The sequence below is a fragment of the Actinokineospora baliensis genome (genome assembly GCF_016907695.1).
Taxonomy (GTDB): Bacteria; Actinomycetota; Actinomycetes; order Mycobacteriales; family Pseudonocardiaceae; genus Actinokineospora; species Actinokineospora baliensis.
On record NZ_JAFBCK010000001.1, the window covers coordinates 576,715 to 801,598 of the forward strand.

The window sequence follows — 224,884 nt, forward strand, 5'->3', positions numbered from 1 at the left end:
GCTGGTCGAGCCGGGCGACGACGAGGCGGGGCTGCACGAGCGCGTCAAGGTGGTGGAGCGGCGGCTGCTGGTGGACGTGGTCGCCGGGATGGCCGCCGAGGGCTACACCGTGGACGGACGAAAGGTGAGCATCCCGTGAGCGTTACCGAGGCGGCCCAGCGGCGGCGGATCCGCCGCGCGCTGATCGGCGTGTCGGACAAGAGCGGCCTGCTGGAGCTGGCGACCGGCCTGCACGCGGCCGGGGTGGAGATCGTGTCCACCGGCGGCACCGCGAAGACCATCGCCGACGCCGGGGTCCCGGTGACGCCGGTGGAGGAGGTGACCGGGTTCCCCGAGTCGCTGGGCGGCCGGGTCAAGACGCTGCACCCGAGGGTGCACGCCGGGCTGCTGGCCGACATGCGCGACCCGGCGCACGTGGCGCAGCTCGACCAGCTGGAGATCGCCCCGTTCGACCTGCTGGTGGTGAACCTGTACCCGTTCGTCAAGACGGTGTCCTCGGGTGCCTCGCCGGAGGAGTGCGTCGAGCAGATCGATATCGGCGGTCCGGCGATGGTGCGCGCGGCGGCGAAGAACCACGCCAGCGTGGCCGTTGTCGTCGACCCCGCGAGGTACTCGTGGCTGTTGGAGCAGGTCGCGGCTGGCGGCTTCACCTTGGCCGACAGGCAGTCCTTGGCCGCTGCGGCCTATAGGCACACCGCGTCCTACGACGTCGCTGTGGCGTCGTGGATCGGCAACGTCCTCGCCCCCGATGACGAGGGGTCGGGCTTCCCGGGCTGGGTCGGCGCCACCTGGGAGCGGAAGAACGTCTTGCGCTACGGCGAGAACCCGCACCAGAGCGCGGCTCTATACGTGCAAGGGGACGGGTCGTCCGGGCTGGCCACTGCGACCCAGCTGCACGGCAAAGACATGTCGTACAACAACTACGTCGACGCGGACGCCGCTTGGCGGGCCGCGCACGACCACGCGTCGGCGTGCGTGGCGATCATCAAACACGCCAACCCGTGCGGTATCGCGGTGTCCGACGTGGACATCGCGCAGGCGCACCGCAACGCGCACGCCTGCGACCCGACCAGCGCGTTCGGCGGCGTGATCGCGGCCAACCGCGAGGTCAGCGTGGCCATGGCCGAGCAGGTGGCGGAGATCTTCACCGAGGTCGTCGTCGCCCCCGCCTACGCCGACGGCGCGGTGGAGGTGCTGACCCGCAAGAAGAACATCCGGATCCTGCTCGCCGAGCCGCCGCGCCGGTCGGGTGCCGAGCTGCGGCCGGTGTCGGGCGGGCTGCTCCTGCAGACCATCGACACCCTCGACGCCGAGGGCGACGACCCGGCCAAGTGGACGCTGGCGACCGGTGCGGCGGTGGACGACGCCACCCTCGCCGACCTGGCCTTCGCCTGGCGGGCCTGCCGCGCGGTGAAGTCGAACGCGATCCTGATCGCCAAGGACGGCGCCACCGTCGGCGCGGGCATGGGGCAGGTCAACCGGGTGGACGCCGCTCGGCTCGCGGTGTCGCGCGCCGGGGACCGCACGGTCGGCGCGGTCGCCGCGTCGGACGCGTTCTTCCCGTTCCCGGACGGTCTTGAGGTCCTCGTGGCGGCCGGGGTGCGCGCGATCGTGCAGCCCGGTGGTTCGGTTCGCGACGCCGAGGTCATCGCGGCCGCCGAGGCAGCCGGGGTGTCGCTGTACCTGACCGGTACCCGGCACTTCGCGCACTGACGTGGTGGGGGCGAGGGTTCCTCGCCCCCACTTTCAGCCTTCGAGGATGCGGCGGGTCTGCCTGCCGGTGGCGACGAGGTCGCCGTTGCGGTCCCACACCTCGCTGCCGTCAACGCACCAGCCCGCGTTCGCGTGCTCGGTGTGGATGCGCGCGAAGGCCCACTCACCCGCGTTGAAGGTGTGCGCCGCCTCGGTGAAGTGCACGGCCAGTTCCACGGTGGGGATGGGTACCGGGGTAGTGCGCGTCGCATAGAGGGCTGGCGCCAGCACGTCCAACAACACCGTTGCCGCCGACTCTGGCCGCGCGGGCGGATTGATCAGGCGGACCCAAGAGGTCAGGACTGGGCTATCACCGCCGCTTAGCGGAACGCCGCCTACAGGCCGGAACTCGATGTGCTGCGCGAAGGGCACCAACCCCGGCGGCAGCGTGAACGGCTCCAGGTCCTCGACATCAGGGATGCCTTGAAGGGCCAGGGCTGGGCTCTTAGGGCCGCTATCCCCGCCGCCGAAGGTTCCGGTGGCGAGCAAGGCAAGCTTGTCCCCCGCCTCTAGGCGCGCGGTGACGGTGGAGCTGCTGCGGCCCGCCTTGATCAGGTCGGCCGATACGCGCACCTCGTCGGACCGGACGGCGGCGAGGAAGGACGCGTGCAGCGCCCGCGCCGGGAGTCCCGGGACGCGCCTACCGGCGTGTTCGAGGGCGATGCCCGCCAGCAGGCCGCCGTGGGCCCCGGTCCACGAGCGCCAACTCTCGTCCACGCGCTCGACGTCGACCAGCGCGGTCATCGCTACCCCCAGCTCAGTGGTTTTGTGCAACTGACCATAGTCCGAGGTGGCGGCCGGTGCGCGGAGATCTGCGTCATGCCGGGAGTCCTGTGTGCACGGGTTTGACAGGCCGCCGGTCTGGGGTATTCTTCCGATGTCGAACACACGTTCGAATCCGGGCGGTCGGAGTCGAGGCCAACCACCCGGAACCGCCGTCTCCCCACGGTGAAGCGCGCGCGACTTGAGCGGCGCTCGTGCCGATCTGTGGAGGTAACCGCGGTGTGGTCGCTATCCGCTCCCGACGCGGGGAAGTACCCGGGAGCGGGTAGCGGCCACTTTTTACTGTCACCCCCGGTAGGCGTGCCCGTGGCGCGCCCACCCCGTCTCGCGGCGGCTGAGCATGTCGGCGCATCCGAGCCCACACCCCCTTCGCGTCGAACCGGGCACCCTCGCCGGTCCGCGCGTCCTTCCCGTCCACCCCGAACTGGCCGACCTCTTCCCCTGGGGTGGCCTCCGGCGTGGCGGCACAGTCTCGGTACAGGGGTCTTCCGGGCTCTTGCTCGCCCTGCTCGCCGAAGCCAGCTCGCAGGGGGCCTGGACAGCCGTGGTCGGCATGCCGGACCTCGGGGTGCTGGCCGCCGCCGAGATGGGCATGGCCGTCGAGCGGACCGCACTGGTCCCCCGCCCCGGCGGCGAGCTCGCCGCCGTCGTCGCGGCGCTGCTGGACGGCTTCGACCTGGTGGCCGTGGCCGCCAACCGGATCGGCGACCCGTTGGCCCGCAAGCTGTCGGCGCGCGCCCGCAACCGGGGCGCGGCACTGGTCGCGGTCGGTTCGTGGCCGGGCGCCGAGGTGGAGCTGAGCGTGGCGCGCGGCCGCTGGTCCGGCCTGGGGGTCGGCCACGGCCACCTCAGCAGCCACCGGGTCGAGGTGCGGGCCAGGGGCCGGGGCGCGGCCGCCCGACCTCGGCGAACGACGTTCACCCTGCGGGGTGGAACACCCTTGACGCCACCCCCGTTCGAACATATGTTCGACACCACCAACCCTGCTGTCAGGAGAGAACCGTGACCCGCCTGCTCGTGCTCTGGTGCCCGGACTGGCCGGTCGTCGCCGCGGGTATGGCGGCCGGGCTGGCGGTCGACGCGCCCGCGGTGGTGGTCTCGGCGAACGAGGTGGTCACCGCGAACGCCCAGGCCCGCCGGGAGGGCGTCCGGCCGGGCCTGCGCCGCCGGGAGGCGCAGGGCCGGTGCCCGGACATCGCCGTGCTGCAGGCCGACGCCGACCGCGACGCGCGGCTGTTCGAGCCGGTGGCCGCCGCGGTGGAGGAGTTGGCGGTGGGGGTGGAGGTGGTCGCCCCCGGGGTGGTCGCCGTCCCCGCCAGAGGTCCGTCCGGCTACTTCGGGTCGGAGGAGGCCGCCGCCGAGCGCCTGATCGACCAGGTGGCGATCCGCACCGGCGCCGAGGCCCAGGTGGGCGTGGCCGACGGCCTGTTCGCCGCCACCCTGGCCGCCCACCGCGGCCTGGTCGTGCCACCGGGCGGGAGCGCGGCTTTCCTCGCCCCGCTGGACATCCGCGAACTACCGGACCGCCCGGACCTGGTGGACCTCTTGCGCCGCCTGGGGATCCTCACCCTCGGCGCCTTCGCCGCCCTCCCGCACGCGGACGTCACCTCCCGCTTCGGCGCCGACGCGGGCCACGCCCACCGCCTGTCGAGCGGCCTGGAACAACGCCCGCCCTCCCGCCGTCGCCCCCCGGTAGACCTGTCCGTCGCGCACACCCCAGATCCCCCGATCGACCGGGTCGACGCCGCCGCCTTCGCAGCCAGAACCCTCGGCGACCGGCTGCACAGCCTCTTGGCGTCCCACGGCCTCGCCTGCACCCGCCTGGCCATCCACGCCGTCACCGCCAACGGTGAAGAACTGGTTCGCCTATGGCGCTGCGCAGACCCTCTTACCCCGTCCGGCATCTCCGACCGGGTCCGCTGGCAGCTGGACGGCTGGCTTCGCGGCTCAGACCGCCCCTCAGCCGGAATCACCCTGCTACGCCTAGAACCCGAAGAGACCGTAGACGGCCACGCCCTACAACTGGAACTGTGGCAAGGCGGCGAACAAACCACCCGAGCCGCCAGAGCCATGGTCCACGTCCAAGGCCTCTTAGGACAAGAAGGCGTCCTCACCCCAACCCTCAGCGGCGGCCGGGGCCCCGCGGAACAGGTCACGCTAACTCCCTGGGGAGACGAACAACGCCCCGAAACCCCACCAGACCTCCCCTGGCCCGGCCGATTACCCCCACCCGCCCCGGCGACGATCCCCACCCAACGCGTCCCCGCGACGGTGTTCGACCGCGACGGCGCAGAAGTGGGCGTGACCGGCCGCTTCACCCTGACCGGCCAACCAGACGAGGTGGCGGTCGGCGGGACGTCCCGGCGGGTGATCGCGTGGGCTGGACCGTGGCCTGCCGACGAGCGGTGGTGGGAGAAGGACAACGGGCGCCGCCGGGCGCGGTTGCAAGTCCTGCTGGCGGAGCGGTCCGAAGTGGAGAACCAGGACGCGCTGCTGCTGGTGCGGGAGAACGAGAAGTGGTCCGTGGAAGGGGTGTACGACTGATGTCGCCGGGTGATCCGATCCTGGACGAGTGGCTGGATCTCTTCGATCTGGCGGAGTTGATACCGGAGCAGCGGCGGTCGCCGGAGGATCCGGTGGTGGAGGGGTAGCGGCGGCATCGGCTCGCCTGCGGCATTGCACTGGATCCCTGGGTGGTCCGGTGTGCTCGATGGGGCGAACTTGTTTTGCGCGGGGCCCCTGCACCAGCCGTGGCAGGACCGCACAAGCCGGGGCCGAAAAGCATGGCCCTGCAGCGAGGCAAGGCTACGACTGCCGCCACCCCACACAAAACAAGTCCGCCCCATCGAGCAGTTGGGTGGGCGGCTTCCGAGTGTCCAGTGGCCGGGCTGGCGGGGCTGGCTCGGTGGGTTGGGTTTGGGTGGGCTGACTCGGTGGGCTGGTTTGGCACGCCAGCTTCCGGGGAGCGGTGGTCAACCAGGTGGGCTGGCTCGGAGGGTGGGTTGGGGAAATGGGGTGGAGCAACCCGCCGGTGCGGTGGTCGGAGTTGGAGCGGATCCTGTCGGGGCGGGCGGCCGCTGTGGGGGATGGTGGGGACAGTCCGGCGTGGACGCACCATCGGGAGAGGTATGTTTCGCCTTCGGGGGCCCGGGTGGTCGCCGATCAGGGGGATGGGGATGGGCGGGTTCCGTACGCGGAGCTGCACTGCCACAGCAACTTCAGCTTCCTCGACGGGGCCAGTCATCCGGAGGAGTTGGCTGAGGCGGCTTCGTTGTTGGGGCTCGACGCCGTTGCGATCACTGATCATGACGGGATGTACGGGGTGGTCAGGTTCGCGGAGGCGGCCAAGGAGGTCGGGGTTCGGACTGTCTTCGGCACCGAGCTCAGTCTGGGGTTGACTGCGCCGCAGAACGGGGTGGCTGATCCTGAGGGGGAGCACCTCCTCTTACTGGCTGCCGGGCAAGAGGGGTATCACCGGTTGTGCCGGGTTCTCACCTCTGGGCATCTTGAGGGCAAGGAGAAGGGGAAGCCTCTATACAACTTGCAGGAGGTGTTCGAAGAGACGCGGGAGCACTGTGTGGTGCTGACTGGGTGCCGCAAGGGGGCGGTTCGCAAGGCTTTGGCTGAGGGTGGGCCTGCCGCCGGGTTTGAGCAGTTGAGGTTGTTGACGGTCTCTTACGGTAAGGACCGCGTGTTTGTGGAGCTGGTCGACCACGGGTACCCGGAGGACTCCAAGCGCAACGACCTGCTGAACAAGATGGCAGCCGAGTTGGGGCTGCCGACCGTGGCCACCAATGCTGTGCACTACGCGAATCCGAGTCGAGGCCGGTTGGCGGCGGCTATGGCGGCGGTGCGAGCGCGGCGGAGTCTGGACGAACTAGAGGGGTGGTTGCCGCCCGCAGCTGTGGCGCATCTTCGTAGTGGGAAGGAGATGGCGGAGCGGTTCGAGCGGTACCCGGGGGCGGTGCAGCGGGCCGCGGTGCTGGGGGTCGCCCTGTCGTTCGACCTGGAGGTGGTGGCGCCGGAGTTGCCGCCGTTCACCGTGCCCGATGGGCACACCGAGGCGAGCTACCTGCGTGAGCTGGTCCGGGAGGGGGCGGCGACGAGGTACGGGGCGGGCGCGGACAAGGCGCACGCGCAGATCGAGCACGAGCTGACCGTGATCGAGGAACTCGGCTTCCCCGGGTACTTCCTGATCGTCTGGGACATCGTGCGGTTCTGCAAGGACAACGGGATCTACTGCCAGGGCCGGGGTTCGGCGGCGAACTCGGCGGTCTGCTACGCGCTGGGCATCACCAACGTCGACGCGGTGCGGTGGGAGCTGCTGTTCGAGCGGTTCCTGGCCCCGGCGCGGGACGGGCCGCCGGACATCGACCTGGACATCGAGTCGGACCGGCGGGAGGAGGCCATCCAGTACGTCTACACCAAGCACGGCAGGCGGCACGCGGCGCAGGTGGCGAACGTGATCACCTACCGGGCCAAGTCGACCGTGCGGGACATGGCGCGGGCGCTGGGGTACTCGCCGGGGCAGCAGGACGCGTGGAGCAAGCAGATCGACCGGTGGGGGCCGCTGACCAGCACCGTCGGCGACAACCACCTCGACGTGCCGGTCGCGGTGCTCGAGCTGGCCGGGCAACTGGAGGACTTCCCACGGCACCTGGGCATCCACTCCGGCGGCATGGTCATCTGCGACCGGCCGGTCAGCGAGGTGTGCCCGGTGGAGCCCGCGCGGATGGCCGACCGGACCGTGCTGCAGTGGGACAAGGACGACTGCGCCGCCGTCGGGCTGGTGAAGTTCGACCTGCTCGGGCTCGGGATGCTCTCCGCGCTGCGGTACATGGTGGAACTGGTGGCCGAGCACCACAGCGCGGCCGTCGAACTCGGCGAGCTCAACCTGGCCGACGCCGGGGTGTACGACATGCTGTGCGCGGCCGATTCGGTGGGTGTGTTCCAAGTGGAGAGTCGGGCGCAGATGGCGACGTTGCCCCGGTTGCAGCCGCGCGAGTTCTACGACCTGGTGGTGGAGGTCGCGCTGATCCGGCCGGGGCCGATCCAGGGCGGGTCGGTGCACCCGTACATCCGGCGCAAGAACGGCACCGAGAAGATCACCTACGACCACCCGCTGCTGGAGAAGGCCCTGCACAAGACCAAGGGCGTCCCGCTGTTCCAGGAACAGCTCATGCAGATGGCGGTCGACATCGCCGACTTCACCCCCGCCGAGGCCGACGAGCTGCGCCGGGCCATGGGCGCCAAGCGCTCTACCCGGCGCATGGAGCGGCTGCGGGAGCGCTTCTACGCGGGTGCGGCCACGCACGGGATCGACGAGGAACTGGCGGGCCGCATCTACGCGAAGCTGCTGGCGTTCGCGAACTTCGGTTTCCCGGAGAGCCACGCTCTTAGCTTCGCGTACCTGGTCTTCGCGAGCGCGTGGTTCAAGCTCTATTACCCGGAAGCCTTCTGCGCGGCGCTCTTGCGCGCCCAGCCCATGGGCTTCTATTCACCGCAGTCCCTAGTAGCCGACGCCCGCCGCCACGGCGTAACCGTTCTAGGGCCAGACATCAACGCCAGCCTCTCTTACCCCACCCTCGAACCAGCAGGCGAACGCCCCGCCATCCGTCTTGGCCTAAGCACGATCCGCAACATCGGCGAGAAACTGGCCACCCGCATCATCGCCGCCCGCGGCGAAACCCCCTTCGCGGACATGACCGACCTCGCCCGCCGAGTCGAACTGACCCGCCCCCAGATAGAGGCCCTGGCCACCGCGGGTGCTTTCGGCAGCTTCACCCCACACCGGCGAGAAGCCCTGTGGACCGCGGGAGCCGTTGTCTCCGAAGGCAAAGGCCACCTCCCCGGCACGGTCGTCGGCGCCACCGCCCCCACCCTCCCCGGCATGGACACCCTCGACCAGGCCATAGCCGACGTCTGGGCCACCGGCATCTCCCCGGACAGCTTCCCCACCCAGTTCATCCGCCCCTACCTCAACCGGATCGGCGCCCTCCCGGTGTCCGGCCTGTCCTCGGTGGAGAACGGAACCCGAATCCTCCTCGGCGGCGCGGTGACCCACCGGCAACGCCCCCAGACCGCGGGCGGGGTGACCTTCATGAACATCGAAGACGAGACGGGGATGGTGAACGTGGTGTGCTCCCCGGGCCTGTGGGTGCGCTACCGCCGGATCGCCCGGACCAGCGCGGCGCTGTTGATCCGCGGGATGGTGGAGAAGTCCGAGGGCGTGATCAGCCTCTATGCCGACCACATGCAGACCCTGCACATGCGCATAGAGGCCAAATCCCGCGACTTCAGATGAACTTCTCCACCCAGCGCTTCTGCCACGGGGTCTCCACCGCGCCGGGCAGGTAGTGCTTCCGCGTCCACGCAACCGCTTCCGCAGGGGCTACCCCGCTCAGGATGGCCAGGCACGACAGCACGGTGCCCGTTCGGCCGATACCGCCACCGCAGGCGATTTCCACGACTTCGCCCGAAGCCGCGCGCACATGTGCGTCCTTGATCAGCCGTATGGCTTCGGAGCGGTCGCGCGGGAGCCAGAAGTCCGGCCAGTCGATCCAGGTGTGGGGCCAGGTGAGGGTGGGTTCGTACCGGCGTAGGCGGGAGCCTCCCAGATAGAGGCCGTAGTCGGGGGCGTCGGTGATGGGGCCGTTGCGGAGACCCCTGGCTCGGACGCGGGTGCCGTCGGGGAGGTCGACCGGAGTGGGGCTGGTCATCGGGTACTAGTACCAGCGGGATGACCAGCCCCACAAACGCCTATAGGTCGATCCCGGACAGGACCATCACCTGTTCCTCGGTGAAGTCGTCCATCGCGGACCGCAGACCCTCGCGCCCGGTCCCAGAGCCCTTCACGCCGCCGTAAGGCATCTGGTCGGCGCGGTAGGACGGCACGTCGCCGATGACGACGCCGCCGACCTCGAGTTCGGCCGAAGCCTTGAACGCGACCTGCAGGTCACGGGTGAACACACCCGCCTGCAGCCCGTAGTCGGTCCCGTTGGCGACCTCGAAGGCCTCCTCCAGGGTGTCCACAACGGTCACCACGAGGACCGGCCCGAAGACCTCCTCGCACGACACCTTCTCCGCGGCCGGGACCCCGCTGAGCACGGTCGGGGCCACGGTCGCGCCGGATCTCGTGCCGCCGGTCAGCAGGGTCGCCCCGGCCGCCACGGCCTCCGACACCCAGGTCTCGACCCGCTCGGCGTTGCGCTCGTCGATCAGCGGACCGACGTCGACGTTCGGGTCGTGCGGGTCGCCGGTGTGCAGGGCCTCGACCTCGGCGACCAGGCGGGGGATGAACTCGTCGGCCAGCGAGCGGTGCACGACGACCCGCTGGACGGCGATGCAGGACTGGCCCGCCTGGTAGTTGCCGAAGGTGGCGATCCGGCGGGCGGCGAAGTCCAGGTCCGTCCAGTCCGGGCACAGGATCGCCGCGCTGTTGCTGCCCAACTCCATCACCACGTGCTTGCGCGGCGCGGCGGAGGTGATGCCGTGGCCGACGCCGGTGGAGCCGGTGAACGAGATGACCGGGATCCGGGGGTCCTCGATCAGCGCCGACATGGCCGAGCCGCGCACCGGCAGCACCGAGAACGACCCGGCTGGCAGGTCCGTCTCGGCCAGGATCTCGCCGAGCAGCAGCGACGACAGCGGGGTGGCCGACGCGGGCTTGACGATCACCGGGGCGCCGACCGCCAGCGCCGGGGCGACCTTGTGCGCGACCAGGTTCAGCGGGAAGTTGAACGGCGCCACCGCCAGCACCGGACCGCGCGGGCGGCGGCGGATCAGGCCCAGCCTGCGCTCGCCGTTGGCGTCGGTGTCCAGCCGCTGCAGCTCCCCGATGTGCCTGCGCGCCTCCTCGGCGGCGAACTTGAACACCGACACCGCCCTGGCCACCTCGATGGTCGACCACTTCAGCGGCTTGCCGTTCTCCGCGGTGATCGTCTCGGCGATCTCCTCGGTGCGCTCGGCCAGCGTGCGCGAGACGTGCTCCAGCGCGTTCGCCCGCACGTGCGCTGGCACCGAGCGCAGCGGCTTGGCCGCGGCGGCAGCGGCGGCGATGGCCGCCTCCACGTGCTCCGGGGTGGGCACCGACACCGTCGCCACGTCGGTCCCGTCGTAGGGGTGGCGCACCTCAAGGGTGTCCTCGCTGCTCTGCGGCCTGCCCGCCACCCAGAACGGGCGCGGCTTGGCCACCACGGCGTCTTGTTCGTCGGTCATGGGCTCCACGGTAGGCCGCGACCGGGCGTGCGGCTTGGCCGAGAAGGCCCCGGGTTAGGATGTCGGCGGCTGACCGACGGTGGTGACTAGGGTTCCGCCGCGCCGCACCTGGGCGCGGGTCTGGTTCGAGCGTCACGGAAAGCCCGCGCGACAGGTGCGCGGGCAGGCATCTCCGGGAGAGAAACCCAGGGAGGGACCGGTCGGCGCACGGTGCTGGACGCCGTGCGCCGATGGGGTGTCCCATCCGGTGCTCCGGCTTCCGCGACAACGGAAGGTCATGTGTCATGTCAGACAGTCATCGCCCGGTCCTCGTGGTGGACTTCGGCGCCCAGTACGCGCAGCTGATCGCGCGCCGGGTGCGCGAGGCTCAGGTCTACTCCGAGGTCGTGCCGCACACCGCGACCGTGGCCGACCTGCTGGCCAAGGACCCGGCGGCGATCATCCTCTCCGGCGGCCCGGCCAGCGTGTACGCCGAGGGCGCCCCCGCGGTCGACCCGGCCCTGTTCGAGGCGGGCGTGCCGGTGTTCGGCATCTGCTACGGCTTCCAGGCGATGGCCCTGGCGCTGGGCGGCACCGTCGAGCACACCGGCACCCGCGAGTACGGCCGCACCGACCTGGCCGCCGACGCGGGCGTGCTGCACGACGGGCTGCCAGGCAAGCACCCGGTGTGGATGAGCCACGGCGACTGCGTGACCAAGGCGCCGGAGGGCTTCACCGTCACCGCGGGCAGCGAGGGCGCCCCCGTCGCAGCGTTCGAGGACACCGCGCGCCGGTTCGCGGGCGTGCAGTACCACCCGGAGGTGCACCACTCGCCGCACGGCCAGGAGGTGCTGCGCCGGTTCCTGCACGACGTCGCCGGTGTTCGTCCACAGTGGACCACCGCGTCGATCGTCGACGAGCAGGTGGCCAGGATCAAGGCCCAGGTCGGCGACGGCAGGGCGATCTGCGGCCTGTCCGGCGGGGTCGACTCCGCGGTGGCCGCCGCCCTGGTGCAGCGCGCCATCGGCGACCGGCTGACCTGCGTGTTCGTCGACCACGGGCTGCTGCGCGCTGGCGAGCGGGCCCAGGTCGAGCGCGACTACGTCAGCGCCACCGGGGTCCGCCTGGTCACCGTGGACGCCCGCGAGCGGTTCCTGGCCGCGCTGGCCGGGGTGACCGACCCCGAGGAGAAGCGCAAGATCATCGGCCGGGAGTTCATCCGGGTGTTCGAGCAGGCCGAACTGGACCTGCAGGCCGAGGCGGGCGGCGACAAGTACCGCTTCCTGGTGCAGGGCACCCTCTACCCCGACGTCGTCGAATCCGGCGGCGGCACCGGCGCGGCGAACATCAAGAGCCACCACAACGTCGGCGGCCTGCCAGACGACCTGGAGTTCGACCTCGTCGAACCGCTGCGCGCCCTGTTCAAGGACGAGGTCCGCCGGGTCGGCCAGGAACTGGGCCTGCCAGAGACCATCGTCCAGCGGCAGCCCTTCCCCGGCCCCGGCCTGGGCATCCGCATCATCGGCGAGGTCAACGCCACCAACCTCGACATCCTGCGCGCCGCCGACTCCATCGCCCGCGAAGAACTGACCGCCGCGGGCCTCGACCGCGACATCTGGCAGTGCCCCGTAGTCCTCCTAGCCGACGTCCGCAGCGTCGGCGTCCAAGGCGACGGCCGCACCTACGGCCACCCCGTGGTCCTGCGCCCCGTCTCCAGCGAAGACGCCATGACCGCCGACTGGACCCGCCTGCCCTACGACGTCCTGGAGCGGATCTCGACCCGCATCACCAATGAGGTGGCGGAAGTCAACCGAGTGGTGCTGGACGTCACCAGCAAGCCCCCGGGCACCATCGAATGGGAGTAAGCCAGACGGCATAGCCCCAACACCGCTCTTCCACACCCTCGCGCGCGGCACAGCCCTCGTTGCCTTTTCGTAGTTCCTGATCAGGGAGCTGTGGTCACCAGGCCCGGCATGACAAGCCCCCACTCGAATCCATGATCCGGGGGTGGTGTCACCGGGTCTGGTGGCATCGAGGGACCGCTGAACAGAGACATGGCCACCGGCTTGGCGGGTCTCGTCGTGACGTGGGTGCCGGCCATCGATGCCTACATGCCCGGTCGGCGATGCGCCGCTTTGCCGACCTCTACCTGGGCCGGGCGAAACCGATGCCCCGGGACGCGTTCATCATCGCCGACGCCGCCCGCTCCCTGCCTTGCACCCTGCGCCGGGTCGACGTCCGCGACGGGCGGAGGTGCTGGTCACCCGTAGCTCCAGCACGAGGATCAAGGGCGAGCATCCAGCCTGGACCGGCACCCGCCAGCTCACACGCGCGTCCTTCTTCGCCGCCTTCGCCTCGTTGTCCGACTCCACCAGCCGGACCTACTACGCCCCCAAGAGAGCCGAGGGCAAGAACCACAACACCGCTCTTCCGTAGCGCCTCGCGCGCGGCACAGCCCCCACCCTCTCCGGGGGGGGCGGCCCCGGGGCCAGTCTATCGGGGCAGGCGGGGCGGTGGGGGGTTGGCGAAATGCCGTGGATGGCTGGGCGGGTTGTGGACAACTCGGCGGAAGCGGGCCGGGGTGGTGATCGGGTTCCGGCTTCGCCGTCGGATCTTCGGCTCGTCGCTTCGCGACATTGCGCTGGATCCGCGATTTGAGTGCAGGCTCGATGCGGTGGACCTGTTTTGCGTGGGGCCCCTACGACAGCCGTGGCAGGACCGCAAAAGCCGGGGCCGAAAAGCATGGCCCTGCAGCGAAGCAAGGCTACGACTGACGTCCCCCCACACAAAACAGGTCCACCCCATCGAGCAGTTGGCACCAGCGACTCCGAGTGTCCAGTGGTTACTTTGGGTGGGCTGGCTCGGCGGGCTGGGGTGGCACCAGCGACTTCCGAGTGTCCAGTGGCTGGCAATGCGGTCGGGGCGGGCGGGCGGGCGGGACGGCGCGGGACGGGCGGGACGGGCGGGGAGACGTCGGCGCCCAGCAAGAGACGAAGGGCCCGACCGGGTGGTCGGGCCCTTCGCGTGAGTGGCGGTGAAGGGGGCTATTTGCGCTTGCCGCGCAGTGAGCCGCCGAGGAGGAGGACGCCCACCAGGACGGCTACGCCTGCCAGTAGCCAGCGGGGGTCCAGGGACGGCAGCCAGATGCGGCCGTCGGTGAGGACGAAGGCGGAGGCGGCGAGGGTGGCCAGGCCCGCGAGCAGGGTCAGCGGGTCGATCCGCCGGGGGGTCTTGGTCTCGTCAGCCACGTCGCACGCTCACAGTCCCGGGTCCGGTGACCTCGGCTCGCAGTTCGATCTTCAGGCCGCCCGCGCCGTCCGGGCCCAGGTCGGTGCGCCTGACGGAGGTGTCGGTGCCGCCGCGCTGTTCGCCGAGGCAGTCGACGTCGCCGATGCCCGCGTCGCAGAACACGGTGACGTCGGCGTTCTCCGGGACGGTGACGGTGACGTCACCGATGCCGACCTCGGCGACGGTGCTGACCGTGCCGCTGGTGGGCAGGCCGGTGAGGTCGACGTTGATGGAGCCGATGTCGCGGCTGTAGACGGCCTGGACGTCGGCGATCGTGGTCGGGTTCGCCTGCACGTCGCCGACGCCGTTGGCCTTGAAGCCGTCGGGCCACACGACCGTCGCGGCGATGCCCAGCGCGGCCAGCGGCATCGCCAGCCCGATCAGGCCGCGGCCGCCGCCGGTGAACGAGCCGACGACCATGCCGAGGCCGAGCAGGCCGAGCACGACGCCGACGACGTGCCACGGGCTGAACCAGGTACCGGCGTAGGGCTCGATGATCACCGCGGTGCCGACGAACAGGAACGCGGTGGCCACGGTGACCGCGCCGACCTTGGAGCGCCGCCGGGGGGCGAGCGGCTCCGGGTCCGGCAGCGGGGTGGCGGGCTCGGGCAGGTCCCACGCGAAGGGCGCCGCGCCGAGCGGGTCCCACGCGGGGGGCTGCTCCGGGGTGTAGGCGTAGGGCGGGGGCGCGGTCGTCGTCGGGACCGCGATCGGCTGGGTCATCGGGGTCGGCACCTCGGTCGTCGTGCCCACCGGCACGGTCATCAGCGGTGTGGTCATCTGCGGGCCGGTCTCGTGCTCGGGCGCCGCGGGCCGGTTCAGGTGCCCCCGGTAGCGGTGCAGCAGGAACATCAGCCCCGCGACGACGACCAGGCCGAGGAAGCCGCGGAAGTCGAACCAGAAGCTGATCGCGGCGATGACCGCGACCACGAGCCCGACGGTGAAGTGCGTTGAGCTGGAGGACCGGCCGCGGCCGATGAGCGCCTCGGCTGGCGAGGTCTCGTCGTCGGTCTCGGGGAACAGCAGCCAGCTGAGCAGGTAGAACACGATTCCGGCGCCGCCGTAGAAGGTGGCGACGACGAAGGCGACCCGGAGGATGACCGGGTCGATGCCGTAGCGGTTGCCGATGGCAGCCGCGACGCCCGCGACCTTGCGGCCCTGCCGGGGCCTGCGCGGTCGGGACGCCCAGAAGTCCTTGAGCGTCTCCTCGACGCTCGCTGCGCCGGGGCGCGTCTGGTTCGATGTGCCACTCACGATGACAAGAATGGCTCCCGACCTGGGCGTTCGGCATCCGGGAACGACCCTGACTTTGCCTTCAGGGTCAAACCCCGATGTGGCGCGGGGGCCCGCGTGTGAGCATTCTTGACGTGACAGCTGTACTGCGCGAGCAGGGGGCGGACATCGAGCGATCGGTCGTGGGCGTCGAACGGGCCGCGGCGGCACCTGAGCACCCCAAGGTGTACCGCCGCCGGTCCGGTCGTGCCATGGCCGGGGTCGCCGGTGGGCTCGCCGACCACCTCGGTATCCCGGTCCTCTACACCCGGGTGGCGTTCACGCTGCTCGCGGCGCTGGGCGGCGCCGGGGTGGTGGCCTACGGACTGCTGTGGATCTTCGTGCAGCAGGTGTCCTCGGACGAGCCCGCCCGCGAGATCAGCGGCAAGGAGCGGCAGCAGGCGTTCGGCCTGGTCGCGCTGGGGCTGGGGCTGGCGATCGGGGCGGGCACGCTGGCCGGGACGGTCAACGGCTGGGTCGCCGGGTCGACCAGCGTCGCGCTGGTCGGTGCCGCGCTGGTCTGGCGGGAGGCCGACCAGAGCCAGCGGCGCCGGGTCCGCGGCGCGGTGCTCGGCGGTGGCGGTCGTTCGGCGGTCATCCGGGTGGTCAGCGGGGCCGCGCTGGTCGCCGCGGGCATCGTCATCTTCCTGATCAGCAGCATCGGCCTCGACCAGGTGCAGTTCGCGCTGCTGGCGGTGGTGGCCGCGCTGGTCGGGGTCGCGGTGATCACGGTGCCGTGGTGGCTGCGGCTGGTGCGCGACCTCGGCGACGAGCGGCGGGCCCGCATCCGCACCGAGGAACGCGCCGAGATCGCCGCCCACCTGCACGACTCGGTGCTGCAAACGCTTGCGCTCATCCAGAAGCAGGCCGACGCGCCGCGTGAGGTGCTGCGGTTGGCGCGCGGGCAGGAGCGGCAGCTGCGGAGCTGGTTGTACGGGCCGTCCGGGTACGGGCGCGGGGTCGCCGACGGGCGGATCGAGGGCGGGCTGCTGGCCGAGGCGCTGGCGCGCGCGGCGGGCGAGGTCGAGGACACCTTCGCGATCAAGGTCCAGCACGTGGCCGTCGGCGACTGCGAGCTCGACGAGCGGCTGTTCGCGGTGGTCATGGCCGCCCGCGAGGCGATGGTGAACGCGGCCAAGCACGCCGGGGTCGCCGAGGTGTCGGTGTACGCGGAGGTCGAGCCGGAGAAGGTCACCGTGTTCGTCCGCGACCGGGGCAAGGGCTTCGACCCGGAGGCCGTCCCCGACGACCGGCACGGGCTGGCCGACTCCATCCGGGGTCGCGTCGAGCGCAACGGCGGCGAGATCCGCCTGCGCACCGCACCCGGCGACGGGACAGAGGTACAGCTGCACATGCCGCGTGCGAAGGTGAGCACATGAGTGACAAGCGCTTGGTCCGGGTCTTCCTGGTCGACGACCACAGCATGTTCCGCGCGGGTGTGCGCGCCGAGCTCGACACCCTCACCGACGACATCGAGGTGGTCGGCGAGGCGGGCACGGTCGGCGAGGCGGTCGCCGGTATCGGTCACCTGCGCCCGGACGTGGTGCTGCTCGACGTGCACATGCCCGACGGCGGCGGCGCCGAGGTGCTGCGGCAGTCGCGCAAGGCTTTCCCGGAGGTCGTGTTCCTGGCGCTGTCGGTGTCGGACGCGGCCGAGGACGTCATCGCGGTGATCAGGGCTGGCGCGCGGGGGTACGTGACGAAGACGATCTCCAGCCAGGAGTTGGTGACCGCCGTCCTGCGCGTGTCCGAGGGCGACGCGGTGTTCTCGCCCCGGCTGGCCGGGTTCGTCCTGGACGCCTTCGCCGACCGGCCGGGCGCGGCGCCGATCAGCGACCCGGAGCTGGACCTGCTGACCCCCCGCGAGCGCGACGTGCTGCGTTTACTGGCCCGCGGGTACGCGTACAAGGAGATCGCGTCCGAGCTGTTCATCTCAGTGAAGACGGTCGAGACCCACGTGTCCAGCGTCCTGCGCAAGACCCAGCTGTCCAACCGGTACGAGCTCTCCCGCTGGGCCTCCGACCGGCGCCTGGTCTAGGGGGCCTTGGCGAGCACGGCGGTGGTGTCCTCGGCGACGACCGGGGACGGGGCCTTCTTCTGCCAGCGGGTCATGCCGACGCCGATGAGCACCACGACCATGCCCAAGACGACGCGCACGGTGATGCCCTCGCCCAGGAACGCCGCGCCGAGCAGCACGGAGACGACCGGGAGCAGGTAGCCGACGGTGGTGGCGTTGGTGGGGCCCTCGTCGGCGATCAGCCGGTAGTTGATGGCGAAGGCGAACCCGGTGCCGAAGACGCCCAGGACGCCGATCGCGATGAGGACGGCCGGGGTGAGGTCGACGGTGTGGAAGCCGCCGACCGGCAGGGCCAGCGCGCTGAGGCCGGTGGCGGTGAGCAGCTGCGCGGCGGACAGGGCGATCGGGGCGACGCCGCGGCCGGAGAGGGTGCGACCGATGTAGGTGTAGCTGACGGCGTAGCTCGCGGCGGCGGCGAGGATGGCCAGCGAGCCCCAGCTGGCCAGGCCCGCCTGCTGCCACGGCGCGAAGATCAGCAGGGTGCCGCCGAAACCGAGCAGCAGGCCCGCCAGGCGCACCGGCTTGAGGGTGCGCTCGGTGCCGATGAGGATGCCGATCAGCAGCGCCCACAGCGGGGTGGTCGAGTTGATGACCCCCGCGACGCCGGAGTCGACGGTCCGCTCGCCGATGCCGAAGAGGGCGAACGGCAGCGCGTTGCCGAAGAACGCCGCCACGACCAGGTGACCCCAGACCCGGGGTTCGCGGGGCAGCTTGTGTCGCGCTGAGTAGCAGAGCACGACCACCACGAGCGCCCCGAGCGCGCACCGCGCGACGGTGATCTGGACCGGGTTCAGGCCGTGCAGCGCCAGCTTGATCCAGAGGAAGCTGGACCCCCACAGGAGCGCGAGCAGGCCCATCCTGACCAAGGTGCCCCTACTGCCGCTGATCACTCGTTTCCCCCCTCGATCAGGTCATCCCATCGGCAACTGTGCTGGAGACCTTCGTCCAGGACAAGTGAAATGTCCTGCATGGACCGTTAAGCTGGACTACATGCTTGATGTGCGACGCATGCAGGTGCTGCGGGCCGTGGTGACCAGCGGTTCGGTGACGGCGGCGGCCACCAACCTCGGTTACACACCGTCAGCGGTCAGCCAGCAGATAGCGACCCTGGAGCGCGAGGCGGGCATCCCGCTGCTCGAGCGCGTCGGCCGCGGCGTCCAACCCACGGCGGCGGGCAGGCTGCTGACCGAACACGCCGCGATCATCTCCCGGCACGTCGCCGAGGCCGAGACCGCGCTGGCCGACCTGCGCGCGGGCCGCACCGGCAGGCTCGCCATCCGCTACTTCGCCACCGCCGGGTCCGCCCTGGTGCCGCCCGCCCTGGCCCGCCTGCGCGCAGTGCACCCGGGCGTCCAGGTGGACCTGAAGCTGGTCGACCCCGGCGACCCGCTGCCCGAGGTGGCCCAGGGCCAAGCCGACCTGGCCATCGTCGTGCACCCCAGAACCGCCCCCCGCGGCGTCCACATGACCCACCTGCTCGACGACCCGTACCGCGTGGTCCTCCCCCGAGGCCACCGCCTGGCCAGCAAGCGCATCATCGACCTCGCCGACCTGGCCGAAGAACCCTGGGTGGGCGAATGGCCCATCGGCGGCCCCTGCTGGCAAATAATCCTCGACGCCTGCGCCGCCGCGGGCTTCACCCCGAACGTCACGGTGGAGAGCGAGGACTACACCAACGCCCAGGGTTTCGTCGCCGCGGGCCTCGGCATCAGCCTCATCCCCGTGATGGGCCTGTCCAACCCCCACCCCGGCACCGTCGCCCGCCGAATCCGCAACCCCGAACCCATCCGCCAAATCCACGCCGCGATCCGCGAAACAGCCATGGAGAACCCCCCGCTGACCGAACTCCTCACCGCCCTCCGCAACGCCGCCCACCAAGCCGTCCACGGGAAGTAGGGCTACCGACCCTCGGCCCAGAACCGCTGCGCCCTGGCCACGACCTCGTCCCGGCTCATGGCGGCGACCTCGGCCTCGGGCAGGCCCGCTTTGTGGATCAAGGTGTAGACGAGGTTCGCTGGCAACGTCGCAGCGGGTGGCGTTGGCACACCCCGACTCGGCAGGACTCCCTTGTGGACACACGCCCAGAACGCCGCCTCGTCCACCTCCAACTGGTCGCGGAGGATGTGGCCCCACAGGTTGGCACCGTAATCGGAGCGGTCGACCGGGTGGGACACCCGTGTCCGCAGCACCCGCCCGTCCGGCAGGTGCAACTCGTAGGTGACGTGGTGGGTCACGGTCCGACCGACCGCGTCACGCACCCTCTCCCAGCCCTCACCGCGGCAGAACGCGTCATGGTCCTGCCTCGTCGGCTGGGGCCACTTCACCGACTGACCCCCACCAGCCAGTCACGCAACTGCTCATCGGTGCTCAGGCTGATCAACTGGACCAACCCCCAGTTGTCGCGGTGATTCGGCGCCGCGGAAAGCCGCTCTTGCCAGTCCTCGGCGTACTCCCGAAGCGCGTCGACCATCTCCCCCAAAGCCCCGTCGAACGTCGCCCCGTCCGCGGCCACCGGAAGCCCCGGGATGAACACCGACCAACCAGCCCCCTCCTGCACCACCTCCGCGCGCGAGGAGATGATCGAAGCCAGGAAGTGCTGCATCCGAACGACATCCACCAACGCGACCTGAACCCCATCACGGGTCACCGTCGCCACGTGCCCCCGCTGAGCGGTGTCGAGCAACTCCTTCATCCGAGTTCGCGCGGAAGTGGAACTCTCCACATGCATGGCCGACATGACACCTCCAAGTCTCCCCCATGATGAGCCGAGACCCGCCGGTTCGTCAAGTACGTCAAGTACCTGAAGTACTTGACGAAGAGTTACCTTCAACTACCTTATGTAGCAGCCCCGGCGCGCCGCCTGACCATGCGTTAGTTGTTCGGTTCGGTTGACGGGGCGTCAACCGAACAACTCAGGACCTGTACAAGTTCGTGATGCCCGCGGTCGCAGGCCCGGTCAAATTGGTCCCCCTGGCAGCCCTCGCCACACCCGACCTCTCAGAAAACGCCCTACGCGTGGCGGCCAGCCGCAACAGGCTGCAGGCAGTCAAGGGCGACGACGGCCACTGGCGCTCCCATGCCACGATGACCCCATGACGCCGAAGATCTGCATCGCCCAGAACCCCGAGGCAGACGCCCTGCTGTCCGAGAGCCAGCCCGCACTGCTGGTCGGGATGCTGCTGGATCAGCAGGTGTCTTGATATATGCCTAGGCGCCGTCGCGCGCTTCGAGCAACTCCGCTGCCGCAACGGGATCCATCAAGTTGGAGTACGCCTGTTCATTGGCCCGGAGTTGCCGCTCCGGCATTGCGAACTCCGGGTACCAGCCGTCGCGATCGCACCCCGGTACAAGGCTTAGCACTACCGCCACAAGGTCGTCGGGAACCGATCCCACGATCCGCAGGGCCACATACGTCGCGTTGTCCTCAGCCGCACGCACGACGACTCCGAGTTCAGCCCCGGAGATCTCTGAGGTGTGCTCATACCCGTCCAGCAACGACGCATGGACAACGCCGTGCACAGCCGCTCGTAGCTCACGAAGTAGTCGGACCCCCGCTTCCGCGCGGTATCGGTCCTTGTCGTCGACGGTGGGCAACAGCCCGGCACTGTAGGTCTGCGTCGCCAACGATTGGGCGTGTTCGGCGTTGTACCAGATGCGCGCCGCGTTCAGGGACTCCGCGAGTGCCGCGTAGAAGTCATCACGGCTGCCATCCTCGCGGATACCAGCAGCAACCAGCCAACTAGGCTCACCCGCATCAACCAGGGCACCGCGCCAACGCCGCACCTTGACCTTGAACATCACCGTGTCATCAACGGCCCTGATCCGCTCTCGCGGGCCCGAGGGCGCCGAGAACTGGTCATTCGCTTTCCGAACCAACGGATGGTCGACTTCGTTCAGCGGCACGGTAACCGGCGGCACCTCAAGCCCCAGTTCATCGCGCAGGCAACGCAGAGTGGGACGAACTGACATCAGGACTCGTCGACCCCACCGAGCTCGTCCAGACGTTCCCGCGACATTCCGGTCAACGCCGCCACACGGCTCGCATCAGTCCCGTCAATCAACTGCATGGTGCGCCGAAGCGCGGCCCCGATCTCCTCACGTCTGGCAGCCAGGTACTCACGTACCGCCGCCTCAAGGAGATCCTTCTGGGTCGTGCGTAGTGCCGTAGCCGCATGCGCGAGCAACGCATGCGTCTCCTGGTCGACCTTTACCGGCATCGAAGCACCAGCCATAACACACCTCCGGTACCCAAGGCTACCTTGGTACCAAGGATAGTCAAGGGGTCTGCGCACGACCCTGACCAGCAACAACACCCAACACTCCCAGCACGGCAGACGCCCACCGTGCCACGATGTGCTCCATGACACCCAAGTTGTGCATTGCCCAAGATCCCGACGCCGACGCGTTGCTGGTGGAGAGTCCGCTCGCGTTGCTGATCGGGATGCTGCTGGACCAGCAGATCCAGATGGAGATCGCGTTCAAGGGGCCGCACAAGCTCTACACCCGCCTGGGCAACAAGCTCGATGTGCACGAGATCGCCGAGTACGACACCGAGGCCTTCGTGGAGTTGGCGGTTACTCCGCCTGCCATCCACAGGTATGGGGGGTCTATGGGCAAGCGGGTTCAGGTGTTGTGCCAGTTCATAGTCGAGCAGTACGACGGGGATGTGGCTGGGATTTGGACTGTGGGGAAGCCCAATGGGGCTGAGGTGTTCAAGAGGTTGAAGGCGCTGCCCGGGTTCGGGGAGCAGAAGGCGAAGATCTTCGTTGCGCTGCTTGGCAAGCAGTACGGGGTGAAGCCTGCTGGGTGGCGTGAGGCTGCGGGGGACTACGGGGTGGCCGGCTCGCGGAAGTCGGTCGCGGACGTCACCGGGGTTGAGTCGTTGGGGGAGGTTCGGGCTTACAAGAAGGCGGCGAAGGCGGCGGCCAAGGGGTAGCGGCCACCAGTAGATTCCACCCGTGCATGTGACACCTCGGCCGCCGACGATTCCTGGGCTGACGCTCGCTGGGCCGCTCGGGCAGGGTGGGTTCGGGACCGTCTTCCTCGCCCGCCAGGACCGGCTGCACCGCGATGTGGCGGTCAAAGTGGACAACCGGGTCCTGCAGACGGATCGGGACCGGGATCGGTTCCTGCGCGAGGCCCGCGCGGCCGCCCGGCTCTCGGGGCACCCGCACGTCGTCAACGTCTACGACGCCGGGGTGACCGCTGATGGGCGGCCCTACATCGTCATGGAGCTCTGCACCGGCGGGTCTCTGGCCGACGTGTTGGCGCAGCGGGGGCGGTTGCCCACCAGTGAGGTCGTCGAGATGGGGGCGCGGCTCGCGGACGCTCTTGCCCAGGCGCACCAGGTCGGCATCCTGCACCGGGACATCAAGCCCGCGAACATCCTGGTCAACTCCTTCGGTGCCGTGAAGCTCGCCGACTTCGGCCTAGCGGCGATCCTCGACGCACACGCGGAGAGCACCGTGACCGTTGGGGCGCTTAGCCCCTACTACGCCGCGCCTGAGGTCTTCGCGCATGCGGCGCCTAGTGCGGCTGGTGACATCTACTCCCTCGCCGCGACCCTCTATACCCTCGCGGCTGGTGCGCGTCCGCGCGATATCCCTTGGCCCGCGCAGTCATTAGACGGTCTCATCGCGGCCTTACGGGCTCCGGTCGCGCCTATAGCGGACGCGTCGCCTGCTCTGAACGCGGCGCTGCTCAACGCCCTTGCGTCGGATTCGTCGCGGCGCACCACCAACGCCGCGCAGCTGCGGGATGAGCTCGACGGGTTGCGGCCGATTCGGCCTCTTCCGCAGGTGTCGAGCAACCGCGCGCGGGCCGTGAAGATCGCCGCGGCCGTGGTGGCGGTACCTGCATTGTTGGCGGCTGGGTACTTCGGGCGTTCCTTGACGAAGCAGGAGACCTCGCAGGTGGCCCAGTCGGGGTCGCAGCCGACATCGGCGGCACAGCAGCTGGCTGCCGCGCCGCCGGGGATGTCCGCCTGTGCGGACAGCGGGGCCAATGGCTTCTGCGTAGCCGACAAGTGCTTCGGCGGGCTGGTGAACATCGCCGACGTGGACATCAAGGCGCGGCCGACCGAGTGCGCCGAAGACCACAGCTGGCAGGCGTTCACCGGCACCTGGCTCCCCAAGGAGGCCACGGACATGACCGGGACCGCCATCGCGGAGTTGCCCGAGGTCAGCCGCGTCTGCACCGCCGAGGTGATGGCGGCGCGCACCGCCGAGGGGCAGAACACCGCCGGTTGGCAGATCGAGATCTTGCCCAGCGAAACGGGCAGTCAGGACCGCCCGTACCTGTACTGTTTGGCCCGGCCAGCCGACGGCGAGCCCAAGGGAAGCGCCTTCGTCACCGGCTAACCCGGCAAAACGGATAACCTGGACTCTCACCCACACTCCCCAGGGGGCACACAGTGCGACACCGGCTGACCACCGCGCTCACCGCGGCGGCCCTCCTCGGCGCGCTCACCGCGTGTCAAGCCGTCCAGGACGCGAGCAACACCGCCGACAAGGCAGGCATCTGCCTCGAGGCGCTGCGGCTGGCGAACTTCAGCCCGAGCACGCAGAACCTGGAGCAGACCGCCGAGGACGCCAAGAAGACCTCGCAGGACCTGACCGACCTGGCCAACAAGGCGGCCGACACCACGCTGCGCGACGCGATCAACGGCATGGCCGAGCAGGTGCAGTCGCTCAGCGTGCCCGACCTCGACCCGACCACGGTCACCAGCTGGGCGCAGCAGAAGCTCAACGCCTTCAACACCTTGGCCCAGGCCTGCGCCTGAGCCGGGAACGCCGACGGCCGCCTGGTGCGCAGGCGGCCGTCGGTCGTGCACTCGGTACGCAGTCCACCTGCCCACCCCCTCAGTGATCCGTCCACATCGGTCAGGGTTGGCAGAGCGGGTCAGACGTTGGTGATCTCCTCGATCAGCGCGTCGATGTCGAAGAAGTCCGCCTCGCCGCCCAGCGGGACCATGGCGGTGGTGGTGGCGAAGAACGACTGGACCGCGGCGTGGTCGAGCTCCAGCACGGCGTGGCCGTCGGGGGACTCGATCTCCAGCGCCAGCACGGCGCGACCGCCGCTGGTGACCGGCGCGAACCGGACGTCGCCGTCGCCAGCGGCGCGGACCAGGCCCTCGGCCAGCAGGTCGCGGCCGAAGATCCACTCGACCCAGCGGTCGGCGTCGGCCTGGAAGGCGGCGACGACCGTGTAGGGCTCGGTGGCGCGGTAGGTCCAACGCGAGCGGACAGGAGTGCTGCCGCCGTAGTGCGAGATGATCTGCTCGGTGTGCTCGGCCTCGTTGGTCATCTCGTGCCTCCTGTCCTGGTGTTCGCATCGGGGTGGCGAACCTTCAGCAGGGAAACGCATTCGGCGGCAGCCCGTGATGCCAATGGCCGTAGGTTCACGCTATCGGGGCATACAGCCTCGTTCGGGCCACGATTTGACCCGCATTCGATGCTCGTCTCCGGATAACCGGGCGACACCGCTACCCGATAGTGGGACTGTCCCCCCGGCTCCAGCCTCAGTGGACCGTCCCGCCTAGGCGCACAGCGGGACCTGACCGCAGGAAGCCGCTACTTGCAGATGGGGATCTCGACGTCGGTGGGGTGGAAAATAACCTCCGACGGCTTTCCCACGATGGTTGCCGGCTCCACCTTGAACCGCAAAGTCCGATCATCGAGAAGTACGACGCGTCCCGAGATGAACCCGTCGTTGGTGACCTTGCCGTCTGGTCCGGGAGCACGTTCCGGGTCCGGCCACTCACGTTCCGCGACCCAGTTCTGGCCCGCGAAAGTCAGGTACTTGATGCCGCAGTGGGTCAGCAGCCGGTACGGCACCGACTCGCCTACCTGCACGAATGGCACTGGGGCGCCCATCGCGCTTGAGGCGTTGGAAGTCGACGACGGCCCGTTTTGGCCTGGGAGCGGAGTGGCTTCAGGGGTCGTGCAGGCGGCGAGGGTGAGAACAGCCCCCAGCACGGCACAGATTGCCCGAGCGGCCATTAGAACTCCCCCATCGGTCAGCGCTACGGGTCCAGACTCTCATAGCCGCCGGGGTCAGCCCAGAATCGCCTCCGCCACTTGGTCGGCCAACGCCGAACTGGCTGCCGCGATGCCTGACCAGCGGCGGGTCAGGTCCGGGTCGAAGTCCAGCGGCCTGCCGTTGGCGTCGATGACCGCGCCGCCTGCGGCCGGGACGAGCACCAGCGCGGCGGCGAGGTCGACGATCCGCAGTGTGTCCGACCCGGGGTCCGCGAAGGCGTCCACCGAGCCCTCTGCGACCAGGGCGGTCTCCAGGCACGTCGTGCCGAGGATGCGCAGTCGCCCGGCGCGGGCGGCGACGCGCTGCCAGGCGTCGCCGTTGTTGCGCTTCGGGCGCAGCAGCGACACCGCCGCGCCGTCCAGGGTCGTGCGGCCGGTGGTGCGGTACGGAGTGGACTGACCTACCCGCGCCCACCAGACCCGGCCTGTGTCCAACCACACCGTCATCGCCTCTACCGCGATGGAGTCCCTGGCGAGCACCCCGGAGAAGCACGAGAGTGGCACCCCGGACGCGGCGTTGGCAGAACCGTCCAGCGGATCGACAACAAGAGTGGTCGAGGAGCCGTTGTCGATGAAACCTGCCTCCTCGGACAAGAGGTTGATGCGGTTGCTCTGCGCGGACTCGGCGATGGCGTCCTCTACGAGCGAGTCAACGAACATGGTGGGCGTGCCGTCCGCGCCCATGGCGACCTCTTCGGCCAGTTCAGGCCGGGTGTGCAGGCGGCGCGCAGACCTATAGGCGACGACCGCGGCGCTGGCCGCATCAGCCAGGGCAGGACTAACGCTCGCCGGTAAGACCGGCTCGGGGATGGGCCACGGGATGAAGGTCACCCCAGCACCGTAAAACACAGCGGCGGCCCCCACCGCCGAAACAGTGGGGGCCGCCGCCGTCGACTCAGATGAGGCCGAGGGCCCTGACCGCGTCGCGCTCCTCGACCAGCTCGGCCACGGAGGCGTCGATGCGGGCGCGGGAGAACTCGTTGATCTCCAGGCCCTGCACGATCTGGTACTCGCCGTTGGCGGTGGTCACCGGGAACGACGAGATGATGCCCTCGGGAACGCCGTACGAGCCGTCCGACGGCACCGCCATCGACGTCCAGTCGCCCGCGGGCGTGCCGAGCACCCAGTCGTGGATGTGGTCGATGGCCGCGTTGGCCGCCGACGCCGCCGAGGACGCGCCGCGCGCCTCGATGATCGCCGCGCCGCGCTTGGCCACGGTCGGGATGAAGGTGTCGGCCAGCCACGCCTCGTCGTTGACCAGCTCGGCGGCGGTCTTGCCGTTGACGTCGGTGTGGAAGACGTCCGGGTACTGGGTGGCCGAGTGGTTGCCCCAGATGGTCAGCTTCTTGATCTCGGCGACGGACACGCCGAGCTTGGCCGAGAGCTGCGAGATGGCCCGGTTGTGGTCGAGCCGGGTCATCGCGGTGAACCGGGCGGCCGGGACGTCGGGGGCGTGCTGCTGGGCGATCAGCGCGTTGGTGTTGGCCGGGTTGCCGACCACCAGCACCTTGATGTCGGAGGCGGCACCGGCGTTGATGGCCTCGCCCTGCGGCTTGAAGATGCCGCCGTTGGCCTCCAGCAGGTCGCCGCGCTCCATGCCCTTGGTGCGCGGGCGGGCACCCACCAGCAGCGCCACGTTGGCCCCGTCGAACGCCTTCTTGGCGTCGTCGGTGACCTCGATGCCCGACAGCAGCGGGAACGCGCAGTCGTCGAGCTCCATCGCGGTGCCCTCGGCGGCCTTGACCGCCTGCGGGATCTCCAGCAGCCGCAGGTTCACCTTGGTGTCCGGGCCGAGCAGGTGGCCGGAGGCGATGCGGAACAGCAGGGCGTAGCCGATCTGGCCTGCCGCGCCGGTGACGGTGACGTTGACGGGTGCCACTTGGCGGATCCTCCCGAGACAGACGGAATGTGTCAGCACAGGGGAGGTCACGCGGCAGTCGAAAGGGGCCCTGTCGGCGACGTCGCCCGGCACCGGGAGGCTACCAAGGCGGGGTCCCCGCCGAGCGGGTCGGTGACCAGGGTCTCGACTCCTTCGGGTGGATTTGCCCCGACAACGCCCCCTACCTGTGGGTATGCGACCGCGCCTGCCCGGATCATGGCCGGGTGACGCTGCACACCGCGGACTCCACCGTCCGGCTCGAGCTGCTCGGTGAGGAGCTTCGCCGACACCGCGAGACCGCCGGGATGAGTCTGGCCGAGGTGACCGCCAAGACCGGGATCAGCACCTCGAAGCTGAGCAGGCTGGAGAACGGGCGCCGACCGCACAAGCTCGACGACGTGACCGCGCTGCTAGCCATCTACGGGGTCCGCGACGCCCGCCGCGACGACCTGGTGGCGCTGGCCAGGGACGCGACCGAGCCGACCGCCTGGCCGGAGCAGCGCCCGTCGGCGACGCTGCGGGTGCTGGAGTCCAAGGCCGAGATGCTGGTCGACTACCAGGCGATGCTGGTGCCCGCGCTGCTGCAGACCGTCCCGTACGCGCAGGCGGTGCTGCGAGAGGTCGACATGGCGGAGGAGTCGGCCATAGAGGACCGGACGACCGAGCGGATCCGGCGCCAAGCCGTGCTGCGCAAGCCGCAGCCGCCGCGCTACTACGCGATCCTCACCGAGACCGCGCTGCGCACGGTCGTCGGTGGGCGCGAGGTGATGCGCGGGCAGCTGCGGTACCTGGTGGAGGCGGGCGCCAAGCCGGACGTGACGATCCGGGTTGTGCCCAGGCTCGGCCACGGCCACCCCGGGCTGCGCGGGTCGTTCCGGCGGATGCAGTTCGGCGGCCGCGGCGCGCTGGTGCTGCTGGAGAACCGCACGTCGAGCCTGTTCGTCGAGGACAGCAGCGAGGTCAAGCGGTACGACCAGGTGGTGGTCGAGCTGCTCAGCGTGGCCCTGGACGAGGCGGCCTCGGCCAAGTTGATCGCCGAGCTCGGCGGGCTCAGCGGTTGAGCCAGCCGCCCTCGATGGTCAGCGCCACGGCGATCACGACGATGCCGAACAGGCCGTAGAGCAGCACGTCGACCGCCCGGCTGCGGATGGCGACCAGGCCCGCCTGCTCGTCGCGCAGCAGCACCCGCAGGCCAGCGGCCAGCAGCAGCGCCAGGCCGATCCAGACGGTGCCCTCGCGCCAGGAGAACTGGATGATCCGGACAAGGCCGAGCGCGACGACGGCCATGACCAGGGCGAACGGCAGGTGCACCAGCGCGGGGTGCTTACCACCGCGCTGCGGGCCGTCGTTCACGCGCGCAGGCTCCGCTCCGCCGCCTCCACGGTGTTGCGCAGCAGCATCGCGATGGTCATCGGGCCGACGCCGCCCGGCATCGGCGCGAGCCAGCCCGCGACCTCGCGGACGTCCTCGTGCACGTCGCCGACCAGGCCCGCCTCGGTGCGGGTGACGCCGACGTCGAGCACGGCCGCGCCCGGCTTGATCATGTCGGCGGTGATCAGGCCCGCGTTGCCCGCAGCGGCCACGACGATGTCGGCGCGCCGGACCTCGGCGGCCAGGTCCTTGGTGCCGGTGTGGCAGAGGGTGACGGTGGCGTTCTCGCTGCGGCGGGTCAGCAGCAGGCCCAGGGGGCGGCCGACGGTGACGCCGCGGCCGACGACGGTGACCCGCGCACCCGCGAGGGGGACCTCGTAGCGGCGCAGCAACTCGACGATGCCGACTGGGGTGCACGGCAGCGGGCCCGCGTCGCCGAGGACGAGCTTGCCCAGGCTGACCGGGTGCAGGCCGTCGGAGTCCTTGGCCGGGTCGATCCGCTCCAGCACGCGGCCCTGGTCGAGGTGGCCGGGCAGCGGCAGCTGGACCAGGTAGCCGGTGCAGTCGCGGTTGCCGTTGAGCTCCTCGATGACCCCTTCGAGCTCGGCCTGCGTGGTGTGCGCGGGCAGGTCGCGGCGGATCGAGTTGAGGCCGATCTTCTTGCAGAAGTTGTGCTTGCTGCGCACGTAAGCGTGCGAGCCGGGATCGTCGCCGACGAGCACCGTGCCCAGCCCGGGGACGACGCCGCGCTCGGCGAGGGCGGCGACCCGGACGCGGAGTTCGTCGAGGATCGCGTTGCGGGTGGCCTTGCCGTCAAGGATCGTCGCGGTCACGGTGGTCATCCTCTCACTAGGTCCGCGAGCCCTTGAGCGGGCGGCCACTGGGGATCGAGGCCACCCCGGCCGCAGCCAGGGTGACCACGGCACCGACCAGCGTCGCCGTCTCGATCCCCGGGCCGGTGAGGTCGAACAACACCGCGCCCGCGACCTGGCCGGAGATCATGCCCAGGCTCACCATGAGCACGCCTACGTACCGCACCGCGAACACGCTCGCCGACACGCCCAGGACGCCGAGCGCGCCGCCCACATAGAGGATCGCGTCGGACGGAAGCGCCGTAGGAAGTCCTCGGGCCAGGGCGTCGATGACACAGGCCAAGGCCAGTCCGAGAGTGCCTACGCCGAAGTTGACGAGCGAGGCGACGCTGACGCTGCCCGCGACAACGCGGACCCGCCCGTTCACGGCTTGCGCCCACGCGAGCCCAAAGCCACCTAGTGCCGGGATCAGCGACAACCACAGCCGCGACGGTGAGTCGAACTTGTCCGACACAGCGACTGTGACCGCCGTGACCGCAAGAACAGCACCGAAGGCACGGGTGGGCGTAATCGGCCGGGCTCCTCCGGGACCGAGGCCAGCACGGTCGACTAAGAGCCCACTGACCACCTGCCCACACACAGCGGCGACGGTGAACATGGCCACGCCTAACGCGGCCACCGTGATGCCTTGCGAGGTGACGAAGAACGCCCCAGCTGCCCCGCCCAAGACCTGCCATGGGCGCAAGCGGTGCTCTCGAACGGCGGCAATGACCTTCGGCAACCCCGCCCGCGAACCAGCAGACACAGCGACGACTACAACCAGGATGAGCAGGCCCACGGTGAACGAGATGAGTGCCGCGAACAGCCCGTCGTGGATGTGCGCCCCGAGCTGACCGTTCACCCTGCTCTGCGCGGCGAGCGCGACTCCGCCTAGGACGGTGACAACCACCGCGAGAGCGCGGGCGAGTACTTGCCTGTTCGCTAGATCCATCGGTGCCGCACAGCGTGCACAGCTAACTGGAACCGGGATGTCGCACCCGCGTGGTCCATCAGCCGCTGGAGGTGCCGGAAGACAGTGCGACGGCTTACGCCGAGCTGGCGAGCGATGGAGTCGTCGTTGGCACCGGCCGCGAGTAGGCCAAGCAGCCGCTGCTCTATAGGCAACACCGGCGAAGGAGCCCGTGCACCAGCATGTAGAGGTACCGCCAACCGCCAGGAAGCCTCGAACAGGCCTATAAGCGCCGACAGGAGACTGCTGGGGCGGACCACCAAGAGCGAGCGGTTCACATCGGCCTCCGCGACCGGTAGAGACACCGTGGCGAACTGCTGGTCGACGATGGTCAGCTTCACCGGCACCTCGGGCAGCACCCTGGCTTGCTCCCCCGCGGACACGCAAGGCTGGATGTTCTGCGCGTAGCGGCCGGGATCCTCTATGGCCGCACGCGCGTAGACGACCTTGTAGGTGACCTCACCGCGGGCGAGTTGCTCGAGTTCGGCGTTGTTGACGTGGCCCTCGGTGAAGTACGGCGGCGAGTCGAGCCTCCGGATCTCCTTGCGCGCACTGAGCTCCATCTGCTGGATCCGCTGGGCGATCGCGGTACCGGTGACCACCTCTATGAGGTCGTCGGTGCGCTGCGGGGAGATCGCGCGGCGGAAGGTGTCGTACGCGTTGAGGGTGGCGACCCTCGCTTGCTCCAGTTCGGACTCGCGGCGGCGGCTCAGGATCTGCAGACCGCTGGCGGGCGGCACCGGGGTGACGACCTTGCCGTCCACCCCGCCCGCGCCGACCAGACCCGCGTCAACGAGGGTGCGCACGGCGGGGCCGACGATGTCGATCGGCTCGGCCAGCCCCAGGCTGACCTGGTCGACCGTGGACGGGCCGGTCCGCAGCAGGTAGAGGTAGGCGCGGATCTCGTCGTCCGGCAGACCCAGCCTGCTCAGGTGCGGCGTGAGGTCGCCATCGGACATGCTTGGTTCCTCCTGGTGGGGCCGCAGCAGGTTGGCACAGATGTGACGTTGACACAAACATCACTCGGTGCTGATCTGCCTGTTGGGATCTGGCACCGCCATGGCGAAGAGAGCGGCCACCACCGCGAGCAGCGCCGCGGCACCTGCGGCGGCGCCGGGGCCCACGTGGTCGAGCAGCCAACCGGCCACCGGCAGCGTCAACGCCGACCCCAGCGTCGCGGCCGTCATGACCCAGCCGAACACCTCGGCAGTCCGCCCCGCCGGGGCGAGTTCCCCGATGCGCACGTTGGTCGCCGCCAGCGCGGGCGCCACGGCGACACCGCCGATGGCGAGGACCGCCCCGATCAGCCAGACCGACCCGTCGGTCGCGGGCGGCAGCACCGGGACCAGGGCCGCGAACCCGACCGCCATGAGCACGATCCGCAGCGCCAACCTCGGCGGCGCGGTCTTGGCCCCCATGTAGAAGCCACCGACGAGTGATCCGATCGACCAGACGGCCAGCAGCGCGCCCGCGGCGGCCGAGGTGCCGTAGTCGCGCGCCCACGCCACGACCGCCATGTCCATGATCGTCAGCGGGGCGATCACGCACAGGCTCATGGTCAGCGCGGCCCGCATGCCGTGGGCACGCAGCACCGACCCAGGGGTGCGGTGCTCACGCTCTATAGGCGCCCGCAGCCCGACTCGGTGCAAGACGAGGGCGAACCCCGCGGAGCCCGCCAGCGCCAAACCCGCGCAGGTGAACATGCCCGCGCTACCGCCCCCGACGGCCACGATGACGGCGATGAGCACCGGCCCGACCACCCAGAGCAACTCCTGCAGGGTGGCCTCCACGGTGAACACCGACCTGCGCGCGGCAAGGTCATCAGTCAGTCTTGGCCACGCCGCCCGTGCGATCTGGGTCACCGGGGGCTGGGCCAGCCCGGTCACCAGCGCGACGGCGGCGGCTATCGGCCACCAGCCCGGCCCGACCAGGGAAGGTCCGAGAGCCAGTGCGCAGAGACCGGTCGCGTAGGCGAGAGAAATGGCGATCAAGAGCCGCGACGGGTCACCCTGGTCAGCAGATCGACCCCGAACCGGGCCACCGACGGCGACACCCACCGTGTACAGACCGCCGACGACCCCGGACGCGACGTAGGAACCGGTCCACCCGGCGACGAGGAAGGTGGTGGCCAGCGGAGTACCCGGCAGGTGCAGTCTGCCCAGCAGTGACCAGACGAGCACGCTCGGTAGACCGCGGACGGTGAGGAGTTGACGATATGGGCCCAGCACGTGGTCACTGTGCCCCACACCCCCGACTGGCTGATAACGGTATGTCATTGTCGCTGGCAGACCGGTACCCCTCGATCCACCGTATGCCGAAGGCATGCCCCCAGGAGAAGATGTGACCGTGGCACTACCGACGCAGCTGAACCCGACCGAACAGGACGCCCTGGTCAAGCAGATCGGGCTGGCCCTGCTGAGGGGCGCTCCGCAGCGGTGGGCGTCCATCGTCGTCGAGTACCGCGCCCTCGGCCGCTACATGGAGACCGTGGGCAAGGTCACCGTCCAGGACCACGAGGGCGCCGAGGAACTGCCGGTGTCCCCGGACATCACGATGCTGTTCAGCAGGCTGCGCGCGGGCATGTACCGCGAGGCCAGGGGCACCTGGTTCAACGCGCGCTACCAACTCGACCAGCCCTCGGCCTACAACCTCGAGTACGACCGCGACGAGCCGAAGTGGCTGCAGCCGCCGCCACCGCCCGCCTTCGCCGACGACCTGCGGATCTTCCCCCGCGACGAGGAGAACGTGCCGGAGTGGCTCGTGCGCAGGCTCGCCGCGCTCAAGCCCCCGTTCCGCGTCGCGCGCATCTTCGACGGCCAAGGCCCCGCCGGACGGCCATTGGTCAACCGGCCGCAGGTGGACGACACCGAGCGCGAGGCCCTCTTGCGCTACCTCGACGAGGCGCCGTTCGCGCTGCCGCCCCGGGGTCTCGACACGGACCACATGGACGACGAAGGCCGCCAGAGCGTGCCAGTGGCGTTCCACACCGATGGCGACTGGATCTGGCCCGCGGCGGTCAACTACTACCTGCGCGCGCACGGGGTGGCCCCCGAGCCGGAACTGGTCGACCACATCCGCCGCGCGGAGTTCACGCTGCCCGAGGTCGAGGAGCACGTCAGGGCCAACGCCGCCGCCTTCCTCAACCGCGGTCGGCCGCCCAGGCCCATGCCGGTGAACGGTTCAGCACCGGTCGCCGCGCCGGTCGAAGCAGAGGCGCCCCGACTCCCGGACCCCCGCTCTGTCCAGGCGAAGGTGGCCGCGGGCGCGCCCGCGGAGCCCGAGATCGGCCCGTTCGGCACCACGTTCGACGCGTTCAGCCCGGCACCGGTGAACCTGGAGACCCCGCCGCCGTGGTCGCGCACCCCGGCCGAGGACTGGACGCCCGCTGACGCGGACAAGCCCGAGTCGCCGTGGGCGCCCAAGGACGAGGACACCGCGGACGAACCCCGCAACGGCCACTCCCACGCGGACGCGACCGAGCCAGCCCCTTGGGAGCGGGCCCCCGAGGACAACCCGCTCGACGTCGACGCACCCGAGGACACGGCCAAGGGCCTGCAGCCCGTCGCGGACCCCGCCGCGGACGAGGACGCCACCGCGCCGTGGCAGCCGCAGGCTGAGGACAGCGCCGAGCCGGCTGGGCCGCCGTGGCAGCGCGCGGCAGAGGTCGAGCGGGCTGAGCCGGTGGTCAACGGGGCCGAACACGGCACGTGGAAGCCGGTAGCGGCACCCGTGGACGCCCCTTGGCACGCCGAGCAGGCCGCTGAGCAGTCCACCGGGCAGTCCGCCCTCGCGGCTGAGCAGACCCCAGCAGCGCAGGCCAGTGGAAAGGCACCGGAGCGGACTCAGGCGTGGCAGCCAGAACCTGTCCTTGACCAGCCCGCGAGCGCTGAGCAAACCCCGGCGGCGCAGTGGCAGCCCACCGAGCAGCCCGCGGCCGACGAGCCATGGAACGCCGAGCGGGCAGCCAACGCCAGCCAGACCCCCGCAGCGCAACGGCACGCCGCCCAGCAGCCTTCGGCAGGCGAACCGTGGCAGGCCGAGCAGCACACGAGCGCTGACCAGGGCCCCGCAGCACCGTGGCAGGCGGCCGAGCAGCCCGCAGGTGTTGAGCAGGCCCCCGCGCCGCAGTGGCAGCCCACCGCGGAATCCACGACCAACGAGCCTTGGCACGCCGAGCGCGCGGCTGACGCCAGCCCCACATCGGCCAACGAGCCGTGGCAGGCCGAGCAGCGCACGAACGCCGAGCAGAACCCGGCCGCGCAGTGGCAGGCCAGCGAGCAGCCATCCGCCAACGAGCCGTGGCACGCAGAGAAGGCGGCTGGGCAGTCCGCGAATGCCGAGCCCGCCGCGGGGGCCCACTGGCAGCCCGCCGACCAACCAGCGGCCAGCGAGCCATGGCACGCGGAGAAGGCCGCCGACCAAGCCAAGGGTGCCGAGCAGGCCCCTGGATCCCAGTGGCAGCCCGCCGATCAGGCGACTGAACAGCCCGCTGACCAGGCTCCCGCAGCGCAATGGCAGCCAACCGAACAGCCAGCCACCAACGAGCCATGGCACGCCGAGCGGAGAACTGAACAGCCCGCGAACACCGACCAGGCTCCCGGATCCCACTGGCAGCCCATCGACCAGCCAGCGGCAAGCGAGCCGTGGCGGGCGACCGAGCCCACGAACGCCGACCAAGGCCCCACAGCGCCCTGGCAACCCACCGAACAGCCATCCGCTGGCGAGCCATGGCACGCAGAGAAGGCCGCCGACCAAGCGGCCCGTGCCGAGCAGGCTCCTGGATCCCACTGGCAGCCCGCCGACCAGCCAGCGGCAAGCGAGCCGTGGCGGGCAACCGAGCAGCCCACGAACGCCGACCAAGGCCCCGCAGCACCCTGGCAACCCACCGAACAACCATCCGCCAGCGAACCGTGGCACGCGGAGCGGGCGGCCGAGCACGCCGCGGGTGAGCAAGCCTCGGGGGGGCAGTGGCAGCCCATCGAGCAGCCACCGGCCAGCGGGCCGTGGCGTGCGGACCAGGCGGCCGAGCAGAACCCGGCCGCACAGTGGCAGACCACTGAACCCACGGCAGGCGAGCGACGGCACGCGGAGCGGCCCACCAACCAGGCTCCCGCAGCGCGACGGCACGCCGCCGAGCAGTCCTCGGCCAGCGAACCGCGGCAGCCGGAATCTGACCTCGACCAGCCCACGGCAGGCGAACCCTGGCAGGCGGGCCGGACGCCCGAGCAGACCCAAGCGTGGACTCCTGACCTCGACGAGGCCGCGGGCACCGACCAGACCCCTCCGGCCCAACGGCATGCCGCCGAGCAGCCCACGGCCAGCGAAGCGTGGCACGCGGACCGGGCACCGGAGCAGACCCAGGCGTGGCAGCCAGAATCTGCTATTGAGCAGCCCACGGGCGCCCCGCAGACCCCAGCCGCGCAGTGGCAGCCCACCGAACAGCCCACGGCCAACGAGCCGTGGCAGGCGGAGCGGGCACTGGAATCGACCCAAGCGTGGCAGCCGGAATCCGCTCTCGAACAGCCCGCCACCGCCGAGCAGCCAGGCGAACCGAGGCAGGCGACCCGGACACCCGAGCGGACCCAGGCGTGGCGGCCGGAACCCGACCAGCCCACGGGCGCCGAGCAGCCCACGGCCAGCGAACCGTGGCACGCAGACCGGGCACCCGAGCAGACCCAGGCATGGCAGCCGGAACCCGACCAGCCCTCCGGCACCGAGACGCGCTCGGCAGACGAACCCTGGCACGCGAACCAGGCACCCCAGCAGACCCAGGCGTGGCAGCCGGAACCCGACCAGTCCACGGGCGCCGAGCCGCGCTCGGCAGACGAACCCTGGCACGCGAACCAGGCACCCGACCGGACCCAGGCATGGCAGCCGGAACCCGACCTCGACCAGCCCTCCGGCACCGAGCGGCCCTCGGCAGACGAACCGTCGCACGCCGAGCGGGCACCCCAGCAGACCCAGGCGTGGCAGCCGGAACCCGACCAGTCCACGGGTGCCGAGCAGGCCGCTGAACCCGTGGCCACTGAGCCGTGGCACGCGGACCGGGCACCCGAGAAGGCAGACCCTGCCCTCGGCCAGTCCGCCAACGCTGAGCAGCCCGCGGCAGGCGAGCCGTGGCGGCCGGAGGTGCAGGCCAGTGGAACGTGGCAGTCGGTGAGCCAGGATCAACCCGGTACCGCTGGTGAGCCGGAGGCGGCACGTGCGGCTGGGGCCTGGCAGCCTGCCGAGCAGGTGACCAACGGGGCGAGTGCGCCCTGGCAGGTCGAGCGCGATTCGGCGCACGCGGCTCCGCCGTGGCACCCGGAGGCGACTCCTGCGCCGTCGCAGGCCATCTCGGGGCAGGCGAGCGGGACTTGGCGGCCGGTGGACGCCGCTGGCGAGCAGTGGCAGGACGCGCCGTTGACGCGGGGGCAGGTCGCGCGGGCTGAGCAGGCCGGGGTTGAGCCGCCCGGGCACATCCAGCCGGACTTCACGCCCCCCGGGGAAGCGTCGGCCAAGGAGACCAAGGACATGCGCACGCCCCCCGCGGCTGCGCTTCCGTCGCAGGGGCCCGCCGCCGACGTTGTGGCTCGGGTGCGGGCGAGGCTCACCGAGCTCGGGGCCGCTCCTGGTCGCTACCACATCGGGACGCCCGCGAGCGCCGCTTGGACCATGGAGCAGGTCGGCGAAGGCTGGCGTGTTGGCTGGTACGACGAGCGTTATGTGGCACCGGCGGTGTTCGAGGACGTCGCGGACGCCGCGGCGTTCTTGATCGGCAAGGTCTTGTTGGACTCCGGGGTGGCCGTACCGCGGGATCCCGGACCGTCGACCGTGCAGGCGTCGTTGGCCGAACTGGAGGCTGAGGCGCCGCGGTCGCCGGACCTGTTCACCCCGCCGCGACGCCCGGAACCGACTGCCCCCGCTCAGGCCTTCGACGACGATGACGACGACTTCACGCCGCGCCGTTCGCAGCCGCGTCCGATGCCGCGCAAGCCCGAGCCCGCCGTGCGTAGGCCGGAGCCCGTGGCGCAGCGGCCTGAGCCGCTCCCGCACCGCCCCGAGCCCGTACCGCCGCGGCCGGAGCTGGTGGCGCCGAGGCCGGAGCCGCACCGGACGGAACCGACCAGCCGCAAGCCCCAGGACTGGCCGATCCAGCCCCGCCCGGGCGAGCCGCCCTTGACCCTGTTCCGCGGTAAGCAGCTCATGGAGCTGCTGCCCGGTACGGATGTGGACCGCTACGGCGATGCCACCGGCAACCTCACCTACGCGGCGGGCACCCCCTTCGAGCGGCGGTCCCTCGTCCCGGAGTGGGTGAACCGCCCGTACCGCTCGTACCGCGTGGTCAAGCCGACCGCCGCGCTGACCGGCGTGGCGATCCCCTGGTTCGACCAGCCCGGCGGTGGTGTGGCCTACCTGCTCAACCAGTCCATCGCAGAGCTCCTGGAAACCGGCCACCTGATCGAGGCCGACGACCGGGACCTATAGGCACTAGGCACGGCTCAAGGCCGCGAAGGCTCCTCGCCTTCGCGGCCTTGCTGTTTACTCGCTTAGCTGATCTCCAGCCCATGTGCCGCCGCGAACGCGATAGCGGTGTCCAGGTCGACCTTCGACCCCCGCAGTCGCGCCCCGACCAACCCGTCCGCGTCCAACCGGGCCCCGCGCAGATCGGCCTTCTCCAAGCGGGTCCCGGTGAGCCGGGCCCCCGTCAGGTCGACCTCCCGCAAGTCGGCCTCCCGCAGATCGGCCTCGATGAGGTTCGCCTCCCGGAACCGCAGCCCCCGCAACGTGGACTTCTGCAGGGCGGCGCGAGCCAGGCTGACCAGGGTGAAGTCGCTGTCGCGCACGGTGAACGGCCGGAAGCGGACGTCGGTGAAGGTGGAGCCGATGAACGAGCAGCCGGTGAACTCGCTGTCGGTGAGGGTGGTGCGGTCGAACACGCAGTTGCGGAAGGCCGAGGTGCGGTGCACGGACTCCCCGAGGTCGGCCCTGGTGAAGCGGCAGTCGACGAACACGCAGCCGGTCGTGGTCGTGGCGCGCAGGTCGGCGCCGCTGAAGTCGCAGGCGGTGAAGGTCAGCTGGTCCCACTGCTGCTCGTGCAGGTCGGTCTCGCTGAAGTCTTCACCCACGGTCTCACTGTCCACCCGCTCAGCCTGTCACGGCACTACGACAACCGGGCGGGCAGCGTCCGCGATGAGGTTGCGGGTGACCCGGCCCTGCCGGGAGCGACCGACGACAATGCAGTCAGCGCCTACCTGTTCCGCAGCGGCCTCTATGCCGCGGGCGGGGTCGCCTGCGATGTGCACGACATCCCAGGCGACGCCTATAGGGTCCAAGTATCGGGTGCCGTCGAGGCGGAGTTCGTCGACGTAGGCCTCGGCGGCTTCTCGGGCGCCAGCGACGCCTATCCCAGTCCAGTAGGCAGGGTTGGCCAGCGGCTCGACGTACACCAAGACGAGCTTCGCGTGTTCGCGTCTGGCCAGCCCGGCAGACCAGGCGAACGCGTTAAGCGAGGCCTGGCTGCCGTCGACCCCGACGACGATGACCGCGAGACCATCCTTCACGCCTATAGATCGTAGGCGGCTGCGGCATGAATGCTTCTCCAATCATGCGCGGTGGATCGACTGGGGGAAGCTGAACACCGCGTCCGGGTCGTAGCGGCGGGCGACGCTGTCGAGCCTGCTGAGGTTGGAGCCGTAGTAGGCGGTGCCCCAGTCGGGCATGGCGGTCTCGATGTAGTTGACGTAGCCACCCGACGCGCCGAGGCGACCCAGCGCGTCGCGCACCTGGGCGACGGATCGGTTCGCCGCCTCTTGTTTGTCCACTGTGGTCTTTTGGTAGATCTGGACGGTGCCGAGCGCCTTGCGGTGCGGGAACGCCGTCGCCGACGGGTCTACCCGCGAAACGGCGCCGCCGAGGGAATCCAGCAGCAGGTCCATGTCCGTGCGGCCGTCGATCACCTCGACCAGGGCGGCCGGTTCTGCGATGGGGTTGGTAATCACGCGCGAAGAGGCGGCGAAGGTGCTCCTGGGCAGGCTTTCCGGCGTGCAGTTGGTCCGCTGGGCGCACCCCGCGAAGTAGCGCATCGCGTCGAGGTAAGACTTCTGCTGCACGAACCGGTTGCTGGGCTTGCCGGTGTTGACGATGAACCGGTCCAGCATCGGGTTGAGAGCTGTCTGGGGGCCGATGAAGCACCCGCTCAGCCGTGCGGCCGGGGTCGGTCCGCCGGTGACCACGACCGTTGACCAGAGTTCGTCCGGCGCGTTCACGGCCCACTCTTGCCACGCACCGACCACAGCGGCAGCCGAGCCCTCGGGGAAGCCGAGCTGGAAGACCGTGACCGCGGGGGCCGGTTCGGTGGAGAAGGTGAACGAGGTGACGATGCCGAAGTTGCCTCCCCCGCCTCCGCGTAGTGCCCAGAAGAGGTCGTCTTCGTTGTTGGGAGTCGCAGTGCGAACAACGCTGTCCGCGGTGACCACCTGAGCTGAGACAAGGCGGTCGCACGTAAGGCCGTACTTGCGGGTGAGTACGCCTAGGCCGCCGCCAAGGGTGAGCCCGGCGATGCCAACGGTGGGGCACGTGCCCGCGGGCAGGCAGCGGCCTGCTGCGGCAAGAGCGGTGTAGACGTCGATGAGCCGAGCACCTGCGCCGATCACGGCCGTTCCGTCGGGCCGGACGTCCACTGCGGACATTCCACGGACGTCGACGATGAGCCCGCCTTCCGGCGCGGAGTACCCGGCATAGCTGTGTCCACCGCTGCGCGCGGCGATCGGCAGGTAAGAGTCACGAGCCACGGCGACACAGGCCTGCACGTGGTCGCTGGTCGTGCACAGCGCCACGGCCGCTGGCTTCCGCTGGTCATAGAGGGGGTTGTACGACAGCCTTGCCTTGTCGAAGCCCTCGTCACCAGGTTGACGTAGTGCGCCGCCGAGCCGTTTGCGCAGACCGTCGAAGTCAGGCGGTACCGCGGCTGGGCGCGTGGGCTCAGGCACGGCGCTTGGCGTAGTGGTCGACGACTGCGCCCCTCCCTGCTGTCCGCCTACCGAACACGAGACGGCCGTGGCCGCCGCGCCAACACCGGCCGCCCGCAGAAAGACCCTCCTGCTGAACACGCCCCGACCTCCCCGACCCGCTCCACAGTGTCCCCGGTCACAAAGCCCGATCACACCAGCCGATCACATCACGCGGACGCCCGCCGCGCATAGCCCCAGGTCCAGACCAGACCGAGTTGTCCACAGGTCCGCGGCACCCCCTGTACCCGGGCGCCGACCGGTGGCAGGGTGGCCGGTGTGACAAAGTCATTCGCATCCAGCGCCGACCTCGAGCGCAAAGTCGAGACCTTCACCGAGCTGGCCGACGGCGTCTACGCGTTGACCGCCGAGGGCGATCCCAACGTCGGGGCCATCGAGGGCGAGGACTTCCTGGTCTGCTTCGAGGCGCGGGCCACCCCGGTCGCCGCCCGCCGCTGGCTCGAGCAGCTGCGCGAGCGCACCGACAAGCCCGTGCGGTACCTGGTGCTCAGCCACTACCACGCGGTGCGGGTGCTGGGCGCGAGCGCGTTCGACGCCCAGGAGATCGTCACGCACGAGACCACCAGGATGCTGATCGCCGAGCGCGGCGAGGCGGACTGGGCCAGCGAGCTGGGCCGGATGCCCCGGCTGTTCGAGGAGCCCGACAGCGTCCCCGGCCTGACCTGGCCGACGCTGACCTTCACCGACCGGATGGTCATCCCGCTCGGCGGCGACCGGGGCGATCTGGTGCTGGCCTACTGCGGGCGCGGGCACACCGCGGGCGACATCGTCGCCTGGCTGCCCAAACACAAGATCCTCTTCGCCGGTGACCTGGTGGAGTCGCAGGCCGCGCTGTACACCGGCGACGCCTTCCACGACGACTGGGCGACTTCCACTTTGGACACCGTGGCCACCTTCCCGGCCGAGCTGCTCGTGGGCGGCCGCGGCGCGGTCGCCAGGGGCAGCGCCGAGGTGGCCGCGGCCATCGCGCAGAGCCGCCACTTCCTCGACGAGCTGCGCCGCATCGTCGGCGACACGCACCGCAGGGGCGGCACGGTCGCGGAGGCGTTCCGGGCCACGCACGCCGCGCTGGAGCCCGAGTACGGCCGCTGGCCGATCTTCGAGCACTGCCTGCCCTTCGACGTGCAGCGCTACTGGGACGAGCTCGACGGGCACGACTGGCCGGTCGTGTGGACCGCCGAGCGCGACCGCGAGGTGTGGGCGGCGCTGCAGGACGGCCAGCGGTGATCGAGCCGGTCCTCGTCGTCGGCGCGGGCCCGGTCGGCATGACCGGCGCCCTGGTCCTGGCCAGGCACGGCGTGCCGAGCGTGGTGGTCGACGCGCTGCCAGGGCGGATGCTGGAGGGCAGCAGGGCGATCTGCGTGCAGCGCGACGTGCTCGACGTGCTGGAGCGGGTCGGCGCGGGCCACGAGGTGGTCGAGCGGGGCGTCACCTGGTACTCGGGGCGGATCTTCTACCGGGGCGACGAGGTGTTCTCGATGACGCTGCCGCAGCCGGCCCCCGGGCACTTCCCGCCGTTCGTGAACACCCCGCAGAACAGCATCGAGCACGTGCTGGAGCGGCGGGTGCTGGCCGAGCCGCTGATCCAGCTGCGCTACCGCACCAAGGCCGTCGCCATCAGCCAGGACGCCGACGGCGTGACCCTGGAGGTGGCGGGGCCCGACGGGCCGGACACGCTGCGCGGGTCGCACTGCATCGCCGCCGACGGCAACCGCTCGACGCTGCGCAAGCTGCTCGGCGTGCCGTTCGAGGGGCACTCCTTCGGGGACAAGTTCCTGATCACCGACATCCGGGCGGAGTTCGACTTCCCGGTGCCGGAGCGGCGGTTCTACTTCGACCCGGAGTGGAACCCGGGCCGCCAGGCGCTGCTGCACCCGCAGCCGGACTCGGTGTGGCGCATCGACTGGCAGGTGCCAGACGAGTACGACCTGACCGAGGAGCAGGCCAACGGCGACCTGGACAAGCGGATCAGGACCGTCATCGGTGACATCGACTACGAGCTGGTCTGGGCGTCGCTCTACCGCTTCCACCAGCGGCGGGTGCCCACGATGCAGGTCGACCGGGTGGTGCTGGCAGGCGACTCGGCGCACATCATGAGCCCGTTCGGCGCGCGCGGGATGAACTCGGGGCTGGCGGACGTGGAGAACGCGGCGTGGAAGATCGCCGCCATCCGGTCCGGTTGGGGCGGGCCGGGGCTGCTGGCCAGCTACGACCTCGAGCGCGGCCCGGCCACCGACGAGAACCTGCGGGTGACCAGCACGACCATGCGGTTCCTGTGCCCGGCCGACGAGGGCGAGTGGGAGCGGCGGCGCGACATCCTGGAGCGCAGCGTCACCGACCGGTCGGTGAGCGCGGAGATCGACTCCGGCAAGTTGTCCGAGCCGTTCTGGTACCTGGAGTCGCCGCTGACCACGAGGGCCACGGCCGAGGAGATCGCGGCGTTCCCCACCGAACCGGGGGTGCCCAGGCCGCCGTTGCCCGGCGTGCTGTGCCCGGACTTCGGCTTCCCGGACGGGAGCCGGTTGCGCGACCACCTCGGGGTCCGGTTCACCTTGTTGGTGGCGGCGGACACGGCAGCGGACACAGTCGAGGGCCCCGTTGATCCAGCCGACCCCGGGCACGGCCTGGAAGTCGTCGTCTTACCGCAGGGACAGACGAGTGTGGACGTTCCCGAGGGCGGGGGTGTCCTGGTGCGGCCGGACGGTTTCATCGCCGCGGTGCTGCCGCGAGGGGCCTCGCTCGACGACGCGTTGCGGCGCGCCACCGGGTGGGTGGCCTGAGAGCCTCGGGCTCGGCGTCAGCCGCGGCGCCGAGCCCTAGGACTTGATCTCCACCGGTCGGAGCGCGGCCGGGGCGGACGCGGGTACCGCCGGGCTGGCCGGGGGCACCTGCGCGACCCGGCGGTAGTCGGCGCCCTGGTCAGGGCGGGGATCGGGTTCGCCGTTGTTCGGCCAGAACGAGAACGCGCGTTCGGCCTGGGCGGTGATGGTCAGGGAGGGGTTCACGCCGAGGTTGGCGGTGATGGCGGAGCCGTCGACGACCGAGAGCCCCGGGTAGTGGTGCACCCGGTGGTAGGGGTCGAGGACACCGTCGTCGGCGGTGGCGCCGATGGGGCACCCGCCGATGAAGTGCGCGGTCAGCGGGATGTTGGCCAGCTCGCCCCAGGTACCGCCGGGCATGCCGCCGATGTGCTTGGCGGTGAGCTGGTTCGCGTCGTAGCCCGCCTGGATGAACGACGGGTTGGGCTCGCCGTGGCCCTGCCTGGAGGTGTACTTGCGGCGGCCGAACAGGCCCCGGCGGGTGTAGGTGGTGATGGAGTTGTCCAGGCTCTGCATCACCAGCAGGATCACCGTGCGCTCGCTCCACCGGTAGCCCTGCAGCAGCCGGGCCGTCTGGACGGGGTGCCGGGCGGCGAACCTGAGGGCCTGGCGGTAGCGCGGTACCGGCAGTGAACCGTCGGTGGCGAGGGTTTGCAGCAGGCTCATGGCGTTGCTGCCCTTGCCGTAGCGGACCGGTTCGATGTGGGTGTTCTCGTCGGGGTGGAAGGACGACGTGATCGCGACCCCCCGGCTGTAGTCGTGGGCGGGGTCCACTGTGGTGCGTCCCGCGCCGACGATCGATTCGGAGTTGGTGCGGGTGAGCTCGCCCAGGCGCGGCGAGAGCTTCGGCAGTGAACCGGTGTCGCGCATGGCGTGCAGCAGGTTCTGCGTGCCCCAGGTACCCGCCGCTAAGACGACCTGCCCGGCCGTGATGGTGGTGCGGAACCTCTTAGAGCGTGTGCCGGTCTTACGCAGATCCAGTTCGTACCCGCCATCTCCCCGCGGGCGGACGGCGGTGACCGTCGTGAGTGGAATGACCTGCGCGCCGTTCTTCTCCGCCAGGTAGAGGTAGTTCTTCACGAGCGTGTTCTTGGCGCCAACACGGCACCCGGTCATGCAGGAGCCGCACTCCGTGCACCCCACCCGCTTGGGCCCCTCGCCACCGAAGAACGGGTCGTCGACGGTCTCACCCGGAGAGCCGAAGAACACCCCCACCGGCGTCGGGTGGTAGCTGTCGGCGACGTCCATCTCCGCGGCGACCTTCTGCATGACCTCGTCCGACGGCGTCACTGTGGGGTTCGTGACGACCCCCAGCATCCGCGTCGCCTGGTCGTAGTGCGGCGCCAACTCGGCTTCCCAGTCGGTGATGTGCGCCCACTGCCGGTCTTGGTAGAAGGGCTTGAGCGGCCGGTAGAGCGTATTCGCGTAGACCAGCGACCCGCCGCCGACGCCTGCGCCCGCGAGCACCAGCACGTCCTTGAGCAGGTGGATCCGCTGGATGCCGTAGCAGCCCAGCGGCGGCGCCCAGAGGTACTTGCGAACGTCCCACGAGGTCTTGGCGAACTCGTCGTCGGCGAACCGGCGGCCCGCTTCGACCACGGCGACCCGGTAGCCCTTCTCGGTCAGCCGGAGCGCGGCGACGCTGCCGCCGAACCCGGAACCCACCACCACGACGTCGTAGTCCGGCTTGTTACCGGTGAGTTGCGCGCCCATGGGCGCCAGGCTAAGCGCAGGCGGCGGCAGCGGGCTAGGGCCCGAACGGATTTTTCTGTGACCGCCGGTAACAGAGTCAGCCCAGGTCGGACCGCAGCAGCCCGAACAGCACCATGTCCCTGCGCTGCCCGCCGCGCAGCTGCGCCCCGCGCGCCACGCCCTCCTCGCGCAGGCCCGCACCGGCGATCGCCCGGCGCGCGGCCACGTTGGTCACGTCGGTGGACGCCTCGACCCGGTCCAGGTCGGTCGTGGCGAACAGGTGCTCCACCAGCAACCGCAGCGCCCCGACCCCGGCACCGCGGCCACGCGCCGACGGCAGCAGCCCGATGCCCATGTTCCACGCCGCGCAGCCGCGCGTGGGCCCGTAGGACACCTGGTGCCAGCTCACGTCGCCGAGCAGCTCGCCGGAGTCCGAGTCGACCACCACCGCCCGACCGATGTCGCGCGGCGGCAGCGACGGCCGGGGGTCGGGGTCCACGTCGAACGCGCCGTCCGAGGCGGCGCGCAGCCGCTCCACATCGCCCTCGGCGGGTTCGGCCAACGCGAACCCGCCACCGCCGTGCAGCACCCGCCTCATCCGCGGACCGTCAGGCCGACCTTCTGGAACTCCTTCAGGTCCGAGTAGCCGGTCTTGGCCATCGCCCTGCGGAGCGCGCCGAACAGGTTCACCAACCCGTCGGCGTCGGTGGACGGACCGAACAGCAGCGTCTTGAGGTCCACCTCGACGTCCTCGGCGACCGGCAGCACCCGGCTGCGCGGCAGCGACGGGTGCGCCGCCGCCGAGGTCCAGTACAAGCCCTGCCCCGGCGCCTCGGCGGCCAGCGCGAGCGGCGCGCCCAGCATGACCGCGTCCGCGCCGCAGGCGATGGACTTGGCGATGTCGCCGCTGGCGTGCACGTCGCCGTCGGCGATCACGTGCACGTACCGGCCACCGGTCTCGTCGAGGTAGTCCCGCCGGGCGGCGGCGGCGTCGACGATCGCCGTGGCCATCGGGGTCCCGATGCCCAGGGAGCTGTCGGTGGTGGTGATCCCCGCGCAGTGCCCGTAGCCGACGATCACGCCCGCCGCGCCGGTGCGCATCAGGTGCATCGCGGTGCGGTAGTCGTGCACGCCACCGGCGATGACCGGCACGTCGAGGTCGGCGATGAACCGCTTCAGGTTCAGCGGCTCGTCCCCGCCGGAGTCGCGGGCCACGTGCTCGGCGGAGACGATCGTGCCCTGCACGACCAGGACCTCCACCCCGGCGGCCAGCAGGTGCGGGGTCAGCTCGGCCGCCCGCTGCGGGCTCACCCGCGCCGCCACCGTCACCCCGGCCTCGCGGACCGGCCGGATCGCCTCGGCGATCAGGTCGACCTGGATCGGCGCCGCGTGCAGCCGCTGCAGCTCGGCCACCAGCAGCCCGGGGTCATCGCCCTTCTCCGCCGCGCCGACCAGCGCGAACAGCGCCTCCTCCACCTTGGGGTGCCTGGCCCACAGGCCCTCGGCGTTGATCACCCCGAGCCCGCCGAGCTCCCCGACGGCCACCGCGGTGGCTGGCGAGACGATCGCGTCGGTCGGGTGGGTGATCAGCGGGATGTCGAACCGGTAGGCGTCGATCTGCCAGGTGGTCGAGACGTCCTTGGACGAGCGGGTGCGCCGCGACGGCACGATCTCCACCTCGTCGAGCCCGAAGGCGCGCCGGGCGGTCCGGCCCATGCCGATGTCGACAAGATCCCGCACGGGGTGTTCCTTTCCGAGCGCTGAGCTGGTCAGCGGGTGGTGTAGTTCGGCGCTTCGACGGTCATCGTGATGTCGTGCGGGTGGCTCTCCTTGAGCCCGGCGGCGGTGATCCGGATCAGCTGCGCCTGCTGGAGCTCGGCGATGGTGCGCGCGCCGGTGAAGCCCATGCCCGCGCGCAGGCCGCCGACGAGCTGGTGGACCACGTTCGACAGCGGGCCGCGGAACGGGATGCGCCCCTCGATGCCCTGCGGCACGAGCTTGTCGTCGGAGAGCACGTCGTCCTGGGCGTAGCGGTCCTTGGAGTACGACTTGCCCTCGCCGCGCGAGCGCATCGCGCCGAGCGAGCCCATGCCGCGGTAGCTCTTGAACTGCTTGCCGTTGACCAGGATCAGCTCACCCGGCGCCTCGGCGGTGCCCGCGAGCAGGCTGCCGAGCATGACCGCGCTGGCGCCTGCGGCGATGGCCTTGGCGATGTCGCCGGAGTACTGGATGCCGCCGTCGCCGATGACCGGCACGCCCGCCGGGCCCGCGGCAAGCGACGCCTCGTAGATCGCCGTGATCTGCGGCACGCCGACACCGGCGACCACCCGGGTGGTGCAGATGGAGCCGGGGCCGACGCCGACCTTCACGCCGTCGGCGCCCGCGTCGACCATCGCCTGCGCGCCCGCGCGGGTGGCCACGTTGCCGCCGACCACGTCCACCGCGTCGCCGAGCTCCTTCTTGAGCCTGGTCACCACGTCGAGCACCGCGCGCCCGTGGCCGTGGGCGGTGTCGACCATCAGCACGTCCACCCCGGCGTCGAACAGGGTCATCGCGCGCTTGTAGCCGTCCTCGCCGACGCCGACCGCGGCACCGCAGATGAGCCTGCCGTCGGGGTCCTTGCTGGCGTTGGGGTACTGCTCGGTCTTCACGAAGTCCTTGACGGTGATCAGGCCGCGCAGCTTGCCGTCGCCGTCGATGATCGGCAGCTTCTCCACCTTGTGGCGGCGCAGCAGCCCCAGCGCGGCCTCGGCCGACACGCCCACCTGGGCGGTGACCAGCGGGCCCTTGGTCATGACCTCGCTGACCAGGCGGGTGTGGTCGACCTCGAAGCGCATGTCCCGGTTGGTGATGATCCCCACCAGGGTGCCCTCGGCGTCGGTGACCGGCAGGCCCGAGATCCGGTAGCGCGCGCACATCGCGTCGACCTCAGCGAGGGTGTCGCCCGGCGCGCAGGTGACCGGGTCGGTGACCATGCCCGCTTCGGAGCGCTTGACCGTCTCGGCCTGCCTGGCCTGCTCCTCGATGGACAGGTTGCGCTGCAGGATGCCGATGCCGCCCTGGCGGGCCATCGCGATGGCCATCCTGGCCTCGGTGACGGTGTCCATGGCGGCCGAGGCGACCGGGATGCGCAGCGTGACGTTGCGCGAGATCCTGGTCGAGGTCTCCACCGTGCTCGGGATCACATCGGATTGGGCGGGCTGGAGCAACACGTCGTCGAAGGTGAGCCCGAGTGGGGCGAACTTGGCGGGGACCCCGTCAGCGTTGAGCTCGCTGGTCATGGTGGGTGACTGACCTTCCTGCCGGGCCTGAAGTCCCGGTGGCCGAGCCGGGGGTTCGGGGGTGGCCTGCTGCCGTGCCGTGAGCCCGCTGGAGTGCGCGGCGGCCCGGTTCCCCCATGGTATCCGGGCACCCCGCTGGCCCCGCCCGGTACCGTGCGTGGTCGTGCCGCATGACGCGATTCCGCCCAACCCGTTCGCCGGTGGACCGTGGGACGACAGGTCCGCCGGGGACCACAGCGGCGCGCTGCCGCCCGACCCCTTCGCAGGCGACCCGGACGACCCGGCCAAGGCGCTGCTCGACGACGCGACCGACGAGGAGTCGGGCCCGCCGATGAGCGAGCAGGAGCGCGAGGAACTGCTCGCCGACCTGTCGGACCTGGCCGTGTACCAGGCGCTGCTGGAGCCGCGCGGGGTGCGCGGCATCGTGGTGGACTGCGGCGAGTGCCAGGAGCCGCACTACCACGACTGGGCGCTGCTGGCGGCGAGCCTTGAGCAGCTGCTCAACGACGGCAGGATGCGCCCGCACGAGCCCGCGTTCGACCCGGATCCGAGCAGCTACGTCAGCTGGGAGTACTGCCGCGGCTACGCCGACGGCGTGACCGCGAGCGAGAACGCGCTCTAGACGACCGCGAAAAAGCCCCGCAGGAGCGTCCTGCGGGGCTTTTTCGCGGTTGTTCGGGTCTTCGGTCCGGTTCGCCGGTCCGCGGCCGTCAGGAGGTCGTGTCGCCCGCGGCGGGTCCGGACTGCGGCGCACCGGTGTCCGGTTCGTTGATCTTGGGCACCTCGGACTGCGGCGTCGTCGGTTCGGTGGTCGTGGTCGTCGGCGGCGGGGTGGTCGGCTCGGTGGTCGACACCGGCGGGCTGCTCGGCGATGTGGTGGTCTGCGGGACCGTGACCACGGTCGTGCTGCTCGGCAGCGTCGAGGTCGCGGGCGGGAGCGTGGTCGGCGTCGCCGACGGCGGCGGCTGCGCGCCGTTGGCTGGCGCACCGGGCAGCTGCGAGAGCAGGTCGGCGTGGGTCGCGGCGAGTTCGGCGGCGCCGTCCTCGCTGGCCACGGCCGGGAGGCCCTTCTTGGCCTCCTCCAGCTTCGACTTGGCCTCGGCGAGCTTGCCCTCGGCGAGCGCGGTCTGGGCGATGTCGAGGTCCTGGCGCACCGACGCCGCCGCCTCGACGGACCGGGCGTGGTCGGCGTAGAGGACCTTGGTCAGGCTCCACAGGGTGTCGCCCGGCTGGGCGTCGCGGGCGGCGAGACCGGCGCCGGTGAAGGCGATGGCCAGCACGGCGGCCGCGGCGGCGAACGGCACCAGGAGCCTGGGTCTGCGGCGGCCGCGGGCCTTGGCGGCGATCACGGTGGCCACGGCCAGCTTGGCGTCGACCAGTTCGCCGATCGGCGCGGAGTCGACCTCGTCGCGCCAGGAGCTCAGCAGCGCGGCGAGCTCGTCGTCGCGGAAGTCCGGCGGCAGGTCGGAGTCGAAGGCGGACCCGGCGAAGGGGTCGTCGACGGGCCGCTCACCGCGGACCGCGGCGCCGAGCGCGTCGAGGAACGCGTCGTCGGCGTGCACCCGGGAGATGTCCACCGCGTCGTCGGACTCGGCCAGGTCGGCGAACTCGGCGAGCTCGTCGTCGAGCCGCAGGCCGGAGCCGAACGGGACCGGGGTCACGTTCAGCTGTTCGGCGCGCGCGGACGCGGCGTCATCCGCACCGCGTTCGTCGCGATCGCTCTGGTCGGGCACTCAGGCCACCTCCTCCGCCGACAAAGTCTTGCGCAACCTGGCAAGTGCCCGGTGCTGGGCCACCCGAACCGCGCCGGGCGTCGATCCGACCGCCTCGGCCGTCTCCTCGGCCGAGAGGCCGACGACGACCCGGAGCACGACGATCTCACGTTGCTTGTCCGGCAGGACGGACAGCAGTTCGCTCATCCGGCGCGACAGCTCCCCCTGCATCGCCCGCTGCTCCGGACCGGCCTGCGTCTCCGGCTCGTCGGGTACGTCGGCGACGGGGTCGGTTCGGTTACGCGCGGCCGCGCGGTGCGCGTCGGCGACCTTGTGCGCGGCGATGCCGTAGACGAAGGCCAGGAACGGGCGGCCTTGGTCGCGGTAGCCGGGCAGGGCCGTCAACACCGCGAGACACACCTCCTGCGCCACGTCGTCCGCCGAGGCGAACGAGCGTTCCTGCCTGCCGACACGGGCGCGGCAGTACCGCACCACCAGGGGCCGAACGGACGCCAGGACCCGCTCCACCGCGCGAGGGTCACCCTCGACGGCAGCGCTCACCGACGCGTCCAGTCCGTCCCCCAATGTGGTCATCGCAGAATGCAGCCCTGGTGTTACGAGTGCGGTCATCTGAAGGACACCCAACCGGGGCCGATGCCCCGCTCGGGGTCCACCGTACCGCCCGGCTCGCCCGGCCGACCCGCGGTGGGCGGGCCGGGGGGCGCGGTGGCACGCGCCACAGTAACCGGCACAGGGGGTGGTGGCGCGGCGGTGGGGACTGACGCAGCGGGTACCGCGGGCACTGCTGGCACCTCCACGGCGGTGGGGGAACACCGGACGGGTGAGTGAACACACACGACCAGCCGTGCGTGCCCGGTGCGCTTCGGGCACGCACGGCTGGTCGCCGACGCTGGTGCGGTTAGGAGACCAGGCCGCGCCGGAACCCATGGGCCACCGCTTGCGCGCGGTCACGGACGCCGAGCTTGCGGAACAGCCGCCGCGCGTGCGTCTTCACGGTGTCTTCGGACAGGTACAGCTCGCGGCCGATCTGCCCGTTGCTCTTGCCCTGGCTCATGCCGCGCAGCACCTGCAGCTCGCGGTCGGTGAGCTGGACCCCAGGGTCCGATGGCTGCCTCGGTGCGGGCACCGAGGTGCTGGCCAGCGTGTGCGCGAGCGCGGCGACCAGCTCGGGGCGCGAGGCGTCCCAGCGGAGGTAACCGCGAGCGCCGCCCGCGATGGCGGCGGCGATGCTGCCCGCGTCGTCCGGCGCGCCGAACACGATGACGTTGGCCTGCGGGTTCGCCGAGACGAGCCGCCGCGTGGCCTCCACCCCGGTCGGCACCGCGCGCTGGGTGCCCACGAGGACGACATCCACCGGCTGCCGGGAGAACCGGGCGAGCAGCTCGTCACCGTGCGCTACGCAGTCGATGCGACTGACCCCTGGCACAGCGGACATGACACGGGTCAAGCCCTCCCGCACGCTGCGGCGGTCGTCGCAGATCAAGACCGTCGTCACGGGGACTCCTTCCTGCAGCCGAGTGACGTTCCATAACCCCTATCGGACGCCGGCGCCCGAACCTTGACACGATTCGGTGGTAAATCTGTCAACCAATCCACCGGAAGACCGGCCTGCCGATGTCACCTGTTCGGACCAAGGTCAAAACCCGAGGTCGGGACCCATGGCGACGCGGCGGCCGCGGCCCGGCCAGCGGGATCGGCGTGTCGTAACACACAGTCAAGGGCGGTGGCCGCTTCCCGCCGGTGCTCGTCGGCCCGTTCCGGCTCCAGATCAGCTAACACGATGCGGCAAGGCCAACGCAGCGGTACGAGCCCGTGGGTGATCGCGTCCCGGAGGCAGTCGTTGATCGCCAACAGCGCCCCGGGACGATCTCCGGCCGCGGCCAGGGTGGCGCCGAGGACGAGGTTGGACTTGGCCACCAGCCGCCGCGACGGCGACCGGGTCGCGGCGGCAGCGGCGGCCCGCGCTGGGGGAAGTGCGGCCTCGGGGCGCCCGGCCGCCAACTCGACCTCCGCGGCCACCCAGCCGCGTTTGATCTCAGCGCGCCAACCGCCGTCCGTCGAGGCGGACTCGATTCCGAGCAGGGTTCGCGCTTCGTGGAGCTCGCCGAGCCCGATCGCGTCGGCCGCGAGGCCGAGCAGGGCGTCCGAGCGGGCGGCCGCGGCGTCGGCACCGCCCCACCGGCGATCTTGACCGCCGGTCGCCGGTGATCGTTCCCCGGTGGTCGCCGCGGCCTCGGCGAGGCGGCGCAGACCGAGCGCGTCGAGGTCCCTGGCGATGGCGTGCCCGCCGAGCTGCCTGCGGTGCGCGGCGAGGGTCACGGCGGCCAGCGCGGCGCCGGTCGGGTCGGTCCCGGTGATCACCGGCCACAGCAGGGTCGCGGCGGCCGCGTAGCGGCCCCGGCCACCGAGAGTGACAGCGGCCAACCAGGAGCGCTCCCAACCGGGACCCACTCTGAGTGGGTGTTCGCCGGGATCCGGGCCGAACGCGGCCGCCCACAGCCGAGCACGATCGTGGTCACTCACCCGGTCGACCTTGCCCCAACTCGTGGTCAGAGAGCAGGAGCGCCTCGATCCGGCCCACCGCGGTGGGCAGGTCGTCGAGCCGCTCCGCACGGGGCGGGAGGTCCGCTTCTGCCCAACCGGGGCCACCGGCGAACACGTGCACCCGTTGGCTGGTGCGCGGGACCTTGGCCAACGCGGTGGCGGGCACGGGCACCTGTGCCCACACGACGACCGCGGCGGGTGCCGTGCGCCGAACAGCGGCGGTGAGGGCGGCGTCGGGCACAGCCGCGCCGAGCATGATCGTGCCGATCTCCCGGCAGGCGAGCGCGGCCCGCAACACGTGGAGCGGGAGCGAGTGCGCCTCCTGCGGCGCGCAGCACAGCATGACCGGCCGCGGGTTGCGCGGAGCCGGGACCAACGGGGTCTTCCGGATCATGGCGGTCAGCACGCACTCGTTGACGAGGTGCTCGACCTCGACGCAGTCCCCGGAAGCCGCCCACCGCCCGGCGACGGCGCTCAAGACCGGGCGCACCACCTCGTCCCAGGCCGCGACCACACCGCCGGTGTCGATCGCCTCGGTGATGATCCGCTGCACCGACCGGTCGTCCATGGCCATCGCCGCTCGGCCGAGACCGCGCGCGGCCGCCGCCTCGCCGCGCAGGGACAGGCGGCGCCCGCCGTGCGGGGTGGTCTTGCCGAACCCGGTGGCCTCGCCCGGAGTCGCCCGCAGCGCGTACTCCGCCGCCTGCGCCGGTGCGGCACCTTCGAGCAGGGCGCGGCGCATGAGTTCGAGCCTGGCGACGTCGGCGGGGCCGTAGCGGCGGTGCGCCCCGGTGGCGTGCCCGGTGGGACCGAGGCCGTAGCGCCGGTCCCAGGTGCGCAGGGTCGACGGGGCGATGCCGAGCCTGCGGGCCACCGCCGAGACCGGCAGCGTCGGCTCGGCCGGTCCGCTCGTCTTCGTTACACGTCCGCCGCCGCGCGGACGGCGGCGGAGCGGAAGTTGACCACGCTCGGTGGAAGCGTCCGCGTGGTCGGACGGGATGTCAGCCACCACTGGCCCATCTTCGGGTGACACCAGGGGTCCGGCAACCGGATGCGTTGACCACGCTGCGTCGAGCGGGTGAATCCGATCGGCTGAATCGCGTATCCGATGAGTCGATCACCCTTGAACAAGGGTTGGCGCGCTTCTAGCGTGTAAGCCGCTGCACCGAATGGAGTATTGACTCCACCAGTCCACTTGTCAGGAGGCGGCCACCATGGCGGACACGCGCAGGCTCCCCGGTCCGAACGCCGACGTGTGGGACTGGCAGCTCGACGGCTCCTGCCGGGGAATGGACAGCGCGTTCTTCTTCCACCCCGACGGCGAGCGCGGGCCCGCGCGGGCGCGGCGGGAGGCCAAGGCCAAGGCGATCTGCCAGGCGTGCCCGGTGCTGTCGCTGTGCCGCAGCCACGCGCTGGCGGTGCACGAGCCGTACGGGATCTGGGGCGGGCTCTCGGAGTCCGAGCGCGAGGCGATCATCAAGACCGAGAAGCGCACGCTGGCCGTCGCCAAGTAGCGCGGCGCGAAGACGAACCAGGGCCCGGTCGGGATCGACCGGGCCCTCGTCGTTCACGCGATCGGGTCAGTGGCCGTGACCGTGGCCGTGACCGTGACCGCCACCGGCGGGCTCGTCGTCCTTCTTCTCCACGACCGCGCTCTCGGTGGTGAGCACCATGCGGGCGATGGAGGCGGCGTTGGCCACCGCGGACCGGGTGACCTTGACCGGGTCGACGACGCCGTCGGCGAGCAGGTCGCCGTAGACCAGCTTGGCGGCGTTGAAGCCCTGGCCCCAGGACAGCTCGCGGACCTTGTTCACCACGACGGCGCCCTCCTGGCCGCCGTTGGCGGCGATCCAGTGCAGCGGCGCGCTGAGCGCCTCGCGCAGGATCGCGACACCGGTCGCCTCGTCGCCGGTGAGGCCGAGGTTGCCCTCGAGCTCCTTGGCGACCTGCACCAGCGCGGAACCGCCGCCGGGGACGATGCCCTCCTCGACCGCGGCCTTGGTCGCGGCGACCGCGTCCTCGATGCGGTGCTTGCGCTCGGAGAGCTCGGTCTCGGTGGCCGCGCCGACCTTGATCACCGCGACACCGCCGGAGAGCTTGGCCAGCCGCTCCTGCAGCTTCTCCCGGTCCCAGTCGGAGTCGGTGGCCTCGATCTCCTTGCGCAGCTGCTCGGCGCGCCCGGCGATGGCGGACTTCTCGCCGCCGCCGTCGACCAGGGTGGTCTCGTCCTTGGTGACCACGATGCGGCGGGCGGTGCCCAGCTGCTCCAGGGTCGCCTCGGAGAGCTTGACGCCGATCTCGGCGGAGATGACCTCGCCGCCGGTGACGACCGCGAGGTCGTCGAGGAACGCCTTGCGGCGGTCGCCGAAGAACGGCGCCTTGACCGCGACGGCCTTGATCGTCTTGCGCAGGGCGTTGACCACCAGGGTGGACAGCGCCTCGCCGTCGACGTCCTCGGCCACGATCAGCACGGCCTTGCCGCTCTGCGCGACCTTCTCCAGCACCGGCAGCAGGTCGGCAAGCGCGGAGATCTTCTCGCGGTGCAGCAGGACGTAGGCGTCCTCCAGCACGGCCTCCTGCGCCTCCAGGTCGGTGGCGAAGTGGGCCGAGACGTAGCCCTTGTCGAACTGCACGCCTTCGGTGATGACGAGCTCGGTGGCCAGCGTGGAGGACTCCTCCACGGTGATCACGCCGTCCTCGCCGACCCGCTCGATGGCCTCGCCGAGCAGCGCGCCGATCGAGGCGTCGCGGGAGGCGACGGTGCCGACCTGGGCGATGTTGTCGCGGCCCTTGACCGGGGTGGCCTTGGCCTTGAGCGAGTCGACCACGGCGTCGGCGGCGGCCTGGATGCCCTTGCCGACCGAGGTCGGGTTGGCGCCGGCGGCGACGTTGCGCAGGCCGACGCGCACGAGCGCCTGGGCGAGCACGGTTGCGGTGGTGGTGCCGTCGCCCGCGACGTCGTTGGTCTTGGTGGCGACGTTCTTGGCGAGCTGGGCGCCGAGGTTCTCGAACGGGTCCTCGAGGTCGATCTCGCGGGCGATGGTCACACCGTCGTTGGTGACGGTGGGTCCACCGAACTTCTTGGCGAGCACCACGTGCCGCCCGCGCGGGCCAAGGGTGACCTTGACCGCGTCCGCGAGCTTGTTCACGCCGCGCTCGAGCGCCCGACGAGCGTCCTCGTCGAAGCTGATCTGCTTGGGCATTGACTACCTCTCGTTGGTGGCAGCTCTAGAGACGCCGAGCGCCCCGGGTGCCCCGAACGGGGCCGCCGGGGCGCAGGGTCAGCCGGGGTGTCAGTTGATGACAGCCAGCACGTCGCGGGCGGAGAGGATCAGGTACTCCTCGCCGTTGTACTTGACCTCGGTGCCGCCGTACTTGGAGTAGATGACGACATCGCCGACGGCCACGTCCACCGGGACGCGGTTGCCCTTGTCATCGATCCGGCCCGGACCCACGGCCAGGACCTTGCCCTCCTGGGGCTTCTCCTTGGCGGTGTCCGGGATGACCAGGCCGGAGGCGGTCGTCGCCTCGGCCTCGCTCGCCTGGACGACGATCTTGTCCTCGAGCGGCTTGATGTTCACGCTCACCGCTGTGACCTCCACGGGTCGTCGAAAGCGTTGGCAGGTACAAGAGCGCGACTCCCGAGGAGCCACGCCCACGGCTCCTGCCACCCCGCCGTCGCGGGGGTCGGGGCGGTACTTGGCGCCGTGCAACTAGCACTCTACCCACGCGACTGCTAAGCCTGCAACGACCCCCACGTGTGACATGGGAACGTGGCCTGACCAGCCCGGTTCTGGTAGAGCGGCTCAGTTCCCGGCCGAACCCGGCTCGACCCGGGTCCGGGGGGCCGCGACCAGCCCGGCGACATCCGCGCCGATGAGCTCCAGGACCCCTTTGCCCGCCGCGACACCTTCCGGCGGTAGCGCCACGAGTGCCCACCACCGCACTGTTCAGCCGCTCACGCCACTGCCGCGGTGGGATCGAGGCCCTTCCCCCGCGCAGGAGCCCTCGATGTCGTCGCCCAACACCTCGCGAGTTCCTCCCGCCCCGCGTCGTTGAGCGAGTAGAACGGACGGCCGTTTCGCCACCCGGACGAGCCCGTCGCGCTCCAGCCGCAGCAGGATCGTGTACACCGTCCCCTCGACGTCGGCGAAGCCGAGTTCGTTGAGCAGCCGGGTGATCGCGTACCCCTAGCGAAATCGAGGAGTGGTCCCGCCGGTCCGCGGCTACCGTGGACCCTGTGATCAGACCGGCCACCCCCGCCGACTTCGAGCGCCTCCGCGAGATCGAAGTCCTGGCAGGCGCCGCCTTCCGCGACGTGGGCATGCCCGAAATAGCCGACGACGACCCACCGTCGATCGAGGAGTTGGCGGAGTTCACCGCGGACGGCCGCGCCTGGGTAGCCGAGTACCACGGCCGGGTCGTCGGCTACCTGCAGGCAGAAGTGGTGGACGGCTACGCCCACATCGCCCAAGTAAGCACCGACCCCGCCGTCAGGGGCCGGGGCCTGGGCCGGGCTTTGGTGGACCACCTGGAAGCCTGGGCCCGCGACCGCGGCCTAGAAGCCCTGACCCTAACCACATTCCGCGAAGTCCCATGGAACGCGCCCTACTACGAACGCATCGGCTTCCGCCCTATAGAGCCAACCCCCGCCCTCCAGACCATCATCGACCGCGAAACCCTCTTGGGCCTAGACCCCACCAAACGCACCTGCATGCGCCGCGACATCTAGCGCTGGGACGGCCATCTCTAAGTACCGGTGGCGAGGCCGAAATCGCCCATGGCGCGCGTCCACCCCTGCCCCTCCCGGGGCGGCAAGACTGCGTTGAGCAGCCTGAGCACTCCCCACCCATTCGGCCACAGGCCGCCCCCCTGGCGGACAACAGACCCCGCCCACCCAGGGGGCCACCCACTTCCAGCCTAGTCGATTCCGTTGCTTGTCAAGGGGGTTCGGCGGGAGCTGTGGACCAACGAGCGCATTGTGGATAGTCATCGACAGGCGCCAGCCAAGGCGCAGAACCGCCAAGCCCACTCGCATTCGGCGTGACGTTCCGTGGAGGCAGCGAGGCCGTAGTCGCTTGCGGTGCACACCAACGCGCCCCTAGCCGCCCGCTGTGGCGAAGACCGCTTCCCCAGCGTGCCACTCGGCGGCCCAGGAGATTACGACTTTTCAACCGAGGCCGCACCCCCACCCGACGGCAGACCCCGCCCACCCAGGGGGGCCACCCACTTCCAGCGTAGTCGATTCCGGTGCCTGTCAAGGGGGTCCGGTGGGAGCTGTGGATAGACGAGGGCATTGTGGACAGTCATCGACCGGGACGCCTCGTGGACCAGACCCGTCAAGAGCACCTTCATGCGCACGCGAAACCCAGCGCTGAATCCGGCTTGAGGGCGCCGAGAGTGTGAAGAATCGGCCGAAGGCCGCACCCCGACGGACAACAGACCCCGCCCACCCAGGGGGACCACCCACTTCCAGCCTAGTCGAATCCGGTGCCTGTCAAGAGGGTTCGGTGGGGGCTGTGGACAGAAGAGGGGATTGTGGACAGTCGAGGTGGGGGTCGCGGAAGTCGCAGGGGGCAGATGTGTGATGGCCCCTCTCAACCGAGAGGGGCCACCGAAGGATCAGGCTTGGTGCAGGGTGTGGCCTCGGTCTTCGACGACGAAGGTTGCGGCTGTGGTGGCTTCGGCGCCCGCGGTGCGCACGTGGGGGAGGACTCGGAAGTCTGCTCGGAGTTCCTTGGCGGTGATTCGGGTGCGGACGTAGCCGCGGCGGTTCTTGTAGAACTTGAGGTGGGGGTTCTCGGCGAGGACGGTCGCGTTGGTGTCTTCGCCGCCGTCGCCGGTGGAGGTGATGGAGGTGGTGACCAGTTCGACGGCGACGTTGCGGGACTCGGGGTTGTCGAAGTTCTCCTTGACGTCCCCGGCCCAGTGGCGGTGCACGTCACCGGTCAGCACGACGCCGTTGCGCGCGGTCGCCAGGCCAGCGGCGACCTTGTCCCGGCTGGCCTTGTACCCGTCCCACGCGTCCATGCTGAAGCCCTGCTTCTCGCCGGCGGTCAGGTCCCGCTGCGCGAAGAACACCTGCTGCCCGAGCACGTCCCACCGCGCCCGCGACGTGCGCAGCCCGTCGAGCAGCCACCGCTCCTGCGCCGCGCCGGTGAGCGTGCGGGCCGCGTCGAGGCGGTCGGCGCAGTCGACCTTGGTGCCGTCGCCGCAGGCCTGGTCGGTGCGGTACTGGCGGGTGTCGAGCATGTGGAAGTTGGCCAGCGCGCCCCACCGGACCCGGCGGAACAGCTGCATGTCCTGCCCGCGCGGCCGGGCGGTGCGGCGCAGCGGCATGTTCTCGTAGTACGCCTGGAACGCGGCGGCGCGGCGGGCGGGGAACTCGGGGTCCGGCGCCTCGGGCACGTCGTCGGCCCAGTTGTTCTCGACCTCATGGTCGTCGAAGACGATCAGCCAGGGGGCGACCTGGTGCGCGAGCCGCAGGTCGGGGTCGGACTTGTACTGGGCGTGGCGCAGCCGGTAGTCGGCGATGGTGCGGGTCTCCGGTCCGACGACCGCGCGCACGTCGGCGGCCTTGCCCGCGTACTCGTACTGGTAGTCGCCCAGGTGCAGCACCAGGTCGGGGTGGTCCTCGGCGAGGCGGCGGTAGGCGGTGAAGAAGCCCTCGCCGAAGTGCGAGCAGGAGGCGAAGGACATGGTCAGCGCGCCGGTCAGCGAGTGCGGCGCCGGGGCGGTGCGGGTGCGGCCGGTCTCGGACACGTGCTCCTGCACCCGGAAGCGGTAGAAGTACTCGGCGCCGGGGCGCAGTCCGGCCAGTTCGACGTGCACGCTGTGCGCGGACTCCGGCCGGGCCCACTCGACGCCGGTGCGCACCACGTGGCGGAACCGCTCGTCCGCCGCGACCTGCCACAACACCGGCAGCGTGCGGTTGGGCATGCCGCCGAGGCCGTCGAGGGCGAGCGGGTCCTGGGCGAGACGCGTCCACAGCACGACGCCGTCGGCGGACGGGTCACCGGAGGCGACGCCGAGGGTGAACGGGTAGGTGAGGGTGCGGTCGGGCGCGGCCAGCGCGGGCGTACCGACGCCGACCGCGACGAGGCCCGCGGCGGCAGCGCCGCCGAGCAGCACGGACCGGCGGTTGGGAGTGTTCATGTGGTGGGGCCTCCCTGATCAGGTGTTGGCTGGCAGTCACCCTCCTCCGTGGCGGTTTCCCGCGACCCACTTCCGGATGAGACCTGGGTGATCGCCTGGCATACCCCGGTTGACTTGCCGCCGAAGGGACTAACGTCGACCCGGTGCACCCCGTCATCTCGCTGCTGCGCTCCCGCCTGTCCTCCGGTAGTCGTGCCGACGGCCGCAAGCTCGCCCTCGCCGTGGAGGGCGGGGGCAGCCGAGGCTCGTACTCCGGCGGCATGATCGCGGGTCTCGACGACTTAGGCCTGACCAGCTGCTTCGACGCCGTCTACGGTGCCTCCGCCGGTGCGCTCAACGGTGCCTGGATGCTCGGCGGTCAAGCGCAGACGGGCACCTTCGGCTGGTCGGACCCGGCGATCATGCGGCGGGTGACCAACCCCTGGCGCCTGCGCCGCGTCGTCGACACCGAGCACCTCGTGCAGGTCGTCTACGAGGCCGTCCCGATGAACTTCGCGGCGATCCTGTCCAACGCCACCACGTTCCACCCGCTCGCCACGGACGCGGCCACCGGGGAGGCGGTGGACCTGCACCCGTTCTTGAAGGACCAGCGCTCGCTGCAGCTGGCCCTGCGCGCGTCGACGGGTCTACCGATGTTGTCCGGCCGCCCGGTGACCCTGGCGGGCAGGCAGTGGATCGACGCGGGATTGGCCGAGGCGATCCCGTTCCGCACCGCGATCGCCGACGGCGCGACCGACGTCCTCGTCCTGAGAACCCGCCCCGACGGCTGGGCAGCCCTACCCCCCTCGAGAGTCGAAACCGCCGTCGTCTCCCGCTACCTCCGCCGAGTCGCCCCCGGCGCCCTGACGAGCTGGCAATCCCGCCACACCCGCCAACTCACCGACGACAACGACCTCGCCGCCCACCCCTCCATCCTCCAGATCCGCCCACCCGCCACCGCCCCCGAGGTCCCCCGCCTCACCCGGGACACCCTCCTGCTCCGCCGAGCAGTACGCCTCGGCCGCGAAGCCGTCCTCGCCGCCCTGACCTGAGCACGGCCGTTGCGCGGCCCTCTATCCACAATGCCTTCTTCTGTCCACAGCTCTCGCCGAACCCTCTTGACAGGTGCCGGAATCGACTACGCTGGAAGTGGGTGGCCCCCCTGGGTGGGCGGGGTCTGCCGTCCGCCGGGGGTGTGGCCTTTGGTTGGTTCTTCGTTCCCCTCGCCGCCCTCTCGCGTCTGATCCAGCGCCAGGTGTCGTAGCGCGGACGGGTTTAGCGGGTCTGAAACCATGAGGGTCTGCCGGTCGGCGACTGTCCACAATGCCCTCTTCTGTCCACAGGTCCTACCGGATCCTCTTGACAGGTGCCGGATTCGACTAGGCTGGAAGTGGGTGGTCCCCCTGAGGTGGGCGGGGTCTGCTGTCGGCCAGGAGGGGACGGGGCCGTGGCCGATCTTCACGCCCGGGCCGTTGAGTGGCGCGCCTGAGGAGCAGTCTTTCACCGCGCCAGGCGAGTAGGGGTGCGTTGGTGCGGCACCGTAGGCGACCACAACCTCGCTGCCTTCACGGAACTCCGTGACGCATGAGGGCGGGTTTGCGGTCTAAGCAGGCGCGCCGGTCGATGACTGTCCACAATGCTCTCGTTTGTCCACAGCTTCCGCCGAACCCCCTTGACAGGCACCGGAATCGACTACGCTGGAAGTGGGTGGCCCCCCTGGGTGGGCGGGGTCTGCCGTCGGGCGGGTGCGGCCTGTGGCCGGTGGGGCGGGTGGGCGCTACTGCGACAAGCGCCGGGCTGGTGGGCGAAGGGCCTCGGCTGGGAACGGTGTTCGGCGCGCAGGAGGACGCGCGGGAGGACTGGGGGGATGGTCCGGCCACTGGGGTGGAGGGGTTCCGCAGGGGTAGGGGAAGCTCTGCGCGTGATGAGTCGGGGTGGTTGGGGTGTTGTGGCGGGGTTGGCCTGCCTGGTGGCTCTCGTCGTGGGTGGGTTGTCGGTGGTGCCGCAGTGGTTGTACCCGCCTTTGGGGGGTGGGGAGTTGGCGGCGGTGGGCAGTCCTGAGGTTCGGATCCAGTTGCAGCAGGCGCAGGGGCAGTTGCAGAACGGGGTTCGGTCGACGTTGTTGCAGTTGGCGGCGGGGTTGTTGGTGATCGCTGGGGCGGGGGCTACGTGGCGGCAGGTGGCTGTGGCCAGGGAGGGGCAGATCACGGAGCGGTTTACGCGGGCTGTGGAGCAGTTGGGCAGCGGGAACGTGGACGTGCGGATCGGTGCGGTGTACGCGTTGGACCGGATCGCCAAGAACTCGCCGCCGGATCGGGATCGGGTGCAGTTCATTCTGTGCGCCTTCGTGCGCAACCACGCCGCCTGGCACGTGGGGGCTCCGGATGGGCCGGTGCACCCGACGCCGACGGTCGAGAATCGGCCGTGGTTGCAGGTGACGGCGCCGGATGTCCAGGCGGCGGTGCACGTCGTGGCGCTGTTGCCCAGTGCTGGCAAGGCGTCGGAGAACCCGCGGATCTACCTGTCGCGGGTTGACCTGCGGGGGCTGCAGCTGTCCCGGGGCGGGTTGGTCGACGCGCAGCTGCGGCACGTCAACCTCGCCCGGTGCTGGCTCAAGGGGATCCGGTTGGACGGCAGTGACCTGAAGGGGTCCGACCTGCGCCGGTCCCAGCTCGAACGGGTCAGCTTGGTCGGCGCGAGCCTGCACCTGGCCCACCTGGCCGAGGCCGACCTCCGCGACGCCGATCTGCGCGGCGCGGACCTGCGCGGCGCCGACCTGACCGGTGCCGTCCTCGACGGCGCCAAGCTGGACGGGGTGCGGGCGGACTCGGCGACGACCTGGCCGAAGGGGTCAGACCGAGGTGGTGGCGACCGGGAGGGCGGGGTCGGTGGTGAGGTCGAGGGCTGAGGGCTTGACCCCGGCGGCCACCAGGTGGGCGCCGAGGGCGGCGATCATGGCGCCGTTGTCGGTGCAGAGGCGGGGGCGGGGGACGCGCAGGGTGATCCCGGCGGCGGCGCAGCGTTCCGCGGCGAGCTGCTTGATCCGGGAGTTCGCGGCGACGCCACCGGAGATGACCATGGTGCCGATGCCCAGGTCGGTCGCCGCGCGGACCGCCTTGGCCGTCAGCACATCCGCAACCGCCTCCTGGAAGGACGCGGCGACGTCGTCGATGGGGACTTCCCCGCCGTCGCGTTCGCGGGCTTCGACCCAGCGCGCGACGGCTGTCTTGAGGCCGGAGAAGGAGAAGTCGTACTTGGCGTCGCGGGGGCCGGTGAGGCCGCGCGGGAACGCGATGGCCGAGCAGTTGCCGCGCTGGGCGGCCTTGTCGATGGGCGGGCCGCCCGGGTAGGGCAGCCCGATCACCCTGGCGACCTTGTCGTAGGCCTCGCCTGCCGCGTCGTCGATGGTGGAGCCGATCTCGGTGATGCCGCCCGCGAGGTCGTCGACGCGCAGGAGCTGGCTGTGCCCGCCGGAGACCAGCAGGGCCAGCGTCGGCGACGGCAGCGCGCCGTGTTCCAGGGTGTCGGCGGCGACGTGCCCGGCGAGGTGGTTGACCCCGTAGAGCGGCACCCCCAGCGACAACGCGTACGCCTTGGCCGCCGACACGCCGACCAGCAGCGCGCCAGCCAGGCCGGGCCCGCAGGTCACCGCGATGGCGTCCACATCGGACAGCGTGAGGCCCGCGACCTCGACCGCGCGGCGCACGGTCGGGACCATGGCCTCCAGGTGCGCCCGGCTGGCCACCTCGGGCACCACGCCGCCGAACCTGACGTGCTGCTCAACGCTGGAGGCGACCTCGTCGGCCAGCAGGTCGACCGCCCCGTCGGGGCCGAGCCGGACGATGCCGACGCCGGTCTCGTCGCAGGAGCTCTCGATGCCCAGGATGATCGTCACGTGGTCTCCTGCACCCGCGCGGGTCGGACCATGGTGAACGCGTCCGCGCCGGAGGGTTGGTAGTAGCGGCGGCGTAGGCCGATGGTGGCGAAGCCGTGTGCCTCGTAGAGGGCGATGGCGGCGGCGTTGTCGGTGCGGACCTCGAGGAACACCTGCGCGCGCTCGTCGTCGGCCCGCTCGAGCAGCGCGCGCAGCAGTGCCTTGCCGACGCCGCGGCCCTGCCAGACCGGGTCGACGCCGATGTTGTGCACGCTGGCCTCCATGTCGCCGGGCGCTCCGGCCAGCGACAGGCCCGCGTAGCCGATCAGCAGCTCACCGGTGTGCGCGCCGACGTAGAAGTGCCCCCAGTCCAGTTCGGCGGCGAAGGCGGACTCGCTCCACGGGTCGTCGGCGGGGAACAGGGCGCGCTCCAGTTCGGCGCAGCGGCGCAGGTCGGCGCGGCGCAGCGGCTCGATCCGGACCGGCTCGGTCATCCCGGGCTCACCCGTTTGCGGGCGCCCGGCTCGACCGCGTCCGGCCTGCGCAGGTACAGCGGGGTCAGCGGGCCGGGTTCGCCGGTCAGGTCGGCGGCCAGCACCAGCCCGACCGGGCTGGGGTACTCCGGCCCGTCGAACGGCACGCCCAGGTCGTAGACCCGCGCGCCCGCGATCCGGGTGACCCCGTCCAGCGGGATGTCCGCCGGGCGGTTCACGTTGGGCTCACCGACCCGGGCGCCGTTGGTGTACCGCGCCCAGTAGAGCTCCTTGCGCCGGGCGTCGGTGACCACCAGCAACGACTCCGCAGCGGCTTCGGCGGCGATCGCGTCGAGCGTGCACACCGGGAACACCGGCCGGTCCAGGGCGTGCCCGAGGGCGGCGGCGGTGACCATGCCCGCCCGCAGCCCGGTGAACGGCCCGGGCCCGACCCCGCAGACCAGGGCGTCGAGGTCGGCCAGGGTGTGGCCCGCCTCGGCGAGGGCGTCGCGCAGGTGGGGGGTGAGCAGCTCGCCGTGCGCGCGGGCGTCGACGGTGACCCGCTGCGCGAGCAGCCTGGGGGTACCACCGGTGAGTTCGACGACTCCGGCGGTGACCGCGGGGGTGGCGGTGTCGACCGCGAGGACCAGCACGGTGGTCAAGGGTACGAGGGTGCCCCGCGCCCCTCTTAGGTGACTGCCTTCTCCGGCTGCTGCTTCTTGCGCCGCCGGTAGTCGCCGACGCTGTCGACCGCGACCGCGCTGAACAGCGCCAGCATGCCGCCGCCCGCGAGGATGCCGCCGACCTTGGTGATCTTCGCCTTGGGCAGCTTCTCCGGCTCGTCCGGCGCGGCGACCACGCTGACGGTGACCCAGGTGCTCGGCGGCGCGCCGAGGGAGCGCTGCTTGTCGTCGAGGGACCTGCGGATCAGGTCGAACGCCTGCTTGCCCAGCTCCTTGGCCCGCGCCTGGGTCGCCCCCTCGACCTTGGCGGTCATGAACGGGCCCTCCCTGGTGATCTCGACGGCGTCCTTGGGCTGGGTGACCAGCTTGCCAGCCGAGACCGCGGTCTCCTCGATGAGCATGATCGTGATGGTGGACAGGGTCGGCGCGAAGGCCAGCAGGGCGTTGGTCTGCTCGAGCTGGCTCGGCGGGCGCACGATCCGGCCGTCCTTGGGGGCCAGCATGACCACGGTGCCGGTCCACTGGTAGCCCAGCGGGGTGGAGACGTAGGCGTAGCCAGCGCCGACGAGCGCGATGAGCAGCAGCGGCACGACCACCAGCCACCGCCGCACCAGCAGCGCGAAGAACTTCCCGAAGTACACCCGACGCTCCCGACACCTGAGGTCACCCAGGTCGGGTATCGCCGAGACCGACCTGGGTGTAACAGCAGCTCACCCTGTGCGACGAAGTTCACCGCCGCGGTCACCGGCCCGCCACTAGGGTTGGACCGGTGCTGCTGCCCACTCTGGCCGATCGCCCGGACCGTGTCGCGCTGCGCTTCGGGTCCGAGACCCTGACCTACGACGACCTGGCCCACTCCGCCCGGGGTACCGCCGCCGCTTTGGCCGGTGCCCGGCGCGTAGCGGTGTGGGCGACGCCTACTGCGCACACCTGCCTCGCGGTGGTGGGTGCCCTGGCCGCCGGGGTACCGGTGGTGCCGATCAACCCCAAGACCGGGGAACGCGAACTGGCGCACATCGTGGCCGACAGCGTCCCGGACGTCGTACTCGCCGAACCCGAGGTCGACCTACCGCCCGCGCTGGCTGGGCTCCCCCGTGTGACCGCGGGTCCTGGCGAAGGCCTCTTGCCGGAAGAGGCGGATCCGGAGACTCCGGCGTTCATCGTCTATACGTCCGGCACCACCGGCCCGCCCAAAGGCGTGCTGCTGCCGCGTAGGGCCATCGCCACGAACCTGGACGCGTTGGCGGCCGCGTGGGAGTGGACCGGCTCCGACACAGTGGTGCACGCGTTGCCGCTGTTCCACGTGCACGGTCTGATCCTGGGCGTACTGGGCCCGCTGCGGCTCGGCGGCACGGTATGGCACCTGGGTCGGTTCGACTCGGCGGCGGCCGGGGCGGCGCTGGCGGGCGAGGCGACGGTCATGTTCGGCGTGCCGACGATGTACCACCGGCTCGCCGCCGACTGCGAGGCCGACCCGGAGCTGGCAGCCGCGTTCGGCAAGGCCCGGTTGCTGGTGTCGGGTTCGGCGGCGCTGCCCGCCCGCGACCACACCCGGATCACCGCGGCGACCGGTCAACGCGTGGTCGAGCGGTACGGGATGACTGAGACGCTGATGAACTGCGCCATCCGCGCGGCGGGCGACCGCAGGCCGGGGACGGTGGGCCCGGCGGTCGACGGGGTCGAGGTGCGGGTCGTCAGCGAGTCGGGCGAGCACGTGCCCGACGGGGAGATCGGCGAGATCGAGGTGCGCGGGCCGAACTTGTTCCTCGGCTACCTCAACCGCCCCGACGCCACCGCCGGGGCCTTCCGCGACGGCTGGTTCCGCACGGGCGACATGGCGGTGCGCGAGCCGGACGGCTACCTGCGCATCGTCGGCAGGCGGGCGACCGACCTGATCAAGAGCGGCGGCTACAAGATCGGCGCGGGCGAGATCGAGAACGCGCTGCTGGAGCACCCGGCGGTGGTGGAGGCCGCGGTCACCGGGGAACCGGACGACGACCTCGGCGAGCGGATCGTGGCCTGGGTGGTGACCGCCGACCCGCGGCCGGGGGAACAGGAGTTGGCCGACCACGTGGCGAAGCTGCTGTCCCCGCACAAGCGGCCCCGGGTGGTGCGCTACCTGGACGCGTTGCCGCGCAACGAGTTGGGCAAGGTCACCAAGCGTGCGCTCGGGTGAGGGCGCGCGCGGTCTGATCGCCGCCGTCTGCACCGGGTTCGCGGAGTTCACCCCGGTCACCCAGGTCGGCGACGGCCCGCTGGGGTGGGCCGGGTACGCGGCGGCGCGGGAGCGGGCGACCGAGCGGACCGGTGAGACCGAGTCGGTGGTGTGCGGCACGGCCAGGATCGGCGGGACCGCGGCGGTGGTGGTGGCCTTCGACTTCCGCTTCCTCGGCGGGTCGGTGGGGACGGCGACCGGCGACCGGATCGTGCGGGCGTTCGACGAGGCCAGGCGCGCTGACCTGCCGCTGGTGTCGTTCCTGGCGACCGGCGGCAGCCGCATGCACGAGGGGATGCTGTCGCTGCGGCAGCTCCAGCGGATCACCCGGGCCGCGATCGGGGTGCGGCGCGTGTCGGTGCTGGGTGACCCGACCACCGGTGGCCTGTGGGCGTCGCTGGGGGCGGGCGCGGACGTGGTGATCGCGGTGGCCGGGGCCCAGGTCGGGTTCGCGGGCAGCCGGGTGCGGCCGGTCGCCGACGACCCCGCGTACACCGCCGAGGGGCAGTTCGCCGCCGGTCACGTGGACGAGGTGTGTGCGCCGGAGGGGGTGGCCGAGGCGGTCGAGCGGTGGCTGACCCTGCTGACCGCCCGGCCGGGTACAGCGGAAGTCCCCTACGCCATGGGGGAATCGACTCCTGCGGTCGACGGTTGGTCGGCGGTCCAGCGGGCCCGCGACCCGCGCCGCCCCCGGGCCGGGGCGTACCTCGACGCGTACTTCACGACCCGCCGCCACATCAGCGGCGACCGGGCGGGCGGAGTCGATCCCGGCATGCTCTGCGGAATCGGCCTGCACAACGCCCACGCTGTCGCGTTCGTGGCCCAGGCGGGCACCGCCACCACCCCGGCGGGCTTTCGCACCGCCACCCGGCTCATCCGTCTGGCCAACCGGATCGGCGTCCCTGTTTTGACCATTGTGGACACCCCGGGCGCGGCGAACGACCCCGCGGCCGAACGGGCCGGCGTCGGCCCGTCCATAGCGGAGCTGTTCGCCGCCGTCGCCGCGAGCACGGTCCCGGTGACAACCCTGGTGATCGGCGAAGGCGGCTCCGGCGGCGCACTGGCGCTCTCCGCCCCCGACAACACCTGGATCACCCCCGACGCCTACTTCTCGGTGATATCCCCAGAACTGTGCGCCGCCATCCTCAAACGCCCACCCGACGAGATCCCGGAGACGGCAGGCCAGCTGCGCCTCCGCCCCCAGGACCTCGTCGAGCTGGGCGTGGTGCGCGGAATCGCCCCTAGACGTTCGTGACGGACCACTGCTGGTTGTCGCCGCCGTGGCATTCCCACTGGATCACGTTGGCGCCGTCTTCTGTGTCGCCGCCGGTGATGTCGAGGCACTTGCCGCTGTGGACGGCTTGGAGTTCGTAGGTGGAGCCGGGGCCCGCGATGAGGCGCCACTGCTGGTTGAGGTCGCCGTGACACTCCCACTGGATCACGTTGGCGCCGTCGTCGGTGGAGGCGCCGTCGACGTCGAGGCACTTGCCGCTGGCGGCGCTGGAGATCTGGTAGATGTCGTTGGACTCGACCAGGACCAGTTGCCACAGCTGGTTCGTGCCGCCGTGGCAGGACCACTGGATGACGTTCGCGCCGTCCTCCAGGCTGCCGCCGTCGACGTCGAGGCACTTGTCGCTGCTCAGCGGCTTGAGCTCGTGCCAGACACCGCTGGTGCCCGCCACCGCCGGGAGCGCGCCGCCCGCGAGCAGCCCGAGCGCACCGATGACCGCACCAGCGACCTTGCGTGCCTTCATGAAGAGACCTCCAGCGTGAATGTCCAGACGGGACTGTCCCGTCTGGACACCACCCTGGCCGTACCGCGCCCGCGCGCCGATCCCCCAGTCGGCTTGTTCGCCGACCCGATCAGGTCAACCAGCGGTCCACGACCGCGGGCAGCTCCGAGAGCCGCTGCACGACCGCGTCCGGGGTCACCTCGACCGGGACCTGCTGCGCGAGCGGGATGTCGCTGTGCGGGACGAAGATGGTGCGCATCCCGACCGCCTTGGCGCCGCTGATGTCGTCGTAGGGCCGGTCGCCGACGTACACGCAGTCGGCCGGGTCGTCCACACCGACGGCGGCCATCGCGGCTTCGAACGCGGCCCTGTGCGGCTTGGTGTACTCGAGGTCGCTGCTCCAGACCCGGGCGTGGAACAGGTCCAGCACGCCGTCGCGGTGCAGCACCTCCTCGTGCCAGGCGGCGGGCCACGCGGTCGACGAAAGGACGCCGGTGCGCAGGCCGCGCTCGCGCAGCCCGGTCAGCATCGGCGCGACGTCCGGATCGGTGTGCGTCGCCTGGTCCCAGTAGCCGCGGAACGCCTGCAGCGCCTGTTCGTCGAAGGGCGCCTGCACCCCCTCCAGCACCTGGGCCAGGGTGAACGCCCGGTGCTCGTCGCGCACCAGCAGCCAGGCCGCGCTCTCCGCCGCGAACACGGTCGCGGCGAGGGTGCTCGCCGCGGACTCGTCATCGGGGTGCAGGACGTCGGCGTAGGCGCGCCAGGCCGCCAAGTGGTCGATGGTCACCCACGGGGTGAGCGTGCCACCCCAGTCAAAGATCACCGCGCGCACGGAAACCCCCAGAATCACCCGATCGGTCGGTCGACCCAGGCACCGTACCGCTCGACCGTGGCCACGCGGGAGTCGTCGGGGTGCCGGTCCAGCCGGATCAGCAGGTGGTCGGCGGAGAGCCGGTCCGCGCTGCCCTCGCCCCACTCGACGACCACGGCGGACTCGACCAGCTCGGTGTCCAGGTCGAGGTCGTCGAGCTCGTCGAGCGAGCCGCCGAGCCGGTAGGCGTCCACGTGCACCATCGGGATGCCCCTGGCCCCGGCCTTGTGCTCGCGGGCGATGATGAAGGTCGGGCTGCTGACCCGACCGGACACGCCCAGTCCCGCGCCGATGCCCTGCGCCAGCGCGGTCTTCCCGGCGCCGAGCGGCCCGGCGAGCAGCACCAGGTCGCCCGGCCGCAGCACACCGCCGAGGGCGCGGCCGAAGTCGTGGGTGTCGCGCGGGGTTGGCAGCCGCACGGTCTCTGCCATGGTCATCCTCCCTGGTGGCTCTCGCGCAGCAGCGTAGCCAGGTGCTCGGTGACCAGGTCCGCCCGCTCCAGCATCACCACGTGCCCGGCGCCGGGGACGCGGACCAGGGTCGCGTCGGGCAGCGCGGCGGCGATCCGCTCGGCGTGCGCGAACGGGGTCATCCAGTCGTGGTCGCCGCTGAGCACGAGCACGCGGCAGTGCTTGAGCCCGGCGAGCGCGGCGTAGCGGTTGTGGCTGCCGAGGGTGTCGACGAAGTCGGCCAGGACCCGCACCGGCGTCACGTCCAGCATCTTGACCAGGAAGTCGACCAGGCGGGGACTGGTGTTGCCCGGCCCGAAGCCGATGGTCCGCGCGGCTTGGCGGGTGATGCCGCCGCCCGCGGTGCGCACGAGTTCGACGGCGGCGGGCTGCCACTCGGCGACCCGGCCGAGCACCCTGGTCAGCGGGTTGTACTTGGACAGCAGCGGTCGGGGCAGGCCGCTGCGGCCGACCTCGCCCGCGGAGGTGCCGATGAGCGCGACGCCGGTGACCCGCTCGGCGAACAGCTCGGGGGCGCGTTCGGCCAGCGCCATGACGACCATGCCGCCCATGGAGTGTCCGATGAGGACGATCGGGCCGTCCGGCACGACCGCGCGCAGCACCTCGTCGAGGTCGGCGGCGAGTTGGTCGATCGTGCTGGCGGCCGCGGACGAGCGCCCCGACCGGCCGTGGCCGCGGTGGTCGTAGAGCACTTGGCGCACCCGGGGATCGACGAGGTCGGCCAGGTCGCGGCGCTGGAAGTGCCAGCCCAGCCTGCTCATGGCGAACCCGTGCACCAGCACCGCGGTGATCTCGGCCTGGCCGCCGTCCGCCGGGTCGACCTCTTCGTAGGACAGCAGCACGCCGTCGTCGGCGACCACCGACCCGGTCCGGTCCGGCACCAGTTCGCCCAGCGGCTCGTCCAGGTACGGGTCTTCGCGCGGTGAGCGCTTGCGCACGCCCACCGCGACGGCCGTCGCCGCCGCGGCGAGGACACCGGCTCCCGCGGCCAGCTTGCCGATCCGGTTCATCAGCCCAGGTACCTGCGGCGCACGCGCGGCCGGTACATGCCGGTGACGATCTCGTAGTCGATGGTGCCGATCGCGTCGGCCCACTCGGTGGCCGTGGGCTCGCCGCGCGCGGCGGACCCGAACAGCACGACCTCGTCGCCCTCGGAGACAGCCGCGTCACCGCAGTCGACGATGATCTGGTCCATGCACACGCGTCCCCGGATCGGCCGTCGCTCGCCCGCCAGCAGCACGTCCATCCGGTTGGACAGCAGCCGGGGCACACCGTCGGCGTAGCCCGCGGTGACCAACGCCAACGTGGTGTCGCGGCCCGCGGTCCACGTCTGTCCATACGAGACCGATTCGCCCGCGCGGACCCGTTTGACCAGCGCGACCTCCGAGCGGAAGCTCATCACCGGCCGCAGGTCTTCCTCTTGCGCCAACGGGTTGAGCCCGTACATGGCGATGCCGAGCCGGACCATGTCGAAGTGCAGGTCGGGCCGGTTGAGCGTGGCGGCCGAGTTGGCGAGGTGCCGCTTGGGCCGCAGCCCGGCGGCGAGCGCGATGTCGTACGCCTCGCCGAACCGCTTGGCCTGCTCGTCGGTCGCCGGGTGGGCGGGGTCGTCAGCGCACGCGAGGTGCGACCAGACCGCGTACACCTCGTTGTCCGACGCCGCCGCGGCTTCGACCAGTTCCGACCACGACTCCGGCGGGCACCCGTTGCGGCACAAGCCGGTGTCGACCTTCAGGTGGATCCTGGCCCCCGACAACCGCTCCAGCTGTTCCACAGAGGACACCCCGACGTCAACGCCCGCGTCGACGGCGGCGGACATGTCGGCGCCTGGTCCGTCCAACCAGGACAGAATGGGAGCTTCGATCCCGGCTTCCCGCAACACGAGCGCCTCGTTGAGCGAACACGAACCGAGCCAGGTCACGCCCGCTTCCAGTGCCGCCCTGGCGACCCGAACCGCGCCATGCCCGTACCCGTCGGCCTTGACCACCGCCATCGCCTCGGCACCGGACGCCCGCGCGACCAGCAGGGACACGTTGTGCCGCAACGCCTCCAGGTCGACAACAACTTCGGCCCGACTCATGACACCACCGACCTGATCGCTTCCGGCAGGGCTGACACGATCGCCGACGCGGGCGCCGGGGCACCGCGCGCGGCCAACTCCCCGGCCCGCACGTGCACGAACGCCGCGCACCCGGCGGCCAACAGCGGGTCCAGCCCGGCGGCCAGCAGCGCCCCGACCATCCCGGACAGCACGTCCCCGGACCCGGCCGTGGCCAACCAGTGCGACCGCGCCGGGTTCACCAGCACCGTCCCGCCTGCGTCCGCGATCACCGTCGCGTGCCCCTTGAGCAGCACTGTCACATCCAACTCCGCCGCCAACGCCACCGCGGCACCGACCCGGTCAGCACCGAGTTCGATCCCGCGCGGCTGCGCGATCCGCGCGAACTCCCGGTCGTGCGGGGTCAGCAGCACCGGCACGTCCGGGTCGCGCGCGTCCCACAGGTCCGGGTGCGCGGCCAGCAGCGTGATCCCGTCGGCGTCCACGCACACCGGGACACCGGCGCCGAGCACGTCCCCGAGCAGGTCCCTGGCGGCCTTACCGGTGCCCATCCCCGGTCCGACTACCCAGGCCTGGACCCGACCGGTGTCGCCGATCGACCCGGTCGCGATCACCTCCGGCCACCGCCGCCGCACCTCGTCGGCCGCCGATCCCACGTACCTGGTCAGCCCGGAGGTCGCGAGCACCGCGGCACCGACGGACAGCACTGCGGCACCCGGGTAGGTCGACGACCCGGCGGCCACCCCGACCACGCCCTGCGTGTACTTGTCGTCGCCCGCGCCCGGGAGCGGCCACGCCGACCCGACTTCCCGCTCCGACAGCACGGAGAACCTGGGTTCCGGCAGGTCAAGCCCCAGGTCGACCAGGTGAACGACCCCGCACCGGGCGGCGGCGAGGTAGTGCACCGGCTTGTGCCCGCCGAATGTCACCGTCACGTCGGCCGTCACCGCGGGCCCGCTCACCGCGCCCGTGTCCGGATCGACCCCGCTGGGCAGGTCGACCGCCACCACGGGCGCCTTGATCCGCGACACCGCGGCCGCGGCGGCGGGCCGCAGAGGTCCGCGCGCCGACAACCCCACGATCCCGTCGATGACCAGGTCCGCGAAGTCCAAGTCCGCCACCGTGCCGACCCGACCACCAGCGCGCTTCAAGGCGGCCAGCCCTTCGGCGTGCACGCGGTCGGGGTCGAGCAGGACAGCCGTCACCCCGACCGAGCGCTTGCGCAGGAACGCACCGGCCCAGAGCGCGTCGCCACCGTTGTCACCCGTGCCGACCAGCAGCGCGACCCGTCTGCCGGACACGCCGCCGGTGCGCTGCTCGAGCAGCCGGGCGGCGTGCAACGCGACGCCGTGCGCGGCTCTGCGCATGAGTGCGCCGGGCGCGGTCGCGGCCAGCACCAGCCGCTCGGCTTCGCGGATGGTCGCGGTGGTCCAGGCGCCCTGCACTCGCGCCTCCTATTCGACGGTGACCGACTTGGCCAGGTTGCGCGGCTTGTCCACGTCGTAGCCCCGGGACCGGGCGATCTCGGCGGCGAGGACCTGCAGCGGCACGGTCGACACCAGCGGCTGCAGCAGCGTCGGCACCGCCGGGATCTCGATGAGCTCGTCGGCGAACGGCCGCACGGTCTCGTCGCCATCCTCGGCGATGACGATGGTCCGGGCGCCGCGGGCCTGGATCTCGCTGATGTTGGACACCAGCTTCGAGTGCAGCACCGCGCGCCCCTTCGGCGAGGGCATCACCACGACCACCGGCAGGCCCGGCTCGATCAGCGCGATCGGCCCGTGCTTGAGCTCGCCAGCCGCGAAGCCCTCGGCGTGCATGTACGCCAACTCCTTGAGCTTGAGCGCGCCCTCCAGCGCCACCGGGTAGCCGACGTGCCGACCGAGGAACAGCACGGCCTTGGCGTCCGACAACTCCTGGCCGAGCGCCTGGACCTGGGCGGTGGTGCCCAACACCTGCCGCACGGCCTCGGGCATGGCGGCCAGCTCGTGGAACTCGCGGGCGACCTCGTCGGGGTACTTGGTGCCGCGCGCCTGCGCCAGGGCCAGGCCGACCAGGTAGTTCGCCGCGATCTGGGCGAGGAACGCCTTGGTCGAGGCGACCCCGATCTCGGGCCCGGCGTGGGTGTAGAGCACCGCGTCGGACTCGCGCGGGATCTGCGCGCCGTTGGTGTTGCAGACCGCCAGCACCCTGGCCTTCTGCTCGCGGGCGTGCCGCACGGCCTCCAGCGTGTCCGCGGTCTCGCCGGACTGCGACACGGCCACGACCAGGGTGTCGCGGTCGAGCACCGGGTCGCGGTAGCGGAACTCCGAGGCCAGCTCGACCTCGACCGGCAGCCGGGTCCAGTGCTCGATGGCGTACTTGGCGACCAGGCCGGAGTGGTAGGCCGACCCGCAGGCGACGACGAACACCTTGTCCACGTCGCGCAGGTCCTGATCGGAGAGCCGCTGCTCGTCGAGCACGATCCGGCCGTCGGCGAAGTGCCCGCGCAGGGTGTCGGCCAGCGCGGTCGGCTGCTCGTCGATCTCCTTGAGCATGAAGTACTCGTGGCCGCCCTTCTCGGCGGCCGAGAGGTCCCAGTCCACGGTGAACGGCTTGGCCGGGGCGGGCTCGCCGTGGAAGTCGAGCACCTCGTAGCCGCCGCGGGTGATCACCACCAGCTGGTCCTGGCCCAGCTCGACGGCCTCGCGGGTGTGCTCGATGAACGCGGCCACGTCCGAGGCGACGAAGGTCTCGCCGTCGCCGATGCCCAGCACCAGCGGGGAGCTGCGGCGGGCGGCGACGATCAGGTCCGGCTCGTCGGCGTGCGTGACGACCAGGGTGAACGCGCCCTCCAAGCGGCGGCACACGGCCCGAACGCTCGCGGGCAGGTCTCCACGGGTGTCGCCGTCGGCGTAGGCGCGGGCGACCAGGTGGGCCGCGGTCTCGGAGTCGGTGTCGCTGGCCAGCTCGACGCCAGCGGCCTCCAGCTCGGCGCGCAGCGAGGCGAAGTTCTCGATGATCCCGTTGTGCACGACCGCGACCCGACCGGTCGTGTCCCGGTGCGGGTGCGAGTTGCGGTCCACCGGGGCGCCGTGCGTGGCCCACCGGGTGTGCCCCATGCCCGCGGTACCCGCGAACCCCGCCCTGCCGACCTCGTCGAGCCGGGCCTCCAGGTTCGCCAGCCGACCGGCCTTGCGCTCCACGGCCAGCCCGTCGCCCACGAGGACGGCCACACCGGCCGAGTCGTACCCGCGGTACTCGAGCCTGCGCAGCCCGTCGAGCACCACGTCGAGAGCCGGTCTGTGCCCCACATATCCCACGATTCCGCACACGCGCACCAGGGTAACCACCGGTTAGTTCGACCACCGATAGGCTGGCCCCATGGCACGCACGGCCAAGCACCTGCTCGACGAGCTCGCCCGCCCCGGTCCGCACCAGGTCCTGCGCGGCGACCTGGCGTTGGTCGGCATGCCGGGGGTGGTGTTCACGCCTGCCGCGGGCCTCGGACTGCCCGCGATCGCGTTCGGCCACGGCTGGCTGCAGCCGCCCAGCCGGTACCGGGGCCTGTTCCGGCACCTGGCGTCCTGGGGCGTCGTGGTCGCCGCTCCCGGCACCCACGTCGGTCCACTCGGGTCGCACCGGCTGCTGGCGTCGGACCTGCGCACCGCGCTGGACGTCTGCTCGGGCGTCCGGCTCGGCGACGGGGCCATCAGCGTCGACCAGGACAAGCTCGGGCTGGCGGGGCACTCGACCGGGGGTGGGGCCGCCGCGCTGGCCGCAGCGGACGACCCCCGGGTCAAGGCGGTCGCCACGCTCGCCGCGGCCCAGACCAAGCCCTTCGCGACCGACGCCGCCGCCCGCTGCCGCGTCCCGTCCCTGCACCTGGTCGGCGGGAACGACCTGGTGGCGCCGCCCAGCGCGCACGGCGAGCTGATCGCGCAGGCGTGGGGCGGGCCGACGCAGCTGCGGACGCTGCCGAAGGCGTCGCACCTGGGGTTCGCCGAGGGCAAGCACTGGAGCGGGCTGCTGGTCCACGGCAAGTCCGAGCACGCCACGCAACGGGTCAGCCGGGCCCTGCTCACCGCGTTCTTCCTGGTGCACCTGGCTGGCCAGAAGACCTACCAGCCGCTGCTGGACGAGCCGGTGAAGGCGGCCCCGGTCACCTTCGAGACCGTCAGCGCTTAGTCATCCAGCTGACGTTGAACACGCCGGTGTCGTTCGGGTCTTCCGCCCACGACCGCCTCTTACGCGCGGGGCGTTCGTCCGGCTTGGCCATGTCCTGCTCATAGGCGGCCCGCGAGCGCGCTAGCTCGTCGGACAGGGCCCTACTGAGCTGCTGGAACGGCGCGCGTATGGCCCGCACGGTCGGGTCGTTGTCGTCGAGCACGGTCAGCCCCTGGCTCGGTTGGCCGGGTCCTCGCCGACAACGCCGCCGAACCGGGCAGCCGGGTCTTCTTCGTCGAAGAGGCTGCCGACGAGCTTCCACTGGCTGCTCTTGCGCTCGGAGTCACCGCCGCCCTGGCCGCCCATGCCCCCCATCCCACCCATCATCCCGCCGCCGCCTCCGAAACCGCTCTGGCCCGACGTCGCGGCTGCCGGGACAGCGGCTGCGGGCTGGCGCTGGGGTTCGGCGCTCGGTGGCACCTCGGCGCCGGTGGCCGCGCCGGGCCCCGGCTCGCGGACCGACGGGGTGCCGGGCGCGTTCCCCCCGGAATGCGCGGGTGCCTGCTGCGCGGGTGGGGTCTGCGGGACTGGGCTCTGTGCGGCGGGAGTTGGTTCGGCGGGCTGGGTCTGCGGGGGTGGCCGGCGCAGGCCGTCGATGACGTACTGCTTGCCGTCCACCGCGACCGCCACCGAATCCGGCCGCGCCGTCACCTCGACCACCGGAGAGTCCACTGTGGACCTCTCGGGCAGGAGGGAGGCGAAGAGGCCCCAGGCGTCGGTGGTGGCCTTGTGCACGGCGGCCAGGTCCCGGCGGAACCGGGCGATCGCGGCCTCGTACCTGGCGCAGTACCCGTCGAGGTACTCGATCACCTCGGCGGTCGGCCACGGTTCTTCGCCTGGGGCGTTCAGTTCGTGCGCACCGCGCGAACGCAGCAGGTCGACGGGGTTCGCCCGCACCGCGCCGTCGAGCCGGTCGATCTGGGTGAGCCTGGTCGGCAGGTGGTCCACTTCGAGCCCGCGCACGGTGTCGGCCTGCTCCGCCCACCCCCGAAGGGCAGTGCGGACAACCTCCCGCGCCCCGTCCACCGCCGCCGCGAGCCGCACCGACGACTCCTGCCACCCACGGGCCTTCACCGCGAACTCGTCAAACCGCCCCGCGGCCAAGTCCGCCCCACGCCCACCCCAGGTGTCGGCCAACCTGCCCCGCAACCCGGCGGCCCCATCCCGCACCGCCCCAGCCGCGTCCGCGATCGAAGCCAACCGCTCAGCGGCGGCCGAGAGCGCCCCGAAGTCGGTGCCCCGCAAGTCATCGATCAACCGCTCATCGCGCGGCCCCCACGTCTCCTGCCGCCACCCCCCAGCCGCGGCCGGGTGGTCGCGCCACCGCTGGAAGACCGCCCCACCCTCCCGAGTGGACAGAGCAAGCCGAACCCCGGCCAATCCCCCGTCCACCACCACATCAGCCAAGTCGATCTCCCTGACCGGCTCGACCAACACCTCCCGCACCACCCCAGCCGTCACCGCTCACCCGCCCGCGTGATCCGAGCGGCGGCGTCCCGGTCCACCTCAACAACCCGCTCCGCGGCCTTGACCAGCCCGGAGACCGCGTTCTCCAGATCAGGCGCCGCGCGCTCGACCTCCGCCAGGATCCCGTCGTGCCAGGTGGCGAAGGCTTCGCCCGCGCGGGCGCCCAACGGGCCGAATTGGCGCGGGGTCAGGGTTTCGGCCTTGGCGAAGGCCGCGATGTCGGCTACCGCGGTGCGGAGGTCGTCGACCTCGGCGGCGAGGGCGGTGATCGCCTCGTGGTCGATGCGCAGGCTCACCGCACCCAGCTCCGGCCGGACCAGTCGTCGTCCTGGTCGTCGGTGGGGGTGGGGGCTTGGCGGCGGGGTGGGGGCGGGGGTGCCTCGTCCTCAACTGCGAACGACAGGACGGAGGGGCGTTGGTCGCGGGGCCAGGTGGGGGTTTCCGCCGGGGCCGGTCGGGGAGCGGGTTCGGGGGTGTGCGGCGGGGTGGGTCCGTCGTCTTCGGCGGTGAAGGACAGGACGGTGGGGCGGGTTTCGCGGGTCCAGGTGGTCGCCTTCTCCTCAGCGGCCTCGGCTTGGGCCTTGGCGAACTCCGCTTTGGCCGCCTCGTGCGCCGCGTTGATCGCGGGTAAGGCCTCGGCGGCGACCCGGTCGCGCTCGGCGGCGGCCGCGTCGTGCTTGGCCAGGTCGGCGGCGAACTCCTCGCCGATCTGGTTGACCCTGGCGGCGTGCTGCGCGGCGATGTCCTCGTAGCGGGCCAACACCTGCCTGCTCTCCGGCGTCATGGTCACCGCCCCCCGTCGAACACGGTGCTGATCCGGGCTTCGGCCTCGCTGAAGTCGTCGTCGAAGAGGGTTCCGCTGGTGCGCCACTGCGACCCGGCGCGCTCGGAGTCACCCGAGCCGTTGCCGCCGCCACCGCCCATCGCGCCCATCGGCATGCCGCCGAGGCCGGAGCCCGCCTGCCCGCCCGCCGGGTCGCCGCCGCCGGGTTGGGCGGTGGCCAGACCGGCCTCACCGGCGCCGGAGGCCTGGGTGGCGCTGGACATGTCGTCGGCCCGGTCGAGGTCGTCGAACACGCTGCCCGCCGCGCCCCAGGCGCCGGACTGCTCGCTGGCCGCGTAGGTCGACTGCGTCCCGGACGCCTCGGCGCCAGCGGGTTCCGGTGCGCCGGGGAGGTCACCGGCGAAAGCGCTTGCGACCGGCCTGGCCACTGGCTCGGCGGTGGCGGACCCGGTCTGCGGCGTGTCGACGGTCGGCGCGCTCGGGTCCTGGTAGTCCACGGTGTAGGTGACCGGCTCGCCGGTGCCGTCGGACACGGTGATCTTGACGGTGTCCGGGGCGTCAGCGGGCCGCTCGGCGGTGATGGTCAGGTCACCGTCCTGGATCACCGCCTTGCCGTCCGGTCCAGCCTGGACGTGCCGCACGGCGTCGGCCTGGTCGGTCGGACCGAAGCCCGGGTCCAACCGCGCCGGGTCGGCCCCGGAGCCAGGCGCACCCGGTGTGTCCGGTGTGGACGCCCCGAAGTCGAGCTCGTAGGTCTTAGGCGTGCCGGACCCGTCGTCGACGGTGACGGTGACCCGCCCCTGGCCGTCCGGGCTCTGCACACTGATCGACCGGTCACCGTCGGTGATCGTCACCGTCTCCGGCGCACCGGTCGCGGGGACCTCGGGCGTCGTCGTGGGGACCTCGGGCGCCTCCGGCATGACCGAGGCCGGGTCGGTCGGCTGCGGCATCTGCATCGGCTCGACGTTCGCCTTGACCGGCCCGCCACCACCGCCGCCTCCACCACCCCCGCCGCCGGTGTCGGTGGGCCCGCCGCCGGTGTCCACCGGCTTCTTCTCCTCGGGCTTCTTCTCTTCCGGCTTCTTCTCCTCGGGCGGCGGCTGGGACGGCCCGGCGAGGCTGAGCTTGCCGAACGGGTCGGCGGTCATGGTGATGGTCGCCGAGTTGAGCTCGTCCCACGCGGCCTCGACGGCCTTGATGGTCTCCTCGATCTGACGGCGGAAGTTGCCGATGGTGAGGAAGTAGCACTCGCAGAAGTCGTTGAGCTCGCGGCAGACGATGTCGGACCAGACGTTGTCGCCGTCGGTGAGGTACGCCTGGCTCGCCCCGTGCAGGGTCTCCGCCGTCATCGGCACGGTGTCGAGGAACAGCAGGCCCTGGCCGAAGCCGCTGAGCGTGGTGACCTCCTCGCGGGCGGAGAACCCGCCCTTCCAGACGCCGTGCTCGAGCATCCGGCCCATCTCGTTGATGTACTTCTCGTACCGGTCGCGGGGGAACACGACGATGCCGGGGCTGCCGATGGACAGGCTCGCGTACCGCTCCATGATCGGCTTGCCGCCCACGTCGGACGAGGTGCCGAACCCGGCGAGCTTCTCGACCACGGCGCGCGTGGCCGACCTGGCACCGTCGACGTGGTCGCGCAGTTCGCCGAGCAGCGCCTGGTAGTCCATCGAGGCCGACCGCAGGTCGTTGATCTTGGCGGTGGCCGCTTCACCGGCCTTGCTGCTCCACGCACCCTGCAGCTTGGTGGCCACCGCGCCCGCGGCGCCGTCCATCGCGCCCGCAGCCTTGGCCAGGTTGTCCAGCCTGCCCCTGGCGCCCCAGAGGTAGCCCCAGTTGATGATCTTGAGCTTCCACATGCCGCCGGAGGAGTCGGTCTTCTCCTGCCAGCCGTCGCCGCACGCGGGCTGCGCCGACCACTTGCTCCGGTTGCCCGGCAGGCACGCCGGGTGGTTGCGCCACAGGTCGTAGAGGTGACCGAGCTGGTCCTTGCCCATGATCTTGGTGAAGGGGTCCAGCTTGGCCAGCATGGCCTCGGAGTGGTCCTCGGTGTGCACGTCCGAGGGGGTCTGCAGGGCGTCCTGGACCTCGTGGCTGAACTGACCGGCCATCGACTACTTACCCCCAGCCGCGGTGATGCCCCACGCGTTGTCGACGTCGGTGCCGTCGGTCGCCTTGGCGGTCTCGGTCAGCCGCTTGGCCGCCTCGACGCAGTACTGCTGCGCCTTGCCGACCGACCCCGCGAGCTGCTGGACGACGCCGTTGAACGCCCCGAACGCCGCCGCCCCGTCCGCCGTGCCGCCGAAGTGCTCCTGCTTGAGCCCGTCCCCGGCGGCGTAGCGCTGCACCTCCTGCAGCGAGACGGCCAGATCGGCCATGTCCAGACCAGCGGACCGCACCACCTCGTGGTCCATCTTCATGGTCTCGTCCAGCGCCACAGCTCCCCCTGACTCTCCGGCCCCTCGATGTCGTCGTGCGTTGGACGCGACCCGCTGACCTGCGGTGCCGTCACTTACGCAAAGAAGAAACTACCGACTCCACCTGTGCATCGACCCAGGAATCACTGCATTCACTGCGGCGGGCGGTCCGGGTGCTGCGGCGGACGCTGGTCGGGCCGCTGGCGCGGCGGCTGCCGCCGGGCGCGCTTGCGCCGCACCAGCACCATGACACCACTGATGACCCCACCGGCGATGGCTCCCGCCAGCATGCTCTCGAGGATGGATCCCAACTCCACTACCGGTCTCCCCCGTGCGGTGGCTCCAGCCTGCGCAGCTGTTCGCGCAGGCGGGCCAGTTCGGCGATGTCGCGCTCGCGGAGTTCGCGGGCCCTGCGCTGCTTCTCCGCGGTCCTGGCCACCACCACGACGGTGACCAGGATGAGGGCGACGACCAGCACGATCAGGAACTCGGACAGCCCGATGCTCACGGCGAACCCCCCTCCGGCGCGGGCATGGTAACCACGGCCCGCGCCGGGGGGTTAGGACTCAGCGCACTCGGCGCTCAGACACCGGCGACGACGGCGGCGAGGCGGTCGGCGGCGGTTTGGGCGGCTTCCTCGCTGGGCGCCTCGACCATGACCCGGACCAGCTGCTCGGTGCCCGAGGGGCGCAGCAGCACCCGGCCGGTGTCGCCGAGCTCGGCTTCCACGGCGGCCACGGCCGAGCTGACCAGCGGGGACGCCGCGACGGTCGCCTTGTCGGTGACCTTGACGTTGACCAGGACCTGCGGCATGCGGGTCATCACGCCCGCCAGCTCGGCGAGCGGGCGGCCGGTGGCGGCCACGCGGGCCATCAGGCGCATGGCGGTGAGCAGGCCGTCGCCGGTGGTGGCGTGGCCGGGGATGAGGACGTGGCCGGACTGCTCGCCGCCGAGGGCGAGGCCGGTGGCGCGCAGCTCCTCGAGCACGTAGCGGTCGCCGACGGCGGTGGTGCGCAGCTTCAGGCCGGCGTCGCGCATGGCCACGTGCAGGCCCAGGTTGCTCATCACGGTGACCACGAAGCTGTCGTCGACCAGCTCACCGGCGTCGCGCATGGCCAGGGCGAGCACGGCCATGATCTGGTCGCCGTCGATGACCGCGCCGGTGGCGTCAACGGCCAGGCAGCGGTCGGCGTCGCCGTCGTGCGCGATGCCCAGGTCAGCGCCCTCGGCGAGCACGGCGGCGCGCAGGTCGTCGAGGTGGGTGGAGCCGCAGCCGTCGTTGATGTTCTCGCCGTCGGGCAGGGCGTGGATCGCGATGACCTCGGCGCCCGCCTCCCGGTAGGCCTGCGGCGCGGCGGCCCAGGCGGCCCCGTTGGCGCAGTCGACGACGACCTTGAGGCCGTCGAGCCGGTTGGGGACCGCGGCCAGCAGGTGCGCGACGTAGCGGTCGTGCGCGTCGGCGATGTCGTAGATCCGGCCGACCCCGGCGCCGGTGGGGCGCTCGGCAGGCGAGTCCAGACCGGCCTCGATCGCGTCCTCGATGGCGTCGGGCAGCTTGTGCCCGCCCGCGGCGAACAGCTTGATCCCGTTGTCCGGCATCGGGTTGTGCGAGGCGGAGATCATCACGCCCAGGTCGGCGCCCAGCGCGCCGACCAGGAAGGCCACCGCCGGGGTGGGCACCACGCCGACCTGCATGACGTCGGCACCGGCCGAGGCCAGCCCGGCGGCCACGGCGGCCTGCAGCATCTCACCGCTGGCCCTCGGGTCGCGGCCGACCACGGCGACCGGGCGGTGCGAGGTGTCGCGCGCGGCGAGCACCCTGGCCGCCGCCGCGGCGACCGACATCGCCAGTTCCGGGGTGAGGTCCGCGTTGGCGAGACCGCGTACGCCGTCGGTGCCGAACAGTCGAGCCATGGACTGGTTCCTCCACGTGTGGGGACGGGGGTGGGAGGCAGGGGTGGGCCGAGCCGGGTGGGACTGGTGGGACGACCGGGGGGAAAAGCACAGCGGGAGCAGCCTGTTCGGTGTCGAACGGAGCTGCTCCCGCTGGGTCGTGCTGTGGCTGACGCCGAAGGGTCAGCGCTTGCTGTACTGAGGCGCCTTGCGGGCCTTCTTCAGGCCGTACTTCTTGCGCTCCTTGGCCCGCGGGTCACGGGTGAGGAAGCCTGCCTTCTTCAGGACCGGGCGGTCCTCGGAGTCGAGCTCGATCAGCGCGCGGGCGATCGCCAGGCGCAGCGCACCGGCCTGGCCGGTGATGCCGCCGCCGTGCAGGTTGGCGCGGATGTCGAAGGACTCGGGCTTCTCGACGACCACGAGCGGCTCGCGGATGAGCTGCTGGTGGACCTTGTTCGGGAAGTAGTCCTCGAGCGACTTGCCGTTGAGCAGGAACTTGCCGGAGCCCGGGGTGATCCGGACGCGGACGACGGCCTCCTTGCGGCGGCCGACGGTCTGCGCGGTCTCCGAGGTCAGGTGCGGCAGCGCCGGGGCCGGGGCCTCGGCGGCGTCGGCGGCGTCGTTGTCGAGCGCGTCGAACTCGGCGACGGCGGCCGCCTCGTCGGTCTCGGCAGCGGTCTCGTCGGCGTCGACCTCAGCCACCTCGGCGACCTCGGTGGCGGCGGTCTCGTCGGTCTCGACCGCGGCGGCGTCGTCCTCGACGGGCTCGGGGGTCACGACGTCTTCACTCACTTGGTGACCTTCGCAATCTCGAACGGCTGGGGCTGCTGGGCGGCGTGCGGGTGGGCCGGGCCTGCGTAGACCTTGAGCTTCTTGCCCTGGGCGCGGCCGAGCTTGTTCTTGGGGAGCATGCCCTTGACGACCTTCTCCAGCAGCCGGTCGGGGCGGGTGTCGAGCAGCTCGCCGAAGGACTGCTTGCGCAGACCGCCGGGGTAGCCGCTGTGCCGGTAGGCGAACGCCTGGTCCCGCTTGTTGCCGGTGAGGACAACCTTCTCCGCGTTGACGATGACGACGAAGTCGCCGGTGTCGACGTGGGGGGCGTAAGTGGGCTTGTGCTTGCCGCGAAGGAGCGTCGCGACGTGCGTGGCGAGACGACCGAGCACCACGTCCTCGGCGTCGATCACGTGCCAGGCTCGGTCGACCTCGCCGGGCTTAGGGCTGTACGTGGGCACGGGTCTACCTCATCGTCAACATGCGTCATGGGTGCCTGTGCGGGCATCACCCCTGGGCGAACGGGTCGTCCAGGGGCGCGCAACGCGGCTCGACTCGCGCTAAACCAGCCGAGCTTTACGCCCCGCGCCGCACAACAACGTAAGAAGATACCGGGTGGCCGTTGGGGGGTCAAAACCACCCCCGTTCACCCGGCCGGGTGTGGCCTTCGACACGCGGTCCCCGACACGCGGCAAGGCCCGGGGGCAGCCCCCGGGCCTTGGCGGTACGAGCGGGTGACCGGCCGGTGGCCGGTGGTCGGCTCAGCCCCAGCGGTTGGCGTTCGCGCGCTCGGTGGCCTCGTAGTTCTCACCGGACTGCTGCACCGCGACCGCGATGGAGGACAGGACCTGCTTGAGCTCGTCGTAGGCCTTGTCCCACTCGGCCTGCTTGGCGTTCCACGCCTCGGAGGCGGCACCGGTGTAGCCCGCGGCGAGCGGGGCCAGGCGCTGCTTGAGGTCGCCGAGCAGGGTCTCCAGCTGGCTGGAGGTGGACGCGAGCGACTGCGACGCGTTCGCGACCTCCGCGAAATTGACCTTGATGATGTCGCCGGACATTGGGTTTCTCCCTGAAGTCGTCAATCAAGTACGAGATGGGCCGGAAAGCACTACCGCGGAAAGAGGACTCAGCCGCCGAGGACGCTGGTGATGTTCGACAGCGAGGAGGAGGACTCCTCTTCCTGGCGGACGTAGGCCGCGTTGCTCTCCTTGAGCTGCTGCGAGATCGCCTCGAGGGCGGTGTGCAGCTTGTTGGCGTCGTCGTTGTAGCGCTGCATCAGCGTGGCGAAGGCGCGAGCGGCGTTACCCGACCAGTTGTCGTGCAGCGGCTGCAGGGCGCTGCCCAGGCTCTTGAGAGAGTTCTGGCTCTGCTCGTTGACGTTGTCGACGTCGACAGCGGCCTTGGCCATCTCTTCTGGCGTGATTCCGTAACCGGACATTGGGAGAAACCCCCTGGCTTGTGGTTGGGTCGTACGCCTTCTTCGTTCGTACGCCGCTTACGACGAAGACCCTGCCAGGTTTGGTTCCCCCTCGGTGCGGGTTGGTTGCAGGTCGTTGCTCCCGTTAACGGTCTTGCCGGGAACCCGCAGGTCAGACCGGGTCCACCGGGACCGGACAAGGCGCAGATGAGTTCACAGGTGTGAACGTCGCCGCAGGTCAGCCCCCGTGCAGCAGGATCTGGTCCTGCGAGAAGTCCTCGTCGTCAGGGGTGTTCGGCTCCTTGCGCGCCTGCTCCGGCGGCGCGCTGGTCGACTTGGCCGCCAGCCGCTGGGTGTCGCGCCGGAACGCGGCGCTGGTCTCGCGCGCCTCGGCCGAAGCGCGGCGCGCGGCGGTCACCGCGGCGGACACCTCGGCCCGGAACTTCGCGACCGACTCGGCGAATCCCTCGTTCACTGCCCACCTCCGACCACGGTGGAGCGCACCACCGTCTCGCAAGCCTGCCGCACCAGTTCCCGGCCGCCTTCTGTGTACTGGCAGCCGATGCTGACCTGGTACCTGCCCTCCAGGAGCACGTACCAGTCGACGGTAGCGCCCTGCTTGGCCACCTGCTCGCGGTAGTACACAACATCGCGGCCCGCGAAGCTGGCCTTTTCGTCGTATCCCGACAGTTCCGAACCGCGGCCGTCGAAGTCCGCCCGCAACCGCTCCAACGCGCGCGCACGGTCGGTGCCGCTGTCGAACGAGAGTTGGCGCTCTTGCACCAGGACCAGGTCGTTGCCCTGCTCGGCACCGGTCGGTTTGATCTCCGTGCGCATGATCCCGGGGTTGCCGCCGGTCTGCGTCCAGTCGTCCGGCAGCGCGAACCGGTAGTCGTAGCGCGAGATCGTGGTGCTGCCCGCGCTGTCCTGGTTCACGGCGAGCAAGAGCCCGACACCGCCGCCCACCAACGCGAGCAGAACGCCGATCCCTATGTAGAGCCCCGTCTTCCGCTTCTTCTTCGGCTGTTGTTCGGCGGCGGGCAAATAGGGCTGCGGTGCCCGGTAAGGGGGTTGCTGGTGCGATCCGGTCCCGTGCGGGGCGCCTGCGAGCACACCGGTGTGGTCCACATCGGGGGCGACCGCCCGCAACGCCCCCCTGGCGACGACGGTCTCCGGCTGGTCGAGCGTGACCGGCACGACCCCCGTCCGCTCCGCGACCAACCGCGCCACCAACGGGATCCGGCTCGACCCGCCGACGAGGAAGATCCCGGCCAACCCCGAGGGCGCCAACCCCGCGTCCCGCACCGCGGCGAGGGTGAGCGCCACGGCGGCGGCGACGGGCTCGGCGATCAACCGCTCGAAGTCGTCGCGGGTCACGTGGGCGTCGGGGAAGGGGGACGGGAGCGGGATGTCGGTGTAGGTGTGCCGCGACAGCGTCTCCTTGGCGTTGCGGACGTCCTGCCGCAGCACCCGTCTCCGGCGCCGGTCGAGCAGGTCCCTGCCCTCGATGAGCTCCGCCCACGCGTCGCGGTGCTTGGCGGCGGCCGTGCGGCCCAGGTGCTCGAGCAGGAGCTGATCGATGTCGGCGCCGCCGAAGGTCGGGTTTCCCTTGGTGGCCAAGACGGTGAAGAGGGTGGTGTGCTGCTCGGTCCGCACAACGCTGACGTCCACGGTCCCGCCACCGAGGTCCAGGACGGCCAGGGTGCGCCCCTGGCCGGGGAAGCTCGCGGAGTGGAAAACGGCCGCCGCCACGGGTTCCGGCACCAACAGCACCCTGGCGGCGAGCCCGGCAGCGGCTTGGCGCAGCACCTGGGTGCGCACACTCCCCCAGTCGGCCGGGTGGGTCAGCACGAGCTGGTCGACCTGCACACCCCCGGCCACCCGCCGCGCCTCGGCGACGGCGCGCCCGATCACCGCCCGGAACACCTGGACCACGGGGATGACCGCGGCACCGAGCAACAGCTCACCCTCGTCGATCCGCCGCTTGGGATGCGGCTCGAACCGCGAGGGGTCCAGCGCGGCCTGCCGCTCGGCCTCCTGCCCCACGAACAACGTGCCGTCGATGCCGGCGTACACGGCCGACGACAACAGCGGCTGCCCGTCGATGACGATCACTTGCGGTTCCCGCCCGTTGAGCGAGATGGCGACACAGGTGCTGGAAGTGCCGAAGTCGACAGCTACACGCAGCACCCTGGCCACCTCCTGACGGTATGTCCAAGGTCACCCTACGTGGCGACCCGCCGTCAAGGCTTACGGGCCCGGGTGCACAGCCTTGGCCCGCCAGGACCAAGCCTGAGCGGGCACGACACCACCCCGCCCCGGGGCGCGACCGGGGGGCTTGACGGCGCCGAAGCAGGCACCGTCGGCGGGCTGGCTTCACCAAGCGGGCACCACGCGGTGTCCTTGATCGGGTCGGGCCCCGCTCGGCGGACACCGAGCGAGGCACCGGCGGGCCGCGGCAGCGAGCGCTCCTCCCGCTCGGCCAGGCCGAGCGGGAGGGTGGCGGCGGCTACTCCGGCTGGATCCAGGCGGCGCGCATAAGGGATCGGCCCACCTCGCAGCTGACCACCGTGCCCCGGCCTGGTGGCAGCGCGGAGGGGTTGACGCCATGGAGGAGGGCTCCGTCGGCAGGCCTGTTTCACCACGCGTGCCTCGCTCGGCGGACACCGAGCGAGGCACCGGCGGGCCGCGGCAGCGAGCGCTCCTCCCGCTCGGCCAGGCCGAGCGGGAGGGTGGCGGCGGCTACTCCGGCTGGATCCAGGCGATGTGCATGAGGGATTGGCCGACCTTGCGGCTGACCAGGGTGCCTCGGCCTGGGGGCAGCGCTGACGGTTTGACGGTGCCGAGGAGGGCGCCTTCGTCTTTGCTGCCGCTCATGACGATGCCGGGGCTGGCGATCTCGCGGAGTTTGCCCAGGACCGGGTCGAACATGGCGCGGCTGGCGCCGCCGGTGCGGCGGACGGTGATGACGTGCAGGCCGACGTCCTTGGCCTGGGGGAGGAACTCGGCGATGGGCTGCAGCGGGTTGTTGCCCTGGGTGGCGACCAGGTCGTAGTCGTCGACGATGACGAACAGTTCCGGGCCCTTCCACCAGGAGCGGTTCTTGAGCTGCTCCTGGGTGACGTCCGGGCCGGGGAGGCGCTTGAGCATGGAGCCCCGGACGTCCTTGATCATGTCGCCGAGCTGGTTGGAGGAGACGGCGTAGCCGAGCAGGTGCTCGGTGTTGATGTAGCCGAGCATGGTGCGCCGGTAGTCGACCAGGATGATGACCGCTTCCTTGGGGGTGTAGCGGTCCATGATGCCGCGCACGATCACCCGCAGCAGGTTGGTCTTGCCGGACTCGCCGTCGGCGAAGGCGACGAAGTGCGGCTCGGACTCCAGGTCCAGGTACACCGGGGCCAGGTCGTTCTCGTCGACGCCGATCGGCACGAGCTTGCTGTCGCGGCGCGGGTCCTGGGCGATGAGGTCCTCGTAGGGCAGGACCTCCGGCAGCAGCCGGACCTTCGGCGCGCTGCGGCCGCGCCAGCCGGACTTGATCTTGGCGACCGCGTCCTGCACGCCACCGGCGACGTCCTCCGGGTTGCTCGACCCGTCGATGCGCGGCAGGCCGGTCAGGAAGTGCAGCTTGTCCCGCGACAGTCCGCGACCAGGCCGCCCGGCTGGCACGTTCACCGCCACCCGACGGTCCACATCGGACTCCGACGGGTCACCGAGGCGCAGCTCGAACCGGGTGCCGAGCAGGTCCTTCAACGCGGGCCGGATCTCCGCCCAGCGGTTGGCCGCGACCACGACGTGGATGCCGTAGGACAGGCCCTGGGCGGCCAGGTTGACGACCTGCATCTCCAGCGTCTCGAACTCCTGGCGGAAGTTGAGCCAGCCGTCGACGATCAGGAAGACGTCGCCGAACAGGTCGTCCTTGAGCTCACCTCGGCGCTTGCGGTTGCGGAAGTCGGTCATCGAGTCGATGCCCACGTCGCGGAAGCGCTGCTCGCGTTCGGTGACCAGACCGGTCACCTCGGCCACCATCCGGCGGGCCTTGTCCGGGTCGATGCGACCGGCGACCCCGCCGACGTGCGGCAGGCCCTCCAGCGTGCCGAGCGTGCCGCCGCCGAGGTCGAGGCAGTAGAACTGGACCTCTTCGGCGGTGTGCGTGAGCGCCATCGACATGACCAGCGTGCGCAGCATCATCGACTTGCCCGACTGCGGCCCGCCCGCGATCGCGGCGTGGCCAGCGGCACCGGAGAAGTCCGCCCACAGCAGGTCTCGCCGCTGCTCGAACGGCTTGTCGATGATGCCGAGCGGCACCTGGAGCCTGCCGTTGCCGTAGAACCCGACCGGCGACAGACCGCGGTCCTCGGTCGGCTGCAGCGGCGGGAAGAGCGTGTCGAGCGAGTTAGGCTCGTTCAGCGGCGGCAACCACACCTCGTGCGCGGGCGGACCCTGCCCCACGAGCCGGTTGACGATGACGTCGAGCTCGCTGGCCTCTTGCCCGCCCTCGGGCTTCTTCTCCTCCTGGACCGGCTCCAGGGGCTTCTCCGGCTCCTTGGGGATCTCCACGTAGTCCGGCACGAACAGCTTCGCCCGCCGGTCACCCGAGACGGCGGCGACCGGCCCGGCCGCCTGCATGCCCGCGGGGCGGTACGGCCCGGACACGTACGCGGCCTTGAACCGAACCATGGTGCTGGTGTCGAACTTCAGGTACCCGGAGCCGGGGATCGACGGCAGCTCGAACGCGTCCGGCACGCCGATGGCCGCGCGGGACTCGGCCGCGGAGAACGTCTTGAGGCCGATCCGGTAGGACAGGTGCGAGTCGAGACCGCGCAGCTTGCCCTCTTCCAGCCGCTGCGAGGCGAGCAGCATGTGCATCTGCAGCGACCGGCCGAGCCGTCCGATCGCGACGAACAGGTCGATGAAGTCCGGTTTGGCCGACAGCAGCTCGGAGAACTCGTCGACCACGATGAACAGCGCGGGCAGCGGGTCGAGGTCGGCGCCGTTCTCGCGCGCTTTCTCGTACTCCCAGACGTTCTTGAAGTTGCCGCCGTTCTTCAGCGCCTCCTGGCGCCGGTTCATCTCACCGGCCAGCGCGTCCTTCATGCGGTCGACCAGGGTCAGGTCGCCCTGCAGGTTGGTGATGACCGCGGCGACGTGCGGCGCGGAGTCCAACCCGAGGAAGGTCGCGCCACCCTTGAAGTCGACCAGCACGAAGTTCAGCGTCGACGACGAGTGCGTGGCCAGCATGCCCAGCACCAGCGTGCGCAGGAACTCCGACTTGCCGGACCCGGTCGCGCCGATGCACAGGCCGTGCGGGCCCATGCCCTCCACCGCCGCTTCCTTGATGTCGAGCTCGACGGCCTGGCCGAACTCGCCGACGCCGAACGGGACCCGGTAGCGGTCGCGCACCGGCCGGGGCCGCCACGCCTGCTGCACGTCGAAGGTCATCGGGTCGCCGGGGATGCCGAGCAGTTCCAGCAGCGTCGGGTTGGACAGCAGCGGTTCCTCGTCGCCGGAGTCGGCGGCCGCGGCGGAGAGCCGGTACGGGGACAGCTTGCGCGCCAACGCTTCCGCCTCGGCGACGCTGAGCACGTCCGGGCTGGCGAACCACTCCACGCCGGAGGCGCTGCGCGCGCCGAGCCGGTCCGCCTCGACCACCAGCCGCAATCCGCGCCGGGCGGTGAGGTTGCCCAGGCACTCGGACAGGTCGACCAGCGTGACGCCGACCAGCCCCTCCTCCAGGATGATCTGCTCTTCCTTGGTGACCTCGCCGTCGTCGATGACGATCACCACGTGCGGCTGGTCCGGCTGCGGCGGGGCGTTGCGGGTGAACCGCTGCCGGTCGCGCAGCTCGTCGTCGAGCCATGCCTCGATCTGGGCCAGCGAGCCGCTCATCATGCGCAGCTGGCCGATGCCGTCGAGCAGCGTCGGGTGCTGGGCGTGCGGCAGCCACTTGGCCCACTCCCACTCCGCCTTGGCCTTGCCCGAGGTGACCACCGCGATCAGCACGTCGTCGGGGGTGTGGAAGGTGACCAGCTGGGCCAGCAGCGCGCGGGTCAGGCCGCGGGTGAGCGCCTTGTCGCCGGTGAGGCCGACCGCGGCGAACCCGCGCACGGCGACCTGGATGGGCAGGTCCGGGACGATCGAGTGGGCGCGGACGAACCGGCGCAGCGCCAGCGTCGCGATCGGCTCCAGCTCGTCGACCGGGCCGGTCTGCGGCGGCACCAGCCGGGTGGCCAGCCGCTGCGAGCCGCGGCCGACGCGCAGGTGGCAGAAGTCCGAATCGGCCTGGCGGCGCTCCCACATCCGCCTGCTGGTCGCGATCGACCACAGCGCCTGCGGGTCGGGGTGCGTCCACTCCAGGGCGGAGCGCTGGTCGAGCGCGGCCTCGCGGGCCCGGTCGCGCATCTGGCCGAGGTAGCGCAGGTAGTCCTTGCGGTCCTCGTTCATCTCGGCCTTCTTCTGGCCGCCGCCGCGCCCGCCCATGCCGCCCGCCATCATGCCGACGGTCGACATCAGGAACATGCCGCCGAAGAGCAGGGACGTGGGGTTGCGCCCGCCCACGACGAACATGAAGGCCATCATGCCCACGGAGGCGACGATCATGACCCCGGGCAGGATCTTCATCAGGATGTTGCCGGGGATGACCCTGGGCACCTCGGGTGGCGGTTCGAGGTGGACCTCGCCGCCGGGCTGCCTGGGCGCGGCAAGGCGGGGCGAACGCTTGAACTGCAGCGTGCTCACCGGGTGGACACCTCTTCGACTCGCTGGCGGGAGGACTGGGAAAAGCTACCGAACCACCGGTCCGTTCACGGTGGACTTCGACCGCGCTCCGGGTAACACCGCGCTCACCAGGACCGCGACCAGGAACAACGCGCCGCACAGGGCGCCGACGAGACCCGCGCCGGAGATCGCCTGGAAGTAGGTGAGCCCCGCGGCGACCGCGAGCCCCAGCACGGCGGTGGCGAACCGCCCCGGCCCGCTCGAGCGGCGACCGAGCAGCACGACCACGGCGACCAGCGCGAACAACGCGCCGAGGACCACCCTGGTCGTGTTGGCACCGGCGACGAACACGGGTACGACGGCGGCGACCGCGGCCGTCGCGAGGACAGCAGCGGGCAGCACAGGGCCGTGGTCGTGCTCGGCCATCTCTCCCCCTGTTCGTCGCCCCTCGTCGCCGACTTCCGCCGAACCGGCGCATCCCGAGATATCGGTGCGGCCATACTAGGACCGATTCCGGTCGCGCCGGGGTCGGTCCGAGCAGACCTGTGGACAACTCACGAGGGGGCGGGCAGTGGCAGCCGGTACGACCGTGTTCAGCAGAGTGACCGTGGTCGCGCCGAGAACGCGCATCGACGTGGCGCTCCCGGCCGACGTCTCGGTCGCCGACCTGCTGCCGATGCTGCTGGAGATGGCCGGGGAGACCACCCCGGACGGCGGCGCGCGCCACGGCGGCTGGTGCCTGGCCAAGCTGGGCGACAACCCGCTCGACCCCAGCCGCACCCTCGGCTCGCTCGGCGTCGTCGACGGCGACATGCTGCAGCTGCGCAAGCGCGCGGAGAACCCGCCGCCGCCGCTGTTCGACGACGTCGTGGACGCCATCGCCGAGTCCACCCCGGACAGCTACCGGCCGTGGACCAAGGAGACCGCCAACCGGATCGGCCACATCGCGGGCGCGCTCGCGCTGGTCACCGGCGCGTTCGCGGTGCTGATGGCCGGTCCGCTGTGGGGCGGGGGCAACCTGGGTCCGGCGATCACCGCGGGCACCGGCGCGGTGATCGCGGTCGCGCTCGGCGCGGTGTTCGCCCGCGCCTACCAGGCCCGCACCACCGGTGTGCTGATCGCGGCGGCTGGCGGGCTGCCGCTGGCGTTCGTCAGCGGGTTGTCCATCGTGCCTGGGGAACCGGGGCGGCCGAGCCTGCTGCTGGCCTCGGCGCTGGTGCTGATCGTGGCGTCGGCGTCGATCATGGTCATCGGCGCGGGGATCACCACCTTCGTCGCGGCCGGGACCGCCGCCGCGCTCGGGGTGATCGCCTTCGCCGTGGCGACGCTGATCGCGCACCCCGCGGCCGGGATCGCGGCCGGGACGGTCGCGGTGGCGCTGGGCGCGCTGTCGGTGCTGCCCCGGTTGACCATCCAGTTGGCGAGGTTGCCGCTGCCGAACGTGCCGGGCAGCGCGGAGGACCTCAAGGAGGACACCGGTTTCCCCGACTACCGCTCGATCGAGCGGCGCGCGGGCCTCGCGCACGAGTACATGACCGGCATGATCATCGGTTGCGGTTCGGCCGCGGCGATCGGCGCGATCGTCTCCGCGGGCGCGCCCGGTGTCTGGGGCGTGCTGCTCGGTGTCGTCGCGACGCTGGTGCTGCTGCTGCGGGCGCGCACCTACGCCAACGGCAGCCAGGCGATCGCGTTGCTGGCCACCGGGATGCTGGCCGCGGCGGGGATCCTGCTCGGCTGGCTGTTCACCGCGGACACCTTCGGTCGGCTGCTGTGGGTCTTCGGCGCGCTGGTGCTGCTCTCGGCCGGGGCGCTGGTGCTCGGTGTGGTGTTCCCCGAGCAGCGCTTCTCGCCGCCGCTGCGCCGGACCGTGGAGATCATCGAGGCCATCTGCATCGCGGTGGTGCTGCCGATCGCGCTCGCGGTGATGGACCTGTACTCGACGCTGCGGGGTGTGAGCTTCTCATGAGGACGGCCCGCCGGTTCGCCGCTGTGGTCGGCGCGGCGGCGTTGGCGGTCGCGTTGCCGCTGCCCGGTTCGGCGCAGACCAGCCCGACCAGGACGCCGGACGAGCGGGCCGAGCGGATCGCGTCGATGGCCGAGCCGCCACCGCCGGACCCGGCGGTGGCCGTGCCGAGCGGGTCCGACCCGGACACCGCCTACACCCTGGCCAACAACTGCATCGGCTCGCTCAACCAGGGCACGGACCTGAAGAACAAGCCGTGGGGCCAGATGCAGCTGCGCTTCGACGAGCTGCACCAGTTCGCCACCGGCAAGGACGTGCTGGTCGCGGTGATCGACACCGGCGTGCGCGCGCACCCGTACTTCGGCGGGCGGGTGCAGCCGGGCGGCGACTTCGTGGTCAAGGACAAGCAGGGCCTCGAGGACTGCGACGGGCACGGCACCGAGGTCGCCGGGATCATCGCGGCCAACCCGCCCGGCGACATCGGTTTCCGCGGTATCGCCCCGGAATCGCGGATCCTGTCGATCCGCCAGTCGAGCGCGAACTACAAGGGCGTGCGGGTCCCCGGCGAGCAGGCGCTGCCCGCGGGCACGTTGGAGACCCTGGCCAAGGCCGTGGTGCTGGCCGCGGACCAGGGCGCGCGCGTGATCAACATGTCGGTGGACAACTGCCGCGCGGTCGCCGACGGTCCGATCACCCCGGCGGAGCGGCAGCTGCAGGCCGCGCTGCGCTACGCCTACGAGCAGAAGGACGTCGTGCTCGTCGCCTCGGCGGGCAACACCGGCGAGAAGGGCTGCCCCGACCAGCGCAACGGCGTCGACCCGAACAAGCCGACGCACATCGTCACCCCGCCCTGGTTCGCCGACTACGTGATCTCGGTGGCCGCCATGGGCCGCAGCGGCGACCCGGCCGAGTTCTCGGTGCAGGGCCCGTGGGTGAGCGTCGCGGCGCCGGGCACCGACATCATCTCGCTCGACCCGGCGACCAACGGCCTGGCGAACCTGCAGGTGCTGCAGGACGGCAAGCAGGTGTCGATCCAGGGCACCAGCTTCGCCGCGCCGTACGTGGCCGGGTTGGCCGCGCTGATCCGCGAGCGCTTCCCGTACCTGAAGGCGGACCAGGTGGCCAACCGGATCAAGGTCTCCGCCTCGCACCCGGCGGCGCCGGGCGGCCGGGACAACCTGGTCGGCTACGGCATGATCAACCCGATCGGCGCGCTGACCACCCTGATCCCCAGCGAGCAGGGCGTCCGCCCGGACGAGGCGCTCAACGTCCGCGCCGCGCTCCCGGCCCCGGAGATCAAGAACTGGGCGCCGACGCAGGTGGCGATGGTCGGCGCGGCAGGCGGGGTGCTGTTGTTGCTGCTCACGCTGTTCGTGGTGCACACGATCCGCCGCAACCGACCCGGCACGCGCCGCGAGATCCGCGGGTCGGCCTAGGTCGATTCCGCCCTTCTGCGGAACCTTATGGGCCAGATGGTCGTATCCTCCTTGTGGGACAACGGGAGGAACCGTGACTCGTCGACTGCGCCCAGCACGACCGTCCGGCTCCGTCCTGATCTGGCCCGTGGTCGGCCTCGTGCTCATGGGCCTGCTCGCGATCCGCGCCGCCGAGTCGGACGAGCCCGCTGCCGTTGCCCCAGCCGCACCGACTCCGACGATCTCCACCACCGCGGTGGTCGACGACGTGGACCGGGCCCAGGTCGGCAACTGCTTCCGCGACCTGAACAGCGGTGACACCCACGACTTCCGGCTGACCGATTGCGGTTACGACACCTACGAACTCCTGGCGCGCCTGCCCGGCAGCGCGGACACCTGCCCGTCGGACAAGGCGAACTGGTCCGCCCGCTCCCACGACACGACCCTCTGCCTGCGGTACCGGTACCCCGGCGGCACGGGCAACCTGGAGGTCGGCGAGTGCGCGACCCGAACCCCCGGCGGCAAGACGGTCCCCGGGGACTGCCGCCCCGGCGCGTTCACCGTGTCCGGCAAGCACTACAAGACCGCGGACGCGGGCAAGTGCGGCAAGGACATCGGATTCGCCCAACCCCATCCCAGCCGGGCGGAGCTGGACGTGGTCCTGTGCCTGCGCTACCGCTACATAGACGACACGGGCGCGGCCGAAGTCCGCAATTGCCTGACGAAGGTCCGGGAAAACGGCGTGGAACTCCTCCGCTTCGGCGACTGCGTCAAGGGGAACCTCTACCTGACCGGCCGCACCAAGGGGAACAACAAACCCTACTGTGCCACCGACGTCGCCGTGTTCTACGACCAACCCCAGTTCCCGGAGCTGGATTACACCGTCTGCTTGCGCTGGATCTGACCCCGCCGATGAGGACGGGATCACCGGGGTAGGCATCTTCGATCCGGCTGCCCGACCTTGGGTTCGTCCTTGTGCTTCTGCCGCGCGGATTTGGCAGCACAGGCGCTTTGCGCTTCATCCCGCACCTGCTCGCCGTTGTCCCCGCACGGGGCGGGATCAGCGTCGACCTGGGCCGCCCGCGTATCCGCGGCGGGGCTGGGATCGGGCCGCCGCGGCTCTGAAGTGCCGAAGAACACGGTGAACTGGCGGTTCTCCGCCGCGCGGGCCAGCGGCTGGACGACCAGTGCGACCACGGTGAGTGAAAGGGCGACGACCGCGGCCGCGGCGAAGACCGGCCCGTTCACCCGCTTGCCGCAGCCGCCTGGGGCCACGACGTGCACGTCGCCGATGTTGTGCCCGATCTGGACCGAGTCACCGCCCACCGCGGTGACCTCGTTGTTGTTCGCCCCGGGTTGTTCGCCGACCACGACCGTTCACCGCGCCTTCCACGACCTCATGTTGGGTGAACCATGATCGCGCAAGGTGCTATCGGGTGACCCCCGATGTGATCAGCTCAGTGGTGTCTGTTTTCCTCCGCGTTCGCGGAATTTCGTCGATTCCGGGCATTGGTTGTCCGAGATCTGTCATCCCCGCCGGGAACTGGCGGAAAAGCGCTCAGTCGTCGCCGATTACCGGTGGGGAGGATTTGGTGGGCTTGCCGAAGATCTCCTCAGGGTCGCCGGTGACGCGGGTGCGGCGCTTGTGGTCGGTGTTGCCTCCGCCCGCTCCCATGCCGCCCATGCCCATGGGCATGCCGCCCATCATCCCGCCCGCGCCGGTGGGTCCACCGCTGGCCGCGGCGCCCGCGACCGGCATGCCAGCGGGCTTGCTGGGGCCCGCTTCGCCGAGGGTCACGTAGGCGCCGGGCTGCGGCTGGGTGCCCGGGGCCGAGCTGAGACCGCTACCCGTGCCGCCGAATCCCCCGCCACCGCCACCGAAACCGCCGCCACCGCCGAAGTCGGGCGAGGAGGGGATGGTCGACGACGAGGGCACGGAGGTGCCGGGGCCGCCGGGAACGGTCACCGAGGGGACCTGGACCGGGGTAACGGCCCAGTTCTCCTCCGGGAACGTGTGCGCCATGGTGATCGGCTCGAACACCTTGGACCCGTCCATGCCGTCGAACAACCGCACCAGGGCTTCCATGATCTGGCGGACGGCCTCGAACAGCTGGCGGGTGGGGCGGTTCATCTGGTCGAGGTACTGGCGGGTGCGGTCCTCGCCCCGGCCGGGTTGGGCCATCGCCTGGGAGGTGTTGTGCGCGACCTCCGCGAGCACCCCGGCCAGCTCGAGGACGACCTCGCGCAGGCCGTCGGCGGTCAGGTCGAGCACCTCGCCCATCGCGATCATGGCGTCGGACATGTCGTTGCCCGCGAGGCCGACCCTGGTCATGTACTCGATGAACGAGTCGGCGTCGGCGCCCTGCCAGGCCGCGTCGAGGCCGCCGAGCGGCTTGGTCAGCTCGCCGACCACGACCTCGGAGTACGCGCCGACCGCGCGCCAGCGGTCGGCCTCGGCGTGCAGCTCGCTCCACCGGCCGACCACCGGCGCGAAGTACTCCTCGACCGGGTCGGGGACGCCGAGCTCGCGGCACAACCGGCTCAGGAAGTCCAGGTACGCCGCGTAGTTCGACTCGATGTCGGCACCGTCGAGGCCGCCGTGCGACGGCAGCGGCTGCGCGGCCGAGGCCAGCTCGGGCTGCCCCCACGGCTGCTCGGCGGCGGCCACCGGCTCGGCGGCGGTGGCCAGCGCGGCCTCCCGCGGCGCGGGCTGCCAGTCGTCGGTGGTGCTGACCACCGGTGCCCAGTCCCAGCTGTCGTTGTCGTCGGCTCGCCGCATCGCCGCCCCCTCAGCCCTGGCCGCTGCGCTTGATCGACTGCGCGCCCTCGTCGTCGGAACCCTGGTGCTTGTCGGCGATCTGCGACAGCGCGGTGGCCGCGGCCCCCAGCGCCTCCACACCGCGGGTCAGCTGCGAGCGCAGCAGGTCCGAGGCGCGCAGGTACGAGTCGGTGACCCTGGTCGTCTTGCCGACGGACCCGAAGGACTCCTGGGTCAGCGGCGCGGTGCGCAGGGTGTCGGCACCCTTGCCGAGCTCGTCGGCGGCGGTGGCCACCGTGGTGGCGTAGCCGCTGATCCACGCGGGGTCTACCTCGATGGCAGCCATGGCTGACCTCCCGGTTGTCGATTCCGGTGCCGGTTCGACGTCGATGCTCCCCGCTCGGTTCCCGTCCCGGGAGGGGAGATCAGCCGCCCGGCGTCGGTTGCGGTTGTTGGACCGGCAGCGCCGACGGCGTGGTGGACGGGAACCTGCCCGCGTCGACCGGCACCACGTCGTAGGTCTGCAGCACGTCCCTGGTGTTGAGCGAGGCGCCGTTGGGCAGCAGCCGCACGATCGCGTCCGGTGCGGGCAACTGGTCGGCGAGGCCGAGCGCGGCGGCGGTCCGCTGGTCGGGGATGCCGAACTTCACGCCGCGGTCGGAGATCAGGTAGATCGGCCCGGTCGCGAAGTCCTGCGGCGAGGTGGCGCCGCGCACGACGGCCGCCCGGCCCGGCGGCATGTAGAAGTAGTTGAGCCGCTCCCCGTCCGCGCTCGGCGTGGTCACCTCGATGGAGGCGGGCTTGCCGGTCGCGTTGCGCGGCAACGGCATCTCCTTGCCGATGTGCACCTCGGTGTGCTGTTCGGCGGTGGGGCCGGAGCCGACGATGTTCCACCCCAGGCAGGCGACGGGGTAGTTCACCGGGCTGAGCACCTCGGGGACGACCTCGGGGTAGGAGTTGTCGTCGATGGGGGGTGTGGCCGAGGAGGCCGGGATCTGGTCCGGCCGGACCTTGGTGATCTCCGCGCCGCCCTCGGTCGTGGTGAACCGGATCAGGTCCGCGGTGGTCTTCTTCACCTGCTGCACGCCGTCGACGAGCACCACGTAGTAGTCGGTGCGGCCCGCGCGCTCCACCTGCACGACCGACCCGACCGGCATGCCGTTGACGTCGACCTGGCTCTTCTCGCCCCGCCCCGGGATGGTCGGCGGGGTGAGCGCCGGGGCCTCCGGGATGGCGTTGAGCAGGCCCGTGGTGATCTGCCTGGTGGAGCTGTCCGACAGCGCGAGCGCCGCGCGGACGTTGCCCTTGCTCATGTCCACCTTGGCGCGCACCGTGTTGGCGTTCTTGATGTTCGCCGTCGCCGGGGTGCGGTAGACCAGGTAGGTGTCCTTGGTCGCGGACTTGACCAGCAGCGCTTCCTCGGCGGCCAGCTCGGGGCCGAGCTCGGTGACCCCGCCTGCCACGGTCGTCTCGATCTTGTTCTCGGCGGCCTTGTTGTTCAGGCTCGGGTCGAGCTTGTACTCGTCGCACACCGCCCAGTCGGCGCCGATGCGCTGGCCCGCGCCCGGCAGCAGCTGCGGGCCGTCCTGGATGCCGGTGAGCCGGTCGCGCGGGATGCCGACCAGCTTGTCGTCCGGGATCACCTCGGCCTCGGTCGGCGCGGTCGTGCCGCCGCCGTCGGTCTGGCTGCCCGGCTGGCCCTGCGCGCCGGGGTTGGTGCGGGCGAGCAGCAGCAGCCGCGCCGAGGCGAGGTTGAAGGTGGGGATGAGCACCTTCCCCTTCTCGGTGTTGGTGAGCAGCACGTACACCGCGCCGGAGGGCTTGGCGATGATGATCCCGGACTCGTTGGGCAGCTTCGGCGCGGGCTTGAGCAGCCCGTAGACCAGGAAGCCGACCATGGCGACCGCGGCGATGCAGATCCCGACCACGGTGGCCCTGCTGTGCGTGCGCATCGGGTCGTGCAGCATGACCGCGTCCTTGCGCACCAGGGCGGATTGCATCCGCCGCAGCACGAAGCGGTACGCCTGGACCTGGGACTTGGTTGTCGGTGTTGATGGCATTCTCGGCCTGCTGCTCTCCCCGTCGCGGTACGGTTCCGCAGGATAGCCGTACGGTGTCGGCTGGAAGCGGGTCTCCGGGAAACCTGTGGACAACCCGCGCGGTGGCCGGACGAGGGGAAGAGAACGAGCGGATGTCGGTGAGCACGTCTGGACGGCACGGCCGCACGCCTCCCCCTGGTCAGCCACCCCGCCCGGCAGGCCCGCCGCCGGGACCCGGTCCCGGCAGGCCACCCGGCCCACCGCACGGTGCACAACCTCCTGGCGCACAACCCCCGGGCGCACAGCCTCCCGGCGCACAGCCCCCTGGCGCCAAGCCACCCGGCCCGCCGCCGGGCAACCAGCCTCCCGGCCCGCCGCACGGCGGCCAACCGCCGGGACCGCCCCCCGGGGCCAAGCCACCCGGTCCGCCGCCGGGCGCCCAGCCGCCGCGGCCCGCCACCCGGGTGTCCGCGCGCAGGCGCAACCGGGGCGCGAGCCTCGGCGCGCTGCCGGTGGCGAACCTCGTGGTGCTGGAGGTCGGCGTCGCGATCGGCTTGGTGCTGCTGGCGATCGACGTGAAGCTGGTCTACGTCGCGATCGCGGTCGCCGCCGTCGCGCTGGTGGTCGCGTTCCTGCGGTGGCGCGGCCGCTGGTTCACCCAGTGGATCGGCCTGACCGTGCGCTACACGTTCCGCTCGCACTCCCGGGTCAGCAAGCCCGCTGCCCCGGTGAGCATCGAGGAGTTGGCCGCCACCGACGGGTCCGCGGTCACCGGCCCGGACGACCCCAGGGTGAGCCTGCTGCGGTTGGCCGTGCCCGACCTGGTCGTCGCGCACGGGGTCGACCACGAGCGCAGGCCGCTGGGCATGGCCTGGCACGAGGGCACCTGGACCGCGGTGCTGCTGGTGGACCCGGCGCCCGCGCTGGTCAGCCAGGTCGGGTCGACGCCGAGCCTGCCGCTCGGCGCGCTGGCGCCGTGCCTGGAGGACCGCGGTGTGGTGCTCGACGCGATCCAGGTGATCTGGCACTGCTACCCGGGTAGCGCGGCCCTGCCGCCCAACTCCCCCGCGCTGGCGTCGTACCTGGAGGTGCTCGGCCCGCTGTCCGCGGCGGCCAGGCGCACCACCTGGGTCGCGGTGCGGCTGGACCCGAGGCGCTGCCCGGCGGCGGTCCGCGAGCGCGGCGGCGGCGTCGTCGGCGCGCACCGGGCGCTGATCGGCGCGCTGTCGCGGGTGCGCAACGCGCTGGAGTCGCGCGGGGTGCCGACCCGCCCGCTGGACCCGGACGAGCTGCTCAAGGCGGGCATCGCCGCGGCCGAGCTGACCGGGGTCGCCGGGTCGAACACCCCGGTCGGCCTGCGCGAGCGCTGGACCGGGGTCACCGCGGCGGGCATCGGGCACGCCAGCTACGCGATCACCGGCTGGCCGCAGGGCAAGGCGGCGACCACCCTCAACGCGCTGACCGGGGTGCGCGCGCTGTCGGCGACCGTGGCGATGTCGATCTCGCCGGGTGCTGACGACGGCCAGGTCGGCCTGCGCGGCCTGGTCCGGGTCAGCGCCCGCACGCCGGAGGAGCTCAGCCACGCCGACGAGCGGCTCGACGCGATCTCCGACCGGCTGGGGATCACCCTGACCCCGCTGCGCGGCCTGCAGGTCGCCGGGCTGGCCGCCACGCTGCCGCTGGGAGGGCAGGCATGAGCCCCGGCGGTACGCCGTACAACCACAGCGCGGTGCCGCGCGAGAACCGCACCCACCCGTTCGCGGCTGGGAGAACGCGCATGATGCCGAGCCGCGGCACCCGCGTGCTCCCCGCTGCGCGGTCATCGCTGGGAGGGCAGACATGAGCCCCGGCGGTACGCCGTACAACCACAGCGCGGTGCCGCGCGAAAACCGCACCCACCCGTTCGCGGCTGGGAGAACGCGCATGATGCCGAGCCGCGGCACCCGCGTGCTCCCCGCTGCGCGGTCATCGCTGGGAGGGCAGACATGAGCCCCGGCGGTACGCCGTACAACCACAGCGCGGTGCCGCGCGAAAACCGCACCCACCCGTTCGCGGCTGGGAGAACGCGCATGATGCCGAGCCGCGGCACCCGCGTGCTCCCCGCTGCGCGGTCATCGCTGGGAGGGCAGACATGAGTTCGAGCCGGTTGCTCGACACCAAGGGCGGTGCCGGGGGCATCGCGCCGGAGTTCCTCGTCTCGCCGGACATGCTCGACGCGGTCAGCCCGTCCGGGGACCGCGGCGGGATGGTGCTCGGGTCGGGGCTGCAGGGCGAGCCGCTGACGATCTCCGCGCTGCGGCCCGCGCCGACCAGGATCGTGCTGGTGGGTGGTCTGTACCTGGCCAGGCAGGTGGCGCTGCGGGCGATGGCCGTCGGCGCCTGGGTGGTGGTCGCCACCGGGCGGCCCGCCGCCTGGCAGGTGCTGCAGAAGGCCGCGGGCACCGGGCCGGACGGCCGTCCCGCGCCCCTGGTGCAGATCCGCAGGCTCAGCCCGGTGGAGCTGCCGCGGCCGTCGGAGGACGGTCCGCTGCTGGTCGTGCACGACGGCGGGCCCACCCCGCAGGAGCTGTTCCCGCCCCGCTCGCCGTGGCAGACCACGGTCTACGTGCTGCCCTACATGCACCCGCAGGCGGGCGCGACGGCCAACGCCGCCGACCTGGTGCTGCTGCAGCGGCTCCCGGTCGGGCAGGCCCAGTTGGCCGCGCGGGTGTGGCGGCTGCCCCCGCCGATGGTCCAGCAGTTGACCACGCTCGCCGACGACCAGGTGGTCGCGCTGGGCAAGAACCTGTGGCGCCCGCTGCGGTTGGTGACCACGCAGAAGGAACAGCAGATCCTGGGCCCGGTCCGCCGAGGAGACTAGCGTCACAAAGGTGCGCGCAGGGTAATCACCCGGGTTCTCCGCGTGGTTTTCCGAGCCCATTTTCCGCGCTACCGTCCCGCAACCGTCGCGCACCGGATCCGAATACGAACACCCGGTGTCCTAAACCGGCGACCCCCGGTGGGATTCCGGACGTCCGTCACACCGTCCGCAACCGTGATGCCTCAGAAGTACCCCCGATCGGCCGAACTGACAGACCCGAGCGGAGTTAACGGGTAACCGAGAGCTCCGTGACTGTCGGTCTCAGGCACACGAACGGGTCGGTCCCCCCTTCGCGGCACGAGATCACCGGAGAAGGAAAGTCGTCGTTTCCGCGCGCCTGCTCCTCCCGGTGATCCCGTTTCCGCGAAACGGTCCGGCACGCTTGGTGTCCTCCTGTGAAGGAGTCCAAGGAATGGGTATGTCTCGCGCCGCACGGATGCGGCGAATCGGCGGAATCGGTCTCGCGGTCACCGCGACGGTCGCCACCGCCGCTGTCGGTTTCAGTCTGTCCAACTCGGCCACGGCCGCCGAAGGCCCCATCCTGGGTGCCGACAAGCCGACCGCCATCGCGGGCAGCTACATCGTCGTCCTCAAGGACGGGGTCTCCGCCGCGGCGGCCACCTCGACCTCCGACGGCATCACCAAGAAGTTCGGCGGCACCATCAAGCAGCGCTTCTCCCAGACGGTGAAGGGCTACTCGGCCAAGATGACCGAGCAGCAGGCCAAGTACACCGCGGCGGACCCGTCGGTCGCCTACGTCGAGGCCGACCAGAAGGTCGTCGCCAGCGCCGACCAGCTGACCCCGCCGTCGTGGGGCCTCGACCGCGTCGACCAGGCCGCGCTGCCGCTGAACAACAAGTACACCTACGCCACCACCGCGTCGAACGTGAACGTCTACGTCATCGACACCGGCGTCAACCTCACGCACGCCGACTTCGGCGGGCGCGCGGTCAGCGGCACCGACAAGGTGGACAACGACAACAACGCCACCGACTGCAACGGCCACGGCACGCACGTGGCGGGCACCATCGCGGGCAGCACCTACGGCGTCGCCAAGGCCGCCAAGATCATCGGCGTCCGGGTGCTCGACTGCAACGGCTCCGGCAGCACCGCCGGGGTCATCGCCGGTGTCGACTGGGTGACCGCGAACCGGGTCAAGCCCGCCGTGGCCAACATGAGCCTCGGCGGCGCCGCCTCCACCGCGCTCGACCAGGCCGTGCAGCGCTCCATCGCCGCGGGCGTCACCTACGCGGTGGCCGGTGGCAACTCCAACGCCAACGCCTGCTCGTACTCCCCGGCCCGCGTGCCGGAGGCGATCACCGTCGGCGCCACCACGAAGACCGATGCCCGCGCCAGCTTCTCCAACTACGGCACGTGCACCGACATCTTCGCCCCGGGCGAGGGCATCACCTCGGCGTGGATCGGCGGCACCACCGCCAAGAACACCATCTCCGGCACCTCGATGGCTTCCCCGCACGTGGCGGGCGTGGCCGCGCTCTACCTGGCCACCAACCCGAACGCCACCCCGGCGCAGGTCGCCACCGCCCTGCTGGGCGCCGCGGCCACCGGCAAGGTCACCAACGAGGGCACCGGCTCGCCGAACAAGCTGCTGCAGGTCGTCGCGGCCCCCACCACGACGCCCACCCCGACCCCGACGCCCACGCCCACCCCGACCCCCACGCCGACCCCGGTCGGCTGCGCCGCGGTCACCGCCGCGACCAAGGTCACCATCCCGGACATGGGCGCCGCGGTCACCAGCCAGGTCACCGTCAACTGCACCGGCAAGGCCGACGTGGCCAGCAAGGTCACCGTCGACGTCATCCACACCTACCGCGGTGACATCAGCATCGACCTGATCGCGCCGGACGGCACCACCTACCGGCTGAAGAACACCTCCACCAGCGACTCGGCGGACAACATCAAGGAGACCTACACGGTCAACCTGTCCGCCAAGAACGCCGCAGGCATCTGGAAGCTGTCGGTCAAGGACGGCTACAAGGCCGACGTCGGCTACCTCAACAGCTGGACCCTCGACGTCTGATCGAGACAACCCACCCAGAAGTCCGTAACAGGTGATCGACCCCCGGGAGACACGGACGTCTCCCGGGGGTCACACCCGTGTCTACCGGGTCCGCACGCGCCGGGTCTGCTCGGCGCGCAGGGCCAGGTCCTCGTCAGCCGGGTAGTCGACGGCGGTGAGGGCGAGGCCGTGGGCGGGGGCGACGGTGATGGCGCTGGGGCGGGTGGTGGCGGTCAGCATGGACGCGGGCCAGTCGAGGGGTTTGCGGGACTCGCCGACGGCCAGGAGGGCGCCGACGAGGCTGCGGACCATGGAGTGGCAGAAGGCGTCCGCCGAGACGAAGGCGGTCAGGGTGCCGTCGGCGGACCTGGTCCACTCGAGGCGCTGGAGCTCGCGGATCGTCGTCGCGCCCTCGCGGCGCTTGCAGAAGGCGACGAAGTCGTGTTCGCCCAACAGCAGTGCCGAGGCCGCGTTGAGGGCGTCCAGGTCGAGCGGCCGGGGCCAGGTGACGACGTGGTTGCGGCGCAAGGGATCCGCGGTCCACTGCCGGTCGCACACCCGGTACTCGTAGTGGCGGCGCAGCGCCCCGAAGCGCGCGTCGAACTCTGCGGGGACCCGCCGCGCACCGGTGACCCGAACATCCGCGGGCAACGCTCGCCCAAGCCGGAACACCAGTCCGTCGGGGTCGACGTCCGCGGGCAGATCCGCGTGCGCGACCTGGCCCGTCGCGTGCACGCCCGCGTCCGTGCGGCCCGCCACGGTGAGCCGGACCTTGCGGCGCAGGACGTGGAAGAGCGCTTCCTCCAGCACACCGCACACCGTGCGCCGCTCGGGCTGCACGGCCCACCCGGAGAAGTCGGTGCCGTCGTAGGCGATGTCGAGCCGAACGCGGACGAGCCCGCCGTCCCCGGTGGGTTCGGCGGGCTCGTCGCGGTGCTGCTGGGTCAGGACTTGTCCTTGTCCTCAGCGGACTCGGTGGCCTCGCTGGTCTCCGCGGCCTCAGTGGTGTCGGCCTCGGGGGCGTCCTCCACCTTGTCCTCGACCTTGGCGTCCTCGACCGTGGTCTCCTCCGCCGCGGGCGCCTCGTCCTTCTTGGCGTCCTTGGCGAACTTGGTCTTGCGCGCGGCCTCGGCCTCGGCGGTGACCGTCTTCTCCTGGATCAGCTCGATCACGGCCATGGGGGCGTTGTCGCCCTTGCGCGGCATGGTCTTGGTGATCCGGGTGTAGCCACCGTTGCGGTCGCTGAAGAACGGGCCGATCTCGGTGCACAGGCGCTGCACGACGTCCTTGTCGCGGATCACCTTCATGATCTCGCGGCGGTTGTGCAGGTCACCGACCTTCGCCTTGGTGATCAGCTTCTCGGCGTAGGGGCGCAACCGCTTCGCCTTGGCCTCGGTGGTGGTGATCCGGCCGTGCTCGAACAGCGCGGTGGCCAGGTTGGCCAGCAGCAGCCGCTCGTGGGCCGGGCCGCCGCCGAGGCGGGCGCCCTTGGTTGGGGTGGGCATTGCTTGCTCCTTGGGGAAATCCGCGGCTCAGGGAGTCCAATCAGGACTAGAGCTGCTCGGTCTCTGCGTAGTCCTGGCCGTCGTCGGTGCCGGTGTCCGCGCTGTCGGTCCACGTGTCGGCAGCGAAGTCGGTCGCGGCCGCGGTGGGGTCGAACCCGGGCGGGCTGTCCTTGAGCGCCAGGCCCAGGCCGACGAGCTTCATCTTGACCTCGTCGATGGACTTGGCACCGAAGTTGCGGATGTCCAGCAGGTCCGCCTCGCTGCGCGAGACGAGCTCACCCACGGTGTGGATGCCCTCGCGCTTGAGGCAGTTGTAGGAGCGCACGGTGAGGTCGAGGTCCTCGATCGGCATCGCGTAGGCGGCGATGGTGTCCGCTTCCTGCGGCGACGGGCCGATCTCGATGCCCTCGGCGTCGACGTTGAGCTCGCGCGCCAACCCGAACAGCTCGACCAGCGTCTTGCCGGCGGACGCCACGGCGTCGCGCGGGGTGATCGACGGCTTGGTCTCCACGTCCAGGATGAGCTTGTCGAAGTCGGTGCGCTGCTCGACGCGGGTGGCCTCGACCTTGTAGGTGACCTTGAGGACCGGCGAGTAGATCGAGTCGACCGGGATCCGGCCGATCTCCGCGCCCGCCTGCTTGTTCTGCACGGCGGGGACGTAGCCGCGACCGCGCTCGACGACGAGCTCGATCTCCAGCTTGCCCTTGCCGTTCAGGGTCGCGATGTGCAGGTCGGGGTTGTGCACCGTGACGCCGGCTGGCGGCACGATGTCACCGGCGGTCACCTCACCGGGGCCCTGCTTGCGCAGGTACATCGTCACCGGCTCGTCCTCCTCCGAGGAGACGACGAGCTCCTTGAGGTTGAGGATGATGTCGGTGACGTCCTCCTTGACCCCCGGCACGGTGGTGAACTCGTGCAGCACGCCGTCGATGCGGATGCTGGTGACCGAGGCGCCGGGGATCGAGGACAGCAGGGTCCGCCGCAGCGAGTTGCCCAGGGTGTAGCCGAAACCGGGCTCGAGCGGCTCGATGACGAAGCGGGAGCGGGTCTCGTTGACCGGCTCCTCGGCGAGGCCAGGACGCTGTGAGATGAGCACTTCTTGGTTCTTCCTTCCCGTTGGCGCCCGCTATTTGACGCCGGTGGTGAATGGGATGACCGGCCGCGGTGGTGACCCACCGCGGGCGGTCGGGGCGGCGGCTCTTGGCGCCGCCGCCCCCGAAACGCCTTACTTGGAGTAGAACTCGACGATCAGCTGCTCGGTGACCGGGACGTCGATCTGCGCGCGCTCGGGCAACTGGTGCACGAGGATGCGCAGGGTCGAGGGCACCAGCTGCAGCCAGCCCGGGATCGGGCGGTCGCCGACGGACTCCTTGGCGGCGACGAACGGCAGCGTCGGCAACGACTTCGGCTTCACGTCGATGATGTCGAACTTCGACACCTGGAAGCTGGGGATGTTGACCTTCTTGCCGTTCACGATGAAGTGCCCGTGGCTGACCAGCTGCCGCGCCTGGCGGCGGGTGCGGGCCAGGCCGGCGCGGTAGACCACGTTGTCCAGGCGGGACTCCAGCAGCTGGAGCAGGACCTCGCCGGTCTTGCCCTTGCGGCGCACGGCGGTCTCGTAGTAGCGGCGGAACTGCCGCTCGAGGATGCCGTAGGTGTAGCGCGCCTTCTGCTTCTCCTGCAGCTGCTGCAGGTACTCGGTGTCCTTGGTCCGACCGCGGCCGTGCTGGCCGGGCGGGTAGGGACGGCGCTCGAACGCCTGGTCGCCGCCGACGAGGTCGACCTTGAGCCGACGGGAGATCCGGGTGGCCGGACCGGTGTAACGTGCCATGACTGGTTAGTCCTCCCCGTTCCTCAGACCCGGCGCCGCTTGGGCGGGCGGCAACCGTTGTGCGGCTGCGGGGTCACGTCCTGGATGGTGCCGACCTCGAGGCCCGCCGCCTGCAGCGAGCGGATCGCGGTCTCCCGGCCGGAGCCGGGGCCCTTGACGAACACGTCGACCTTCTTCATCCCGTGCTCGGCCGCCTTGCGGGCGGCGTTCTCAGCGGCCATCTGCGCCGCGAACGGGGTGGACTTGCGGGAGCCCTTGAAGCCGACGTGACCGGAGGACGCCCACGCGATGACGGCGCCGGTCGGGTCGGTGATCGAGACGATGGTGTTGTTGAACGTGCTCTTGATGTGGGCGTGCCCGTGCGAGACGTTCTTCTTTTCCTTGCGCCGGACCTTCTTGACTCCGGCGCCGGTACGAGACTTCGGTGGCATGTCTGCGGGTTTCTCCTAGCTGGGGCGCGAGGTGGTGAACTCGGGAGCTGCGTTGCGGATGATTGATCCGGCGTCCGTGTAGAGCTCGCGCAGAGCGGCCGGGCGGGCACACTTGGGCGCGACGGCGAGGGCCATGAAGGCCCGGTTCCGGCGTCGTTGGGGAACGACGGCGACCACGGTCTCGCAGCTCTTGCTCACTTCTTTCCGGCCTTCTTCTTGCCGGCGACGGTCTTCTTCGGGCCCTTGCGGGTGCGGGCGTTGGTCTTGGTGCGCTGACCGCGCACTGGCAGACCGCGGCGCCACCGCAGGCCCTCGTAGCAACCGATCTCGATCTTGCGCCGGATGTCGGCCTGCACCTCGCGGCGGAGGTCACCCTCGACCTTGAAGTTGTTCTCGATGTGATCGCGGAGCTTGACGACGTCCTCGTCGGTCAAGTCCTTGGCCCGCAGGTCCGGGCTGATCCCGGTGGCGGCCAGCAGCTCCTTGGAGCGGGTCCGGCCGATACCGAAGATGTAGGTCAGCGCGATCTCCATCCGCTTCTCGCGGGGGAGGTCGACGCCTGCGACGCGTGCCATTGCGGCGGTGTCTCCTCGTGTGTCATCCAGGTCTGCTCCCGCACCGCCCCGAGCTCTGGCTCGGGCCCCGGCCTGGAGTCCGGGGGTGAATCGGGTCCGTGTGACCCGACAGGTGGCGGGAGGTCCTCTGTCCTTGCTGTCGCGTAGGTCTGCGACCGGCTAGGCGGTGAGCTCGCTCAGCCCTGGCGCTGCTTGTGGCGCAGGTTCTCGCAGATCACCATGACCCGGCCGTGGCGGCGGATCACCTTGCACTTGTCGCAGATCTTCTTGACGCTCGGGTTGACCTTCACGTCTGTCTTCTCCTGCTTCGGCCGCGTGCCCCAGTGCTGGGGCACCAGTAGTGGCTTCCCGGGCTGGTCGGCCCGGGAACGTCACTTGTAGCGGTAGACGATGCGGCCGCGGGACAGGTCGTAGGGCGAGAGCTCTACGACGACCCGGTCCTCGGGCAGGATGCGGATGTAGTGCTGCCGCATCTTGCCGCTGATGTGTGCCAGCACCTTGTGGCCGTTCTCCAACTCGACGCGGAACATCGCGTTGGGGAGTGGCTCGACCACGCGGCCTTCGACCTCGATGGCCCCGTCCTTCTTGCCCATGTCCTCCGCGTTTCGTGACGGTGGGTGTAGCTTCGGCTTACCCGACGGGCGCGAACGCGGGCGGGAACAACCCCACCGGATGACACGCACGACGGAATCGGCGCCTATACAGCACCAGCGGTCAAGTGTACGCGCGTGTACACCAGGCCCCCAAATCGGGGGTCCCCGGCCGGGCGACGGGCCCCCACGACGCGACCGAGGCGGTCAACCTCCCGGGTGGGGTGTTGACCGCCTCAGCGACACCAGTGGGAGCGCCCTGCCAGGGGATCAGTTCATCGAGTCGCAGGGCAGGCCTCGCGACTCGTAGCCACCGCCGGGCTTGTGGTACCACAGCTCGATGCAGACGTTGCCGCCGTCGGCCACGGGCACGGCGGGGTACTTGTTGAGAGTCAGACCGCTGTAGGTGTGGTTACCCAGGCTGCGCCGCGAGTAGTTGGTGCCCCAGATGTCGAAGTGGTACGTGCCACTCGCGCCGCAGATCTGCTGGACATGGGCGGCCTGGTTGAACGCGCTGAGGTAAGCGCAACCGTTGGTGCCCGACGTCCCCGCAGACGCGGTGCCCGCGCCCAGCCCCGACAACACCAGCACGACCGCACCGACGACCGGTGCCCACTTGACCAGTTTCATCGTGCAATTCCTCCCCATTGATCAGTGGAATGACAACGCCGGAGAGGCGACACATTTCCACCCCGGCGATGAGATGAACGTTCCACGGACCGACCAGCGAAAACAACATCCAAATCCACAACTGCCGCAATCGGCAGATGCCGAATTGGACCTTCACAAGTATTGGCGAACAACAACTCGAAAGGATCCAAAATAAACTGGATCGGTCGACCCGGCGGTCGTCGGAGCCGCCAACCACCCTGGTCGCGGGCCGTGCAGCCACACCAAAAGCACTACCGCCCCCAGGTTCGACCAGATCACCTCGCCGCAGGGCAGACCTTTGGACTCGTCACCACCAGCGGGCTTGTGGTAATAGGGCTTTGCCGTCGTGCACGGTGGCGTAGCTCTCTCCCGGAGCGCCGCAGAACAATCTGAAGAACGAGAAAGCGCGGCACCGGTTGACCGGTGCCGCGCTCGTCAGAACGTGGAGTGGACCCTATTCGGGGGCGGTGAGCACCCACGGGCCGTTGTCGGTGACGGCGACCGTGTGCTCCCAGTGGGCGGCGCGGGAGCCGTCGGCGGTGACGACCGTCCAGCCGTCCTCGAGTTCGACGGTTTCCTCGGTGCCGAGGGTGAGCATGGGCTCGATGGCGATGGCCATGCCGACTCGCAGGCGGGGGCCCTTGCCGGGCTTGCCGTAGTTGGGCAGGAACGGGTCCATGTGCATGGAGCTGCCGATGCCGTGGCCGCCGTACTCGCGGACGATGCCGTAATCGCGGCCGTGGGCCCGCTCGCTGCTGTGCACCGACGTCTCGATGGCGTGGGAGATGTCGGTGAGCCGGGCGCCGGGGGTGACCGCGGCGATGCCCGCCTCCATGGCCGCCTTGGTGGCCGAGGACAGCGCGGACTCGGCGTCGGTGACGGAGCCGACGAACAGGGTGACGGCGGAGTCGCCGTGCCAGTCGTCGAGGATGGCGCCGCAGTCGACGGAGATCAGGTCGCCCTCGGCGAGCACCTGCCCGCGCGAGGGGATGCCGTGCACGATCTGCTCGTTGACCGAGGCGCAGATGCTGGCCGGGAAGCCGTGGTAGCCCTTGAACGAGGGCACCGCGCCCGCGTCGCGGATGGTCTGCTCGGCGAGCTCGTCGAGCTCCTGCGTGCTGACCCCCGGGCGGGCGGCGGTGGCGACGGCGGCCAGGGCCTTCGCCACGACCAGCCCGGCGGCGCGCATGGCCTCGAGCTGGGCGGGCGTCTTGATCTCGATCATCCGCGACTTCCAGGAGGCGATGGCCAGGCGCAGTCCGGCGCGCAGACCACCGGTCACGTCCGGTCGCGCAGCGCCGAGAGCACGCGCCCGGTGATGTCGTCGACCTCGCCGACGGCGTCCACGGTGATCACCGAGGTGCCGTAGTAGTCCAGCAGCGGCGCGGTCTCCGACCGGTAGATCTCCTGGCGGCGGCGGATGACGTCCTCGTTGTCGTCGGTGCGGCCCCTGGCCAGCAGCCGCTTGACCACGACGTCCTCGTCGACCTTGAACTCGACGACGGCGTCGAGGGACTGGCCGGTGCTGCTGAGGATCTTGCCGAGCACCTCGGCCTGGCCGACGTTGCGCGGGAACCCGTCGAGCAGGAACCCGCCGCGCGCGTCGGCCTCGTCGAGCCGCTCGCGCACCATCTCGTTGGTCACCTCGTCCGGGACCAGCTGCCCGGAGTCGAGGTAGCGCTTGACGTCCTGGCCGAGTTCGGTGTTGTTCGTGATGTGCGCCCGGAACAGGTCCCCGGTGGAGATGTGCGGCACGCCGAGCTCTTCGCTGAGCGCGGCCGCCTGGGTGCCCTTGCCCGCTCCGGGCGGTCCAACGAGAACAACACGCGTCACTTGAGGAACCCTTCGTAGTTGCGCTGCATCAGCTGGCTCTCGATCTGCTTCACGGTGTCGAGACCGACGCCGACCATGATGAGGACGGCGGTGCCACCGAACGGGAAGTTCTGGTTCTGACCGGGGTCGGTGATCTCGAGGAAGAAGTTGGGCAGCACCGCGATGATGCCGAGGTAGATCGAGCCGGGGAGCGTGATGCGGCTCAACACGAAGCTCAGGTACTCAGACGTCGGGCGACCGGGGCGGATGCCCGGGATGAAGCCGCCGAACTTCTTCATCTCGTCAGCGCGCTCGTTCACGTTGAACGTGATGGTGATGTAGAAGTACGTGAAGAAGATGATCAGCGCGAAGTAGATGCCGATGTGCACCCAGCTGGCCTGGTTGACGATGTGGTTCGAGATGAACCGCTGCCAGGCGGAGCTGTCCTGGCCGACCAGCCGCGAGATCAGGTCGGGCAGGTAGAGCAGCGACGACGCGAAGATGACCGGGATGACGCCAGCCTGGTTGACCTTCAGCGGCAGGTACGTCGAGGTGCCGCCGTACATGCGGCGACCGATCATGCGCTTGGCGTACTGCACCGGGATCCGGCGCTGGCCCTGCTCGACGAACACGACGCTGCCGATGATCAGCAGGCCGAACACCAGCACCATGGCGAACACCAGGCCGCCGTTGCGGTTGAGGATGTTGCCGCCCTCGGCCGGGATGCGCGCCGCGATGTTGACGAACATCAGCAGCGACATGCCGTTGCCGATCCCGCGCTCGGTGATCAGCTCACCGAACCACATGATCAGCGCGGTGCCCGCGGTCATCGTGATGACCACGACGGCCAGCGTGAACACGTTGCTGTTCGGGATGATGTCGTCGGGGCAGTTGCCGAACAGCTGCTTGCGGTCGGCCATGGCGACGATGCCGGTCGCCTGCAGGACCGCGAGCGCGATCGTCAGGTAGCGCGTGTACTGCGTGAGCTTGCCCTGGCCCGCCTGGCCTTCCTTCTTCAGCTGCTCGAACCGGGGGATCACCACCGTCAACAGCTGGATGATGATGCTCGCGGTGATGTAGGGCATGATCCCGAGCGCGAAGACCGACAGCTGCAGCAAGGCGCCGCCGCTGAACAGGTTCAGCAGGCCGAAGACGCTGCTGTTGCTGTCGGACACCAGGTCCAGGCACTTCTGGACGTTCGGGTAGGACACGCCCGGCGAAGGCAGCAGTGCGCCGACTCGGTAGACCACGATGATCCCGAGCGTGAAAAGGATCTTACGGCGCAAGTCCGGCGTCGCGAGAGCCGAGCGGAAGGCGCTGAACACGCAAGAACCTCCTCGGCGTCACCGGCAGCTCATTGCCGGTGAACGGCTTAACCGGCTAGTCGCCGGCGGTTACAGGGCCAGGGCTACCAGGTGTTGGCAGGCCAGGGGCGCTCCGGGGCAACAGACCCCACAGCGTGTTCTCGACTCTAACAGCACGCTTGTTGGGTTCAGCACCCCGAGGTACCCACAACCTGCCGCCCCGGTGCCGTCACCGGGGTGATGTGGCTAACAAAGCGGCCATGCCGAGCAGCACGACACCGGTGCCCTGGTCCAACCGGCGGTGCGCCCTGCGGCTCATCCGCACCGCCCGCACCACCGCGCCGACCCCCACGTAGATCGTCCCGGCGACGAGCTCGGCCACCAGGTACAGCGCACCGAGCACGAGCACCTGCGCGGTCACCGAACCGCGGTCGGGCTCGACGAACTGGGGCACGAACGCGGTGAAGATCAGGACGGCCTTGGGGTTGGTGACCGCGACCAGGAACTCCTTGCGCGCCAAGGAGAACAGGTCCGGCGCGACCAGGTCGTCCTGGGTGTCCTCGGGGGTGGACCTGGCGGTGAGGATCCGGACGCCGAGGTACACCAGGTACCCGACACCGAGCCACTTGACGACGGTGAGCGCCACCTCAGAGGCGGCCAGCAGACCACCGAGACCGGCTGCGACGGCCGTGATGAGCAGGGCGAACCCGGTGAGCCGACCGAGCAGCGCGGTGGTGCCCCTGGCGGGTCCGTACCGCATGCCGTGGTGCATGCCGAGGAGGTTGTTCGCCCCGGGGGTCATGGCCACCAGGAAGGCGGCGCCGAGGAAGATGAGGACCCACATAGCGGAGTCCTATCATCCGACCTACCGGGTGGCCAAGGGGTTAAATCCGGGAAATCACCAGAGTGTGACCCGTGGCCCCGTCCACAGGGTCCGCCGAGTTGTCCACAAGGTCACCGGCAGTTGTCCACAGTGTTCGGCCAGTTGCCCACAGGCACGGGGATAGCCTCGGCCGCATGACGACTCGGATGGCCGATGGCAGCGCGGGCGACGCGGACTACGGCGACATCGGCAAGGTCTACTCCGGGCACCGCAACCCGGACCCGAGGATCGCGGCCGCCATCACCGCCGCCCTCGGCGGTGCCGGGTCGGTGCTCAACGTGGGGGCGGGGGCGGGGTCCTACGAACCCGACGACCGGACCGTGACCGCCGTCGAGCCCTCCGCGTCGATGCGGGCCCTCCGCCCGGCCGACCGGCCCGCCGTCGACGCCACCGCCGAGGCGTTGCCCTTCCCCGACGCCACCTTCGACGCGGCCATGTCGACCTTCTCGGTGCACCAGTGGTCCGACGTCGCCGCGGGCCTGGCCGAGCTGCGCCGGGTCACCCGGGGTCCGATCGTGCTGCTGACCGCGGACCCGGACCTGGTGCGCGACTTCTGGCTCTACGAGTACGCCCCGGAGGTGCTGGACGTGGAGGCTCGCCGCTACCCGGCGATCAGCACCCTGGCCGCGGCCCTCGGCGACATCCGCGCCACCCGGGTCCCCATCCCCCACGACTGCGTCGACGGCTTCAACGAGGCCTACTACGCCAGGCCGGAGAAGCTCCTGGACCCCGGCGCCCGTCAAGCCTGCTCGTCGTGGAGCTTCGTGGACACCGACGTGGTGGAGCGGTTCACCGCCCACCTGGGCAAGGACCTGGCGGATGGCACCTGGTACCGCAAGCACGGGCACCTGCGCACCCAGCCCACCTACACCGGCTCCCTGATCCTCGTCACTGCAGTCAGCGCGTAGCGGGAACCGAGCGCATAGAAAACCGAGGGGCCCCGGGCAACAGCCCGGGGCCCCTCGGTGTGTCAGGTCTTAGGCCACCAGCGCGGTGGCGGTGCCACCGGCGGAAGCCAGCTTCTCCGCGGCGGACGCGGAGAACTTGTCGGCGGTGACGTCGAGCTTGACGCCGTTGAGGTCGCCGTCGGCGAGGACCTTGACGAGGTTGTTCTTGCGGACGAGACCAGCCGCGACCAGGTCGGCGATGCCGACCGTGCCGCCGTCGGGGAACGCGGTGGCGATGTCACCGACGTTGACGACCTGGTACTCGACCCGGAAGCGGTTCTTGAAGCCCTTGAGCTTCGGCAGCCGCATCTGGATCGGCATCTGGCCACCCTCGAAGCGCGCGGGGACGTTCTTGCGCGCCTTGGTGCCCTTGGTGCCTCGGCCAGCGGTCTTGCCCTTGGAGCCCTCACCGCGACCGACACGGGTCTTGGCGGTGTTGGCGCCGGGGGCTGGCCGCAGGTGGTGGATCTTGATGGCCATCAGTCGACCTCCTCGACGGTGACGAGGTGGCGGACGGTGTGGATGAGGCCGCGCACCTCTGGCGTGTCCTCGCGGACCGTGGTCTGCCGGATCTTGCGCAGGCCGAGGGTGCGCAGGGACTCACGGTGGTTGCGCTTGGTGCCGATGGAGCTGCGCACCTGCGTGACCTTCAGCTGAGCCATGGTCGTCACGCCCCCGTCCCGGCGGTGGCCGCGGCGGCGCGGGCGCGGAGCATGCCAGCGGGAGCCACGTCCTCCAGCGGCAGGCCGCGGCGGGCCGCGACCTCCTCCGGGCGCTGCAGGCCGCGCAGGGCGGCCATGGTGGCGTGGACGATGTTGATGGCGTTGTCGCTACCCAGCGACTTCGACAGCACGTCGTGCACGCCAGCGCACTCCAGGACGGCGCGCACCGGGCCACCGGCGATGACGCCGGTACCGGCGCTGGCCGGGCGCAGCAGCACCACGCCAGCGGCCTTCTCACCCTGGATCGGGTGCGGGATGGTGCCGCCGATGCGGGGGACGCGGAAGAAATTCTTCTTCGCCTCCTCCACACCCTTCGCGATGGCGGCGGGCACCTCCTTGGCCTTGCCGTAGCCGACACCGACCATGCCGTCGCCGTCACCGACGACGACCAGGGCGGTGAAGCTGAAGCGACGACCGCCCTTCACAACCTTGGCGACGCGGTTGATGGCGACGACCCGCTCGAGGTGCGGGGTCTTCTCGGCCGCGGCACCGCCGCGGCCGCCGCCGTCACGCCGGTCGCGACGGTCGCGGCGCTCGCCGCGGTCGTTACCGCCCTGACCGCCGCCCTGGCCGCCACCCTGGCCACCGCCGAACTGCCGTGTACGTCCCGGCATCAGGCGTTCCTTCCCTTGTACAGAACAGTCATCAGAACTCCAGCCCCGCTTCGCGGGCCGAGTCGGCCAGCGAGGCGATGCGGCCGGTGTACTTGTTGCCGCCCCGGTCGAAGACGACCTTGGCGATGCCAGCGGCCTTGGCGCGGTCGGCGAGCAGTGCGCCCACCTTGGCCGCGCGGGCCTTCTTGTCGCCGTCGACCGCGCGGACGTCGGCCTCCAGGCTGGACGCGCTGGCCAGGGTGTGGCCCGCGAGGTCGTCGACGATCTGCGCGGTGATGTGCCGCGCGGACCGGTGCACGACGAGACGGGGGCGCTCCACGGTGCCCGCGACCTTCTTGCGGAGCCGGAAGTGCCTGCGGGTCTTGGCAACGCGGCGGCGGGTGGAGATGTCCTTGCCCACCGGCTTGCGCTTGGTGACAGTCGTGTCGCTCATGATCACTTACCCGTCTTTCCGACCTTGCGGCGGATCTTCTCGCCCGCGTACCGCACGCCCTTGCCCTTGTACGGGTCGGGCTTGCGCAGCTTGCGGATGTTGGCCGCGACCTCGCCGACCCGCTGCTTGTCGATGCCGGAGACGGAGAACTTGGTGGGGCTCTCCACCGCGAAGGTGATGCCCTCGGGGGCGGCGACCTTCACCGGGTGGCTGTAGCCGAGCGCGAACTCCAGGTCCGAGCCCTTCGCCACGACGCGGTAACCGACGCCGTGGATCTCCATCTTCTTCTCGTACCCCGCGGTCACGCCGACGACGACGTTGTTGACCAGGGAGCGGGTCAGGCCGTGCAGCGCGCGGTTCTGCCGCTCGTCGTTGGGCCGGGTCACCTGCAGCGTGCCGTCCTCGGCGCGCTCAACGGTGATCGGCTCGGACACGGTCAGCGACAGGGTGCCCTTGGGACCCTTCACGCTGACGCTCTGCCCCTCGATGGTGACGTCAACCCCGGCTGGGACGGGGATCGGAAGCCTTCCGATGCGAGACATTCTGCTTCCCCCTTACCAGACGTACGCGAGGACTTCGCCGCCCACGCCCTGCTTGCCCGCCTGGCGGTCGGTCAGCAGGCCGCCGGACGTGGAGATGATCGCCACGCCCAGCCCGCCGAGGACCTTGGGCAGGTTGGTCGACTTCGCGTACACCCGCAGGCCGGGCTTGGACACCCGTCGCAGACCGGCGATGCTGCGCTCGCGGTTCGGGCCGTACTTCAGCTCGACGACGAGGTTCTTGCCCTTCTCGCCGTCTTCGTCGCGGTAGCCCGCGATGTAGCCCTCGCGCTTGAGGATCTCGGCGATGTTCGCCTTGAGCTTGCTGTGCGGCAGCACGACCGCGTCGTGGTACGCCGAGTTGGCATTGCGCAGACGCGTCAAGAAGTCTGCGATCGGGTCGGTCATCGTCATGGGTGACCTGTCAACCTTTCTCGCCGGGGTTCCCGGAGACGGGCCTACGGCGAACTGGGGGATACAAGCCGGTCGAGCGCGGTGGGCCACTCCCGCTGGGAGTGGCCCGACCAACCCTTTACCAGCTGGACTTGCTCACGCCGGGCAGCTCGCCCCGGTGCGCCATCTGCCGCAGGCAGATCCGGCACAGGCCGAACTTGCGGAACACCGAGTGCGGGCGACCGCACCGGTTGCACCGGGTGTAGGCGCGCACGGCGAACTTCGGCTTGCGCGCGGCCTTGGAGACCAGAGCCTTCTTAGCCATGGATCACTGCTCCTTGAAGGGGAAGCCCAGGTGCTTGAGCAGCGCCCGGCCCTCCTCGTCGTTGGTCGCGGTGGTCACGATGGTGATGTCCATGCCGCGCTGCCGGTCGATGGAGTCGGGGTCGATCTCGTGGAACATGGACTGCTCGTTGAGACCGAAGGTGTAGTTGCCGTTGCCGTCGAACTGCTTGCCCGAGAGGCCGCGGAAGTCGCGGATACGGGGCAGCGCGATGGTCAGCAGGCGGTCGAGGAACTCCCACATGCGGTCGCCGCGCAGCGTGACGCGCGCACCGATCGGCATGCCCTCGCGCAGCTTGAACTGGGCGATGGACTTGCGGGCCTTGCGGACCTCGGGCTTCTGGCCGGTGATGGTGGCCAGGTCGCGAACCGCGCCCTCGATGAGCTTGCCGTCGCGGGCGGCGTCACCGACGCCCATGTTGACGACGACCTTCACCACGCCCGGGATCTGCATGACGTTGGCGTAGTCGAACTCGCCCTTGAGCGAGGTGACGATCTCCTCGCGGTAGCGGGTCTTGAGCCGCGGGATGACCTTCTCAGTGGTAGTCATGATCAGATCTCCTTCCCGTTGCCCTTGCCGCGGGCCACGCGGACCTTGCGGCCGTCGTCGTTGAACGCGTAGCCGACCCGGACGGCCTTGCCGTCGGCGACCAGCATCACGTTGCTGACGTGGATGGGGGCTTCCTGGGTCACGATGCCGCCGGACTGCGCGCCGCGCTGGGTCTGCGAGATCCGGGTGTGCTTCTTGATCCGGTTGACACCCTCGACCAGGACCTTGTTGGTGTCGGGGTAGGCCTGGATGACCTTGCCCTTCGCACCCTTGTCCTTGCCCGAGATGACAACGACGGTGTCACCCTTCTTGATCTTCATGTCAGAGCACCTCCGGCGCCAGCGAGATGATCTTCATGAACTTCTTGTCGCGCAGCTCGCGGCCCACCGGGCCGAAGATGCGGGTGCCTCGGGGCTCGCCCTCGTTCTTGATGAGGACGGCCGCGTTCTCGTCGAAGCGGATGTACGAACCGTCCGGACGGCGGCGCTCCTTGACGGTGCGGACGATGACCGCCTTGACGACGTCACCCTTCTTCACACCGGCACCGGGGATCGCGTCCTTGACGGTGGCGACGATGATGTCGCCGATACCCGCGTAGCGGCGGCCGGAGCCACCGAGAACACGGATGCAAAGGATCTCCTTCGCACCGGTGTTGTCGGCGACGCGCAGCCGCGACTCCTGCTGGATCACTTCTTCAACTCCCTGACCATTCGTGGCCCGCCAGATTTCCGACCTGACGGGCTCGGCCTAGCTGGTACTTACTTGGCCTTCTCGAGGATCTCCACCAGCCGCCAGCGCTTGGTCGCCGACAGCGGGCGGGTCTCCATCAGCAGGACCCGGTCACCGACACCCGCGGTGTTCTCCTCGTCGTGCGCCTTCACCTTGGTGGTGGAGCGCAGGACCTTGGCGTAGCGCGGGTGCTTCTTGCGGTCCTCGAGCGCGACGACGATGGTCTTGTCCATCTTGTCCGACACCACGAGGCCCTCCCGGACCTTGCGGGTGTTGCGCGCCTCGGTCTCGGTCACAACGGCTTCGTTCTCGCTCATGCGGCACCTTCATTGCTGGACGACGCGTCCGGGGACGCGGAGAGGCCGAGCTCGCGCTCGCGCATCACGGTGTAGACCCGGGCGATGTCGTGCCGGACGGTGCGCAGCCTGCGGTTGTTGTCCAGCTGGCCGGTGGCCATCTGGAACCGGAGGTTGAACAGCTCTTCCTTCGCCTCGCGCAGACGCAGCACCAGCTCTTCGTCGGTCAGCTCGCGCAGGTCCGTAGCGGTGGTCCCAGCCGCCATCAGAAGTCACCACCCTCACGCGTGACGATCCGGCACTTCATCGGGAGCTTGTGGATGGCGCGGCGCAGCGCCTCGCGCGCGACCTGCTCGTTCGGGAAGCTCATCTCGAAGACGACGCGACCCGGCTTGACGTTGGCCACCCAGTACTCCGGGGAACCCTTGCCGGAACCCATGCGGGTCTCGGCGGGCTTCTTGGTCAGCGGCCGGTCGGGGAAGATGTTGATCCACACCTTGCCACCGCGGCGGATGTGCCGGTTGATGGCGATACGCGCGGACTCGATCTGCCGGTTGGTCACGTACGCGGGCTCGAGCGCCTGGATGCCGAACTCGCCGAAGGTGACCCTGGTGCCGCCCTTGGCAGCACCGGCCCGCTTGGGGTGGTGCTGCTTGCGGTGCTTGACCCTGCGGGGGATCAGCATGGGTCTAGCCCTCCCCGTTGGAAGCGGTCTCCGCCGCGGGGGCGTCGACCTTCGTCTGCGCCTCGGCGGCCGCGCGGCCTGCCTCGGTGCTGGTGGCGGTGGTGCCGGTGGCACCGGAGCGGCGGGCGCGGTTCGGGCGCTCGCGGCGCGGCTCGCGCCGGTTGTCCGGAGCGGCCGAGCGGACGTCGGACTCGCGGCGACCGCCGACGACCTCGCCCTTGTAGATCCACACCTTGACGCCGATGCGGCCGAAGGTCGTCCGGGCCTCGAAGAAGCCGTAGTCGATGTCGGCGCGCAGCGTGTGCAGCGGCACGCGGCCCTCGCGGTAGTGCTCCGAGCGCGACATCTCGGCGCCACCGAGGCGGCCACCGCACTGCACCCGGATGCCCTTGACCTGCGGCGAGCGCATGGCCGACTGGATGGCCTTGCGCATCGCGCGGCGGAAGGACACGCGGTTGGACAGCTGCTCGGCGGTCACCTGGGCGACCAGCTGGGCGTCGGCCTCGGGGTTCTTGACCTCGAGGATGTTGAGCTGCACCTGCTTCTTGGTGAGCTTCTCCAGCTCGCCGCGGATGCGGTCGGCCTCGGCGCCGCGGCGGCCGATGACGATGCCGGGGCGGGCGGTGTGGATGTCGACGCGCACGCGGTCACGGGTGCGCTCGATCTCCACCCGGGAGATGCCCGCGCGCTCCATGCCCTTGGACAGCAGCTTGCGGATCTTCACATCCTCGGCGACGTACTCCGCGTACTGCTTGTCGGCGTACCAGCGCGACCGCCAGTCGGTGGTGATGCCGAGTCGGAAGCCGTGCGGGTTGATCTTCTGCCCCATTAGCGGGCACCGCCCTTCGTGCTCGTCCGGCGCTTGGGCGCCTGCTTGGCCACAACCGGACGCGACTCGACCTCGACGGTGATGTGACTCGTGCGCTTGCGGATCCGGTAAGCACGCCCCTGGGCGCGCGGCCGGAACCGCTTCAGCGTCGGGCCCTCGTCCACGTACGCCACGGCCACCCACAGGGTGTCGGGGTCGAGGTTGAGGTTGTTCTCTGCGTTGGCGACGGCGCTCGCGAGCACCTTGGCCACCGGGTCGCTGGCTGCCTGCGGCGCGAACCGGAGCACGGCCAGGGCCTCGCTGGCGCTACGTCCCCTGATGAGCTCGACGACGCGGCGCACCTTCATCGGCGTGGCGCGAACGTAGCGAGCCCGAGCCACGGCGCGCGGAAACTCCTGCGCCTCGGCTTCGTTACGGGCGTTCATCGCTGCTTCCCTTGCTCTCTTCTAGCTTGCTCTGGTGATCGAGCCGCCGACTAGCGGCGACGGGCCTTGCGGTCGTCCTTGACGTGGCCCTTGAAGGTGCGGGTCGGGGCGAACTCGCCCAGCTTGTGCCCGACCATGGCCTCGGAGACGAACACCGGGACGTGCTTGCGGCCGTCGTGCACCGCGATGGTGTGACCCAGCATGTCCGGGATGATCGTGGACCGACGGGACCACGTCTTGATGACGGTCTTCTTGCCGGACTCGTTGAGGACGTCCACCTTCTTGAGCAGGTGGTCATCCACGAACGGGCCCTTCTTCAGGCTGCGTGGCATTGTCTTAACCTCCTGCTCAGCGCTTCTTGCCGGTACGGCGGCGGCGGACGATCATCTTGTCGCTGGCCTTCTTGCGGCTGCGGGTGCGGCCCTCGGGCTTACCGGCCGGGTTCACCGGGTGGCGACCACCGGAGGTCTTGCCCTCACCACCACCGTGCGGGTGGTCGACCGGGTTCATCGCGACACCGCGGACGGTCGGGCGGCGGCCCTTCCAGCGCATGCGGCCCGCCTTGCCCCAGTTGATGTTGGAGTGCTCGGCGTTGCCGACCTCGCCGACGGTGGCGCGGCAGCGCACGTCGACGTTGCGGATCTCGCCGGAGGGCATGCGCAGCTGCGCGTACGGCCCGTCCTTGGCGACCAGCTGCACGCTCGTGCCCGCGGACCGCGCGATCTTGGCGCCGCCACCGGGGCGGAGCTCGATCGCGTGGATCACGGTGCCGACCGGGATGTTGCGCAGCGGCAGGTTGTTGCCCGGCTTGATGTCGGCGCGGGGGCCGTTCTCAATCGGGTCGCCCTGCGACAGCTTGTTCGGCGCGATGATGTAGCGCTTCTCGCCGTCGGCGTAGTGCAGCAGCGCGATGCGCGCGGTGCGGTTGGGGTCGTACTCGATGTGCGCGACCTTGGCGGGCACACCGTCCTTGTCGTTGCGCCGGAAGTCGATCAGGCGGTACGCGCGCTTGTGACCGCCACCCTTGTGCCGGGTGGTGATCTTGCCGTGCGCGTTGCGACCGCCCCGCCCGTGCAGCGGGCGGATCAGCGACTTCTCCGGCGTCGACCGCGTGATCTCGGCGAAGTCCGAGACACTGGCGCCGCGACGACCCGGGGTCGTCGGCTTGTACTTGCGGATACCCATGTCTGCTCAGTCCCTTACGCGGCCGGGCCGCCGAAGATCTCGATCGGCTTGCTCTCGGCGGACAGCGTCACGATTGCCCGCTTCGTGTCCTTGCGCTTGCCGTACCCGGTGCGGGTCCGCTTGCGCTTGCCGTTGCGGTTCAACGTGTTGACGCTGACGACCTTGACGCCGAAAACCTTCTCCACCGCGATCTTGATGGCGGTCTTGTTGGCGTCGGGGTGCACCACGAAGGTGTACTTGTTCTCCTCGAGCAGCCCGTAGGACTTCTCGGAGATCACCGGCGCGAGAAGGATGTCTCGGGGGTCGGGGATCACTTGTCCTCCTCGGACTTCTCTGCGGCCGCGGCCTCAGCCGAGGTGGCGCGCGCCTTGCCGACCTTGACCGGCCGGGACAGGAAGTCGTCGTAGGCGGCCTTGGTGAACACGACGTCGTCGTTGACCAGCACGTCGTAGGTGTTGAGCTGGTCGGGCGCGATCACGTGCACGTGCTGCAGGTTGCGCACCGACACCCAGGCGACGTCCTCGTCGCGGGTCAGCACGACCAGCACGCGCTTGGCGCTGGTGATCGACTCCAGCAGCAGGCGGGCGGTCTTGGTCGACGGGGTGTCCCCGTCCACCAGGCCGGTCACCACGTGCACCTGGCCCGCGCGCGCCCGGTCGGAGAGGGCACCGCGCAGCGCGGCGGCCTTCATCTTCTTGGGGGTGCGCTGGGTGTAGTCGCGCGGCTGGGGGCCGTGCACCACGCCACCGCCGACGAACTGCGGCGCGCGGGTCGAACCCTGGCGGGCGCGGCCGGTGCCCTTCTGGCGGTAGGGCTTCTTGCCACCGCCTGCCACCTCCCCGCGGGTCTTGGTGGAGTGCGTGCCCTGGCGCGCCGCGGCGAGCTGGGCCACCACGACCTGGTGCATCAGCGGCACGTTGGCCTGGACGTCGAAGACCTCGGCGGGCAGCTCGACGCTGCCGTCGGTCTTACCGCCCGGGGCCTTGATGTCAACGCTGGTCATCAGGCACCGCCCTTCGCGGCCGTCTTGAGGAACACCAGACCGCCCTTGGGGCCGGGAACGGCGCCCTTGAGCAGGATCAGGCCGGACTCGGCGTCCACCTGGTGCACCGTGAGGTTCTGGGTGGTCACGCGGACGTGACCCATGCGACCCGCCATGCGCAGGCCCTTGAAGACCCGGCCGGGGGTGGCGCAGCCGCCGATGGAGCCCGGCGAGCGGTGCTTGCGCTGGGTGCCGTGCGAGGCGCCGAGGCCCTTGAAGCCGTGGCGCTTCATGACACCCGCGTAGCCCTTGCCCTTGCTGGTACCGGTCGCGTCGACCACCTGCCCGGCCTCGAACACCTCAGCGGTGATCTCCTGGCCGAGCTCGTAGGACGCGGCGTCGGTGGTGCGCAGCTCAGCGAGGACGCGGCGCGGGGTGACACCGGCCTTGGTGAAGTGCCCGCCCTCGGGCTTGTTCACCTTGCGCGGGTCGATGGCGCCGTACGCGAGCTGGACCGCGACGTAGCCGTCGGTCTCCTGGGTGCGCACCTGCGTGACCACGTTGGGTCCCGCCTTGACGACGGTGACCGGGACGATCCGGTTGTTCTCGTCGAAGACCTGGGTCATCCCGAGCTTGGTGCCCAGGATTCCCTTCATCTGCCTGTCAGACATGACTGTGTTTCTCTCCGCCGCTCAGCGCCGCACGCTTACTGGATGTTGACGTCGACACTCGCAGGCAGGTCGATGCGCATGAGCGCGTCGACCGTCTTCGGGGTCGGGTCGAGGATGTCGATGAGACGCTTGTGCGTGCGCATCTCGAAGTGCTCGCGCGAGTCCTTGTACTTGTGCGGCGAGCGGATGACGCAGTAGACGTTCTTCTCCGTGGGCAGCGGCACTGGCCCCACGACCCGCGCGCCGGTGCGCGTCACGGTCTCCACGATCTTGCGCGCGGACGCGTCGATCGCCTCGTGGTCGTAGGCCTTGAGCCGGATGCGGATCTTCTGTCCCGCCATGGTGGCTTGCCGTTCCTCTAGTTCGTTGCGATGTCGGCAGACCTGTCAGGCCGAACCGCGCCGCTTCCCTGTTCACATGCTGCGATCCCCGGCTCCCGGTCCACGCGGTCGGGCGTGTCGCGCCCGTGTCGCATAGCGGTCCCTTGGACGAAATCCTCGGGCAAGCCGAACATCTGGTGGTCTAGAGGGGCCGCTGTGGACCCCGGCTCTCACGCGGAGGCGGCCGGTACATACCCCGGCCGCCCCGCGACGAGCAACCCATAAAGGATGCCACACGCCGGTGTGGCGATCCAAATCGGGGGGTCGAACCAGCTGGTCCGACCCCCCGACGGGACTACTTGATAATCTTGACGACCCGACCGGCGCCGACGGTGCGGCCACCCTCGCGGATCGCGAACCGCAGACCCTCGTCCATGGCGATCGGCTGGATCAGCGCGACCGTCATGCCGGTGTTGTCGCCGGGCATGACCATCTCGGTGCCCTCGGGGAGGGTCACGACGCCGGTCACGTCGGTGGTGCGGAAGTAGAACTGCGGGCGGTAGTTGTTGAAGAACGGGGTGTGACGGCCACCCTCGTCCTTGCTCAGGATGACGACCTGGGCCTCGAAGTCGGTGTGCGGGGTCGTGGTGCCCGGCTTCACGATGACCTGGCCGCGCTCGATGTCCTCGCGCTTGATGCCGCGCAGCAGCAGACCGACGTTGTCGCCAGCCTGGCCCTGGTCGAGGAGCTTGCGGAACATCTCGACACCGGTGACGGTGCTCTTCTGCGCCTTCTCCTTGATGCCGACGATCTCCACCTCCTCGTTCACGTTGATGATGCCGCGCTCGATGCGGCCGGTCGCCACGGTGCCGCGGCCGGTGATCGTGAACACGTCCTCAACGGGCATGAGGAAGGGCTTGACGACGTCGCGCTCGGGCTCCGGGATCGACTCGTCGACCGCGTCCATGAGCTCGATCAGGCGGGCGCCCCACTCGGCGTCGCCCTCCAGCGCCTTGAGCGCGGAGACGCGCACGACCGGCAGGTCGTCGCCGGGGAAGTCCTGAGCGGACAGCAGCTCGCGGACCTCGAGCTCGACGAGCTCCAGGATCTCCTCGTCGTCGACCATGTCGGCCTTGTTGAGGGCGACCACGATGTAGGGCACGCCGACCTGGCGGGCGAGCAGCACGTGCTCACGGGTCTGCGGCATCGGGCCGTCGGTCGCGGCGACCACCAGGATGGCGCCGTCCATCTGCGCCGCACCGGTGATCATGTTCTTGACGTAGTCCGCGTGACCGGGGCAGTCGACGTGCGCGTAGTGGCGCTTCTCCGTCTGGTACTCGATGTGCGCGATGGAGATGGTGATACCGCGCTGCTTCTCCTCCGGCGCCTTGTCGATCTCGTCGAACGGCGTGAAGGGGTTCAGGTCGGGGTACTTGTCGTGCAGGACCTTCGAGATGGCCGCGGTCAGCGTGGTCTTGCCATGGTCGATGTGACCAATGGTGCCGATGTTGACGTGCGGCTTGGTCCGCTCGAACTTGGCCTTCGCCACTGGACTGTCCTCCTGGACTGGATTTCGCTTTGTTCCACTTCCGGGCCGGACATTATCTGCCCGGCCCGGGAGCGGCTATCTGGGTCTGTGCGGGCCGCGGGACCGTGGTGGTCCCGCTTACGCGGGGTAGGGGATTACTCCCCCGTCGCCTTGGCGATGATCTCCTTCGAGACGTTCGCGGGAACCTCGGCGTAGGAGTCGAACACCATCGAGTAGTTGGCCCGGCCCTGGGTCTTGGACCGCAGGTCGCCCACGTACCCGAACATCTCAGACAGCGGCACCAGCGCCTTGACGACGCGGGCCCCACTGCGCTCCTCCATGGCCTGGATCTGGCCTCGGCGGGAGTTGAGGTCGCCGATGACATCACCCATGTAGTCCTCTGGGGTGGTCACCTCGACCGCCATCATCGGTTCCAGGATCACCGGACCCGCCTTGCGGGCGGCTTCCTTGAGCGCCATGGAACCGGCGACCTTGAACGCCATTTCCGACGAGTCCACCTCGTGGTAGGCACCGTCGAGCAGCGTCAACTTCAGCCCCACCAGCGGGTAACCGGCGAGAACACCGTACTGCATGGCGTCCTGCGCACCGGCGTCGACCGAGGGGATGTACTCGCGCGGGACGCGGCCACCGGTGACCGCGTTGGCGAACTCGTAGAGCGCGCCGTCGCTGGTCGTGGTGTCCAGCGGCTCGAGCTTGATGACGACCTTCGCGAACTGGCCCGACCCACCGGTCTGCTTCTTGTGGGTGTAGTCCAGCTTCTCGACCGTCTTGCGGATGGTCTCGCGGTAGGCCACCTGCGGCTTGCCGATGTTGGCCTCGACCTTGAACTCGCGGCGCATGCGGTCCACCAGGATGTCCAGGTGGAGCTCGCCCATGCCCGCGATGATCGTCTGGCCGGTCTCCTCGTCCAGGCTGACCTTGAAGGTGGGGTCCTCCTCGGCCAGCTTCTGGATCGCGGTGCCCAGCTTCTCCTGGTCGGCCTTCGTCTTGGGCTCGATGGCGACCTGGATGACCGGGTCCGGGAAGGTCATCGACTCGAGCACGATCGGGTTCGACGGGTCGGACAGGGTCTCACCGGTGGTGGTGTCCTTGAGCCCGATGACCGCGTAGATGTGCCCGGCGATGGCCTCGTCGACCGGCTGCTCCTTGTTGGCGTGCATCTGGAACAGCTTCCCGATGCGCTCCTTGCGGTCCTTGGTCGAGTTGATGACCTGGGCACCGGAGGCGACCCGTCCCGAGTAGACGCGGACGTAGGTCAGCTTGCCGAAGAAGGGGTGCGCGGCGATCTTGAAGGCCAGGCCGGAGAAGGGCTCCTCGACGCTGGGCCTGCGGGTCACCTTGGTCTCGCCGTCCTGCAGCGTGCCCTCGACGTCGGGGACATCCAGGGGCGAGGGCAGGTAGTCGATCACGGCGTCGAGCATGGGCTGCACGCCCTTGTTCTTGAACGCCGAGCCGCACAGCACCGGGTACGCCGAACCGTCGGTGACGATCTTGCGGATGCCGGTCTTGATCTGCTCGATGCTGAGCTCCTCGCCGCCGATGTAGAGCTCCATGAGCTCGTCATCGGTCTCGGCGACGGCCTCGACGAGGGCGTCCCGGTACTCCTTGGCCTTGTCGAGCAGATCCGCCGGGATCTCCTCGATGGCGTAGTCCTCGCCCTTCTTGACCTCGCCGCGCCAGGTGAGCGCCCGCATCTCGACCAGGTCGACGACGCCGATGAAGTCGCCCTCCGACCCGATCGGGAGCTGGATCGGCAGCGGCTTGGCGCCGAGGCGCTCGGAGATCGTGCGCACGGTGAAGTAGAAGTCGGCGCCGAGCTTGTCCATCTTGTTCACGAAGCAGATGCGCGGCACGTCGTACTTGGAGGCCTGGCGCCACACCTGCTCGGACTGGGGCTCGACGCCCTCCTTGCCGTCGAACACCGCGACCGCACCGTCGAGCACCCGAAGCGACCGCTCCACCTCGACGGTGAAGTCGACGTGCCCGGGGGTGTCGATGATGTTGATCTGGTGGTCTTTCCAGTAGCAGGTGGTGGCGGCGGAGGTGATGGTGATCCCCCGCTCCTGCTCCTGCTCCATCCAGTCCATGACCGCGGCGCCGTCGTGCACCTCGCCGATCTTGTAGCTGATCCCCGTGTAGAAGAGGATCCGCTCGGTCGTCGTGGTCTTGCCCGCGTCGATGTGGGCCATGATCCCGATGTTGCGGACCTTGGCGAGGTCGGTCAGCACGTCGAGTGCCACGGGTTCTTCCCCTGTCCTTGAGCTACGGCGCCGCTGAGGCGCCCGCCGGGATGGCGGACGCCCGTGAGATCACCAGCGGTAGTGGGCGAAGGCCTTGTTGGACTCGGCCATCTTGTGCGTGTCCTCGCGGCGCTTGACGCTGGCGCCAAGACCGTTGGAGGCGTCGAGGAGCTCGTTCATCAGCCGCTCGATCATGGTCTTCTCCCGGCGCGCCTGCGAGAAGGACACCAACCAGCGCAGCGCCAGGGTCGTCGAGCGACCCGGCTTGACCTCGATCGGCACCTGGTAGGTCGCACCACCGACGCGGCGGCTCTTGACCTCCAGGGTCGGCTTCACGTTGTCGAGGGCGCGCTTGAGGGTGACGACCGGGTCGGTGCCGGTCTTGTCGCGGGCACCTTCCAGGGCGCCGTAGACGATGCGCTCGGCGACCGAGCGCTTGCCGTCCTTGAGCACCTTGTTGATGAGCTGGGTGACCAGCGGCGAGCTGTACACCGGGTCGGAGATCAGCGGCCGCTTCGGGGCCGGTCCCTTACGGGGCATGTCAGCTCTTCTCCTTCTTCGCGCCGTAGAGGCTGCGCGCCTGCTTGCGGTTCTTCACGCCCTGCGTGTCCAGCGAGCCGCGGATGATCTTGTACCGAACACCCGGGAGGTCCTTAACGCGGCCGCCGCGCACGAGCACCATCGAGTGCTCCTGCAGGTTGTGCCCCTCGCCCGGGATGTACGCCGTGACCTCGATACCGCTGGTCAGCTTCACGCGGGCGACCTTGCGGAGGGCGGAGTTCGGCTTCTTCGGGGTGGTGGTGTACACGCGGGTGCACACGCCACGCCGCTGCGGGCTCCCCTTGAGAGCCGCAGTCTTCTGCTTGGCGACCTTGTCCTGGCGGCCCTTGCGGACCAGCTGCTGGATCGTGGGCATAGACCGGCTTTCTCTGATCACTCCCGACGCCCGCGCGGGGCGCCGAAGGCACTGTGTACTTGCGGTTCCTGCTACTCCGCCCGCCCCCCGAGGTCGGGCGTGTCGCCCGCTCTCGCGGCTCCCGCACGGGAAGAAAACCATCCCAGCGGGGTTCGGGAGGAACTCCGGCGTGACTGGCAGGAGTCCACCCGGCGACATCCAGGTGGACACCGTCGGCGTGGACCGCGCGGCACAGGCACACGGACCGACCCGACATGGGTCGGGCACGAGTAGCAAAGATACCTTGGTCGTGACGGGGAGGTCAAAACGGGGGTACCCAAGCGGGCGCGCGGCTGGTCCACTCGAAGGAGTGTTCGAAAGCACCCGGCGGTGTGGTGTCGCTCTCAGTCAACGGAGGCGGCGCCCACGGCTCGGTTTGAAGCGCCGGGGGATCTCGGCTAACCTTAGGTCACAAGCTGTCGATCCGCGGATGCGGCAGAAGTGAGCCCGGGAACGTGCCCGCGTCGTCGTGGGACCCCGGGTTTCGCGCTGTTCAGGGCTTGCACACGTCAACGACGTGGCTCGTGGTGAGGATGTCCCACGGCTCGGCCTCCCCGTGGAACATGGCCGCGATGTAGGCGCCCGCGACAAAGTCCGGCAACCACACGAGCGGCGTGGCCGACTTGCCGACGTGGTCGACGCGGAAGTCGGTGGAGATGCGCCGGGACGACCGCAACCGCTCGCGCGTCCTGCGGTCGTGGCGATCCGCGCCCGATCTGCTTTCCAGGTAGACGCGCTCCACCCCCTCCTGGTGCTGCAGCCGGGGCAGCAGGTGCGCCAGCAGACGGGTTCTCGCCCGTTCCTGCTGCTGACTCGACGACACCTCGGCGAGCAGAATGGCCCCGTCAAGGGGCAGGTTCGCGATGATCTTCGCGATGGCCGCGCGCCGGTCCGGTGGCTCGTCGTAGTGGTGCAGGTAGCCGCGGCCGGGCGGCAGGGCATTGGTCAGCTCGGCCTCGATCACCGGGTGGTGCTGGGCCTGGGTGAGCACCGCCGCGAGGCCGTAAAGGCGAGTGCCAGCACCCGTTTTCGCGCTCGTCTCGTCCACGTAGGCGATGCGCTGGGGGATGGAATCCACTGAGGTTGCCCGTCCGCATCCGATTGACGGCCAATGAAGTGGAGGGAGTTTATCCCGCCGCGATACGGGCTGACTTCAGGCGTGGTCTATTCGCCGTCTAGGAGGAAGGCGGTGAGGGCCTTGGTGGTGGGTCGAGGGCTGGCGGGAGTTGGGGATTCGCGCTGTGATGGGGCGGTGGAGGACGACGATGACATCGGGGATGTGCCGGACGAGGTGCACACGGTGTGCCACTTGTGCGGGGACGGGGGCTGATCGCCGACCCGAAGTTCGCGGTGGTGGGCGGGTGGTCAAGGAGGTCAAAACGGGGGTACCCAAGCGGGCGCGCGGCTGGTCCACTCGAAGGAGCGTTCGAAAGCTCCCGGCGGCGTGGTGTCGCTCTTAGTCAGCGCCTTCCCGCTGCCACCGCACCGACGCCGGGCGGTCACCGCGGGACCGGAAGAAGCCGACGGCCGCCTCGAGCACCGCGGGGTACGGGATCTGGCTGTTGGCCAACACTTCGACCGCGCTGCCCATGTGGTCGTAGTCGAGCACAGCCGAGGTGCTCGCCGTGCCGTCGTGGCTCGCCCACAGACCTGGCCACTCCCGACCGCTGTAGGACAGCACCCCGACGCCTCCGTTGACCCCAACCCCGAACTCCGGGGTCGCGACGTCCCCGTCGACGTACCACAGGCTCATGAGCCCAACCCCGTACGCGACCGAGTCGAGCCGCAGGCGTTCGACGAACTCCCGAACCGCGGCCTCGTCAGCGAGCACCAAGCCGTCCTCGGGCTCGGCGGTGTAGTAGACGCTGAGCCGGGTCATGCCTCTCCTCGGTAGGTCTTCAGGAAGCCCCCCGCGCCGTGGATGGTCATCGAACTACCCGGGGGAAGTATCTTGGGGACGAGGGCGTCGCACCCCCACTCGCCAGGGCACGGGACGTGGTTGATGACCACGGTGACGGAGCGTATTCCCTCGAGCCTCATGTGCACGGCCAGCTTCATCTCGACATCCGACGCCCGACGTGGAATCCGCCCACCGGGTTGCGCCTCGAACCACAGCAGCGCCTGCTGGTACTTCGCGTCCCGTCCGCTGGTATCGACGTGGACAACCCCATCGGGTCCGACCCACCTGGCATGCGTCTTGGCAGGCGGAGTCCCCCTTGGGCGCACGTGGGGCGGGATGATGTCCGGTGGGAGCTCACGCCGCAGCCGCTCGACGAGCGGACGGGGTGGTTCCGGAGCGGGCTTGATGCCGGGCGATGCGCGAGCGAGGTAGGCCCTCAGTTGCCATTCGACCACCGCCAGCACGTCGAGCAGATCCGTCGCTTGCTCGTGCGCGGCGAGCAACGGTGGTTCGACATCCCCGTGCCCTGCGGCACCGTCGAGGATCTCGTCGACCTGGCGGTACGCCGCATCGAGTTCGGACAGCACCGCACGAACGGCCGCGATCGTCCGACCGAGCTCCTCGGCCACCGCTTCCAGTTGAGCCATGTGCTCAGCGATGGACACAGGACCAGGATGGCCGTGTTTGACCGGCTTTGACGAGGTGGTTGCGGGGCCCCGATCAGGTGGTCCCCGAAGATCGAAGGGCTACCCGCCGCTGTCTTCCAGGAAGGCGGTCAGGGCTTGGGTGGCGTGTTGGCCCGCTGGGCGGCGGTGGTGGACCAGGTGGTGGCGCTGGGCGACGACTCGGTCGGTGGTGAGGGTGAGGGTCAGGTGGCGCATCTTGAGCCGGGACCCGAGTGTGGTCTGGCGGTCGGCGGTCCAGGTCCAGGATTGGATGTCGGCCGGGGGAAGGGACCAGGGGCGGGATCTCGCCCAGAAACGCAGGCGGCCGTGGCGGATGCGCACGGGGCCCACTTCGGCCACCAACGTGCAACACCAGATCGCGAGGCCGAGGCAAGGGGGCACCAAGGCCAGGGCCCAGACGCTGCCGGTGTCCCAGCGGAATCCCCACACGTCGAACTCGATGGCGGCTAGGAGGAGCCAGGCCGCCGCTATGCCGCCCCAGTACGCGGTGAGCGGCCAAGACCTCTTGAGAACAACCCCATCCACGGGATGTGGATCTTAGCGGCGGGCTGGCGGGGGGTGGGGATTCGCGCTGTGATGGGGCGGTGGAGGACGACGATGACATCGGGGATGAGCAGGATGTGCCGGACGAGGTGCACACGGTGTGCCACTTGTGCGGGGGCGGGGGGCTGATCGCCGACCCGAAGTTCGCGGTGGTGGGCGGGGTGGCCAAGACGATGGACAACGGGCGGCCCTGTGCGCATTGCGACACGGAGGGGCGGTTTCCGGGGATTGTTCTGCCGCTGTAGGGGGCGGCTCCTGGCTCGGGAATTGAGCCAGGAGCCGCACGCCGGGGTCAGCCCTTGAGGTGGCGGACCAGCGACTGGATGTTGGCGGGCAGGGTGGGGCCGCCGGGGTTCTTCGAGTCCCGCACGGCGGACAGGTCGTTGCGGACCTCAACGCAGTCGGAGCCGTTGCTGCTGCGGGTGGACTTGCGCCAAGTCATGACTCAGCCCTCAGGTGCCGCACCAGGCCACGGACGTCGATCGGCAGGGCAGGGCCATCGGGGTTCTTCGAGTCCCGCACGGCGGACAGGTCGTTGCGGACCTCAACGCAGTTGGTGCCGTTGCTGCTGCGGGTGGACTTGCGCCAGGTGGGGTTCTGCATGGGGGCCTCCGGGATCACTCGAACGCGGCCAGCCGGGTTCGGATCGCGGTGGCGGACTCTGCTGGTGAGAGAGCCACCTCGCGTAGCTGGTCCGCGTTACGAGTGTACTGCGCCACCTGACGCTGCTCCTGGATGTAGATCGCGTCATCCGGGATCTCGACGAAAACGACTGGCCGGGCTTGGATCTCGTCATCCGTGTCGCGGAAGTGCAGCACGGTGAACTGCCCTTCCAGGCCGTCGTGGCGGCCGATCGCCGTGGGAAGCACCAGGATCGCGACGTTCTCGCGTTCTCCCAACTCGAGCAGGTGCTCCAACTGGCCGCGCATCACCTCCGGTGAGCTCCCGATCGGCCGGTCCAGCACCGATTCTTCGACGATCATCGTGACGTGCAGCGGGTTCTCCGCGCTGAACACCCGGTCTTGGCGCTCCATGCGCAGACCGACCAGCCTTTCCTCCTGATCCGGCCGCACCCGAGAACTCGGAGCGGTCACACCGGCGGAGTATTCGCGGGTCTGCGTCAGTGCATTCAGCACCAATGGTGCGTAGGTGACAACGTGGGAGGCCAGTCCTTCCAGGCCGACGTAGGTCCGCGCCCAGTCCGGAATGATGTCGTTCCAGCGGGCGAGCCAGCTGCTTTTGTCGGCTCTACCTGCGAGGTATCCCAGTCGATCGATGTCGTACCTGGGGGCGCCGTAGTGGGTGAGCATGACATCTATCTGTTGCGGTGAGGGCAAATGCCGTCCGACTTCGAAGTGGGCGACCATTCCGCCCGATATCTTCAAGGCCTTGCCGACCTCCGCCTGCGACGCGCCCGCGTGCTTGCGGTAGTTGGTCAGCTCGACACCGATCAGCCAGCGCAGCGCCGAGGGGTCAACACGTTCCACGATCTTCGCTCTCCCGGTTGGGTCGTTGAGGCTGCCCAGTGTGCCGCACCGATCACCCTCAGCGATATCACTCGATAGTGTTATAGAGCGAGCTGGATTGATAGCTATACCCTGACCCGGCAGCACACCACCACGCGATGAGGAGGAACTGTCGATGTACGCGACCAGTACCGAGGTCCGGGTCAGCACCGGCCTGGAGGTCTCGGCCGACTGCGCGATCCGCAGCTACGACAACGGCGACGACTCGATCGTCATCGTGCTCGGCGACGGCCGCGACGGGGTCGAGATGGTCTACCGGACCGAGGGCCTGCGCCGCCTGGTCTCGGTCGCCACCGAGGCCCTCGCGGGCAGGTAGCCGGGCGGGACGCGGTCCCCGGATGGTCTCAGCACCCGGGGGCCGCGTCCACTGTGGACGGCCGCGCCAACGGCCACCCCACCCCGCATGGTCCCCCGACCGGGGCCACCTCGCCCACTCGGGGTGTCGACCACCACCCGGCGCAGCGTCGCGCGGCCACCCGGAACGAGTCACCCGGCTGGCCGAACCTGGCCGCTGACGAGCTCGGATACCTTGGCGCGCAACCACTTCCGGTTGTCCACGCTTGGAGGCCCCCGTGCTCCGCAGGCTCGTCGCGCTGGTTTCCGCCGCTCTGCTCGCCCCGCTCGCCACGCCCACCACCGCGGCCGCCGCGGTGGACGAGATCACCTCCTGGACCCAGTTACCCCGGTCGACGAGCGTGCTGCCCCTGGGCAGACCGGTGCTCATCACCGGCGTCGCCGACCACACCCCCTGGAGCCCCGGCTACGAACAGCCCATCAGCGCCGTCGAGGTGTCATTCGACGGCGGGGCGCACTGGGACAGCACCGCCGTCCGGGCCGGGCTGTCGTCGACCAAGTGGAGCGTCGAGCACACCTTCACCACCCCCGGCGCGGCGACCGTGACCGTGCGCGCGTGGATCCAGTCGCGGGCGCAGAACACGCCTCTGCACCAGGTCGACTACTGGGTCGGTTCCGGCCCGCTGCCCACCCTCCCCTGCAGCGCCTGCCCGTTGCCCACCCCGCCGCGCGGTGACGTGGTCGAGAACCCGGTCGACCCGGACCCGCGCGCGGTGGAACTCGGCGTGCGGTTCCAGGTCGACCGCCCTGGGCACATCAGCAGCATCAGGTCGACCAACAACTACGCGTACGGCGAAGGCACCCGCATCGCCCGCCTATGGACCGCGAGCGGCGACCTATTGGGCGAAGCGTTGGAGAACAGCACCACAGTGGCCCATGACTTCGACTTCGCGACATGGATCCCTGTGCAGCCCGGGGTTACCTATGTGGCCTCCGTCCACACCCCGTGGGGCAACTACGCGAGCACCGAGAACTACTTCACCGCCGCGATCGTCCAGGCCCCGTTCTTGCTCGAAGAGGACGCAGGCGTCTACCGGTACCCGGACGAATCGCCCTTCGGCGTGCCCACCCAGACCTACGCCCACAGCGCCTACTCGGTGGTGCCCGTCTTCAGCTGGTAGCCCGCTCGGGCGCCAGGACTGATCCACATCGCCCACTCGGGGTGTCGACCACCGCACGGCGCAGTGGTCGACACCCGAGCGGCGCGAGTCACCCGACTGGCCGCGTCCGGCTGTCCACCCGCTCCGTTACGTTGGCGCGCAACGGTTCCGGCGAGGGAGGACACCAATGCGGCGTCTGGTCGTGCTCGTGCTGGCCATGTTGTTGCTCGTCCCCGGCGTCGCGGCCGCCGCGGCGGCACCGCAGGTGTGGGTGGACCTGCCGTCGGACAACGTCCTCGTCCCGCAGGACCAGCCGGTGACGGTGCGCGGGCACTCGCGGGGTGTGGCCGGGGTCGGGGTCAAGTACACCGAAATCGGACTGCACGACCAGAACCACTTCATCGTCATCGCGGGCGCGGGCCAGAACGACTGGGAGTACACCTTCACCCCGGGGCCGTCGCGGGTCGGGCCGCTGACGGTCTACGCGCGGGTTGTCCTGGACGACCGGCAGACCACCGTCGCGGAGGTGCTGCACCTGCGGGTCGGCGACGAGCAGCAGCCGGGCACGTGCCCTTGTGTCTTCAACGGCACAGGCGACAACCGGGCCTACTACGAGCGGACCCCGCTGGAGTTCGGTTTCCGCTTCTTCGTCGACCGGCCGGGGCGGGTGACCCATGTCCACATCCCGACCTGGCAGTTGCAGACCAAGGGGATGACGGCGAGCCTGTGGACCGCCCAGGGCGCGCTGCTCGCCAGGACCAGCGACTACAGCTACGCCGAGAACCGCTTCTTCACCTTCGCGACGCCTATAGCGCTGGAACCCTTCGCTGCGTACGTGGTGAGCTACACCTCCGTTGACGGCACCTACACCGCCGCGCCCGGATACTTCACCAAACGGATCACCAACGGCGCCATCACCGCGCACTACGACTACTACGAGCCGTTCCCGTTCTCCGCACCTGGCCTCTATGGCGCGCCGGGGCAATTCCCCAGGTCGACCTACAACGGGACCGACTACTCCGTATCGCCGATCTTCGTCACCTGACCCGAGCAGCTCGCTCGAAGTCTCTTAGCCCCCGGAGGGGTCTTGCTGCGCAAGCTGGCCGCGGTCATATTCATCGTCTTGCTCGTGCCGGTCGCAGCGAGCGCGGATGCCGCCCTGGGGCACCCGGACTCCTTCGTGCAGTCGCCGCTCGAGGGCAACGTCGTGCCTCTTGACGTGCCTGTGGTGTTCGCGGGCGTGGCCGGGTACACGGGCACGAGCCCGCACCCCATCACCGCGGTGGAGGTGTCGTTCGACGACGGGGACACGTGGGAGCTCGCGGATGGCACCGACACGTGGAGCCTGGTGAAGACGTTGACCACCACGGGGCCTCTGGTGGTCACCTCCCGCGCGTGGGCGGGTGAGCAGGTGGAGAGCACTTACCGCGAGAAGCACATGTGGGCGGGCAGTGGACCCCTGCCCGCTTTGAACTGCACCCGCTGCGAGTTCTGGCAGCCCAACCGCGGCGACACGACGTACCTCGATGCCGATCCCGATGCGCGGCAGGTCGAGGTGGGCACCCGCTTCCAGGTCGACCGGCCCGGTCACATCACGGCGGTCATGGGCTTCAACTACGCCACCGGCGAAGGCACCCAGATCGGCCGCCTGTGGAGCGCCGACGGTGAACTCCTGGCCGAAGCACCGAAGTCGTCGGGCATCGACTTCGTCTTCGACGAGCCCGTCCCGGTCGAGCCCGGCAAGACCTACATCGCGTCGTACTACACGCCGTGGGGCCACTACGCCGTGACCGAGGGCCACTTCACCGCGGCCACGGTCCAGGCCCCCTTCACGGCCCTGCCCGACGCGGGCGTCTACCGGTACCTGGACGAAGACCCGGACGGCTTCCCCTCGAACACCTACGAGGGCAGCTACTACTGGGTCATGCCCGTGTTCACCCCCTGACCGGAGGCAGCCTTGCTCCGCAGACTCATCTCGATCCTGTCTGCTCTCCTGCTGTTGCCCACCATCTCGCCGGGAATAGCGCACGCCATACCCGGAGCAATCATCACCACGCCCTCCGACACCGGCGTGATAGCGCCCAACGTGCCGATCACCTTCGCGGGCCACGTCAACCGAACACTCTGGGACAACATCACCGCCGTGGACCTGTCCTTCGACGGCGGCAAAACCTGGCAAGTCGCCCCCGGCACCCAGGAATGGGCGATCGTCTACACCCCCACGGCACCCGGGATTCTCACTGTCCTAACGCGAGTCCGAGATGACACAACCACTTTTCGTCCTCTTACCCGCCACTTCACCGTAGGCGACCGGCCGGTTGGCTTCGTCTCTTGCTCCCCCTGCGAGTTCAAGCAACCAAACCTTGGCCCCAGCACAGCGTTCTTACGCACTGACTCCGACCCGCGACCCGTAGAACTAGGCCTCCGCTTCCAAGTTGACCGCCCTGGCGCGATCACGGGCATAAAGGTCACGCACTACGCCATAGGCCCTGGAACCCCCCACGCCCGCCTATGGACCGCGGACGGTCAACTCCTCGCTGAGGCAAAGTCGGACAACTTCACCTACACCTTCCCCGCGCCCGTGTGGATCACTCCAGGCGCCACCTACATAGCGTCCTTCTTCACGCCCTGGGGCCAATACGCCGTGACCGAGAACCACCACCGCGGCGCGATAATCCAACCCCCCTTCACCGCACCCCCCGAAGCAGGCGTCTACTACTACGCCGACGAGGGCCCCGAACCCGAAACCGGCGGCTTCCCCACGAAGACCTACAAGTCCAGCTACTACTGGATCTCCCCCGTCTTCCTCCCAGCCCGCTGACCGCCGCCCGGCCGGCCCGACACAGCAGAACGCCCCCAGCCGCGGAGGCCGGGGGCGTTCTGTTCAGAGCTGCTAGCGGTAGTCGCGACCGAAGTCGTAGTCGTCGAGCGGGACCGCTGCGCCGGTGCCGGTTCCGAAGACGTCGGGGGTGTAGTAGCCGTCGTCGTAGGAGGGGATGGCGTAGGCGGCCACTCGGGCCTCTTCGGTGGGCTGGACCTGGATGTTGCGGTACTTGTTGATGCCGGTACCGGCCGGGATCAGCTTACCGATGATGACGTTCTCCTTGAGGCCCACGAGCTTGTCGGAGCGGCCGTTGATGGCCGCGTCCGTCAGGACTCGGGTGGTCTCCTGGAAGGACGCCGCCGAGAGCCACGAGTCGGTGGCCAGCGATGCCTTGGTGATACCCATCAGCACCGGGCGACCGGAGGCGGGCTCGCCGCCGGAGGCCACCACGCGGCGGTTCTCCGACTCGAACTCGGCCCGCTCGATCAGGGCGCCGGGCAGGAACTCCGCGGCACCGCTGTCGAGGATGGTCACGCGGCGCAGCATCTGCCGGACGATGACCTCGATGTGCTTGTCGTGGATCGACACACCCTGGGCCCGGTAGACCTTCTGCACCTCGTCGACCAGGTGCAGCTGAGCCTCGCGGGGACCCATCACGCGCAGCACCTCGTGCGGGTCGCGGGTGCCCTCGAGCAGCTGCTGGCCGACCGACACGTGGTCGCCGTCCGACAGCGGGCCGTCGGGGGTCGCCGCGAGCCGCTGGCGCTTGGACAGCTTCTCGAAGATGATCTCCTCGCTGCCGTCGTCCGGCGTGAGGGTGATCTTCCAGAAGCGGTCGCCGTCCTCGATCCGGACGCGGCCGTCGACGTCGGCGATCGGGGCCTTGCCCTTGGGGACGCGGGCCTCGAACAGCTCCTGGACACGGGGCAGACCGGTCGTGATGTCGTCGTTGACGACGCCGCCCTGCTGGAAGGTGCGCATGGTCAGCTGCGTGCCGGGCTCACCGATGGACTGCGCGGCGACGATGCCGACCGCCTCACCGATGTCGACCAGCTGACCGGTCGCCATGGACCGGCCGTAGCAGGTGGCGCAGACACCGACCTGGGCCTCGCAGGTGAGCACGGAGCGCACCTTGACCTCGGTGACGCCCGAGGACAGCAGGCGCTCGATGGCCGGGTCGCCCAGGTCGTCGGCGCGGTTGAGCAGCACCTCGCCCGAGGAGTCCTTGACCTCGCCCGCGACGCAGCGCGCGTACACGCCGGTCTCGACGTACTGGGCGCGCACGACCTTGTCGCCCGCGTGCTCGCCGAGCTTCATCAGGATGCCGCGGGAGGTGCCGCAGTCGACCTCGCGGACGATGACGTCCTGCGACACGTCCACCAGGCGCCGGGTCAGGTAACCCGAGTCGGCGGTGCGCAGCGCGGTGTCGGCCAGACCCTTGCGGGCACCGTGGGTCGCGATGAAGTACTCCAGCACCGACAGGCCTTCGCGGAAGTTGGCCTTGATCGGACGCGGGATGAACTCGCCGCGCGGGTTGGTCACCAGACCGTTCATGCCCGCCAGCTGGCGGATCTGGGTCATGTTGCCCGCCGCGCCCGACTTCACGATCGTGGGGATCGGGTTGTCGTCGGGGAAGTTCTCCTCCATGGCGCGCGCGACGTCCTCCGTCGCGTTCGACCACACCTTGACCAGCTCGTTGTTGCGCTCCGAGGAGGAGAGCTGACCGCGCTGGTAGCGCTTCTCGACGGTGTCGGCCTTCTTCTCGTACTCGTCGAGGATGCCCTGCTTGGCGGGCGGCACGACGACGTCGGAGATGGCGATGGTGACACCCGAGCGGGTGGCCCAGTAGAAGCCCGCGTCCTTGAGCTTGTCCAGCGTCCGCGCCACGGTGACCATCGGGTACCGCTCGGCGAGGTCGTTGACGATCGCGGCCTGCCGCTTCTTGGGCATCGGCTCGTTCATGAACGGGTAGTCCGCCGGGAGCAGCTCGTTGAACAGCACCCGGCCCAGGGTGGTCTCGGCCAGCCACGGCTGACCGGGGGTCCAGTCCTCCGGCTGCATGCCGGGGCCCGGGTACCGGTCGTGGATGCGGATCTTGACAGCCGACTGCAGACCGATGATCTTGCGGTCGAACGCCATGATCGCCTCGGCGGGCGAGGAGAACGCCAGGCCCTCACCGAGACCGCCCTCCTTGGGGCGGGTCAGGTGGTAGATGCCGGTGACCATGTCCAGACGCGGCATCGCCAGCGGGCGACCCGACGCCGGGGACAGGATGTTGTTCGACGACAGCATCAGGATCCGGGCCTCGGCCTGCGCCTCGGCCGACAGCGGCAGGTGCACCGCCATCTGGTCACCGTCGAAGTCGGCGTTGAAGGCCTCGCAGACCAGCGGGTGCAGCTGGATGGCCTTGCCCTCGACCAGCTGCGGCTCGAAGGCCTGGATGCCGAGGCGGTGCAGGGTGGGTGCGCGGTTGAGCATCACCGGGTGCTCGGTGATGACCTCTTCGAGCACGTCCCACACGGCCGGGCGGGCCCGCTCGACCATGCGCTTGGCGGACTTGATGTTCTGCGCGTGGTTGAGGTCGACCAGCCGCTTCATCACGAACGGCTTGAACAGCTCCAGCGCCATCGCCTTGGGCAGACCGCACTGGTGCAGCTTGAGCTGCGGGCCGACGACGATGACCGAACGGCCGGAGTAGTCGACGCGCTTGCCGAGCAGGTTCTGGCGGAACCGGCCCTGCTTGCCCTTGAGGAGGTCCGACAGCGACTTCAGCGGCCGGTTGCCAGGGCCGGTGACCGGACGACCGCGGCGGCCGTTGTCGAACAGCGCGTCGACGGCCTCCTGCAGCATCCGCTTCTCGTTGTTGACGATGATCTCGGGCGCGCCGAGGTCGATCAGCCGCTTCAACCGGTTGTTGCGGTTGATGACGCGGCGGTAGAGGTCGTTGAGGTCGGAGGTGGCGAAGCGGCCACCGTCGAGCTGCACCATCGGCCGCAGGTCCGGCGGGATGACCGGGACGCAGTCCAGGACCATGCCCATCGGCGAGTTGCGGGTCGCCTGGAACGCGGCGACGACCTTGAGCCGCTTGAGCGCGCGCAGCTTCTTCTGGCCCTTGCCGCTGCGGATGGTCTCGCGCAGGATGTCGGCCTCGGCGTCGACGTCGAAGTCGCGGGCCAGGGTCTGGATGGCCTCGGCGCCCATCGAGCCGGTGAAGTAGTCGCCGTAGCGGTCCACGAGCTCGCGGTAGAGCAGCTCGTCGGCGATGAGCTGCTTGGAGTCGAGCTTGGTGAAGGTGGTCCAGATCTCGTCGAGGCGGTCGAGCTCGCGCTGGGCGCGGTCGCGGAGCTGGCGCATCTCCCGCTCGCCGCCCTCCTTGACCTTGCGCCGGATGTCGCTCTTGGCGCCCTCGGCCTCGAGCTGGGCCAGGTCGGCCTCGAGCTTCTGCGCGCGGCCCTCGATGTCGGCGTCGCGCTTGTTCTCGACCTGCTTGCGCTCGACGCCCATCTCGGACTCGAGCGTCGGCAGGTCGTTGTGCCGCAGCTCGGCGTTCACCGAGGTGATCACGTACGCGGCGAAGTAGATGATCTTCTCGAGGTCCTTGGGGGCCAGGTCGAGCAGGTAGCCCAACCGGGACGGGACGCCCTTGAAGTACCAGATGTGGGTGACCGGCGCGGCCAGCTCGATGTGGCCCATCCGCTCGCGGCGCACCTTGGCGCGGGTGACCTCGACGCCGCAGCGCTCGCAGATGATGCCCTTGAAGCGCACGCGCTTGTACTTGCCGCAGTAGCACTCCCAGTCCCGGGTGGGACCGAAGATCTTCTCGCAGAACAGACCATCCTTTTCCGGCTTCAGCGTCCGGTAGTTGATGGTTTCGGGCTTCTTGACCTCGCCGAACGACCACTGGCGGATGTCATCGGCGGTGGCCAAGCCGATGCGGAGCTCATCAAAGAAATTAACGTCCAACACGTGGAGTTCCTTCTCCCCTAATGCTTAGAGCTGTGGTGATGGGGGATGGGGCCCGCGCGCGGTCGAAACCGCGCGCGGGCGGCGAAGTCCTAGTTCACGATGTCGTCGACCGAGGCCGACTCGTTGCGCGAGAGGTTGATGCCCAGGTTCGCGGCGGCGCGCTCCAGGTCCTCGTCGTCGCCGTCGCGCATCTCGATCGCGGCACCGTCGCTGGAGAGGACCTCCACGTTCAGGCACAGCGACTGGAGCTCCTTGAGGAGCACCTTGAACGACTCGGGGATGCCCGGCTCGGGGATGTTCTCGCCCTTGACGATGGCCTCGTAGACCTTCACCCGGCCGAGCACGTCGTCGGACTTGATGGTCAGCAGTTCCTGCAGCGTGTAGGCCGCGCCGTAGGCCTGCATCGCCCAGCACTCCATCTCACCGAAGCGCTGGCCACCGAACTGGGCCTTACCGCCGAGCGGCTGCTGGGTGATCATCGAGTACGGACCGGTCGAGCGGGCGTGGATCTTGTCGTCGACCAGGTGCAGCAGCTTGAGGATGTACATGTAGCCGACCGAGACCGGGTACGGGTACGGCTCACCGCTGCGGCCGTCGAACAGCTGCGCCTTGCCGTCCTCCTTGACCATCCGCTCACCGTCGCGGTTGGGCCTGGTGGAGGCGAGCAGACCGGAGAGCTCGTTCTCCTTGACGCCGTCGAACACCGGGGTCGCGGTGTTGGTGTCGGGCTCGACGTCGTAGAGGTCCTCGGGCAGCTTCGAGGCCCACTCGGGGTTGCCCTCGATCTGCCAGCCCTGTTTCGCGATCCAGCCCAGGTGCGATTCCAGGATCTGCCCGATGTTCATACGACGCGGCACACCGTGGGTGTTGAGCACGACGTCGACCGGGGTGCCGTCGGCGAGGAACGGCATGTCCTCGACCGGGAGGATCTTGCCGATGACGCCCTTGTTGCCGTGGCGGCCCGCGAGCTTGTCACCGTCCTGGATCTTGCGCTTCTGGGCCACGTAGACCCGGACCAGCTCGTTGACGCCGGGGGGCAGCTCGTCCTCGTCCTCGCGGGAGAACACCCGGATGCCGATGACCTTGCCGGTCTCGCCGTGCGGCACCTTCAGCGAGGTGTCGCGCACCTCGCGGGCCTTCTCGCCGAAGATCGCGCGCAGCAGCCGCTCCTCCGGGGTCAGCTCGGTCTCGCCCTTCGGGGTGACCTTGCCGACCAGGATGTCACCGGCGCCGACCTCGGCACCGATGCGGATGATGCCGCGCTCGTCGAGGTCGGCGAGGACCTCCTCGGAGACGTTCGGGATGTCCCGGGTGATCTCCTCGGCACCGAGCTTGGTGTCGCGGGCGTCGATCTCGTGCTCGTCGATGTGGATCGAGGTGAGCACGTCGTCCTGCACGAGGCGCTGCGACAGGATGATCGCGTCCTCGTAGTTGTGGCCCTCCCACGGCATGATCGCCACGAGCAGGTTCTTGCCCAGCGCCATCTCGCCGTCTTCGGTACACGGACCGTCGGCGATGACCTGCCCCGCCTCGATCCGGTCGCCCTCGGCGATGATCGGCTTCTGGTTGATGCAGGTGCCCTGGTTGGACCGGCGGAACTTGTGCATCCCGTAGGTCTGCCGGGTGCCGTCGTCGGCCATGATCGTGATGAAGTCGGCGGAGAGCTCCTCGACGACACCGGCCTTCGAGGCGGTGACCAGGTCGCCGCCGTCGACCGCGGCGCGCAGCTCCATGCCGGTGCCCACCAGCGGCGACTCGCTGCGCAGCAGCGGCACCGCCTGGCGCTGCATGTTGGCGCCCATCAGCGCGCGGTTGGCCGCGTCGTGCTCGAGGAACGGGATCATCGCGGTCGCGACCGAGACCATCTGGCGCGGCGAGACGTCCATGTAGTCCACGTCGAACGGCTCGATGAACTCGACCTCGCCGCCCTTCTTGCGGACGAGCACGCGCTCCTCGGCGAAGTGGCCCAGGTCGTCGAGCGGCGCGTTGGCCTGCGCGATGACGTGGCGCTCCTCCTCGTCCGCGGTCAGGTAGTCGATCTGGTCGGTGACCTGGCCCTCGACGACCTTGCGGTACGGGGTCTCGATGAAGCCGAACGGGTTGACCCGCGCGTAGCTCGACAGCGAGCCGATCAGGCCGATGTTCGGGCCTTCCGGGGTCTCGATCGGGCACATCCGGCCGTAGTGGCTGTGGTGCACGTCGCGGACCTCCATGCCCGCGCGCTCCCGCGACAGACCACCCGGGCCCAGCGCCGACAGGCGGCGCTTGTGGGTCAGGCCCGCGACCGGGTTGGTCTGGTCCATGAACTGCGACAGCTGCGAGGTGCCGAAGAACTCCTTGATCGCCGCCACCACGGGGCGGATGTTGATCAGGGTCTGCGGGGTGATCGCCTCGACGTCCTGGGTGGTCATCCGCTCGCGGACCACGCGCTCCATGCGGGAGAGGCCGACCCGGATCTGGTTCTGGATCAGCTCACCCACGGTGCGCAGGCGGCGGTTGCCGAAGTGGTCGATGTCGTCGACCTCGACCGGCACCTCGATCGCGCTCTCGCCCTTGCCGACGGTCATGGTGGTGTCGCCAGCGTGCAGGCGGACCAGGTACTCGATCGTGGTGACGATGTCGTCCTCGGTCAGCACCCCGACCTGGGTCGGCGACCGCAGCCCCAGCTTCTTGTTGACCTTGTACCGGCCGACCTTGGCCAGGTCGTAGCGCTTGTCCTTGAAGAACAGGTTCTCCAGCAGGGTCTGCGCGGACTCCTTCGTCGGCGGCTCACCCGGGCGCAGCTTGCGGTAGATGTCGAGCAGCGCCTCGTCGGTCCCGGCGGTGTGGTCCTTCTCCAGCGTCGCCAGCAGCGTCTCGGAGAAGGAGAACCGCTCGCGGATCGCCTCGGTGGTCCAGCCCAGCGCCTTGAGCAGCACGGTGACCGGCTGGCGGCGCTTGCGGTCGATGCGCACGCCGACGGTGTCGCGCTTGTCGACGTCGAACTCCAGCCACGCGCCCCGGCTCGGGATGACCTTGACGCTGAAGACGTCCTTGTCGGTCGTCTTGTCGATGTTGGTGTCGAAGTAGACACCAGGCGACCTGACCAGCTGCGAGACCACGACACGCTCGGTGCCGTTGATGATGAACGTGCCCTTGTTGGTCATCACCGGGAAGTCGCCCATGAACACCGTCTGGCTCTTGATCTCGCCGGTGGTGTTGTTGGTGAACTCAGCGGTGACGAACAGCGGGGCCGCGTACGTCATGTCCTTGTCCTTGCACTCCTCCACGGAGGCCTTGACCTCGTCGAAGCGCGGGTCGGAGAAGGACAGGGACATGGAGCCGGAGAAGTCCTCGATCGGGGAGATCTCGTTGAGGACTTCCTCAAGGCCGCCGACGGGGTTCTCGTCACCGGCGTCGACGCGGCGCTGGAACCACGCCTCGGCGCCGGTGAACCACTCGAACGACTGGATCTGCAGGTCCAGCAGGTTGGGGGTACCGAGTGGCTCGCGGATCTTCGCGAAGGAGACCCGGCGCGGGGCGTTCGGGATGCCCGAGTTCGAGGGGGTGGAGTTGGTCGCAGCAGTGGCCTTGGTCGCGCGGGAGACTGCCAAGATGCGTCCTTCCAGGACTATGAGCGGTTGACAGTCGCGCTAGCAACAGTTAGAGCGCCTGTCAAGGGTGCCGTGGTGCCCAACATCCTAGCTCTTGGCAAAGGGCGTGCGGAAAGTGGGCAGCGCAAAGGGGCAGTCTAGCCACTATAGAGGCGACTGTCGAGGCCCGCCGCTCAATCGGTCCTCCCGCTCAGTACGTGCTGGGTAACAGACTGACCCCGAGTGGTCGCCGAGTCAAGATGCCACGCGAACCAGACCACTTTTGCAGCAGTCCGAATCCGCTCACCGATCAACGCTTGACCAGCGCAAACGCAGGTGCTAGCCCGTTCGCGCGCTAGCACCCGGTGCTCTGCTGACCGCCGGGCAGCGCCTGGTCGAGCATGTCGAAATCCGTGATCTTCCACGCCCCGTCGAGCTTCTCCGCGCGCACCCCGAAGACAGCCCCGCTGGCGGTCGTCTGGCCCTGGTCGGCGCGGGTGGTGGACTGGTCGACGAACACCAGGAGGTCGGCCCGGTCCCCGGCCAGCCTGGTGACCCCGATCTTGCGGACCTTGGTGGTCAGCACGAGCTTCTGCTCCGGGGCGAGCTTGCGGACCTGCCCGAAGAGCTTGTCGTACTCGCAGGTGGCCGTCCCCGCGAGCGTCTCCTTCACCGCCTGCGCGTTGGCGTCGAGGTCGGTGTAGCTGTAGGACAGCGTCCGCTCCACCGCGACGGTGAGCCTGCCGGTCACCTCGCTGGTCAGGGCCGCGTTGACCAGGGCCTCGTTGGTGCTGTCGACACCGGAGGTCGTCGAGTCGTACTGCCCCTTGAAGTAGAGCGCGGCCGCGGCGAACAGGACGGTGAGCAGGCCGAGCAGCACGAAGACGGTGCCGAGGCCGGAGCGCTTCACCCCGGGCGCGGGCTCGGGGGCGGCGGCGGGCAGGGGGGTACCGGTCTCGCGGCGCTTACCGGTGGGACGGGCCGCAGGCTCAGCACCGATGACACCGTCGGTGACAACCTGCTCACGGCGGCTGTCGTCGTTGTTGTCGTCGCCATCGGGGGCAGGCTCGGCCGGAGCGGGCACGGCGCGCGCGGGAGCGGCGGCATCCACCGGCTGGCCGAGGGCTGCCTCGGGCAGCACGCTCTCGCCGCGCCTGCTGGAGGGCCGGTCAGCAGGGCTGTCGCCGCCTGCCGGAGTCGGCTCGGCCGGAGCGGGCACGGCCCGCGCGGCAGCGGCGGCGTCCACCGGCTGGCCGGGGACGGCTTCGGCCTCGGGCGGCACGGGTGCGCCGGTCCCCCGGCGCCTGCCTGCGGGCTGGTCACCGGGGCTGTCGCCGCTGGCCGGGGTCGGGTCGGCGGGGGTGGCGGTGTCCACCGGCTGGCCGACGGTGGCCTCGGGCTCCGGGGTCTGCTCCGGCTCGGTCGCCGCGGCGGGCTCGGGGGTGGTGGGTTTGCGCAGGCCTGCGACGCGGGGGCGGCGGGTGGGGGCGGCGGCTGGGGTGCGGCGGCGGGGTGGGGTGGGCACGGGTGTCCTCTCAGCCTGCCGGGGTGAAGGGCACGGGGGTGACGCCGCTGAGTTTCCAGTCGGCGCCTACTCGCTCGACGGCGGCCTGTAGGCGCAGGTACTTGGGGGTGGCCTGCTTGCCCTCCGGGGTGACGTCCACCCGGACCGCGGCGATCACCTCGGCCTTGCCCTCGCGCTCGCGCAGGTCGGTCACCGCGATCTTGAGCACGGTCGCGGTGGTGACCGTCTTGGCCTGCTCCAGCGCCGCCTTGCTCGAGGTGCGCCTGGTCTCGAACTCCTCGCGCAGCGCGCCGGTCGAGGCGTTGATCCAGCGGGTGAGGTCCTCGTCGACCTTGCGGTAGTCCAGGGTGCTGACGGTGACCAGTGCGGCGCTGGCCACCCGGGACACCTCGTCGCGGGTGCCCGCCAGGTCGAGGTCGTCGTCGGTGCCCGCGCGCAGCCAGGCGACGCCGAACCAGGCGGCGGAGCCGAACGCCACCACGGTCACCAGCAGGAGCGCGAGCACCACGCTGTTGGTGACCCGCCAGCGCGCCCGCTGGTCCGGCTCGGTGTCGGTGGTCATCGCACTCCTTCTCCACCCCGGGCGGTTCACTACCCGGAGGTAGGTTAGCCCCCCAGGCCGAGCAGCCCGGCGAGGCTGGCCAGCCCGCCGGTGCCTGGCTGGGTGAGCGTGCCGGGGATGCTGTTCTGGGCCATGTCGGCCAGTTGCTGTGCCGGGCGGTTCTGGTTGGCGGCCAGGTCCTGCGGGGTCGGTTGGACGGGCTTGCCGCCGAAGGGCGCGTTCTGCGACCCGCGCACGTTGATCGGGCTGCCGACCGGTTCCGCGCAGTACGCCTGGGCGTTCTCCTGGACCGGGGCGGTGTCGTTGCCCGCGCGGCGCGTGGTGCCCTCGTAGCCGCGGGTGCAGGCGGGCGGGTCGAACAGGTTGAGCGCGAGGCCGAGGTGGGCGGTGCCGTCGCCGGGCACCACGGTCTTCGGGCCGACCGCGACCACGGGGTAGGCGACCAGCGCGAGTTCGAGGCCGTCGACCCGGGTGACCAGGATGTTCGACGTGGTCAGCAGGTTCGCGGTGAGGTAGCCGATGCCCTGACCGGATTCGCGCAGCAGACCGGTGACCGCGTCCGCGGCGCCCGGGGTCGCGGCGATCAACTGCCGGATGGCCGGGTCGGACGTGCGCAGCTGGGCGGACAGGTCGCGCAGGTCCGCAGCGAAGGACTTGATGTTGCCCGACTGCGCGGCCTGGGTGCCCAGCACGATCGCGCCGTCGTCGATGAGCTTGATCGTCTGCGGCAGGCTCGCCTTCGCGGCCCGGGTGAACTCGCCGGTGGTGTCGATGAGCAGCCGCAGGTCATCGCCGGTGCCCGCGAAGGCCTTGTCGAGCTCGTCGACCACCGTGCGCAGGGCGTCGGTCGGGACCGAGTCGGCGAGGGTGTCGAGGTCGCGGATGACGGTGTCGGTGCTGACCGGGGTCTTGGTGCGGTCGGCCGGGATGACCGTGCCCTCGACCAGGTGCGGGCCGCTCTCGGCGCGCGGCCGCAGGTCGACGAACTGCTCGCCGACGGCCGAGCGGTTGGCGACCACCGCGTCGAGGTCGGCGGGGATCTCGGGGGCGGAGGGCTCGATGTCGAGGTCGACGTCCATGCCCGCGCGGGTCAGCCGGATCTCGCCGACCCGGCCGACGTTGACGCCGCGGTAGGTGACCTCGGCGTTGGTGAAGATGCCGCCGGAGTCGGTGAGCTGCAGCGTGACCCGGTAGCCGTTGGCGCCGAAGATCCTGCCGACGTCGGTGAACCGGAACGCGGCGTAGACCACGGAGACCACCGCGATCAGGAAGAACGCGACGAGCTGCAGGCGGACCTTCTTGGTGAGCATCAGGAACCGCCTCCCAGCAGGAAGTCGAACAGACCGCCGAGACCGGGCTGGTTCTGCGCCCCGGGGGTGGGGACGGGCAGGGTGGGCAGCGGGAGCGGCGCGGGCGCGTTGGCGGGGACACCGCTCGTGCCGCTGGTCGCCGGGCCGATGATCGGGATGTCCTGCAGCGGGTTCTGGCGGCTGCGGCTGAGGTTGTCGATCACGCTCTGCAGGTTCAGGTCGATCTTGGCGTAGAGGTTGAAGTAGTCGCCCTGCACGCCCTTCACCGCCTGGTCGGTGAACGGGAAGGTGAGCATCAGCTCCAGCGACTTGGGCAGGTCCGAGCCCGCCTCGCCGAGCTTCTGCAGGGTCGGTGCCAGCGCTTTGAGGTCGGCGACGAGGTCGGCCTGGCTCTTGTTGACCGTGTCGACGGCGACGCCGGAGAGGGTGTCGAGGCTCTGCAGCATCGTCACCAGCTGGCGGCGCTGGTCGGACAGGACCTGCAGACCGGGACCGATGTCGTCGATGGCCCCGACGAGCTGGTCCTTCTGCGCGTTGAGGGTGCTGGCGAGCCGGTTGACGCCGTCGAGGGCGCGGGTGATGTCGGACTTGCCCGCGTCGAGGGTCTTCACCATGGTGTTGACGTTGTCCAGCAGGGCGCGGATCGCGGTCTCGTTGCCGGAGGTGGCCGCGTTCAGCTCTTTGGTGATGGTCTGCAACTGCTCGACCCCACCGCCGTTGAGCAGCAACGACAGCGCGCCCAGGACCTCTTCGACCTCGGTGTTGCGGTTGGTGCGGTCGACGGGGATGAGCGCGCCGTCGGTGAGCTTGCCCGTGCCTGCCGCGGGCGCGCTCAGCTCGACGTACTTCTCGCCGAGCAGGCTGGACTGGCGCAGCTTGGCCAAGGCGTTGGCCGGGAGGTCGACCTCGCCGTTGACCAGGACGGTCACCTCGGCGGTCCAGCCGTCGGCGGCCAGCGCGATCTCGTCCACCCGGCCGACGGTGACCTCGTTGACCTTCACCCCGGACTGCGGCACGAGGTCGAGGACGTCGTGGAACTGGACCCTCACCTTGTACGGGTGGTCCCCGAGGTCGGCGCCGCCGGGCAGCGGCAGGTCGTAGATCCCGGTGAAACCGCAGCCAGACAAGGCCGTTGTGGCGGCGAGGATGACGGCGAGGCGCTTCATCACCGGCCTCCCAGGGAGTAGGCGTCGCCCGCGATCGGGAGCGGGAGGGTCGGCAGCTTCCCGCTGCGCATGCCCTCGATGACCTGCGCCGGGGACGGCAGCGGCACAGCACCCTGCACGACGGGGGCGAGCTGGTCGCACAGGTCGGCCAGCGTCGTCGGCAGCGGCTGCGCGGTGCCCTGGCGGACCAGCTTGCACACGGTCACGATCGGCGGCTGGGTCAGCTCGTTGAGGTTGGCCCGCGCGTCGAGGGTGCCCGAGGACGCGTTGTAGGTGTTGATCACGTTGCTCAGCGCCAGCGGCGCGATGTCGAGGGTCTCGGCGAGCGCGGCGCGCTGGTCGACCAGCACCTGGGTGACCGAAGCCAGCTTGTCCACATTGGACTTGATGCTGCCCCGGTTGTCGTTGATGAACCGCTGCACGCTGCCCAGCGCGATCCCGAGCTGGTCGACGGCGGCGGCGAGGTTGCCGCGCTCACCGGCCAGGAACTTCGACGCCTCGGCGAGCTCGGTGGTGAAGCTCTGGACGTTCTTGTCGTTGGCGGCCAGGGTGCTGGTGAACTTCTGCAGCTGGGTGATGGTGGCGAACAGGTCCTCGGAGTTGCCGGACAGGGTGCTGCTGAGCTGCCCGAGTTGGGTGACGGTGTCGTTGACCGCCTGCCCGTTGCCGTCGAGGTTGCGGGCGAGGGTGGTCAGCAGGTCCGACAGCGCGCCGTCCTTGTTGACCCCGTTCGGCCCGAGGGTCTCGCTGACCCTGGCGAGGCTGGCGTAGAGGTCGTCGACCTCCAGCGGGGTCGCGGTGCGCTCCTGGGGGATCACGGCGCCGGTCGCCAGCGTGCCGCCGCCGGTGTAGGCCGGGGTCAGCTGCACGTACCGGTCCGACACCAACGACGGCGCCACGATGACCGCCTTCGCGTCGGCTGGCACCTCGACGGTCCGGTCCACCAGCATCTCGACCTCGACCCGGTCCCCCTTCGGGGTGATCCTGTCGACGGTCCCGACCCTGACCCCGAGCACCCGGACGTCGTTGTCCTCGTAGAGCCCCACGACCCCCGCGAACACAGCCGTGTACCGCTTCTCGTTCGGCTCCCGCAGCAACCACCACAACACCCCCGCCACAACCAGGGCGAACACCCCGACCACCACGACAACCCTCGTCGCGTCCCGCCGCGCCTTGCTGGTGAAGGTGCTCACTTGGCCTCCCCCAAACACCCCGGCTGGTTGACCTGCCCGATCGACGGCGGCAGCAGGCCGCAGATGTAGTTGTCGAACCAGCGGCCGCTGCCGATCGCGTTGTTGAACTGGCGGACGAAGGGGGCGAACTTCTTGATGCCCTCGGCCAGGGAGTCCTGGTTGCGCTGCAGCATCGTGGTCAGCTGGTCGAGGCTCTGCAGGACCGGGCCGAGCTGGGCGTTGTTGTCGGTGACCAGGCCCTGGAGTTCGGTTGCCAGGTTCTTGGTGCCGGTCAGCAGCGCGGAGATGGCGTTCTTGCGGTTGTTGAGCTCGTTGAGCAGCAGGCTGCCGTCGTTGAGGAGTTTGGCCACTTGGGCGTCGCGGTCGGCCAGGGTGGTGGAGATTTCGCGGGTATTGGCCAGCAGGGAGGCCAACTGCTCGTCGCGCGAGGAGATGGTGCGCGACAGGGACTGCAGGCCGGTGAGGGCGCCGCGGACTTCGCCGGGGGTGTCGGCGAAGGTGTCGGCGATGACCTCGAAGCTGCGGGCCAGCTGGGTGGTATCGATCTCGTTGGCCGTGTCCGCCAGGCCGCGGAAGGCTTCGAGCACGTCGTAGGGGGCGGTGGTGCGCGAGCGCGGGATGCGGGTGCCGGGGTCGAGCACCTCGGTGCCGTCCGGCTGCAGGGACAGGAACTTCTGGCCCAGCAGCGTCTTGATCTTGATCTCGGCCCTGGTGCGGTCACCGACCCAGGCGTCGCGCACCTTGAACCGGACCACCACGCGGTCCCCGTCGAGGTCCACATCGGACACAGCGCCGACCTTGATCCCCGCGATCCGCACCTCGTCGTCGGGCTGCAGGCCCGCGGCCTCGCTGAACTCGGCGCTGTAGGTGGTGCCGCCGCCGATGATCGGCAGGTCGTCGGAGTAGATGGCCGCCAGCAGGACCAGGGCGATGGTGAGCAGGCTGACCAGCCCGATCGGGATCGGGTTGCGGGAGCGGAACGACCGGCTCACTGCAGACACCTCGCCTGGCTCGCGGGCAGCACGGGGATGGACAGCGGCGTGCTGATCAAGCCGGGCACGCTCACCTCGCCGGAGGCCTCGCAGAGGTAGAAGTTGAACCAGGAGCCGTAGCTGACGGTGCGGGTCAGCGCGGCGGTCTTGGTCGGCAGGAACTGGATGAAGTGCTCGACGGTCTGCTCGTTGTCGTTGAGGGTGCGCACCAGGCCGCCGAGGTTGGCGATGTCCTGCTTGAGCGGCGCGCGCGCCTCGTCGAGCAGGCCCGCGGTCGTGGTGGTCAGGCCGCCGAGGGCGTCGATGGCCTGCCCGATCGGCTCCCGGTCCTCGGCGAGGCCGCTGACCAGCTGCTGCACCTGGGTGATCACCGTGGACAGCTGGTCGCCGTGGGCGTTGACCGTGGTCAGCACGCTGTTGAGGTTGGTGATCACCTCGCCGATGACCTGGTCCTTCTCCGCCAACGTGCTGGTCAGCGACGCCGTGTGCGACAGCAGGGTCTCGACCGTGCCGCCCTCGCCCTGCAGCACCTGGATGATCTCGTAGGACAGCTTGTTGACCTCGTCCGGCGACAGCGCCTGGAACAGCGGCTTGAACCCGTTGAACAGCTGCGTCAGGTCCAGCGCGGGCTTGGTGCGCTGCACCGGGATCGTGTCGCCGGGGTTGAGCACCGCGTTCGGGTTGTCGCTGGTGCCCTGCCCGAGCGCGACGTAGCGCTGCCCGACCAGGTTGCGGAACTTGATCTGCGCGGTGACCGAGGCGGGCAGCTTGCGGTCGGCCGCGACGGAGAACCGGACCAGCGCCTGGGTCCTGTCGACCACCTCGACCTCGTCGACCTGCCCGACCCGCACCCCCGCGATCCGCACGTCGTCACCGGGCAGCAGCAGCGTCGCGTCGGTGAACCGGGCCTGGTAGCCGGTGGTGGAGCTGAGGTTGACGTTGGCGATGCTGATCGCCAGGACCGCCGTTGCCGCGATGGTGACGACCGTGAACACGGCCAGCTTCACCAGTGGCGCCGCGAGACCCCTCATTGGAACCTCACCTCCGCGCCCCGATAGGCCGGGCCGAGCAGCATGGTCGACCAGCCGGGGACCTGCTCGGGCGTCGTGCCCAGCTCGGGAGCGATGATCTGGGCCAGGAACGCCGCCTCCTGCGGGGAGTTCGCGATCCCGAGATCAGCCCCGTCGGTCGCCGCGTTGGGTGTGGTGTTGCTCGGCGGCAGGAGCCCGTCCTGGACGGACCGGGCTGGCGGCGGGTTGGTCGCGCCGTCGCGCAGCGGCCCGTCCGGCGGGGACTGCGGGAACGGCGACGGGAACTGGGTGAAGTCGTAGCAACGCGGCCCGCGATCCTCCTCGTAGCGCGGCTCGTCCTTGCCCGCCCGGTAGGGACCGCGGTTGACCGTGATCTCGATGGTCGCGTGCAGGCCGGGCTTGTTGGTGCCCTTGCCGAACGCCTTGTCCAGCTCCGGCACCGCCTCGGCCATCAGCCGCAGCAGGCACGGGTACTCCGGGGAGTAGCGGGCCAGGGTCTCCAGCGTCGGCCGGGACGTGTCGGCGAGCTGGATCAGGTTGTTCTTGTTGACCCGCAGGAACGCGTCCAGGTCGCGGGCGGCGGTGGTGGTGGTCGCGTAGAGGGCGTCGAGGTTGGCCCGCTGGTCGGCGATGGTCTTGGAGGTGGCCGTCAGGTCGGTCAGCGCGGCGACCAGGTCGGGCGTGGCGTCGCTGTAGGTGTCGGCGACGGTGGCCAGGGTGCGCAGGTCCTGCTGCAGCTTCGGCAGGTGCGGGTTGAGCTCCCCGACGAGTTCGCCCAGGTCGGCGAGGGTCTTGCCGAGGTCCTCGCCACGTCCTTCGAGAGCGGTGGCGATCGCGGTCAGGGTGCTGGAGAGCTTCTGCGGCTGGACGGCTTGCAGGACCGGCAGCAGGCTCTCGAAGGCCTCCTCCAGCTCGACCGCGCGCACCGAGGTGTCCTGCTTGATCCGGTCCCCCGCGGCCAGCGGGCGCGGTGAGGCGTCCTCGGGGATCTGCAGCGCGACGTAACGCTCGCCGAAGAGGGTCTTGGGCAGGAACCGGGCGGAGACGTTGCCGGGGATCAGGCCGATCTTCTCCGGGTCAAGCGCCAGGTCCAGCTCGGCGCCGCCCGCGGTCGGGGTGATCGCGCGGACCTCGCCGACGATCAGACCGCGCACCTTGACGTCGGAGTGCACAGCCAACTGGTTGCCGACCTTGTCCGTGGTCAGCGTGACGGCCGCGATCGGGGTGAACGCCTTGGTGTACATGGCGATGCTCAGGCCGACCAGGGCCGCGACCACCACGATGAACAGCAGCCCGTTGAGCCTGCGCCGGATCGTCGCGCTCATCCCGCGATCCTCACCGTCGTCGTGGTGCCCCAGATCGCGAAGCCGATGAAGAAGTTGACCAGCGCGACGGTGACGATGGTGGTCCGCACGGCCCTGCCGACCGCGATGCCCACGCCGGCCGGGCCCCCGCTGGCGGTGTAGCCGTAGTAGCAGTGCGACAGGATGATGATCACCGCGAAGATCAGCACCTTGCCGAAGGACCAGAACACGTCCTCCGGCGGCAGGAACAGGTCGAAGTAGTGGTCGTAGGTACCCGCGGACTGGCCGTAGAAGTGCACGGTGATCGTCCTGGACGCGAGGTACGAGGTCAGCAGGCCGATGATGTAGAGCGGGATGACGGCGATGAAGCCCGCGATGATCCGGGTGGTCACCAGGAACGGCAGGCTCGGCACGGCCATCACCTCGAGCGCGTCGATCTCCTCCGAGATGCGCATGGCACCGAGCTGGGCGGTGAAGCCGGACCCGACGGTCGCGGACAGGGCCAGGCCCGCCACGAGCGGGGCGATCTCGCGGGTGTTGATGTAGGCCGAGGCGAACCCGGAGAACGCGGCCGTCCCGATCTGGTCCAGCGCCGCGTACCCCTGCAGGCCGACCACGACACCGGTGAAGACGGTCAACCCGACCATCACGCCGACGGTGCCGCCGATGACCGCAAGCGCGCCGCTGCCGAAGCTGACCTCGGCCAGCAGGCGCAGGGTCTCGCGGGTGTAGCGGCGCAGGGCGCGCGGGATCCAGGCGATCGCGCGCACGTAGAACGACAGCTGGTCGCCGAGGTTGTCGAGGGCTTTGAGGACCACGTCAGCTCCCCTTCGCCGGGACGACCTGCAGGTAGACCGCGGTCAGCACGAAGTTGACGAAGAACAGCAGCAGGAAGGTGATGACCACGGACTGGTTGACCGCGTCACCGACCCCCTTGGGGCCGCCCTTCGGGTTGAGCCCCCGGTAGGCCGCCACGACACCCGCGATGAACCCGAAGATCAGCGCCTTGATCTCGCTGATCCACAGGTCCGGCAACTGCGCCAGCGCGGAGAAACTCGCCAGGTACGCCCCCGGCGTCCCGCCCTGCAGCACGACGTTGAAGAAGTAGCCGCCCATCACCCCGACCACGCTGACCAGGCCGTTGAGCAACACCGCGACCACCATCGCCGCCAATACCCTGGGCACCACCAGCCGCTGCACCGGCGAAACCCCGAGCACCTCCATCGCGTCGATCTCCTCGCGGATCGTCCGCGACCCGATGTCCGCGCAGATCGCCGACCCACCCGCCCCGGCCACGAGAAGAGCGGTGACCAGGGGTGCCGCCTGCTGGATGATCGCGAGCACACTGGCGGCGCCGGTGAAGGACTGCGCACCCAACTGGACGATCAACGTGCCCAGCTGCAGCGCCACGATCGCACCGAACGGGATCGCCACCAGAGCCGTCGGCAAGATCGTGACACTGGCGATGAACCAGCACTGCTGCACGAACTCCCGCGTCTGGAACGGCCGCCGGAAGATGTTGACCACCACATCGATACCGAGGGCGCAGAGCCTCCCGGTCTCCCGCAACGCCCCGGCCCCGGGGAAGGACCTCGCGGGCGCGGTCATGGTCGACCACCGGTTGTGGACCGGACACGGGTGTCGACGACCAGCGGCATCGCGGCCAGGGGGCGCGGCAACTGCCCGACGACCCCGCCCACCGGCTGTGCGGTTGCGGCGAGCTGCGATGACTGCCCGACGCCCACCAAGCGCGAGTCACCACCGCCTGCGGAGCGGCCTCGCGCACTCAACCCGGCCGAGCCGAGGTGCGTCCTGAGCAGCGCGGTCATGGCCGACCACCGGGCCAGGCCGGGATTTCCTGGGTGTCGTCGATGTGGGGGGCTGGGCGGGGGCGGGGGGCGGTGAGGCCGTAGCGGAGGAGCTCGTCGGGGGTGAGGGACTCGATGATGCCCTGCTGGGCGGCCTGGGGCAGGGAGTGCAGGACCCGCATGACCCGGTCCTTGCGCCTGCGCACCGCCATCCGCTCCGGCAGGCCGGGGGTCGGCTCCAGCTGCGGCACCACCCCGCGCAGGTCCTCTTCGGACGAACCGTCGGCGTGCCCGGCGGCGGCGTGGGCCTCTTCCTGGGCGATCTGGGCGGCGTCCTTCTCCTCGGACATGCCGATCGGGCCGAGGCGGCGGCCGTTGAGGAACTGGGCGACCACCGGCTCGTCGCTGGTGAGCAGGACCTCGCGGGGGCCGAACATCACCAGTTCCTTGCGGAAGAGCATGCCCAGGTTGTCCGGCACCGTCCTGGCCAGGTTGATGTTGTGCGTGACGATCAGGATGGTGGCGTCGATCTGGGCGTTGAGGTCGATGAGCAGTTGGCTCAGGTACGCGGTGCGCACCGGGTCGAGGCCGGAGTCGGGCTCGTCGCACAGGATGATCTCGGGGTCGAGGACCAGGGCGCGGGCCAGCCCGGCCCGCTTGCGCATGCCGCCGGAGATCTCGCCGGGGAGCTTGCGCTCGGCGCCCTGCAGGCCGGTCAGCTCCAGCTTGTCCAGCACGATGCGCTTGATCTCGGCCTCGGACTTGCGGGTGTGCTCGCGCAGCGGGAAGGCGACGTTGTCGTAGAGGTTCATCGAGCCGAACAGGGCGCCGTCCTGGAACAGCACGCCGAAGAGCTTGCGGACCTCGTAGAGCTTGGCCTCCGAGCAGGTCACGATGTCGACGCCGTTGACGACGCAGCGGCCGCGGTCGGGCTTGAGCAGTCCGATCATCGACTTGAGGAACACCGACTTGCCGGTGCCGGACGGCCCGAGCATCACCGAGACCTCACCCGGCGGGAGGGTCAGCGTGACGTCCCGCCAGATGGCCTGGTTCCCGAAGGACTTCGTCAGCCCCTCGACGACCACCTCGGCGCCCATCGAACCTCCAGCCCGTCCAGCTCACCGGCGTTCACCCCCGTGCAACGAGGGCGACCCGACCGGGTTACTCGCGAAGTTACTGCCGAGTTGGAAAAGTACTCGGATCCCTCCCCGTTCGCTCAACCGGGTTATGAGATTGCCCACATCATCGCTTTGGGTCACCCGCTAGCACCCTGCGTGACCCCAGACAACGCGAAGGGCCCGACACCGCGTGGGTGTCGGGCCCTTCGACGAGGGTGGAGCTAGATCACTTGACCGAGATCTTGGCGCCAGCGGCCTCGAGCTTCTCCTTGGCGGCCTCGGCGGCCTCCTTGGCGACCTTCTCCAGGACGGCCTTCGGAGCGGCCTCGACCAGCTCCTTGGCCTCCTTCAGGCCCAGGCCCGAGACGACCTCGCGGACGACCTTGATGACCTGGATCTTCTTGTCGCCAGCGGACTCGAGGATGACGTCGAACTCGTCCTGCTCCTCGGCGGCCTCGGCCGGCGCGGCGCCGGGGGCGGCGGCGGCAACGGCGACCGGCGCGGCGGCGGTGACCTCGAAGGTCTCCTCGAACTGCTTCACGAAGCCCGAGAGCTCCAGGAGAGTCATCTCCTTGAACGCGTCGAGCAGCTCGTCGGTGCTGAGCTTCGCCATGGTGGCGGTCCTTTCGCTAACACACCCGGCCTAGCGGGCGCGATTCTTCCGGGTGGGGTGATCAGCTCTCGGCTGCGGCGTCGTCCGCGGGAGCGGAGCCGCCCTCGGCGGCCTTCTTCTCCTGCAGAGCCGCGGCAAGGCGGGCGACCTGCGAGGCCGGGGCGTTGAACAGCCCGGCGGCCTTGGCGAGGTTGCCCTTCATCGCGCCCGCCAGCTTGGCGAGCAGCACCTCACGGCTGTCGAGGTCGGCGATCTGCGCGACCTCTTCAACGGTGAGCGGGCGGCCCTCCATGTAGCCGCCCTTGATGACCAGACCCTTGTTGTCCTTCGCGAAGTCGCGGATCGCCTTCGCGGCGTCGACCGGCTCGCCCTCGACGAAGGCGATCGCGGTCGGACCGACGAACAGGTTGTCCAGACCCTCCACCCCGGCGTCCGCGGCAGCCCGCTTGACCAGGGTGTTCTTCGCGACACGGTAGGTCGTGCCAGTGCCGAGAGCGCGACGCAGCGTGGTCAGCTGGGCCACGGAGAGGCCGGTGTACTCGGTGACGACGGTGGCCGAGCTGGTGCGGAACTTGTCCGCGATCTCGGCGACTGCGCCCACCTTCTCTGACTTCGCCATGGGTCGCCTCCTCTCGTGTTCGGGTCGCTGGCCGACCCCGGAGACGAGGAACGCCCCGGCGCGTGAGGCGGCACGGGGCGCGACAGGCTGCGAACAGCCGACGAAGCACGATCCATGTCCCCCTGCGCGGGCCGCCCACATCCGTGGGACCTTCATCCGCCGCTCGCGCGACGGAGACCAGCGGTCTTCGGTGAACCGTGGCTAAGAATAGCCGTGGTTCTTCGGTGCGCAAAACCGGGGTCGACCGACACGGCATGATGGTGACCATGGCCGACCAGGAGCAGCCGGACCGCGACCAGCCGCCAGCCGGACCGCCCGCGATCCGGCCGCCGGGCCAGCCGCCCGCGGTGCCGGTGCCCGACGACGAGCAGTGGCGCCAGTTCCAGGAGTTCCAGCGGTTCCAGGAGTTCCAACGCGGTCAGGCCGACGGCACGCTGCCCCCGCCGCCCGCGGCGCGCAACGGCCGCCCGGTGTGGCTGCGGGTGCTGCTGAACAAGTGGTTCCGCCGGTTGATCTACCTGCTCGTCGTCCTGCTCGCGCTCAACTGGGCCTACCAGAAGTTCTTCGGCAACCCCAACGAAGACCTCCCCGCGTCGCAGACCGGCGGCGGCAAGACCACGCGGACTGTCCTGTTCGCCACCACGCCCAAGGAAGCCGTCCGCGCGTTCTACGACAACATCGCCCAGAACATCCCCGACGACGCCTGCACCCGGTTCGAGACGCAGCAGGTCGAGGACCAGTTCGCCAGGCACTTCAACGCCCCGGACTGCCGCACCGCCGTCCAACGCCTCAACGCCGAGGTCGGCACGGCCAACAAGTACGCAGAACCCCGCTTCCCCGTCGCGATGGACCTCACCCCCCGCACCGACGGCACCGTCGTGATCAGCTCCTGCGCCATGGACGTCTACGACGGCCCCCGCCTCGGCCGCTTCACCGTCAAGGTCATCCCAGGCTCCCGAGGCGACCAGTGGACCATCACCCGCCACGACGACGAGCCAACCCCCTGCCCGGCCAAGGCCACCCAACCCACCGGCTGACCTGCTAAGGGCAGGTGATCTCGACGGTGACCTCGTGGGTGGCGGAGACGCTGCTGCCCCAGTTGCCGAGGACGTCTTTCATCTGGATGCCGTAGTAGGAGTGCAGGCGCCAGGTGCCGGGTTGGCAGGGGTAGGTCTCGGCTGTGGAGTTGGCGGTGTTGGAGCCGGAGGCGCCGGGGAAGGTCTTGTCGGTGGTCTTGGTGCCGTCGGGGAAGGTGATCTCGTAGTAGCTGGGTTCCCAGATCCGGCAGCCGTTGGGCGGCTTCTCCCAGCCGATGCCGAACAGGGCCAGCCAGCCGCACTCGGTCCACAGCACGGGGTAGACGCCGCCGGTGCCGGAGTCGTAGAAGCACAGCCAGCTCTTCATCCGGCGGTTCTCTTGGCTGTTGTAGTCCACCCACTCGCCGCAGTGCGGTTCGACGACGGTGGTCGGGGCGGCGTGCGCCGAGGCGGCGGGGGCGATCAGGGCGGCGCCGAGGAGCAGGGCGGCACTGAGGACGCGAGCTGGTTTCACCATGCGCTGATCGTCCCGAGTGGACCGAACCGGTGGTGGTCCGAAACCACGACCTCCACCCGAAAGGGGTGCCGCACAACGGAAAAGGGCCCCGCCGGAGCGGGGCCCTTTCCTCAAGCGTGGATCACGAAGCGGCGACGTCCTCTTCGAGGAGGTTGCGCAGCTTCGCCGGGTCGACCGGGATGCCGGGGCCCATGGTGGTGGAGAAGGTGATCTTCTTGAGGTACCGGCCCTTGGCCGCGGACGGCTTGGCGCGCAGGACCTCGTCGAGGGCGGCGGCGTAGTTCTCGACCAGCTTGGCCTGGTCGAAGGAGACCTTGCCGATCACCAGGTGCAGGTTGGACTGCTTGTCCACCCGGAAGTTGATCTTGCCGCCCTTGATCTCGTTGACCGCCTTGGTGACGTCGGGGGTCACCGTGCCGGTCTTCGGGTTCGGCATCAGGCCGCGCGGGCCGAGGATGCGGGCGATCCGGCCGACCTTGGCCATCTGGTCCGGGGTGGCGATCGCGGCGTCGAAGTCGAGCCAGCCGCCCTGGATGCGCTCGATCAGGTCCTCGGAGCCGACCGCGTCGGCACCGGCGGCCTCGGCCTCGGCGGCCTTGTCGCCGGTCGCGAAGACGATGACGCGGGCGGTCTTGCCGGTGCCGTGCGGCAGGTTGACCGTGCCGCGGACCATCTGGTCGGCCTTGCGGGGGTCGACGCCGAGGCGGATGGCGACCTCGACGGTCGCGTCCAGCTTGACCTTGGAGGTCTCCTTGGCGAGCTGGGCGGCCTCGAGCGGGGTGTAGAGCCGCTCGCGGTCGATCAGCTCGGCCGCCTGGCGGTATGCCTTGCTGCGCTTTGCCATTGCTGTTCCTTCTAACGAAAGTGTGCGCGGCCGATCGGGAAGCGGACCAGCCGCGCGCGGATCAGGTGTGGTGCGGGCCAGCGCGTGGCCCTCCCACGGGGTGGTGCTGTGCGGTCTTATTCGACCGTGATGCCCATGGACCTGGCGGTACCGGCGATGATCTTCGCCGCCTGGTCGATGTCGATGGCGTTGAGGTCGGTCTTCTTGGTCTCGGCGATCTCGCGGACCTGGTCCCAGGTGACCTTGGCGACCTTGGTCTTGTGCGGCTCTGCCGAGCCCTTCTCGATCCCGGCGGCCTTGAGCAGCAGCTTGGCCGCAGGCGGGGTCTTGAGCTTGAAGTCGAACGAGCGGTCTTCGAACACGGAGATCTCGACCGGCACCACGGTGCCGCGCTGCGACTCGGTCGCGGCGTTGTAGGCCTTGCAGAACTCCATAATGTTGACGCCGTGCTGGCCCAGCGCGGGGCCGACCGGCGGGGCCGGGTTGGCCAGGCCCGCCTTGATCTGCAGCTTGATGATCGCTGCGAGCTTCTTCTTCTTGGGTGGCATCTCAGTGCTTCCTTAGTGCTTCCGGTGTGCGGCGCGCGCGGCACCGCGGTGGACGCACCGGCGACGAATGGCTGCGTCGCGGGTGCGCCTGCCCGGCCCGATCCCTCGGACCGGTCAGATCTTGGAGACCTGGTTGAACGACAGCTCGACCGGGGTCTCCCGGCCGAAGATCGACACCAGGACCTTCAGCTTCTGCCCGTCGGCGTTGACCTCGCTGATGGTGGCGGGCAGCGTGGCGAACGGGCCGTCCATGACGGTGACCGACTCGCCGACCTCGAAGTCCACCTCGACGGTCTGGCCGCGGGTGACACCCGAGGTGGAGCCCTTGGCCGCGGTCGGCTTGGCCTCCTCGACCTGCGGGAGGAGGAACTTGAGCACCTCGTCGATGGTCAGCGGCGATGGCTTGGAGGTCGCGCCGACGAACCCGGTCACGCCGGGGGTGTTGCGCACCGCGGACCAGGAGCCGTCGTTGAGCTCCATCCGGACCAGGATGTAGCCGGGCAGCACCTTGCGCTGCACCTGCTTGCGCTGGCCGTTCTTGATCTCGGTGACCTCTTCGGTCGGCACCTCGACCTGGAAGATGTAGTCCTCCATGTCCAGGGTCTGGATGCGCGTCTCGAGGTTGGTCTTGACCTTGTTCTCGTACCCGGCGTAGGAGTGCACCACGTACCAGTCACCGGGCGCGGCGCGCAGCGCGGCGCGCATCTCGGCGACCGGGTCCGCTGGCGGGGCGTCGATCGGCGTCGCGTCGGCGGTGTCCTCGTCCGCTGCCGCGGAGTCCTCGTCAGCGGTGTCCACGTCGTCGGTGTCCGGCTCGACCTCGTCGGTGGGCTCGGTGTCGATGACGGGGTGGTCCTCGGAGAGTTCGGTCAGGTCGCCGGCCGGGGCCGCGCCGTTCTCGGAGGTCACAGTTGGTCTCGCTTCCTTTCGTGCAGCACGTGTTCGGCGTATCGGCGGCGACTCAGCCGAACAGCCAGAACACGCCCTTGCCCAGGGCGACGTCCAGCCCCGCGACCAGCGCCACCATGAAGGCGACGAACACCAGGACGACGGCGGTGTAGCCGATCAGCTGCTTGCGGGTGGGCCAGATGACCTTGCGCAGCTCGGAGACGACCTCGCGCAGGAACCGGGCGAGCCTGCCGAAGATCGAGCCCTTGTCGTCCTTGCGGTCGCGCGCGGGCGTCGGGCGGCCCTTGGCGTCGGCTGCGTCGGACTTGGCCGCGCGCTCCGGGCGGGCCTTGGCCCGCGCCTCGGACTTGCCGTCGGCGTCCTTGCGCGCGGCTGGGCGAGCCGTGCCGCGGCGCTCACGCCGGGCGGCGGCGGTGGACGGACGAGAGGGGCGCTCCTGCCCCTCTTCCCGCTCCTGGTCCTCAGCCACGCCATTCCTCCGCTCGCTGGAAATCTCGCCGCCGGTGCGGGATCAACCGGACCGGACGTCAAACGCAGGGGCGACAGGAATCGAACCTGCAACCTGCGGTTTTGGAGACCGCTGCTCTGCCAATTGAGCTACACCCCTTCGCACTCCGCCACCAACCCTACCGGCGGACCGCGTTCGGACGCACTCCACTATCCCCACCGGAAACCCGAGGGGGACGGTCAAGGCGTTCCAAGCACGAGAGCATACGGTACCCGGCCGCAGCCACCTAAACCGAGTACCGATCAGGGCCCTGACCAGCCGGTTCGCCGTAGTGATCAAGAACACGGCGAACCGGCTGGGACGATCAGCCGCGCAGCGCGGCCACCGCGTCGGCGAGCCGGGCGATGCCGTCGGGGATCTGGTCGGCGCGCACCCCGGAGTAGGCCATGCGCATGGTCGAGTGACCGCCGTCGAGCAGGAAGTCGGTGCCCTTCACGAAGGTCACCCCACGCTCCTCGGCCGCGGGCAGGAGCTTGGCGACGTCCACGCCGTCGGCGAGCTCCACCCACATGAAGTACCCGCCCTCGGGCGCGGTGAACTTCGCCTCCGGCAGCTTCTCGGCGAGCGCGTCGCACAGCACCCGGACCCGCTCGGCCAGTGCGGCGTTGACCCCGGCCACTGCGGTCTCGAACCGGCCGCCGATGGCGAACTGGTGCACGATCGCCTGCGCCAGCATGTTCGGCGAGATGTAGGTGTTCGTCGCCGCGACGCGGATCTTGTCGATCAGCGCGGCCGGGCCGACCAGGTAGCCGACCCGGGAGCCGGGCGCGACGGTCTTGGAGAACGAGCTCGCGTAGACCACGCGGCCGCGGCCCTCGTCGAGCTCCAGCATCGTCGGCAGCGACTCGCCAGCGAAGCGGATCTTGACGTACGGGTCGTCCTCGAAGATGACGAAGTCGTACTGCTCGGCCAGCTCCAGCAAGCGCTTGCGCTTGGCCAGGCTCAGCGTGTACCCGGCCGGGTTCTGGAAGTTGGGGATGATGTGGGCGAACGTCGGGCGCAGGCCCGAGGCCAGCAGCTCGGCCAGCTCGTCGGTGTCGATGCCGTCGACCTGCAGCGACACCGGGCGCACGTCGGCATCGCGCTGGCGCAGCCCGAGCAGGGTCCGGTCGTAGGTCGGGCGCTCGACGACGACCGGGGCACCCGCGGTGACCAGCTGGTCGAACAGGAACGCGTCGGCCTGCATCGAGCCGTTGGTGACCAGTACCTGGTTCTCGGCCACGCCGTGCTGCTCGGCCAGGTGGGCGCGCAGCGGGAGGTAGCCGACCGCGGTGCCGTAGCCGAGCGCGGCGCCGGGGTCCTTGGTGAGTGCGGCGTCCGCGGCGGCCTTGAGGCCTTCCACGTCGATGATGTCGAGGGAGGGGGCGCCGCGGGCGAAGGAGATGAGTTCTGATGCCGTCACGCGTGGAATCTAGATGAACCGGGCGTGGCCTGGCCGATGGGGTCGACCACGCCCGGGCAGCGCTACGGGCGGACGATCGCGATGGCCTTGCCGAGCACGGCGCGGCCCTCGAACTTGGCCGACAGGTCGACCCGGATGGTGCCGTCCTCGAGGAGGGCGCCCACCTTGCCGCTGAGCTCGACCAGGGCGCCGGTGTCGTCGTTGGGCACCACGACGGGGCGGGTGAAGCGGGCCTGGTAGTCGACCAGCGCGCCCATGCCCCAGTCGGTGACGACCCGACCGGCCAGCGCCATGGTGAGCATGCCGTGCGCGATCACGTCCGGCAGGCCGACGCCCTTGGCGAAGGCCTCGTTCCAGTGGATCGGGTTGAAGTCCAGCGCGGCACCGGCGTAGCGCACCAGGTCGGCCCTGGTGACCCGCACGGACAGCTCGGGCAGCTGGTCGCCGACGTTGACATCCGAACCCGCCCGCCCACCGTTGATCTGGGTCATGCCGACTCCTCCGCGTCCCGCACCACGAGCAGGGCCCGGGTGGTGACCCGCGGCTCGCCCGCCTCGGTGCGGATCTCGGCCTTGAGGGTGATGAAGTCGTTGCCCGCGCGCCGCGAGATGCTCTCCACCGTGGTGGTCACCGCCAGCCGGTCCCCTGCCACCACGGGGTTGTGGTGGGTGAAGCTCTGGTCCCCGTGCACCATCCGGCTGTAGTCCAACCCCAGTTCGGGGTCGTTGACGATCCGGTTGATCGAGGCCAGGTTGACGATGGTGGTGAACGTCGGCGGGGCCACCACGTCGGCGTACCCCAGGGCCCGCGCCGCCCCGGCGTCGACGTACTCGGGCCGCGAGTCCCCGATCGCCTCGGCGAACTCGCGGATCTTCTCGCGACCGACCTCGTACACCACATCCGGCGGGTACTCCCGCCCCACGAACGACTGCTCAAGCGCCACGCCCGCAACCCTATCCGCCCACGCCTACCCACCCACGACAAAGGCCACCCCACACAGGTTGGGATGGCCTCATCGAACCCCGGTACCCGGCTTAGCGGGTTTCCTTGTGCAGCTTGTGCGTCCCGCAGTTCGGGCAGAACTTCTTCAGCTCCACCCGGTCCGGGTCGTTGCGCCGGTTCTTCTTGGTGATGTAGTTGCGGTGCTTGCAGCTCTCACACGCGAGCGTGATCTTCGGCCGCACGTCAGTAGAAGCCACAACAACCAGCCCTTCACAAAAGATCAACAACCCCGAAACCGACCACATGGCCGACCCGGCGTGGGGGGTCCGGGGGGCAACCCCCGGCTGGGGGTCTGGGGGCTAGGCCCCCAGAACAATGGCGAAGCGACCTGGTCGATGCTTTCCATCGACACACGTCACCCATCGCGTAGCGATGGCCGGACTTGAACCGGCGACACAGCGATTATGAGTCGCTTGCTCTACCGACTGAGCTACACCGCTCTGACATGGATCAAGCCGCGCCACACCGCTGATGTTCCCGGTGTACCGCGGCCGAACCGTCGAGCCCCTTTACGGAATCGAACCGTAGACCTTCTCCTTACCATGGAGACGCTCTGCCGACTGAGCTAAAGGGGCCTTGTCCCTGGGGACGTGGAGTACTTTACACAGCCCCCGCCGCAGCTCCAAAACGGGGGGTCGATCTAGGACAGCAGGGTCAGCACGGTCTCGTCGCGCAGGCCCCTGGCCTGCGTCGTCCTGGCCTGCAGCCAGGCTTCCAGCCTGCTCTCCGACAGCGGCCGGGAGATCAGGTAGCCCTGCGCGACGTCGCAGCCCATGCCCGCGAGCTGGTCGCGCGCGGCGTCGTCCTCGACCCCCTCGGCGACCACGGTCAGGCCGAGCGAGTGGCCGAGTTCGACGATCGAGCGGACCACGGCGAGGTCGCCGAGGTCGGTGCCCATGCCGAGCACGAAGCTCTTGTCGATCTTGACCTCGTCCACCGGCAGCTGCCGCAGGTAGGCCAGCGAGGAGTAGCCGGTGCCGAAGTCGTCGACGGCCAGCACGACGCCGAGGGTGTGCAGGCGGCGCAGCACCGGCAGGGCGCGCTGCGGGTCGGCCATCACGCCGGACTCGGTGAGCTCCAGGGTGAGCAGCTCCGGCGGCACGTCGTGCCTGGCGAGCGCGGCGGCGACCCGGTCGGGGAAGCTCGGGTCGTCGAGGCTGCGGACCGACAGGTTGACCGCCGCGGCGATGCGCAGGCCGCGGTCCATCCACTTGCGGACCCGGATCAGCGACTGGTCCATCACGAAGCTGGTGAGCGCGTCGACCAGGCCCGCCGCCTCGACCGCGGGCACGAACTCGTCGGGGTCGAGCCTGCCGAACTCCGGGTGCCGCCAGCGGACCAGGGCCTCGACCCCGAGCACCTGGCGGCTGGGGAGGGCGACCTTGGGCTGGTAGTGCACCTTGACCTGGCCGGTCTCCAGCGCCTGGCGGAACTGGGTGACCAGCTGGAAGCGGCGCAGGAAGATCTGGCCCATGGTGGGCAGGTACGCCTTGACCGTGTCGCCGCTGGAGCGCGCGGCCCGCAGGGCGACGTCGGCGCGCTGCAGCAGGGCGTCGACGTCGGTCTCGACCTGGCCGCCGTCGTGCTCGCCGCAGCGCGGCCCGGAGTAGCCGACCACCGAGTTGGCCTCGACGGTGAGCCGGTCGACCGGGTACGGGGCGGCGAGTTCGGCGCGCAGCCGCTCGGCGATCTCGTGCGCCTCCTCGGGGGAGGTCTGCAGCAGCAGCGCGGCGAACTGGCCGCCTTCGAGCCTGGCCAGGGCGACGTCCGGGCCGAGCGCGTCGCGCAGGCGCCGACCGGCGGCGACGACCATGCGGTCGCTCCAGGCGTAGCCGAGGGCGTCGCTGACGGTGGACAGGACGTCGAGGTCGATGCGCAGCACCACCGAGTTCTGGTGGCGGCGCAGCGGGTCACCGGCGGCGCGGCGGAAGCCGGGGCGGTTGAGCAGGTTGGTCAGCGGGTCGTGGTAGGCGTCGTGGCGCAGGGTGGCCAGCAGCCGCCGGTTGTCCATGGCGGTGGCCAGGTGGCTGGCCATGGTGCCGATCAGCCGGTGGTCGGCCTGGCCGAAGCCGCGCCAGCGGGAGAGCTTGTCGTGCGCCTCGACCACGCCGAGCAGGTGGCTGGCGCTGCGCAGCGGCACGACGAGCGCCTCGTCGGCGGCGCGGCGGAGCAGGGCGTGCCGGATCTCGGGGGTGGCGTCGCCGCGGCGGAAGTGCCGCACGTGCGAGCCGGGCAACCGCAGCAGGGCGTCCGCGCGGGATCCGGTGGCCTCGACGTCGCGCGATTCCGGCGGCAGCTCGTCACCGGAGACCACGGTGTGCAGCGGCAGCTGCGGCTCGAAGCGCAGCCGGAGCACGACCCGGGCGGCGCCGAGCTGGTCCTTGATCCGGTCGGCGATGACCTGCCACTCGTCGCTGTCGGCGACCTGCGGCATCTTGGTCGGGTCGGTGCGGCCGAGCGAGGGTTTCGCCGCGGCCTGGTGGCCGGAGCGGGCGACGATGAGGCTGACCTCGGAGAGCGCCTCCAGGTCGCGTTGTTCGCGCAGCAGCCCGGAGTAGGCGATGTAGAGGGCGGACAGGCCCGCGAGGGCGAGCACCAGCAGCGGCCAACCGGCCTCGGCGTGCGAGACGACCTGGTAGCCGACGACGCCCATGGACGCGTTGACCAGGCCGAGGACCAGGGTGCGCAGCACGAGCCGGACGGCGGCGTTGATGCGCATGGTGCGGCCGAGGACCCGCACGCAGACCAGGGCGAGCAGGGTGCTCGACAGCGGCGCGACGAGGGCTCCGGCGAGCACGCCCGCCCAGGCGGGGCCGATGCCCTGCAGCAGGTCGTTGACCCACTTGGCGACGGCGAAGGCGCTGGTGATCTCGAAGATCATCGCGCCCGCGTTGTAGAGGATCCGGTCCTGCACCTTGCGCACCAGCAGGGTGCCGACGCCCGCGAGCAGGTGCGCGGCGAGCACCACCTCGAACGGCGCGACGAACAGGCCGATGACCAGTGGGATCTCGCAGAAGGAGATCGACCAGGAGACACCGGTGCGCACGTCGATGTTGATCGCGAGCTGTTCGGCGAGCAGGAAGCCCAGCGCCAGCAGCAGACCGACCACGACGACCTGCGGGGTGTCGCGGGCGGGCAGCCACCAGGAGGTCAGTCCGGCGGCGACGAGGCCGGAGACCAGGACGAGGATGGAGAAGAAGAGGAAGCGGCGGTCGGGCGCCTGCTCCTCGGCCTGCCACTGCTCCGGGTTCGCACCCGGTTCGGCGGTGTCCTGGTGTGGGGTGCCCTGCTCGGCCGCGCCAGGGTGGTCCGGCATTGCAACCTCCTCCAACGGCCGCGGGAGGGTGGTCCTGGTGACCTTCCCGCGCGTGGCGGGACCCCGACGGCCCGCTGACTGTACCCCGATCAGGCGAAAGAGGCACGTGTGCTAGTTACCCGCGGCCACCAAGTTCAGCGGTCGTTCAGCAGGTGAGACGGCCAGTCAGCACCGTCACGGCCTGACCGGTCAACCGAACCCGGTCGCCGTCGGTCCGCACCGTCACAGTGCCTCCTCTGGCCGAGAGTTGCTTGCCCACCAGCAAGGACCGGCCGAGTTCGCGGCTCCAGTGGCCTGCCAGCGTGCAGTGCGCCGAGCCGGTCACCGGGTCCTCGTCGATGCCGACGGCCGGGTAGAAGCAGCGCGAGACGAAGTCGGCCCCCCGATCACCGGGTGCGGTGACGATCACCCCTCTGGACGAATCCCTGGCGAACGCAGAGAGATCGGGCCGCACCGCCAGCACCTCGGCGGCGGAGGCCACCCGGACCAGGAAGTCCTCCCGGCCGCGGTACGCCGAGAGCACGGTCACCCCGGGCAGCGCGGCGACAAGGGCGGCGGGCGGCTCGATCGGCTGCAGCGGGTCCGCGGGGAAGTCGAGCTCGATCCCGGCGTCGGTGGGGGTCGCGGTGAGGACACCGCTGCGGGTGCTGAAGCGGCAGGCCCCGCCGAGCACGTGCGCGGTGGCCAGGGTGGCGTGGCCGCAGAGGTCCACCTCGGCTTTGGGCGTGAACCAGCGCAGCGGGATGGGGTCGGCGCGGGTGTCGGCGAAGGCGGTCTCGGAGAGGTTCATCTCGGCGGCCACCGACTGCATCCACTCGGCGGAGCGGTCCTCGGTCAGCAGCACGACCGCCGCGGGGTTGCCCCGGAAGGCCTGGTCGGTGAACGCGTCGACGACGTAGACGTCCATGGTCGTCGACGGTACTGCGCTTGGATGGTCCGGTGGATGTCGCTGAGATCGAAGCCGTGCACGCCGCCCGGGTACGCGCGCTCGACCCGCTGCTGCCCGCTCCCCCACCGCTCGCGCCCGGCGCCGGGCACCTGCTGGCGGCCGACGGGGGTGCGGCGATCGCCTGGCCGCAGCGGGGTGTCGAGAGCGATCCGTGGGGGCCGCTGCGCAGGCACCTGCTGGAGGTGCGGTTGGCGCGGCCGGAGGCGCTCGGGGATCTGCTCGACCAGTGGTTCGACCTGATCCACAGCTCGGTGGCGCCCGGTGACCTGGAGTGCGCGGCGGTCGTGGAGCTGCCCAGCCGCGACACCGAGGGCGTGTTCGCGTTGGTGCAGCGCGGTTTCGCCCCGGTCAGCGTCGCCGCGGTGCGCCGCTCGGGTCGCGGCTCGACCCGCGCGTCCGACGTGCTGGTCCGCCCGGCCGAACCACAGGACCTGGCGACCGTGCTGGACCTGGCCGTCGCCGTGGTCGAGTACGACGCGCCGTTCGGGAAGATCACTCCCCGACCCGAGGCCATCGAGGCGCTGCGCAACCAGATGACCGGCCTCTTAGCCGCGCCCGAGCCGCGGATCTGGGTCGGTTGCCGAGACGGGGAGGTCCTCGGTTCGGTCTACCTCCAACTCCCGCCGGAGTCCGCGTGGTGCGCGAAGTACACCTCCGCACCCGACCCGGCCTACCTGGCCAGCATGAGCGTCCGCGCCGACCAGCGCGGTTCCGGCGTGGGTTCGGCCCTCGCGGCGCACGCCCACCACGTCGTCGAGGCGGCGGGCGTCTCGATGACCCTGCTGCACCACGCGCTGCCGAACCCCAGGTCGACGCCGTTCTGGTACAGCAACGGGTACCGCCCGCTGTGGACGACGTGGCTGCGGCGGCCGATCGTGCGCTAGCCGCTGTTCCACCTGGCGATGTCCTCGGCCTCCGCCTGGACGTCGAGTTCGCTGACGACCTTCCCCTTGTCCATGCGCCAGGTGCCGACCACCACGCCGTCGCGCAGGACCACGGGCATGACGAAGCCGCCGCCCGCCTGCACGCTCTTGGCGAACTCGGGCGGCACGATGCCGTCACGGCTGCGGTAGCCCAGCAGGTAGGCGTCGAAGTGGCCGAGGAGCCGGGTCGTGGGGCCGGGATCGGCGACCGGCTCAGGGTCGCGGTCCCCGAAGCCCGCGCGGGCCTTGCCCAGCGGCAGACCCGACCAGGCGGCGAAGTCCTCGGCCGTGGCGGGCCCATAGCCGGCTCGGTAGCGGTCGGCCAGGCGCTCGATCGCCCTGGGCTCGTCGACCGGGGGGCCGGGGTCGAAGCGGACGTAGGTGGGTTCGGTGTCGGAGCGGTCCGGGCCCCGGCGGATCCGGCCGGTCATGGCGGCGTAGGAGATGAGGTGCGCGGGGGCCTGGGTCTTGGGGTCGAGGTCGATGCCGTTGCCTGCCAGCAGCGCGACCAGTTCGGCCCGGCTGTGCGGCTGCTCGGTGGCGATGATCTCCGCACCCGCCTCGGCGAGCGCGTCGTCGAGGCCGAGGCTGTGCCGCCTGCCGCGGTAGGCGTGGGCGAAGCGCGGACCGAGCAGCGAGACCAGCCAACCCGCGTCGCTCGCGGCGACCATGTGCAGGGTGCCGCGCATGGCCCAGGTCCTGATCACCGCGCCCCCGGCGACCGCACTGTCCACATCGGACTTGCGCAGACCGGTGGTGCGGGCCCGGACGGCCAGGCGCGCCGGGCGGACGTCCTGGGACTGGATGCCGACCACCCGCTCGACCGCGGCGAGCACCGTGGTCGGGCGCGGGCCTGCCAGGCCGTTGGCGACCGTGCGGGCGACCAGGTCCGGCGCGCTCACCTGGCGAACAGCAGGTCCGGGTCGGCCATCGCCTTGAACTCCAAGGCGTTGCCTGCCGGGTCGCGCAGGAACATGGTCCACTGTTCGCCGGGCTGCCCCTCGAACCGGACGTACGGCTCGATCACGAACTCCGTGCCCGCCGCCCGCAGCCGCTCGGCCAGGGCGTGGAAGTCGGCGACCGCCAGGACCAGCCCGAAGTGCGGCACCGGCACGCCGTGGCCGTCCACCGGGTTGGTCGCGGCGTCGGCGCGGCCGCCGGGGGCCAGGTGGGTCACGACCTGGTGGCCCGCCAGGTTCCAGTCGACCCAGGCGTCGGAGTCGCGGCCCTGCGGGCAGCCGAGGACCTCGCCGTAGAAGTGCCTGGCTGCGGTCAGGTCGTCGACCGGGATGGCGAGGTGGAAAGCGGGCCTGGTCATGGCCTCGACGGTACCGGGAGAAATTTCTCGCGGACTTGGCAACCTTTCCGGGGGTGGGACCGCTCTAGGGGGTGTCCTGGTTGGGAGGAGGTGACGACGTGCACGGCAGTGAGTCCGGTTTCGACCAGTTCGTTCGAGACCGGTACGACCACCTGCTGCGCTACGCCGTCATGCTCACCGGCAGGCGCTGGGACGCCGAGGAGATCGTGCAAGAAGCCCTGCTGCGCTGTCTGCGCAGATGGCGCCGCGTGCCCGCGGACAACGCCCTCGCCTACGCGCGCAAGGCCGTCTACAACGAGTTCCTGCGCGTCGCCAAGCGCAAGCAGCAGGTGTCGCTCGACGAGCTCACCGAGCAGTTGGACATCGACGACTTCACGGGAGCGGTGGTCGAACGGGACCACGTGCTGGTCGTGCTGCAACAGCTACCGCCGCGGCAACGGGCGGCGGTGGTGGCACGGGTGGTGCTGGACCTGTCCGAGGCGCAGACCGCGGTCGAACTCGCCTGCTCCGTCGGCACCGTCAAGTCGCTGACCAGCAGGGGGATGGCTCGGGTCAGGCAGCTGTGGGCGGCCCAAGCGCCCGCGTCACCGGGAAGGAGGGGGGCGTGATCGCCGAAGACGAAGACCGCGCCATCGCCCGGCTGCGCGACGAGCTGGGCTCGGTGCGGCTGACCAGCAGCGGCGACCAGGTCGACCGCGTGCTGCGGCACGTGCACGGCCGCAGGCGGGTACAACGGCACCAGCGGGTGCAGATGCTGACCGCAGTCGCCGTGGTGGTGTTCGCGGTCGCGGGGGCGTTCGTGGTCACCTCGCAGTCGGGCACCGGACCGGACCGGGACGGCACCGCCGCCGCCGCGGTCACGCAGTGGCAACTGCGCGGGGACCTGGCGGGCGAGACAGACCTGGTGAACCGCGCCGAGCAGACCTGGCGCACCTCGGCGACACCGCCCGCTGGCGCGGTGCGGGCGGTGTTCGCGGGGCGTTCGCCCAACATCACGGCCTGCCTGGACATCGTGGTGCTGGTCGCCGACGTGGCGGGCGGCAAGGAGCAGGTCGCGTTCGTGACGACGCCGGTCTCGGTCACCGGCAAGCCGGACCGGTCCAAGCTGCTGCTGCGGGCGTTGACGACCGTGCCGGACGGGCAGCGCGCGGTCGGGTTCCTCTCGGCCACCCCCGCCCGCGAAGACGAGCCGACCAGCAGCGGCGGCCCGGTCGGGCTGGCGCTGACGGCACCGGGCGTGGCCGAGATCGAGGTGCGCACCTCAGCGCTCGACGACCAGGCGGTGCAGACGAACACCCCGGCGGGCGCGGTGTGGCCCGCGTTCGAGCAGGGTGCGGGGGCGTGGAACGCGGAACTGGTGGTCCGCACCCCCGGCGACCACAAGCAGCGGTACCCCATCGCGGCCGGTCTCGCCGACCCCGCGGTCGACCAGGTGGCGCTGCGGACCGAGGGGGGCGTGCTGCGCGCCAGCGGACCCGGCCTGCGCCAGGGCGACCTGATCGCCACCCCGGACGGTGTGGTCGGTGTGGTCAACGACCCGAACGGGACCGTCGACACCAGGCTGTCCGCGCTGGCCGCCGTCGGCCGGGTGCAGACCTCGGTCTCGGCGGTGCCGGGTCAACTGGTGGACGGCTCCGGCGGGGTCGGGTTCCAGCCCACCGCGGCGGGGCGGCTCGAGGAGGGCAACCGGCTGGTGCTGCTGGCGTGGGACCAGCCGCGGATCTCGTTGAACATCGGCACGCTCAGGAGGAGCACTCGGGGTTGGCTCACCGACCGGGTCGCGGGCGTGGTGGCCGCGACCTCGGCGATGCGGGTCGGGGGCCCATGACCGGGCGGGTCGGCAGGACGCGGGCGGGGCGACCGGGGTCGCCCCGCCCGTGGACCCGCTCAGCTGGCCGACGCCCAGCCGTTGCCCCACACGCGCACGGTCGGGCTCCAGTCCTTGACCAGCCGGAAGTAGTGCTCGTGGTAGGGGTAGAGGCCGCTCCAGCAGTACCCGTAGGAGTTGCCGTTGAGGGTGTAGCGCACCGACGGACCGACGCGGGTGTCGGTTCCGTACGCGTTCCACATCTCGATTCTGATTTCCTTGCCGAAGTAGCTGGGATCGCTCCCACCGGTGCCGCGCAGACTGACGCAGGCGCGGCTGGCACTGGTCGGCCAGAACGTGCGCGAGACCAGCGAGGACGAGAAGTCGAAGGAGTAGGTGAACGGCAAATAGGCGGCCTGGGCGGCGACCCCCTCCCCGGTCGGGCGGTCCGAGCCGTCATCGGGCAACAACGGCAGCACCGGAGCGCCGGGAGTTGGTCGAGAGGTGGTCAACTTGGCCACTTCGACCCGGTCGTCGGTCTTGTCCCTCGGTTCGGCCGCGGCCTCGGTGGTGATCGAGGACACCGCCGCTATTGCCAGAAGAACCGCAGCAAAACGCTTTATCGAAGACATGGGCTAAACCCCCGCGACTAGTACCCGGAAGACAGGAAAGGAAAGCTAGCCAGTGCACCTGGCGCCGCACGTCCGGCGTTCGGGTGACACCCCCGGTAAATAGGCCGTTGACCAGGGACAACGAAGCAGATGGTGGCACCGTCGATGACTGAGCGGACCAGAGCGCACCACCGTTCAGCGCAATGGTGATGTTCTGTGAATTACCGGCTGCCACGACCACCTGCACCAAGCCGGGTGGCACCGAGCGGCCGCCCGGGCGAAGGCAGTCGACCCGGACCTGTTCTGGGTATATGTGAACAAGAGTTTTCCGCCGGGTTGGCTCCCCCGCGGAAATAGCGTCCCCATCGCGCCGCCCTCGCGCGCGATGCGGACGCCAGGGACCGGCCACACTGTGCAGGGGTGTGGCCGGTCCCCCTGTATCTCACCGCTGCCGGCAGACCGCCGAGCGGCCCGCCGACCCGAGACGACCGCGGTGGCGCTGATCGCGGGAACTCGCCCTCCCCCAGCGGGCAGCGCGCACCTCCACCAACCGGCACCCTCCTGATCAGCCATTTGTCATGGTTTTGTCAACTTTGATCGACCACACCAAGTTGACTCACTCGATCAAGTGATTCGAACGCTGAATCAGTGCTAAACCGCGCCCCATCAGCTACTTTGCGTGAAACCAAGGCCCCATCTCAGGTTTGCACACCAACCCCACCGTGGCACTAGTAGCCTACTCGGTGAGGTTCCGTGTTGTGTACGATGTGCCGCTCACGACTCTCACGAATTGAGACTTGAGACCGCAAACCGTGTACATAGGGGCAGAAATGAACCAGCACACTGTTATCGCCGTCGATGGACCTGCCGCAGCCGGGAAAACCAGCACCAGTCGTGCACTTTCGGACATGTTCACATTGAGCTACCTGGAGAGCGGCCGCGCCTACCGCACACTCGCATACGAGGCATTGGCGGCCGGAATCCGACCGGACGACCGCGCGGCCATGACAGGTTTGATATCAACGATCCTCCAGAAGAACCAATCGGATACACTTTTCGACCCGACCAGGCTGCGAGACAGCGATCTGCGCACGCTCGACGTTTCGAAGGCAGTATCGACCGTGGCCAAAATTCCCGACCTGCGCTCGGCGATAACCTCGTTGATACATGAATGGGCCTCGCACAGGCCAGCAAGCATCATTGAGGGCAGGGATATCGGAACGATAGTGTTCCCGCGCGCTCAGATTAAGTTCTTTCTTACCGCGTGCGCCGAGGAGCGGGCGACACGGCGACACCGCCAAGAACCTGGCTCGGTGTACGAAACCGTGCTGGCCGACGTAGTGCGCCGCGACCACGAGGACACGTCCAGAGAAGCATCGCCGCTTCGGCCCGCCGCCGACAGCGTTGTGATCGACACCAGCTCCCTGCCGCTCGGCCAGGTGATCGCCATGATGTCCGAGGTGTGCCGGAGCGCCGGGATGATCGAGAAACGGCACACCACAGGCGCAGCCAGGTAACCAGCCCACGCGGGCCAAGCGGACAGACTGGAAGCAGGCCTGCCGAGTGGCTATCTTGGCCACCTACGATTCAGCCGACCACCACTCCTACGATCCGCGCACGACATGCAGGAAGATCAGGTACTTTGAGATGAGCAAGACAATGAACAGCGAGCTACCCGCGGTGCACAGCATTGACAGTTGCATCTTTTGTCGAGTACGAGACGGATCGATGAATAGATTGGTTGACGAAACATCCAACTTCTACGCCCGTCTCGACAATTTTCCAGCAGCTAGAGGTCACGTAGAAATCGTCCCCAAGAGGCATATCGTTTCATTCTTCGAACTCTCGCCGCAGGAGGCGTCCGAGGCATATGACCTCATGCGGCGCATCCAGGCCAAATGGGACGCCGAGCTCAACCCCGATGGCTACACAATAGGTGTCAACGAGGGTCGGGCCGCAGGACGCACGATCGACCACCTGCACATACACATGATCCCCCGGTACAACGGTGACGTGACGGACCCCCGGGGAGGCATCCGGCAAATCTTTCCGAACTGCGACCCGAGCGAGTGGGCGGCTGACTAAGCACGTGTGCCCGAGGCGATGAACCAACTACCACGCCCACTCGGCACGGTCGCCACCTCGCGAAATCCGACGCTGATCATCAACTCGGCCACGGCGGGCTGGCGCCAGTACGTGAACCACCGCCGCTCATCCATCAGCTCACCCACCCGCCATCCTTCGCCGTCCCCCTCTTTGAGGCTTATCGCGATGCGCCCTCCGGGTTGGAGCACCCGAATCGCCTCGGCCAGAACCGACCGTTGCCGGGCGCGCGGGATGTGGATCAGGCTGCCGCACATCCAGATCCCCGCGAACACGCGGTCCGCGAAAGGCAGCGCGGACATGTCACCGTGCACCGCGGACGCGCCTACCCGCGCGCGGGCGACTTCGAGCATGGTGAAGCTGACATCGCACAGCACGACCGCCAAGCCGAGTTCGGCGATGTACTCGGCGTCCCTGCCCACCCCACAGCCGATGTCCAGAACGGGCCCGGTCGCGCCGATGGCGTGCACGAACGAGCGGATCTCCAGGTCCAGCCCGGGAAACTGATCCAAGCTCGAGGTCGCCACGGCGTACTTGGACGCGTGCCGGTCGTACACGTCCCGCATCCGCGAAGTCACGGGGTCCACCCTTGGCTCACCTCCGCCCAGTCGGCTCACACCAGGTCGAAATCGTCCCGGGACATCGTCGTCGAGAGCGCGTTCATCTCCTCCACGACAGAGGAGCGCTCCAGGACATCGAACCCGTGTCCCGCATCCAGGCTGATGCAGCCGATGAACCGGCTCTGCGCATTGCGGATGGGGACCGCGAACAGCGCCTTGCGATGCCGAACCTGCTGGAAGGTCGTCCAGTCCAGGTTCATGACCGACTCCGAACCGTGCGCCTGCCGATACGCCGTGAACTCGTTCTCGGACTTGAGTTCGTCAAGGCGGCTGGCGTCAACCTTGACCTCCCGGTTGTGCGACCAGCAAAGACCTACCGCACCGACTCCTCTGGGTGGAGCGAACGTCCTGGTCTGCGGCGAGGATGACATCCGGTACGTGGACAACCTGCGCAGCACACCGGAGACCGGGTGGCGCCACGTCCGCTGCACCTTCCAGAAGTGCAGCGCGAGATCGCCGGTCCTCAGCGGTGGTTCCACCCGGGAACCGACCTCGAGCATCCGGCCGAACGAGGTCAGGATCCGACGCCGCATGGTGGTCTTCCGATCGGCGAGCGTGCGCTGGTGCCACCACTCGAACGGCGTCAACGCACCGAAGATCCCCGCGATGACGAGCAGGACGACGGGTAGGTAGGGCTGGGCGGCGACCACCGCGTTCCAGAACTGCGTCGAGGGCACGCCGTTGGCCTTGCCCGCGAGCGCCACACCCGCCGCCACCAAGACCGCCTTGTCCAACAGCTTCGCGGCCCTAAGTCCCATCCGCCACCAACCTGGACAGGGGTGCTGCTCGATCGCACCCGTTCACAGCATCGTCGTGTGCCGCCACGCGGCGCCCGGGAGTTCGATGCACTCCCCCGAACGCAGGCGCATGGTGGCACCGGGCGCTTCGGTGACCCGCCCGATGACCCCGAAGGACAGGCCCTCGCGGTCGAAGGCCGCCGACAGGTCCGGCTCCCGCTCCGGGGGGATGGTGAACACCAACTCGAAGTCCACAGAGTCGCCCATGACGATGGCGAGTGGCTCTTTCGACAGTTCACGGCACACCGCGGTGACCGGATCCGGTATGGCTATTGCCGCTTCGTCCACGACCACCCCAACTCCACTCGACCGCGCGATGCATTCGAGCGTCGCCTTGAGGCCGTCCGAGGTGTCTTGACAGCTGGTCACAAAGCCGCTGCGTCCCAGGCAAGCGCCCTCTCGCACTCGGGCCTGGGGGCGGGTCCAGCTTCGCAGCAACACCTCCCGGTACTTGTCTTCGATGACCGGTATCGATGTGCCACTTCGGAAGTACTCCGTCGCCGCACCAGCCGTCCCCGTTGGTGCGGTCAGGCACACGAGGTCACCGGGGCAGGCGCCGTTGCGCAGCAATGCACCCCCCGGCACACACGACCCGAGCGCGGTCGCCGACAGGATCAGTCGCTCCGCCCCGCCGATGTCACCACCGATGTTCGGGGCACCGAAATCGGTACAGGCCTGATCTATCCCCCTCATGACCTGCTCGAACACAGCGTCGGTCATGTCAGAGGGGTAGCGCACGACGGACAACACACCGATCGGGGTCGCCCCCATCGCCGCGATATCGCTGACGTTCGCCGCGACCAGGTAGTAGCCCAGGTCGAACTCGCTGAGAAGCCCGTACTCGTACAGCCGGAACTTGGGTCCCCTGACGTAGTCGGATCCGATCACGAGGTCCTGATCGCCTCGCACAGCCACCACCGCGCAGTCGTCCTGCCGGTCAGCGCCTGCGACGACCGAGATCGTGGAACCATCAGGATGCTCGACCGAGGGGGCTGACGAGGACTGGTTGGCGAAGATGGTCGAGATGATCTTCGCTAACCGCGTCGGTTCATCCGAGAAGGCTTCCGAAGCCGACATGGCGGGCCCTCCTATGCCACTGGTTGCCATCACAACACCCATTGCCGTGTTCTTTTCATGGTTTCCCGGAGGGCCTCCTTGCGCACAACCACCGCGTAGTCCCATTCCGGGTCCACCAACGACAAAACGCGACCCGCGACGGAGCGCAAATATTGTCGCTTGTTGGACGCGCCCGGGTTGTACAGCCGAAGGTCATCGCCATAGCCTCGCAGGTAGTACGCCGTAGAGCGCCACCGCTCATGCGCCAATTCAACAATGGCGGAAAGCCCGACATACCCGGCGGTCTCGGCCTCCATGATCTCGTCGACGCGCGCGCCGTCGACGGGAAGCAGGTGCCAGTGGGCATGGGTGATGCAGGCGTTGCCGTGTTCCAACTCGGTCGACCCGTGTTCTAGGACCAGCGGCTCACCGAACGTCGTGCGGTACAGGTCGAAGATCCTGGGAACCACGTCCTCGACCTCCTCGCGATGCGCGGCTACCACTTCGGAGAAGGACAGGTAGTGCCACCTCGGCAGCAGCAAGAGGTGTCCGGCGACCAGGGGCGACATGTCCGCGAGGAGAACGAGTGCCTCCGTCTCGAGGATGAGTCTCGAAGATGGCTGTCCCGCATAGACGCGAACGAATGAGGTATCCGCAACACCGGACAACTCCTCGCAGAAATCAGCCCCCGTGCACTTCATTCGAGTCGTCACGACTTCCCCTTTGAACGCGCGGTTTCCGCCCGACAGCGGGAAACCCACCATTCGCCCCGAGGTTGGACGATCCCGAAGAGAGTAGCATCGACTTCCGATGATCGGCAGCTTGTACGGTCCACCTTGACCCGATTATCCCACCAGCTCAACAGGCCTGGCGGTGTAGCCGCTGGTCAGTCAGCGAAGGGAAGATGATCAAGTAGCAATCTGTCCAGAATTTGTCGTGTTCCGCCGATCCGACATCGTCCGGACACCTCAGATCTCATCGAGGCCCGCCGCCTAGGCATGCGAATCAAGGCCGAGTGCCTGTTGCGCCGGCTCAGCCACCTAGTCCTGCCGACGTGAGTTCAGGTAGTACAGCAGCGATACGAGCGTGCCGGACCCGAGCAATTCCTGTCGCAGAGCGAGTTCGTTGACCCGGCTCAGCGGCACCCACTCAACCCGGCCTATTTCTTCGGTGTCGGTCGGCTCGCCGAGGCGTTCGGCCTCGCGCCAGAGGTAGACGTCCATTGGCGCTGTCACCTGTCCGGGCAGCGGCTGAAAGCTGATCAGGTGCTGGGGCTCCCCCACCGGCAGCCAACCGCTCTCTTCGGCCGCTTCACGTGCCGCAGTCGCGGCAGCATCCGCACCCTCGTCCACGAGCCCGCCGAGAAGCTCGTAACCCCATTGGCCGGTCGGGAATCGGTAGCGCCACAGCATCAGCACTTCGTCGCGGTCATTCACGACCAGCGCGATGGCAATCCGGGCAAGGTGAACGACGTGGTAATCCCACCGCTGACCGTTGGGAGCTTGGACGTCAGCGACGCCCACCCGCACCCACCGGTTGTCATAGACGGTCCGCTCACCGAAGGTCTTCCAGACCCCGCGCTCGTCGCTCACCCGCGACACAATACGAAGCACCCGCCCGCCGCCCACCCACACCGACAGCCGCCCACCCCCCACCCGCCCCCGCAGGGTCTGGCCTGCCCACCCCCACCCCCACCCCGCGGGGGTCTGGGGGTCGCCCCCCAGATACAAAAACAGACAACCAGGCCCACGCTCTCCGTGGGCACAGGTCGCCTGTTGTCTGTGGCGGGTAGAGGATTCGAACCTCTGAAGCTTTCGCGACGGATTTACAGTCCGCTCCCATTGGCCGCTCGGGCAACCCGCCGGGGTGTCCGGTGTTGCTGGACGTCGGGAACCATACCCAATGGGGCGGGGGGAGTTCCAACGGGTACCCCCTCTGCGCGGCGACCCCCTGGTGGGTGGTGGCGGCGGTACCATCCGTGCCGACCTGACAACCCCGGAACGCGGAGGTGCGAGGCACGTGGCGGACCCGTCATTCGACGTGGTGAGCAAGGTGGACCGGCAGGAGGTGGACAACGCGCTCAACCAGGCGGCGAAGGAGCTGTCCACCCGGTTCGACTTCCGCGGTACCGGGGCCAAGCTCGCCTGGTCCGGCGAGGAGGCGATCGCCTTCGAGGCCGAGACCGAGGAGCGCTGCGCTGCCGCGATCGAGGTCTTCAAGGAGAAGCTGATCAAGCGCGGCATCTCGCAGAAGGCCTTCGACATCGGTGACCCGGCGCTGTCGGGCAAGGTGCACAAGGTGACCGGCAGCCTGGTCCAGGGCATCTCGGCGGAGAAGGCCAAGGAGATCGCCAAGCGGATCCGCGACGAGGGGCCCAAGGGGGTCCAGGCGCAGATCCAGGGCGACCAGCTGCGGGTCTCCGGCAAGAAGAAGGACCACCTGCAGGACGTGATCACCCTGCTCAAGGGCGCCGACTTCGGCATCGCGCTGCAGTTCACGAACTACCGCTGACCGTGCGGGGGGCGGTCAGCCGCCCCCTGCTCCGTCCGTGGACCCTCCGTCACCGTGTCCCGCGTCACTGGTAACCCTGCGTGTAGTAGGGGCGATGCACAGTCGGGGGGTCGCCTTCGGATAGGGGATGTGGGCGTCTCTTACGTGGGTAGCCTCGGATCGGTGAACACGACAGGAGCCGCGATGAAGGGCATCGTCCTTGCCGGGGGTAGTGGGACCCGGTTGCACCCGATCACGCAGGCGGTGTCCAAGCAGCTGCTGCCGGTGTACGACAAGCCGATGATCTACTACCCGCTCTCGGTGCTGATGCTGGCCGGGATCCGGGACATCCTGATCATCTCCACGCCTGCCGACCTGCCGAACTTCCAGCGGCTGCTCGGCGACGGCAGCCAGTTCGGGGTGGCCTTCTCCTACGCCGAGCAGGCGCAGCCCAACGGGCTGGCCGAGGCGTTCATCATCGGCGAGGACTTCGTCGGCGACGACCCGGTGGCGCTGGTGCTCGGCGACAACATCTTCTGGGGCCTGGGGTTCTCCCAGATCATGCAGGCCAACACCACCGACCTCGACGGCGCGGTGCTGTTCGGCTACCCGGTCAAGGACCCGCAGCGCTACGGCGTCGGCGAGGTCGACGGCGACGGCAGGCTGATCTCCATCGAGGAGAAGCCGAAGGCGCCGAGGTCCAACCGGGCGATCACCGGCCTGTACTTCTACGACAACGACGTCATCAAGATCGCCAAGGGCCTCACCCCGTCCGCCCGAGGCGAACTGGAGATCACCGACGTCAACGCCGAATACCTGCGCCAGGGCCGAGCCCGGCTCATCGACCTCGGCCGCGGCTTCGCCTGGCTGGACACCGGCACGCACGACTCGCTGCTGGAGGCGGGCCAGTTCGTACAGGTCCTGGAGCACCGCACCGGCGTGCGCATCGCCTGCCTCGAGGAGATCGCCCTCGACCGCGGCTTCATCAGCGCCGACGAGTGCCACGCCCTCGGCGCCAAACTGGCCAAGTCCGGCTACGGCGAATACGTCATGAGCGTCGCGAAGGCCGCGGGCGCCACCGGCTGAACCGCCGCTCCACCGCGCTGCGATCGACAGCTACTGGCGGAGCGGCCTGCAGGTCATAGCTTGCCTCGCGGAGATCGCCCTCGGCGGCTGAGTTTGGCGGCGGAGCGGGAGTTCACCCGGTAGGGGCTGGGCTACTGCTGCTCCAGTGCCATGCGCTCCAGGCGGGCTATGCGGTCGGCGATCGGGGGGTGCGTCGAGAAGTGCCGGGAGATGCCGTCGCCGGGGCGGAAGGGGTTGGCGATCATCAGGTGGGACTGGGTGGCCACGGCGGGCTCGGGGGCCAGGGGTGCGGCACGGGTGCCCTCGTCGAGTTTGCGCAGCGCTGACGCCAGGGCCAAGGGGTCGCCGGTGAGGCGGGCGCCGGATTCGTCGGCCTGGTACTCGCGGGAGCGGCTGACGGCCATCTGGACGATGGTGGCGGCGATCGGGCCGAGCAGCGCGACCAGCAGCAGGGCCAGCGGGTTCATCCGGTCCTCGTCGTCGCCGTCGCCGAAGATGCCCGCGAACATGGCGAGGTTGGCCAGCAGGCTGACCACGCTGGCCAGCGCGCCCGCGACGCACGAGATGAGGATGTCGCGGTTGTAGACGTGCGAGAGCTCGTGGCCCAGGACTCCGCGCAGTTCGCGCTCGTCGAGCAGCTCCAGCAGGCCGGTGGTGCAGCAGACGGCGGCGGTGCGCGGGTTGCGGCCGGTGGCGAAGGCGTTCGGGGCCTGGGTCGGGCTGATGTAGAGCCGGGGCATGGGCTGGCGGGCGGCCGTGGCCAGCTCGCGCACAATCCGGTACAGAGCGGGCTGCTCGGCCTGCGACACCGGGCGGGCCCGCATCGCGCGCAGCGCCAGCCGGTCGGAGTTGAAGTACGCGTAGCCGTTGATCCCCGCGGCCACCAGCACGCCGATGACCAGGGCGGTCCTGCCGAAGAACGAGCTGATCGCGATGATCAGCCCGGTCATGCCGCCGAGCAGCAGGGCCGTGCGCAGTCCGTTGAAATGCCCGTGCACGCCCGCCTCCTCAGGTCCGGTTGGTCCGCCGGGTTCAACGACCGCACCGGGTGAGAAGTTCCAACCAGACAGTCGATCAGTTGCCGCTTTCGCCCAGCCGCCAGTAGGTCGTCGGCCGGACGCGCTGCCTCGGGTAGCCCCGCTCGTCGAGCAGGTGCGACCGCAGCGCGAGCATCGCCGACCGCTCTCCGGCCAGCCAGACCTCGGGGAGGCCGCCGGGGAGCTCGGCAGCGCGGACCGCGTCGACCAGGACGGTGTTCTGGCCCGCCGGGGCGCCGTCGCGGTGCAGCCAGGTGATGCCGTCGATGGGCTGTTCCTCGGCCGCGTCCGCGACCTCGACGTAGGCCAGCACCCGCTTGTCGCCGGGCAGGGCGGCCAGGATCGCGGCGATCGCCGGGATCGCGGTCTCGTCGCCCGCGAGCAGGTACCAGTCGGCGCCCGGATCGGGCTGGTAGGCGGGCGAGGGGCCGACGAAGATCATCCGGTCGCCGGGCTGGACCCGCTCGGCCCACGCGGAGGCCGGGCCCGAGTCGCCGTGCAGCACGAAGTCGAAGTCGACCTCGTTGCTGACCGGGTCGTGCCTGCGCAGCGTGTAGGTGCGGGTGAGCGGCCGGACCTGGGCCCACAATCCGCGTGCGGACTCCAGGGTCAGCGGCTCGGGGAGCTCGGTGCCCTCGGGGTAGAGGTAGAGCATCACGTTCTGGTCGGTGCCCGCGCCCGCCAGGCCCGCCAGCGACTCGTCCCGCACGGTGACCCTGGCCATGTGCGGGGTGACGCGCTCGACGCGGACGACGGGGACGTGCCAGAGGCGGGTCTCTTGCCTGCGGGAACGCCTGCGGGTTTCGGGGTTCGTGCTCATCACCCCCATCTTCGCGCCCGTGGTCACGGGGGCGCGCAGGGGCTACTGTTCGTTCGAACGAACAAGGAGGTCGCCGTGCTCGGACTCGAGGCCACCGCCCGCGCTCTCGCCGCTGGGGAGACCACGTCTGTCGACCTGACCACCCAGGTACTAGCTGCGATTGGGCAGAGCCAACCGACGCTCAACGCGTTTCGGCTCGTTCGCCAGGCGGCGCTGGATGAGGCCGCAGCCGCCGATTGCCTCTTACGCGAAGGGGCGCGCAAACCCTTGCTAGGCGTTCCCGTTGCCATCAAGGACGACGTCGACATCACTGGGGAGCCCACCGCGTTCGGGTGCGCGGGTGAGTTCCCTGCCGCTAAGGCCGACTGCGCGTTGGTAGGGCGACTGCGGGATGCGGGGGCTGTCATCGTCGGTAAGACCAACACGCCCGAGTTTGGCCAATGGCCGATCACCGAGGGACTCGCGTTCGGCGCTACGCGGAACCCCTGGGACCTCACGCGTACACCCGGCGGATCGTCTGGCGGGTCTGCGGTCGCGGTCGCAGCTGGGTTGGTACCTGCGGCCGTTGGGTCTGATGGAGCCGGTTCGGTTCGGATCCCGGCAGCGTGGACGCATCTTGTGGGGATCAAGCCGCAGCGCGGTCGAGTGTCCAGCCCGGACTTGTTCCACGGCATCACTACAGACGGCGTCTTGGCCCGCAGTGTCGCGGACGCCGCTCTATTGCTGGAAGTTCTTGCCGATGAACCGTTCCGGGACGCGGCCAATGTGGAGCCCGGGCGCCTCCGGATCGGACTGTCGCTGCGCCCTGCCTTCAACGGTGTGCGCGGCGTCGTGCTGGACCCGTTGGTGCGCGCGGCCGTCGTGCGGCTGGCGCGGGTGCTGAGCTCGTTGGGGCACGAGATCGTGGTTGTGAACCCCGATTACGGCCTCATAGGACTCAACTTCCTCCCCCGTTCCCTTGGCGGCGTCCACGACTGGCACAGCCGGGTACCGGATCAAGCGCTGCTTGACCCACGGACGCGCGACAACAGCCGACTCGGCGCACTGCTGCGCGGCCAAGGCTTGCGCGCAGCGAATGCCACTCTGCGTTTGGCACAACGCCGAATCGGGCGGGTATTCGACCGAGTCGACGTCTTACTGACCCCAACGACCGCGACCCTGCCGCTGCCTATAGGCGCCATCGACGGACTACGCGGGTGGCAGACTGACCAAGCAATCGTCAGAGCGTGCCCGTACGCGTGGCCGTGGAACGTCTTGGGTTGGCCGGGGATCAACGTTCCCGCAGGCCTAACGCCACTGCCGGTGGGCGCGCAGTTGCTCGGACCGGCCAACAGCGAACGGAAGCTGATATCCCTTGCCGCGCAACTGGAGTCGGTCGAGCAGTGGGACCAGAGGTGGCCTTCGTGACTAGAGAGCGGATCTTGCGCGCGGTGCTGCGGGTCATCGCCGCGGAGGGCGTCGCGGGCGTGACGAACCGGCGGATCGCGCGAGAGGCGGAGGTATCGCTCGGATCGATCACGTACCACTTCGCCACGCAGTCAAACCTGCTGCGCGAGAGCCTCTTGCTGTTCGTCCACGAAGAAACCACCCGGCTGACCGCGCTGGCCCAGCAACCAGCCACGGTCGAACAAGCGGCCGCCCTGGTCCAGCAGGTGATCGAGAGCCTGCCGTCGGAGTTGGCCCCCTTCGAGCTCTACCTGCACGCCGCCAGGGACCCCTCCCTGCGCGACGCCGCGTCCCGCTGCTTCGCCGCCTACGACGCGTTGGCCCTGACCGTCCTCAAGGCCCTGGGCCTGCCCAACCCAGCCGCCCTCACCGCCCCAGTCGTCGCCCTGGTCGCGGGCATGCAGCTCCGCCGCCTCGCCACGGGCACCACCCCGGAGATCGCCGCCGCGCTGTTGCTCCTGGTCAGCGCGTCGCCGAGCTGAACACCGGGTTCTCCACCGACACCCGGGGCGTGGGAACCTCCTGCGGCTGCTCCACGACGACGGTGCTCTGGAACACCGGTGTCTTCGGCTTCTCGGGGCGTGCGATTACGGTCATGCGTCCTCCTGCGGTTGTTGGCCCGGATGTGCCCAGCGTAGGCCAGGCTGTAACTCCCTCGCGGGAATTGGACCACCGGGGTACGACAATCCGGGGTGGAACCGGGGCGTGGCGCCCCGGTTCCACCCGGTCAGGACCTGCCCTGCCGTCAGGACCCGACGTAGAGCAGCCGGTTCGGCGACCCGGTGCCGACGCCGGTCAGCACCCCCTTCGTCGACCGGTCGATGATCAGCTGCTTCGCCTGCGCCAGGGTCAGGCCGGGGTTGCCCGCCTTGGCGATGGCCAGCGCCCCCGAGGCCAGCGGCGCGGCGAACGAGGTGCCGTACCAGCCGGACTGCACGGCGGTGTCGCTGGACTTGCCCGCTCCGGTGACGTTGGCGCCCGGCGCGAACGCGGTCACGCAGCTGCCGTAGCTCGACGCGTTGGTGCCGGTGTTGCGCGCGTCGGTCTTGGTGGTGGCGCCCATGATGATCGCGCGGGAGTCCTTGGGCGAGTTCCGGCAGTCGCCCTTGTTGAAGTTGCCCGCGATCAGCACCGGCAGCATTCCCCGGTCCACCAGTTTCTTGGCCGCGGCGTCGAGCACGCTGTCGGTGACGCCGTTGGAGCTCTGCAGGCTGATGTTGACGATCGAGCCCGCCGGGGCGTTGAGCGCCGTCCAGTTCATGCCGTCGGCCATGTCCTCGGTGGTGCCGGAGTTGTCGCACTTGAGCACGCGGACGGCCTTGATCTTCGCCTTCTTGGCCACGCCGTAGGTCTTGCCGGCGATGTGGCTGGCGACGAACGTCCCGTGCCCGGCGCAGTCGGTGTTGCCGTTGCCGTCGCTGACGGTGTTGTAGACGCTCGTCGCGCGGCCTTCGAACTCCGAGTGCGTAGTGCGGACGCCGCTGTCCACGACGTAGACGTCGACGCCCGCGCCGGTGCCGTACGGGGTGAAGGTGCCGTTGAGCGGGAGATTGCGCTGGTCGACCCGGTCCACGTGCCACGGGGCAGCCGCGGCGGCGGCCGGGGCGGCCTCCATCCGGTGCACCCGGTTCTCCTGGACGAGGGCCACGGCCGGGTCGCGGCGCAAGCGGTCGAGCGCGGACCGGGACAGGTCCGCGGAGAAGCCGCCGAGGGCGTTGTAGCGCTTGCGCACCGCGACACCCGAGGTGTCGGCGACCGACGCGGTGCCGTCGGTGAACAAGACGATGTAAGTACCCGCCGCGCTTTCGCTCGACGCACCCGCGCTCGCGACTACAGCGGTTGACAATCCGACCGCCAGGACCAGCCCGGTGGCGATGAAACGCATTCGCATGCTCGCTCCAATCGGTACAACTGCAGGGTCGTCGGCGAGCGTATGACTGGGAAAAAGCCTGCGGAACAGACCGGTCGGGGCCCTGGCCAATTCTGTGGCCGAGAGGTCAATATTGTGGCTGGACGCGAGGAGGAACAGTCCCGGTGACAACGGGCCATGAGCTGGCGAAGGCACTGCGGACCGGCCCGTTCGAACTGGCCGTGCAGGCCGCCGTGCGCGCCAGCGGGCTGAGCCTGGACCGGCTCGCGCACCGCCTGGGCACCAGGGGCGTCCGGGTCAGCGCGTCGAGCCTGAGCAACTGGCAGACCGGGCGCAGCAGGCCGGAGCGGGCCGAATCGCTGCACGCCGTGCGGGCCCTGGAGGAGGTCCTCGACCTGCCCCGCGACGCCCTGGTCCAACTGCTCGGACCCCGCCGCCCGCGCGGCCGATGGCTCGACCACGTGCCGGGATCGGTGCACTACGACGCGATCTTCGACGACCACGCCAGGCTGACCAAGATCGTGGCCGAGGCCGAGATGGCCGACCCGCGCCGCTACACCTGGCTCACCGTCGAGGACACCGTGCGCTTCGACGACACCGGCACCCTGCGCGTCATCTCGGTGCGCCTGGTCCTGTCCGCCCTCACCAACGCCGTCGACAGCTGCCTGGTCTTCTACCGCACCGACGACGGCACCCACCCCGCCATCCACCCCGTCGACGGCTGCCGCCTCGGCCGAACCCGCCTCGCCGACGACTACCTGGTCGCCGAACTGCTGCTCGACCACCACCTCAACCGCGGCGACGTGCACCTGCTCGAATTCGACCAGCGCTTCCCCCAAGCCCCGCACCCGGCACCGGTCGACCACTACTACAAAGCCTTCCGAGCCCCCTGCCGGACCTACCTGCTCCGCATAGCCTTCGACCCGGCCGCCGTCCCCATCCGCATGCACTCATTCCAAGCAGACCGCTGGGGCGCCGAACCCACCGAAAGCCGCCCCCTCCCCTGCCAACGAAACCGGGTGACCCACCTCTACGCCGCCAACATAACCCCCGGCGTAGTCGGCGTCCGCTGGGAATGGCACTGAATCCCGCTAGAGCGCAAGGAAAAGGCCCCCACCGGAGAGGCAGGGGCCTTTCACGCGAGCGAAAGCCTCAGCTGATCACGGTCCAGGTGTCCTTGCCGCGCAGAAGCGCGCCCAGGTCCGCGGCCTTGGAGGCCTTGGCGTCGTCTACCTGGGCCCTGGCCTGGTCGTCGTAGGTGGGGCGGGTTACCGAGCGGAAGACGCCGGTGACGGTGTGGCTCAGGTCTTGGGTGGAGAGGCGGGAGAGGGCGAAGGCGAACGATGGGTCGTCGGCGTGGGCGTCGTGGGTGACTAGGGCTTCTTCGCCCACTTCGCTGACCTTGGCGACCTCCAGCGAACCGAAGCCCGCCCGGACCACCCCGTACTCGCCGGACGCGCCGAAGCGGATCGGCTTGCCGTGCTCCAGGGGGATCAGGCGCTGCTCGGCCTGGCCCGGTTCCTTGAGCACGTCGAACGCGCCGTCGTTGAAGATGGGGCAGTTCTGGTAGATCTCGACGAGGGCGGAGCCGCGGTGTTCGGCGGCTTGGCGCAGGACCTCGGTCAGGCCCGCGCGGTCGGAGTCGAGTGCGCGGCCGACGAAGGTGGCCTCGGCGCCCAGGGCCAGGGAGACCGGGTTGAACGGGTAGTCCAGCGAGCCCATCGGGGTGGACTTGGTGACCTTGCCCGGCTCGGAGGTCGGCGAGTACTGGCCCTTGGTGAGCCCGTAGATCCGGTTGTTGAACAGCAGGATCTTGAGGTTCACGTTGCGGCGCAGCGTGTGGATCAGGTGGTTGCCGCCGATGGACAGGGCGTCGCCGTCGCCGGTGACCACCCAGACCGACAGGTCGGGGCGGGCGGTGGCCAGGCCGGTGGCGATGGCCGGGGCGCGGCCGTGGATCGAGTGCATCCCGTAGGTGTTCATGTAGTACGGGAAGCGCGACGAGCAGCCGATGCCGGAGATGAACACGATGTTCTCGCGGCGCAGCCCCAGCGTCGGCAGGAACGACTGGACGGCGTTGAGCACGACGTAGTCGCCGCAGCCGGGGCACCAGCGGACTTCCTGGTCGGACTTGTAGTCCTTGGCCTTCTGCGGTTCATCGGTGGTCGGCACCCCGGCGAGTCCGGGGAGCCCCAAGTCGATCGTGGTCATGCCGCATCGACCCCCTTCACGATGTCGGTGAGCACGTTCTGCAGTTCTTCGGCCTTGAACGGCAGGCCTGCGACCTTGGTGTAGCTGACGACGTCGACCAGGTACTTGGCCCTCAGGAGCAACGCGAGCTGCCCCAGGTTCATTTCCGGCACGACGACCTTGTCGTAAGAGCGCAGAACGTCGCCGAGGTTGGCGGGGAACGGGTTCAGGTTCCGCAGGTGGGCTTGCGCGACCGAGTGGCCGAGCTTGCGCACCCGTCGGCAGGCCGCGCCTATAGGCCCGTAGGACGAGCCCCAGCCCAGCACCAGCACCCGTGCCTTCCCGGACGGGTCGTCGACCCCCAGGTCCGGCACCGGGATGTTGTCGATCTTGGCCTGCCGCAGCCGGACCATGCGGTCGTGGTTGTCGGGCTCGTAGGAGATGTTGCCGGTGCCGTCGGCCTTCTCCAGACCGCCGATGCGGTGCTGCAGGCCAGGGGTACCCGGAACCGCCCACGCGCGCGCCAGCGTCTCCGGGTCGCGCAGGTACGGCCAGAACGCCGACCCGTCCGGCGAGTTGGGCTCGGTGGCGAACTCGACGGTCAGGTCGGGCAGGTCCTCGACGTCGGGGATCAGCCAGGGCTCGGAGCCGTTGGCGACCGCGCCGTCGGACAGCAGCAGCACCGGCGTGCGGTACTTGAGCGCGATGTGCGTGGCTTCCAGCGCCGCGGCGAAGCAGTCGGCGGGCGACTGCGGCGCGACGATCGGCACCGGGGACTCGCCGTTGCGGCCGTACATCGCCTGCAGCAGGTCTGCCTGCTCGGTCTTGGTCGGCAGACCGGTCGACGGGCCACCGCGCTGCACGTCGACAACGAGCAGCGGCAGCTCGGTCATCACACCAAGGCCGATGGTCTCGGACTTAAGCGCGACACCTGGCCCAGAGGTCGAAGTGACGCCTAGAGCGCCGCCGTAGCTTGCACCCAGCGCGGCGCAGATACCCGCGATCTCGTCCTCGGCCTGGAACGTCGTAATGCCGAACTGCTTGTACTTGGACAGCTCGTGCAAGATGTCCGACGCCGGGGTGATCGGGTACGTGCCGAGCAGCACAGGCAGCTTCGACTGCTGCGCGGCGGCGACGATGCCGTAGGCCAACGCCGTGTTGCCGGTGATCTGGCGGTACGTGCCCGGGGCGAGCTTGGCGGGGGCCACCTCGTAGGTGACCGCGAACGCCTCGGTGGTCTCGCCGTAGTAGAAGCCCGCGCGGAACGCCAGGACGTTCGCCTCGGCGATGTCCGGCTTCTTGGCGAACTTCTCGCGCAGGAACCGCTCGGTGCCCTCGGTCGGCCGGTGGTACATCCACGACAGCAGACCCAGCGCGAACATGTTCTTGCAGCGCTCGGCGTCCTTCTTGCCGAGCCCGGTGTCCGCGAGGGCCCCTTGCGTGATCGTCGCCATCGCGACCTGGTGGACCTGGTACCCGGCAAGGGAGTCGTCTTCGAGCGGGTTGGCCGCGTACCCGACCTTCGTCAGGTTCCGCTTGACGAACTCGTCGGTGTTGACGATGAGCGTGCCACCCGCGGGCAGGTCGGCGATGTTGGCCTTGAGCGCGGCCGGGTTCATCGCGACGAGCACGTCCGGCCGGTCGCCCGGGGTGAGGATGTCGTAGTCGGCGAAGTGCACCTGGAAGCTGGAGACACCGGGGATGGTGCCCTGGGGGGCGCGGATCTCCGCGGGGAAGTTGGGCATGGTGGACAGGTCGTTGCCGAAGGCAGCGGCCTCCGAGGTGAAGCGGTCGCCGGTGAGCTGCATGCCGTCACCGGAGTCCCCGGCGAACCGGATCACCACTCGATCGAGTTTGGTGACCGCGGCCGCCCGCGGGGTCCCGGTGGCGGCGGTACCACCGTCCACACCTGTGCTCATGAGCTGCCGAACCCTCTCTCCTGACACCCGGACTGGCTGGTCGTGTCGCGTTCAACGGTAGGCATCGCCGGACCCCGGACCCGTGCAACGCGCTGCAGATCACAGTCCCGCGCGAGACCCCCATCCCAAAGTATCGGGTAAGGGCCTGGTGCGGTCCCAGTTTGAGTGTAACCGGCGGTTACAGTTATCCCGCATGCTGGGCAGGTCGCTGGGATGCCGCGAACAGCCTACGGGGTCGCCGTCGACGAGATCCTGGCCTTCATCGCCGCCAGGAGCTGGGCGAACGCCGGGGCGTCCATCGAGGTCAGCTGGGCGGCGAGCTCGGTCTCGATGGCGTCGTCGTGGCGGGTTTGCGCTGCCGTGGTTCGCAGGGATTGCTTGATGGAGAGCACGAGTTCTTTAGGGGCCCCTGCGGTCGGCGCGGCGAGATCGACAGCGGCCTGGACGAGCGCCTCGTGGTCACCTTCGACCGTGCTCAAAGTCAGCCCGATCCGCCGCGCCTCGGTGGCGTCGACGACGTGCTTGAAGAGGGTCATCGCGGTCGCGGTCTGCGGCCCGACCAACCGCTGCAGCATCCAGGTCATGCCGCCCCCGGGGTGGATGCCCAACTGCAGGAACCGGGCGTCGAACCGCGCCTTGGGACCCGCGATCCGCACATCCGCCGCCAACGCCAGGTTCAACCCCGCGCCCACAGCGGCCCCGCCGACCGCCGCGATCGTCGGCAGCGAGCAGCGCGCGACAGCGAGGAACCCCGCATAGATCCCCCGCAGCCCCTCCTCGCGGGACTCGCCGAGCACGGTCAGGTCGGCCCCGGCGCAGAACGCGGGCGGGGTACCGGTCACCACCAGGGCCGCGATATCCGGGTCGGCCTCACACTCGGCGACCAACTCGGCGAGCCGTGCGGACATGGGCAACGTAAGAGCGTTGCGCCGGTCGGGGTCGTTGAGCGTGATCACTGCGACGCCCTCGCGCCGCTGCAGCAGGACGGTCATGTCCGCGCACCCTAGCGGCTCGTATCCACTCACTGATTGGGCTCCGGCGCGGGCGGGCGCTCCAAGAGGGTGGACAGCACGACAGTCGACACCGTGCGCGAGACCATGTCGACAGCGCGCAGCCGCTCCAGGGCGTCCTCTAGGTGGTGGATGTTGGCGGCGCGCAGGTGCACGATCGCGTCGGCGGAACCGGAGACCGTGTAGGCGGCCACCACCTCGGGCAGCGGCTCGAGGCGCTGGCGGATCCGATCGGGGGACACGTTGCCCTGGCAGTGCACCTCGACGAACGCCTCGGTGCCCCAGCCCAGCGCCTCGGGGTTGACCACGGCGGTGAACCCGCGCAGCACCCCGGTCTCCAGCAGCCGGTCCACCCGCCGCTTCACCGCGGGCGCCGAGAGCGACACGGCCTTCCCGATCTCGGCGTAACTCGACCTCGCGTCGGCCACGAGCTGTGAAATGATTCGCTGATCAATGACGTCCACACGCAACATTCTGCATGCTGATGGGCAGCGAAGCGACATTGATGGTTGCTCCGCGTGCCCTTACATTTCGATCCATGACCTCGGCACCCGTGCGCCAGCCCGCGACCACCCGCCTCGCCACCACGCGGCGGTACCTCATGTGCGAGCCCACGTACTTCGCGGTCGAGTACTCCATCAACCCCTGGATGGACCCCACCCGGCCGGTGAGCACCGAGGGCGCCATCGCCGAGTGGGCGGCCCTGAAGCAGACCTACGAGCGGCTCGGCCACGTGGTGGAGACCATCGCCCCGCAGCCAGGCCTGCCCGACATGGTCTTCTCGGCCAACTCCGGCACGGTGATCGACGGGGTCGTGCTCGGCTCCCGTTTCCGCGCCCCCCAGCGCGCCGCCGAGGCCGACTTCTTCCGCACCTGGTTCCTCGACCACGGCTACCGCGACATCGTGATGCCGGAGAAGATCAACGAGGCCGAGGGCGACCTCACCTGGACCGGCGACCTGTTGCTCGCGGGCACCGGCTTCCGCACCGACCCCGGCGCCCACGCCGAAGCCCAAGAGGTCCTCGGCGTCCCCGTGGTATCCCTGCAGCTGGTCGACCCCCGCTACTACCACCTGGACGTCGCGCTGGTGGTCCTCGCCGAAGCGACCCCCGGCTCCCGAGCCCACATCGCCTACTACCCCGCCGCCTTCTCCCCCGGCACCCAACGCCTCCTGCGCCGCCTCTACCCGGACGCCATCCTGGCCACCGAAGAAGACGCCGCCTGCCTAGGCCTCAACGCCGTCTCCGACGGCCACAACGTCGTCATCGCCAAGGAAGCCACCACCCTGGCCGCCCAACTGGAAGCCCACGGCTACACCACCCACAACGTCGACATCACCGAACTCCGCAAGTCCGGCGGCGGCCCGAAGTGCTGCACGATGGAAATCCGGGGCTGATATAACTACCGGGAGTGAGTTTACGGCCTACCACCCATGGCCCAAAGACCCCTGAAATCCTGCTTTAGGGTTTAAAGGCCGCCAGCCGTATGTAACTGTCCGTCGCTGAATGGGCCTCGGTATGGCCTCCCCGGAACTGTCAAGAAACGGCCGACGGCTCCCGAGCGTGTTCCTCGGGAGCCGTCGGCCTGCGGTTTCGTCGCGTTAGCCAGTCGTCGATCCGGCTGTTGGAGGCGTTCCGCTGGACCATCCAGGCACCTTACGTAGACCTTCAAAATGCACATCGACCGTGTGCCCGGCCCGCCCCGCCACCTCAGCCATGGGCACCCGGCCGCCAAGTGAACACACGCGTACCTAAGGTCGTACGACCGCTTCGCCAACGGCCTCCTTACAGTGCCCAGCGCGATCTCCCGCCCGCTTCCACACGTTGGCGTGGATCGACGGCGTGACCGGCTCGCCTTCTCCTAGCCCCGGAAGAGACGACCGTTCCAGGTCGCGCCGAAACCGTCCAGGCGCTCCCGAAGGATCGCCACGAGCTGGAATAGGATTGGCACCACTCGAACCGCGCCCTCGGCCCGCCGTTTCAGCGCTCATTCCTCCCACCGCTCCACCTGACGGGGTACCGCGGCGGCTGCGAAGCCAGCCGGGATAACACCAGTTCGCCGCCCGACTCCGGCTGCTTGCAGTCCTCCTCCCTGGGCCTGTTCACCTCAGCGGGACACAAGCGCCGCCCCGAAGGCGAACACGTGGGCGGGCCCTTGACCTCGTCCAGCGCGTCTGTCCCGGGAGGGGGATGAGGGGATGGCAGGTGTGGGGGTCGACGTACCATTCCCGTCCCACACCAGCAAGCAATCGGCGGAGATCAACTCGTCTTGCGGTGGCCACCAGACTTGCAGGTAGGTTGCCGCTTTGACCTGCTGCAGCGTCTCGTGCGGGATTAAACCGCAGATCGCGACGAGTAGATGCGGCGCCACCCCCGCGTTGTAGTTCGACGGTGGTGAAGTACTGCACCTCCCAGTCGACGGCGCGGCGCAGGTTCTGCCACCACCGGTCGAACAGGAAGGCGAAGTGCGCCGCACCCCCGCAGCCCAGCGGTAACATCCACCCGTCGACCCACCTCCGCATCGACCACGCCCGGGAGAACCGCACGAAGCCTTATTACTCCCAAGTTCCTTGACGACCTGAAGCCACCGGCACGAATCGACGACGTTCCAGCGATAGAGTCGATATTATCGATCTCCATCCCCTGGTCGAAGGTATCATTGTCGAGGCTATCGCGGATCTATTGGGCGTAGTCGATGAGGGATTCCAGTTCTTCAGCCAGGGTATGGCACGTAAGGCCAGTGCCCGCTCGGCGACTTGGCCATCACCCCAGCTATCGCGTGCGGCAGCCTGGCCAGGTTATGCTGATCAACACCGTGCGGTTCGACTGTTAGGAGGACGAGTCATCGACGTATCCCGAATACGAGCACGACATCGGCACAGATGACGGCTACCAAATCAACCCTCTCTTGCTGTCAGCGCACCAAATGCTCGTACCGACGAACCTGCTCAATGAGAGGACTAAGTGAATTGTCCTCAGGGCGGCTGAGGCCACTACACCACTGCAGGGCCGTAATTGGGGCTGGCATGCTGGCCGCAACTCGCTGGATAGCGGCAACCAACGCGTCTATCCCGCCGAAGGTTCTAGCCTCTACGTTTAGATCGTGGAGGTATTGCTTCGGGTAGAGGTATTCGCCCAGAAACGGTGAGCGAGGGGCGCAGGTCAATGCCTCAACTTCGGCCAACAGATCGACGGTTCCGTCAAATTCTCCCACGTTTTCGTAGATCAGCTTTGCGTTGTAAGCCAGAAGATGCAGTGCTCGCGTGATGTTCGCGGGCGTCAACCTCGACCTAGGTCGATCCGAAAGCGAAACCTGGGCGGCCCAGTATGCAGTTGCCCAGTGCCCAGCCGCGCTGAGTGCGGTTGCCAGTTCCCCCCAAGCCGAGCGAGTGTGCTGGGATTCAACCCAAGCAGAGGGATCATCGAGCAAGGCGGCCCTGACCTCCCAGACTTCAGTGAGAGCCTGGGCTGGCTTCTTCAATGTGCGCAGAGTGTGGGAAAGCGCGACCCAAGCACCCATGTGTCGATGAGACACATTACAAGCCGTACGACACAATTGCAGCGCAAGCGGCCCGATCAAATCATGCGAAAGGCCGCTGCGCATCAGTCGATGCCCCAGATCCAACAACCGGCCGAAACCATCCCGAAAACCAAACTGCTCGCCCATAGCGCCGATGTCATGCAGAAACTTGTCGAGGCTTGTTTCCACCCGCAAGTCAGATTCGTCATCGAGGGCGAGCTCGAGCAGAGCCTTCGAGATCATCGGATGCCTCGAGAAGAACTCCGATGACGAACTACCGAGGAAGAATTCCCGTTTCATCGGCACTTCAACCTTTGGCCGCAGCTCGGATTCTAGAATGCCTAGGAACTGGGCAACCACATCTCTCGGCACGCCTTCAATTTCGCTGACATCCACAGCAGCAAGCACAACAAGGAAATCTGCCAGAGTGATCTTTGGCAGCTCCGGATAAATAGTGTCCAGCTTGGCCACCAGAGAGGCCAGCCTGGAACGCAAGCTCTCCGAGTCGAACCGAACGGAGATGACGCCGCCCATAAAGGCTTGTCGACCACCAGAAGCACTACTGGCGTCGAGCACATTCTTCGCAATCTCCTGAACACTTTTACCGCGGATCAATACTGGCCGACTCGAGGAGCAGTTGATCCAGTTCTCCGCCAGCACCCGAGCGTCGGCGGGTTCGACCGTCCGCAGATTCACCGGAGTCAGGACGCGAAATGAGGGTTCCAGCCTGCTGGAGACGCTGAACTTCCATCTCAGTCGATCACGTTCAGCGTTCCAGTCCACGTCCCGGCTCGCCAAGAGAAAATGGACAAAGACGTCCTCTTCGTGAAGCTTCGTTCTGGCGAACTCGTCGATATCAGAAAGTAGACACTCGGCCTCGTCGGAAACGATCAAGAATTGCGATTGCCTCGCTTGCATCGCCTCGATGACGTCCGGAGTGAGTCGGGCATCCGGCCTGTTTCGCCAGTAGAGCGTCTCGAAAACGCCGTCCTTCAACAGCGTCACTGCGGCCTGCATGAGTACAGTGGACTTGCCATCACCGGTGGCCCCTGCGATCCGGAGCAGCACACTTCGGTCCTCTAGATCGCGATTGGAGAACTCCTGCACGACTTTGTGCACAGCGGGTCGAGCTTTCAAATTGGGGTGACACACGTCCTTCCAGTCGGGCTGAGCACCGTCGAAGAAGTGCACGAGGTCAGAACGCACTTTAGTGTCGACAAAAGACTGCGCGGTCTTGCGAACCCATCCCCGCAAGGGCGAAGTCGACTCCGTCCCAGGGTTCACATAAATGTTCCCGAACGCTTGATAGTTTGTGGATCCCGTTCCACCGTGCTGCTCTTGACGAGGCTCCATATACTAGGACTTTCTGCGCTTACTCTCGACCGGGTCAACTTTGATGTTGCCACCTGCCTGATAGTTGACGGAATCACGACCACCGACCTGTTTCTGGACGATGACCGGTTTCGCCTCCGCCGGTTCTAGATCGTCAACCGCCACGAGAAAGCTGCCAATCATAGCCAGAGCTCCGAAAAAAAGAACGGCGACCCCGAGAATTCCCGGCCAATGCCAGAAGCTTCGCGACGCGTCCTGAAGACTGTAGATCAGGTAGCCAACACACAACGACCCACCCACACCCGAGAGGGTCGATCCGAGAGGCATAAGTCGCTTGTGCCATGTCGCCATGCAGAGAGTGTACTCGAACCGATATCCTTCGGCAAAGACCTTCACAATCAGAGAGCGCTTCCGGCCTGCCATGGGCTGGAGAAGTGGCGAAGCTCTTGGTAGATGACTTCTCGATGAGAGCAAGGCCATCGGCAGGAGCTTCGTGTACTTGTTCATCCGTCAGCATATTGACCTGTCCAGTTGGCATCCGCAGTTCTTCGCTCGGGAGCTGTCCGGCACCGGACCTGACCCACGCTGCACACGTCGCCACATGCAACGCCTATTTATCCGCGACGCCAGCCTGCTACGCATCGACCACATCGCCGCCGACCGCACTACTCAGGAAACACAAGCGACACGGAATGAACGCCCTACTCCTCGCACACCTGGACGGACTGCCCTGGACCTCACCGCGCTGCCGGGAGCGGCGCACGACCTGACTGAGACCCGACCCCATGGCATTGTCGACGCCCTGACCGCTGCAGGCGTCCCATGCTGGGCGGCCAATGCCTGCCAACGAGCGGACGGTCCGATCCGCGTCCCATATCAGTGGCAACCCTCTCACCCAGTCAGCAGGCGGACGACCGCCCCCACGCCCTGGCAAACAAGCCGTACCAACCCTCAAACTGGCGACTTGCTAGACGAAGCGCTGGCTGGCCGCTCGACTCCCGCCGTTTTCGTGGGCGATTCGGTATCCGACCTGCACGCCGCGAAGGCGGCCGCAGTCCCGTTCATCGGCTACGCCAACAAGCTGGGCAAAATCACCAGCCTGGCCCGCTCAGCGGCCGTGACGACATCCATGGACTGCTGTCTGAAATGATCATGAACTAGGGTTCGCTGGTTTCTTCGGCGTTCCAGGGGGTGAAGCCCGCGCGTTCGGCGTCGGTGGGGGTGCGGAACCAGACTGTGGCTGTGGTGGTGCTGTAGTGGGGGGACTCGGTGGTGTGGAAGACGCCGTGGATTCCTTTGACGGTGTAGTCCGTGGAGGGGGCTAGGCCGTCTGGGCCCGCGGGGGCGGCTGGGCCTTCGAAGGCGTTGTCGAGGGTGCCGGAGACGCCGGTGTAGTCGTCGTCTCGGGATTGGAGGGGGATTCTGACTGCGGGGGTGGGGAGAACCCAGGGGGGTTGGGGGGCGAGCCTGCGGGAGAGGTAGACCCAGGTCAGGACCACACCAGCCAGGAACGACAGCACGCACCACAGAACCGGTCGCCTCACCGGATGCCTCCTCGCGCCGCCGTCTGACCGCCACCGGGGTCGCGGTCGTCCGTAGCCAGAGATCCCTTGTATCACTCTGGGTGGACAGCTGCCACCTAGGCGCGGCCGGACGGTGCGCTACCCGGCACCATCGGGTGACGCCTGGTCAGGCGAGGGGGCGGAAACCGACCCGTTCGGCGTCGGCGACCGAGCGGAACCACACCTCGGCGACCGTGCGGTCGAACTTCGCCGACTCCGGGGCGCAGTAGCGCAGCGCGGTCACGCTGGCCTTGATCGTGTACTCGCTCGACGGGGAGCGGCCGCCGGGCAGCGGCATGGCCGAGCCGGGGCCGAACGGGCCGGGGGGCACGAACGGGTCCATCCCGGTCGGCGACTGCTGCAGCGTGCGGGCGCCGCGCAACCGGTTCGGCGGGGGCGGCGGGGCCTGCTTGGCCTCCGACAGGTCCGCGGGCAGGATCGGCTCGAACAGGGAGCGCTCGCGGTCCGGGGTGGTCTGCAGCGCGGGCTCCGGCTCGGGGACCACCGGCGCGGGCGCCGGGGTGGTGGCAGTGGCGGTGGCGGTCTGCACGCCGAAGGGGAATCGGTTCTGCGGCTTGGACGGGATCCGCTTGGGCAACACGCTCGAGTTCCTTTCCGGCGTCGCCTGCCCGTAGGCCGGGGTCGGCTCGATCGGCTGCTGGAACCCCGGTGGGTCGGTCACCGCCGTCGAGGGGTCGGTGTACCCGGAGTCCAGGGCCGCGTGGGCGGGCTGGCGCTCTGGCTCGGTATCCGGCTCGAAGACCGGTTCCACCTCGACCGGCTCGTCGCGCACCACCGGCACGAACTGGGTGGCGTCGACCTGCAGCAGCGCGGGCTCCTCGACCGGCCGCTCGTCGTCGTAGCGCTCCTGCTCGACGACCGGGTCCTGGTAGCGGTCCTCGGTCAACTCGCCCCTGGCGGCGTGGTCGCCGTAGCCGTCGACCTCGTGGGGGTCGAGGTAGCCGGTGCGGTCGTAGTCCGGCTCGCCGTCGAGGTCGTCGACGAGCGCGGCGTCGTCGTCGACCCGGGTGCGCGCGGGCACGTCGTCGGCGTAGTCGTCAGCGGACTTGCCCTCGTCGAGACTGCGGATCAGCTCGGCCGGGATCGGCGTGGTGTGCTGGGTGAAGATCGTGCCGGTCTCGTCGGAGCGCTCGTACTCGTCGTCGCCGCGATCGGCCAGGTACTCGGGCTCGTCTTCGTCAGCACGGTCGTCGGCAGCGCGGTCATCGACAGAGCGGTCGTCATCATCGGCGACGCGGTCATCGCCAGGGCGGTCGGTCTCGTCGAGGTCGTCGACCAGGCGGTCACCGGGGGCGCGGTCGCCGAACCAGTCGCGCTCTGGGTCGGCCTCGGCGTCGTCGCGGTAGTCCTCACCGCGCTGCTCTTCGCGGTAGTCCTCGCCGTGCTCGGTGGCGGGCGGGATGTACTGGGTCAGCTCCGCGGCGGTCTCGGGCTCCGGTTCGCGGTCCCAGTCCCGCTCGCCCGCCGGGGCGACCTCGTCGCGCTCGTCGAGGTCGTCCCGGTCGTCCCGGTCGACGTGCTCATCGCGGTCATCGCGCCGGTCGAGATCGTCGTGGTGCTCGTCGTGGTCGTCGTGGTGCTCGTGCGGGGCGGGCGCGGGCAGCGCGCGCAGCCCGTCCTCGTCCTCGTCCGACAGGGTCAGCAGACCGCGGCGGATCGACTCCTCGCCCTCCTTGGCGGGCCGCTGCGGCTGGACGTAGCCAGGGCCGTCGCGGGAGTCGCCGAACCCGGGGACCAGCGCGGCGGAGGTGTACCCGCTGTCCTCGGCGGCCAGCCGGGACTCGCGCTTGCGGACCGCGGTGAGCCGGTCCTGCAGTTCGGTGACGCGCTTGCGGGCGGGCAGGGCGATCAGGACCCAGCACAGCGCCGCGCCGACCAGGAAACCGGCGAGGCTGTAGACCCACACCTGCCCGAAGAACGGCATCGCCGAAGTCTCCCTCCCGGTCGCGTCAGGTCAGACGCGGCATACGGTTGTCCAAGCCTAGGGGAGGTTACTGCGACGCGTCGGACCACCGGCGGCATGCCGCGCAATTAGCCGCTACGTCACAGTTCGGTACCCAGAACTATGCCTCATCGGGTTCGGGCGACTACATAACGTGTCAGTAGCTCCAGTGCGTCGCGGGCGGCGCACCCGGGCAGAGCAGCGAGCTCGGCGTGCGCGCGGTCGGCGTAGGACTCCAGGGTCCGCAGCGCGCGGTCCAGACCACTCGACCGGCGAAGCAGCTCCAGCGCCTCGTCGACCTCCGCGTCGTCGGTGATCGGCCCGGCCAGCAGCTGCGCCAGCCTCGGCTCGGTGCCGTCGGCGAGCGCGTAGAGCATCGGCAGCGTGCGCACGCCCTCGCGCAGGTCGGTCCCCGGCGTCTTGCCGGACTCGGTGGCGGGCGAGGCGATGTCGATGACGTCGTCGGAGATCTGGAAGGCGGCGCCGATGATGTCGCCGAAGCGGCACAGCGCGTGCACCTCGGCCTGCGTCGCGCCGGAGAACATGCCGCCGAAGCGGCCCGCGGTGGCGATCAGCGAGCCGGTCTTCTGCGTGATCACCGACAGGTAGTGCTTGATCGGGTCGGCGTCGCCGGGGCCGACGGTCTCGCGCATCTGCCCGGTGACCAGCTCGCGCATGGTCTCCGCGATCACCCTGGTCGCGTCGGCGCCGAGGTCGGCGACCAGCATCGAGGCGTGCGCGAACAGGAAGTCGCCGGTCAGGATGGCCACCGAGTTGTTCCACCTGGCGTTGGCGCTGGCGTCGCCGCGGCGCATGGTGGCCTCGTCCATCACGTCGTCGTGGTAGAGCGTGGCCAGGTGCACCAGCTCCACCGCGGCGGCCGCGGCGATCACCTTGTCGGTGCCGCCGTCGTTGAACTGGGCCGACAGCAGCGTGAACAGCGGCCGGAACCGCTTGCCGCCCGCCTTCACCAGGTGCAGCGCCGCCTCGTCGACGAACTCGAAGTCGCTGTGCACCACCTCGCGCAGCAGCGACTCGACCTTGGCCAGCCCGTCGGTGACGGCACTCACCAGCACCGGGTCGGCGTCGTCGAGCCCCAGGAACGCGGGGATGCCGGAGTTCTCGGTGGTGGTCACGGCGGCGGCACTCCTGATCAGCTGTGGCTGTGGAGTGCCGAGCCTACTTGGCATTCACGGCCAACCCCCGTGGATGTCTTGAAGGCCACCCCCGCGTGCGCGGGAGTGGCCTTCAAGGGGGACAACCGATCTTGGGTTACCGGATGGCGAACACGCCGCTGGAAGCCCAGTCCAGCGCGAAGGCCGGGGCGACGCCCAGCAGCAGCGTGACGATGACGCCGAGGGTGATCGCCGCCGTGGTGAACGCGCCGGGCACGGTGACCGTGGGGCCGTCGGCGGCCGGTTCGCTGAAGTACATCAGCACGATCACCCGCAGGTAGAAGAACGCCGCGACCGCCGAGGCGATCAGCGCGACGACGACCAGCGGCGCCATGCCGTCGGCAAGCGCGGCCTCGAACACCACGAACTTGCCGACGAACCCGCTGGTGAGCGGGATACCGGCGAGCGCGAGCAGCAGGAAGGTGAACACCCCGGCCAGCAGCGGCGAGCGCTTGGCCAACCCGGCCCACTGCGACAGGTGCGTCGCCTCGCCGGAGGAGTCGCGGACCAGGCTGATCACGCCGAAGGTGGCGATCGTGGTGAAGCCGTAGGTCAGCAGGTAGAACAGGGTGCTCGACAGGCCCTTCTCGGTCAGCGCGATGGAGCCGATGAGCAGGAAGCCCGCGTGCGCCACCGAGGAGTAGGCGATCATCCGCTTGACGTCGGTCTGGGTGAGGCCGAGCACGGCGCCGATGACCATGGAGACGATCGCGACGCCCCAGAGCACCCCGCGCCACTCCCACTGGGTCGACTCCAGCGCGACCTGCAGCACGCGCAGGATCCCGCCGAACGCGGCGACCTTGGTGCAGGCGGCCATGAACGCGGTGACCGGGGTGGGCGCGCCCTGGTAGACGTCCGGGGTCCAGGTGTGGAACGGACCGACGGCCGCCTTGAACAGCAGGCCGACCACCAGCAGGCCCATGCCCGCGAACAGCAGCGTGTCGGAGCGGTCGCTGCCCGCCGCGGCCTCGGCGATGTCGGAGAGCCGCACCGAACCCGCGTAGCCGTAGAGCAGCGCGACGCCGTAGAGGAAGAACGCCGAGGCGAACGCGCCGAGCAGGAAGTACTTGACCGCCGCTTCCTGCGAGAGCAGGCGGCGGCGGCGGGCGAGGCCGCACATCAGGTACAGCGGCAGCGACAGCACTTCCAGCGCCACGAACATGGTCAGCAGGTCGTTGGCCGAGCAGAAGACCATCATGCCGCCGAGCGCGAACAGCGTCAGCGGGAAGACCTCGGTCTGCATCCCGGTGGAGGCCACCTGGGCGCGGTCCTGGATGGTGCCCGGCCGGATCGCCGCGCTGGCCACGAACGCGCCGCCCGGTTCCACCGAGCGGTCGGCGATCAGCAACACCGCGCCGAGCGAGAGCGCCAGCAGCGTGCCCCACAGGAACAGCGCGGGCCGGTCGACGGCGAGCGTGCCGAACATCGCGGTCTCGCCAGCGGCAGGCGCGTCGGCCACGTAGGTGACCAGCTTGATCCCCGCGGCCGCGATGGTCAGCAGCGACAGGGCGACCTGGGCGGGCCAGCGCAGGTGCTTGGGCAGCAGCGCCTCGAACAGCACGCTGAGGCAGGCCGCGCCGAGCACGATCAGGATCGGCCAGATCGCCGACACCGGGGGCGCCTCGACCTTGGGCGGCGCTGGTGGCTCCTGCGCGAGCAGGAGCACGGAGGACATCACCGACACTGCAACTGCCTCTCTCCGGACTGGACCGGGTCGACCAGGGCCGCCTGGCACATCGTGGCGTCCACGGTCGGGGTCACGACGTCGAGCACGGGCTTCGGGTAGAGCCCGAGGCCGACGATCAGCAGGACCAGCGGTGCCAGCACCAGCTTCTCCCGCCCGTTGAGGTCGGCGATGGCCCGCTTGGCGCCGATCTCGGGGTCGATCATGGTGCCCGGCCCGCCAGCGGCGCCGACCAGCGCGGTGCCGCGCAGCGGGCCCTGCATGATCCGCTGGTAGAGCCAGAGCACGTAGAGCGCGGCGAGCACCATGCCGACGGTGGCGATGATCGTGTAGACCGGGGCGTTGGGGAACGACCCGATGAGCACCAGGAACTCGCTGATGAAGGAGTTCGTGCCCGGCAACGACATCGAGCTGAGCCCGGCGATGAGCAGCATGGCCGCCAGCACCGGGGTCAGCTTGGCCATGCCGCCGTAGTCGGCGACCCTGGTGGAGCCGCCCCTGGCGATCACCATGCCGACGACCAGGATCAGCATGCCGGTGGCGATGCTGTGGTTGACCATGTAGGTCACCGAGCCGACCATCGCCTGCGAGCTGAACGCGAAGATGCCCAGCGCGATGAAGCCGAAGTGGGCGATCGACACGTAGGCCAGGAACCGCTTCATGTCCCGCTGGCCGGTGGCCAGCATCGACCCGTAGATCACCCCGACCACGGCCAGCACCAGCACCAGCGGCGCGAGTTCCTTGCTGGCCAACGGGAACATCGGCAGCAGGTAGCGCAGGAAGCCGAAGGTGCCGACCTTGTCGAGGATGCCGACCAGCAGCACCGCGACACCGATCGGCGCCTCGGCGGTGGCGTCGGGCAGCCAGGTGTGCAGCGGCACCAGCGGCGCCTTCACCGCGAAGGCGATGAAGAAGCCGAGGAACAGCCAGATCTGCGTCTCCAGCGGCGCCTTGCTCACCACCGAGGTCAGCTCGGACCAGTCGAAGGTGCTCTTGCCCAGTTCCTCGCCAGCCAGCACGTAGCAGCCGATGACCGAGGCCAGCATGATCAGGCCGCCGAGGAAGGAGTACAGGAAGAACTTGACCGCCGCGTACTGCCTGCGCGCCCCGCCGTAGGAGCCGATCAGGAAGTACATCGGGATCAGCATGATCTCGAACAGCACGTAGAACAGGAACACGTCGGTCGCGGCGAACACCCCGACGGTCAGCGCCTGCTCCAGCAGGATCAGCGCGAAGAAGCCGCCCTTGGTGCGACCCTCCGGCACCTTGTCCGCCCAGCCGGCGCCGATCACCAGCGGCACCAGCAGGCCGATGACCGCGATCATCACCAGCGCGATGCCGTCGACGGCGAAGGAGATGTGCACGCCGAAGGACGGGATCCAGTCCAGCGAGAAGCCCTGCTGGAGCCGGGCGCCGCCCGGCTCGAACTGGACCCAGGCCACGATCCCGATGACGAACTCGACGAGGGAGAACGCCAGCGCCGCCAGCTTGGCGACCCGGTCGTTGCCGCGCAGGGCGACCACGACGGCGGCGCCGACCAGCGGCAGCAGCAGCAACGCCGCCAGCAGCCAGTTCCCGGTCGAGGATGGGGTGATCATGCGAACCTCACCATCAGCAGTGCGGCGATCACCAGGATCGACCCGCCGAGCATGGACAGCGCGTACGAGCGGACGAAGCCGGTCTGCAGCCTGCGCAGTCGGCCGGAGCTACCGCCCAGGCCCGCCGCGATGCCGTTGACCACGCCGTCGACGCCGCGGTTGTCGACGAACACCAGGAACCTGGTGAGCCAGACGCCGGGGCGGGCGAACAGCGCCTCGTTGAGGTGGTTGCCGTAGAGGTCGGCCCGGGCGGCGCGCACCGGCCACGACACCCGCTGCGGCCGGGTGACCGGCTGCTCGCGGCGACCGAAGATGGCGAACGCGATGGCCGCGCCGATCGCGGAGATGCCGACGGTCAGGATCGAGACCGCGGTGTGCGACAGCGGACCGTGCACCTCGGCGAGTTCGCCGACCGAGGGCTCCAGCCAGCCGGGCAGCATCCCGGACAGCACCGCGCCCGCGCCGACCGAGCCGACCGCCAGGACGATCATCGGCAGCGTCATGGTCCAGCCGGACTCGTGCGGGTGGTAGGCCCGACCGTCCTCGGACTTGAGGTTGGTCCACCGGGCCTTGCCCAGGAACACCAGGATCAGCAGGCGGGTCATGTAGAACGCGGTCAGCCCGGCGCCGAAGAGCGCGATGCCGCCGAAGACCCAGCCGCGGCTGCCACCGGCGCTGAACGCGGCGCTGATGATGGCGTCCTTGGAGAAGTAGCCGGACAGGAACGGGAAGCCGATCAGCGCGAGGTAGCCCAGCGTCCAGGTGATGAAGGTGATCGGCATCTTCTTGGCCAGCCCGCCGAGGCGGCGGATGTCGCCCTCGTCGTTCATCCCGTGCATCACCGAACCGGCGCCGAGGAACAGCCCCGCCTTGAAGAAGCCGTGGGTGAGCAGGTGCAGGATGCCCAGCGCGTACCCGGCCGGGCCGAGGCCGACGGCCAGGATCATGTACCCGATCTGGCTGACCGTGGAGTAGGCCAGCACCTTCTTGAAGTCGTCGTAGGCGCAGCCGATCACGCAGCCGATCAGCAGCGTGATCGCACCGATGATCATCACGACGAACCGCGCGTCCTCGGCCTGCGGCAGCGAGTACAGCGGGCTGGAGCGGGCGATCAGGTACACGCCCGCGGTCACCATCGTCGCCGCGTGGATCAGCGCCGACACCGGGGTCGGGCCCGCCATGGCGTCCGGGAGCCAGGCCTGCAGCGGGAACTGGCCGGACTTACCGCAGGCGCCCAGCAGCAGCAGGATGCCGATGGCCACCACGACGCCGGTGGACTGGTTGCCGATCTCGGCGAACACCACGTCGTAGGAGGTGCTGCCCATGTGCTTGAACATCAGGAAGATCGCCAGCGCCAGGCCGACGTCGCCGACCCGGTTCATCAGGAACGCCTTCTTCGCCGCCGTGGCCGCGAAGTCCTTGCCCTGGTACCAGCCGATCAGCAGGTAGGAGGCAAGACCGACGCCCTCCCAGCCGAAGTACAGGGTCACGAAGCTGTTGCCCAGCACCAGCAGCAGCATCGCGGAGACGAACAGGTTCAGGTAGGCGAAGAACCGCCGCCGGTCCCGGTCGTCGGACATGTAGCCGATCGAGTAGATGTGGATCAGCGACCCGACACCGGTGATCAGCAGCACGAAGGTCAGCGACAGCGGGTCCAGCCGCAGTCCCAGGTCCACGCTGAGGCTGTTGACCGAGATCCAGTCGAACAGGTGCAGGTTGCGCGTGCGGTCGTCGGCAGCCAACGAGGTGGTGTCGAAGAACAGCAGCAGGCCGTAGCCGAACGCGCCGATGACCGTGGCGCTACCGAGCAGGTGTCCCCACTTGTCGGTGCGCTTGCCGCCGATGAGCAGCACAGCGGCACCGGCGGCGGGCAGCACGAGCAGCAGCCAGGCCAGGTTGGCGACCCCGGATGCCTGCTGTGCCCCGTCCGCGAGGGTGCCCGCGAGGTTGATGGTTCCCGTCACCGGAGGTTCCCCTTAGTACTTCAGCAGGTTGGAGTCGTCGACCGACGCGGTCCGGCGGGTCCGGAAGATCGACATGATGATGGCCAGACCGACCACGACCTCGGCAGCGGCGACCACCATGACGAAGAACGCCATGATCTGGCCGTCGAGGCTGCCGTTGATCCGCGAGAACGTCACCAGCGACAGGTTCACCGCGTTGAGCATCAGCTCGATGCACATGAACACCACGATGGCGTTGCGGCGCACCAGCACGCCGACGGCGCCGATGGTGAACAGCAGCGCGGACAGCAGCAGGTAGTACGTCGGGGTCACGACTCCTCCTTGCCTGGGGCGAGCGCGCGGGCGTCGGGGCCGGGCAGGGCGCCTGCGACCGCCTTGCGCTCCTGGTCGAGCTTCTCCGACGCGGTGGCGTCGATGAGCCGCGACAGCGACTCCTCGGCCACCGAACCGTCGGGCAGCAGCGCCGGGGTGGCCACCGAGTTGGAGGTGGCGAACACGCCGGGGCCGGGCAGCGGCGACGGGCGGTCGTGCTCACCGCGGAAGCGGGCCTCGACCAGTTCCTTCTGCGTCTTGCGGCCGCGCACGTGCCGGTCGACGTAGCCGAGCACCATCGCGCCGACGGCCGCGACGATCAGCAGCGCCGAGGTCAGCTCGAACGGGAAGACGTAGTCGGTGAACAGCTTCAGGCCGATGTTGGCGACGTTGCCGTCACCGCCGTTGGCCTGCTCACCGGCCAGGCCCAGCGGCCGGACCTCGGTGAGCGCGCGGGCCACCGCGGCCACGATGAGCACCGCGAGGCCGACGCCGAGCACGGTGGCCCACATCCGCTGCCCGCGCAGCACCTCGACCACCGAGTCCGAGGAGTCGCGGCCGACGAGCATCAGCACGAACAGGAACAGCATCATGATCGCGCCGGTGTAGACGATGATCTGCACGAACCCGAGGAACGGGCCCTGCTGGACCATGTACATCACGCCGAGGCTGAGCATGGTCAGCACCAGGAACAGCGCCGAGTGCACGGCGTTGCGGGCGAAGATCATGCCGAGGCCACCGGCGAGCGCGAGCGGGCCGAGCACCCAGAACGAGATCGCCTCACCGGTGGTGACGTGCGTGGCCGCCTCCTGGGCCAGCAGCAGTGCGCTCACTTGGCCGCCTCCGCGTTGCGGGCCAGCTGCGGGCCGTTGACGTAGTAGTCCTGCTCGTTGTCACCGAGGCGCATCGGGTGCGGCGGCTGCTCCATGCCCGGCAGCAGCGGCGCGAGCAGCTGCTCCTTGGTGTAGATCAGCCGCTGCCGGTCGTCGTCGGCGAGCTCGAAGTCGTTGAGCATGGTCAGCGACCGGGTCGGGCAGGCCTCGATGCACAGGCCGCAGCCGATGCAGCGCAGGTAGTTGATCTGGTAGTCGGCGCCGTAGCGCTCACCGGGGGAGTAGCGGTCCTCGTCGGTGTTGTCGCCGCCCTCGACGAAGATCGCGTCGGCCGGGCAGGCCCAGGCGCACAGCTCGCAGCCGACGCACTTCTCCAGCCCGTCCGGGTGCCGGTTGAGCTGGTGGCGGCCGTGGTAGCGCGGCGCGGTGCCGGGGAAGTTCTCCGGGTACTCCTCGGTGACGACCTTCTTGAACATCGTCGAGAAGGTGACCCCGAAGCCCTTCAGGGGGTCGAAGATGCTCACTGCTCAGTCTCCTTCTGCGCGCCGCTGCCCGCGTCCGAGCTGACGCCAGCGCCGACCGCGGCCTTCTCCCGCCTGCGGCGGACCTTCGGCTTGAGGTCGGCCTTGTTCGGGACCTTGAGGTCCAGCGGCGGCACCGGGTACCCGCCGCCGGTGACCGGAACGGCCTGGCCGTCGGTGCGCGGTGCCCGCTCCGGCAGCAGGAAGACCACGCCGATGAGCACCACCAGCACGATGCCGCCGGTGATCAGGATGGTGCTGGTCGGGATCTCGTTCTGGTTGCGGAACGCGCGCAGCGCCACCACCAGCACGATCCACACCAGGTTGGCGGGAACCAGGATCTTCCAGCCGAGCCGCATGAACTGGTCGTAGCGCAACCGCGGCAGCGTGCCGCGCAGCCAGATGAAGACGAACAGGAACAGCCACGTCTTGCCGAAGAACCACAGCAGCGGCCACCAGCCGGTGTTGAAGTAGTTCGCGTCGATCAGCGAGATCGGCCACGGCGCCATGTACCCGCCGAGGAACAGCGTGGTGCAGAACGCCGAGACGATCACCATGTTGACGTACTCGGCGAGGAAGAACAGCGCGAACTTCATCGAGCTGTACTCGGTGTGGAAGCCGCCGACGAGCTCGGACTCGGCCTCCGGCAGGTCGAACGGCGCCCGGTTGGTCTCCCCGATCATCGACACGAAGTAGATGAGGAAGCTGGGGATCAGCAGGTAGAAGTACCAACCGCTGGCTTGTTTGTCGACGATGTCGCCGGTGGACAGCGAGCCGGAGTAGAGGATGACGGCCACGATGGACAGTCCCATCGCGATCTCGTAGGAGATCACCTGCGCCGCCGAGCGCAGACCACCGAGCAGCGGGTACGGCGAGCCGGAGGCCCAGCCCGCGAGCACGATGCCGTAGACGCCCATCGACGAGCAGGCCAGCACCACCAGCACGCCGACCGGCAGGTCGACCAGCTGCAGCACGGTGCGCTCACCGAAGATCGAGACCTCCGGGCCGAACGGGATCACCGAGAAGGCCAGGAACGCCGGGATGGTGGACATGATCGGGGCCAGGAAGTAGACCTTCCTGTCCGCGGTGTCCGGGATGATCTGCTCCTTGAACGGGAGCTTGATCGCGTCGGCGATGGACTGGAACCAGCCGTTGGGGCCGACCCGGTTGGGGCCGGGGCGGTGCTGCATCCTGGCGACGATCTTGCGCTCCAGGATGATCATCGCCATGGTCGCCAGCGCGCCGAGCAGCAGCAGCGCCACCGCCTTGATCAGGATCAGCCAGATCGGGTCGTCGGCCAGGAGTTGGGCCCTGGTCATGAATTGCCTCCAGTCACCGTCACCACGGCGCCGTGACCGGCCCCGAGGGTCCTGCGCACGGTCGAGCCAGCCGAGTTGCCCGGCAGCCAGACCACGCCGTCGGGCAGGTCGGCGATCTGGACCGGCACGGTCACCGAGCCGCGGTCGGTGGCGACCGTCGCGGTCGTGGCCACGCCGAGGTCGGTCGCCGTCTTGAGCGAGAGCCGGGCGTAGACCGGGCGCGCGGTGCCAGCCAGGTTCGGCTCACCGTCCTGCCCGGACCCGAGGTCGAGCAGCTGCCGCCAGCTGGCCAGCACGGCCTGCCCGGTACCGGGGGTGGCCGGGGCGGGCGCCACGTCGGGCGCGGCGGCGGAGGCGGCGACGGAGCCGAGCCTGGCCAGGTCGGCCGCGCTGGCGGCCGGGGTCTGGGTGAACAGGTCGACGTCCATCTCCACGGCCAGCGAGTCGAGCACCCGGCTGTCGGGCAGCGCGCCGGTGCCCTCGAGGGTGTTGCCGAACTCGCGGCGGCGGCCCTCCCAGTTGAGGTAGCTGCCGGACTTCTCCACCGCGGGGGCGATCGGCAGCACCACGTCGGCGAGCGCGGTGGCCGCGCTGTGCCGCAGTTCCAGGCTCACCACGAACCCGGCCTCGGCGATCGCCCGCAGCGCCAGCTCCGGGTCGGCCAGGTCGTACGGGTCGACCCCGCCGATGACCAGGCCGTCGAGCTTGTGGTTGTCGGCGGCGGTGAGGATCGCGTCGGTGTCGCGGCCGGGGGTCGCGGGCAGCGATCCCTCGGCCAGGCCCCAGGTCTGCTCGACCGCGGCACGGGAAGCGGCGTCGGCGACCAGGCGGCCACCGGGCAGCAGGGTCGGCGCCGCACCGGCGTCGAGCGCACCGCGCTCACCGGCCCGGCGCGGGATCCAGGCGACCTTGGCGCCGGTCGACCCGGCCAGCCGCAGCACCGCGCTGAGCAGCCCGGGCACCTGGGCGGCGCGCTCGCCGACCAGGATGACCGACCCCGCGGCACCCAGTGCCTCGGTGACGTCCGGGGCGTGCGCGGCGAGGCTGTCGAGCGCGGCGGGCTCGCTGCCGGGAACACAGGCCAGCAGCGTGCCGTTGGTCTTGGTGACGCTGGGCGTCGTCCACTGGCCGAGGTGGAAGACCTTCGTCCGGTTCTTGCGGGCCGCCTTGCGCAGCCGCAGGAACACGATCGGGGCCTCCTCCTCCGGGTCGAGGGCGACCAGCAACGTGGCCGGTGCCTGCTCGATGCCGGTGAAGGTCACCCCGGTCGCCGGGGTGGTGCCGACCACGGTGGCGGCCAGGAAGTCCAGCTCCTCGGCCGAGTGCGGCCGGGCCCGGAAGTCGATGTCGTTGGTGCGCAACGCGATCCGGGCGAACTTGGCGTAGGCGTAGGCGTCCTCGACGGTCAGCCGACCGCCCGCGAGCACCCCGACGCCCTTGCCGTCGCGGGCCTTGATCAGACCCGCCGCGGCCAGCTGCAGCGCCTCGGTCCAGCTGGACTCGACCAGCTCACCGGTGCCCGCGTCGCGCACCAGCGGCCGGGTGATCCGGTCGCCGAGGGTCGCGTAGCGGAAGGCGAACCGGCCGCGGTCGCAGATCCACTCCTCGTTGACCTCGGGATCGTCGCCAGCGAGCTTGCGCATGACCTTGCCGCGCCGCCAGTCGGTGCGCTCCGCGCAACCCGACGAGCAGTGCTCGCACACGCTCGGGGTGGACACCAGGTCGAACGGGCGGGACCGGAAGCGGTACGCGGCGCTGGTGAGCGCGCCCACCGGGCAGATCTGGATGGTGTTGCCGGAGAAGTAGCTCTGGAAGGGCTTCTCCTCGGCGATGCCGATCTGCTGCTGGGCGCCGCGCTCGAGCAGCTCGATGAACGGGTCACCGGCGATCTGCGCGGAGAACCGGGTGCAGCGCTGGCAGAGCACGCAGCGCTCCCGGTCCAGCAGGACCTGGGTGGACACCGGGATCGGCTTGGCGAAGGTGCGCTTGGTCTCGACGAAGCGGGACTCGGTGCGCCCGTGCGCCATGGCCTGGTTCTGCAGCGGGCACTCGCCGCCCTTGTCGCAGATCGGGCAGTCCAGCGGGTGGTTGATGAGCAGCAGCTCCATCACACCCTGCTGCGCCTTGTCGGCGACCGGCGAGGTCAGCTGGGTCTTGACCACCATGCCGTCGGCGACGGTGATGGTGCAGGAGGCCTGGGGCTTGGGCATCGGGCGCCCGCCCATCTCGACCTCGACCAGGCACTGGCGGCAGGCCCCGGCCGGTTCGAGCAGCGGGTGGTCGCAGAACCGCGGGATCTGGATGCCGAGCCGCTCCGCGGTACGGATGACCAGCTCACCCTTGGGGGCGTCCACCTCGTGGCCGTCGACGAGCAGCCGCACGTGGCCCTCGGGCACCGGCTTGGTCGTGGTGGGGTTCTCCGGCGCGATGGTCATGACTGCGCTCCAACCAGGGCCTTGTTCTTGTCGCACAGGGCCAGGAACTCGTCCTTGAAGTACTTGATGCCGCTGGTGATCGGGCTGACCGCGCCGTCACCGAGCGCGCAGAACGAGCGGCCCAGGATGTTGTCGCAGATGTCGAGCAGGGTGTCGATGTCGGACTCGGTGCCCTTGCCGTCGACCATCCGCTCCAGGATGCCGGTGAGCCAGTAGGTGCCCTCGCGGCACGGGGTGCACTTGCCGCAGGACTCGTGCTCGTAGAACTGGGTCCACTTCATGACCGCCCACGGCACCGACACGGTCTCGTTGAAGACCATCACCGCGGTGGTGCCCAGCATCGAGCCAGCCGCGGCCGCGCCCTCGAAGTCCAGCGGGACGTCGAGGTGCTCGGCGGTGAACATCGGCGTGGACGACCCGCCCGGGGTCCAGAACTTGAGCGGGATGCCGTCCTTCATGCCACCGGCGAGCTCCAGCAGCTCGCGCAGCGTGGTGCCCAGCGGCGCCTCGAACTGGCCGGGGTTGGTCACGTGGCCGGAGATCGAGTAGATCTTCGGGCCGGGCGACTTCTCGGTGCCCATGGTGCGGAACCAGTCGGAGCCGCCGTTGACGATGAACGGCACGCTGGCGATGGTCTCGACGTTGTTCACCGTGGTCGGCGCGGCGTAGAGGCCCGCGGCGGCGGGGAACGGCGGCTTGAGCCGCGGCTGGCCGCGGCGGCCCTCCAGCGAGTCGAGCAGCGCGGTTTCCTCACCGCAGATGTAGGCGCCCGCTCCGGCGTGGACGGTGATCTCCAGGTCGTACCCGGAGCCCAGGATGTCCTTGCCGAGGTAGCCCGCCTCGTGCGCCTCGCGCACGGCGGCGTTGAGCCTGCGGATGCAGTGCAGGGCCTCACCGCGCACGTAGATGAAGCAGTGGTGCGACCGCATCGCGTACGAGGCGATGACGCAGCCCTCGATCAGCGAGTGCGGGTCGGCCATCATCAGCGGGATGTCCTTGCAGGTCCCCGGCTCGCCCTCGTCGGCGTTGATCACCAGGTAGTGCGGCTTGTCCTCGTTGGGGGGCATGAACGACCACTTGATGCCCGCCGGGAAGCCAGCGCCGCCGCGGCCGCGCAGACCGGAAGCCTTCACCAGCTCGACCAACTGCTCGGGGGTGCCAGCCAGCGCCTTGCGCAGCGCGGTGTAGCCCTCGAGCTGCTCGTAGGTCTTGATGGACCAGGAGTTCGGGGACAGCCAGCGCTTGGTCAGCACGGGGGTGACCGGGGCGGGCTTGTTGACCGGGGTCGTCACTTCTTCTCCACCTCCGGGAGCGGCGGGTTCGGCATGACCGGCGCGGTCCAGCCGCGGTCCTCGGCCAGCTTCGCCCCGCGCAGGGTCTCCACCGCGGCCGACGGACCGTCCACAGTGGCCCGGTAGCCCGGCTCGTCCTCCGGCCAGAACCCGGCCAGCTCCAGCTCCGCGGTGCGGAAGTCGCGCAGCGGGGCACCCCGGGTCGGCGCGGGCTTGTCGCCCCCGCGCAGCGCGTCGACCAGCGCCACCGCCTTCTCCGGGGTCTGGTTGTCGTAGAACTCGTAGTTGACCTGGATGACCGGACCGAGGTCGCAGGCGGCCAGGCACTCGGCGTGCTCCAGCGTGATCGAGCCGGGCGCGCCCGGCTCCCCCGCGGTCTCGTTGTGGCCGAGCTTGCGGCCACCCTCACCGAGGTGCTCGCCGAGCTTCTTGTAGATCTCGTCGCCGCCCAGCACCGCGCACAGGGTGTTGGTGCAGACGCTGACCAGGTGCTCGCCGCAGGTCTTGCGCTTGTACATCGTGTAGAAGGTCGCGACCGCGCTGACCTCGGCCGCGGTCAGGTCCAGCTGCAGCGCGCAGAACTGGATGCCCGCCTGGCTGACCCGGCCCTCCACCGACTGCACCAGGTGCAGCATCGGCAGCAGCGCCGACCGCGCCTGCGGGTAGCGGGCGATGATCGCCTGCGCCCGCTCGACGGTCTTGGCGTCGAAGACGCTCAGGTCCTCGGCGATGTCGGTGACCAGGTGCTCCGCCGCGACCGGGGACACGGCCAGCACGTCGGTGTCGCCCACCGTCGACTGGTGCGTCGCCCCGGCGCCCACGCTGGAGCCACCGTACGTGGAACCGGTGCTGCTCAACGGTCACACCCTCCCATCACGGGGTCGATCGAGGCGACGGCCGCGATCACGTCGGCGACCTGGCCGCCCTCGGACATCGCGGGCATCGACTGCAGGTTCACGAAGCTTGGGTCGCGCACGTGCACGCGCAGCGGCCGGGTGCCGCCGTCGGAGACCAGGTGGTAGCCCAGCTCGCCGCGCGGGGACTCGATCGGCACGTACACCTGGCCTGCCGGGACGTGGAAGCCCTCGGTCACCAGCTTGAAGTGGTGGATCAGCGACTCCATCGACTGACCCATGATCTTGCGGACGTGCTCGAGGGAGTTGCCCATGCCGTCCGGGCCGATGGTCAGCTTGGCGGGCCAGGCGACCTTCTGGTCCTCGACCATCACCGGGCCCGGCTCGAGCTTCTTGAGCGCCTGGTTGATGATCCGCAGCGACTGGTGGATCTCCTCGACGCGCAGCAGGTAGCGGGCGAAGGAGTCGGCGTCGTTGGAGGTGGGGACCTCGAAGTCGTACTCCTCGTAGCCCAGGTACGGCTCGGTCTTGCGCATGTCCCACGGCAGACCGGCCGAGCGCAGGATCGGGCCGGTGACGCCAAGCGCGAGGCAGGCGTCCACCGGGAGGTAGCCGACGTTCTTGAGCCGGTTGCGCCAGATCGGCTGACCGGTGAGCAGCTTGTCGTAGTCCGGCAGCCGCTTGTTCATCGTCTGCAGGAATTCCTTGACCTTGACCTCGTACCCGTCCGGGAGGTCTTGGGCCACACCGCCGGGGCGGATGAACGCGTGGTTCATCCGCAGGCCGGTGATGAACTCCAGCACGTGCAGCGCTTCCTCGCGCTCGCGGAACCCCGACGTCATCGCGGTCAGCGAGCCCAGCTCCATGCCGCCGGTGGCCAGCGCCACCAGGTGCGAGGAGATGCGGTTGAGCTCCAGCAGCAGCACCCGGATGACCTGCGCCCGGCGCGGCGCCTCGATGCCGAGCAGCTTCTCCACCGCGAGGCAGTAGGCGGCCTCGTTGGACAGCGGCGCCAGGTAGTCCATGCGGGTCACGAAGGTGACGCCCTGGGTCCAGGTCCGGTACTCGCAGTTCTTCTCGATACCGGTGTGCAGGTAGCCGATGACGCTGCGGGCCTGGGTGACCGACTCGCCCTCGAGCTCGAGCACCAGCCGCAGCACGCCGTGCGTGGACGGGTGCTGCGGGCCCAGGTTGATGACGATGCGCTCGTCGTGGATCGCGTCCTCGAGGACGGTGTCCCAGTCGCCGCCGGTGACCGTGTACACCCGGCCCTCGGTGGTCTCCCGCTCGGCCGCGTCCTGGATGTTCTCGCTGCTGGTGGTCACGAGTACGACCTCCGCTGGTCCGGCGGAGGGATCTCCGCGCCCTTGTACTCCACCGGGATCCCGCCGAGCGGGTAGTCCTTGCGCTGGGGGTGGCCGTCCCAGTCGTCGGGCATGAGGATGCGGGTCAGCGCGGGGTGGCCGTCGTAGACGATGCCGAACATGTCCCAGGCCTCGCGCTCCTGCCAGTCCGCGGTCGGGTAGACCTCGACCACCGACGGGATGTGCGCGTCGTCGACGTCCACCGCGACCTCGAGCCGGATGCGGCGGCGGTAGGTCATCGACGTCAGGTGGTACACCGAGTGCAGCCGCTGCGGGACGTCCACGCCGTAGTCCACACCGGACACCGAGCTGCACAGCTCGAACCGCAGCGCCGACTCGTCGCGCAGCAGCCTGCACAGCTCGAGGAGGTGCTCGCGGCCCACGTAGAACGTGATCTCGCCGCGGTCGACGGTGACCTGCTGGATCGCCTCGGCCGGGACACCGCGCGCGGCCATGGCCGCGCTGAGGTCGTCGGCGAACTCGTCGAACCAGCCGCCGTAGGGGCGCTCGGCGGGGGCCGGGCTGTAGGCGGGCAGGACGAGACCGCCGAAGCCGGAGGTGTCGCCGGTACCCGCGACGTTGAACATGCCCTTGCGGGTGCGACCGGCCTGCACCGGCTCGGCCGGGGCGTTGGTGTGCCCGGCGACGGCGGTGGGCTCGTTGAGGCCCTCGGCGGGCTGCTGGGCGCTGGAGTGCGCCGCGCCCGTCTCCTTGCCCGCGTCGGCTTCCGGTGTGGTGGGGTTGTCAGCCATCAGTTCACTTCTTCTTCGCGAACTTCACGGAGGAGGGGATCAGCTCCGTGCGGGCACCGCTGGCCGCGCGGATGGCGGCCCTGGTGGCGTTGATCGGCTCGTCGCCGATCTTGGCGTGCAGCTTGAGGATCGCGTCGAGCAGCATCTCCGGCCGCGGCGGGCAGCCGGGCAGGTACATGTCCACCGGGACGACGTGGTCCACGCCCTGCACGACGGCGTAGTTGTTGAACATGCCGCCGGAGGAGGCGCACACGCCCATCGCCAGCACCCAGCGCGGCTCGGCCATCTGGTCGTAGATCTGGCGCAGCACCGGGGCCATCTTGTTGGTCACCCGACCGGCCACGATCATCAGGTCGGCCTGCCTGGGCGAGGCGCGGAAGGCCTCCATGCCGAAGCGCGCGATGTCGTAGCGCGGGCCGCCGGTGGTCATCATCTCGATGGCGCAGCAGGCCAGGCCGAACGTGGCGGGCCACAGCGAGTTCTTGCGCCCCCAGTTCACCAGCTTCTCCAGGCTGGCCAACATGATGCCGTTCGGCAGCTTCTCCTCGATACCCATGTCGTCCGCCCCCCTTTCAGTTCCAGTCGAGCCCGCCGCGCCGCCACACGTAGGCGTAGGCGAAGCCGACCGTCGCGATGAACAAGAAGATCTCGAGCAGGCCGAACATGCCCAGGACGTCAGCCGACACCGCGAACGGGTAGAGGAACACCATCTCGATGTCGAAGAGGATGAAGAGCATGGCGGTCAGGTAGTAGGCGACCGGGACCCGACCCCCGCCGATCACCGGCTGCGGCGACGGCTCGATGCCGCACTCGTAGGCGGCCACCTTGGCCCTGTTGTAGCGGCTGGGGCCCAGCAGCGGGCCGAGCAGGGCGGAGAACACGGCGAACCCGGCGGCCAGCACGAACATGACCACCAGTGGCAGGTACACCGCCAAGTTGGACACGACGTCCGGCGGTTGAGCCGCCGGCGTCTGGGCAAGCTCCGTGAGCAAAGGCCTTAGCGTGGGCACCTTCGTCGTCCTTTCCCGCGTCCTCGGCCGGAACCCTATGGGCCCTGGCTCACACCACCGTCGGTTAGGCTGGCCTAACTCACGGTTCGCCGAGCTTGTGAAAACATTCACAAACTTCGGCTCAACGTTGTGAACGGCTTCACAAGCAGCGGGCCCAGTGTAGGACCTTGCTCACAGCCGGAATCCGACCCCCCTCGGCAACTCTCCGTGAACACTTGATGATCCTTTTCGCCGCGCTGACCAGCGCTAACTCCCTGCTAGCACCAATTAGCGGCCAGGGGTGGGAACTGACGTGAACGAATTCTGGTGCGCGCCGCACAATCGCGCCCATTGCCACCGGTCTCCCCACACTTCCGAGTGAAAACCAGGCCGGGGACGCGCAATTCGATGGATTGCCCACTAGCTTGACCGCCGAGAGTCCGCCGTCGTGGGCGGTGGGCGAGTCGTGGGGCCAGGTGCTCCCCGGGGCAGACCGGGACCCTGGCCGCGCGCATGTCACCCTTCCGAGTAGCTCCGGAGGCGACCGGCGTTTGGTAGGCTGGTCACGAGAGTTCACCGTCGTGGGCGGTGGGCGAGTCGCAAGGCCAGGTGCTCCCCGGGGTATACCGGGACCCTGGCCTTACGCATGTCTAGAGGCGGATCACTACCCGACCGGGACGACGCACTCGGCCACACCGGGGGCGAGCAGATCCCATGGTTCAGTGGCACCTGCCAGAGCGGCGTGCGCGGCGCCAGCCAGGATGTCCGCCGCCCAAAGCAGGGGTTCCTCACCACCGCGAAGATGGGTGACCGCGAACTGTGCCCCCTTGGGCAGGTTGGACCGTGCCCACATGGCGACACGGATGTCACGGTCGTTCAACTGCCGCGTTCGACCTTCCATGAACAGTCCCGCCACACCACGAAGGTGCAGTTCGTACACGAGGCGTTCCAAGCACTTCGCGCGGCCGCGCTCTTGCTGTGCCGCACCAACTGTCGTGCCGACCACGACCACGTGCCTGCCACTAACCGCCGCGAGAGTCCTAGCGGCATCCAACCGCGCATCACGCTTCATGTCATGCCAGTGGAGCTTGCCGCGCTTCTTGCGCCCACGAAGTCCGAGCATCGCCGCACGGATCGCTTCGCGCTCGGCGTCGGCAACGACCACCGCGCCCATGATGTACGAGCCGTTCTGCCCGGCGGTGAAGTGTGACTCGTCGGCGAAGGCTTGGGGGGTGGGGAGCACCGGGCAAGGCTAGGGATCCGAAAACTCCTCACCCGATCGAGGCATGGCGGCTAGGCGCTGGGGGTCAGGCGGGTGGCGGTGGTGATGATGCGGTCGTAGGCGTCGCCGTCTTTGGGGTCGTAGAGGCCTGCTAGGAGCTTGAGGACCAGCTTCATCAGGGTCTTCCGGGGCAGGCCGTGTTTGGTGGCGATGCCCATGATGGTGGGGTTGCCGATGAGGCGGGAGAAGATGTTGCCGAGGCGGTAGTAGCTGCCCAGGGCTTGGCGCATGGCTACGGGGTAGCCCTCCAGGGCGCGTTCGCGGGCTGGGCCTTCGGCTCGGGCCAGGGCTTGGACGACGATTTCGGCGGCGATGCGGGCCGACTCCATGGCGTAGCCGATGCCTTCGCCGTTGAACGGGTTGACCATGCCGCCCGCGTCGCCGACCAGCAGGAGGCCGTCGCGGTAGTGGGGGGTGCGGTTGAAGCCCATGGGCAGCGCGGCGCCGCCGATCTTGCCGATGGCGTTGGGTTCGCGGAAGCCCCACTCCTCGGGGGTGCCGTCGAGCCAGGAGCGCATGAGCTGGCGGTAGTCGGTGGTGCCGAATGCCTTCGACGTGGACAGGATGCCCAGGCCGACGTTGACGGTGCCGTCGCCCATGCCGAAGATCCAGCCGTAGCCGGGCAGCAGGACCGGGTTGGCCGGGTCGGAGCGGTCCCACAGCTCCAGGTGCGACTCCAGGTAGTCGTCCTTGCTGCGCGGCGAGGCGTAGTACCGGCGGACGGCGACGCCCATCGGGCGGTTGTCGAGCTTCTCCAGGCCGACCGACAGGGCGAGGCGGGCGGACACGCCGTCGCAGGCCAGGACGAGGGGGGCGCGGTAGGTCACGGGGGTCTTGTCCGGGCCCGCCTTCGCGGTGACGCCCACCACGCGGCCGCCTTCGACGACGGCGCCGGTGACGGTGGTCTGCTCGAGCAGCCGGGCGCCCGCGCGCTGGGCGGTGCGGGCGAGCATCTCGTCGAAGTCCTGCCTAGGGCGGACCACGCCGTACGGGGGGAAGGTGGCCAGGTCGGGCCAGTCCAGTTCGAGGGTGACGCCGCCGCCGACCACGCGCAGGCCGCGGTTGTGCAGCCAACCGGCCTCTTCGCGGGTGTCGATGCCCAGGTCGATGAGCTGCTTGACGCCGCGCGGGGTCAGCCCGTCGCCGCAGACCTTCTCCCTGGGGAAGCTGCTCTTCTCCAGCAGGAGCACGTCGAGCCCGGCCCTGGCCAGGTAGGTCGCCGCGGTCGACCCGGCAGGACCGGCGCCGACCACGATGACCTCAGCGTCCTCGCCAGCCTTGCGGCGGCCGACAGTCGTGCTCATCGCGCTCCTTGTGAAAGCCTTCACGTACCCCGTCGAGTCTAGAGGCAACTGAAACGCCCGGACTGTGATCAGCGATCCACCGGGGAAGGCGCGCAGGACGCAGGAAGGCCGGAGATGACGGATCCAGACCAGGCCACCCCGCCCTTAGGCATCAAAGCTGTCCAGCTCCCGCCTGAACTCCCCCACGCTAGGCCTGCCCGCGCGGCCCGGTTCGTCGCTTCCGCTCTTATCCTCGCCACCACTGCTGTCGCCCTCTTGGCCGCATGGCAGGCGTGGCGCTCTTATTGGCTGGTCAGGGACGTCTTCTCGGCGATACCCACGGTCACCGATGAGCAGTTGAAGGTCGCTGCGGACCGCAGCACCCTCCTCTCTTACGCCTGGCTGGCCGGAGTGGTGCTGTCCGGCATCGCGTTCCTCGCGTGGCTGTGGCGGGCGCGGATCAACTCGGCGCGGATCTGCGACGCGCCTCAGCGGCTGCGGATCCGCTGGTCGGTGCTGGCGTGGTTCGTGCCGATCGGCAACCTGTGGCTGCCGCAGATGGTGCTCGGGGACGTGTGGCGGGCGAGCAGGCCCGACACCCCGGCGCGCGGCGGCGACCTGCGGAAGGTCCCGGCGAGCAAGCTGATCGCGATCTGGTGGGCGCTGTTCGTGGTGATGCACGGGGTCGACCTGTTCGCGGTGAACCTGCTCACCAGGGACAGCTCGGTGGCGACCTTCGAGTCGGTCTTCTACGCGAACTCGCTCAGCGGCGGCCTGGCGGTGCTGACCGCGCTCGCGGCCCTGGTGCTCATGCGCCGGGTCGACCGGTGGCAGGACGACCGGGAGATGATCCGCTAGTCCGGGTTGGTCGCCCGGTGCAGTGCGACCACGCCGAAGGTCAGGTTCAGCCACTCCACCTCGCGCCAGCCCGCCTTGGCGATGAGCTCGGCCACGGTGCGCTGGTCGTGCCAGTCGCGCATGGATTCGGCCAGGTAGGAGTAGGCCTCGCTGTTGGACGAGAACGGCTTGGTGACCAGCGGCAGGCCGCGCAGCACCGTGTTGCGGTAGAGCCACCGCAGCGGGCGCAGCGGCGGCTGGGAGACCTCGCAGATGACCAGGCGGCCGCCGGGGCGCACCACGCGGCGCATCTCGGCGAGGGCGGCGACGGTGTCGTTCATGTTGCGCAGCCCGAAGGACACGGTGACCGCGTCGAAGGCGTCGGTGGCGAACGGCAGGTGGAAGGCGTCCGCGGCGACCCTGGGCACGCCCCGGTCGGCCCCGCCGCGCAGCATCTCCAGGGAGAAGTCGGCGGCGACGCACCAGGCCCCGGAGCGGGCGTACTCGACGGTGGACACGGCGGTCCCGGCGGCCAGGTCGAGGACCTTCTCCCCCGGCGACGCGTCGAGCACCTGGCGGGTCGTCTCGCGCCAGCGGCGGTCGAAGCCCATCGTCATCACCGTGTTGGTGCGGTCGTACCCCTTGGCGACCCCGTCGAACATCACGGCGATGTCGCGGGGGTCCTTGTCCAAACCGGCGCGAGCCATCATGTGCGCAGACTACGAGGGTCCCGGTGGCCGCGTCATGCCAGGCTCATCGCGGTGAGCATGCCGCGCACGGAGCTCGGCCAGTCGAACTGCTCGGCGCGGGCCCTGGCGGCCGCGCGGCGGTCCGGTTCGGGCACGGAGAGCAGGCCCTCGACGGCGTCCGCGAACGCGGGGGCGTCGTCGGACACCGCGTGACCGCAGTCGGGCCCGACGATCTCCGGTAGCGCCGAGGACTCGGATACGACGACGGGGGTCCCGGACGCAAGGGCCTCCAAAGCCGCCAGACCGAAGGTCTCGTGCGGACCGGGGGCCAGCGAGACGTCGGCACTGGCGAGTAGCCGGGCCACGTCTGAACGGTCGGAGAGGAAGCCGAGGAAGGTCACCGGCAGTCCTGCCGCGCGCCTACGGAGTGAACCCATCTTAGGGCCGTCACCAGCCACTACGAGTCTGGCGTTGGTTCCGGCGGCGTGGAGTTCGGCGAGGGTATCGATGCTTCGGTCCACGTGCTTCTCTGGGGATAACCGACCGCAGTGGACTAAGAGGGCGTCGGCGCCATGGGCTAGTTCGGCGCGGAGGGCTACGTCGTGGTTGGACGGCGTGAAGGCGGTCAGGTCCACGCCAAGAGGCACGCGGGCGACGTTGCTAACGCCGATGCGGTCGAACTCGGCGCGGGCGAACGCGGTGGTGCACACGACGGTGTCGTAGCTGGCGGCCATCCGGCGGTTCGCGGCATCAGCGACAGAACGGGCAACCGGTCCGGGTAGGAGGAACTGCTCCAGTAGGCGGTCGAGCCGTTCGTGCGAGATCACCACGCTGGGGATGTCCCGTCCTGCGGCCCAGCGGCCCATCCCGCGCAGGGTGAGCCGGTCGGAGACTTCCAACCGGTCTGGGCGTAGTCGGGCTAAGAGGGATGCCACGCGTAAGGGGTCGACCGCGCGATAGCCACCCGTACCGGGGATGTGTGGCGCGGGCAGCGTTATGCGACGGACCCCGTTCGGTAGGCACTCGTCTCCGGTGCGTCTACCGGGGACAACCAGTACTACGTCGTGCCCGCTCGCCACGTACCCACCGCCGAGGTGGTGCAGGGCTGTTCGCAGGCCGCCGGAGCGCGGACCGTAGAAGTTCGCGAGCTGCACGATCCGCATGGCTTACGCGGCCTTCGACCTTCTTCCCAGCGCGACCGCGTCGTAGTGGCCGAGGAGTTCCTCGCACACCGCGCTCCATGTGCGAGTGAGCACAGCAGACCTGCCCGCCGCACCCATGCGGCGTCGCAGGAGAGCGTCGGTGAGCCTGTCGACGGCGGGTACGAGCTGGGCGGCGAACTGGTCCGGGTCGAGCAGGAACCCGGTGCGGCCGTGGTCGACGAGGTCGCGCGGGCCACCAGCGTTGGGCGCGATCACGGGCAATCCGGAAGCCATCGCCTCTTGGACGGCCTGGCAGAACGTCTCGTGCGGTCCGGTGTGCACGAACACGTCGAGGCTCGCGTAGGCGGCAGCGAGCTCGGCGCCGTCGCGGAACCCGAGGAACGCGGCGTTGGGCATGCGCTCACGCAACGCCCGGTTGTCAGGCCCGTCCCCGACGACCACTACGCGCACCCCGGGCAGCGAGTCGAGCGCGGCTAGGTGCTCTACGCGCTTTTCCGGGGCAAGCCTGCCGACGTACCCGACCAGCAGTTCGCCGTT

The 224,884-nt window shown here is 69.9% G+C and carries 232 protein-coding genes, 4 tRNA genes and 2 pseudogenes (2 of these 238 running past the window's edge); 53 read left to right on the forward strand and 185 right to left on the reverse strand.

Annotated elements, in window-relative coordinates:
* Both purN and purH read left to right on the forward strand, forming a co-directional pair.
* Positions 1-139, forward strand: partial view of a phosphoribosylglycinamide formyltransferase gene (gene purN, locus JOD54_RS02270; RefSeq protein ID WP_204448958.1) — the 3' end only. It extends 491 nt beyond the left edge of the window; only the last 139 of its 630 coding nucleotides appear in the window; the start codon falls outside the window, past its left edge; its stop codon occupies positions 137-139.
* Positions 136-1,713 (forward strand): bifunctional phosphoribosylaminoimidazolecarboxamide formyltransferase/IMP cyclohydrolase, encoded by a 1,578-nt coding sequence (gene purH / locus JOD54_RS02275; RefSeq protein WP_204448959.1) that lies wholly within the window; start codon positions 136-138, stop codon positions 1,711-1,713. The genes purN and purH overlap by 4 nt, the downstream gene beginning before the upstream one ends.
* Positions 1,714-1,746: 33 nt before the next feature.
* Here purH and JOD54_RS02280 read toward each other — a convergent pair whose 3' ends face one another.
* Positions 1,747-2,496 carry an acyl-CoA thioesterase gene (locus JOD54_RS02280; protein ID WP_204448960.1) on the reverse strand — a complete coding sequence of 250 codons (750 nt, stop codon included), beginning with the start codon at positions 2,494-2,496 and terminating at the stop codon, positions 1,747-1,749.
* 379 nt (positions 2,497-2,875) lie between these two features.
* Here JOD54_RS02280 and imuA' point away from each other — a divergent pair, with 379 nt between their 5' ends.
* The 3 genes from imuA' to JOD54_RS02295 all read left to right on the forward strand — a co-directional run bounded on the left by imuA' (position 2,876) and on the right by JOD54_RS02295 (position 8,839).
* Positions 2,876-3,541: a DnaE2-dependent mutagenesis accessory factor ImuA' gene (gene imuA' / locus JOD54_RS02285; RefSeq protein ID WP_204448961.1), complete on the forward strand. Its 666-nt coding sequence runs from the start codon at positions 2,876-2,878 to the stop codon at positions 3,539-3,541.
* 50 nt (positions 3,542-3,591) lie between these two features.
* The gene (locus tag JOD54_RS02290) at positions 3,592-5,079 is read left to right on the forward strand and encodes a DNA polymerase Y family protein (RefSeq protein WP_204456023.1); all 1,488 of its coding nucleotides are present in this window, start codon (positions 3,592-3,594) and stop codon (positions 5,077-5,079) included.
* A 466-nt stretch (positions 5,080-5,545) separates the two neighbouring features.
* Positions 5,546-8,839, forward strand: coding sequence for an error-prone DNA polymerase (locus JOD54_RS02295; protein WP_204448962.1), 3,294 nt, complete (start codon positions 5,546-5,548; stop codon positions 8,837-8,839).
* Here JOD54_RS02295 and JOD54_RS02300 read toward each other — a convergent pair.
* Positions 8,832-9,254 (reverse strand): protein-tyrosine phosphatase family protein, encoded by a 423-nt coding sequence (locus JOD54_RS02300; RefSeq protein WP_204448963.1) that lies wholly within the window; start codon positions 9,252-9,254, stop codon positions 8,832-8,834. The two genes, JOD54_RS02295 and JOD54_RS02300, sit on opposite strands and share 8 nt — an antisense overlap.
* Before the next feature lie 40 nt (positions 9,255-9,294).
* Positions 9,295-10,752 carry an aldehyde dehydrogenase family protein gene (locus tag JOD54_RS02305; RefSeq protein WP_204448964.1) on the reverse strand — a complete coding sequence of 486 codons (1,458 nt, stop codon included), beginning with the start codon at positions 10,750-10,752 and terminating at the stop codon, positions 9,295-9,297.
* Between the two features lie 284 nt (positions 10,753-11,036).
* On the opposite strand from JOD54_RS02305, the gene guaA reads away from it, so the two are divergent.
* From guaA to JOD54_RS02315, 3 genes and pseudogenes are all read left to right on the forward strand, one after another.
* The gene (gene guaA, locus JOD54_RS02310) at positions 11,037-12,596 is read left to right on the forward strand and encodes a glutamine-hydrolyzing GMP synthase (RefSeq protein ID WP_204448965.1); all 1,560 of its coding nucleotides are present in this window, start codon (positions 11,037-11,039) and stop codon (positions 12,594-12,596) included.
* A gap of 257 nt (positions 12,597-12,853) precedes the next feature.
* Positions 12,854-12,976: pseudogene (locus JOD54_RS35915) on the forward strand (IS110 family transposase); the annotation flags it as partial.
* A gap of 8 nt (positions 12,977-12,984) precedes the next feature.
* Positions 12,985-13,167 carry a hypothetical protein gene (locus JOD54_RS02315; protein WP_239573256.1) on the forward strand — a complete coding sequence of 61 codons (183 nt, stop codon included), beginning with the start codon at positions 12,985-12,987 and terminating at the stop codon, positions 13,165-13,167.
* 608 nt (positions 13,168-13,775) lie between these two features.
* Here the strand turns inward: JOD54_RS02315 and JOD54_RS02320 are convergent.
* Together JOD54_RS02320 and JOD54_RS02325 are read right to left on the reverse strand one after the other, a co-directional pair.
* Positions 13,776-13,979: a DUF3995 domain-containing protein gene (locus JOD54_RS02320; RefSeq protein WP_204448966.1), complete on the reverse strand. Its 204-nt coding sequence runs from the start codon at positions 13,977-13,979 to the stop codon at positions 13,776-13,778.
* Positions 13,972-15,273, reverse strand: coding sequence for a PspC domain-containing protein (locus JOD54_RS02325; RefSeq protein WP_204448967.1), 1,302 nt, complete (start codon positions 15,271-15,273; stop codon positions 13,972-13,974). The genes JOD54_RS02320 and JOD54_RS02325 overlap by 8 nt, the downstream gene beginning before the upstream one ends.
* A 77-nt stretch (positions 15,274-15,350) precedes the next feature.
* Here JOD54_RS02325 and JOD54_RS02330 point away from each other — a divergent pair, with 77 nt between their 5' ends.
* Positions 15,351-16,670, forward strand: a complete 1,320-nt coding sequence (locus JOD54_RS02330; protein ID WP_204448968.1) for a PspC domain-containing protein — start codon at positions 15,351-15,353, stop codon at positions 16,668-16,670.
* Positions 16,667-17,329, forward strand: coding sequence for a response regulator (locus tag JOD54_RS02335; RefSeq protein WP_204448969.1), 663 nt, complete (start codon positions 16,667-16,669; stop codon positions 17,327-17,329). Before JOD54_RS02330 ends, JOD54_RS02335 begins: the two co-directional genes overlap by 4 nt.
* On the opposite strand, the gene JOD54_RS02340 is transcribed toward JOD54_RS02335, so the two are convergent.
* A complete protein-coding gene (locus JOD54_RS02340) occupies positions 17,326-18,225 on the reverse strand; it encodes a DMT family transporter (protein ID WP_239573257.1) in 900 nt (299 codons plus the stop codon). The genes JOD54_RS02335 and JOD54_RS02340 overlap by 4 nt on opposite strands.
* A gap of 133 nt (positions 18,226-18,358) precedes the next feature.
* Between JOD54_RS02340 and JOD54_RS02345 the strand changes: the two genes are divergently transcribed.
* Positions 18,359-19,264: a LysR family transcriptional regulator gene (locus JOD54_RS02345; protein ID WP_204448971.1), complete on the forward strand. Its 906-nt coding sequence runs from the start codon at positions 18,359-18,361 to the stop codon at positions 19,262-19,264.
* A gap of 2 nt (positions 19,265-19,266) precedes the next feature.
* On the opposite strand, the gene JOD54_RS02350 is transcribed toward JOD54_RS02345, so the two are convergent.
* The 4 genes from JOD54_RS02350 to JOD54_RS02370 form a co-directional block, all read right to left on the reverse strand.
* Positions 19,267-19,626 carry a cytotoxic translational repressor of toxin-antitoxin stability system gene (locus tag JOD54_RS02350; protein ID WP_307859797.1) on the reverse strand — a complete coding sequence of 120 codons (360 nt, stop codon included), beginning with the start codon at positions 19,624-19,626 and terminating at the stop codon, positions 19,267-19,269.
* Positions 19,627-19,688: 62 nt separating this feature from the next.
* Positions 19,689-20,105, reverse strand: coding sequence for a RelB antitoxin-like protein (locus JOD54_RS02355; RefSeq protein ID WP_204448973.1), 417 nt, complete (start codon positions 20,103-20,105; stop codon positions 19,689-19,691).
* 470 nt (positions 20,106-20,575) lie between these two features.
* Positions 20,576-21,337 carry a hypothetical protein gene (locus JOD54_RS02365; protein ID WP_204448974.1) on the reverse strand — a complete coding sequence of 254 codons (762 nt, stop codon included), beginning with the start codon at positions 21,335-21,337 and terminating at the stop codon, positions 20,576-20,578.
* On the reverse strand, positions 21,337-21,585 hold the full coding sequence (locus JOD54_RS02370; protein ID WP_204448975.1) for a hypothetical protein: 249 nt from the start codon (positions 21,583-21,585) through the stop codon (positions 21,337-21,339). Before JOD54_RS02370 ends, JOD54_RS02365 begins: the two co-directional genes overlap by 1 nt.
* A 143-nt stretch (positions 21,586-21,728) precedes the next feature.
* Between JOD54_RS02370 and JOD54_RS02375 the strand changes: the two genes are divergently transcribed.
* The 3 genes from JOD54_RS02375 to JOD54_RS02385 are packed head-to-tail and all read left to right on the forward strand — an operon-like array spanning position 21,729 to position 24,149.
* The gene (locus tag JOD54_RS02375; protein WP_204448976.1) at positions 21,729-22,304 is read left to right on the forward strand and encodes an HhH-GPD-type base excision DNA repair protein; all 576 of its coding nucleotides are present in this window, start codon (positions 21,729-21,731) and stop codon (positions 22,302-22,304) included.
* Positions 22,305-22,326: 22 nt separating this feature from the next.
* Positions 22,327-23,727 carry a serine/threonine-protein kinase gene (locus JOD54_RS02380; RefSeq protein ID WP_307859798.1) on the forward strand — a complete coding sequence of 467 codons (1,401 nt, stop codon included), beginning with the start codon at positions 22,327-22,329 and terminating at the stop codon, positions 23,725-23,727.
* Between the two features lie 53 nt (positions 23,728-23,780).
* Positions 23,781-24,149: a bacteriophage spanin2 family protein gene (locus tag JOD54_RS02385; RefSeq protein WP_204448977.1), complete on the forward strand. Its 369-nt coding sequence runs from the start codon at positions 23,781-23,783 to the stop codon at positions 24,147-24,149.
* Positions 24,150-24,268: 119 nt separating this feature from the next.
* On the opposite strand, the gene JOD54_RS02390 is transcribed toward JOD54_RS02385, so the two are convergent.
* The 4 genes from JOD54_RS02390 to JOD54_RS02405 all read right to left on the reverse strand — a co-directional run bounded on the left by JOD54_RS02390 (position 24,269) and on the right by JOD54_RS02405 (position 27,286).
* The gene (locus JOD54_RS02390; RefSeq protein ID WP_204448978.1) at positions 24,269-24,673 is read right to left on the reverse strand and encodes an SsgA family sporulation/cell division regulator; all 405 of its coding nucleotides are present in this window, start codon (positions 24,671-24,673) and stop codon (positions 24,269-24,271) included.
* 266 nt (positions 24,674-24,939) lie between these two features.
* On the reverse strand, positions 24,940-25,203 hold the full coding sequence (locus JOD54_RS02395; RefSeq protein ID WP_204448979.1) for a hypothetical protein: 264 nt from the start codon (positions 25,201-25,203) through the stop codon (positions 24,940-24,942).
* Between the two features lie 219 nt (positions 25,204-25,422).
* Entirely contained in the window at positions 25,423-26,238 is an 816-nt protein-coding gene (locus JOD54_RS02400) for an inositol monophosphatase family protein (RefSeq protein WP_307859799.1), read from the reverse strand.
* 64 nt (positions 26,239-26,302) lie between these two features.
* The gene (locus JOD54_RS02405; RefSeq protein ID WP_204448980.1) at positions 26,303-27,286 is read right to left on the reverse strand and encodes a malate dehydrogenase; all 984 of its coding nucleotides are present in this window, start codon (positions 27,284-27,286) and stop codon (positions 26,303-26,305) included.
* Positions 27,287-27,510: 224 nt separating this feature from the next.
* Here JOD54_RS02405 and JOD54_RS02410 point away from each other — a divergent pair, with 224 nt between their 5' ends.
* Positions 27,511-28,347 carry a helix-turn-helix domain-containing protein gene (locus JOD54_RS02410; protein WP_204448981.1) on the forward strand — a complete coding sequence of 279 codons (837 nt, stop codon included), beginning with the start codon at positions 27,511-27,513 and terminating at the stop codon, positions 28,345-28,347.
* Here the strand turns inward: JOD54_RS02410 and JOD54_RS02415 are convergent.
* Genes JOD54_RS02415 through JOD54_RS02435 form a run of 5 tightly spaced genes read right to left on the reverse strand, consistent with a single transcriptional unit; the run spans position 28,337 to position 32,706 of the window.
* Positions 28,337-28,639 (reverse strand): DUF3017 domain-containing protein, encoded by a 303-nt coding sequence (locus tag JOD54_RS02415; protein WP_307859800.1) that lies wholly within the window; start codon positions 28,637-28,639, stop codon positions 28,337-28,339. The genes JOD54_RS02410 and JOD54_RS02415 overlap by 11 nt on opposite strands.
* On the reverse strand, positions 28,636-29,490 hold the full coding sequence (locus JOD54_RS02420) for a bifunctional methylenetetrahydrofolate dehydrogenase/methenyltetrahydrofolate cyclohydrolase (RefSeq protein ID WP_204448982.1): 855 nt from the start codon (positions 29,488-29,490) through the stop codon (positions 28,636-28,638). The genes JOD54_RS02415 and JOD54_RS02420 overlap by 4 nt, the downstream gene beginning before the upstream one ends.
* A gap of 16 nt (positions 29,491-29,506) precedes the next feature.
* Positions 29,507-30,460: a DMT family transporter gene (locus tag JOD54_RS02425; protein ID WP_204448983.1), complete on the reverse strand. Its 954-nt coding sequence runs from the start codon at positions 30,458-30,460 to the stop codon at positions 29,507-29,509.
* Complete coding sequence (locus tag JOD54_RS02430) at positions 30,451-31,437, reverse strand: helix-turn-helix transcriptional regulator (RefSeq protein ID WP_204448984.1); 987 nt, start codon at positions 31,435-31,437, stop codon at positions 30,451-30,453. Before JOD54_RS02430 ends, JOD54_RS02425 begins: the two co-directional genes overlap by 10 nt.
* Before the next feature lie 60 nt (positions 31,438-31,497).
* Entirely contained in the window at positions 31,498-32,706 is a 1,209-nt protein-coding gene (locus JOD54_RS02435; RefSeq protein ID WP_307859801.1) for an MFS transporter, read from the reverse strand.
* 118 nt (positions 32,707-32,824) lie between these two features.
* Between JOD54_RS02435 and JOD54_RS35425 the strand changes: the two genes are divergently transcribed.
* Positions 32,825-37,945 (forward strand): glycohydrolase toxin TNT-related protein, encoded by a 5,121-nt coding sequence (locus JOD54_RS35425; protein ID WP_204448985.1) that lies wholly within the window; start codon positions 32,825-32,827, stop codon positions 37,943-37,945.
* Positions 37,946-38,007: 62 nt separating this feature from the next.
* Here the strand turns inward: JOD54_RS35425 and JOD54_RS02445 are convergent, their stop codons facing one another.
* From JOD54_RS02445 to JOD54_RS02455, 3 genes are read right to left on the reverse strand one after another with little or no spacing between them, the layout of a single operon-like run.
* On the reverse strand, positions 38,008-38,601 hold the full coding sequence (locus tag JOD54_RS02445) for a pentapeptide repeat-containing protein (RefSeq protein ID WP_204448986.1): 594 nt from the start codon (positions 38,599-38,601) through the stop codon (positions 38,008-38,010).
* A gap of 12 nt (positions 38,602-38,613) precedes the next feature.
* Complete coding sequence (locus tag JOD54_RS02450) at positions 38,614-39,021, reverse strand: universal stress protein (protein WP_307859802.1); 408 nt, start codon at positions 39,019-39,021, stop codon at positions 38,614-38,616.
* A 42-nt stretch (positions 39,022-39,063) separates the two neighbouring features.
* Positions 39,064-40,449, reverse strand: a complete 1,386-nt coding sequence (locus JOD54_RS02455) for an FAD-binding oxidoreductase (protein WP_307859803.1) — start codon at positions 40,447-40,449, stop codon at positions 39,064-39,066.
* Positions 40,450-40,746: 297 nt separating this feature from the next.
* Here JOD54_RS02455 and JOD54_RS02460 point away from each other — a divergent pair, with 297 nt between their 5' ends.
* Both JOD54_RS02460 and JOD54_RS02465 read left to right on the forward strand, forming a co-directional pair.
* Complete coding sequence (locus JOD54_RS02460; RefSeq protein WP_204448989.1) at positions 40,747-41,715, forward strand: MBL fold metallo-hydrolase; 969 nt, start codon at positions 40,747-40,749, stop codon at positions 41,713-41,715.
* Entirely contained in the window at positions 41,712-43,268 is a 1,557-nt protein-coding gene (locus JOD54_RS02465; protein ID WP_307859804.1) for an FAD-dependent monooxygenase, read from the forward strand. The genes JOD54_RS02460 and JOD54_RS02465 overlap by 4 nt, the downstream gene beginning before the upstream one ends.
* Before the next feature lie 36 nt (positions 43,269-43,304).
* On the opposite strand, the gene JOD54_RS02470 is transcribed toward JOD54_RS02465, so the two are convergent.
* The 4 genes from JOD54_RS02470 to guaB form a co-directional block, all read right to left on the reverse strand.
* Positions 43,305-45,020: a GMC family oxidoreductase gene (locus JOD54_RS02470; protein WP_204448990.1), complete on the reverse strand. Its 1,716-nt coding sequence runs from the start codon at positions 45,018-45,020 to the stop codon at positions 43,305-43,307.
* 76 nt (positions 45,021-45,096) lie between these two features.
* The gene (locus JOD54_RS02475) at positions 45,097-45,597 is read right to left on the reverse strand and encodes a GNAT family N-acetyltransferase (protein ID WP_204448991.1); all 501 of its coding nucleotides are present in this window, start codon (positions 45,595-45,597) and stop codon (positions 45,097-45,099) included.
* Positions 45,594-46,739, reverse strand: a complete 1,146-nt coding sequence (locus tag JOD54_RS02480; RefSeq protein WP_204448992.1) for a GuaB3 family IMP dehydrogenase-related protein — start codon at positions 46,737-46,739, stop codon at positions 45,594-45,596. Before JOD54_RS02480 ends, JOD54_RS02475 begins: the two co-directional genes overlap by 4 nt.
* Positions 46,740-46,768: 29 nt before the next feature.
* The gene (gene guaB, locus JOD54_RS02485; protein ID WP_204448993.1) at positions 46,769-48,280 is read right to left on the reverse strand and encodes an IMP dehydrogenase; all 1,512 of its coding nucleotides are present in this window, start codon (positions 48,278-48,280) and stop codon (positions 46,769-46,771) included.
* Between the two features lie 244 nt (positions 48,281-48,524).
* Between guaB and JOD54_RS02490 the strand changes: the two genes are divergently transcribed.
* Complete coding sequence (locus JOD54_RS02490) at positions 48,525-48,902, forward strand: DUF5319 domain-containing protein (RefSeq protein ID WP_204456029.1); 378 nt, start codon at positions 48,525-48,527, stop codon at positions 48,900-48,902.
* A gap of 88 nt (positions 48,903-48,990) precedes the next feature.
* Here JOD54_RS02490 and JOD54_RS02495 read toward each other — a convergent pair whose 3' ends face one another.
* The 5 genes from JOD54_RS02495 to JOD54_RS02515 form a co-directional block, all read right to left on the reverse strand.
* Positions 48,991-50,013, reverse strand: a complete 1,023-nt coding sequence (locus tag JOD54_RS02495) for an anti-sigma-D factor RsdA (RefSeq protein ID WP_204448994.1) — start codon at positions 50,011-50,013, stop codon at positions 48,991-48,993.
* Positions 50,014-50,586, reverse strand: coding sequence for a sigma-70 family RNA polymerase sigma factor (locus JOD54_RS02500; protein ID WP_204448995.1), 573 nt, complete (start codon positions 50,584-50,586; stop codon positions 50,014-50,016).
* A 325-nt stretch (positions 50,587-50,911) separates the two neighbouring features.
* A complete protein-coding gene (locus tag JOD54_RS02505) occupies positions 50,912-51,508 on the reverse strand; it encodes a response regulator transcription factor (RefSeq protein WP_018682728.1) in 597 nt (198 codons plus the stop codon).
* Between the two features lie 122 nt (positions 51,509-51,630).
* Positions 51,631-52,536: a hypothetical protein gene (locus tag JOD54_RS02510; RefSeq protein WP_204448996.1), complete on the reverse strand. Its 906-nt coding sequence runs from the start codon at positions 52,534-52,536 to the stop codon at positions 51,631-51,633.
* On the reverse strand, positions 52,529-53,566 hold the full coding sequence (locus tag JOD54_RS02515) for a MerR family transcriptional regulator (RefSeq protein WP_307859805.1): 1,038 nt from the start codon (positions 53,564-53,566) through the stop codon (positions 52,529-52,531). The genes JOD54_RS02510 and JOD54_RS02515 overlap by 8 nt, the downstream gene beginning before the upstream one ends.
* Before the next feature lie 205 nt (positions 53,567-53,771).
* Between JOD54_RS02515 and JOD54_RS02520 the strand changes: the two genes are divergently transcribed.
* Positions 53,772-54,071 carry a WhiB family transcriptional regulator gene (locus JOD54_RS02520; protein WP_092777779.1) on the forward strand — a complete coding sequence of 100 codons (300 nt, stop codon included), beginning with the start codon at positions 53,772-53,774 and terminating at the stop codon, positions 54,069-54,071.
* Positions 54,072-54,137: 66 nt separating this feature from the next.
* Here the strand turns inward: JOD54_RS02520 and groL are convergent, their stop codons facing one another.
* The 4 genes and pseudogenes from groL to JOD54_RS02535 all read right to left on the reverse strand — a co-directional run.
* A complete protein-coding gene (gene groL, locus JOD54_RS02525) occupies positions 54,138-55,760 on the reverse strand; it encodes a chaperonin GroEL (RefSeq protein WP_204448997.1) in 1,623 nt (540 codons plus the stop codon).
* A 90-nt stretch (positions 55,761-55,850) separates the two neighbouring features.
* Positions 55,851-56,144: a co-chaperone GroES gene (gene groES / locus JOD54_RS02530; protein WP_026316263.1), complete on the reverse strand. Its 294-nt coding sequence runs from the start codon at positions 56,142-56,144 to the stop codon at positions 55,851-55,853.
* 219 nt (positions 56,145-56,363) lie between these two features.
* Positions 56,364-56,486: a hypothetical protein gene (locus JOD54_RS34940; RefSeq protein WP_275592635.1), complete on the reverse strand. Its 123-nt coding sequence runs from the start codon at positions 56,484-56,486 to the stop codon at positions 56,364-56,366.
* 29 nt (positions 56,487-56,515) lie between these two features.
* Positions 56,516-56,747 (reverse strand): annotated as a pseudogene (locus tag JOD54_RS02535) (PadR family transcriptional regulator); the annotation flags it as partial.
* A gap of 50 nt (positions 56,748-56,797) precedes the next feature.
* Between JOD54_RS02535 and JOD54_RS02540 the strand changes: the two are divergent.
* Positions 56,798-57,289, forward strand: a complete 492-nt coding sequence (locus JOD54_RS02540; protein ID WP_204448998.1) for a GNAT family N-acetyltransferase — start codon at positions 56,798-56,800, stop codon at positions 57,287-57,289.
* Positions 57,290-58,179: 890 nt separating this feature from the next.
* On the opposite strand, the gene JOD54_RS02545 is transcribed toward JOD54_RS02540, so the two are convergent.
* Complete coding sequence (locus tag JOD54_RS02545; protein WP_204448999.1) at positions 58,180-59,712, reverse strand: alkaline phosphatase D family protein; 1,533 nt, start codon at positions 59,710-59,712, stop codon at positions 58,180-58,182.
* Positions 59,713-59,855: 143 nt separating this feature from the next.
* Between JOD54_RS02545 and JOD54_RS02550 the strand changes: the two genes are divergently transcribed.
* Both JOD54_RS02550 and JOD54_RS02555 read left to right on the forward strand, forming a co-directional pair.
* On the forward strand, positions 59,856-60,743 hold the full coding sequence (locus tag JOD54_RS02550) for a patatin-like phospholipase family protein (RefSeq protein WP_204449000.1): 888 nt from the start codon (positions 59,856-59,858) through the stop codon (positions 60,741-60,743).
* Between the two features lie 872 nt (positions 60,744-61,615).
* Positions 61,616-62,599 carry a pentapeptide repeat-containing protein gene (locus JOD54_RS02555; protein WP_204449001.1) on the forward strand — a complete coding sequence of 328 codons (984 nt, stop codon included), beginning with the start codon at positions 61,616-61,618 and terminating at the stop codon, positions 62,597-62,599.
* On the opposite strand, the gene tsaD is transcribed toward JOD54_RS02555, so the two are convergent.
* The 4 genes from tsaD to JOD54_RS02575 are packed head-to-tail and all read right to left on the reverse strand — an operon-like array spanning position 62,543 to position 65,362.
* Positions 62,543-63,586 (reverse strand): tRNA (adenosine(37)-N6)-threonylcarbamoyltransferase complex transferase subunit TsaD, encoded by a 1,044-nt coding sequence (gene tsaD / locus JOD54_RS02560; protein ID WP_204449002.1) that lies wholly within the window; start codon positions 63,584-63,586, stop codon positions 62,543-62,545. The two genes, JOD54_RS02555 and tsaD, sit on opposite strands and share 57 nt — an antisense overlap.
* Positions 63,583-64,059, reverse strand: a complete 477-nt coding sequence (rimI, locus tag JOD54_RS02565; RefSeq protein ID WP_204449003.1) for a ribosomal protein S18-alanine N-acetyltransferase — start codon at positions 64,057-64,059, stop codon at positions 63,583-63,585. The genes tsaD and rimI overlap by 4 nt, the downstream gene beginning before the upstream one ends.
* Positions 64,056-64,691, reverse strand: a complete 636-nt coding sequence (gene tsaB / locus JOD54_RS02570) for a tRNA (adenosine(37)-N6)-threonylcarbamoyltransferase complex dimerization subunit type 1 TsaB (RefSeq protein ID WP_204456031.1) — start codon at positions 64,689-64,691, stop codon at positions 64,056-64,058. The genes rimI and tsaB overlap by 4 nt, the downstream gene beginning before the upstream one ends.
* Positions 64,692-64,726: 35 nt before the next feature.
* Positions 64,727-65,362 carry a hypothetical protein gene (locus JOD54_RS02575; RefSeq protein WP_204449004.1) on the reverse strand — a complete coding sequence of 212 codons (636 nt, stop codon included), beginning with the start codon at positions 65,360-65,362 and terminating at the stop codon, positions 64,727-64,729.
* A 128-nt stretch (positions 65,363-65,490) separates the two neighbouring features.
* On the opposite strand from JOD54_RS02575, the gene JOD54_RS02580 reads away from it, so the two are divergent.
* On the forward strand, positions 65,491-66,897 hold the full coding sequence (locus tag JOD54_RS02580; RefSeq protein WP_204449005.1) for an acyl-CoA synthetase: 1,407 nt from the start codon (positions 65,491-65,493) through the stop codon (positions 66,895-66,897).
* Positions 66,884-68,191, forward strand: coding sequence for a carboxyl transferase domain-containing protein (locus JOD54_RS02585; RefSeq protein WP_204449006.1), 1,308 nt, complete (start codon positions 66,884-66,886; stop codon positions 68,189-68,191). The genes JOD54_RS02580 and JOD54_RS02585 overlap by 14 nt, the downstream gene beginning before the upstream one ends.
* On the opposite strand, the gene JOD54_RS02590 is transcribed toward JOD54_RS02585, so the two are convergent.
* The 7 genes from JOD54_RS02590 to glmS all read right to left on the reverse strand — a co-directional run bounded on the left by JOD54_RS02590 (position 68,178) and on the right by glmS (position 75,383).
* Complete coding sequence (locus JOD54_RS02590) at positions 68,178-68,690, reverse strand: RICIN domain-containing protein (RefSeq protein WP_239573260.1); 513 nt, start codon at positions 68,688-68,690, stop codon at positions 68,178-68,180. The genes JOD54_RS02585 and JOD54_RS02590 overlap by 14 nt on opposite strands.
* A 109-nt stretch (positions 68,691-68,799) precedes the next feature.
* Positions 68,800-69,492, reverse strand: coding sequence for an HAD family hydrolase (locus JOD54_RS02595; protein WP_307859806.1), 693 nt, complete (start codon positions 69,490-69,492; stop codon positions 68,800-68,802).
* A 23-nt stretch (positions 69,493-69,515) separates the two neighbouring features.
* Entirely contained in the window at positions 69,516-69,971 is a 456-nt protein-coding gene (tsaE, locus tag JOD54_RS02600; protein WP_204449008.1) for a tRNA (adenosine(37)-N6)-threonylcarbamoyltransferase complex ATPase subunit type 1 TsaE, read from the reverse strand.
* Between the two features lie 2 nt (positions 69,972-69,973).
* On the reverse strand, positions 69,974-71,020 hold the full coding sequence (locus JOD54_RS02605; protein WP_204449009.1) for an alpha/beta fold hydrolase: 1,047 nt from the start codon (positions 71,018-71,020) through the stop codon (positions 69,974-69,976).
* Positions 71,020-72,090, reverse strand: coding sequence for an alanine racemase (gene alr / locus JOD54_RS02610; RefSeq protein WP_204449010.1), 1,071 nt, complete (start codon positions 72,088-72,090; stop codon positions 71,020-71,022). The genes JOD54_RS02605 and alr overlap by 1 nt, the downstream gene beginning before the upstream one ends.
* Positions 72,087-73,514, reverse strand: coding sequence for an NAD(P)H-hydrate dehydratase (locus tag JOD54_RS02615; RefSeq protein WP_204449011.1), 1,428 nt, complete (start codon positions 73,512-73,514; stop codon positions 72,087-72,089). The genes alr and JOD54_RS02615 overlap by 4 nt, the downstream gene beginning before the upstream one ends.
* 9 nt (positions 73,515-73,523) lie before the next feature.
* Positions 73,524-75,383 carry a glutamine--fructose-6-phosphate transaminase (isomerizing) gene (gene glmS, locus JOD54_RS02620; RefSeq protein ID WP_204449012.1) on the reverse strand — a complete coding sequence of 620 codons (1,860 nt, stop codon included), beginning with the start codon at positions 75,381-75,383 and terminating at the stop codon, positions 73,524-73,526.
* Positions 75,384-75,432: 49 nt separating this feature from the next.
* Between glmS and JOD54_RS02625 the strand changes: the two genes are divergently transcribed.
* Complete coding sequence (locus JOD54_RS02625; protein ID WP_204449013.1) at positions 75,433-76,236, forward strand: dienelactone hydrolase family protein; 804 nt, start codon at positions 75,433-75,435, stop codon at positions 76,234-76,236.
* On the opposite strand, the gene JOD54_RS02630 is transcribed toward JOD54_RS02625, so the two are convergent.
* The 17 genes from JOD54_RS02630 to JOD54_RS02710 form a co-directional block, all read right to left on the reverse strand.
* Positions 76,226-76,438 carry a hypothetical protein gene (locus JOD54_RS02630; RefSeq protein ID WP_204449014.1) on the reverse strand — a complete coding sequence of 71 codons (213 nt, stop codon included), beginning with the start codon at positions 76,436-76,438 and terminating at the stop codon, positions 76,226-76,228. The two genes, JOD54_RS02625 and JOD54_RS02630, sit on opposite strands and share 11 nt — an antisense overlap.
* Before the next feature lie 2 nt (positions 76,439-76,440).
* Positions 76,441-77,736 carry a WXG100 family type VII secretion target gene (locus JOD54_RS02635; RefSeq protein WP_204449015.1) on the reverse strand — a complete coding sequence of 432 codons (1,296 nt, stop codon included), beginning with the start codon at positions 77,734-77,736 and terminating at the stop codon, positions 76,441-76,443.
* Positions 77,733-78,038, reverse strand: coding sequence for a hypothetical protein (locus JOD54_RS02640; protein ID WP_204449016.1), 306 nt, complete (start codon positions 78,036-78,038; stop codon positions 77,733-77,735). The genes JOD54_RS02635 and JOD54_RS02640 overlap by 4 nt, the downstream gene beginning before the upstream one ends.
* Positions 78,035-78,532: a hypothetical protein gene (locus tag JOD54_RS02645; protein WP_204449017.1), complete on the reverse strand. Its 498-nt coding sequence runs from the start codon at positions 78,530-78,532 to the stop codon at positions 78,035-78,037. The genes JOD54_RS02640 and JOD54_RS02645 overlap by 4 nt, the downstream gene beginning before the upstream one ends.
* Positions 78,529-80,637 carry a hypothetical protein gene (locus JOD54_RS02650; protein ID WP_204449018.1) on the reverse strand — a complete coding sequence of 703 codons (2,109 nt, stop codon included), beginning with the start codon at positions 80,635-80,637 and terminating at the stop codon, positions 78,529-78,531. The genes JOD54_RS02645 and JOD54_RS02650 overlap by 4 nt, the downstream gene beginning before the upstream one ends.
* Before the next feature lie 3 nt (positions 80,638-80,640).
* The gene (locus JOD54_RS02655; RefSeq protein WP_204449019.1) at positions 80,641-80,964 is read right to left on the reverse strand and encodes a hypothetical protein; all 324 of its coding nucleotides are present in this window, start codon (positions 80,962-80,964) and stop codon (positions 80,641-80,643) included.
* A gap of 131 nt (positions 80,965-81,095) precedes the next feature.
* Positions 81,096-81,260: a hypothetical protein gene (locus JOD54_RS02660; protein ID WP_204449020.1), complete on the reverse strand. Its 165-nt coding sequence runs from the start codon at positions 81,258-81,260 to the stop codon at positions 81,096-81,098.
* Positions 81,260-81,451: a hypothetical protein gene (locus JOD54_RS02665; RefSeq protein ID WP_204449021.1), complete on the reverse strand. Its 192-nt coding sequence runs from the start codon at positions 81,449-81,451 to the stop codon at positions 81,260-81,262. The genes JOD54_RS02660 and JOD54_RS02665 overlap by 1 nt, the downstream gene beginning before the upstream one ends.
* 74 nt (positions 81,452-81,525) lie before the next feature.
* The gene (gene glmM, locus JOD54_RS02670) at positions 81,526-82,857 is read right to left on the reverse strand and encodes a phosphoglucosamine mutase (protein WP_204449022.1); all 1,332 of its coding nucleotides are present in this window, start codon (positions 82,855-82,857) and stop codon (positions 81,526-81,528) included.
* 162 nt (positions 82,858-83,019) lie between these two features.
* On the reverse strand, positions 83,020-83,538 hold the full coding sequence (rpsI, locus tag JOD54_RS02675) for a 30S ribosomal protein S9 (RefSeq protein ID WP_204456033.1): 519 nt from the start codon (positions 83,536-83,538) through the stop codon (positions 83,020-83,022).
* A gap of 86 nt (positions 83,539-83,624) precedes the next feature.
* On the reverse strand, positions 83,625-84,068 hold the full coding sequence (gene rplM / locus JOD54_RS02680) for a 50S ribosomal protein L13 (RefSeq protein ID WP_204449023.1): 444 nt from the start codon (positions 84,066-84,068) through the stop codon (positions 83,625-83,627).
* Positions 84,069-84,368: 300 nt separating this feature from the next.
* Positions 84,369-84,662, reverse strand: a complete 294-nt coding sequence (locus JOD54_RS02685) for a WXG100 family type VII secretion target (RefSeq protein WP_092777732.1) — start codon at positions 84,660-84,662, stop codon at positions 84,369-84,371.
* Positions 84,663-84,730: 68 nt separating this feature from the next.
* A complete protein-coding gene (locus JOD54_RS02690; protein WP_204449024.1) occupies positions 84,731-85,042 on the reverse strand; it encodes a WXG100 family type VII secretion target in 312 nt (103 codons plus the stop codon).
* 217 nt (positions 85,043-85,259) lie between these two features.
* Positions 85,260-85,496 carry a hypothetical protein gene (locus JOD54_RS02695; RefSeq protein WP_204449025.1) on the reverse strand — a complete coding sequence of 79 codons (237 nt, stop codon included), beginning with the start codon at positions 85,494-85,496 and terminating at the stop codon, positions 85,260-85,262.
* On the reverse strand, positions 85,493-87,211 hold the full coding sequence (locus JOD54_RS02700; RefSeq protein WP_204449026.1) for a type VII secretion-associated protein: 1,719 nt from the start codon (positions 87,209-87,211) through the stop codon (positions 85,493-85,495). Before JOD54_RS02700 ends, JOD54_RS02695 begins: the two co-directional genes overlap by 4 nt.
* A gap of 552 nt (positions 87,212-87,763) precedes the next feature.
* The gene (eccCa, locus tag JOD54_RS02705) at positions 87,764-91,756 is read right to left on the reverse strand and encodes a type VII secretion protein EccCa (protein ID WP_204449027.1); all 3,993 of its coding nucleotides are present in this window, start codon (positions 91,754-91,756) and stop codon (positions 87,764-87,766) included.
* 45 nt (positions 91,757-91,801) lie between these two features.
* The gene (locus JOD54_RS02710; RefSeq protein ID WP_204449028.1) at positions 91,802-92,161 is read right to left on the reverse strand and encodes a hypothetical protein; all 360 of its coding nucleotides are present in this window, start codon (positions 92,159-92,161) and stop codon (positions 91,802-91,804) included.
* A 145-nt stretch (positions 92,162-92,306) separates the two neighbouring features.
* On the opposite strand from JOD54_RS02710, the gene eccD reads away from it, so the two are divergent.
* The 3 genes from eccD (at position 92,307) to JOD54_RS02725 (ending at position 96,017) form a co-directional block, all read left to right on the forward strand.
* A complete protein-coding gene (eccD, locus tag JOD54_RS02715) occupies positions 92,307-93,701 on the forward strand; it encodes a type VII secretion integral membrane protein EccD (RefSeq protein ID WP_307859807.1) in 1,395 nt (464 codons plus the stop codon).
* Entirely contained in the window at positions 93,698-95,134 is a 1,437-nt protein-coding gene (gene mycP, locus JOD54_RS02720; protein WP_204449029.1) for a type VII secretion-associated serine protease mycosin, read from the forward strand. Before eccD ends, mycP begins: the two co-directional genes overlap by 4 nt.
* 73 nt (positions 95,135-95,207) lie before the next feature.
* The gene (locus tag JOD54_RS02725) at positions 95,208-96,017 is read left to right on the forward strand and encodes an LppU/SCO3897 family protein (RefSeq protein WP_204449030.1); all 810 of its coding nucleotides are present in this window, start codon (positions 95,208-95,210) and stop codon (positions 96,015-96,017) included.
* A 20-nt stretch (positions 96,018-96,037) separates the two neighbouring features.
* On the opposite strand, the gene JOD54_RS02730 is transcribed toward JOD54_RS02725, so the two are convergent.
* The 4 genes from JOD54_RS02730 to eccB all read right to left on the reverse strand — a co-directional run bounded on the left by JOD54_RS02730 (position 96,038) and on the right by eccB (position 99,931).
* Complete coding sequence (locus JOD54_RS02730; RefSeq protein ID WP_204449031.1) at positions 96,038-96,484, reverse strand: hypothetical protein; 447 nt, start codon at positions 96,482-96,484, stop codon at positions 96,038-96,040.
* 187 nt (positions 96,485-96,671) lie between these two features.
* The gene (locus JOD54_RS02735) at positions 96,672-97,892 is read right to left on the reverse strand and encodes a WXG100 family type VII secretion target (protein WP_239573261.1); all 1,221 of its coding nucleotides are present in this window, start codon (positions 97,890-97,892) and stop codon (positions 96,672-96,674) included.
* Positions 97,893-97,902: 10 nt separating this feature from the next.
* The gene (locus JOD54_RS02740; RefSeq protein WP_204449032.1) at positions 97,903-98,217 is read right to left on the reverse strand and encodes a hypothetical protein; all 315 of its coding nucleotides are present in this window, start codon (positions 98,215-98,217) and stop codon (positions 97,903-97,905) included.
* 79 nt (positions 98,218-98,296) lie between these two features.
* Entirely contained in the window at positions 98,297-99,931 is a 1,635-nt protein-coding gene (gene eccB, locus JOD54_RS02745; RefSeq protein WP_204449033.1) for a type VII secretion protein EccB, read from the reverse strand.
* 491 nt (positions 99,932-100,422) lie between these two features.
* On the opposite strand from eccB, the gene eccE reads away from it, so the two are divergent.
* The 3 genes from eccE to JOD54_RS02760 all read left to right on the forward strand — a co-directional run bounded on the left by eccE (position 100,423) and on the right by JOD54_RS02760 (position 104,811).
* Entirely contained in the window at positions 100,423-101,607 is a 1,185-nt protein-coding gene (gene eccE / locus JOD54_RS02750) for a type VII secretion protein EccE (protein WP_204456036.1), read from the forward strand.
* 434 nt (positions 101,608-102,041) lie between these two features.
* Positions 102,042-102,770: a hypothetical protein gene (locus tag JOD54_RS02755; RefSeq protein ID WP_204449034.1), complete on the forward strand. Its 729-nt coding sequence runs from the start codon at positions 102,042-102,044 to the stop codon at positions 102,768-102,770.
* A gap of 412 nt (positions 102,771-103,182) precedes the next feature.
* On the forward strand, positions 103,183-104,811 hold the full coding sequence (locus tag JOD54_RS02760; protein ID WP_204449035.1) for a S8 family peptidase: 1,629 nt from the start codon (positions 103,183-103,185) through the stop codon (positions 104,809-104,811).
* An 81-nt stretch (positions 104,812-104,892) separates the two neighbouring features.
* Here the strand turns inward: JOD54_RS02760 and truA are convergent, their stop codons facing one another.
* The 14 genes from truA to JOD54_RS02830 form a co-directional block, all read right to left on the reverse strand.
* Positions 104,893-105,666, reverse strand: a complete 774-nt coding sequence (truA, locus tag JOD54_RS02765; protein ID WP_307860504.1) for a tRNA pseudouridine(38-40) synthase TruA — start codon at positions 105,664-105,666, stop codon at positions 104,893-104,895.
* Between the two features lie 68 nt (positions 105,667-105,734).
* Positions 105,735-106,295: a 50S ribosomal protein L17 gene (gene rplQ, locus JOD54_RS02770; protein ID WP_204449036.1), complete on the reverse strand. Its 561-nt coding sequence runs from the start codon at positions 106,293-106,295 to the stop codon at positions 105,735-105,737.
* Positions 106,296-106,341: 46 nt separating this feature from the next.
* Entirely contained in the window at positions 106,342-107,391 is a 1,050-nt protein-coding gene (locus JOD54_RS02775; protein ID WP_204449037.1) for a DNA-directed RNA polymerase subunit alpha, read from the reverse strand.
* A gap of 129 nt (positions 107,392-107,520) precedes the next feature.
* Positions 107,521-108,126 (reverse strand): 30S ribosomal protein S4, encoded by a 606-nt coding sequence (rpsD, locus tag JOD54_RS02780; RefSeq protein ID WP_204449038.1) that lies wholly within the window; start codon positions 108,124-108,126, stop codon positions 107,521-107,523.
* Between the two features lie 23 nt (positions 108,127-108,149).
* Complete coding sequence (rpsK, locus tag JOD54_RS02785) at positions 108,150-108,557, reverse strand: 30S ribosomal protein S11 (RefSeq protein ID WP_091454169.1); 408 nt, start codon at positions 108,555-108,557, stop codon at positions 108,150-108,152.
* Positions 108,558-108,572: 15 nt separating this feature from the next.
* The gene (locus JOD54_RS02790; protein WP_204449039.1) at positions 108,573-108,755 is read right to left on the reverse strand and encodes a hypothetical protein; all 183 of its coding nucleotides are present in this window, start codon (positions 108,753-108,755) and stop codon (positions 108,573-108,575) included.
* Positions 108,752-109,132, reverse strand: coding sequence for a 30S ribosomal protein S13 (rpsM, locus tag JOD54_RS02795; protein ID WP_204449040.1), 381 nt, complete (start codon positions 109,130-109,132; stop codon positions 108,752-108,754). The genes JOD54_RS02790 and rpsM overlap by 4 nt, the downstream gene beginning before the upstream one ends.
* Before the next feature lie 176 nt (positions 109,133-109,308).
* Positions 109,309-109,422, reverse strand: a complete 114-nt coding sequence (rpmJ, locus tag JOD54_RS02800) for a 50S ribosomal protein L36 (protein WP_018682809.1) — start codon at positions 109,420-109,422, stop codon at positions 109,309-109,311.
* Positions 109,423-109,503: 81 nt separating this feature from the next.
* A complete protein-coding gene (gene infA, locus JOD54_RS02805) occupies positions 109,504-109,725 on the reverse strand; it encodes a translation initiation factor IF-1 (RefSeq protein ID WP_005166804.1) in 222 nt (73 codons plus the stop codon).
* A 267-nt stretch (positions 109,726-109,992) separates the two neighbouring features.
* On the reverse strand, positions 109,993-110,352 hold the full coding sequence (locus JOD54_RS02810; protein ID WP_204449041.1) for a hypothetical protein: 360 nt from the start codon (positions 110,350-110,352) through the stop codon (positions 109,993-109,995).
* 475 nt (positions 110,353-110,827) lie between these two features.
* Complete coding sequence (gene map, locus JOD54_RS02815; RefSeq protein ID WP_204456038.1) at positions 110,828-111,598, reverse strand: type I methionyl aminopeptidase; 771 nt, start codon at positions 111,596-111,598, stop codon at positions 110,828-110,830.
* A 53-nt stretch (positions 111,599-111,651) separates the two neighbouring features.
* The gene (locus JOD54_RS02820) at positions 111,652-112,206 is read right to left on the reverse strand and encodes an adenylate kinase (RefSeq protein WP_204449042.1); all 555 of its coding nucleotides are present in this window, start codon (positions 112,204-112,206) and stop codon (positions 111,652-111,654) included.
* Positions 112,203-113,510 (reverse strand): preprotein translocase subunit SecY, encoded by a 1,308-nt coding sequence (gene secY / locus JOD54_RS02825; protein ID WP_204449043.1) that lies wholly within the window; start codon positions 113,508-113,510, stop codon positions 112,203-112,205. The genes JOD54_RS02820 and secY overlap by 4 nt, the downstream gene beginning before the upstream one ends.
* A gap of 208 nt (positions 113,511-113,718) precedes the next feature.
* On the reverse strand, positions 113,719-114,333 hold the full coding sequence (locus JOD54_RS02830; protein WP_204449044.1) for a LysE family translocator: 615 nt from the start codon (positions 114,331-114,333) through the stop codon (positions 113,719-113,721).
* Between the two features lie 173 nt (positions 114,334-114,506).
* On the opposite strand from JOD54_RS02830, the gene JOD54_RS02835 reads away from it, so the two are divergent.
* Positions 114,507-115,280, forward strand: a complete 774-nt coding sequence (locus JOD54_RS02835; RefSeq protein WP_204449045.1) for a class I SAM-dependent methyltransferase — start codon at positions 114,507-114,509, stop codon at positions 115,278-115,280.
* Between the two features lie 69 nt (positions 115,281-115,349).
* Here the strand turns inward: JOD54_RS02835 and rplO are convergent, their stop codons facing one another.
* From rplO to JOD54_RS02980, 29 genes are all read right to left on the reverse strand, one after another.
* Positions 115,350-115,802, reverse strand: coding sequence for a 50S ribosomal protein L15 (gene rplO / locus JOD54_RS02840; protein WP_204456039.1), 453 nt, complete (start codon positions 115,800-115,802; stop codon positions 115,350-115,352).
* Entirely contained in the window at positions 115,799-115,981 is a 183-nt protein-coding gene (gene rpmD / locus JOD54_RS02845; RefSeq protein ID WP_204456040.1) for a 50S ribosomal protein L30, read from the reverse strand. The genes rplO and rpmD overlap by 4 nt, the downstream gene beginning before the upstream one ends.
* A gap of 5 nt (positions 115,982-115,986) precedes the next feature.
* The gene (rpsE, locus tag JOD54_RS02850; protein WP_204449046.1) at positions 115,987-116,655 is read right to left on the reverse strand and encodes a 30S ribosomal protein S5; all 669 of its coding nucleotides are present in this window, start codon (positions 116,653-116,655) and stop codon (positions 115,987-115,989) included.
* Positions 116,656-116,686: 31 nt separating this feature from the next.
* Entirely contained in the window at positions 116,687-117,088 is a 402-nt protein-coding gene (rplR, locus tag JOD54_RS02855) for a 50S ribosomal protein L18 (protein ID WP_239573263.1), read from the reverse strand.
* A gap of 2 nt (positions 117,089-117,090) precedes the next feature.
* The gene (rplF, locus tag JOD54_RS02860; RefSeq protein ID WP_204449047.1) at positions 117,091-117,630 is read right to left on the reverse strand and encodes a 50S ribosomal protein L6; all 540 of its coding nucleotides are present in this window, start codon (positions 117,628-117,630) and stop codon (positions 117,091-117,093) included.
* Between the two features lie 12 nt (positions 117,631-117,642).
* On the reverse strand, positions 117,643-118,041 hold the full coding sequence (gene rpsH, locus JOD54_RS02865) for a 30S ribosomal protein S8 (RefSeq protein WP_104477982.1): 399 nt from the start codon (positions 118,039-118,041) through the stop codon (positions 117,643-117,645).
* 118 nt (positions 118,042-118,159) lie between these two features.
* Positions 118,160-118,345, reverse strand: coding sequence for a type Z 30S ribosomal protein S14 (locus JOD54_RS02870; protein WP_026424130.1), 186 nt, complete (start codon positions 118,343-118,345; stop codon positions 118,160-118,162).
* A gap of 3 nt (positions 118,346-118,348) precedes the next feature.
* Complete coding sequence (gene rplE / locus JOD54_RS02875; RefSeq protein WP_204449048.1) at positions 118,349-118,912, reverse strand: 50S ribosomal protein L5; 564 nt, start codon at positions 118,910-118,912, stop codon at positions 118,349-118,351.
* Positions 118,913-118,914: 2 nt separating this feature from the next.
* Positions 118,915-119,232: a 50S ribosomal protein L24 gene (gene rplX, locus JOD54_RS02880; protein WP_204449049.1), complete on the reverse strand. Its 318-nt coding sequence runs from the start codon at positions 119,230-119,232 to the stop codon at positions 118,915-118,917.
* Position 119,233: 1 nt separating this feature from the next.
* Positions 119,234-119,602 (reverse strand): 50S ribosomal protein L14, encoded by a 369-nt coding sequence (gene rplN / locus JOD54_RS02885; RefSeq protein ID WP_018682823.1) that lies wholly within the window; start codon positions 119,600-119,602, stop codon positions 119,234-119,236.
* A gap of 68 nt (positions 119,603-119,670) precedes the next feature.
* Positions 119,671-119,958, reverse strand: coding sequence for a 30S ribosomal protein S17 (rpsQ, locus tag JOD54_RS02890; protein WP_204449050.1), 288 nt, complete (start codon positions 119,956-119,958; stop codon positions 119,671-119,673).
* On the reverse strand, positions 119,955-120,203 hold the full coding sequence (gene rpmC / locus JOD54_RS02895) for a 50S ribosomal protein L29 (protein ID WP_204449051.1): 249 nt from the start codon (positions 120,201-120,203) through the stop codon (positions 119,955-119,957). Before rpmC ends, rpsQ begins: the two co-directional genes overlap by 4 nt.
* Entirely contained in the window at positions 120,203-120,622 is a 420-nt protein-coding gene (gene rplP / locus JOD54_RS02900) for a 50S ribosomal protein L16 (protein ID WP_204449052.1), read from the reverse strand. The genes rpmC and rplP overlap by 1 nt, the downstream gene beginning before the upstream one ends.
* Before the next feature lie 4 nt (positions 120,623-120,626).
* On the reverse strand, positions 120,627-121,451 hold the full coding sequence (rpsC, locus tag JOD54_RS02905; protein ID WP_204449053.1) for a 30S ribosomal protein S3: 825 nt from the start codon (positions 121,449-121,451) through the stop codon (positions 120,627-120,629).
* Positions 121,451-121,876: a 50S ribosomal protein L22 gene (rplV, locus tag JOD54_RS02910; RefSeq protein ID WP_204449054.1), complete on the reverse strand. Its 426-nt coding sequence runs from the start codon at positions 121,874-121,876 to the stop codon at positions 121,451-121,453. Before rplV ends, rpsC begins: the two co-directional genes overlap by 1 nt.
* A gap of 50 nt (positions 121,877-121,926) precedes the next feature.
* Entirely contained in the window at positions 121,927-122,208 is a 282-nt protein-coding gene (gene rpsS, locus JOD54_RS02915) for a 30S ribosomal protein S19 (RefSeq protein WP_204449055.1), read from the reverse strand.
* A 16-nt stretch (positions 122,209-122,224) separates the two neighbouring features.
* Positions 122,225-123,061, reverse strand: coding sequence for a 50S ribosomal protein L2 (gene rplB, locus JOD54_RS02920; protein ID WP_092777665.1), 837 nt, complete (start codon positions 123,059-123,061; stop codon positions 122,225-122,227).
* Between the two features lie 14 nt (positions 123,062-123,075).
* Positions 123,076-123,375 carry a 50S ribosomal protein L23 gene (rplW, locus tag JOD54_RS02925; RefSeq protein ID WP_018682831.1) on the reverse strand — a complete coding sequence of 100 codons (300 nt, stop codon included), beginning with the start codon at positions 123,373-123,375 and terminating at the stop codon, positions 123,076-123,078.
* On the reverse strand, positions 123,372-124,064 hold the full coding sequence (rplD, locus tag JOD54_RS02930) for a 50S ribosomal protein L4 (protein WP_204449056.1): 693 nt from the start codon (positions 124,062-124,064) through the stop codon (positions 123,372-123,374). The genes rplW and rplD overlap by 4 nt, the downstream gene beginning before the upstream one ends.
* Positions 124,064-124,714 (reverse strand): 50S ribosomal protein L3, encoded by a 651-nt coding sequence (gene rplC / locus JOD54_RS02935; RefSeq protein WP_204449057.1) that lies wholly within the window; start codon positions 124,712-124,714, stop codon positions 124,064-124,066. The genes rplD and rplC overlap by 1 nt, the downstream gene beginning before the upstream one ends.
* A 35-nt stretch (positions 124,715-124,749) precedes the next feature.
* Positions 124,750-125,055, reverse strand: a complete 306-nt coding sequence (gene rpsJ, locus JOD54_RS02940; RefSeq protein WP_003938093.1) for a 30S ribosomal protein S10 — start codon at positions 125,053-125,055, stop codon at positions 124,750-124,752.
* Between the two features lie 334 nt (positions 125,056-125,389).
* Entirely contained in the window at positions 125,390-126,583 is a 1,194-nt protein-coding gene (gene tuf / locus JOD54_RS02945) for an elongation factor Tu (RefSeq protein ID WP_204449058.1), read from the reverse strand.
* 134 nt (positions 126,584-126,717) lie between these two features.
* Complete coding sequence (gene fusA / locus JOD54_RS02950; protein ID WP_204449059.1) at positions 126,718-128,823, reverse strand: elongation factor G; 2,106 nt, start codon at positions 128,821-128,823, stop codon at positions 126,718-126,720.
* A 69-nt stretch (positions 128,824-128,892) separates the two neighbouring features.
* Positions 128,893-129,363 carry a 30S ribosomal protein S7 gene (gene rpsG, locus JOD54_RS02955; RefSeq protein WP_026424116.1) on the reverse strand — a complete coding sequence of 157 codons (471 nt, stop codon included), beginning with the start codon at positions 129,361-129,363 and terminating at the stop codon, positions 128,893-128,895.
* A 1-nt stretch (position 129,364) separates the two neighbouring features.
* On the reverse strand, positions 129,365-129,739 hold the full coding sequence (gene rpsL, locus JOD54_RS02960; protein ID WP_092777655.1) for a 30S ribosomal protein S12: 375 nt from the start codon (positions 129,737-129,739) through the stop codon (positions 129,365-129,367).
* Between the two features lie 532 nt (positions 129,740-130,271).
* Positions 130,272-130,856 carry a hypothetical protein gene (locus tag JOD54_RS02965; protein ID WP_204449060.1) on the reverse strand — a complete coding sequence of 195 codons (585 nt, stop codon included), beginning with the start codon at positions 130,854-130,856 and terminating at the stop codon, positions 130,272-130,274.
* A gap of 378 nt (positions 130,857-131,234) precedes the next feature.
* Positions 131,235-131,657, reverse strand: a complete 423-nt coding sequence (locus JOD54_RS02970; RefSeq protein ID WP_204449061.1) for an Imm1 family immunity protein — start codon at positions 131,655-131,657, stop codon at positions 131,235-131,237.
* Entirely contained in the window at positions 131,654-132,343 is a 690-nt protein-coding gene (locus JOD54_RS02975) for a DddA-like double-stranded DNA deaminase toxin (RefSeq protein WP_204449062.1), read from the reverse strand. Before JOD54_RS02975 ends, JOD54_RS02970 begins: the two co-directional genes overlap by 4 nt.
* A gap of 81 nt (positions 132,344-132,424) precedes the next feature.
* Positions 132,425-132,889, reverse strand: a complete 465-nt coding sequence (locus JOD54_RS02980; RefSeq protein WP_204449063.1) for a hypothetical protein — start codon at positions 132,887-132,889, stop codon at positions 132,425-132,427.
* Between the two features lie 59 nt (positions 132,890-132,948).
* On the opposite strand from JOD54_RS02980, the gene JOD54_RS02985 reads away from it, so the two are divergent.
* Positions 132,949-133,152: a hypothetical protein gene (locus JOD54_RS02985; protein WP_239576003.1), complete on the forward strand. Its 204-nt coding sequence runs from the start codon at positions 132,949-132,951 to the stop codon at positions 133,150-133,152.
* Positions 133,153-133,199: 47 nt separating this feature from the next.
* On the opposite strand, the gene JOD54_RS02990 is transcribed toward JOD54_RS02985, so the two are convergent.
* Genes JOD54_RS02990 through JOD54_RS03000 form a run of 3 tightly spaced genes read right to left on the reverse strand, consistent with a single transcriptional unit; the run spans position 133,200 to position 134,394 of the window.
* On the reverse strand, positions 133,200-133,349 hold the full coding sequence (locus tag JOD54_RS02990; RefSeq protein ID WP_204449064.1) for a DUF397 domain-containing protein: 150 nt from the start codon (positions 133,347-133,349) through the stop codon (positions 133,200-133,202).
* The gene (locus JOD54_RS02995) at positions 133,346-133,510 is read right to left on the reverse strand and encodes a DUF397 domain-containing protein (RefSeq protein ID WP_204449065.1); all 165 of its coding nucleotides are present in this window, start codon (positions 133,508-133,510) and stop codon (positions 133,346-133,348) included. Before JOD54_RS02995 ends, JOD54_RS02990 begins: the two co-directional genes overlap by 4 nt.
* A 14-nt stretch (positions 133,511-133,524) precedes the next feature.
* Entirely contained in the window at positions 133,525-134,394 is an 870-nt protein-coding gene (locus JOD54_RS03000; RefSeq protein WP_307859808.1) for a helix-turn-helix domain-containing protein, read from the reverse strand.
* 154 nt (positions 134,395-134,548) lie between these two features.
* On the opposite strand from JOD54_RS03000, the gene JOD54_RS03005 reads away from it, so the two are divergent.
* The 5 genes from JOD54_RS03005 (at position 134,549) to JOD54_RS03025 (ending at position 138,708) form a co-directional block, all read left to right on the forward strand.
* Complete coding sequence (locus JOD54_RS03005; protein ID WP_204449066.1) at positions 134,549-134,749, forward strand: hypothetical protein; 201 nt, start codon at positions 134,549-134,551, stop codon at positions 134,747-134,749.
* Between the two features lie 256 nt (positions 134,750-135,005).
* Complete coding sequence (locus tag JOD54_RS35430; protein ID WP_204449067.1) at positions 135,006-135,908, forward strand: DUF4082 domain-containing protein; 903 nt, start codon at positions 135,006-135,008, stop codon at positions 135,906-135,908.
* A gap of 166 nt (positions 135,909-136,074) precedes the next feature.
* Entirely contained in the window at positions 136,075-136,932 is an 858-nt protein-coding gene (locus JOD54_RS03015; RefSeq protein WP_204449068.1) for a DUF4082 domain-containing protein, read from the forward strand.
* Positions 136,933-136,974: 42 nt separating this feature from the next.
* Positions 136,975-137,832, forward strand: coding sequence for a DUF4082 domain-containing protein (locus JOD54_RS03020; protein WP_204449069.1), 858 nt, complete (start codon positions 136,975-136,977; stop codon positions 137,830-137,832).
* A 12-nt stretch (positions 137,833-137,844) separates the two neighbouring features.
* Positions 137,845-138,708 (forward strand): DUF4082 domain-containing protein, encoded by an 864-nt coding sequence (locus JOD54_RS03025; RefSeq protein ID WP_204449070.1) that lies wholly within the window; start codon positions 137,845-137,847, stop codon positions 138,706-138,708.
* Between the two features lie 72 nt (positions 138,709-138,780).
* Here JOD54_RS03025 and JOD54_RS03030 read toward each other — a convergent pair whose 3' ends face one another.
* The 16 genes from JOD54_RS03030 to rplJ all read right to left on the reverse strand — a co-directional run bounded on the left by JOD54_RS03030 (position 138,781) and on the right by rplJ (position 159,490).
* The gene (locus JOD54_RS03030) at positions 138,781-142,677 is read right to left on the reverse strand and encodes a DNA-directed RNA polymerase subunit beta' (RefSeq protein ID WP_204449071.1); all 3,897 of its coding nucleotides are present in this window, start codon (positions 142,675-142,677) and stop codon (positions 138,781-138,783) included.
* 89 nt (positions 142,678-142,766) lie between these two features.
* Complete coding sequence (gene rpoB, locus JOD54_RS03035) at positions 142,767-146,270, reverse strand: DNA-directed RNA polymerase subunit beta (protein WP_204449072.1); 3,504 nt, start codon at positions 146,268-146,270, stop codon at positions 142,767-142,769.
* A gap of 334 nt (positions 146,271-146,604) precedes the next feature.
* Positions 146,605-147,774 (reverse strand): hypothetical protein, encoded by a 1,170-nt coding sequence (locus tag JOD54_RS03040; protein ID WP_204449073.1) that lies wholly within the window; start codon positions 147,772-147,774, stop codon positions 146,605-146,607.
* 10 nt (positions 147,775-147,784) lie between these two features.
* A complete protein-coding gene (locus JOD54_RS03045; protein WP_204449074.1) occupies positions 147,785-148,336 on the reverse strand; it encodes an Rv1363c family protein in 552 nt (183 codons plus the stop codon).
* 44 nt (positions 148,337-148,380) lie between these two features.
* A complete protein-coding gene (locus tag JOD54_RS03050) occupies positions 148,381-149,646 on the reverse strand; it encodes an MCE family protein (protein ID WP_204449075.1) in 1,266 nt (421 codons plus the stop codon).
* Complete coding sequence (locus tag JOD54_RS03055; protein ID WP_204449076.1) at positions 149,646-150,812, reverse strand: MCE family protein; 1,167 nt, start codon at positions 150,810-150,812, stop codon at positions 149,646-149,648. Before JOD54_RS03055 ends, JOD54_RS03050 begins: the two co-directional genes overlap by 1 nt.
* Entirely contained in the window at positions 150,812-152,005 is a 1,194-nt protein-coding gene (locus JOD54_RS03060) for an MCE family protein (RefSeq protein ID WP_204449077.1), read from the reverse strand. Before JOD54_RS03060 ends, JOD54_RS03055 begins: the two co-directional genes overlap by 1 nt.
* On the reverse strand, positions 152,002-152,997 hold the full coding sequence (locus JOD54_RS03065; RefSeq protein WP_204449078.1) for an MCE family protein: 996 nt from the start codon (positions 152,995-152,997) through the stop codon (positions 152,002-152,004). The genes JOD54_RS03060 and JOD54_RS03065 overlap by 4 nt, the downstream gene beginning before the upstream one ends.
* Positions 152,994-154,028 (reverse strand): MCE family protein, encoded by a 1,035-nt coding sequence (locus JOD54_RS03070; protein ID WP_204449079.1) that lies wholly within the window; start codon positions 154,026-154,028, stop codon positions 152,994-152,996. Before JOD54_RS03070 ends, JOD54_RS03065 begins: the two co-directional genes overlap by 4 nt.
* Positions 154,025-155,353 carry an MCE family protein gene (locus tag JOD54_RS03075; protein ID WP_204449080.1) on the reverse strand — a complete coding sequence of 443 codons (1,329 nt, stop codon included), beginning with the start codon at positions 155,351-155,353 and terminating at the stop codon, positions 154,025-154,027. Before JOD54_RS03075 ends, JOD54_RS03070 begins: the two co-directional genes overlap by 4 nt.
* Positions 155,350-156,150 carry an MlaE family ABC transporter permease gene (locus JOD54_RS03080; RefSeq protein ID WP_204449081.1) on the reverse strand — a complete coding sequence of 267 codons (801 nt, stop codon included), beginning with the start codon at positions 156,148-156,150 and terminating at the stop codon, positions 155,350-155,352. The genes JOD54_RS03075 and JOD54_RS03080 overlap by 4 nt, the downstream gene beginning before the upstream one ends.
* A gap of 1 nt (position 156,151) precedes the next feature.
* Positions 156,152-156,940, reverse strand: a complete 789-nt coding sequence (locus JOD54_RS03085) for an MlaE family ABC transporter permease (protein ID WP_204449082.1) — start codon at positions 156,938-156,940, stop codon at positions 156,152-156,154.
* Positions 156,937-157,161: a hypothetical protein gene (locus tag JOD54_RS03090; RefSeq protein ID WP_204449083.1), complete on the reverse strand. Its 225-nt coding sequence runs from the start codon at positions 157,159-157,161 to the stop codon at positions 156,937-156,939. Before JOD54_RS03090 ends, JOD54_RS03085 begins: the two co-directional genes overlap by 4 nt.
* Positions 157,158-158,237, reverse strand: coding sequence for an ABC transporter ATP-binding protein (locus tag JOD54_RS03095; protein ID WP_204449084.1), 1,080 nt, complete (start codon positions 158,235-158,237; stop codon positions 157,158-157,160). The genes JOD54_RS03090 and JOD54_RS03095 overlap by 4 nt, the downstream gene beginning before the upstream one ends.
* A 247-nt stretch (positions 158,238-158,484) precedes the next feature.
* On the reverse strand, positions 158,485-158,871 hold the full coding sequence (rplL, locus tag JOD54_RS03100) for a 50S ribosomal protein L7/L12 (protein ID WP_204449085.1): 387 nt from the start codon (positions 158,869-158,871) through the stop codon (positions 158,485-158,487).
* Positions 158,872-158,932: 61 nt separating this feature from the next.
* On the reverse strand, positions 158,933-159,490 hold the full coding sequence (gene rplJ, locus JOD54_RS03105) for a 50S ribosomal protein L10 (protein ID WP_204449086.1): 558 nt from the start codon (positions 159,488-159,490) through the stop codon (positions 158,933-158,935).
* A gap of 224 nt (positions 159,491-159,714) precedes the next feature.
* Here rplJ and JOD54_RS03110 point away from each other — a divergent pair, with 224 nt between their 5' ends.
* Positions 159,715-160,527: a hypothetical protein gene (locus JOD54_RS03110; RefSeq protein WP_204449087.1), complete on the forward strand. Its 813-nt coding sequence runs from the start codon at positions 159,715-159,717 to the stop codon at positions 160,525-160,527.
* A 4-nt stretch (positions 160,528-160,531) separates the two neighbouring features.
* On the opposite strand, the gene JOD54_RS03115 is transcribed toward JOD54_RS03110, so the two are convergent.
* The 14 genes from JOD54_RS03115 to JOD54_RS03180 form a co-directional block, all read right to left on the reverse strand.
* Complete coding sequence (locus JOD54_RS03115; RefSeq protein ID WP_204449088.1) at positions 160,532-161,044, reverse strand: hypothetical protein; 513 nt, start codon at positions 161,042-161,044, stop codon at positions 160,532-160,534.
* Between the two features lie 121 nt (positions 161,045-161,165).
* Positions 161,166-161,888: a 50S ribosomal protein L1 gene (gene rplA / locus JOD54_RS03120; protein ID WP_204449089.1), complete on the reverse strand. Its 723-nt coding sequence runs from the start codon at positions 161,886-161,888 to the stop codon at positions 161,166-161,168.
* Between the two features lie 116 nt (positions 161,889-162,004).
* Complete coding sequence (rplK, locus tag JOD54_RS03125) at positions 162,005-162,436, reverse strand: 50S ribosomal protein L11 (protein ID WP_092777606.1); 432 nt, start codon at positions 162,434-162,436, stop codon at positions 162,005-162,007.
* A 114-nt stretch (positions 162,437-162,550) separates the two neighbouring features.
* Positions 162,551-163,345 (reverse strand): transcription termination/antitermination protein NusG, encoded by a 795-nt coding sequence (gene nusG, locus JOD54_RS03130; protein WP_204449090.1) that lies wholly within the window; start codon positions 163,343-163,345, stop codon positions 162,551-162,553.
* Positions 163,346-163,397: 52 nt separating this feature from the next.
* Positions 163,398-163,814, reverse strand: a complete 417-nt coding sequence (gene secE, locus JOD54_RS03135; RefSeq protein WP_204449091.1) for a preprotein translocase subunit SecE — start codon at positions 163,812-163,814, stop codon at positions 163,398-163,400.
* Between the two features lie 65 nt (positions 163,815-163,879).
* Positions 163,880-163,952: transfer RNA gene (locus JOD54_RS03140), tRNA-Trp, on the reverse strand.
* Positions 163,953-164,157: 205 nt separating this feature from the next.
* On the reverse strand, positions 164,158-165,255 hold the full coding sequence (locus JOD54_RS03145; protein WP_204449092.1) for an aminotransferase-like domain-containing protein: 1,098 nt from the start codon (positions 165,253-165,255) through the stop codon (positions 164,158-164,160).
* 62 nt (positions 165,256-165,317) lie between these two features.
* A complete protein-coding gene (locus tag JOD54_RS03150) occupies positions 165,318-165,746 on the reverse strand; it encodes a MaoC family dehydratase (RefSeq protein WP_204449093.1) in 429 nt (142 codons plus the stop codon).
* Entirely contained in the window at positions 165,743-166,198 is a 456-nt protein-coding gene (locus JOD54_RS03155) for a MaoC family dehydratase N-terminal domain-containing protein (RefSeq protein WP_204449094.1), read from the reverse strand. The genes JOD54_RS03150 and JOD54_RS03155 overlap by 4 nt, the downstream gene beginning before the upstream one ends.
* A 91-nt stretch (positions 166,199-166,289) precedes the next feature.
* Entirely contained in the window at positions 166,290-166,454 is a 165-nt protein-coding gene (gene rpmG / locus JOD54_RS03160; RefSeq protein ID WP_372440251.1) for a 50S ribosomal protein L33, read from the reverse strand.
* 170 nt (positions 166,455-166,624) lie between these two features.
* Positions 166,625-166,697, reverse strand: a tRNA-Met gene (locus tag JOD54_RS03165).
* Positions 166,698-166,759: 62 nt separating this feature from the next.
* Positions 166,760-166,832: transfer RNA gene (locus JOD54_RS03170), tRNA-Thr, on the reverse strand.
* Between the two features lie 65 nt (positions 166,833-166,897).
* Complete coding sequence (locus tag JOD54_RS03175; RefSeq protein WP_204449096.1) at positions 166,898-169,573, reverse strand: putative bifunctional diguanylate cyclase/phosphodiesterase; 2,676 nt, start codon at positions 169,571-169,573, stop codon at positions 166,898-166,900.
* Positions 169,574-169,718: 145 nt separating this feature from the next.
* Positions 169,719-170,480, reverse strand: a complete 762-nt coding sequence (locus tag JOD54_RS03180; protein WP_204449097.1) for a PhzF family phenazine biosynthesis protein — start codon at positions 170,478-170,480, stop codon at positions 169,719-169,721.
* Positions 170,481-170,512: 32 nt separating this feature from the next.
* Between JOD54_RS03180 and JOD54_RS35435 the strand changes: the two genes are divergently transcribed.
* On the forward strand, positions 170,513-171,406 hold the full coding sequence (locus tag JOD54_RS35435; RefSeq protein ID WP_204449098.1) for a GNAT family N-acetyltransferase: 894 nt from the start codon (positions 170,513-170,515) through the stop codon (positions 171,404-171,406).
* Here the strand turns inward: JOD54_RS35435 and JOD54_RS03190 are convergent.
* Both JOD54_RS03190 and JOD54_RS03195 read right to left on the reverse strand, forming a co-directional pair.
* Positions 171,403-172,347 carry a winged helix DNA-binding domain-containing protein gene (locus JOD54_RS03190; protein ID WP_204449099.1) on the reverse strand — a complete coding sequence of 315 codons (945 nt, stop codon included), beginning with the start codon at positions 172,345-172,347 and terminating at the stop codon, positions 171,403-171,405. The genes JOD54_RS35435 and JOD54_RS03190 overlap by 4 nt on opposite strands.
* Positions 172,344-172,763 carry a VOC family protein gene (locus JOD54_RS03195; RefSeq protein ID WP_204449100.1) on the reverse strand — a complete coding sequence of 140 codons (420 nt, stop codon included), beginning with the start codon at positions 172,761-172,763 and terminating at the stop codon, positions 172,344-172,346. The genes JOD54_RS03190 and JOD54_RS03195 overlap by 4 nt, the downstream gene beginning before the upstream one ends.
* A 98-nt stretch (positions 172,764-172,861) precedes the next feature.
* On the opposite strand from JOD54_RS03195, the gene JOD54_RS03200 reads away from it, so the two are divergent.
* Together JOD54_RS03200 and JOD54_RS03205 are read left to right on the forward strand one after the other, a co-directional pair.
* The gene (locus JOD54_RS03200; RefSeq protein ID WP_204449101.1) at positions 172,862-173,371 is read left to right on the forward strand and encodes a sigma-70 family RNA polymerase sigma factor; all 510 of its coding nucleotides are present in this window, start codon (positions 172,862-172,864) and stop codon (positions 173,369-173,371) included.
* Complete coding sequence (locus JOD54_RS03205) at positions 173,368-174,591, forward strand: hypothetical protein (RefSeq protein ID WP_204449102.1); 1,224 nt, start codon at positions 173,368-173,370, stop codon at positions 174,589-174,591. The genes JOD54_RS03200 and JOD54_RS03205 overlap by 4 nt, the downstream gene beginning before the upstream one ends.
* A 59-nt stretch (positions 174,592-174,650) precedes the next feature.
* Here JOD54_RS03205 and JOD54_RS03210 read toward each other — a convergent pair whose 3' ends face one another.
* Complete coding sequence (locus tag JOD54_RS03210) at positions 174,651-175,154, reverse strand: hypothetical protein (RefSeq protein ID WP_204449103.1); 504 nt, start codon at positions 175,152-175,154, stop codon at positions 174,651-174,653.
* An 857-nt stretch (positions 175,155-176,011) separates the two neighbouring features.
* Here JOD54_RS03210 and cmk point away from each other — a divergent pair.
* Positions 176,012-176,698: a (d)CMP kinase gene (cmk, locus tag JOD54_RS03215; protein WP_204449104.1), complete on the forward strand. Its 687-nt coding sequence runs from the start codon at positions 176,012-176,014 to the stop codon at positions 176,696-176,698.
* Positions 176,699-176,753: 55 nt separating this feature from the next.
* Positions 176,754-177,266 carry an HIT family protein gene (locus tag JOD54_RS03220; RefSeq protein ID WP_239573264.1) on the forward strand — a complete coding sequence of 171 codons (513 nt, stop codon included), beginning with the start codon at positions 176,754-176,756 and terminating at the stop codon, positions 177,264-177,266.
* Here JOD54_RS03220 and JOD54_RS03225 read toward each other — a convergent pair.
* From JOD54_RS03225 to JOD54_RS03250, 6 genes are all read right to left on the reverse strand, one after another.
* Positions 177,263-177,871: a class I SAM-dependent methyltransferase gene (locus JOD54_RS03225; RefSeq protein WP_204449105.1), complete on the reverse strand. Its 609-nt coding sequence runs from the start codon at positions 177,869-177,871 to the stop codon at positions 177,263-177,265. The genes JOD54_RS03220 and JOD54_RS03225 overlap by 4 nt on opposite strands.
* Positions 177,872-177,897: 26 nt before the next feature.
* Positions 177,898-178,662, reverse strand: a complete 765-nt coding sequence (locus JOD54_RS03230; RefSeq protein WP_204449106.1) for a hypothetical protein — start codon at positions 178,660-178,662, stop codon at positions 177,898-177,900.
* Positions 178,663-178,704: 42 nt separating this feature from the next.
* Positions 178,705-179,883 (reverse strand): thiamine-phosphate kinase, encoded by a 1,179-nt coding sequence (gene thiL / locus JOD54_RS03235; protein ID WP_239573265.1) that lies wholly within the window; start codon positions 179,881-179,883, stop codon positions 178,705-178,707.
* The gene (locus tag JOD54_RS03240) at positions 179,808-180,521 is read right to left on the reverse strand and encodes an HIT family protein (protein WP_204449107.1); all 714 of its coding nucleotides are present in this window, start codon (positions 180,519-180,521) and stop codon (positions 179,808-179,810) included. The genes thiL and JOD54_RS03240 overlap by 76 nt, the downstream gene beginning before the upstream one ends.
* 276 nt (positions 180,522-180,797) lie before the next feature.
* Positions 180,798-181,349 carry an NUDIX domain-containing protein gene (locus JOD54_RS03245; RefSeq protein ID WP_204449108.1) on the reverse strand — a complete coding sequence of 184 codons (552 nt, stop codon included), beginning with the start codon at positions 181,347-181,349 and terminating at the stop codon, positions 180,798-180,800.
* Between the two features lie 190 nt (positions 181,350-181,539).
* A tRNA-Tyr gene (locus JOD54_RS03250) sits at positions 181,540-181,620 on the reverse strand.
* Between the two features lie 156 nt (positions 181,621-181,776).
* On the opposite strand from JOD54_RS03250, the gene JOD54_RS03255 reads away from it, so the two are divergent.
* On the forward strand, positions 181,777-182,268 hold the full coding sequence (locus tag JOD54_RS03255) for a YajQ family cyclic di-GMP-binding protein (RefSeq protein ID WP_204449109.1): 492 nt from the start codon (positions 181,777-181,779) through the stop codon (positions 182,266-182,268).
* Positions 182,269-182,451: 183 nt separating this feature from the next.
* Positions 182,452-183,333, forward strand: coding sequence for a glucose-1-phosphate thymidylyltransferase RfbA (gene rfbA, locus JOD54_RS03260; RefSeq protein ID WP_204456046.1), 882 nt, complete (start codon positions 182,452-182,454; stop codon positions 183,331-183,333).
* A 131-nt stretch (positions 183,334-183,464) separates the two neighbouring features.
* On the opposite strand, the gene htpX is transcribed toward rfbA, so the two are convergent.
* Positions 183,465-184,331: a zinc metalloprotease HtpX gene (gene htpX, locus JOD54_RS03265; protein WP_204449110.1), complete on the reverse strand. Its 867-nt coding sequence runs from the start codon at positions 184,329-184,331 to the stop codon at positions 183,465-183,467.
* Between the two features lie 76 nt (positions 184,332-184,407).
* Entirely contained in the window at positions 184,408-185,190 is a 783-nt protein-coding gene (locus tag JOD54_RS03270; RefSeq protein WP_204449111.1) for a siderophore-interacting protein, read from the reverse strand.
* A 75-nt stretch (positions 185,191-185,265) separates the two neighbouring features.
* On the opposite strand from JOD54_RS03270, the gene JOD54_RS03275 reads away from it, so the two are divergent.
* The gene (locus JOD54_RS03275) at positions 185,266-186,597 is read left to right on the forward strand and encodes an amidase (protein ID WP_443601187.1); all 1,332 of its coding nucleotides are present in this window, start codon (positions 185,266-185,268) and stop codon (positions 186,595-186,597) included.
* Positions 186,594-187,118 carry a TetR/AcrR family transcriptional regulator gene (locus JOD54_RS03280; RefSeq protein ID WP_204449112.1) on the forward strand — a complete coding sequence of 175 codons (525 nt, stop codon included), beginning with the start codon at positions 186,594-186,596 and terminating at the stop codon, positions 187,116-187,118. Before JOD54_RS03275 ends, JOD54_RS03280 begins: the two co-directional genes overlap by 4 nt.
* Here the strand turns inward: JOD54_RS03280 and JOD54_RS34945 are convergent.
* Both JOD54_RS34945 and JOD54_RS03285 read right to left on the reverse strand, forming a co-directional pair.
* Entirely contained in the window at positions 187,099-187,233 is a 135-nt protein-coding gene (locus tag JOD54_RS34945; RefSeq protein WP_275592637.1) for a hypothetical protein, read from the reverse strand. The two genes, JOD54_RS03280 and JOD54_RS34945, sit on opposite strands and share 20 nt — an antisense overlap.
* A 148-nt stretch (positions 187,234-187,381) precedes the next feature.
* Positions 187,382-188,527, reverse strand: a complete 1,146-nt coding sequence (locus JOD54_RS03285; RefSeq protein ID WP_204449113.1) for a S8 family peptidase — start codon at positions 188,525-188,527, stop codon at positions 187,382-187,384.
* Between the two features lie 143 nt (positions 188,528-188,670).
* On the opposite strand from JOD54_RS03285, the gene JOD54_RS03290 reads away from it, so the two are divergent.
* Entirely contained in the window at positions 188,671-189,591 is a 921-nt protein-coding gene (locus tag JOD54_RS03290) for a helix-turn-helix domain-containing protein (RefSeq protein ID WP_204449114.1), read from the forward strand.
* Between the two features lie 67 nt (positions 189,592-189,658).
* Here the strand turns inward: JOD54_RS03290 and JOD54_RS03295 are convergent, their stop codons facing one another.
* The 4 genes from JOD54_RS03295 to JOD54_RS03310 form a co-directional block, all read right to left on the reverse strand.
* Positions 189,659-190,717, reverse strand: a complete 1,059-nt coding sequence (locus tag JOD54_RS03295; protein ID WP_204449115.1) for a 2-oxoacid:ferredoxin oxidoreductase subunit beta — start codon at positions 190,715-190,717, stop codon at positions 189,659-189,661.
* The gene (locus JOD54_RS03300) at positions 190,714-192,615 is read right to left on the reverse strand and encodes a 2-oxoacid:acceptor oxidoreductase subunit alpha (protein ID WP_204449116.1); all 1,902 of its coding nucleotides are present in this window, start codon (positions 192,613-192,615) and stop codon (positions 190,714-190,716) included. Before JOD54_RS03300 ends, JOD54_RS03295 begins: the two co-directional genes overlap by 4 nt.
* Before the next feature lie 227 nt (positions 192,616-192,842).
* Positions 192,843-193,607 (reverse strand): enoyl-CoA hydratase, encoded by a 765-nt coding sequence (locus JOD54_RS03305; protein ID WP_204449117.1) that lies wholly within the window; start codon positions 193,605-193,607, stop codon positions 192,843-192,845.
* 29 nt (positions 193,608-193,636) lie between these two features.
* Positions 193,637-194,089, reverse strand: a complete 453-nt coding sequence (locus JOD54_RS03310) for an Lrp/AsnC family transcriptional regulator (protein WP_204449118.1) — start codon at positions 194,087-194,089, stop codon at positions 193,637-193,639.
* Positions 194,090-194,163: 74 nt separating this feature from the next.
* Here JOD54_RS03310 and ddaH point away from each other — a divergent pair, with 74 nt between their 5' ends.
* Positions 194,164-195,021: a dimethylargininase gene (gene ddaH / locus JOD54_RS03315; protein ID WP_239573267.1), complete on the forward strand. Its 858-nt coding sequence runs from the start codon at positions 194,164-194,166 to the stop codon at positions 195,019-195,021.
* A gap of 1,517 nt (positions 195,022-196,538) precedes the next feature.
* Here ddaH and JOD54_RS03320 read toward each other — a convergent pair.
* Both JOD54_RS03320 and JOD54_RS03325 read right to left on the reverse strand, forming a co-directional pair.
* Entirely contained in the window at positions 196,539-198,335 is a 1,797-nt protein-coding gene (locus JOD54_RS03320) for a P-loop NTPase (protein WP_204449119.1), read from the reverse strand.
* A 165-nt stretch (positions 198,336-198,500) separates the two neighbouring features.
* Positions 198,501-198,827: a hypothetical protein gene (locus tag JOD54_RS03325; protein WP_204449120.1), complete on the reverse strand. Its 327-nt coding sequence runs from the start codon at positions 198,825-198,827 to the stop codon at positions 198,501-198,503.
* A 142-nt stretch (positions 198,828-198,969) separates the two neighbouring features.
* Here JOD54_RS03325 and JOD54_RS03330 point away from each other — a divergent pair, with 142 nt between their 5' ends.
* The gene (locus JOD54_RS03330; protein WP_204449121.1) at positions 198,970-199,626 is read left to right on the forward strand and encodes an HAD family hydrolase; all 657 of its coding nucleotides are present in this window, start codon (positions 198,970-198,972) and stop codon (positions 199,624-199,626) included.
* A 7-nt stretch (positions 199,627-199,633) separates the two neighbouring features.
* On the opposite strand, the gene JOD54_RS03335 is transcribed toward JOD54_RS03330, so the two are convergent.
* The 19 genes from JOD54_RS03335 to JOD54_RS03425 form a co-directional block, all read right to left on the reverse strand.
* Positions 199,634-200,020, reverse strand: coding sequence for a sunset domain-containing protein (locus tag JOD54_RS03335; RefSeq protein WP_204449122.1), 387 nt, complete (start codon positions 200,018-200,020; stop codon positions 199,634-199,636).
* A gap of 145 nt (positions 200,021-200,165) precedes the next feature.
* Positions 200,166-201,983 carry a sunset domain-containing protein gene (locus tag JOD54_RS35440; RefSeq protein WP_307859809.1) on the reverse strand — a complete coding sequence of 606 codons (1,818 nt, stop codon included), beginning with the start codon at positions 201,981-201,983 and terminating at the stop codon, positions 200,166-200,168.
* Positions 201,984-202,129: 146 nt separating this feature from the next.
* Positions 202,130-203,137 carry a polyprenyl synthetase family protein gene (locus JOD54_RS03345; RefSeq protein WP_307859810.1) on the reverse strand — a complete coding sequence of 336 codons (1,008 nt, stop codon included), beginning with the start codon at positions 203,135-203,137 and terminating at the stop codon, positions 202,130-202,132.
* 136 nt (positions 203,138-203,273) lie between these two features.
* Positions 203,274-204,851: an NADH-quinone oxidoreductase subunit NuoN gene (gene nuoN / locus JOD54_RS03350; RefSeq protein ID WP_204449124.1), complete on the reverse strand. Its 1,578-nt coding sequence runs from the start codon at positions 204,849-204,851 to the stop codon at positions 203,274-203,276.
* Positions 204,851-206,458: an NADH-quinone oxidoreductase subunit M gene (locus tag JOD54_RS03355; RefSeq protein WP_204449125.1), complete on the reverse strand. Its 1,608-nt coding sequence runs from the start codon at positions 206,456-206,458 to the stop codon at positions 204,851-204,853. The genes nuoN and JOD54_RS03355 overlap by 1 nt, the downstream gene beginning before the upstream one ends.
* On the reverse strand, positions 206,455-208,410 hold the full coding sequence (nuoL, locus tag JOD54_RS03360) for an NADH-quinone oxidoreductase subunit L (RefSeq protein WP_204456049.1): 1,956 nt from the start codon (positions 208,408-208,410) through the stop codon (positions 206,455-206,457). Before nuoL ends, JOD54_RS03355 begins: the two co-directional genes overlap by 4 nt.
* A gap of 24 nt (positions 208,411-208,434) precedes the next feature.
* Positions 208,435-208,734, reverse strand: coding sequence for an NADH-quinone oxidoreductase subunit NuoK (nuoK, locus tag JOD54_RS03365; RefSeq protein ID WP_204449126.1), 300 nt, complete (start codon positions 208,732-208,734; stop codon positions 208,435-208,437).
* On the reverse strand, positions 208,731-209,567 hold the full coding sequence (locus JOD54_RS03370) for an NADH-quinone oxidoreductase subunit J (protein ID WP_307859812.1): 837 nt from the start codon (positions 209,565-209,567) through the stop codon (positions 208,731-208,733). The genes nuoK and JOD54_RS03370 overlap by 4 nt, the downstream gene beginning before the upstream one ends.
* Entirely contained in the window at positions 209,564-210,091 is a 528-nt protein-coding gene (gene nuoI, locus JOD54_RS03375; RefSeq protein ID WP_204449127.1) for an NADH-quinone oxidoreductase subunit NuoI, read from the reverse strand. Before nuoI ends, JOD54_RS03370 begins: the two co-directional genes overlap by 4 nt.
* Positions 210,088-211,407, reverse strand: coding sequence for an NADH-quinone oxidoreductase subunit NuoH (gene nuoH / locus JOD54_RS03380; protein WP_204449128.1), 1,320 nt, complete (start codon positions 211,405-211,407; stop codon positions 210,088-210,090). Before nuoH ends, nuoI begins: the two co-directional genes overlap by 4 nt.
* Complete coding sequence (locus JOD54_RS03385) at positions 211,404-213,842, reverse strand: NADH-quinone oxidoreductase subunit G (protein ID WP_204449129.1); 2,439 nt, start codon at positions 213,840-213,842, stop codon at positions 211,404-211,406. The genes nuoH and JOD54_RS03385 overlap by 4 nt, the downstream gene beginning before the upstream one ends.
* Positions 213,839-215,134, reverse strand: coding sequence for an NADH-quinone oxidoreductase subunit NuoF (gene nuoF / locus JOD54_RS03390; RefSeq protein ID WP_204449130.1), 1,296 nt, complete (start codon positions 215,132-215,134; stop codon positions 213,839-213,841). The genes JOD54_RS03385 and nuoF overlap by 4 nt, the downstream gene beginning before the upstream one ends.
* Positions 215,131-215,991 carry an NADH-quinone oxidoreductase subunit NuoE gene (nuoE, locus tag JOD54_RS03395; RefSeq protein WP_443601188.1) on the reverse strand — a complete coding sequence of 287 codons (861 nt, stop codon included), beginning with the start codon at positions 215,989-215,991 and terminating at the stop codon, positions 215,131-215,133. Before nuoE ends, nuoF begins: the two co-directional genes overlap by 4 nt.
* The gene (locus JOD54_RS03400) at positions 215,988-217,313 is read right to left on the reverse strand and encodes an NADH-quinone oxidoreductase subunit D (RefSeq protein WP_204449131.1); all 1,326 of its coding nucleotides are present in this window, start codon (positions 217,311-217,313) and stop codon (positions 215,988-215,990) included. The genes nuoE and JOD54_RS03400 overlap by 4 nt, the downstream gene beginning before the upstream one ends.
* Positions 217,310-218,104 (reverse strand): NADH-quinone oxidoreductase subunit C, encoded by a 795-nt coding sequence (locus JOD54_RS03405; RefSeq protein ID WP_204449132.1) that lies wholly within the window; start codon positions 218,102-218,104, stop codon positions 217,310-217,312. Before JOD54_RS03405 ends, JOD54_RS03400 begins: the two co-directional genes overlap by 4 nt.
* 4 nt (positions 218,105-218,108) lie before the next feature.
* Positions 218,109-218,660: a NuoB/complex I 20 kDa subunit family protein gene (locus tag JOD54_RS03410; RefSeq protein WP_204449133.1), complete on the reverse strand. Its 552-nt coding sequence runs from the start codon at positions 218,658-218,660 to the stop codon at positions 218,109-218,111.
* A gap of 16 nt (positions 218,661-218,676) precedes the next feature.
* A complete protein-coding gene (locus tag JOD54_RS03415; protein WP_307859813.1) occupies positions 218,677-219,048 on the reverse strand; it encodes an NADH-quinone oxidoreductase subunit A in 372 nt (123 codons plus the stop codon).
* Positions 219,049-219,757: 709 nt separating this feature from the next.
* Complete coding sequence (locus JOD54_RS03420) at positions 219,758-220,336, reverse strand: DUF3800 domain-containing protein (RefSeq protein ID WP_204449135.1); 579 nt, start codon at positions 220,334-220,336, stop codon at positions 219,758-219,760.
* A 50-nt stretch (positions 220,337-220,386) separates the two neighbouring features.
* Positions 220,387-221,679, reverse strand: coding sequence for a geranylgeranyl reductase family protein (locus tag JOD54_RS03425; protein WP_204449136.1), 1,293 nt, complete (start codon positions 221,677-221,679; stop codon positions 220,387-220,389).
* Positions 221,680-221,793: 114 nt separating this feature from the next.
* Here JOD54_RS03425 and JOD54_RS03430 point away from each other — a divergent pair, with 114 nt between their 5' ends.
* On the forward strand, positions 221,794-222,516 hold the full coding sequence (locus tag JOD54_RS03430; RefSeq protein ID WP_204449137.1) for a DUF4328 domain-containing protein: 723 nt from the start codon (positions 221,794-221,796) through the stop codon (positions 222,514-222,516).
* Here the strand turns inward: JOD54_RS03430 and JOD54_RS03435 are convergent.
* The 3 genes in view from JOD54_RS03435 to JOD54_RS03445 are tightly spaced (at most 35 nt apart) and all read right to left on the reverse strand, a layout consistent with a single transcriptional unit that may run on beyond the window.
* Entirely contained in the window at positions 222,513-223,202 is a 690-nt protein-coding gene (locus tag JOD54_RS03435) for a demethylmenaquinone methyltransferase (protein ID WP_204456052.1), read from the reverse strand. The genes JOD54_RS03430 and JOD54_RS03435 overlap by 4 nt on opposite strands.
* 35 nt (positions 223,203-223,237) lie before the next feature.
* Complete coding sequence (locus tag JOD54_RS03440) at positions 223,238-224,347, reverse strand: glycosyltransferase (protein WP_204449138.1); 1,110 nt, start codon at positions 224,345-224,347, stop codon at positions 223,238-223,240.
* A gap of 3 nt (positions 224,348-224,350) precedes the next feature.
* A protein-coding gene (locus JOD54_RS03445; protein ID WP_204449139.1) for a glycosyltransferase family 4 protein crosses the window boundary here: on the reverse strand, positions 224,351-224,884 show its 3' end. It continues 582 nt past the right edge of the window; 534 of the gene's 1,116 nt are visible here — the last part of the coding sequence; the start codon falls outside the window, past its right edge; its stop codon occupies positions 224,351-224,353.

Bases quoted from the DNA above. Each gene is read 5' to 3' on its own strand.
- JOD54_RS02280 (WP_204448960.1), bottom strand. From the start codon at position 2,496: ATGACCGCGCTGGTCGACGTCGAGCGCGTGGACGAGAGTTGGCGCTCG.
- imuA' (WP_204448961.1), top strand. From the start codon at position 2,876: ATGTCGGCGCATCCGAGCCCACACCCCCTTCGCGTCGAACCGGGCACC.
- JOD54_RS02290 (WP_204456023.1), top strand. From the start codon at position 3,592: ATGGCGGCCGGGCTGGCGGTCGACGCGCCCGCGGTGGTGGTCTCGGCG.
- JOD54_RS02295 (WP_204448962.1), top strand. From the start codon at position 5,546: ATGGGGTGGAGCAACCCGCCGGTGCGGTGGTCGGAGTTGGAGCGGATC.
- JOD54_RS02300 (WP_204448963.1), bottom strand. From the start codon at position 9,254: ATGACCAGCCCCACTCCGGTCGACCTCCCCGACGGCACCCGCGTCCGA.
- JOD54_RS02305 (WP_204448964.1), bottom strand. From the start codon at position 10,752: ATGACCGACGAACAAGACGCCGTGGTGGCCAAGCCGCGCCCGTTCTGG.
- guaA (WP_204448965.1), top strand. From the start codon at position 11,037: ATGTCAGACAGTCATCGCCCGGTCCTCGTGGTGGACTTCGGCGCCCAG.
- JOD54_RS02330 (WP_204448968.1), top strand. From the start codon at position 15,351: ATGTGGCGCGGGGGCCCGCGTGTGAGCATTCTTGACGTGACAGCTGTA.
- JOD54_RS02335 (WP_204448969.1), top strand. From the start codon at position 16,667: ATGAGTGACAAGCGCTTGGTCCGGGTCTTCCTGGTCGACGACCACAGC.
- JOD54_RS02340 (WP_239573257.1), bottom strand. From the start codon at position 18,225: ATGGGCCTGCTCGCGCTCCTGTGGGGGTCCAGCTTCCTCTGGATCAAG.
- JOD54_RS02345 (WP_204448971.1), top strand. From the start codon at position 18,359: ATGCTTGATGTGCGACGCATGCAGGTGCTGCGGGCCGTGGTGACCAGC.
- JOD54_RS02355 (WP_204448973.1), bottom strand. From the start codon at position 20,105: ATGTCGGCCATGCATGTGGAGAGTTCCACTTCCGCGCGAACTCGGATG.
- JOD54_RS02365 (WP_204448974.1), bottom strand. From the start codon at position 21,337: ATGTCAGTTCGTCCCACTCTGCGTTGCCTGCGCGATGAACTGGGGCTT.
- JOD54_RS02370 (WP_204448975.1), bottom strand. From the start codon at position 21,585: ATGCCGGTAAAGGTCGACCAGGAGACGCATGCGTTGCTCGCGCATGCG.
- JOD54_RS02375 (WP_204448976.1), top strand. From the start codon at position 21,729: ATGACACCCAAGTTGTGCATTGCCCAAGATCCCGACGCCGACGCGTTG.
- JOD54_RS02390 (WP_204448978.1), bottom strand. From the start codon at position 24,673: ATGACCAACGAGGCCGAGCACACCGAGCAGATCATCTCGCACTACGGC.
- JOD54_RS02425 (WP_204448983.1), bottom strand. From the start codon at position 30,460: ATGGATCTAGCGAACAGGCAAGTACTCGCCCGCGCTCTCGCGGTGGTT.
- JOD54_RS02430 (WP_204448984.1), bottom strand. From the start codon at position 31,437: ATGTCCGATGGCGACCTCACGCCGCACCTGAGCAGGCTGGGTCTGCCG.
- JOD54_RS02470 (WP_204448990.1), bottom strand. From the start codon at position 45,020: ATGGGCGCGCAACTCACCGGTAACAAGCCGGACTACGACGTCGTGGTG.
- JOD54_RS02475 (WP_204448991.1), bottom strand. From the start codon at position 45,597: ATGAGGCGGGTGCTGCACGGCGGTGGCGGGTTCGCGTTGGCCGAACCC.
- guaB (WP_204448993.1), bottom strand. From the start codon at position 48,280: ATGACCAGCGAGCTCAACGCTGACGGGGTCCCCGCCAAGTTCGCCCCA.
- JOD54_RS02500 (WP_204448995.1), bottom strand. From the start codon at position 50,586: ATGACCACATTGGGGGACGGACTGGACGCGTCGGTGAGCGCTGCCGTC.
- JOD54_RS02520 (WP_092777779.1), top strand. From the start codon at position 53,772: ATGGCGGACACGCGCAGGCTCCCCGGTCCGAACGCCGACGTGTGGGAC.
- groL (WP_204448997.1), bottom strand. From the start codon at position 55,760: ATGCCCAAGCAGATCAGCTTCGACGAGGACGCTCGTCGGGCGCTCGAG.
- JOD54_RS02545 (WP_204448999.1), bottom strand. From the start codon at position 59,712: ATGAACACTCCCAACCGCCGGTCCGTGCTGCTCGGCGGCGCTGCCGCC.
- JOD54_RS02555 (WP_204449001.1), top strand. From the start codon at position 61,616: ATGAGTCGGGGTGGTTGGGGTGTTGTGGCGGGGTTGGCCTGCCTGGTG.
- rimI (WP_204449003.1), bottom strand. From the start codon at position 64,059: ATGACCGAGCCGGTCCGGATCGAGCCGCTGCGCCGCGCCGACCTGCGC.
- JOD54_RS02590 (WP_239573260.1), bottom strand. From the start codon at position 68,690: ATGAAGGCACGCAAGGTCGCTGGTGCGGTCATCGGTGCGCTCGGGCTG.
- tsaE (WP_204449008.1), bottom strand. From the start codon at position 69,971: ATGGCAGAGACCGTGCGGCTGCCAACCCCGCGCGACACCCACGACTTC.
- JOD54_RS02605 (WP_204449009.1), bottom strand. From the start codon at position 71,020: ATGAACCGGATCGGCAAGCTGGCCGCGGGAGCCGGTGTCCTCGCCGCG.
- alr (WP_204449010.1), bottom strand. From the start codon at position 72,090: ATGAGTCGGGCCGAAGTTGTTGTCGACCTGGAGGCGTTGCGGCACAAC.
- JOD54_RS02625 (WP_204449013.1), top strand. From the start codon at position 75,433: ATGGCACGCACGGCCAAGCACCTGCTCGACGAGCTCGCCCGCCCCGGT.
- JOD54_RS02650 (WP_204449018.1), bottom strand. From the start codon at position 80,637: ATGGCCGGTCAGTTCAGCCACGAGGTCCAGGACGCCCTGCAGACCCCC.
- glmM (WP_204449022.1), bottom strand. From the start codon at position 82,857: ATGGCTCGACTGTTCGGCACCGACGGCGTACGCGGTCTCGCCAACGCG.
- JOD54_RS02685 (WP_092777732.1), bottom strand. From the start codon at position 84,662: ATGTCCGGCGACATCATCAAGGTCAATTTCGCGGAGGTCGCGAACGCG.
- JOD54_RS02690 (WP_204449024.1), bottom strand. From the start codon at position 85,042: ATGTCCGGTTACGGAATCACGCCAGAAGAGATGGCCAAGGCCGCTGTC.
- JOD54_RS02710 (WP_204449028.1), bottom strand. From the start codon at position 92,161: ATGGCCGAGCACGACCACGGCCCTGTGCTGCCCGCTGCTGTCCTCGCG.
- mycP (WP_204449029.1), top strand. From the start codon at position 93,698: ATGAGGACGGCCCGCCGGTTCGCCGCTGTGGTCGGCGCGGCGGCGTTG.
- JOD54_RS02735 (WP_239573261.1), bottom strand. From the start codon at position 97,892: ATGCGGCGAGCCGACGACAACGACAGCTGGGACTGGGCACCGGTGGTC.
- JOD54_RS02740 (WP_204449032.1), bottom strand. From the start codon at position 98,217: ATGGCTGCCATCGAGGTAGACCCCGCGTGGATCAGCGGCTACGCCACC.
- eccB (WP_204449033.1), bottom strand. From the start codon at position 99,931: ATGCCATCAACACCGACAACCAAGTCCCAGGTCCAGGCGTACCGCTTC.
- JOD54_RS02755 (WP_204449034.1), top strand. From the start codon at position 102,042: ATGAGTTCGAGCCGGTTGCTCGACACCAAGGGCGGTGCCGGGGGCATC.
- JOD54_RS02760 (WP_204449035.1), top strand. From the start codon at position 103,183: ATGGGTATGTCTCGCGCCGCACGGATGCGGCGAATCGGCGGAATCGGT.
- rplQ (WP_204449036.1), bottom strand. From the start codon at position 106,295: ATGCCCACCCCAACCAAGGGCGCCCGCCTCGGCGGCGGCCCGGCCCAC.
- rpsD (WP_204449038.1), bottom strand. From the start codon at position 108,126: ATGGCACGTTACACCGGTCCGGCCACCCGGATCTCCCGTCGGCTCAAG.
- rpsK (WP_091454169.1), bottom strand. From the start codon at position 108,557: ATGCCACCGAAGTCTCGTACCGGCGCCGGAGTCAAGAAGGTCCGGCGC.
- rpsM (WP_204449040.1), bottom strand. From the start codon at position 109,132: ATGGCACGCGTCGCAGGCGTCGACCTCCCCCGCGAGAAGCGGATGGAG.
- infA (WP_005166804.1), bottom strand. From the start codon at position 109,725: ATGGGCAAGAAGGACGGGGCCATCGAGGTCGAAGGCCGCGTGGTCGAG.
- JOD54_RS02810 (WP_204449041.1), bottom strand. From the start codon at position 110,352: ATGAAACTGGTCAAGTGGGCACCGGTCGTCGGTGCGGTCGTGCTGGTG.
- map (WP_204456038.1), bottom strand. From the start codon at position 111,598: ATGATCGAGATCAAGACGCCCGCCCAGCTCGAGGCCATGCGCGCCGCC.
- JOD54_RS02830 (WP_204449044.1), bottom strand. From the start codon at position 114,333: ATGTGGGTCCTCATCTTCCTCGGCGCCGCCTTCCTGGTGGCCATGACC.
- JOD54_RS02835 (WP_204449045.1), top strand. From the start codon at position 114,507: ATGACGACTCGGATGGCCGATGGCAGCGCGGGCGACGCGGACTACGGC.
- rpmD (WP_204456040.1), bottom strand. From the start codon at position 115,981: ATGGCTCAGCTGAAGGTCACGCAGGTGCGCAGCTCCATCGGCACCAAG.
- rpsE (WP_204449046.1), bottom strand. From the start codon at position 116,655: ATGCCGGGACGTACACGGCAGTTCGGCGGTGGCCAGGGTGGCGGCCAG.
- rplR (WP_239573263.1), bottom strand. From the start codon at position 117,088: ATGAGCGACACGACTGTCACCAAGCGCAAGCCGGTGGGCAAGGACATC.
- rplF (WP_204449047.1), bottom strand. From the start codon at position 117,630: ATGTCTCGCATCGGAAGGCTTCCGATCCCCGTCCCAGCCGGGGTTGAC.
- rpsH (WP_104477982.1), bottom strand. From the start codon at position 118,041: ATGACGATGACCGACCCGATCGCAGACTTCTTGACGCGTCTGCGCAAT.
- JOD54_RS02870 (WP_026424130.1), bottom strand. From the start codon at position 118,345: ATGGCTAAGAAGGCTCTGGTCTCCAAGGCCGCGCGCAAGCCGAAGTTC.
- rplE (WP_204449048.1), bottom strand. From the start codon at position 118,912: ATGACTACCACTGAGAAGGTCATCCCGCGGCTCAAGACCCGCTACCGC.
- rplX (WP_204449049.1), bottom strand. From the start codon at position 119,232: ATGAAGATCAAGAAGGGTGACACCGTCGTTGTCATCTCGGGCAAGGAC.
- rpsQ (WP_204449050.1), bottom strand. From the start codon at position 119,958: ATGAGCGAGAACGAAGCCGTTGTGACCGAGACCGAGGCGCGCAACACC.
- rpmC (WP_204449051.1), bottom strand. From the start codon at position 120,203: ATGGCGGCTGGGACCACCGCTACGGACCTGCGCGAGCTGACCGACGAA.
- rplP (WP_204449052.1), bottom strand. From the start codon at position 120,622: ATGCTGATCCCCCGCAGGGTCAAGCACCGCAAGCAGCACCACCCCAAG.
- rpsC (WP_204449053.1), bottom strand. From the start codon at position 121,451: ATGGGGCAGAAGATCAACCCGCACGGCTTCCGACTCGGCATCACCACC.
- rplV (WP_204449054.1), bottom strand. From the start codon at position 121,876: ATGAACGCCCGTAACGAAGCCGAGGCGCAGGAGTTTCCGCGCGCCGTG.
- rpsS (WP_204449055.1), bottom strand. From the start codon at position 122,208: ATGCCACGCAGCCTGAAGAAGGGCCCGTTCGTGGATGACCACCTGCTC.
- rplB (WP_092777665.1), bottom strand. From the start codon at position 123,061: ATGGGTATCCGCAAGTACAAGCCGACGACCCCGGGTCGTCGCGGCGCC.
- rplD (WP_204449056.1), bottom strand. From the start codon at position 124,064: ATGACCAGCGTTGACATCAAGGCCCCGGGCGGTAAGACCGACGGCAGC.
- rplC (WP_204449057.1), bottom strand. From the start codon at position 124,714: ATGTCTGACAGGCAGATGAAGGGAATCCTGGGCACCAAGCTCGGGATG.
- rpsJ (WP_003938093.1), bottom strand. From the start codon at position 125,055: ATGGCGGGACAGAAGATCCGCATCCGGCTCAAGGCCTACGACCACGAG.
- rpsG (WP_026424116.1), bottom strand. From the start codon at position 129,363: ATGCCCCGTAAGGGACCGGCCCCGAAGCGGCCGCTGATCTCCGACCCG.
- rpsL (WP_092777655.1), bottom strand. From the start codon at position 129,739: ATGCCCACGATCCAGCAGCTGGTCCGCAAGGGCCGCCAGGACAAGGTC.
- JOD54_RS02970 (WP_204449061.1), bottom strand. From the start codon at position 131,657: ATGACCCGGCTCAGCGTCTACTACACCGCCGAGCCCGAGGACGGCTTG.
- JOD54_RS02990 (WP_204449064.1), bottom strand. From the start codon at position 133,349: ATGACTTGGCGCAAGTCCACCCGCAGCAGCAACGGCTCCGACTGCGTT.
- JOD54_RS02995 (WP_204449065.1), bottom strand. From the start codon at position 133,510: ATGCAGAACCCCACCTGGCGCAAGTCCACCCGCAGCAGCAACGGCACC.
- JOD54_RS03005 (WP_204449066.1), top strand. From the start codon at position 134,549: ATGTACGCGACCAGTACCGAGGTCCGGGTCAGCACCGGCCTGGAGGTC.
- JOD54_RS03015 (WP_204449068.1), top strand. From the start codon at position 136,075: ATGCGGCGTCTGGTCGTGCTCGTGCTGGCCATGTTGTTGCTCGTCCCC.
- JOD54_RS03045 (WP_204449074.1), bottom strand. From the start codon at position 148,336: ATGACCACCGACACCGAGCCGGACCAGCGGGCGCGCTGGCGGGTCACC.
- JOD54_RS03050 (WP_204449075.1), bottom strand. From the start codon at position 149,646: ATGCTCACCAAGAAGGTCCGCCTGCAGCTCGTCGCGTTCTTCCTGATC.
- JOD54_RS03055 (WP_204449076.1), bottom strand. From the start codon at position 150,812: ATGAAGCGCCTCGCCGTCATCCTCGCCGCCACAACGGCCTTGTCTGGC.
- JOD54_RS03070 (WP_204449079.1), bottom strand. From the start codon at position 154,028: ATGAGGGGTCTCGCGGCGCCACTGGTGAAGCTGGCCGTGTTCACGGTC.
- JOD54_RS03075 (WP_204449080.1), bottom strand. From the start codon at position 155,353: ATGAGCGCGACGATCCGGCGCAGGCTCAACGGGCTGCTGTTCATCGTG.
- JOD54_RS03085 (WP_204449082.1), bottom strand. From the start codon at position 156,940: ATGACCGCGCCCGCGAGGTCCTTCCCCGGGGCCGGGGCGTTGCGGGAG.
- JOD54_RS03090 (WP_204449083.1), bottom strand. From the start codon at position 157,161: ATGACCGCGCTGCTCAGGACGCACCTCGGCTCGGCCGGGTTGAGTGCG.
- JOD54_RS03095 (WP_204449084.1), bottom strand. From the start codon at position 158,237: ATGGGCGCCGAGGTGGTCGTCGAGGGGCTGACGAAGTCCTTCGGGAAC.
- rplL (WP_204449085.1), bottom strand. From the start codon at position 158,871: ATGGCGAAGCTCAGCACCGACGAGCTGCTCGACGCGTTCAAGGAGATG.
- rplJ (WP_204449086.1), bottom strand. From the start codon at position 159,490: ATGGCGAAGTCAGAGAAGGTGGGCGCAGTCGCCGAGATCGCGGACAAG.
- JOD54_RS03115 (WP_204449088.1), bottom strand. From the start codon at position 161,044: ATGGTGAAACCAGCTCGCGTCCTCAGTGCCGCCCTGCTCCTCGGCGCC.
- rplA (WP_204449089.1), bottom strand. From the start codon at position 161,888: ATGGCAAAGCGCAGCAAGGCATACCGCCAGGCGGCCGAGCTGATCGAC.
- rplK (WP_092777606.1), bottom strand. From the start codon at position 162,436: ATGCCACCCAAGAAGAAGAAGCTCGCAGCGATCATCAAGCTGCAGATC.
- JOD54_RS03150 (WP_204449093.1), bottom strand. From the start codon at position 165,746: ATGACCCAGATCAACGGTGGGCGGGCGGGTTCGGATGTCAACGTCGGC.
- JOD54_RS03175 (WP_204449096.1), bottom strand. From the start codon at position 169,573: ATGCCGGACCACCCTGGCGCGGCCGAGCAGGGCACCCCACACCAGGAC.
- JOD54_RS03180 (WP_204449097.1), bottom strand. From the start codon at position 170,480: ATGGACGTCTACGTCGTCGACGCGTTCACCGACCAGGCCTTCCGGGGC.
- JOD54_RS03195 (WP_204449100.1), bottom strand. From the start codon at position 172,763: ATGACCAGGCCCGCTTTCCACCTCGCCATCCCGGTCGACGACCTGACC.
- cmk (WP_204449104.1), top strand. From the start codon at position 176,012: ATGAACCAGCACACTGTTATCGCCGTCGATGGACCTGCCGCAGCCGGG.
- JOD54_RS03230 (WP_204449106.1), bottom strand. From the start codon at position 178,662: ATGGGACTTAGGGCCGCGAAGCTGTTGGACAAGGCGGTCTTGGTGGCG.
- thiL (WP_239573265.1), bottom strand. From the start codon at position 179,883: ATGGGACTACGCGGTGGTTGTGCGCAAGGAGGCCCTCCGGGAAACCAT.
- JOD54_RS03240 (WP_204449107.1), bottom strand. From the start codon at position 180,521: ATGGTGGGTTTCCCGCTGTCGGGCGGAAACCGCGCGTTCAAAGGGGAA.
- rfbA (WP_204456046.1), top strand. From the start codon at position 182,452: ATGAAGGGCATCGTCCTTGCCGGGGGTAGTGGGACCCGGTTGCACCCG.
- JOD54_RS03270 (WP_204449111.1), bottom strand. From the start codon at position 185,190: ATGAGCACGAACCCCGAAACCCGCAGGCGTTCCCGCAGGCAAGAGACC.
- JOD54_RS34945 (WP_275592637.1), bottom strand. From the start codon at position 187,233: ATGACCGTAATCGCACGCCCCGAGAAGCCGAAGACACCGGTGTTCCAG.
- JOD54_RS03285 (WP_204449113.1), bottom strand. From the start codon at position 188,527: ATGCGAATGCGTTTCATCGCCACCGGGCTGGTCCTGGCGGTCGGATTG.
- JOD54_RS03295 (WP_204449115.1), bottom strand. From the start codon at position 190,717: ATGACCACGATCGACTTGGGGCTCCCCGGACTCGCCGGGGTGCCGACC.
- JOD54_RS03300 (WP_204449116.1), bottom strand. From the start codon at position 192,615: ATGAGCACAGGTGTGGACGGTGGTACCGCCGCCACCGGGACCCCGCGG.
- JOD54_RS03305 (WP_204449117.1), bottom strand. From the start codon at position 193,607: ATGACCGTCCTGCTGCAGCGGCGCGAGGGCGTCGCAGTGATCACGCTC.
- ddaH (WP_239573267.1), top strand. From the start codon at position 194,164: ATGACCTCGGCACCCGTGCGCCAGCCCGCGACCACCCGCCTCGCCACC.
- JOD54_RS03325 (WP_204449120.1), bottom strand. From the start codon at position 198,827: ATGGCGACATGGCACAAGCGACTTATGCCTCTCGGATCGACCCTCTCG.
- JOD54_RS35440 (WP_307859809.1), bottom strand. From the start codon at position 201,983: ATGCCGTTCTTCGGGCAGGTGTGGGTCTACAGCCTCGCCGGTTTCCTG.
- nuoN (WP_204449124.1), bottom strand. From the start codon at position 204,851: ATGTCCTCCGTGCTCCTGCTCGCGCAGGAGCCACCAGCGCCGCCCAAG.
- JOD54_RS03355 (WP_204449125.1), bottom strand. From the start codon at position 206,458: ATGATCACCCCATCCTCGACCGGGAACTGGCTGCTGGCGGCGTTGCTG.
- nuoH (WP_204449128.1), bottom strand. From the start codon at position 211,407: ATGACCAGGGCCCAACTCCTGGCCGACGACCCGATCTGGCTGATCCTG.
- JOD54_RS03385 (WP_204449129.1), bottom strand. From the start codon at position 213,842: ATGACCATCGCGCCGGAGAACCCCACCACGACCAAGCCGGTGCCCGAG.
- JOD54_RS03405 (WP_204449132.1), bottom strand. From the start codon at position 218,104: ATGGCTGACAACCCCACCACACCGGAAGCCGACGCGGGCAAGGAGACG.
- JOD54_RS03410 (WP_204449133.1), bottom strand. From the start codon at position 218,660: ATGGGTATCGAGGAGAAGCTGCCGAACGGCATCATGTTGGCCAGCCTG.
- JOD54_RS03425 (WP_204449136.1), bottom strand. From the start codon at position 221,679: ATGAGCACGACTGTCGGCCGCCGCAAGGCTGGCGAGGACGCTGAGGTC.
- JOD54_RS03430 (WP_204449137.1), top strand. From the start codon at position 221,794: ATGACGGATCCAGACCAGGCCACCCCGCCCTTAGGCATCAAAGCTGTC.
- JOD54_RS03435 (WP_204456052.1), bottom strand. From the start codon at position 223,202: ATGGCTCGCGCCGGTTTGGACAAGGACCCCCGCGACATCGCCGTGATG.
- JOD54_RS03440 (WP_204449138.1), bottom strand. From the start codon at position 224,347: ATGCGGATCGTGCAGCTCGCGAACTTCTACGGTCCGCGCTCCGGCGGC.